Annotated in this window: 206 protein-coding genes, 7 tRNA genes and 3 pseudogenes (2 of these 216 cut by a window edge); 85 read left to right on the forward strand and 131 right to left on the reverse strand. The window is 70.8% G+C overall.

Features of this window, described 5'->3' with window-relative positions:
* On the forward strand, window positions 1–1,562 hold the 3' portion of the coding sequence (locus tag OOK07_RS07395) for an SCO7613 C-terminal domain-containing membrane protein (RefSeq protein ID WP_406311304.1). Its footprint begins 835 nt before the window's first position; the window shows 1,562 of its 2,397 coding nt (coding positions 836–2,397); its start codon lies beyond the left edge, outside the window; the stop codon is at window positions 1,560–1,562.
* Between the two features lie 93 nt (window positions 1,563–1,655).
* Here the strand turns inward: OOK07_RS07395 and OOK07_RS07400 are convergent, their stop codons facing one another.
* The 7 genes from OOK07_RS07400 to OOK07_RS07430 all read right to left on the reverse strand — a co-directional run bounded on the left by OOK07_RS07400 (window position 1,656) and on the right by OOK07_RS07430 (window position 9,387).
* A complete protein-coding gene (locus OOK07_RS07400) occupies window positions 1,656–4,394 on the reverse strand; it encodes an exo-rhamnogalacturonan lyase family protein (RefSeq protein ID WP_266795618.1) in 2,739 nt (912 codons plus the stop codon).
* 145 nt (window positions 4,395–4,539) lie between these two features.
* The gene (locus OOK07_RS07405) at window positions 4,540–5,130 is read right to left on the reverse strand and encodes a hypothetical protein (protein ID WP_266795619.1); all 591 of its coding nucleotides are present in this window, start codon (window positions 5,128–5,130) and stop codon (window positions 4,540–4,542) included.
* 10 nt (window positions 5,131–5,140) lie between these two features.
* A complete protein-coding gene (locus OOK07_RS07410; RefSeq protein WP_266678066.1) occupies window positions 5,141–6,037 on the reverse strand; it encodes a carbohydrate ABC transporter permease in 897 nt (298 codons plus the stop codon).
* Window positions 6,034–6,999: a carbohydrate ABC transporter permease gene (locus OOK07_RS07415; RefSeq protein WP_266678068.1), complete on the reverse strand. Its 966-nt coding sequence runs from the start codon at window positions 6,997–6,999 to the stop codon at window positions 6,034–6,036. Before OOK07_RS07415 ends, OOK07_RS07410 begins: the two co-directional genes overlap by 4 nt.
* A 36-nt stretch (window positions 7,000–7,035) precedes the next feature.
* Window positions 7,036–8,325 (reverse strand): ABC transporter substrate-binding protein, encoded by a 1,290-nt coding sequence (locus OOK07_RS07420; RefSeq protein ID WP_266795620.1) that lies wholly within the window; start codon window positions 8,323–8,325, stop codon window positions 7,036–7,038.
* A 450-nt stretch (window positions 8,326–8,775) separates the two neighbouring features.
* A tRNA-Val gene (locus tag OOK07_RS07425) sits at window positions 8,776–8,847 on the reverse strand.
* An 87-nt stretch (window positions 8,848–8,934) separates the two neighbouring features.
* On the reverse strand, window positions 8,935–9,387 hold the full coding sequence (locus OOK07_RS07430) for a TIGR02611 family protein (protein WP_266678072.1): 453 nt from the start codon (window positions 9,385–9,387) through the stop codon (window positions 8,935–8,937).
* A gap of 201 nt (window positions 9,388–9,588) precedes the next feature.
* Here OOK07_RS07430 and OOK07_RS07435 point away from each other — a divergent pair, with 201 nt between their 5' ends.
* Window positions 9,589–10,002, forward strand: a complete 414-nt coding sequence (locus OOK07_RS07435) for an SsgA family sporulation/cell division regulator (RefSeq protein WP_004002642.1) — start codon at window positions 9,589–9,591, stop codon at window positions 10,000–10,002.
* A 243-nt stretch (window positions 10,003–10,245) separates the two neighbouring features.
* Window positions 10,246–10,806 carry a CGNR zinc finger domain-containing protein gene (locus OOK07_RS07440; protein WP_266678074.1) on the forward strand — a complete coding sequence of 187 codons (561 nt, stop codon included), beginning with the start codon at window positions 10,246–10,248 and terminating at the stop codon, window positions 10,804–10,806.
* A gap of 66 nt (window positions 10,807–10,872) precedes the next feature.
* On the opposite strand, the gene OOK07_RS07445 is transcribed toward OOK07_RS07440, so the two are convergent.
* On the reverse strand, window positions 10,873–11,025 hold the full coding sequence (locus tag OOK07_RS07445) for a hypothetical protein (RefSeq protein WP_266678076.1): 153 nt from the start codon (window positions 11,023–11,025) through the stop codon (window positions 10,873–10,875).
* A gap of 178 nt (window positions 11,026–11,203) precedes the next feature.
* The gene (locus OOK07_RS07450; protein ID WP_266795622.1) at window positions 11,204–11,647 is read right to left on the reverse strand and encodes a hypothetical protein; all 444 of its coding nucleotides are present in this window, start codon (window positions 11,645–11,647) and stop codon (window positions 11,204–11,206) included.
* Between the two features lie 430 nt (window positions 11,648–12,077).
* On the opposite strand from OOK07_RS07450, the gene OOK07_RS07455 reads away from it, so the two are divergent.
* Window positions 12,078–12,602: a DsbA family protein gene (locus tag OOK07_RS07455; protein ID WP_266795624.1), complete on the forward strand. Its 525-nt coding sequence runs from the start codon at window positions 12,078–12,080 to the stop codon at window positions 12,600–12,602.
* A 239-nt stretch (window positions 12,603–12,841) separates the two neighbouring features.
* On the opposite strand, the gene OOK07_RS07460 is transcribed toward OOK07_RS07455, so the two are convergent.
* The 3 genes from OOK07_RS07460 to OOK07_RS07470 all read right to left on the reverse strand — a co-directional run bounded on the left by OOK07_RS07460 (window position 12,842) and on the right by OOK07_RS07470 (window position 15,687).
* Window positions 12,842–13,666 (reverse strand): GNAT family N-acetyltransferase, encoded by an 825-nt coding sequence (locus tag OOK07_RS07460; protein ID WP_266795625.1) that lies wholly within the window; start codon window positions 13,664–13,666, stop codon window positions 12,842–12,844.
* Window positions 13,667–13,738: 72 nt separating this feature from the next.
* The gene (locus OOK07_RS07465; RefSeq protein ID WP_266795626.1) at window positions 13,739–14,560 is read right to left on the reverse strand and encodes an aminotransferase class IV; all 822 of its coding nucleotides are present in this window, start codon (window positions 14,558–14,560) and stop codon (window positions 13,739–13,741) included.
* Window positions 14,557–15,687, reverse strand: coding sequence for a chorismate-binding protein (locus OOK07_RS07470; protein ID WP_266795627.1), 1,131 nt, complete (start codon window positions 15,685–15,687; stop codon window positions 14,557–14,559). The genes OOK07_RS07465 and OOK07_RS07470 overlap by 4 nt, the downstream gene beginning before the upstream one ends.
* Before the next feature lie 178 nt (window positions 15,688–15,865).
* On the opposite strand from OOK07_RS07470, the gene OOK07_RS07475 reads away from it, so the two are divergent.
* The 5 genes from OOK07_RS07475 to OOK07_RS07495 all read left to right on the forward strand — a co-directional run bounded on the left by OOK07_RS07475 (window position 15,866) and on the right by OOK07_RS07495 (window position 16,332).
* A tRNA-Gly gene (locus OOK07_RS07475) sits at window positions 15,866–15,938 on the forward strand.
* Between the two features lie 39 nt (window positions 15,939–15,977).
* Window positions 15,978–16,051: transfer RNA gene (locus OOK07_RS07480), tRNA-Cys, on the forward strand.
* A 1-nt stretch (window position 16,052) separates the two neighbouring features.
* A tRNA-Val gene (locus tag OOK07_RS07485) sits at window positions 16,053–16,124 on the forward strand.
* A gap of 23 nt (window positions 16,125–16,147) precedes the next feature.
* Window positions 16,148–16,219 (forward strand) — tRNA-Val (locus OOK07_RS07490).
* Window positions 16,220–16,260: 41 nt separating this feature from the next.
* Window positions 16,261–16,332 (forward strand) — tRNA-Val (locus OOK07_RS07495).
* Between the two features lie 63 nt (window positions 16,333–16,395).
* Here the strand turns inward: OOK07_RS07495 and OOK07_RS07500 are convergent.
* The 4 genes from OOK07_RS07500 to OOK07_RS07515 all read right to left on the reverse strand — a co-directional run bounded on the left by OOK07_RS07500 (window position 16,396) and on the right by OOK07_RS07515 (window position 18,987).
* Window positions 16,396–16,692: a TFIIB-type zinc ribbon-containing protein gene (locus tag OOK07_RS07500; protein WP_266795629.1), complete on the reverse strand. Its 297-nt coding sequence runs from the start codon at window positions 16,690–16,692 to the stop codon at window positions 16,396–16,398.
* An 80-nt stretch (window positions 16,693–16,772) separates the two neighbouring features.
* Window positions 16,773–17,711, reverse strand: a complete 939-nt coding sequence (locus tag OOK07_RS07505) for a phosphotransferase family protein (RefSeq protein ID WP_266795630.1) — start codon at window positions 17,709–17,711, stop codon at window positions 16,773–16,775.
* A 607-nt stretch (window positions 17,712–18,318) separates the two neighbouring features.
* Window positions 18,319–18,513, reverse strand: coding sequence for a hypothetical protein (locus tag OOK07_RS07510; RefSeq protein ID WP_266678093.1), 195 nt, complete (start codon window positions 18,511–18,513; stop codon window positions 18,319–18,321).
* A gap of 198 nt (window positions 18,514–18,711) precedes the next feature.
* Entirely contained in the window at window positions 18,712–18,987 is a 276-nt protein-coding gene (locus tag OOK07_RS07515) for a DUF8836 family protein (RefSeq protein ID WP_266678095.1), read from the reverse strand.
* Between the two features lie 196 nt (window positions 18,988–19,183).
* On the opposite strand from OOK07_RS07515, the gene OOK07_RS07520 reads away from it, so the two are divergent.
* A complete protein-coding gene (locus tag OOK07_RS07520) occupies window positions 19,184–20,557 on the forward strand; it encodes a serine/threonine-protein kinase (protein WP_266683391.1) in 1,374 nt (457 codons plus the stop codon).
* A gap of 15 nt (window positions 20,558–20,572) precedes the next feature.
* Here the strand turns inward: OOK07_RS07520 and OOK07_RS07525 are convergent, their stop codons facing one another.
* The 9 genes and pseudogenes from OOK07_RS07525 to OOK07_RS07565 form a co-directional block, all read right to left on the reverse strand.
* Window positions 20,573–20,965: an NUDIX domain-containing protein gene (locus OOK07_RS07525; RefSeq protein WP_266795631.1), complete on the reverse strand. Its 393-nt coding sequence runs from the start codon at window positions 20,963–20,965 to the stop codon at window positions 20,573–20,575.
* A 2-nt stretch (window positions 20,966–20,967) separates the two neighbouring features.
* Window positions 20,968–21,786, reverse strand: a complete 819-nt coding sequence (locus tag OOK07_RS07530) for a TrmH family RNA methyltransferase (protein ID WP_266678099.1) — start codon at window positions 21,784–21,786, stop codon at window positions 20,968–20,970.
* A 65-nt stretch (window positions 21,787–21,851) separates the two neighbouring features.
* On the reverse strand, window positions 21,852–23,084 hold the full coding sequence (gene cobA / locus OOK07_RS07535; protein WP_266678101.1) for a uroporphyrinogen-III C-methyltransferase: 1,233 nt from the start codon (window positions 23,082–23,084) through the stop codon (window positions 21,852–21,854).
* A 142-nt stretch (window positions 23,085–23,226) separates the two neighbouring features.
* Entirely contained in the window at window positions 23,227–27,405 is a 4,179-nt protein-coding gene (gene cobT, locus OOK07_RS07540; protein ID WP_266795632.1) for a nicotinate-nucleotide--dimethylbenzimidazole phosphoribosyltransferase, read from the reverse strand.
* Between the two features lie 441 nt (window positions 27,406–27,846).
* Window positions 27,847–29,073, reverse strand: a complete 1,227-nt coding sequence (gene cbiE, locus OOK07_RS07545) for a precorrin-6y C5,15-methyltransferase (decarboxylating) subunit CbiE (RefSeq protein WP_266678105.1) — start codon at window positions 29,071–29,073, stop codon at window positions 27,847–27,849.
* 119 nt (window positions 29,074–29,192) lie between these two features.
* Window positions 29,193–29,831, reverse strand: a complete 639-nt coding sequence (locus OOK07_RS07550) for a GNAT family N-acetyltransferase (RefSeq protein ID WP_266678106.1) — start codon at window positions 29,829–29,831, stop codon at window positions 29,193–29,195.
* 388 nt (window positions 29,832–30,219) lie between these two features.
* A pseudogene (locus tag OOK07_RS07555) lies at window positions 30,220–30,360 on the reverse strand (non-reducing end alpha-L-arabinofuranosidase family hydrolase); the annotation flags it as partial.
* Window positions 30,360–31,394 carry a methionine ABC transporter ATP-binding protein gene (locus OOK07_RS07560; RefSeq protein ID WP_266795633.1) on the reverse strand — a complete coding sequence of 345 codons (1,035 nt, stop codon included), beginning with the start codon at window positions 31,392–31,394 and terminating at the stop codon, window positions 30,360–30,362. The gene OOK07_RS07560 and the pseudogene OOK07_RS07555, both read right to left, overlap by 1 nt.
* A 368-nt stretch (window positions 31,395–31,762) precedes the next feature.
* A complete protein-coding gene (locus OOK07_RS07565; RefSeq protein WP_266678112.1) occupies window positions 31,763–32,413 on the reverse strand; it encodes an HAD family hydrolase in 651 nt (216 codons plus the stop codon).
* A gap of 101 nt (window positions 32,414–32,514) precedes the next feature.
* Here OOK07_RS07565 and OOK07_RS07570 point away from each other — a divergent pair, with 101 nt between their 5' ends.
* Both OOK07_RS07570 and OOK07_RS07575 read left to right on the forward strand, forming a co-directional pair.
* Entirely contained in the window at window positions 32,515–32,874 is a 360-nt protein-coding gene (locus OOK07_RS07570; protein WP_266795634.1) for a hypothetical protein, read from the forward strand.
* A 1-nt stretch (window position 32,875) separates the two neighbouring features.
* On the forward strand, window positions 32,876–33,292 hold the full coding sequence (locus OOK07_RS07575) for a hypothetical protein (protein WP_266678116.1): 417 nt from the start codon (window positions 32,876–32,878) through the stop codon (window positions 33,290–33,292).
* Here OOK07_RS07575 and OOK07_RS07580 read toward each other — a convergent pair.
* From OOK07_RS07580 to OOK07_RS07590, 3 genes are all read right to left on the reverse strand, one after another.
* Window positions 33,282–33,779, reverse strand: a complete 498-nt coding sequence (locus OOK07_RS07580) for a GNAT family N-acetyltransferase (RefSeq protein ID WP_266678118.1) — start codon at window positions 33,777–33,779, stop codon at window positions 33,282–33,284. The genes OOK07_RS07575 and OOK07_RS07580 overlap by 11 nt on opposite strands.
* A 44-nt stretch (window positions 33,780–33,823) precedes the next feature.
* Window positions 33,824–34,330, reverse strand: coding sequence for a sigma-70 family RNA polymerase sigma factor (locus OOK07_RS07585; protein ID WP_266795635.1), 507 nt, complete (start codon window positions 34,328–34,330; stop codon window positions 33,824–33,826).
* Window positions 34,331–34,404: 74 nt separating this feature from the next.
* Entirely contained in the window at window positions 34,405–35,571 is a 1,167-nt protein-coding gene (locus OOK07_RS07590; RefSeq protein ID WP_266678122.1) for a glycerophosphodiester phosphodiesterase, read from the reverse strand.
* Window positions 35,572–35,962: 391 nt separating this feature from the next.
* On the opposite strand from OOK07_RS07590, the gene OOK07_RS07595 reads away from it, so the two are divergent.
* Window positions 35,963–36,634 (forward strand): lysophospholipid acyltransferase family protein, encoded by a 672-nt coding sequence (locus tag OOK07_RS07595; RefSeq protein WP_266678124.1) that lies wholly within the window; start codon window positions 35,963–35,965, stop codon window positions 36,632–36,634.
* 195 nt (window positions 36,635–36,829) lie between these two features.
* Here OOK07_RS07595 and OOK07_RS07600 read toward each other — a convergent pair whose 3' ends face one another.
* From OOK07_RS07600 to OOK07_RS07620, 5 genes are all read right to left on the reverse strand, one after another.
* The gene (locus OOK07_RS07600) at window positions 36,830–38,422 is read right to left on the reverse strand and encodes an MFS transporter (RefSeq protein WP_266795636.1); all 1,593 of its coding nucleotides are present in this window, start codon (window positions 38,420–38,422) and stop codon (window positions 36,830–36,832) included.
* Window positions 38,419–38,985 (reverse strand): TetR/AcrR family transcriptional regulator, encoded by a 567-nt coding sequence (locus tag OOK07_RS07605; protein WP_266678128.1) that lies wholly within the window; start codon window positions 38,983–38,985, stop codon window positions 38,419–38,421. Before OOK07_RS07605 ends, OOK07_RS07600 begins: the two co-directional genes overlap by 4 nt.
* Window positions 38,986–39,121: 136 nt before the next feature.
* A complete protein-coding gene (locus OOK07_RS07610; RefSeq protein ID WP_266795637.1) occupies window positions 39,122–40,093 on the reverse strand; it encodes an aldo/keto reductase in 972 nt (323 codons plus the stop codon).
* 88 nt (window positions 40,094–40,181) lie between these two features.
* On the reverse strand, window positions 40,182–41,612 hold the full coding sequence (argH, locus tag OOK07_RS07615) for an argininosuccinate lyase (protein ID WP_266795638.1): 1,431 nt from the start codon (window positions 41,610–41,612) through the stop codon (window positions 40,182–40,184).
* Window positions 41,613–41,711: 99 nt separating this feature from the next.
* Window positions 41,712–42,905 (reverse strand): argininosuccinate synthase, encoded by a 1,194-nt coding sequence (locus OOK07_RS07620; RefSeq protein WP_266678134.1) that lies wholly within the window; start codon window positions 42,903–42,905, stop codon window positions 41,712–41,714.
* 189 nt (window positions 42,906–43,094) lie between these two features.
* On the opposite strand from OOK07_RS07620, the gene OOK07_RS07625 reads away from it, so the two are divergent.
* The 3 genes from OOK07_RS07625 to OOK07_RS07635 all read left to right on the forward strand — a co-directional run bounded on the left by OOK07_RS07625 (window position 43,095) and on the right by OOK07_RS07635 (window position 45,434).
* Window positions 43,095–43,952, forward strand: a complete 858-nt coding sequence (locus tag OOK07_RS07625; RefSeq protein WP_266795639.1) for a hypothetical protein — start codon at window positions 43,095–43,097, stop codon at window positions 43,950–43,952.
* 180 nt (window positions 43,953–44,132) lie between these two features.
* Window positions 44,133–44,720 carry a pyridoxamine 5'-phosphate oxidase family protein gene (locus tag OOK07_RS07630; protein ID WP_266678138.1) on the forward strand — a complete coding sequence of 196 codons (588 nt, stop codon included), beginning with the start codon at window positions 44,133–44,135 and terminating at the stop codon, window positions 44,718–44,720.
* 3 nt (window positions 44,721–44,723) lie between these two features.
* Window positions 44,724–45,434, forward strand: a complete 711-nt coding sequence (locus OOK07_RS07635) for a L,D-transpeptidase family protein (RefSeq protein WP_266678140.1) — start codon at window positions 44,724–44,726, stop codon at window positions 45,432–45,434.
* Window positions 45,435–45,453: 19 nt separating this feature from the next.
* Here the strand turns inward: OOK07_RS07635 and OOK07_RS07640 are convergent, their stop codons facing one another.
* Together OOK07_RS07640 and OOK07_RS07645 are read right to left on the reverse strand one after the other, a co-directional pair.
* Window positions 45,454–46,923 carry a sensor histidine kinase gene (locus OOK07_RS07640; protein WP_266678142.1) on the reverse strand — a complete coding sequence of 490 codons (1,470 nt, stop codon included), beginning with the start codon at window positions 46,921–46,923 and terminating at the stop codon, window positions 45,454–45,456.
* Window positions 46,920–47,660, reverse strand: coding sequence for a response regulator transcription factor (locus tag OOK07_RS07645; protein ID WP_266678144.1), 741 nt, complete (start codon window positions 47,658–47,660; stop codon window positions 46,920–46,922). The genes OOK07_RS07640 and OOK07_RS07645 overlap by 4 nt, the downstream gene beginning before the upstream one ends.
* Window positions 47,661–47,809: 149 nt before the next feature.
* On the opposite strand from OOK07_RS07645, the gene OOK07_RS07650 reads away from it, so the two are divergent.
* The 5 genes from OOK07_RS07650 to OOK07_RS07670 all read left to right on the forward strand — a co-directional run bounded on the left by OOK07_RS07650 (window position 47,810) and on the right by OOK07_RS07670 (window position 52,705).
* Window positions 47,810–49,162, forward strand: a complete 1,353-nt coding sequence (locus OOK07_RS07650) for a ferredoxin reductase family protein (RefSeq protein WP_266795640.1) — start codon at window positions 47,810–47,812, stop codon at window positions 49,160–49,162.
* A 10-nt stretch (window positions 49,163–49,172) separates the two neighbouring features.
* Entirely contained in the window at window positions 49,173–49,616 is a 444-nt protein-coding gene (locus OOK07_RS07655; RefSeq protein WP_266795641.1) for an FMN-binding protein, read from the forward strand.
* A gap of 76 nt (window positions 49,617–49,692) precedes the next feature.
* Window positions 49,693–51,075, forward strand: coding sequence for a ferredoxin reductase family protein (locus OOK07_RS07660; RefSeq protein ID WP_266795642.1), 1,383 nt, complete (start codon window positions 49,693–49,695; stop codon window positions 51,073–51,075).
* Between the two features lie 30 nt (window positions 51,076–51,105).
* On the forward strand, window positions 51,106–51,909 hold the full coding sequence (locus OOK07_RS07665; RefSeq protein ID WP_266678152.1) for an FMN-binding protein: 804 nt from the start codon (window positions 51,106–51,108) through the stop codon (window positions 51,907–51,909).
* A 55-nt stretch (window positions 51,910–51,964) separates the two neighbouring features.
* The gene (locus tag OOK07_RS07670) at window positions 51,965–52,705 is read left to right on the forward strand and encodes an FAD:protein FMN transferase (RefSeq protein WP_266678154.1); all 741 of its coding nucleotides are present in this window, start codon (window positions 51,965–51,967) and stop codon (window positions 52,703–52,705) included.
* Window positions 52,706–52,835: 130 nt separating this feature from the next.
* Here OOK07_RS07670 and OOK07_RS07675 read toward each other — a convergent pair whose 3' ends face one another.
* The 8 genes from OOK07_RS07675 to OOK07_RS07710 form a co-directional block, all read right to left on the reverse strand.
* Window positions 52,836–53,375 carry an arginine repressor gene (locus tag OOK07_RS07675; RefSeq protein WP_266678156.1) on the reverse strand — a complete coding sequence of 180 codons (540 nt, stop codon included), beginning with the start codon at window positions 53,373–53,375 and terminating at the stop codon, window positions 52,836–52,838.
* A 7-nt stretch (window positions 53,376–53,382) separates the two neighbouring features.
* The gene (locus tag OOK07_RS07680) at window positions 53,383–54,579 is read right to left on the reverse strand and encodes an acetylornithine transaminase (RefSeq protein ID WP_266795643.1); all 1,197 of its coding nucleotides are present in this window, start codon (window positions 54,577–54,579) and stop codon (window positions 53,383–53,385) included.
* Window positions 54,576–55,487 (reverse strand): acetylglutamate kinase, encoded by a 912-nt coding sequence (gene argB / locus OOK07_RS07685; protein ID WP_266678160.1) that lies wholly within the window; start codon window positions 55,485–55,487, stop codon window positions 54,576–54,578. Before argB ends, OOK07_RS07680 begins: the two co-directional genes overlap by 4 nt.
* Window positions 55,484–56,635, reverse strand: a complete 1,152-nt coding sequence (gene argJ, locus OOK07_RS07690; protein WP_266795644.1) for a bifunctional glutamate N-acetyltransferase/amino-acid acetyltransferase ArgJ — start codon at window positions 56,633–56,635, stop codon at window positions 55,484–55,486. The genes argB and argJ overlap by 4 nt, the downstream gene beginning before the upstream one ends.
* Before the next feature lie 88 nt (window positions 56,636–56,723).
* Window positions 56,724–57,752 (reverse strand): N-acetyl-gamma-glutamyl-phosphate reductase, encoded by a 1,029-nt coding sequence (gene argC / locus OOK07_RS07695; protein ID WP_266795646.1) that lies wholly within the window; start codon window positions 57,750–57,752, stop codon window positions 56,724–56,726.
* Between the two features lie 45 nt (window positions 57,753–57,797).
* Window positions 57,798–58,169 (reverse strand): GtrA family protein, encoded by a 372-nt coding sequence (locus tag OOK07_RS07700; RefSeq protein ID WP_266795648.1) that lies wholly within the window; start codon window positions 58,167–58,169, stop codon window positions 57,798–57,800.
* A gap of 11 nt (window positions 58,170–58,180) precedes the next feature.
* The gene (locus tag OOK07_RS07705; RefSeq protein WP_266795649.1) at window positions 58,181–59,158 is read right to left on the reverse strand and encodes a glycosyltransferase family 2 protein; all 978 of its coding nucleotides are present in this window, start codon (window positions 59,156–59,158) and stop codon (window positions 58,181–58,183) included.
* Between the two features lie 22 nt (window positions 59,159–59,180).
* The gene (locus OOK07_RS07710) at window positions 59,181–61,841 is read right to left on the reverse strand and encodes a YfhO family protein (RefSeq protein ID WP_266795651.1); all 2,661 of its coding nucleotides are present in this window, start codon (window positions 61,839–61,841) and stop codon (window positions 59,181–59,183) included.
* 259 nt (window positions 61,842–62,100) lie between these two features.
* Between OOK07_RS07710 and OOK07_RS07715 the strand changes: the two genes are divergently transcribed.
* Genes OOK07_RS07715 through OOK07_RS07730 form a run of 4 tightly spaced genes read left to right on the forward strand, consistent with a single transcriptional unit; the run spans window position 62,101 to window position 63,879 of the window.
* Entirely contained in the window at window positions 62,101–62,526 is a 426-nt protein-coding gene (locus OOK07_RS07715; RefSeq protein ID WP_266795652.1) for a MerR family transcriptional regulator, read from the forward strand.
* 1 nt (window position 62,527) lies between these two features.
* A complete protein-coding gene (locus OOK07_RS07720) occupies window positions 62,528–62,971 on the forward strand; it encodes a carboxymuconolactone decarboxylase family protein (protein ID WP_266678174.1) in 444 nt (147 codons plus the stop codon).
* Between the two features lie 44 nt (window positions 62,972–63,015).
* The gene (locus OOK07_RS43635) at window positions 63,016–63,384 is read left to right on the forward strand and encodes a hypothetical protein (RefSeq protein ID WP_406311324.1); all 369 of its coding nucleotides are present in this window, start codon (window positions 63,016–63,018) and stop codon (window positions 63,382–63,384) included.
* A 48-nt stretch (window positions 63,385–63,432) separates the two neighbouring features.
* Window positions 63,433–63,879 (forward strand): DUF6314 family protein, encoded by a 447-nt coding sequence (locus OOK07_RS07730; protein WP_266795654.1) that lies wholly within the window; start codon window positions 63,433–63,435, stop codon window positions 63,877–63,879.
* Here the strand turns inward: OOK07_RS07730 and OOK07_RS07735 are convergent.
* The 3 genes from OOK07_RS07735 to OOK07_RS07745 form a co-directional block, all read right to left on the reverse strand.
* Entirely contained in the window at window positions 63,861–64,454 is a 594-nt protein-coding gene (locus OOK07_RS07735) for a histidine phosphatase family protein (RefSeq protein WP_266678178.1), read from the reverse strand. The genes OOK07_RS07730 and OOK07_RS07735 overlap by 19 nt on opposite strands.
* Before the next feature lie 128 nt (window positions 64,455–64,582).
* Window positions 64,583–65,020: a GNAT family N-acetyltransferase gene (locus OOK07_RS07740; RefSeq protein ID WP_266678180.1), complete on the reverse strand. Its 438-nt coding sequence runs from the start codon at window positions 65,018–65,020 to the stop codon at window positions 64,583–64,585.
* 116 nt (window positions 65,021–65,136) lie between these two features.
* Complete coding sequence (locus OOK07_RS07745) at window positions 65,137–66,570, reverse strand: aminotransferase-like domain-containing protein (protein ID WP_266795655.1); 1,434 nt, start codon at window positions 66,568–66,570, stop codon at window positions 65,137–65,139.
* On the opposite strand from OOK07_RS07745, the gene OOK07_RS07750 reads away from it, so the two are divergent.
* The gene (locus OOK07_RS07750) at window positions 66,569–67,489 is read left to right on the forward strand and encodes a DMT family transporter (protein ID WP_266795656.1); all 921 of its coding nucleotides are present in this window, start codon (window positions 66,569–66,571) and stop codon (window positions 67,487–67,489) included. The two genes, OOK07_RS07745 and OOK07_RS07750, sit on opposite strands and share 2 nt — an antisense overlap.
* A 93-nt stretch (window positions 67,490–67,582) precedes the next feature.
* On the forward strand, window positions 67,583–67,777 hold the full coding sequence (locus tag OOK07_RS07755) for a DUF1918 domain-containing protein (RefSeq protein WP_266678186.1): 195 nt from the start codon (window positions 67,583–67,585) through the stop codon (window positions 67,775–67,777).
* A gap of 1 nt (window position 67,778) precedes the next feature.
* Here the strand turns inward: OOK07_RS07755 and OOK07_RS07760 are convergent, their stop codons facing one another.
* Window positions 67,779–69,002: a glycoside hydrolase family 10-like protein gene (locus OOK07_RS07760; RefSeq protein ID WP_266678188.1), complete on the reverse strand. Its 1,224-nt coding sequence runs from the start codon at window positions 69,000–69,002 to the stop codon at window positions 67,779–67,781.
* A gap of 175 nt (window positions 69,003–69,177) precedes the next feature.
* Here OOK07_RS07760 and OOK07_RS07765 point away from each other — a divergent pair, with 175 nt between their 5' ends.
* Both OOK07_RS07765 and OOK07_RS07770 read left to right on the forward strand, forming a co-directional pair.
* Window positions 69,178–70,053, forward strand: coding sequence for a 3-hydroxybutyryl-CoA dehydrogenase (locus OOK07_RS07765; RefSeq protein WP_266678190.1), 876 nt, complete (start codon window positions 69,178–69,180; stop codon window positions 70,051–70,053).
* Between the two features lie 255 nt (window positions 70,054–70,308).
* Window positions 70,309–70,566 (forward strand): hypothetical protein, encoded by a 258-nt coding sequence (locus tag OOK07_RS07770; RefSeq protein WP_266678191.1) that lies wholly within the window; start codon window positions 70,309–70,311, stop codon window positions 70,564–70,566.
* A gap of 113 nt (window positions 70,567–70,679) precedes the next feature.
* Here OOK07_RS07770 and OOK07_RS07775 read toward each other — a convergent pair whose 3' ends face one another.
* From OOK07_RS07775 to infC, 10 genes and pseudogenes are all read right to left on the reverse strand, one after another.
* Complete coding sequence (locus OOK07_RS07775; RefSeq protein ID WP_266795658.1) at window positions 70,680–71,219, reverse strand: NUDIX hydrolase; 540 nt, start codon at window positions 71,217–71,219, stop codon at window positions 70,680–70,682.
* 75 nt (window positions 71,220–71,294) lie between these two features.
* Window positions 71,295–72,635, reverse strand: coding sequence for an NsdA family TPR-like regulatory protein (locus tag OOK07_RS07780; protein ID WP_266678193.1), 1,341 nt, complete (start codon window positions 72,633–72,635; stop codon window positions 71,295–71,297).
* Between the two features lie 332 nt (window positions 72,636–72,967).
* Window positions 72,968–74,020 (reverse strand): PP2C family protein-serine/threonine phosphatase, encoded by a 1,053-nt coding sequence (locus OOK07_RS07785; RefSeq protein ID WP_266795660.1) that lies wholly within the window; start codon window positions 74,018–74,020, stop codon window positions 72,968–72,970.
* A gap of 274 nt (window positions 74,021–74,294) precedes the next feature.
* Window positions 74,295–76,817: a phenylalanine--tRNA ligase subunit beta gene (gene pheT, locus OOK07_RS07790; protein WP_266795662.1), complete on the reverse strand. Its 2,523-nt coding sequence runs from the start codon at window positions 76,815–76,817 to the stop codon at window positions 74,295–74,297.
* Complete coding sequence (pheS, locus tag OOK07_RS07795; RefSeq protein WP_266795664.1) at window positions 76,817–77,938, reverse strand: phenylalanine--tRNA ligase subunit alpha; 1,122 nt, start codon at window positions 77,936–77,938, stop codon at window positions 76,817–76,819. The genes pheT and pheS overlap by 1 nt, the downstream gene beginning before the upstream one ends.
* 139 nt (window positions 77,939–78,077) lie before the next feature.
* Window positions 78,078–79,232 carry a sensor histidine kinase gene (locus OOK07_RS07800; RefSeq protein WP_266795666.1) on the reverse strand — a complete coding sequence of 385 codons (1,155 nt, stop codon included), beginning with the start codon at window positions 79,230–79,232 and terminating at the stop codon, window positions 78,078–78,080.
* A 53-nt stretch (window positions 79,233–79,285) separates the two neighbouring features.
* Window positions 79,286–80,134 (reverse strand): TrmH family RNA methyltransferase, encoded by an 849-nt coding sequence (locus OOK07_RS07805; protein ID WP_266801912.1) that lies wholly within the window; start codon window positions 80,132–80,134, stop codon window positions 79,286–79,288.
* Between the two features lie 102 nt (window positions 80,135–80,236).
* Complete coding sequence (gene rplT / locus OOK07_RS07810; RefSeq protein WP_020132316.1) at window positions 80,237–80,620, reverse strand: 50S ribosomal protein L20; 384 nt, start codon at window positions 80,618–80,620, stop codon at window positions 80,237–80,239.
* Between the two features lie 112 nt (window positions 80,621–80,732).
* A complete protein-coding gene (gene rpmI / locus OOK07_RS07815) occupies window positions 80,733–80,927 on the reverse strand; it encodes a 50S ribosomal protein L35 (RefSeq protein ID WP_234762671.1) in 195 nt (64 codons plus the stop codon).
* Between the two features lie 110 nt (window positions 80,928–81,037).
* Window positions 81,038–81,758: pseudogene (infC, locus tag OOK07_RS07820) on the reverse strand (translation initiation factor IF-3).
* Between the two features lie 356 nt (window positions 81,759–82,114).
* Here infC and OOK07_RS07825 point away from each other — a divergent pair.
* Entirely contained in the window at window positions 82,115–82,474 is a 360-nt protein-coding gene (locus OOK07_RS07825; protein WP_266678206.1) for a DUF1844 domain-containing protein, read from the forward strand.
* Window positions 82,475–82,498: 24 nt separating this feature from the next.
* On the opposite strand, the gene OOK07_RS07830 is transcribed toward OOK07_RS07825, so the two are convergent.
* Window positions 82,499–83,275 (reverse strand): SseB family protein, encoded by a 777-nt coding sequence (locus OOK07_RS07830; RefSeq protein WP_266795668.1) that lies wholly within the window; start codon window positions 83,273–83,275, stop codon window positions 82,499–82,501.
* A 160-nt stretch (window positions 83,276–83,435) separates the two neighbouring features.
* Here OOK07_RS07830 and OOK07_RS07835 point away from each other — a divergent pair, with 160 nt between their 5' ends.
* A complete protein-coding gene (locus OOK07_RS07835; protein ID WP_266795669.1) occupies window positions 83,436–84,410 on the forward strand; it encodes a serine hydrolase in 975 nt (324 codons plus the stop codon).
* Window positions 84,411–84,429: 19 nt separating this feature from the next.
* Here OOK07_RS07835 and mycP read toward each other — a convergent pair whose 3' ends face one another.
* Window positions 84,430–85,632: a type VII secretion-associated serine protease mycosin gene (gene mycP, locus OOK07_RS07840; protein ID WP_266795670.1), complete on the reverse strand. Its 1,203-nt coding sequence runs from the start codon at window positions 85,630–85,632 to the stop codon at window positions 84,430–84,432.
* Window positions 85,629–86,477, reverse strand: a complete 849-nt coding sequence (locus OOK07_RS07845) for a hypothetical protein (RefSeq protein ID WP_266795672.1) — start codon at window positions 86,475–86,477, stop codon at window positions 85,629–85,631. The genes mycP and OOK07_RS07845 overlap by 4 nt, the downstream gene beginning before the upstream one ends.
* A 544-nt stretch (window positions 86,478–87,021) precedes the next feature.
* On the opposite strand from OOK07_RS07845, the gene OOK07_RS07850 reads away from it, so the two are divergent.
* Together OOK07_RS07850 and OOK07_RS07855 are read left to right on the forward strand one after the other, a co-directional pair.
* Window positions 87,022–87,582 (forward strand): hypothetical protein, encoded by a 561-nt coding sequence (locus OOK07_RS07850; RefSeq protein WP_266795673.1) that lies wholly within the window; start codon window positions 87,022–87,024, stop codon window positions 87,580–87,582.
* 1,317 nt (window positions 87,583–88,899) lie between these two features.
* The gene (locus OOK07_RS07855) at window positions 88,900–90,102 is read left to right on the forward strand and encodes an amino acid deaminase/aldolase (RefSeq protein WP_266678216.1); all 1,203 of its coding nucleotides are present in this window, start codon (window positions 88,900–88,902) and stop codon (window positions 90,100–90,102) included.
* A gap of 29 nt (window positions 90,103–90,131) precedes the next feature.
* On the opposite strand, the gene OOK07_RS07860 is transcribed toward OOK07_RS07855, so the two are convergent.
* Genes OOK07_RS07860 through OOK07_RS07875 form a run of 4 tightly spaced genes read right to left on the reverse strand, consistent with a single transcriptional unit; the run spans window position 90,132 to window position 94,636 of the window.
* Window positions 90,132–91,037, reverse strand: a complete 906-nt coding sequence (locus OOK07_RS07860; RefSeq protein ID WP_266801913.1) for a DUF2510 domain-containing protein — start codon at window positions 91,035–91,037, stop codon at window positions 90,132–90,134.
* A 58-nt stretch (window positions 91,038–91,095) separates the two neighbouring features.
* Window positions 91,096–91,863, reverse strand: coding sequence for a 3-oxoacyl-ACP reductase (locus OOK07_RS07865; RefSeq protein ID WP_266683396.1), 768 nt, complete (start codon window positions 91,861–91,863; stop codon window positions 91,096–91,098).
* A 20-nt stretch (window positions 91,864–91,883) separates the two neighbouring features.
* Entirely contained in the window at window positions 91,884–93,257 is a 1,374-nt protein-coding gene (locus OOK07_RS07870) for an aldehyde dehydrogenase family protein (RefSeq protein WP_266795675.1), read from the reverse strand.
* An 8-nt stretch (window positions 93,258–93,265) separates the two neighbouring features.
* Entirely contained in the window at window positions 93,266–94,636 is a 1,371-nt protein-coding gene (locus OOK07_RS07875; protein ID WP_266795676.1) for a glutamine synthetase family protein, read from the reverse strand.
* Window positions 94,637–94,721: 85 nt separating this feature from the next.
* On the opposite strand from OOK07_RS07875, the gene OOK07_RS07880 reads away from it, so the two are divergent.
* Both OOK07_RS07880 and OOK07_RS07885 read left to right on the forward strand, forming a co-directional pair.
* On the forward strand, window positions 94,722–95,456 hold the full coding sequence (locus OOK07_RS07880; RefSeq protein WP_266678222.1) for a FadR/GntR family transcriptional regulator: 735 nt from the start codon (window positions 94,722–94,724) through the stop codon (window positions 95,454–95,456).
* Between the two features lie 66 nt (window positions 95,457–95,522).
* Window positions 95,523–96,209: a gamma-glutamyl-gamma-aminobutyrate hydrolase family protein gene (locus OOK07_RS07885; RefSeq protein WP_266795678.1), complete on the forward strand. Its 687-nt coding sequence runs from the start codon at window positions 95,523–95,525 to the stop codon at window positions 96,207–96,209.
* A 96-nt stretch (window positions 96,210–96,305) separates the two neighbouring features.
* Here OOK07_RS07885 and OOK07_RS07890 read toward each other — a convergent pair whose 3' ends face one another.
* A complete protein-coding gene (locus OOK07_RS07890; RefSeq protein WP_266795680.1) occupies window positions 96,306–97,301 on the reverse strand; it encodes a LysR family transcriptional regulator in 996 nt (331 codons plus the stop codon).
* A gap of 70 nt (window positions 97,302–97,371) precedes the next feature.
* Between OOK07_RS07890 and OOK07_RS07895 the strand changes: the two genes are divergently transcribed.
* Window positions 97,372–98,544, forward strand: a complete 1,173-nt coding sequence (locus tag OOK07_RS07895) for a TDT family transporter (protein ID WP_266795681.1) — start codon at window positions 97,372–97,374, stop codon at window positions 98,542–98,544.
* Here the strand turns inward: OOK07_RS07895 and OOK07_RS07900 are convergent.
* From OOK07_RS07900 to OOK07_RS07915, 4 genes are all read right to left on the reverse strand, one after another.
* Window positions 98,456–99,181, reverse strand: a complete 726-nt coding sequence (locus tag OOK07_RS07900; protein WP_266678230.1) for a helical backbone metal receptor — start codon at window positions 99,179–99,181, stop codon at window positions 98,456–98,458. The genes OOK07_RS07895 and OOK07_RS07900 overlap by 89 nt on opposite strands.
* On the reverse strand, window positions 99,181–99,759 hold the full coding sequence (locus OOK07_RS07905) for a helix-turn-helix domain-containing protein (protein ID WP_266511049.1): 579 nt from the start codon (window positions 99,757–99,759) through the stop codon (window positions 99,181–99,183). Before OOK07_RS07905 ends, OOK07_RS07900 begins: the two co-directional genes overlap by 1 nt.
* A gap of 780 nt (window positions 99,760–100,539) precedes the next feature.
* Window positions 100,540–103,149 (reverse strand): ABC transporter permease/substrate binding protein, encoded by a 2,610-nt coding sequence (locus OOK07_RS07910; protein WP_266795684.1) that lies wholly within the window; start codon window positions 103,147–103,149, stop codon window positions 100,540–100,542.
* Window positions 103,142–104,242, reverse strand: coding sequence for a quaternary amine ABC transporter ATP-binding protein (locus OOK07_RS07915; RefSeq protein WP_266678234.1), 1,101 nt, complete (start codon window positions 104,240–104,242; stop codon window positions 103,142–103,144). Before OOK07_RS07915 ends, OOK07_RS07910 begins: the two co-directional genes overlap by 8 nt.
* 194 nt (window positions 104,243–104,436) lie before the next feature.
* Here OOK07_RS07915 and OOK07_RS07920 point away from each other — a divergent pair, with 194 nt between their 5' ends.
* Window positions 104,437–105,366, forward strand: coding sequence for a 5'-3' exonuclease (locus OOK07_RS07920; RefSeq protein ID WP_266801914.1), 930 nt, complete (start codon window positions 104,437–104,439; stop codon window positions 105,364–105,366).
* Window positions 105,367–105,472: 106 nt separating this feature from the next.
* Window positions 105,473–106,321: a siderophore-interacting protein gene (locus OOK07_RS07925; RefSeq protein WP_266795686.1), complete on the forward strand. Its 849-nt coding sequence runs from the start codon at window positions 105,473–105,475 to the stop codon at window positions 106,319–106,321.
* Window positions 106,322–106,382: 61 nt separating this feature from the next.
* Here OOK07_RS07925 and OOK07_RS07930 read toward each other — a convergent pair whose 3' ends face one another.
* The 3 genes from OOK07_RS07930 to OOK07_RS07940 form a co-directional block, all read right to left on the reverse strand.
* Window positions 106,383–107,159 carry an ABC transporter permease gene (locus OOK07_RS07930; RefSeq protein WP_266795687.1) on the reverse strand — a complete coding sequence of 259 codons (777 nt, stop codon included), beginning with the start codon at window positions 107,157–107,159 and terminating at the stop codon, window positions 106,383–106,385.
* Window positions 107,156–108,175: an efflux ABC transporter ATPase subunit, DrrA-related gene (locus OOK07_RS07935; protein WP_266795688.1), complete on the reverse strand. Its 1,020-nt coding sequence runs from the start codon at window positions 108,173–108,175 to the stop codon at window positions 107,156–107,158. Before OOK07_RS07935 ends, OOK07_RS07930 begins: the two co-directional genes overlap by 4 nt.
* 171 nt (window positions 108,176–108,346) lie before the next feature.
* On the reverse strand, window positions 108,347–108,967 hold the full coding sequence (locus OOK07_RS07940) for a PadR family transcriptional regulator (RefSeq protein WP_266795690.1): 621 nt from the start codon (window positions 108,965–108,967) through the stop codon (window positions 108,347–108,349).
* A gap of 241 nt (window positions 108,968–109,208) precedes the next feature.
* Here OOK07_RS07940 and OOK07_RS07945 point away from each other — a divergent pair, with 241 nt between their 5' ends.
* Window positions 109,209–110,768 carry an amino acid permease gene (locus OOK07_RS07945; protein WP_266795692.1) on the forward strand — a complete coding sequence of 520 codons (1,560 nt, stop codon included), beginning with the start codon at window positions 109,209–109,211 and terminating at the stop codon, window positions 110,766–110,768.
* 1 nt (window position 110,769) lies between these two features.
* Here the strand turns inward: OOK07_RS07945 and OOK07_RS07950 are convergent, their stop codons facing one another.
* A complete protein-coding gene (locus OOK07_RS07950) occupies window positions 110,770–111,351 on the reverse strand; it encodes a GNAT family N-acetyltransferase (RefSeq protein WP_266795693.1) in 582 nt (193 codons plus the stop codon).
* A 68-nt stretch (window positions 111,352–111,419) separates the two neighbouring features.
* Between OOK07_RS07950 and OOK07_RS07955 the strand changes: the two genes are divergently transcribed.
* On the forward strand, window positions 111,420–112,370 hold the full coding sequence (locus OOK07_RS07955; protein ID WP_266795695.1) for an RluA family pseudouridine synthase: 951 nt from the start codon (window positions 111,420–111,422) through the stop codon (window positions 112,368–112,370).
* Here OOK07_RS07955 and OOK07_RS07960 read toward each other — a convergent pair.
* The 6 genes from OOK07_RS07960 to OOK07_RS07985 form a co-directional block, all read right to left on the reverse strand.
* Window positions 112,364–113,848, reverse strand: coding sequence for a cytochrome P450 (locus OOK07_RS07960; protein ID WP_266795696.1), 1,485 nt, complete (start codon window positions 113,846–113,848; stop codon window positions 112,364–112,366). The genes OOK07_RS07955 and OOK07_RS07960 overlap by 7 nt on opposite strands.
* Window positions 113,849–113,923: 75 nt before the next feature.
* Entirely contained in the window at window positions 113,924–114,544 is a 621-nt protein-coding gene (locus OOK07_RS07965) for a GTP-binding protein (protein WP_266511086.1), read from the reverse strand.
* On the reverse strand, window positions 114,525–114,920 hold the full coding sequence (locus OOK07_RS07970) for a DUF742 domain-containing protein (RefSeq protein WP_266678251.1): 396 nt from the start codon (window positions 114,918–114,920) through the stop codon (window positions 114,525–114,527). Before OOK07_RS07970 ends, OOK07_RS07965 begins: the two co-directional genes overlap by 20 nt.
* Window positions 114,917–115,324, reverse strand: a complete 408-nt coding sequence (locus tag OOK07_RS07975; protein WP_016434374.1) for a roadblock/LC7 domain-containing protein — start codon at window positions 115,322–115,324, stop codon at window positions 114,917–114,919. Before OOK07_RS07975 ends, OOK07_RS07970 begins: the two co-directional genes overlap by 4 nt.
* A complete protein-coding gene (locus tag OOK07_RS07980) occupies window positions 115,321–116,919 on the reverse strand; it encodes a sensor histidine kinase (protein ID WP_266795698.1) in 1,599 nt (532 codons plus the stop codon). The genes OOK07_RS07975 and OOK07_RS07980 overlap by 4 nt, the downstream gene beginning before the upstream one ends.
* A gap of 348 nt (window positions 116,920–117,267) precedes the next feature.
* Complete coding sequence (locus OOK07_RS07985) at window positions 117,268–117,903, reverse strand: TetR/AcrR family transcriptional regulator (RefSeq protein WP_266795700.1); 636 nt, start codon at window positions 117,901–117,903, stop codon at window positions 117,268–117,270.
* Between the two features lie 232 nt (window positions 117,904–118,135).
* Here OOK07_RS07985 and OOK07_RS07990 point away from each other — a divergent pair, with 232 nt between their 5' ends.
* From OOK07_RS07990 to atzF, 4 genes are read left to right on the forward strand one after another with little or no spacing between them, the layout of a single operon-like run.
* Window positions 118,136–118,960, forward strand: coding sequence for an urea amidolyase associated protein UAAP1 (locus tag OOK07_RS07990; RefSeq protein WP_266678257.1), 825 nt, complete (start codon window positions 118,136–118,138; stop codon window positions 118,958–118,960).
* The gene (locus tag OOK07_RS07995) at window positions 118,957–119,595 is read left to right on the forward strand and encodes an urea amidolyase associated protein UAAP2 (protein ID WP_266795702.1); all 639 of its coding nucleotides are present in this window, start codon (window positions 118,957–118,959) and stop codon (window positions 119,593–119,595) included. The genes OOK07_RS07990 and OOK07_RS07995 overlap by 4 nt, the downstream gene beginning before the upstream one ends.
* A complete protein-coding gene (locus tag OOK07_RS08000) occupies window positions 119,592–123,131 on the forward strand; it encodes a 5-oxoprolinase/urea amidolyase family protein (protein ID WP_266795703.1) in 3,540 nt (1,179 codons plus the stop codon). Before OOK07_RS07995 ends, OOK07_RS08000 begins: the two co-directional genes overlap by 4 nt.
* Window positions 123,128–124,888 carry an allophanate hydrolase gene (gene atzF, locus OOK07_RS08005; RefSeq protein ID WP_266795704.1) on the forward strand — a complete coding sequence of 587 codons (1,761 nt, stop codon included), beginning with the start codon at window positions 123,128–123,130 and terminating at the stop codon, window positions 124,886–124,888. The genes OOK07_RS08000 and atzF overlap by 4 nt, the downstream gene beginning before the upstream one ends.
* Here the strand turns inward: atzF and OOK07_RS08010 are convergent.
* From OOK07_RS08010 to OOK07_RS08060, 11 genes are all read right to left on the reverse strand, one after another.
* Window positions 124,870–127,731: a DEAD/DEAH box helicase gene (locus OOK07_RS08010; RefSeq protein WP_266678265.1), complete on the reverse strand. Its 2,862-nt coding sequence runs from the start codon at window positions 127,729–127,731 to the stop codon at window positions 124,870–124,872. The genes atzF and OOK07_RS08010 overlap by 19 nt on opposite strands.
* An 87-nt stretch (window positions 127,732–127,818) precedes the next feature.
* Window positions 127,819–128,703 carry a twin-arginine translocase subunit TatC gene (tatC, locus tag OOK07_RS08015; RefSeq protein ID WP_266683399.1) on the reverse strand — a complete coding sequence of 295 codons (885 nt, stop codon included), beginning with the start codon at window positions 128,701–128,703 and terminating at the stop codon, window positions 127,819–127,821.
* A 92-nt stretch (window positions 128,704–128,795) separates the two neighbouring features.
* On the reverse strand, window positions 128,796–129,083 hold the full coding sequence (tatA, locus tag OOK07_RS08020) for a Sec-independent protein translocase subunit TatA (RefSeq protein WP_266795705.1): 288 nt from the start codon (window positions 129,081–129,083) through the stop codon (window positions 128,796–128,798).
* A 262-nt stretch (window positions 129,084–129,345) separates the two neighbouring features.
* Entirely contained in the window at window positions 129,346–129,540 is a 195-nt protein-coding gene (locus OOK07_RS08025; RefSeq protein WP_266678268.1) for a hypothetical protein, read from the reverse strand.
* A gap of 85 nt (window positions 129,541–129,625) precedes the next feature.
* Window positions 129,626–129,931: a hypothetical protein gene (locus OOK07_RS08030; RefSeq protein WP_266678270.1), complete on the reverse strand. Its 306-nt coding sequence runs from the start codon at window positions 129,929–129,931 to the stop codon at window positions 129,626–129,628.
* Complete coding sequence (locus tag OOK07_RS08035) at window positions 129,928–130,971, reverse strand: helix-turn-helix transcriptional regulator (RefSeq protein ID WP_266678272.1); 1,044 nt, start codon at window positions 130,969–130,971, stop codon at window positions 129,928–129,930. Before OOK07_RS08035 ends, OOK07_RS08030 begins: the two co-directional genes overlap by 4 nt.
* Before the next feature lie 19 nt (window positions 130,972–130,990).
* Window positions 130,991–131,944: a helix-turn-helix transcriptional regulator gene (locus OOK07_RS08040; protein ID WP_266678274.1), complete on the reverse strand. Its 954-nt coding sequence runs from the start codon at window positions 131,942–131,944 to the stop codon at window positions 130,991–130,993.
* A gap of 129 nt (window positions 131,945–132,073) precedes the next feature.
* Window positions 132,074–132,445, reverse strand: a complete 372-nt coding sequence (locus tag OOK07_RS08045) for an FKBP-type peptidyl-prolyl cis-trans isomerase (protein ID WP_124002700.1) — start codon at window positions 132,443–132,445, stop codon at window positions 132,074–132,076.
* Window positions 132,446–132,505: 60 nt separating this feature from the next.
* A complete protein-coding gene (locus OOK07_RS08050) occupies window positions 132,506–133,513 on the reverse strand; it encodes an FKBP-type peptidyl-prolyl cis-trans isomerase (protein ID WP_266678278.1) in 1,008 nt (335 codons plus the stop codon).
* Between the two features lie 135 nt (window positions 133,514–133,648).
* On the reverse strand, window positions 133,649–135,010 hold the full coding sequence (gene pafA / locus OOK07_RS08055; RefSeq protein WP_093909061.1) for a Pup--protein ligase: 1,362 nt from the start codon (window positions 135,008–135,010) through the stop codon (window positions 133,649–133,651).
* 9 nt (window positions 135,011–135,019) lie between these two features.
* The gene (locus tag OOK07_RS08060) at window positions 135,020–136,279 is read right to left on the reverse strand and encodes an MFS transporter (RefSeq protein WP_266678280.1); all 1,260 of its coding nucleotides are present in this window, start codon (window positions 136,277–136,279) and stop codon (window positions 135,020–135,022) included.
* A gap of 117 nt (window positions 136,280–136,396) precedes the next feature.
* Between OOK07_RS08060 and OOK07_RS08065 the strand changes: the two genes are divergently transcribed.
* On the forward strand, window positions 136,397–137,413 hold the full coding sequence (locus OOK07_RS08065; protein ID WP_266678281.1) for a LacI family DNA-binding transcriptional regulator: 1,017 nt from the start codon (window positions 136,397–136,399) through the stop codon (window positions 137,411–137,413).
* Between the two features lie 62 nt (window positions 137,414–137,475).
* Here OOK07_RS08065 and prcA read toward each other — a convergent pair whose 3' ends face one another.
* The 6 genes from prcA to arc all read right to left on the reverse strand — a co-directional run bounded on the left by prcA (window position 137,476) and on the right by arc (window position 143,635).
* Entirely contained in the window at window positions 137,476–138,225 is a 750-nt protein-coding gene (prcA, locus tag OOK07_RS08070) for a proteasome subunit alpha (protein ID WP_266678283.1), read from the reverse strand.
* Window positions 138,226–138,298: 73 nt separating this feature from the next.
* On the reverse strand, window positions 138,299–139,144 hold the full coding sequence (gene prcB, locus OOK07_RS08075; RefSeq protein WP_266795707.1) for a proteasome subunit beta: 846 nt from the start codon (window positions 139,142–139,144) through the stop codon (window positions 138,299–138,301).
* Complete coding sequence (locus tag OOK07_RS08080; RefSeq protein ID WP_266678287.1) at window positions 139,096–139,707, reverse strand: endonuclease VII domain-containing protein; 612 nt, start codon at window positions 139,705–139,707, stop codon at window positions 139,096–139,098. Before OOK07_RS08080 ends, prcB begins: the two co-directional genes overlap by 49 nt.
* A gap of 44 nt (window positions 139,708–139,751) precedes the next feature.
* The gene (locus OOK07_RS08085) at window positions 139,752–139,967 is read right to left on the reverse strand and encodes a ubiquitin-like protein Pup (protein WP_030606474.1); all 216 of its coding nucleotides are present in this window, start codon (window positions 139,965–139,967) and stop codon (window positions 139,752–139,754) included.
* Between the two features lie 155 nt (window positions 139,968–140,122).
* Window positions 140,123–141,634 carry a depupylase/deamidase Dop gene (dop, locus tag OOK07_RS08090; protein WP_353962164.1) on the reverse strand — a complete coding sequence of 504 codons (1,512 nt, stop codon included), beginning with the start codon at window positions 141,632–141,634 and terminating at the stop codon, window positions 140,123–140,125.
* A 234-nt stretch (window positions 141,635–141,868) separates the two neighbouring features.
* Window positions 141,869–143,635, reverse strand: a complete 1,767-nt coding sequence (arc, locus tag OOK07_RS08095; protein ID WP_266678290.1) for a proteasome ATPase — start codon at window positions 143,633–143,635, stop codon at window positions 141,869–141,871.
* Window positions 143,636–143,880: 245 nt separating this feature from the next.
* Between arc and OOK07_RS08100 the strand changes: the two genes are divergently transcribed.
* The gene (locus OOK07_RS08100; protein ID WP_266678292.1) at window positions 143,881–144,186 is read left to right on the forward strand and encodes a ferredoxin; all 306 of its coding nucleotides are present in this window, start codon (window positions 143,881–143,883) and stop codon (window positions 144,184–144,186) included.
* Between the two features lie 56 nt (window positions 144,187–144,242).
* On the opposite strand, the gene OOK07_RS08105 is transcribed toward OOK07_RS08100, so the two are convergent.
* The 3 genes from OOK07_RS08105 to OOK07_RS08115 form a co-directional block, all read right to left on the reverse strand.
* Entirely contained in the window at window positions 144,243–144,818 is a 576-nt protein-coding gene (locus tag OOK07_RS08105) for a hypothetical protein (protein ID WP_266795709.1), read from the reverse strand.
* 220 nt (window positions 144,819–145,038) lie between these two features.
* A complete protein-coding gene (locus OOK07_RS08110) occupies window positions 145,039–145,938 on the reverse strand; it encodes a tRNA (adenine-N1)-methyltransferase (RefSeq protein WP_266678296.1) in 900 nt (299 codons plus the stop codon).
* 38 nt (window positions 145,939–145,976) lie between these two features.
* Complete coding sequence (locus OOK07_RS08115) at window positions 145,977–147,548, reverse strand: site-2 protease family protein (protein WP_266795711.1); 1,572 nt, start codon at window positions 147,546–147,548, stop codon at window positions 145,977–145,979.
* Between the two features lie 176 nt (window positions 147,549–147,724).
* Between OOK07_RS08115 and OOK07_RS08120 the strand changes: the two genes are divergently transcribed.
* Both OOK07_RS08120 and OOK07_RS08125 read left to right on the forward strand, forming a co-directional pair.
* Entirely contained in the window at window positions 147,725–148,828 is a 1,104-nt protein-coding gene (locus tag OOK07_RS08120; protein ID WP_405672612.1) for a RecB family exonuclease, read from the forward strand.
* Window positions 148,829–148,842: 14 nt separating this feature from the next.
* The gene (locus OOK07_RS08125; protein WP_053673884.1) at window positions 148,843–149,514 is read left to right on the forward strand and encodes a response regulator; all 672 of its coding nucleotides are present in this window, start codon (window positions 148,843–148,845) and stop codon (window positions 149,512–149,514) included.
* Between the two features lie 85 nt (window positions 149,515–149,599).
* Here the strand turns inward: OOK07_RS08125 and OOK07_RS08130 are convergent, their stop codons facing one another.
* The 4 genes from OOK07_RS08130 to metH form a co-directional block, all read right to left on the reverse strand.
* On the reverse strand, window positions 149,600–151,180 hold the full coding sequence (locus OOK07_RS08130) for an ABC transporter substrate-binding protein (protein WP_266678301.1): 1,581 nt from the start codon (window positions 151,178–151,180) through the stop codon (window positions 149,600–149,602).
* A gap of 69 nt (window positions 151,181–151,249) precedes the next feature.
* Window positions 151,250–152,854 carry an ABC transporter substrate-binding protein gene (locus OOK07_RS08135; protein ID WP_266678303.1) on the reverse strand — a complete coding sequence of 535 codons (1,605 nt, stop codon included), beginning with the start codon at window positions 152,852–152,854 and terminating at the stop codon, window positions 151,250–151,252.
* A 439-nt stretch (window positions 152,855–153,293) separates the two neighbouring features.
* Complete coding sequence (locus tag OOK07_RS08140; RefSeq protein WP_266678305.1) at window positions 153,294–153,989, reverse strand: HAD family hydrolase; 696 nt, start codon at window positions 153,987–153,989, stop codon at window positions 153,294–153,296.
* Window positions 153,990–154,188: 199 nt separating this feature from the next.
* Window positions 154,189–157,704, reverse strand: coding sequence for a methionine synthase (gene metH, locus OOK07_RS08145; protein WP_266795714.1), 3,516 nt, complete (start codon window positions 157,702–157,704; stop codon window positions 154,189–154,191).
* A gap of 294 nt (window positions 157,705–157,998) precedes the next feature.
* Between metH and OOK07_RS08150 the strand changes: the two genes are divergently transcribed.
* The 7 genes from OOK07_RS08150 (at window position 157,999) to OOK07_RS08180 (ending at window position 166,044) form a co-directional block, all read left to right on the forward strand.
* Window positions 157,999–158,763 (forward strand): IclR family transcriptional regulator, encoded by a 765-nt coding sequence (locus OOK07_RS08150; protein WP_266678309.1) that lies wholly within the window; start codon window positions 157,999–158,001, stop codon window positions 158,761–158,763.
* 364 nt (window positions 158,764–159,127) lie between these two features.
* Window positions 159,128–159,922: an MIP/aquaporin family protein gene (locus OOK07_RS08155; RefSeq protein WP_266678311.1), complete on the forward strand. Its 795-nt coding sequence runs from the start codon at window positions 159,128–159,130 to the stop codon at window positions 159,920–159,922.
* Window positions 159,923–160,001: 79 nt separating this feature from the next.
* A complete protein-coding gene (gene glpK, locus OOK07_RS08160) occupies window positions 160,002–161,543 on the forward strand; it encodes a glycerol kinase GlpK (RefSeq protein ID WP_266678313.1) in 1,542 nt (513 codons plus the stop codon).
* Between the two features lie 51 nt (window positions 161,544–161,594).
* Entirely contained in the window at window positions 161,595–163,211 is a 1,617-nt protein-coding gene (locus OOK07_RS08165; RefSeq protein ID WP_266795716.1) for a glycerol-3-phosphate dehydrogenase/oxidase, read from the forward strand.
* Between the two features lie 315 nt (window positions 163,212–163,526).
* Window positions 163,527–164,198 carry a FadR/GntR family transcriptional regulator gene (locus OOK07_RS08170; RefSeq protein ID WP_266678317.1) on the forward strand — a complete coding sequence of 224 codons (672 nt, stop codon included), beginning with the start codon at window positions 163,527–163,529 and terminating at the stop codon, window positions 164,196–164,198.
* 162 nt (window positions 164,199–164,360) lie between these two features.
* Window positions 164,361–165,341: a PAC2 family protein gene (locus OOK07_RS08175; RefSeq protein ID WP_266678319.1), complete on the forward strand. Its 981-nt coding sequence runs from the start codon at window positions 164,361–164,363 to the stop codon at window positions 165,339–165,341.
* Between the two features lie 385 nt (window positions 165,342–165,726).
* The gene (locus OOK07_RS08180) at window positions 165,727–166,044 is read left to right on the forward strand and encodes a hypothetical protein (RefSeq protein WP_266795718.1); all 318 of its coding nucleotides are present in this window, start codon (window positions 165,727–165,729) and stop codon (window positions 166,042–166,044) included.
* A gap of 226 nt (window positions 166,045–166,270) precedes the next feature.
* Here OOK07_RS08180 and mshC read toward each other — a convergent pair whose 3' ends face one another.
* The 4 genes from mshC to OOK07_RS08200 form a co-directional block, all read right to left on the reverse strand.
* On the reverse strand, window positions 166,271–167,500 hold the full coding sequence (gene mshC / locus OOK07_RS08185; protein WP_266795719.1) for a cysteine--1-D-myo-inosityl 2-amino-2-deoxy-alpha-D-glucopyranoside ligase: 1,230 nt from the start codon (window positions 167,498–167,500) through the stop codon (window positions 166,271–166,273).
* A 336-nt stretch (window positions 167,501–167,836) separates the two neighbouring features.
* A complete protein-coding gene (locus OOK07_RS08190; RefSeq protein WP_266795721.1) occupies window positions 167,837–168,664 on the reverse strand; it encodes an Rv2133c family protein in 828 nt (275 codons plus the stop codon).
* Window positions 168,628–169,218, reverse strand: coding sequence for an Rv2134c family protein (locus OOK07_RS08195; protein ID WP_266678327.1), 591 nt, complete (start codon window positions 169,216–169,218; stop codon window positions 168,628–168,630). Before OOK07_RS08195 ends, OOK07_RS08190 begins: the two co-directional genes overlap by 37 nt.
* Before the next feature lie 69 nt (window positions 169,219–169,287).
* Window positions 169,288–169,974 carry a histidine phosphatase family protein gene (locus OOK07_RS08200; RefSeq protein WP_266795723.1) on the reverse strand — a complete coding sequence of 229 codons (687 nt, stop codon included), beginning with the start codon at window positions 169,972–169,974 and terminating at the stop codon, window positions 169,288–169,290.
* 62 nt (window positions 169,975–170,036) lie between these two features.
* Here OOK07_RS08200 and corA point away from each other — a divergent pair, with 62 nt between their 5' ends.
* Entirely contained in the window at window positions 170,037–171,035 is a 999-nt protein-coding gene (gene corA / locus OOK07_RS08205; protein WP_266795725.1) for a magnesium/cobalt transporter CorA, read from the forward strand.
* Window position 171,036: 1 nt separating this feature from the next.
* Here corA and OOK07_RS08210 read toward each other — a convergent pair whose 3' ends face one another.
* Entirely contained in the window at window positions 171,037–171,825 is a 789-nt protein-coding gene (locus OOK07_RS08210; RefSeq protein ID WP_266795727.1) for a ferritin-like domain-containing protein, read from the reverse strand.
* A gap of 254 nt (window positions 171,826–172,079) precedes the next feature.
* Window positions 172,080–173,135, reverse strand: coding sequence for an LLM class F420-dependent oxidoreductase (locus OOK07_RS08215; protein WP_266678335.1), 1,056 nt, complete (start codon window positions 173,133–173,135; stop codon window positions 172,080–172,082).
* A gap of 112 nt (window positions 173,136–173,247) precedes the next feature.
* Here OOK07_RS08215 and OOK07_RS08220 point away from each other — a divergent pair, with 112 nt between their 5' ends.
* Window positions 173,248–174,234 (forward strand): aldo/keto reductase, encoded by a 987-nt coding sequence (locus OOK07_RS08220; protein ID WP_266678337.1) that lies wholly within the window; start codon window positions 173,248–173,250, stop codon window positions 174,232–174,234.
* Complete coding sequence (locus OOK07_RS08225) at window positions 174,231–176,435, forward strand: helix-hairpin-helix domain-containing protein (protein WP_266795729.1); 2,205 nt, start codon at window positions 174,231–174,233, stop codon at window positions 176,433–176,435. The genes OOK07_RS08220 and OOK07_RS08225 overlap by 4 nt, the downstream gene beginning before the upstream one ends.
* A gap of 118 nt (window positions 176,436–176,553) precedes the next feature.
* Here OOK07_RS08225 and OOK07_RS08230 read toward each other — a convergent pair whose 3' ends face one another.
* Complete coding sequence (locus OOK07_RS08230) at window positions 176,554–177,249, reverse strand: hypothetical protein (protein ID WP_266795730.1); 696 nt, start codon at window positions 177,247–177,249, stop codon at window positions 176,554–176,556.
* Between the two features lie 47 nt (window positions 177,250–177,296).
* Between OOK07_RS08230 and OOK07_RS08235 the strand changes: the two genes are divergently transcribed.
* The gene (locus OOK07_RS08235; RefSeq protein ID WP_007380901.1) at window positions 177,297–177,485 is read left to right on the forward strand and encodes a DUF5703 family protein; all 189 of its coding nucleotides are present in this window, start codon (window positions 177,297–177,299) and stop codon (window positions 177,483–177,485) included.
* Between the two features lie 115 nt (window positions 177,486–177,600).
* Here the strand turns inward: OOK07_RS08235 and OOK07_RS08240 are convergent, their stop codons facing one another.
* The 3 genes from OOK07_RS08240 to OOK07_RS08250 all read right to left on the reverse strand — a co-directional run bounded on the left by OOK07_RS08240 (window position 177,601) and on the right by OOK07_RS08250 (window position 180,266).
* Entirely contained in the window at window positions 177,601–178,389 is a 789-nt protein-coding gene (locus OOK07_RS08240) for a chaplin (RefSeq protein WP_266795732.1), read from the reverse strand.
* A 143-nt stretch (window positions 178,390–178,532) separates the two neighbouring features.
* Entirely contained in the window at window positions 178,533–178,766 is a 234-nt protein-coding gene (chpH, locus tag OOK07_RS08245; RefSeq protein WP_061921333.1) for a chaplin ChpH, read from the reverse strand.
* A gap of 174 nt (window positions 178,767–178,940) precedes the next feature.
* The gene (locus OOK07_RS08250) at window positions 178,941–180,266 is read right to left on the reverse strand and encodes a M20/M25/M40 family metallo-hydrolase (protein ID WP_266678342.1); all 1,326 of its coding nucleotides are present in this window, start codon (window positions 180,264–180,266) and stop codon (window positions 178,941–178,943) included.
* Between the two features lie 186 nt (window positions 180,267–180,452).
* On the opposite strand from OOK07_RS08250, the gene OOK07_RS08255 reads away from it, so the two are divergent.
* From OOK07_RS08255 to OOK07_RS08270, 4 genes are all read left to right on the forward strand, one after another.
* Window positions 180,453–180,540: transfer RNA gene (locus OOK07_RS08255), tRNA-Leu, on the forward strand.
* A gap of 318 nt (window positions 180,541–180,858) precedes the next feature.
* Window positions 180,859–184,725, forward strand: a complete 3,867-nt coding sequence (locus OOK07_RS08260; RefSeq protein ID WP_266678344.1) for a Pls/PosA family non-ribosomal peptide synthetase — start codon at window positions 180,859–180,861, stop codon at window positions 184,723–184,725.
* Window positions 184,726–184,802: 77 nt separating this feature from the next.
* Window positions 184,803–186,173, forward strand: coding sequence for a M1 family metallopeptidase (locus OOK07_RS08265; RefSeq protein ID WP_266678346.1), 1,371 nt, complete (start codon window positions 184,803–184,805; stop codon window positions 186,171–186,173).
* A gap of 174 nt (window positions 186,174–186,347) precedes the next feature.
* A complete protein-coding gene (locus tag OOK07_RS08270; protein ID WP_266795734.1) occupies window positions 186,348–186,773 on the forward strand; it encodes a YchJ family protein in 426 nt (141 codons plus the stop codon).
* A 7-nt stretch (window positions 186,774–186,780) separates the two neighbouring features.
* Here OOK07_RS08270 and OOK07_RS08275 read toward each other — a convergent pair whose 3' ends face one another.
* Complete coding sequence (locus OOK07_RS08275) at window positions 186,781–187,482, reverse strand: FadR/GntR family transcriptional regulator (protein WP_266795736.1); 702 nt, start codon at window positions 187,480–187,482, stop codon at window positions 186,781–186,783.
* A gap of 141 nt (window positions 187,483–187,623) precedes the next feature.
* On the opposite strand from OOK07_RS08275, the gene OOK07_RS08280 reads away from it, so the two are divergent.
* From OOK07_RS08280 to OOK07_RS08300, 5 genes are all read left to right on the forward strand, one after another.
* Window positions 187,624–188,151, forward strand: a complete 528-nt coding sequence (locus tag OOK07_RS08280; protein ID WP_266795737.1) for a gluconokinase — start codon at window positions 187,624–187,626, stop codon at window positions 188,149–188,151.
* 57 nt (window positions 188,152–188,208) lie between these two features.
* On the forward strand, window positions 188,209–189,606 hold the full coding sequence (locus OOK07_RS08285) for a GntT/GntP/DsdX family permease (RefSeq protein WP_266678354.1): 1,398 nt from the start codon (window positions 188,209–188,211) through the stop codon (window positions 189,604–189,606).
* Between the two features lie 10 nt (window positions 189,607–189,616).
* Window positions 189,617–190,375: an SDR family oxidoreductase gene (locus tag OOK07_RS08290; RefSeq protein ID WP_266795738.1), complete on the forward strand. Its 759-nt coding sequence runs from the start codon at window positions 189,617–189,619 to the stop codon at window positions 190,373–190,375.
* 23 nt (window positions 190,376–190,398) lie between these two features.
* Window positions 190,399–191,436, forward strand: coding sequence for an L-idonate 5-dehydrogenase (locus tag OOK07_RS08295; RefSeq protein ID WP_266683403.1), 1,038 nt, complete (start codon window positions 190,399–190,401; stop codon window positions 191,434–191,436).
* Window positions 191,437–191,522: 86 nt separating this feature from the next.
* Window positions 191,523–192,593, forward strand: a complete 1,071-nt coding sequence (locus OOK07_RS08300) for a hypothetical protein (RefSeq protein WP_266795740.1) — start codon at window positions 191,523–191,525, stop codon at window positions 192,591–192,593.
* Here OOK07_RS08300 and OOK07_RS08305 read toward each other — a convergent pair.
* From OOK07_RS08305 to OOK07_RS08320, 4 genes are all read right to left on the reverse strand, one after another.
* On the reverse strand, window positions 192,531–193,157 hold the full coding sequence (locus OOK07_RS08305; protein ID WP_266678360.1) for a cytochrome b/b6 domain-containing protein: 627 nt from the start codon (window positions 193,155–193,157) through the stop codon (window positions 192,531–192,533). The genes OOK07_RS08300 and OOK07_RS08305 overlap by 63 nt on opposite strands.
* A complete protein-coding gene (locus OOK07_RS08310) occupies window positions 193,141–193,893 on the reverse strand; it encodes a molybdopterin-dependent oxidoreductase (RefSeq protein WP_266678362.1) in 753 nt (250 codons plus the stop codon). The genes OOK07_RS08305 and OOK07_RS08310 overlap by 17 nt, the downstream gene beginning before the upstream one ends.
* A gap of 136 nt (window positions 193,894–194,029) precedes the next feature.
* On the reverse strand, window positions 194,030–195,571 hold the full coding sequence (locus OOK07_RS08315) for an APC family permease (protein ID WP_266795742.1): 1,542 nt from the start codon (window positions 195,569–195,571) through the stop codon (window positions 194,030–194,032).
* 34 nt (window positions 195,572–195,605) lie between these two features.
* Window positions 195,606–196,559 (reverse strand): hypothetical protein, encoded by a 954-nt coding sequence (locus tag OOK07_RS08320; protein ID WP_266678366.1) that lies wholly within the window; start codon window positions 196,557–196,559, stop codon window positions 195,606–195,608.
* Window positions 196,560–196,957: 398 nt separating this feature from the next.
* Here OOK07_RS08320 and OOK07_RS08325 point away from each other — a divergent pair, with 398 nt between their 5' ends.
* Genes OOK07_RS08325 through OOK07_RS08340 form a run of 4 tightly spaced genes read left to right on the forward strand, consistent with a single transcriptional unit; the run spans window position 196,958 to window position 199,157 of the window.
* Window positions 196,958–197,851, forward strand: a complete 894-nt coding sequence (locus tag OOK07_RS08325) for a DMT family transporter (RefSeq protein WP_266795743.1) — start codon at window positions 196,958–196,960, stop codon at window positions 197,849–197,851.
* A gap of 23 nt (window positions 197,852–197,874) precedes the next feature.
* Window positions 197,875–198,408, forward strand: coding sequence for an NUDIX hydrolase (locus OOK07_RS08330; protein ID WP_266795744.1), 534 nt, complete (start codon window positions 197,875–197,877; stop codon window positions 198,406–198,408).
* 36 nt (window positions 198,409–198,444) lie between these two features.
* On the forward strand, window positions 198,445–198,837 hold the full coding sequence (locus OOK07_RS08335; RefSeq protein ID WP_266795745.1) for a YidH family protein: 393 nt from the start codon (window positions 198,445–198,447) through the stop codon (window positions 198,835–198,837).
* Window positions 198,834–199,157: a DUF202 domain-containing protein gene (locus OOK07_RS08340; RefSeq protein ID WP_266678374.1), complete on the forward strand. Its 324-nt coding sequence runs from the start codon at window positions 198,834–198,836 to the stop codon at window positions 199,155–199,157. Before OOK07_RS08335 ends, OOK07_RS08340 begins: the two co-directional genes overlap by 4 nt.
* Window positions 199,158–199,525: 368 nt before the next feature.
* Here OOK07_RS08340 and OOK07_RS08345 read toward each other — a convergent pair whose 3' ends face one another.
* The gene (locus OOK07_RS08345) at window positions 199,526–200,473 is read right to left on the reverse strand and encodes an NADP-dependent oxidoreductase (RefSeq protein WP_266678376.1); all 948 of its coding nucleotides are present in this window, start codon (window positions 200,471–200,473) and stop codon (window positions 199,526–199,528) included.
* Window positions 200,474–200,585: 112 nt separating this feature from the next.
* Between OOK07_RS08345 and OOK07_RS08350 the strand changes: the two genes are divergently transcribed.
* From OOK07_RS08350 to OOK07_RS08360, 3 genes are all read left to right on the forward strand, one after another.
* The gene (locus OOK07_RS08350) at window positions 200,586–200,882 is read left to right on the forward strand and encodes a hypothetical protein (protein ID WP_266678378.1); all 297 of its coding nucleotides are present in this window, start codon (window positions 200,586–200,588) and stop codon (window positions 200,880–200,882) included.
* 156 nt (window positions 200,883–201,038) lie between these two features.
* Complete coding sequence (locus OOK07_RS08355) at window positions 201,039–202,061, forward strand: phosphotransferase family protein (protein ID WP_266795748.1); 1,023 nt, start codon at window positions 201,039–201,041, stop codon at window positions 202,059–202,061.
* A 6-nt stretch (window positions 202,062–202,067) separates the two neighbouring features.
* The gene (locus OOK07_RS08360; RefSeq protein ID WP_266795750.1) at window positions 202,068–203,282 is read left to right on the forward strand and encodes an acyl-CoA dehydrogenase family protein; all 1,215 of its coding nucleotides are present in this window, start codon (window positions 202,068–202,070) and stop codon (window positions 203,280–203,282) included.
* Between the two features lie 84 nt (window positions 203,283–203,366).
* Here the strand turns inward: OOK07_RS08360 and OOK07_RS08365 are convergent, their stop codons facing one another.
* Genes OOK07_RS08365 through OOK07_RS08375 form a run of 3 tightly spaced genes read right to left on the reverse strand, consistent with a single transcriptional unit; the run spans window position 203,367 to window position 206,429 of the window.
* Window positions 203,367–203,960, reverse strand: coding sequence for a TetR/AcrR family transcriptional regulator (locus OOK07_RS08365; protein ID WP_266678384.1), 594 nt, complete (start codon window positions 203,958–203,960; stop codon window positions 203,367–203,369).
* A 37-nt stretch (window positions 203,961–203,997) separates the two neighbouring features.
* Window positions 203,998–205,665 (reverse strand): class I adenylate-forming enzyme family protein, encoded by a 1,668-nt coding sequence (locus OOK07_RS08370; RefSeq protein WP_266795751.1) that lies wholly within the window; start codon window positions 205,663–205,665, stop codon window positions 203,998–204,000.
* Complete coding sequence (locus OOK07_RS08375) at window positions 205,662–206,429, reverse strand: SDR family oxidoreductase (protein WP_266678388.1); 768 nt, start codon at window positions 206,427–206,429, stop codon at window positions 205,662–205,664. Before OOK07_RS08375 ends, OOK07_RS08370 begins: the two co-directional genes overlap by 4 nt.
* A 150-nt stretch (window positions 206,430–206,579) precedes the next feature.
* Here OOK07_RS08375 and OOK07_RS08380 point away from each other — a divergent pair, with 150 nt between their 5' ends.
* Both OOK07_RS08380 and OOK07_RS08385 read left to right on the forward strand, forming a co-directional pair.
* Entirely contained in the window at window positions 206,580–207,818 is a 1,239-nt protein-coding gene (locus tag OOK07_RS08380) for an exo-beta-N-acetylmuramidase NamZ family protein (RefSeq protein WP_266795752.1), read from the forward strand.
* An 81-nt stretch (window positions 207,819–207,899) separates the two neighbouring features.
* On the forward strand, window positions 207,900–209,219 hold the full coding sequence (locus OOK07_RS08385; protein WP_266795754.1) for a serine-threonine protein kinase: 1,320 nt from the start codon (window positions 207,900–207,902) through the stop codon (window positions 209,217–209,219).
* A 53-nt stretch (window positions 209,220–209,272) separates the two neighbouring features.
* Here OOK07_RS08385 and OOK07_RS08390 read toward each other — a convergent pair whose 3' ends face one another.
* Window positions 209,273–212,056, reverse strand: a complete 2,784-nt coding sequence (locus OOK07_RS08390; RefSeq protein WP_266678394.1) for a penicillin acylase family protein — start codon at window positions 212,054–212,056, stop codon at window positions 209,273–209,275.
* Between the two features lie 232 nt (window positions 212,057–212,288).
* On the opposite strand from OOK07_RS08390, the gene OOK07_RS08395 reads away from it, so the two are divergent.
* Complete coding sequence (locus OOK07_RS08395; protein WP_266678396.1) at window positions 212,289–212,891, forward strand: hypothetical protein; 603 nt, start codon at window positions 212,289–212,291, stop codon at window positions 212,889–212,891.
* Between the two features lie 237 nt (window positions 212,892–213,128).
* A pseudogene (locus tag OOK07_RS08400) lies at window positions 213,129–213,591 on the forward strand (3-keto-5-aminohexanoate cleavage protein).
* On the opposite strand, the gene OOK07_RS08405 reads toward OOK07_RS08400, so the two are convergent.
* Entirely contained in the window at window positions 213,537–214,211 is a 675-nt protein-coding gene (locus OOK07_RS08405; protein WP_266795756.1) for a hypothetical protein, read from the reverse strand. The pseudogene OOK07_RS08400 and the gene OOK07_RS08405 sit on opposite strands and share 55 nt — an antisense overlap.
* An 81-nt stretch (window positions 214,212–214,292) precedes the next feature.
* On the opposite strand from OOK07_RS08405, the gene OOK07_RS08410 reads away from it, so the two are divergent.
* Together OOK07_RS08410 and OOK07_RS08415 are read left to right on the forward strand one after the other, a co-directional pair.
* Window positions 214,293–216,053: a transposase gene (locus OOK07_RS08410; protein WP_266795758.1), complete on the forward strand. Its 1,761-nt coding sequence runs from the start codon at window positions 214,293–214,295 to the stop codon at window positions 216,051–216,053.
* A gap of 259 nt (window positions 216,054–216,312) precedes the next feature.
* Entirely contained in the window at window positions 216,313–217,380 is a 1,068-nt protein-coding gene (locus OOK07_RS08415; protein ID WP_266795760.1) for an RNA ligase (ATP), read from the forward strand.
* Between the two features lie 137 nt (window positions 217,381–217,517).
* On the opposite strand, the gene soxR is transcribed toward OOK07_RS08415, so the two are convergent.
* Window positions 217,518–218,003: a redox-sensitive transcriptional activator SoxR gene (gene soxR, locus OOK07_RS08420; RefSeq protein ID WP_266795761.1), complete on the reverse strand. Its 486-nt coding sequence runs from the start codon at window positions 218,001–218,003 to the stop codon at window positions 217,518–217,520.
* Between the two features lie 106 nt (window positions 218,004–218,109).
* On the opposite strand from soxR, the gene OOK07_RS08425 reads away from it, so the two are divergent.
* The gene (locus OOK07_RS08425; RefSeq protein ID WP_266678404.1) at window positions 218,110–218,571 is read left to right on the forward strand and encodes a MaoC family dehydratase; all 462 of its coding nucleotides are present in this window, start codon (window positions 218,110–218,112) and stop codon (window positions 218,569–218,571) included.
* A gap of 12 nt (window positions 218,572–218,583) precedes the next feature.
* Here OOK07_RS08425 and OOK07_RS08430 read toward each other — a convergent pair whose 3' ends face one another.
* From OOK07_RS08430 to OOK07_RS08440, 3 genes are all read right to left on the reverse strand, one after another.
* A complete protein-coding gene (locus tag OOK07_RS08430) occupies window positions 218,584–219,207 on the reverse strand; it encodes a TetR/AcrR family transcriptional regulator (RefSeq protein ID WP_266678406.1) in 624 nt (207 codons plus the stop codon).
* Window positions 219,208–219,325: 118 nt separating this feature from the next.
* A complete protein-coding gene (locus OOK07_RS08435) occupies window positions 219,326–219,613 on the reverse strand; it encodes a YiaA/YiaB family inner membrane protein (RefSeq protein WP_266678408.1) in 288 nt (95 codons plus the stop codon).
* Between the two features lie 75 nt (window positions 219,614–219,688).
* Complete coding sequence (locus OOK07_RS08440; protein ID WP_266678410.1) at window positions 219,689–220,840, reverse strand: acyl-CoA dehydrogenase family protein; 1,152 nt, start codon at window positions 220,838–220,840, stop codon at window positions 219,689–219,691.
* Between the two features lie 89 nt (window positions 220,841–220,929).
* Between OOK07_RS08440 and OOK07_RS08445 the strand changes: the two genes are divergently transcribed.
* From OOK07_RS08445 to OOK07_RS08455, 3 genes are all read left to right on the forward strand, one after another.
* Window positions 220,930–221,580, forward strand: a complete 651-nt coding sequence (locus tag OOK07_RS08445; protein ID WP_266678412.1) for a TetR/AcrR family transcriptional regulator — start codon at window positions 220,930–220,932, stop codon at window positions 221,578–221,580.
* A gap of 46 nt (window positions 221,581–221,626) precedes the next feature.
* Window positions 221,627–222,337 carry an ArsR/SmtB family transcription factor gene (locus tag OOK07_RS08450; protein ID WP_266678414.1) on the forward strand — a complete coding sequence of 237 codons (711 nt, stop codon included), beginning with the start codon at window positions 221,627–221,629 and terminating at the stop codon, window positions 222,335–222,337.
* Window positions 222,338–222,589: 252 nt separating this feature from the next.
* Window positions 222,590–223,537 carry a DMT family transporter gene (locus tag OOK07_RS08455; protein WP_266683405.1) on the forward strand — a complete coding sequence of 316 codons (948 nt, stop codon included), beginning with the start codon at window positions 222,590–222,592 and terminating at the stop codon, window positions 223,535–223,537.
* 4 nt (window positions 223,538–223,541) lie between these two features.
* On the opposite strand, the gene OOK07_RS08460 is transcribed toward OOK07_RS08455, so the two are convergent.
* The 3 genes from OOK07_RS08460 to OOK07_RS08470 form a co-directional block, all read right to left on the reverse strand.
* Complete coding sequence (locus OOK07_RS08460) at window positions 223,542–224,867, reverse strand: MFS transporter (RefSeq protein WP_266678416.1); 1,326 nt, start codon at window positions 224,865–224,867, stop codon at window positions 223,542–223,544.
* Between the two features lie 160 nt (window positions 224,868–225,027).
* On the reverse strand, window positions 225,028–226,110 hold the full coding sequence (locus OOK07_RS08465) for a Zn-dependent alcohol dehydrogenase (protein ID WP_266678418.1): 1,083 nt from the start codon (window positions 226,108–226,110) through the stop codon (window positions 225,028–225,030).
* Window positions 226,111–226,121: 11 nt separating this feature from the next.
* Window positions 226,122–226,354, reverse strand: partial view of an aldehyde dehydrogenase family protein gene (locus OOK07_RS08470; RefSeq protein WP_266795765.1) — the end only. It continues 1,156 nt past the right edge of the window; the window shows 233 of its 1,389 coding nt (coding positions 1,157–1,389); its start codon lies beyond the right edge, outside the window; the stop codon is at window positions 226,122–226,124.

A 226,354-nucleotide genomic window follows, 5' to 3' on the forward strand; every position in this document is an offset into this window, starting at 1 on the left:
CGGCGCTCCTCCTCCTCGCCGCGGCGATCGCACTGGGCGCCGCCCGGCAGCTGCCGAATCCGGCCGCGGCGACGGGCAACGCGATGGCGGGCGGTCTGCTCCTGGTCGCGGCGGGCGGTGGCGTGCTGCGGGCGGCACTGCCCGGAGGGTGGACCGTGCCGGGGTATCTGGCCTGCGGTGTCGCACTGTTGGCGGTGGCGCGGGTGCGGCTTCCGGAGCCCGTACGGCGTGGTGTCGTCCGGGCCTCCGGTGCCGTGCAGGCGGCCGCCGTCGCCTGCGCCGTGCCGCTGGTCCTGGTCGCGCTGCCCGGTCCGCTGGGCTGGGCGGCCGAGCCGTGGTCCGGTGCGCCGTCGGACGCGCGTGCCGCGGTGACCGTCCACATGCCGTGGCCGCCCTACCCGGGCCAGCTGCTCCTCGGCCCGATGGCCGTCGCCGTGCTCGCCCTCCTGGTCCGCGGCGAGGCCCGTCGGCCATGGGCGTCGACCGGCGCGGCCTGCCTCGCCTGGGTCACCGTCATGACCGCGCCGGCCGTGCTCCGACTCCCCTACTCCGCGGCCCTGTTGCTACAGGGGGCGGCGACCGCCGCGGCCCTCGCGGGGGCAGCCTTCCTCGTTCTGCCGAGGACAGCCACCGCTCTCGCCCTGATCAGCTCCGTCTTCCTCACCTTCCTCTCGCTGCCTTCCCAGACGGCGACGCTCACGGTGCTGTCGGTCCTGACGGCCCTGTTCGCGGCCGCCTCGCAGCGGCCGCACCTCACGCCCGTCACCGCACCGGCCGGGCTCGTGTACGCCGCCGCGCTCGCGTGCGCGACAGGTGCGGCGGCGGGCTGGCAGGCCCAGCACACGGCGCTGCTGGTCCTGGCGGTCCCGGTGGCCGCGGCCCTGCTCGCCGCGCGCCTGGGCGAAACCCGCGCGCGCGTGCCGGTCGAAGCGACCGGAGCGACCGCCGCTCTGCTCGCCATCGGCCTCACGACCGCCGCCCCGCAGATGCTCGCCCTGGTGCTGGCACTGTGCGCAGTGATCGCGGCCGGCACGGCCGTACGCTCTGAGCGCAGGCCGGTCGGCTACGCGGCGGCCGTACTGTTCCTGCTGGCCACATGGGTACGCCTGGCCGCCTGGGATGTCGGCACCGTGGAGGCGTACACGCTCCCGGTCACCGTCACGGCGCTGTGCGTCGGCGTGTGGCGCAGGTCCCGCGATCCGCTGGCGTCGTCCTGGACGGCGTACGGCGCCGGTCTCGCCGCCACTCTGCTGCCGAGCCTCGCCGCGGCCTGGAACGACCCGCACGGGACGCGCCCGCTGCTGCTGGGCTCGGCGGCCCTGCTGATCACCCTGCTGGGCGCCCGCCATCGCCTCCAGGCACCCCTCGTACTCGGCGGTTCGGTGCTGGTCCTGGACGCACTGCACGAACTCGCCCCGTATCTGGCCCAGTGGGCGGGCGCACTCCCCCGCTGGGTACCGCCCGCCCTGGCCGGCCTGCTCCTGCTCGCCCTGGGCGCAACATACGAACGCCGCCTGCGAGATGCCCGGCGGGTACGGAACCTCCTGACGAACATGCACTGAAGCGCCCCGAAAGGGCGCGGGGAACCGCGCGACCAGCCACGACCGAGCGGCAGACGAAAGCACGCGCGGTTCCCCGGCTCTCCCGGCGGAGCGTCACGGCATCCTGTCGCCCAACAGCGCCAGGTTCTCGATCGCGGCGAGGCCGTACAACGCGGTGTCGTTCGAGGACACCCACGCGGCCTCACTCCCCGCGACCAGTGTGACCGGCCCGCTCAGCTTCTCCGTCTTCCACGGCGACGACTCCTTGTAGCCGTCGGAGTCGTAGAACTTCGTCCAGGCACGCTTGGCAAGGGTCTCGTCGCCGGTCCGGACGGCGGCGTACGCATCGAGGCGCGAGTGGCCCTGGAAGAGCAGCAGAGTGCCGAAGTTGAGGCCGTAGCGTGCCGCCTGTTCGGCCTTGGTGGCGTTGAAGTAGCGGCAGTAGTCGAAGTAGGCCTCGTTGAACCTCGGCATGTCGACCAGGTCGATCAGCTCGGCGCACAGCTCGTTGAGACCGAAGACGGCCGAGAGGTGGGAGACGCTGACCACGGGTTTGGCGGCGACGGCGAACTTGCCGGTGTCGAGGTCGTACAGCCCGCTGCCCTGGACGAAGCCGTTGGGCTGGGCGGCGATGCCCTCCATCGTCGACAGGACGCGCGCCCTGGCCTTCTCCCACTTGGGGCCCTTGCGTTCCCACTCGGTCAGCCACGCCGACACCAGGCCGCTCCAGTCGGTGCCGAAGCCGACCGACAGGGCGTGCCGGTCGGGCGTGTAGGGGTCGGTGCGCACCTTGCGCTGCGGGTCCAGGACCAGGAAGGTCTCGTCGGAGTCGACGTTGGCGTGCATGAGGTCGCCGACGCGTTCGTCGGCGGTGAGGAAGTAGTAGTAGCGCCGGTAGGTGGTGTTGGCGATGCGCTGCTGCTTGGCGCTGTCGGCGTAGTGCTGCACACCGTGCCGGGTGCCGAGGCCGGCCCAGTCGCCCAGGTGGTACACGTCGACCTCGCCCGTGTGCCGGGTCAGCGCCTCGGCGAAGCGGAAGATGTCCGAACGGCCCGAGCGGATGTACGCGAACCAGAGCCAGAGATCCGGCGACAGCTCGGAGTTGTCCCACGCGTAGCCGCCGATGTCGTATCGCCACTGGTGGCGCACGGTGTCGTACGAGTGCATGAAGTCGCCGTAGTCCCAGAAGCCGTACCAACGGCGCTGCTCCACCTGGTCCTTGTAATAGGTGAAGAGGAAGTCGAGGTGGTCCTCGATCCTCGCCTTGGCGGCCGTGGAGCGGTCGGGCTCGGAGTACAGCCCCGGTCCGAACACCTTGGCCTTGATGAGCTGCCTGGGCGGGGCGGCAAGCTGCGGCAGCACCCGTACGGCTTCGGCCTGTTCGGCGAGCTTCTCGGCGGCCGGTGTCGACTCGTTGGCCCAGAAGAGGAGTTCGGAGGTGCGGGCGATGCCGTAGGGGGTGCCGAACTTCGGCTCGTAGTCCTCGTAGGTGATCTCAAGGCCTTCGAGCTGCTTCGCGTACGTGTCCTGCCCCATGCCGTCGTGATAGAAGCGCAGGTCCATGGGCTGCGCCTCGGGCGACCAGAGCCAGAGGGTGACCTCGGCCTCGTCGGTGTGGGCGTCGCGGATGTCGAGCTGCGCGGGGTGCTTCTCCCAGAAGTCCCGCAGGCCGAAGGAGAATCCGCCGCTGACGCCGCCGACGTAGCCGAAGCCGGAGGCCCGTCTGCCGCCGCCCGCGCCGATCCAGCCGTACCCCTTCCTGGTCCGCTTGCGCAGCGTGAAGCCGTCGGCGGAGAGCTGGGCGAGGGTGTAGTCGCCCCACTCCGGGATGTACTGCAGCCGGGACGTCACCCGCTGGTCCCACGTCGACGGATCGGGCAGCTTCTGCCCCGCGTACTGGGCCGCCTGCACGGCCGCACCCGGGTCGCGGCGCAGCCCGGTGATGCCCTTCACGGCCTCCCGCAGCAGACCGGTGCCCTCGCCGCCGATCCTGACATGCCGGTCGTACGACTCGTCCCGCATCGGCACGGTGAAGCGCACGCCCAGCCCACGGATGAAGTCGCCGCTCGCCCTGCCCGGCTCCTGTGTGCCGTCGTAGGTGATGGTGTGCACCATGCGGAAGGAGTCGGCACCGGCGTAGAGGTACAACCGGATGGAGAACGGCAGCCAACTGCGGCCGCCCCTGCGGTGCTTGCCGTCGATACGGACGACGGCGCGGACGGGCCCTTCCTGCTCGACCGTCACCGCCCCGATCTCCCCGTCGAAGCGCTCGGTCTTCACCGTGCCCTGGTCCTCGTCCTCGATCTCGGGCTGGCGGATGAGGACGAGCCGGCCGTTCTTGGCGATCTCCGTCGACCCACGGGTGACGGACCTGATGATCGTGGACCCGTTCCTGCCGATCTTCACGGTGATGACGCCGGTCGAGATGTCGATGGTGCCGCCGCTCTTGTGGACGGTGACCTTCTGGGCGGGGGCGGCCGCGTCGCCGGCTGCGAGGGTGAGCTTTCCGGAGCCCGAACTCAGGGCGTGGGCCGACCACTTGAGGGATCCGTCCGGCCAGTACGCGATCGGCCAGGACTGCACGGGCACGGCCTTGCCGTCCGCGTCCGTGACCGCGAAGGTCTGGTCGGGCTGATGGGCGCCCTTCGGCCAGGGCACACCGACCGTCGAGCCGGGGGCCGCGCCCAGACCGCCGTCCTCCAGCCAGTCCAGGGTCACCGGATCGGCATCGGCGGCGGCACCGGCTCTGGGCGAGGCCTGCGCGTCCTTGGCTCCTGGCGCCCAGCTGAACTGCGCGGCGGCTCCGGCGAGGGCGGCCGCCCAGAGAAGGGACCTGCGGGGGATGGGAGACATGAGAGTTCAGCCTTTCCTTTCCGTCGGGAGGTCGTTCCGTTCAAGGCGCAACTGGTGCAGCTGGCGTGACTCCTCCGGTTCGTCAGGGGCATGACAGTGAGACGGGTGGCGTCCGGCGCCGGCCCGGTGCGAGAGGCACCGCCCGTCAGCGACGCCGGTACCGCTCCTCGACGGCGACGGCGGCCGCCGCGACGGCCCCCAGGACAGGGACCGCGAGCGGCGCGATGAGCAGGGCGGAACAGACGACGAGGACCACTCCGCCCACGAGCAGGAAGGATCCTGCGGGGTCGAGGACGGTACGCCGGGCGGCGGCCGCGAGCAGCACGCGCCAGCTCTCGCCCGGCTCCCAGACCGCCGTCGCACGCAGCCCGGCCACGGCGGCACCGATCAGCGCGAACAGACCGCCGGCCCCGACGAGCGGCCCGCCCGGCAGCCCGGCGCGCACGGCCTGGACGTCCACCCAGACCAGTCCGGCCGCGACCCACCCGGCGAGCCCGACGGCCCACCCGCGCCGCAGGGCCGTACGGAAGTCACCGACGAACTCCCGTCGGCCGCCGCCCTCATGGGTCGCACAGCGGCGCAGATGCCGCGCCCCTGCGGCGAAGGCGGCGGCATAGGTCACCACCCCCACGGAGGCCACCGCGATCCACACGCCGGTGAGCAGACACTCGGCGAAGACACCGAACCGCTCCGCGAACACCGACTCCTTGCGTGCCTTCACCCGCACTTCGGCCATGGTGACCGCCTCAGCCCTTCAGCCCGGAGGTCGCCATGCCGTCGATCAGGTAGCGCTGGAAGGCGAGGAAGAAGAGGAGCACGGGGAGGAGCGCGACCAGCGACATCGCGATGAGACCGCCGTAGTTGGCTGCGACGCCGTCGGAGTCACGGAACATCATCATGCCCAGCGAGACAGTGTACTTGCCGGGCTCATTGAGGTAGATCAGCGGACCCATGAAGTCGTTCCAGGCGTTGATGAAGGTGAAGATCGCGCTGGTGATGAGCGCGGGCCGGCACAGCGGCAGCACGATCGACCAGTAGATGCGCAGATGCCCGCAGCCGTCGATGCGGGCGGCCTCGTCCAGCTCCCGGGGCAGATTCCGCATGAACTGCACCATCAGGAAGACGAAGAAGGCCTCCGTGGCCAGGTACTTGCCGAGCAGCAGCGGAACGTAGGTGTTGATCAGCTGCAGCTTCTGGAACATGACGTACTGCGGGATGAGCAGCACGTGGTACGGCAGCAGGAGAGTGCCGATCATCAGGGAGAACAGCAGATTGCGGCCCGCGAACCTGATCTTGGCGAAGGCGTACGCCGTGAGCGAGCAGGAGATGAGGATGCCGACGACGGCACCGCCCGCGTAGAGGAGGGAGTTCTGGAAGAAGGTCCAGATCGAGATGTCGGCGATGCCGTCGGCCAGGCCCTTGAAGTTCTCGAGTATGGGATGGGCCGGGAACAGCCGCAGGCTGTTGATGATGTCCTTGCTCGGCTTGAACGACGCCCCGATCACCCAGACGACGGGATAGAGGACGACCGCGAGGACCAGCAGCGAGCCGAGGTGCCAGGCGAGGGAACCGGCGCGCTTGCGGCCGGGACCGGCAGGCTGTTTCGGGGTGGCGGGAGTGGTGGCCGGTGTGGTGGCGCTCATCGGGCGTCCTCTGTGTTGTTCTCGTAGTGCACCCATTTCTTCTGCGACCAGAACAGGACGGCGGTCACCAGCGCCACGGCGAGCAGCAGCATCCAGGCCATCGCGGAGGCGAAGCCCATCTGGGCGTTCCTGAAGCCCTGCTGGTACAGGTAGCAGGTGTAGACGAGCGTGGCGTCGGCCGGGCCGCAGTACGTGTTGGAGACGACGTAGGCCGAGCCGAAGATCTGGAACGAGTGAATGGTCTCCAGCAGGACGTTGAAGAACAGCACCGGTGAGATCATCGGCAGCGTGATGTTCCAGAAGCGGCGCAGCGGACCGGCGCCGTCCATGGCGGCGGCCTCGTACAACTCCTTCGGCACCTGCTTGAGACCGGCGAGGAAGATGACCATGGGCGCACCGAACTGCCAGACGGTGAGCGCGACCAGGCAGTAGAGGATCCAGTCGGGGTTGCCGACCCAGCCGCCGACATGGAAGCCGAGGACCGACATCGTACGGTCGACGACGGCGTTGTCGGAGAACAGCGACCGCCAGACGAAGGCGACGGAGACACTCGCGCCGATGAGCGAGGGGGCGTAGAACGCGGCCCGGTAGAAGGCCTGTCCGCGCCGGCTCTGAGCGAGCAGGAGGGCGACCCCGAGGGCGAGCAGCAGCTTCAGGGGCGTGCCGATGATGACGTACTTCGCCGTCACCTCGACCGACTTCTGCCACCGTGGATCGTCGAACATCTTGGTGAAGTTGTCGAAGCCGATCCACTTGGGGCTGTTGAAGAGGTTGTAGTCCGTGAACGCGAAATAGAGCGAGGCGACCATCGGGCCCGCGGTCAGGAGCACGAAGCCCGCGATCCACGGGGACATGAAGAGATAGCCGGCGAGGTTCTCCCGGCGCCCCCGCCGTCTGACGGCGGCGGGTGCGGCGGGACGGGCCTTCCGGGTGGCGGGCGGTGAGTCCTTGACGAGCGTCACGGTGCTTCCCCATCGGTTCCGGTCGGTCAGGTCCACTCAGGCCTGGAAGGCGGCCTGCGACTCGTCGAAGAACTGCTTCACCGCGGCCGAGGTCCTGACCTTGCCCAGGCCGAGGTCTCCGCCGATGCGCAGGAAAGCGGCCTCGATGGTGTCGGCGCCGGAGGGGTGCGGGGTGATCGTGCCGAGGACGCCGGCCTTGGCGGTGTCCGCCTCGTACTGGGCGATCTCCTTGTTGACCGCGTCGGCCGGCTTGAAGGCGTCGTACTGCTCGGTGGCGGCGAGGATGCCCCGGTCGTAGCCCATGATCTTGCCGACCTCGGGGTCGTGGACCATGAAGTTGATGAACTGGGCGACTTCCTTGGGGTGCGAGGTCCGCGCGGAGGCACTCAGCATCAGGGACGCGAGGTACTGCCCGGTGTCCTTGCCGTTCATGGTGGGGATGGGCGCGAGGCCGTAGTCGCTGTCGCCCTCGGCCGTGTAGCGGACGGTGAAGTTGTCCCAGGTGAATTCCGAGGCTCCGTGCCCGGCGGAGAGCGAGGACTTGGGGCGGTCCTGCGCGACGGTCTTCGGGCTGGTGATGATGCCGGCCTTCGTCCGGTTGTAGCCGTCCTGCCACCACTCCGTCAGATCGGCCCGGTCGAAGCCGAGTCCGTCCTTGGTGTAGAACGCCTTTCCGTTCTGCCGCAGGTACAGGTCGTACAGGTACATGATGCTGAAGTAGCCGGTGTCGCCGGGCACCTTGGTCCTGTCATGGATGGTCTTGAGGGCCTTGAAGTAGTCGTCCCAGGTCCAGCCCGTCTCCGGCTCGACGCCCGCTTTACGGAAGACCTTCTTGTCGATGACCAGTGCCATGGTGTTGGAGCCGACGGGGACGCCGAGCTGCTTGCCGTCGACCTCGCCGACCTTGGTGACGCCCGCACGGAAGTTGTCCAGGCTCAGGTTCCCCGCGTCGATCTGGGACCTGAGGTCGAGCAGGACGCTTCTCTTGTCGTACTTCCGAAGGAATGTGACGGCGTTTTGGAAAACGTCCGGGGGATTTCCACCGGCCGCCTGCGTCTGGAACTTCTCCCAGAAAGAGACGTAGTCCTGGAAGTCCGTCTTCACCTTGATCTTCGGATACTTCTTCTCGAAGAGCCTGATGGTCTGGTTGATCTTCTTGGCCCGCTCGTCGGCCCCCCACCACGAGTAACGGATCGTCACCGTCCCATCGGCGGAGGTGCCGCTGTCGCCGCCGCAGCCCGTCGTCGCGGCCAGCCCCAGCGTGGCCGCCGATGCCCCGGCCGCCTTCAGAACCGTACGCCTCTCAACATTCCTGCTGGTTCCCACAGTCGGGCCCTCCCCGGCGTCGTTGGTGCCTGCATGAATCGTTTCAAGTAAGCGCTTGCTGGCACAAGCTACGGAGGGCCTCGGGGTGCGTCAATGATTCGGACAGGAATTTATCGCGGGCCGGCCTGGCGAGCTGACGGCAACTCAGGGACAGAGCTCGCCGCAGGAGGGGCATCGCCGCAGGTGAGGCGTGCGCGATCGACAGGCCGAACATCAACTGGCCCTGCGCACGCGGACGTTGCCGGCCGGGACCAACCGGAGCGCGGTGGCTCACCAGGAGGGGGTTCACACGACTGCGACAGGCCTGTTTCACACGGCGACGGCCCGCCTGTTCACACGGCCACAGCGCGCCTGTTCACACGGCGACAGCGCGCCTGCTCATACGACGACAGCGCGCCTGCTCATACGACGACGGCCCGCCTGCTCTCGCAGACGGGCCGTCGATCCGGGTGGGCGATACTGGGTTCGAACCAGTGACCTCTTCGGTGTGAACGAAGCGCTCTCCCACTGAGCTAATCGCCCGGACGCAGGGAGAACATTACCCCATGTCAGGGGGTGCCTGTGACAGCGCGAACCCTCGCCGGCGGGCCCTCGCGCCGCTCCCGCGAATCACTGGTCCTTGATCTTCCAGGGCATCACGAGGCCGAACTTCCAGAGGTAGACGCCGGCCAAGGCGGCCACGATCACGAGGCCGATCGCCGTCAGCGTGATGTTGCGGCGCCGAACCTCCGGATCGAGGGCTCGCTGGGCTGCCTCGGTGACCTTTCGTTTCGTCCAGCGGAGGACCAGCTGGGCCCAGACGAACTCGGTCGCCCAGATGGCCATGCCACCGAAGATCACGACCCAGCCGGGACCGGGCAGCGGCAGCATGACGATGCCGGCGGCCACGACCGCGAGTCCGATGACGAAGACGCCGACCTGCCAGCTCAGATGCAGCGCGCGACGCCTCTTGACGAATGCCGGCGCCTTGGAACCGAGCCCCTGCTCGTCCCTCGCTCCGTCCGGCTGCGCCTCGTCCGATGCCACGGCGACCTCGCCCGGCTGGTCACTCCCCGTATCCATACAGCCAAACTTTACCTTGGTTTACGGAGCGGAAACCAGTCACCGGAATGGCCGAACCTCGCGAACGGGCTCTCGGCCGGAAGAGTTACGTAAAGGCACGCAAAACACTCAGAGGGGTTTACAACGGCACCGTAGGTGGCATGTCGATTTCGCCGACGTGCGAATCCCCGAGCGCACACTGAGCGAAAGGCCCTGGCGCTTATGAACACCACGGTCAGCTGCGAGCTGCACCTGCGCCTCGTTGTGTCGAGCGAGTCCTCCCTGCCTGTCCCCGCAGGCCTGCGGTACGACACGGCCGACCCCTACGCCGTGCACGCCACCTTCCACACCGGAGCCGAGGAGACCGTCGAGTGGGTGTTCGCACGCGACCTCCTCGCGGAAGGCCTCCACCGGCCCACCGGCACCGGCGACGTCCGCGTCTGGCCGTCGCGCAGCCACGGTCAGGGCGTCGTGTGCATCGCCCTGAGCTCTCCGGAGGGCGAGGCATTGCTGGAAGCCCCGGCGCGGGCTCTGGAGTCCTTCCTGAAGCGAACCGACGCCGCCGTGCCTCCCGGCACGGAGCACCGGCATTTCGATCTCGATCAGGAGCTCTCGCACATCCTGGCGGAAAGCTAGGGCGAGGCACCACGAAGCCGCCCGGCGCCGTCGACTCGGGGAGACGGCTCGGGCCAGGACAACTGCATACGGTAGCCACCAGCGCCGTCACCACGATCTCCGTCGTGGGGCGGCGCCGGTGTCCGTACCGGGGACCGTGGGAGCCGTACCGGCGGCACAGCCGCCCGCAGCCGGGCGCAAGCCACTACCATCGGCCAGCATGGGACGGGCGTCCGCCCGACCTCCAGGGCCAGGGAGCGAAACGTGCTGATCACCCACGACACCCGGTGCGCGCTCGACACCGTGGTGGATCTGGTGAACACCGCACCGGAGGACGGCGCGACGCCGGACGGGCTGCCCGGCCTCGCGGCTCTCGAGGAGTTCGTGCAAAACCACGAAATCAGCGATGTCGGGGCGCTCTCGGAGTTCGACCTGTCCGCCGTGCGGAAGATCCGCGGGCGGTTCGCCTCGGTCTTCGCGGCGCCGGACGCCCGGACCGCCGCCGTGGTGATCAACGAGCTGGTCGCCGCCGCGGGCACCACTCCCCGCCTCACGGATCACGACGGCTACGACTGGCATGTGCACTACTTCGCGCCCGGCGCCTCCGTCGCCGACCACCTGGCGGCCGACTGCGGGATGGCACTGGCGTTCTTCGTCGTGGCGGGCGAGCAGGAGCGGTTGCGCCGCTGTGAGGCCCCCGACTGCCGGCGCGCGTTCGTCGACCTCTCCCGCAACCGCTCGCGGCGGTACTGCGACAGCCGGACCTGTGGGAACCGTCTGCATGTGGCGGCGTACCGGGCACGGCGCAAGGAGGCGGCGGGCTGACGCCCGGACCGGAGAGTGGTGTCGACGTGGTCCCCGGCGGGTGACGCCGGGGACCACGGGTACGGCTCACAGCATCAGCAGGTCGTGCAACGAGGCCATGAGCAGCAGACACCCGATCACCGCAAGGAAGATCATCAGCGGTGGCTGGGAAAGGGCGAAGAGGCATCCGCGCGCCTCGTCCTTCGGCGGCGCGGTATCGCCGTGTTTCGTGTCCAGCATCTCGCGGCGATGATGACGCAGACAGCACGTCCGGCGCGATCAACACGCCCGGATTGAGCGCCTGTTCGCCGAATTACGTGAAGTCCGCTTCCGGTCGTGATCGCTTCGCGGCACAGCCTTGATCCACTGTGTCGTTTCAGTCGTCACGCCAGCCGTCATGCCGGTGGTCATGCGCAGGTCATATGCCGTGCTTCTTCAGGATGGCCTCGATGTCGCTGAAGTCGTCCGCGGCCCCGGTGCGCGGCGTGGTCGCGGGCCGGGACGCCGCACGGGCCCCCGGGCCGATGGAGGGCGCCGAAGCCGTCGGGGCGACCGCCTCGCTCCGCTCCGCCGTCCGGGCCTCCCTGCGCTGTTTGCGGGTGCCACCACGGCGGCGCTCCACCGCGCGGGTGGTGGAGAACAGCAGCCAGGCGGCGCCGAGCACGCCGAACCCCGCCCAGGCCGTCGGGCTGAAGGCGGTGTCCGCCAGCCACTGCACGGTGCCCGTCATCACCAGACCGATGGGCACGAGCGAGTAGGCGGCGATACGCGCGGCCGAGAGGAAACGCTTGCGGTACGCGGTGACCGCCGCGATGCCCAGGCCGGCCGCGGACAGGGCGGAACAGACTGTCTCGGCAATCATCCGGTCCTCCAGGCAGGGCTCAGTCGGTCACGGGACACTTCGTCCCTTCCATCGTGCACCGCCCGGCCCCCGCGCGGCCATGGTCCGGGCGGACATCAGGGACATCTCCGGGTCGGATCCTCCGCAGGTGCCGGTCCCGGACACTCCCCCGGGTGTGGATCAGGAGCGTGGATCAGGGGAAGACCAGTGGCGGATCGGCATCGTGGGTGAAGCGGATCGCCACATTGGTGAAGCGGATCGAGGTCGCGGGTGAAGGTGGGCGTGGCCGGGCGTGGCCGGGCGGCCAGGGGGCGGGTGGATGAGGCGGCCCGGCCTGGATCGGGCGGCCGGGCCCGCATGAGCCGGCCCGGCCCGGATGAGGCAGCCGGGAGCGGTTCGGGCGGCCTGGCCTGGATTGGGACGACCGTGACCGAGCTGGGAGACTGGCGTCATGAGCGACTCCTCCCCCGTGCCTCCCGCCGCGCCCGTCCTCGACGTGTGGTGCGAACTCCAGTGCTCCGACTGCCGTAGCGCCCTCGACGACCTGCGCGCCCTGCGCGCCCGCTACGGCGACCGGCTGGAGCTGCGGCTGCGGCACTTCCCGCTGGAGAAGCACCGGCACGCGTTCGCCGGCGCGCAGGCCGCCGAGGAGGCCGTCGAACAGGGGAAGGGCTGGGACTACGTCGAAGCCGTGCTGGGGCGGGTCGAGGAGCTGGACCGTGACGGGGAACCCTTCCTGGTCAAAGTGGCCGGTGAACTCGGCCTGGACGCCGAGGAGTTCGACACCGCTCTGATCGACGGCCGGCACATCCTGATCGTCGACGCCGACCAGGCCGAGGGCAAGGCGATCGGCGTGACCGGGACACCGACGTATGTCATCGGCGGTGAGCGTCTGGACGGCGGCAAGAGCCAGGAGGGGCTGCGGGAGCGGATCGAGGAGATCGCAGACCGGCTGCTGGCCGAGCAGGGAGCCTGACGGCCCGGTTCCTGTCCAGTGCCCCGACAGGCAGCATCCGCCCCGCCGCGACGCCCGGCGCACTCCCCCGCTGCCTCAAGGGCGCGGGAGGTGCTCCCACTCGCCGCACCGGGCACAGGCCCAACTACGTCCAGTACGGGAGCCCACACCCGGCACTCCCCCAGCCTCCGGCCGCAGAACGACCCCCGAGCACGCACCGGACGCCGCTGCTTTTCGGGCCAACCTTGCCTGCCGGGGCACTAGAGCAGCGACTTGTACAGGGAGTACTGCGTCGTCTCGTAACCGAGTGACTCGTAGAGCCGCTCGGCCGGGGTGTTGCCGGCGAACACGTTGAGACCGAGCACGCGTCGGCCGGCGGCGATCGCCCGGCCCTCCGCCAGGAGCATCAGCGTACGGCCGTGCCCGCGGCCGCGGTGGGCGGCGTCGGCCGCGACGTCGTAGACGTAGGCCTTGTCCTCCAGCAGGGCCACCCAGAGGGTGCCGACGGGCGTCCCCTCGTGTTCGAGGAGGCTGAAGTGCATGTCCCGCGTGGCGCGCCCCTGCGGCAGGAGCCGCTCGTGGTCGCGCCGCGACCTCTCGTACGCCTCCGCCTCGGGTACGCCCCGTTCCATCCACACGCGCGCGTAGTGCTCGGACTCGTGGGCGAACCACGCCTCGTACTCGGCCTCGGTCATGGACCGGCCCCGGCTGCCTTCGGGCAGGGCGGGCGGGGTGTCGCCGAGCAGTTTCTCCATGCCGCGGTTGCGCAGGACGTAGCCGAGTGCCTCGACGAGCCGCAGGGCGGCCTCGGCGCCGGCCGGCACGCCCACCTCGATCTCCCGGCATCCCCAGCCGCGCGCCACCTCCTCCGCGGCCAGCGCGGCCACCGTGCCCCGGCCCCGGCGACGGTCCGGTTCCTCGATCCGCAGACCGACGATGCGGGCCACCCTGTCGCCGAAGCCCGGTGAGGTGCCGAGATGGAGGGTGCCGACGGGTCGGCTGTTCACGCACACCTGGAAGCGGCGTGAACGCGTGCCATCGTCGTTGCGCTGAAGCGGCTCGGTCGGCCGCAGAGTTGTGGTCATCAGGGGTGTTGTACCCGCCGACGACGTCCAAGTCTGCTCATTTTTTTCGGGCCTTCATGTTCTTGCGGGCTCTTACGGATCTTGGTCGTGGCCCGACCGCTCGTCGAAGACCCGCATGGCCTTGGCGGTCACCGGGCCCGCCGCGCCCGGCAGTTCGCGGTCGTCGACGCGGTGCACGGCCTGGATGTCCCGCAGCGAGGAGGTGAGGAAGACCTCGTCCGCGCGCTGCAGGACGTCGAGCGGCAGGTCGGTCTCCCTGGCGCCGGTCCACTCGACCGCCAATGCGCGCGTGATGCCCGCGAGGCAGCCGGAGGTGACCGGCGGGGTGTGGAGCTCGCCGTCGAGGACGACGAAGACGTTCGAGCCGGTGCCCTCGCAGAGTTGCCCGACGGTGTTCGCGAACAGGGCTTCCGACGCGCCTTGTTCGTGGGCGCGGGCGAGGGCGACGACGTTCTCGGCGTACGAGGTCGTCTTCAGGCCGGTGAGCGCGCCGCGTTCGTTGCGGGTCCACGGGACCGTGATCACAGCCGTGGAGAAGGGGCGGCGGGTGGTCTCGCCGAGGGCGACGACGAGGGTGGGGCCGTGCTCGCCGCGGTCGGAACCGAGGGGGCCGTGGCCGCCTGTGTAGGTGATGCGCAGCCGGCCGAGGGGCATCGGGTTGGCTTCGAGGACGGCGGCGCAGGCGCGGCGGACCTCGTCGTGGTCGGGATCGGGCAGGCCGAGGCCGCGCGCGGAGCGGGTCAGCCGGTCGAGGTGCCGGGTGAGCGCGAACGGCCTTCCGTCCACCGCCTTCACCGTCTCGAAGATGCCGTCGCCCACGGTCAGTCCGTGGTCGAAGACGGAGACGCGGGCGGACTCGATGTCCTGCAGCCCGCCGTCGAGCCAAAGCTTCACTGGTCGCTACCTCGCAAGTCCGTACCGGGTGCCTCGCACCGGCCTGGGGTCCGGGGGCTGTGGTCCTCCGGGCCGTCACAGCGCGTCTGCTGTCCCTCTCCACTCGTCTCGTACGTCCCCGACGCTACCGCGAGGAGCCGGGCCGCCTTCAGCTCGGTCTCCCGCCACTCCGCCTCGGGATCGGAGCCCCAGGTGATGCCGGCACCCGTCCCGAAGCGCAGGACACCTTCCGCGCGGTCGATCCAGAAGGTGCGGATGCCGACGGCCAGCTCGCCGGTTCCGCGGTCCGCGTCGACCCAGCCGATGCCGCCGCAGTACGGGCCGCGGGGCACCGTCTCGAGGTGGTCGATGATCCGCAGGGCGCTGGACTTGGGAGCACCCGTGACCGAACCGGGCGGAAAGGCCGCGTCGAGCAGCTCGGGCCAGCCGACGTCCGCGCGCAGCTCGCCGCGGACCGTCGACACGAGGTGGACGAGCCCCGGATGCTTCTCGACCGCGCACAGGTCGGGGACGCTCACGCTGCCGGTGGCGCAGACCCGTCCGATGTCGTTGCGGACCAGGTCCACGATCATCACGTTCTCGGCGTAGTCCTTCTCCAGGAGGTCCGCCTCGGTGCGCCCGGTGCCCTTGATCGGCCCGGACTCGATGACGCGGCCGTCGCGCCGGAGGAAGAGCTCGGGCGAGGCCGTCGCCGTCTCGACCCCGTGCTCCGGCAGCCGGATCGTTCCTGCATACGGTGCCGGGTTGCCGCGGGCCAGCAGGGCGGTCAGGGCGTCCACGTCGGCGTCGGGCGCGACGGGCGCGGCCAGCACCCGGCAGAGGTTCGCCTGGTAGACCTCGCCGGCCGCGATGTGCTCGCGGATCTTGAGCACACCGGCCGTGTACGCGGCGTGGTCGAGTGAGGACGTCCAGTCACCGACCACGGGCCCCCGCCATCGTCCCGGTACCGGCGCGGGCACGGGCTCCTCACGTACGTCCCTGAAGCGGGCGCAGGTCAGCCGGCCCTCGAAGTCCGCCACGACGGCCCAGAAGCCGGTGGATTCGAGGGCCGCGGGATCGCCTGTGACATCCATGAGTCCGGTGGCGACGCGATCACCGAAGCGGGCGAGAGGAGGCAGGTGGAGCACACAGTCGAGTCTAGGGCGGGTGTCGTGAAGGTGGCCCGGCCATGCCACTCCGGGGACCCCGGCCACGTCCGTGAGCAGGTGCAGCGCAGCACGCTGCGCAAACGCGTTTTTGTGCTGGCCCCGGAATCCGCTAGAGTTCAACTCGTCGCCGGGACGCGAGAGCGGTCCGAAACGACAAGCGGACGTAGCTCAGTTGGTAGAGCGCAACCTTGCCAAGGTTGAGGTCGCGAGTTCGAACCTCGTCGTCCGCTCGCAGGAAAAAGGGGATCTTCCCGACCCCTAGCACTCCTGGTGGAGTGGCCGAGAGGCGAGGCAACGGCCTGCAAAGCCGTCTACACGGGTTCAAATCCCGTCTCCACCTCCAAGGACGATTAGCTCAGCGGGAGAGCGCTTCCCTGACACGGAAGAGGTCACTGGTTCAATCCCAGTATCGTCCACTGGAGCCGCAAGGCTTCGACCCGCGCGATTAGCTCAGCGGGAGAGCGCTTCCCTGACACGGAAGAGGTCACTGGTTCAATCCCAGTATCGCGCACGCTGTAGATCATGTGGATCACGCAGTACATGCAGTCCCGAGGACGATTAGCTCAGCGGGAGAGCGCTTCCCTGACACGGAAGAGGTCACTGGTTCAATCCCAGTATCGTCCACACACCCAAAGCCCCCGGCCCTGCTGCCGGGGGCTTCTGCGTGGCTCGGACCGGTGGTTGCGGTCAGCTGGAGAACAGCATGTGGCCGAAGCTCTTGTGGCGGTGGTGACCGCCGTGGTGTCCGCCGTAGTGGCCGCCGTGACCGCCGTGCTGGGCGCCCCAGGCGGGCGCGGGCGGGGCCGGGTACGCCTGTGGGGCGCCCGGCGGCGGTGCCGGCTGGGACCACTGCGACTCCACGCGGGTCAGCGCCTCCAGCTCGCCGTAGTCGAGAAAGATCCCGCGGCAGCCGCTGCACTGCTCGATCTGGATACCGTTGCGGTTGTACGTGTGCATCGGCGCATGGCACTTCGGACACTGCATGGTCGGCTCAACTCCTCGCCGGTCGGACCTGCTTCGCGTTACGCCAGGACAGACACTGTCCGGCTGCGGTCGGTTGCACCTTACTTCGCGAATCCCGGGGTCAACTCCGGCGGGAGAGAAGTCATTCGGGCACATGCGTCGATCACGGACACTTCGACCTCGTCCAGTGAGCGGTCCTCCACGACCGTTTTCGCGATCGCTCGGGCTGCCGTCTGCACCGTGAGGGCGCGGGCCGGGACGTCCAGGGCGAGCCAGGGGTCGCCGTCGGCGGGGACGGCCGGGCCGCCGGCCGCGCGGTAGGCGGTCAGGAAGCGGGTCCACTCGTCGGGCGGGAGAAGCCCGCAGGCGTACCAGGCGGCCGGGCGGGCCAGGTCCCAGGCGGGGACGCCGGTGCCGAGGTCGTCCACGTCGATCAGCAGCCAGGGGCCGTCGGGGGTGGGGTGGCGGACGAGCTGGCCCAGGTGGAGGTCGCCGTGGCACAGCGTGGTGGTATCCGGCATGGAGGTCTCGGCCCTGGCCCAGGCGGGGAGGGTGGCCCAGGCCCGCAGGACGGGTGCCGTGGCGGGGTGGATGGGGGCTGTTGTTCCGAGCCGGGCGACGGCTCGGGCGGCCTTTGCCGGGCCTCGCATGGGGGGCAGTGGGGTGGGGGGCGGAGTGCGATGGAGGCGGGCGAGGAGGGTGGCGGCGGATTCCCAGGGGGCGGCGTCGGGGGTGTCCGGGTCGACGGGGGTGCCGTAGGGCCAGAACGTGACGAGGCGGCCGTGCAGGTCGACGGGCGTCGGGGTGAGTGGGGGCAGGAGGATGCCGGGGAGGTGGGTGGCGGTGGTGAGGCGGGGGGTGAGGTCGCTGAGGGCGGTGTCCGGGGCGTGGGCCTTGGCGACGGTGTCGGCATGGCGGACGACGGTGGCGTCGGGGCGGTCGGCGAGTGTGGTCGCGCCGCAGGGGCAGGGGGCGGTGCGTGTGTGGGCCTTGGCCTTGGCTCGGGCGGTGAGGGCGGCGAGCAAGGGGGTGGCGGTCACGGGGCTCCCTGGGGCGGTGCGGGTCTGTCGTGAGGGTACGGGGGGGGAGGGCGGCGGGGTCTTGGGCGCCCGGCGCTGCAGCGGGACAGGGCGGGTTTCGCCCCTGCCGGCCCCAACCGTCCCATCGCCAGGGGTGCTGCCCCTTCGACCCGGCGGAGACCGATTCTCCTGCACCCCTCCCGGGGCTCCGCCCCGGACCCCGATCGGCCTGAACGGCCTCGTCCTCAAACGCCGGACGGGCTGAAAGACACCGGCCCACGCCCAGAAAGTGGGAACTCGGGACGGAACATCCTCGCCCGCAAACGCCGGACAGACTGAAAGACACCGACCCACACCCAGAAGCGCCCGCCCCCGCAGGCAAGTGGGAACTCGGGATGAAGCGTCCTCGTCGGTTGGAATGTTCTGGTCCACAGACGCCGGACCGGCCGGCGTGTGCGGACAGGGTTCGGGAAGGTGATCGCGTTTTCGACTGTGTGCGGGCAAAGCAATGCCGGCGCAGCTCCCCAGCTGCGCCGGCATTTTTGCCGTCCGCCGCACCCCCGTCCCCACGGGGTTTCATGGGTGGATGTCCCCGCCCGGACCGCTCTTCCGGGCCTGGGGTCGCCGCTCAGCGCCCCAGCATCACACCCACGGACGACGCCTGTGTAGCCACTGTCTCCCAGCCGTCGAAGACGAAGAAGAGCAGGGCCGCCAGGGGAAGGGCCATGAGTGTCGCCACCAGCGGGTGGCGACGGCCTGTTCGGCGGCGGAGTGTGTTTCTCTCCTGGGTGCGGATCAGTGTCCGCGGTGCCGTTAGGGCCATGGTCCCTCTCCTGACCGTTCTCAGTTGTCCTTGGCAGCGGCGGGTGTCTGACCTCGGGGGACGAGTGCTGCACCCGCCGCTTGACCTCAAATCTAGGCGTCCGGCGCTTGTCGCACGTCATGCCCTCGTACCGATTGCCGGGCCTCCCGGAGGATGAGCCATGACCAGGGGAGTACTCCCCTGGGTGGAGACGTGGACCTAGGTCTCAGGGTCTTCCCGGAGGGGACGCGCGGAGTGTCCGGGCCTTTCTGAGCTGTCCTCCCGGGGTATCGGCTGCTCGACCAGGGCCAGCACTCGGTTCGCCATGAAGCGGGCCGTGCGGACCACGGAGCCATTGCGGGTGACTTCGCTCACTTCCACGACACCTCGGCGTACCGCTGTCTCCACCCGGCGGCCCGCTCTGCTCGCCACCACCTCGTATGTGCGGGTCGTGTCCCCCGCATCCACGACTATTTCCACGCGATCACCCTTCACGTGTTCAATCCCCCTTCTGCGATGGGTGGTTGGGGTCATGGACCGACCGAAATCCGCCTGCTCACCGGCTCCCTGACCACTCTTCAAGTCTCCCACCCGGCACTGACAATCCATCGGGCCGAGAGGGCGCGGCCTCTGCGCGTGGGCGGCCGTGGAAACGTAAGCTGTGCCACGTCACACGGACCGGGCAGCGGGGATGAACATGGCGATGATGCGCCTGAGGCGCGAGGACCCGCGCGTCGTCGGCTCGTTCAGGCTTCACCGACGGCTCGGCGCGGGCGGGATGGGCGTCGTGTACCTGGGCTCCGACAAGAAGGGGCAGCGGGTCGCGCTGAAGGTCATCCGGCCGGATCTGGCGGAGGACCAGGAGTTCCGGTCTCGGTTCGCGCGCGAGGTCTCGGCTGCGCGACGGATCAGGGGCGGCTGTACGGCCCGGCTGGTCGCGGCCGATCTCGATGCGGACCGGCCCTGGTTCGCCACCCAGTACGTGCCCGGGCCCTCGCTGCACGACAAGGTGGCCGACGGGGGAGCCCTGAGCGCGGCCGACGTCGCGGCCGTCGGTGCCGCCCTGTCGGAGGGGCTCGTCGCCGTGCACGAGGCGGGCGTCGTGCACCGGGATCTCAAACCGTCCAACATCCTGCTGTCCCCGAAGGGGCCGCGGATCATCGACTTCGGTATCGCCTGGGCCACCGGGGCGTCCACGCTGACACACGTCGGTACGGCCGTCGGCTCCCCCGGCTTCCTCGCACCGGAGCAGGTGCGCGGTGCCGCCGTCACCCCGGCCACGGATGTGTTCTCGCTGGGGGCGACCCTGGCGTACGCGGCGATGGCCGATTCACCCTTCGGACATGGCAGTTCCGAGGTGATGCTCTACCGCGTCGTCCACGAAGAGGCGCAGCTGCACGGTGTGCCGGACGCGCTGGCCCCGCTCGTGCGGGCGTGTCTGGCGAAGGATCCCGAGGAGCGGCCCAGCACGCTGCAACTGTCACTGCGGCTCAAGGAGATCGCCGCCCGGGAGACACAGGGACTCCCCGACCCGCGTCCGCCCGCGCCCCGCTCGGCTGAGGCCGACCGGCCCACGGGGCGGCTCGCCGACACCTACCCGGAGCAGCAGCGCGAACAGCGCCGGCCCCCGGGCCCGCACGGGACTCCGCCGCCGCGGGGTGCCTCCGCCGGGCCACGCGGGTCCTCGCCGGTCCGGGGCGGGGCTGCTCCCTCGCGGGGCGGAAGCGCCTCCCGCAGTGGTCCGGCAGCGTCCCAGCGCTCTGGGTCACGGCCGACGCCTGCCTCGCGGCACACGACACGCTCGGGCAGCGGGAGCCGGCCCGCGCCGCGCAGCGGTACCGGTCGTCCGGGGCCCAGGACCACGGGGACGGGGCGCAGGCCGGCCAATCCTCGGCTGCTGCGGCAACGGCTGTTCGTCTTCGTCGTCGTCACACTGCTCGTGGCTCTCGGCATCGCCGCCGCCCAGGGCTGTCAGGGGCCGGCGCGGGGGCTGGGCGGTGACGCCGATGTCGTACGGCAGCAGCACCATGAGCAGCTCGGGGAGCCGGGCCGCGTCACGGGCTGACGGTGGGGTGGGGCGTCACAGGTCCGGCAGGATTCGTACGAAGAACTCCCGGTCGCCGTCGAAGACCGGGGTGAGGGCCAGAAACTCCTCCGGGGTGACCCAGCGAGCCTCGGCGACCTCCACGCGGTCGGGGACGATCTCTCCGCTGTCCGCGTCCGCCGTCCACCAGTGGAGGCGGAAGTGACCGTCGTCGGTCTCCGACTCCCAGACCTTCGCGCCCGGGGAGACGGTGAGGCCCACCTCCTCCATGACCTCGCGGACCAGGGCCTGTTCCTGGGTCTCCCCCGGTTCGACCTTGCCGCTGAGAGGCTGCCAGTACCCGGGACGGGAGACGGTGGGGCCGCGTCGGACGGCGAGCACCCGGCCGGCCCGGCGCAGCACGGCGACGATCGCCTCCCGCTGAGCCATGGTCATCCCTGCGGGCGGCCGGTGGCCACCGCGTAGAAGGCGACCGCGGCTGCCGCGCCCACGTTGAGGGAGTCGACGCCGTGGGACATCGGGATGCGGACCCATTCGTCGGCGGCGACCAGGGCCTGGGTGGACAGGCCGTCGCCCTCGGCGCCGAGCATCAGGGCGACGCGGTCCATCCTGTGCGGCGCGGCCTCGTCGAGGGACCTGGCCTTCTCGTCGGGGGTGAGGGCGAGGAGCGTGAAACCTGCCTCGCGGACCGAGTCCAGGCCCTTGGGCCAGGTGTCGAGTCGGGCGTAGGGGACGGAGAAGACCGCGCCCATGGAGACCTTGACGCTGCGGCGGTAGAGGGGGTCCGCGCAGTCCGGGGAGAGGAGCACCGCGTCCATGCCGAGGGCCGCGGCGGAGCGGAAGATGGCGCCGATGTTGGTGTGGTCGTTGACCGACTCCATGACCACCACCCGGTGGGTCGTCTGGAGGAGGTCGGCGGCCGTCGGCAGGGGTTTGCGCTGCATGGAGGCGAGCGCGCCGCGGTGCACGTGGTAGCCGGTGACCTGCTCCGCCAGGTCGGGGCTGACCGCGTACACGGGGGCCGGGAGTTCGTCGATGACGTCGCGCATGACGTCCACCCACTTCGCGGACAGCAGCATCGAGCGCATCTCGTACCCGGCGTCCTTCGCCCGGCGGATGACCTTCTCGCCCTCGGCGATGAACAGGCCCTCCGCCGGTTCGCGCTTGCGGCGCAACTCGACGTCGGTCAGGCCCGTGTAGTCGCGCAGGCGGGGGTCGTCGGGATCCTCAACGGTGATGAGATCGGCCACAGGGGTGATACTGCCTTGTCCTGGGTGCGGTGCCAACGGCTGGGAACGGGTTGTGTTACCCGGGGTTACGCGGATGCCCGCGGGCCTACGGTGACGACCTCGCCGATGACGATGACCGACGGGGCCTTCACCTCGTGCGTACGGACCGCCTCGGCGACGGTGGCGAGGGTGGCGTCGACGCGGCGCTGGGCTGCCGTGGTGCCCTCCTGGATCACGGCGACCGGGGTGTCGGCGGACTTGCCGTGGGCGACGAGGGTCTCGGCGACCTTCCCGATCGTGCCGACGCCCATGAGGATCACGAGCGTGCCGGTCAGCCGGGCGAGGGCGGGCCAGTCGACCAGGGAGCGCTCGTCGTCGGGGGCGATGTGCCCGCTGACCACCGTGAACTCGTGGGCGACTCCCCGGTGGGTGACCGGGATGCCGGCGGCGCCCGGCACCGAGATCGAGCTGGAGATGCCGGGAACGACGGTGCACGGGACACCGGCCTCGGCGAGCGCCTGGACCTCTTCCATACCGCGGCCGTAGACGAACGGGTCGCCGCCCTTCAGCCGTACGACCGACTTGCCCTGCTTGGCGTGTTCGATCAGCGCGTTGTTGATGGCCTCCTGGGCCATGAAGCGGCCGTACGGCAGCTTCGCCGCGTCGATCACCTCGACGCTCGCGGGCAGTTCTGCCAGCAGGTCGCGGGGGCCCAGGTGGTCGGTGATGACCACATCGGCCTCGGCGAGGAGACGGCGGCCGCGGACCGTGATCAGGTCCGGGTCGCCGGGGCCGCCGCCGACGAGGGCGACGCCGGGGGTGCGGGTGCGGTGGTGGGGGGCGACGAGGGTGCCGTCACGCAGGCCCTCGACGACCGCGTCGCGGATGGCGGCGGTGTGGCGGGGGTCGCGGCCGCCGGCCCGGCTGGTGAGGACGGCGACCGTGACACCTTCGCTGGTGCCCGTGGCCGGGGTCCAGGCGGTGGCGGCGTCGGCGTCGTCGGACCGGACGCACCAGACCCGGTGCCGCTCGGCCTCTGCGGAGGCCGCGGCGTTGGCCTCCGCGTCGCTGGTGGCGATCAGGGCGTACCAGGCGGCCGACAGGTCGCCGTCGGCGTACGCCCGCCGCTGCCAGGTGATCTCGCCCGCGTCCGCCATGGCCTCGACGGAGGGTGTCACCTCCGGGGAGACGAGGAGGACGTCCGCGCCCGCTGCGATCAGTGCCGGGAGGCGGCGCTGGGCGACCTGGCCGCCGCCGAGCACGACCACGGTGCGGCCGGTGAGGCGGAGGCCTACGGGGTAGGCGGGGTTTTCGGCCATGAGGTGCGGCTCCTCGTGCTGGCAATGCGATGGGCGCTACGGCTCTGGAGCAGCCCTGACGTGCGGGATTCTAGAGGCGGGTTCAGATTACGGGCCGGGGTGGGGTGCACTCGGGAGCGCGTGCACCCACCCCGGTTCGGGGTCACTTCTCGGTGACGCCCGCCGAGTCGAACGTCGCGACCTCGTGCATGGCCCTGGCCGTACTCTGCACGAGCGGGAGGGCCAGGAGGGCGCCGGTGCCCTCGCCGAGACGGAGGTCGAGGTCGACCAGGGGGCGCAGGCCGAGCTTGTTCAGCGCCGCCACATGGCCCGGTTCGGCGCTGCGGTGGCCCGCGATGCAGGCCGCGAGGACCTCGGGGGCGATCGCGCGGGCCACCAGGGCGGCGGCGCCGGCGCTGACGCCGTCCAGGATCACCGGCGTACGCAGGGAGGCGCCGCCGAGGAGCAGGCCGACCAACGCGGCGTGTTCGAAGCCGCCGATCGCGGCGAGCACGCCGATCGGGTCGGCCGGGTCGGGCTGGTGGACCTCGATCGCGCGGCGGACGACCTCGGTCTTGCGGGCCAGGGTCTCGTCGTTGATGCCGGTGCCGCGGCCGGTCACGTCGGCCGGGTCGGTGTCCGTGAAGACCGAGATCAGGGCGGCGGACGCCGTGGTGTTCGCGATGCCCATCTCACCGGTCAGCAGCGCCTTGTTGCCGGCCGCCACCAGGTCGCGGGCGGTCTCGATGCCGACCTCGATGGCCTGCTTGGCCTCCTCACGGGTCATCGCGGGACCGGTCGTCATGTCGGAGGTGCCCGCGCGGACCTTGCGGGGCAGCAGACCGGGGGTTGCGGGGAGGTCGGCGGCCACGCCCACGTCCACGACGCAGACCTCGGCGCCCACCTGGCCCGCGAAGGCGTTGCAGACCGCTCCGCCGCCGAGGAAGTTGGCCACCATCTGGGCGGTGACCTCCTGCGGCCAGGGGGTCACGCCCTGGGCGTGCACACCGTGGTCGCCCGCGAAGATCGCGACGGCCGCGGGCTCCGGGATCGGCGGCGGGCACTGCCGGGACAGGCCGGACAGCTGGGCGGAGATGATCTCCAGCATGCCGAGCGAGCCGGGCGGCTTCGTCATCCGCTTCTGCCGCTCCCATGCCTCGCCGAGCGCCTTGGCGTCCAGCGGGCGGATCTGGGCGACGGTCTCGGCGAGCAGGTCATGCGGCTCCTCGCCGGGCAGGGCACGGCGGCCGTACGTCTCCTCGTGCACGACCCACGACAGCGGGCGGCGCTTGGACCAGCCGGCCTGCATCAGCTCGGGCTCGTCCGGGAACTCGTCGACGTACCCGACGCACAGGTAGGCGATGACCTCCAGGTGCTCGGGCAGCCCCAGCGCGCGGACCATCTCCCGCTCGTCGAAGAAGCTGACCCAGCCGACGCCGAGGCCCTCGGCGCGGGCGGCGAGCCAGAGGTTCTCGACCGCGAGCGCGGCGGAGTAGGGCGCCATCTGGGGCTGCGTGTGACGGCCCAGCGTGTGGCGCCCGCCGCGGGTCGGGTCGGCGGTGACGACGATGTTCACCGGAGTGTCGAGGATGGCCTCGATCTTCAGTTCCTTGAACTGCTTGGCCCGGCCCTTGGGGAGGGACTTGGCGTACGCGTCGCGCTGCCGCATGGCCAGTTCGTGCATGCCGCGCCGGGTGTCGGCGGAGCGGATGACGACGAAGTCCCAGGGCTGCGAGTGCCCCACGGACGGGGCGGTGTGCGCGGCCTCCAGGACACGGAGCAGCACCTCGTGCGGGATGGGGTCGCTGCGGAAGCCGTTGCGGATGTCGCGTCGTTCCCGCATGACCTTGAGGACGGCCTCGCGCTCGGCGTCGTCGTAGGCGGGCGCGGCCGGGCCGGTGGACTGTCGTACGTCTTCCACTGCGGCCCTGCTCTCCTCTTCCTGGTCGGCGGCCCTGGTGTCCAGGTCCTCCGCGTGCTGTACGAGTTCGGAGTCGCCGTCGCGCGGAGCGGGCACCGTGACGACCGGCTCCGGCGCCTGCTCGTCCGCCGCGGGGAGGACGAGGGCGTGCGGTGGGGTCGGGGCGAGGTGCGGGGTGGTCGGCACGGAGCCCTCGACGGGGACGAACTGGCCGACCTGCTCGGCGGGTTGGTGCTCCGCGGGGCCCGCGGCGGGCGGCTGGGGGTCCGCGGCGAATGGCGGCAGGGTGTCCGCGCCGGGGCCGGACCCGGCAGCCGGGTCGGCTGCCACGGCGTCGATGGGGAGCGCGGGCGAGGCCTCGGCGGAGGCCGCGGCCGTCTCGGGCACGAGCGCGTCTTCGGGGTTCGCCCGGTCCGCCGGGGATCCCGCGTCGGCCGGTTGGGCTGCGGCCGGGGCGAGGAGTGCGGGAGACGATTCGGGGGTGGCCTGGTCGGCGGCGGCCGGCTGTGCGGCGGCGTCCGTGGCGGGCAACGGTACGTCGTGCGTGGGCTGTGCCGGGTGCGGGCTCTGGTCCTGGGGCGCGGGCGCGTCCACGGGCTGGAGCGACGGCTCGGGCGCGACGGTGGCGGCGGCGGTGTCTACGGCCGGTGCCGCGGAGGCGTCCGTGGGCTGCGCGGGTACAGCCGTATCGGCCGTCTGGGCAGTCTCTACGTCGGCAGCCTGAAGGGGCTCCTCGGCTGTGCCGGCCTGGGCAGGGTCGGGGACAACGGGCTGACCTGCGTCGAGGGCGGTGGCCTCGGCAGGCTGACCGGCATCCGGCACCGGCACCGGCGCCATCGCCTGAGGGCCTTGGGGGGTCTCGGTCGCAGCGGGCTCGGGGAGCGGAGCGGCCTCAAGGAGCGGAACGGTTGTGGGGAGCTGACCGGCCTCAGGCGCGAACTCCTCGGGCGCGACCTGCTCGGGGAGCGGGCCGTTGCCGGGCGCGGTCACGTTCGGCAGCTGACCGTCCCCGGGTGCGGCCGCGTCGACGAACTGCGCGCCCTCGGGGGCTACGGTCCCGGCAACCTGTCCGTCCTCGGGCTCGGGCGCCTCGGTGACGGGCCGCACGTCCTCAGGCGCGACGGCGTCAGCGGCCGGCGCACCGTCGGAGGCGGCACTCTCCGCGAGTGGCGTGGTCTCAGCCACGGGCACCTCTTCCGCAGCGGCCGGAGCGGGCGGAGTCGCGACGGCGTGTGTCGCTTCCGGGAACTGACCGGCCTCCGGCGCAGGCACCGCTCCAGGAGCCGGCTCGGCCTCCGGCGCAGCCCCGGCTTCCGCTGCCGGCGCAGCCTCCGAACCGGGCACGGCCGCCTCGGCGTACCCGTCCTCCGCGGCGGCTCCGGCGCCGGGCGCCAGACCGGTCTCCGCGACAGCACCGACCACGTCGGCCGGACCGGGGTCCGAAACAGCCGAGGGAACAGGAGCTTGGTCCGCGTCCGAAGCGGCCGCCATCGGGGCAAGGGTTCCAACCTCCCCGCCGCCCTCGGGCAGACCGTCGGTCCCGCTCTCGGCAGCAGGCCCGGACGGAGCGCCGAACCCGCCCTCCACGACGAAACCTCCCGGAGCGACGTCAGCGGCCCCGGGGTCGGCACCGGCGAGTTCGGCGCCCTCGACGGGCGACACCCCCGCCGGAATCTGCCCGGCCTCCGGGTCGTACGTCGCGCCAAGGGCCTCCGCCGCGTACGTGGCCTCGCCGTTCTGCGCGGTCTGCGCGGCGTGAACGGGCTCGCCGTCGTGCTGCTGCGGGGCGGTGTCCATCGCGGCCGGGGCCATGACGGCGTGGGCCGCGACGACCGGTTCCGGGGTCGGCTCCGGCACGGGAACAACCGTTTCGGCAGCGGGTGCCTCGATGCCGACCGGGGTCTGCACGGCGGCCAATGCCTGGGCGCCCCACGGGACCGCGCCCTGCGGGGGCATCTCGTGGAGTTGGGGGGCGTCGAAGTACTCGGGGCCGGTGGTGGGCGGGCCCGGCTGCCGGACCGGTGCGCCCGCGGGGCCGCGGTCGGCGAGGGAGCGCACCGGGCTCGCCGAGGCGTCCGGGATGGGCGGACCGAGGTGCAGCGGACGGCGCGGCGGGACCGACGTCGGAGGCAGCGTGGGATTGGGCAGGCGGACGCCGGAGAGGTCGACCGAACCGCTGTCGCGGCCGGCTGTCTCGTGCGGGCCCGGCTCGTGGACGGTCTCGACGACCGGTTCCGGCGCGGGCGGGGCGACCTCGTTGCCCCAGGGGCTCTGGGCGCCCGGCAGGAGCAACAGGTCTTCGTCCTCGGCGGTGGTCTCGGAGAGGTAGGTGTACGCACCGTGCGCGGGGACGCCCGGCTGCTCCACCATGCCTGCGCTCTCCGGCAGTCCCTCGCCCGGGACCTGGCCGGTGTCGGTCATGCGTACCCCTCGCCCATCGGTTAGTGCTTCTACGTCCAGCTCACCGGGAACGGCGCACCGACCGCCCCCGCAGTGAAGAACGAGCGTGCATGCCCAGCGGCACGAACGACCCGCCCGTAAAAGGCGACAAAGCCATTCAGTGGCATTGTCCCGGCCGTTCCACCGTCACGACAGCTTGATCCGCGACGGCTCGCTGTGGACTGCGCCACGTTGCGCGTCCCCCGGTTCTGCCGTACCACACCCACCCCAAAAGGGGCGTGCTTTCCGGACATTGACGAACGAAGTGCCGGGCCACAGGTGCAGTGCAACGATCGGCCAGCCTACCGCGAGCGGTACGACCAGCGGATCACCGGTACGGCAGAAAACAGGATCACTGGGACGGCGTGGGGGTCACAACACGCGCTCCGGGAGCACTCCCGCCCGCCACCCGGCCGCCTGCCCTCAGCGAGGGCCTTCGCGCCGCACCAGTTCCCCTGTGAGCAGGAACACCACACTGCGCTCCGTCTCCGTCCAGGCCCTGGTGTCGAGTTCGACGGACTGGAGCAGCGCGCACTCGACCCGGTAGCCGTGCTCCGTCAGGTCCCGGCCGACGAGTTCGGCCGCGTCGCGGGTGGCGGCATGCGTGACGATGCGCTGCGGGCGGCGGTCGGCGACCGCGGAGACCACGGCCGCTCCCCCGCCGCCGACGCGTACGACGTCCGGTTCGGGGAGGTTCTCCAGTACGTGCGGGGCGAGGCCGCGGATGATCTGCAGCTGGACGCCGAACCGGCGGGCGGCGGCATCCGCGCGGGTGCAGGCCGTGAGGTCCCGGTCGACGGCGATCACGGCGGCGCCGGCCCGTGCGGCCTCGGTGGCGAAGGCGCCGCTGCCGCAGCCGATGTCCCACACGAGGTCGCCGACGCGCGGTCCGAGGCGGGCGAGTTGGGCCGCGCGGAGCAGGTCCGTCTCGCCCTCGCCGAGCGGTCCGTCGTAGGCCTGGGCGGGTTGTGTCCAGCCGCGGGGTCCGGCTCCCGGGTCCCGTCCGGCGAGCCAGCCGCCGGCCTCGCCCGAGACGTTCGGACCCGCGGGTCCGCCGATGACGATGACGACGTTCGGGTCGCGCCAGATGTGGTCGGGGGCCTTGTCGGAGGTGACGACGGTGACCTGTTCGCGTTCGGTGCCGAGCTCCTCGCAGATGACGAAGGTGCGGTGGACGCCCTCCAGGAGCAGGCCGAGTTCGGCGGGCCCGGCGCCCGGGGAGGTGAGAACGGCGACTTTGGTGTGGGCGCGGCACACGTTCACCGCGCGTCGCAGGGTGCGGCGGTGTGCGACAACCACCTGGGCGTCGTCCCAGGGCATCCCGGCGCGTGCGAAGGCCGCGGCCACGGACGAGACGGCCGGGACGACCTCGACCTCAAGGCCGAACTCGGGTGCGCGCACGGTCCGTACGACGCCGAAGAACCCGGGGTCGCCGTCGGCGAGCACAACTGCGGTGCCACGGTGGCCGGCGATGCGACGGGCGGCGAGGGCGACGCTGCCGAGGCGGACGCGCTCGGCGGTCGGCGGCACCTCGGGAAGCGTCAGGTGGTGGGGAGCACCGGCCACCAGGGTGGCGGCGCTCAGCGCGGAGCGGGCCGCGGCGGTCAGCGGCGAGCCGTCCCAGCCGATCACCGTGACGCGGTCGGCCATCGTCGTCAGTCTCCAGAGGTTTTGCGCAGTTCTCGGGGCAACCCGGGCGGGCTCCGTGAGGGTACCTGGTGGACGGTGCCGCCACTGCGGCGGCGCAGTTCCCCTCATGCCCCCAGTGTTCAGTTCCAGTCGGTGAAGGAGGTGAAACCGCCGGTGTCGGCCAGTTGTTCACTGCCCCCGGCCAGGTCCTCGGGCAGCAGGCTCCAGAGGATGACGTCGGTACGCACGTCGGTCCACTCCCCGTCCCCGGACCTGGCGCGCGCTATCCACGCGTTGCGCAGGACACCCTCGCTGATACAGCCCATCTTCTGGGCCACCTGCTGGGAGGCGGTGTTGTCGGCGGCGGTGCGCAGTTCCATCCGTTCGAACTTCTGGTCGTGGAACAGCCATTGCGCGGTGGCGAGGGCCGCTTCGGTGGCGTAGCCCTCACCGCGGGCCCAGGGGGCGATGACGTAGGCGATCTCGCTGGCGCGCACGCGCCAGTCGGTGTTCTGCAGGTGCATCATTCCGACCAGCCGCTGGGTGAGGAACTCGGTGACGGCGAAGACGACGCCACGGCCCTCGGCGCGTTCGGCCGGGGCGAGTTCGGTGATCCAGTTGCGGGCGTCGGCCTCGGTGTAGGGCTGCGGGACACTCGTCCAGGCGCCGACCTGCTCGTCGTTCATCATCTCGGCCAGTGCGGGCACGTCGTCCTCGTCGAGGGGACGCAGCACCAACCGCTCCGTGCTGATGGAGATGTTGGGGAAGGTGCCAGCCATGCGCCGCTCCGTAACCTCTGGAAAATGTTCAGGCCTGCTGAACTGCCCAGCATGCAGCATGAAACCACCGAACCGCACCACGGGGTCCACACCTGGTGAGCGAGTGGACCCCGTGCGTGGCGATACGCCGTATACGCCCCGTCGGCACAGAGTGACCCGGCCCTGCGGCCGGTCCGGCAACCGGTTCAGAAGGACGGCACGACCGAGCCCTGCTACGTGTCCTCGATGAACTTCTTCACCTCGGGCGAGGTGAGGAGCCCCAGCCGGCGCGCGGCTGGGGTTTCTCAAGGCGGTGCGTATCGCTCAGCGGGTGGAGTCGCCTGCGTCGTGGACGCCCCGCCTGCGCGTTGGCGGCCCGCCGCGTCGCGGTCACCGTGGATCGGGCGAGTCAGTGCTGCAGGGTGAGCAGGCCCGGACGGTGGGGCAGCTTCTCGCAGGGGGTGGTGTCCCCAGGTGCGCTGGGGGTCCTGCCCTGGTAGAGGAGCTGCAGGTTGCGGGGGTCGACGGTCATGGTCTGGCTGGCCCAGGTCACTTCGCGCCTTCCTTCAGCAGTACGGGCTCCTGGCCCAGCACGTCGATCTGCAGGCCCTGTTCACGCAGGAATCCGATCGGCACGACGTTGTCCTCGTAGGGGCCGGGCAGTTCGATGCGCATCCGGCCGACCTGGAGGCCGCCGACGGTGTCGATGGCCGCACCGAGGATCGAGATGTCGATGTTGTAGGTGCGCGAGAGCTGGGAGATCACGGGCTGGGTGGCGGTCTCGCCCTGGAAGGTGACATCGACGACGGTGCGGTCCTCGCCCGAGGCGTCGCCGCTCACCGGGAAGAGGGCGGAGGCCAGCTCGGAACCGGGTGTCGCGAGCAGTTCGCTCACCGTCCCCGACTCGACGATGCGGCCGTTCTCCATCAGGGCGGCCGAGTCGCAGATCGACTTCACGACGTCCATCTCGTGGGTGATGAGCAGAACTGTCAGGCCCAGCTGCCGGTTCAGGTCGCGCAGCAGCTGGAGGACGGAGCGGGTGGTCTCCGTGTCGAGGGCGCCGGTGGCCTCGTCGGACAGGAGGACCTTGGGGTCGCCGGCCAGGGCGCGGGCGATGCCGACGCGCTGCTTCTGACCGCCGGAGAGCTGGGCGGGGTAGGTCCCGGCCTTGTCGGCGAGCCCGACGAGGTCCAGCAGCTCCAGCGCCTTGCGGGAGCGCTCCTTGCCGGACATGCCGAGGATTTCGAGCGGCAGCTCGACGGTGTCCTGGACCGTCCGCGAGGACAGCAGGTTGAAGTTCTGGACGACCATGCCGATACGGCTGCGCGCCTGCCGCAGCTCCTTGCCGGCGCGCGGGCCGCGGCCGGCCAGGGCGGTGAGGTCCTGCCCGGCGACGGTCACCGTGCCGGCGGTGGGGCGCTCCAGCAGGTTGACGCAGCGGATGAGCGAGGACTTGCCGGCACCGGACCGGCCGATGACGCCGTACACCTCGCCTTCGCGGACGTGCAGATCCACGCCGTCGAGGGCGGTGACCTCACGGGCGCGCGAGCGGTAGACCTTGGTCAGGCCCGTTGTGGTGATCACTGGGGTTTCCGTCACTGTCGAGTGCGCGGGCGCGGGTGTGCCCGGGCACGGGTGCATTCGGTCGGAACGCGGCGCGGTTCTCGTGCGGTGGCAGAGCGGCCGGGGGGCCATACGCGCGGGCGGCGGCGATCACGTACGGGATGTCATTCCGTACGGGCAGCCGCGGCGGCTCGCTTCGGGGCGCGAGGCTCAGGTCGTGCTGGGGCCCTCTAGAAGGCGCACATTCGACACGCACAACGGGCACCGGGCGTCATGGTCGCCTCGGTCGCAAGGATGCGGCTGCTCGTCGTGGTCATGCGATCAGTAAAACAGAAGTACGGTCCCGGCAATCCGCCGCTGTCCGCATGCTGGACAGCGGCGGACACGATTCAGGCGCGGACGGAGATCTCCACACCCTGGTCGCCGACCCGCACGGACAGCGCGGAGAGGTCCTTCACCACGAGATCGGCGTCGAGTTCATGGGCCTTGTGCGTTGTGGCCAGGGCCACGGTGGTCATGCCGGCGGCGCGGCCCGCCTGGAGTCCGGCCGGGGCGTCCTCGAAGACGACACAGTGCGCGGGGTCGACGCCGAGTACGCGGGCGGCGAGGAGGTAGGGCTCGGGGTCGGGCTTGCCGCGGGTGATGTCGTCGGCGGCGACGAGGGTCTTGGGCCGGATGCCGACGGCGTCGAGGCGGGCCTCGGCGAGGCGGCGGGTGGCGGAGGTGACGACGGCCCAGCGCTCGGCGGGCAGCGCGTCCAGGAGGCCCCTGGTGCCGGGCAGCAGGTGGACGCCCCCGGCCGGCACGTCCTCCACCTCCAGCAGCTCGATCCGCGCGACGGCCTCCGGCACGACGTCTGCGGGCAGCAGGTCGGCGGCTATCTCCGCGGCCGGCCGCCCGTGCAGTTCGACGCGTCCGAACTCCTCGGCGGTGACGCCGTACTCCGCCGCCCACCGCGTCCAGCAGCGGTCCACGGAGTCGAGGGAGGAGACGAGGGTCCCGTCGTTGTCGAACAGAAGGGCTTGTGCATGGATCGTCATGGTCCAGACCCTACGGGGGCCGCCGGGGACGGCCGGGCCGGGCTCGGGCGTCAGCCAGGGGCGGGCGCAACAGGTCGTTTGGACCGTATTAAGGTCGCTGCATGCTCAATGCCCTGACGCTGGTGACCGGTGTCGCCGCGCTGCTGCTGGCCGCCTGGTGCGGCTGGGCCGCCTACCGCGACCAGCCGACGAAGGACTGGCACTTCATCGGCATGGCCATGGTGTCGCTGCTGGCCACGGTGCAGCTGGTGATCGGCATCGTGCAGCTGGCGCGGGGCGAGAAGGCGGATCAGGGCACGACGATCTTCGTGGCGTATCTGATCGGCGCCTTCGCCTGTGTCCCGGCGGCGGGGTTCATGTCGCTGGCGGAGCGCACGCGCTGGGGATCGGTGACGGTCGCCGCCGGCGGTGTGGTGCTGGCCGTGCTCGAGGTGCGGCTCTATGACATCTGGGGAGGGTGAGATGACCACCGCGGAACAGAAGCCGAAGCGGCTCATCAGCGGGCCCGGCATGCTGCTCGTCTGGTTCTACGGCGTGATGGTCGTCGGCGCGGTGTCGCGTTCCGTCTACCAGATCGCCACCGAGTTCGACCGGGCGCCGCTGGCCTACTCCCTGTCGGCGGTGGCGGGTGTCGTGTACGGATTCATCACGTACTCCCTGGTCCGCGGCGGCGAGCGGGCCCGCAGGGCGGCGCAGGTGTGCTGCGCCGCCGAACTCGCGGGTGTACTGATCGTCGGCACGTGGACCCTGGTCGATCCGTCGGCCTTCCCGGACGCGACGGTCTGGTCTGACTACGGCATGGGGTACGTCTTCATCCCCGTACTGCTGCCGCTGTCCGCGCTGTACTGGCTCCGCAGGAACCGCTCCGTCACGCAGTAGCCACGTACGCCCGCGCCGGCTTCTCCAGGACGACCATCGGTACCCCGTCCTGACCCTGGGACGTACCCACGGCCTGGTAGCCGACGCGGCGGTACAGCCGCAGGTTGCCCTCACTGCGGTGGCCGGCCTCTAGGCGGAACCGGGTGGCGCCGCCCTGCTCGGCGAGGGCGGACTCGGCCGCGCGCAGCAGCCGGGCGCCGATGCCGTGGCCCTGGAGGCGGGGGTGGACGCAGAGCTTGCCGATGGCGGCGGAGCCGTCCTCGGTGACCCGGCCGCGCACCGAGCCGACGACTTCTTCGCCGAGCCGCGCCACGAAGACGCAGTCCGCGACCACCTCCTCACGGACCGAGTCGAGGCTCTGGACGAGCGGGTCGATGCGGTAGTTCCCGTACAGCGCCGCCTCGCTCTGGAAGCACAGATACTGGAGCTTGAAGATCTGCTCTGCATCCTGCTCGGTCGCCACCGAGATGGTCACGCTCATGCCCATGTGCGCACGCCTCCCGCTCACCTGATCGCCGGTCGTAAACACTCCTATCCCCGTGCTCGATGCGTCGCAACCTCCGGCGGGAGCAAACGCCGCAGACATCCCAGGCATCTGGAACGTTCCGGGCCGAGACTGCCCTGTGAGATACCCAACTCCCCCGCGATTTCCCGGTATGTCAGGTCTTTCGGGGAGAGCAGGGCCTCCAGCAGACGGGGGCAGCGGCCGGGCAGTCGGCGGACCGCGTCGCGCAGGGCCCGGCGGCGGGCCGCGGCGAGGGCCAGGTGCTCGGGGCCGCTGTCGACGTCGCCGACGGGCTCGATGTCGTACGGCCGCTCGATGCGGCTCGTACGGCGGGTGCGGCGCGCCTCGGAACGTACGGCGCTGCGCAGCCAGCGATGCGGGTCGAGCGGCGGGCCGGCCACCTCCAGATGTTCCAGGAGGCGCAGCCAGACCGCCTGTTCCAGGTCGCCCGGCTCGGCGCCGGAGGCATGTGCCTCCGCGGAGGCCTCGGCGGTGAGCAGGGGGCGCAGGGCGGCAACCAGGTCGTGCGTCATATGCAGCACGACGCGGCCGCCCGGCGCCGGGTTGCCCCGGACGGCCGGCTGTCACCCCAACCGGGGCCGGACGCTCAGCTGTTGACGAATGAAGCGCGGGCGAGCACCGCGGTGTCCGCGTTGTCGGAGAAGACGCCGTCGATGCCGGTCGCGAAGTACGTCCTGAAGGCGCCGAAGGCGTCGCCGTAGGCGTCCGCGTCGGTGCCCTTGCGGTACTCGGCCGGCAGGAAGGGGTTCTCATTGCGCATCGTGTACGGGTGCAGGATCAGGCCGACCTTGTGCGCGTCGGAGACGAGGGTGGTCCTCTTGTCGAGGCTGCCGTCCGCCTTCTTCGTGATGACCAGGTCGAGGGTCGGGCCGAGGCCCTGCGCGTAGCCGGCGATCTCCCTGAGGCCCTTCGGGGTGATCAGGTCGGCGACGGTGCGCGGGTCGCCCGCCTCGACGAAGTCCCACGGCCGGGAGTCGGCGGTGGACAGCAGCACGACGAGGGGGTTGTCGACCAGCGTGTTCAGGCGCTGGATGCTGCTCGGCTCGAACGACTGCAGGATGACCGGCGAGTTCCGCTTGTCCTTGCCGTGCTTGTGCAGCAGCTTGGCGACCCGCTCCTCCAGGCCCAGGCCGAGCTTGCGGAAGTACGTGGGGTGCTTGGTCTCGGGGTAGATCCAGACCTGCTTGCCGCGCTTGCGGGTCTGCTCGTCCTGCCACTTCAGGACTTCCTCGAAGGTGGGGATCTCCCAGCGGCCGTTGTAGAGGGTGTTGTGCGGGCGGTTGGCCGGGATGCGCTCGATCGCGCGCAGCGTCTTCAGCTCGGCGAGCGTGAAGTCCTCGGTGAACCAGCCGGTGGTGGAGACACCGTCGAGCACCTTGGTGGTCCTGCGGCCGGCGAACTCGGGGTGGTCGGCGACGTTCGTCGTCCCGCCGATCTCCGGCTCGTGCCGGCAGACCAGATGGCCGTCCTTGGTGGGCACAAGGTCGCCGGCCTCGACGATGTCGGCGCCGAGGTCGAGGGCCAGGTTGTAGGAGCCGAAGGTGTGCTCGGGCCGGTAACCGCTGGCGCCGCGGTGACCGATGATCGTCGGCTTGGGCAGGCTCTTCAGCCCGCCGCCCCCGTGCCGGCCGGCCTCGGCGGCTCTCGCGGTACCGGACAGGCCGAGTACGGCTCCGCTCGCGCCCAGGACCGCCGCGCCGAGAAGCGCTCGTCGTCCGGTGATGCCTGTCTGCTCGTTCTCCTGCGTTCCCATGAGCGCCTCCCCTGACGTCGTCTCGATCTCTTCTTTCCGCGCGCCGATCGTAGGGTCGTGAACATGGCGCAAGGGAGACCCCGGCTGGAACACGCGGGTGACTCGTGATGTCACATGGGAACGAATGTCTGACGGCCCGTCGGCATCGGCGCCTCGGGGCGGGGTAACCGGTCGGTGTCGGCCGTTTCGGGGAGTTCCCCACCGGACGGAAGCGACGTCCGTCACATCATTGCGGGCCTGTTACCGCCCTGCACCGGGGTGTCACCGCAGGTGAACCTACGTCAACAGTGCGTAAGACATGGGTGAACCCGATGTGCATGACCCCGGGAACCGCGAGTATCGTCCTCACCTGCACATACTCGTATCGAATCCCTTGACACCGGAGGGCCCGTTGTCCCGCTTCGTGCTCATCAAGGCAGTGCTCGGACCGATCATGCGCCTGATGTTCCGCCCACGGGTGGAGGGTGCGGAGCACATCCCTGGCGACGGTCCGGTCATCCTGGCCGGCAACCATCTGACCTTCATCGACTCGATGATCCTGCCTCTGGTCTGCGACCGTCAGGTCGTCTTCATCGGCAAGGACGAGTACGTCACCGGCAAGAGCTTCAAGGGCCGCCTGATGGCCTGGTTCTTCACGGGCGTCGGCATGATCCCGGTGGACCGCGACGGCGGCCGCGGCGGTGTCGCCGCGCTGATGACCGGCCGCCGGGTGCTGGAGGAGGGCCAGGTCTTCGGGATCTACCCGGAGGGCACGCGCTCCCCCGACGGCCGCCTCTACCGCGGCCGCACCGGCATCGCCCGGCTCACCCTGATGACGGGGGCACCGGTCGTTCCCTTCGCGATGATCGGAACGGACAAGCTGCAGCCGGGCGGGGCGGGGATGCCCCGGCCCGGGCGGGTCACCGTCCGCTTCGGTGAGGCGATGGAGTTCTCGCGCTACGACGGCATGGGCCGGGACCGGTACGTGCTGCGTGCCGTGACCGACTCCGTGATGACTGAGGTCATGCGGTTGTCCGGGCAGGAGTACGTGGACATGTACGCGACCAAGGCCAAGGCTGCCTGAGCCGACGGGTTTCCCGGAGCCGTACGCGCCTGCGAGGGTGCGTACGGCTCTTTTGTGGCGCGAAGACGTGAAGGCGCGGCGACAGGGACGGTGGGCTCGTCGTTCCCGCGCCACCGACCGTTTGGCTCTCCACGCGGGTGATCGGGTCACCGGGTGAAGCCGTGGTTCCTCTCGGAGGGCTGGTGCCCCGGCGCACTAGGAGTACTGCGAGCACTCGGAATGCCGAGCGTCGGTGGCGGACCCGGCCACGATCGTCGACGGCTGCGAGGAGTTCCCGTCCAGTCGCTGGCCGCGCAGCAGGAACCATGCCGCCGCCGCTGTCGCCAGCAGGACCGCCGCGCCGACGCCCGTCGCGAGGGCCAGGCCGTGGACGAAGGCCTCCCGGGCCGATGTAAGGAGTTGCTGCGCCGTGTCCGACGGGAGGTGTTTCGCCGCCTCCACCGCGCCCCCCAGTGACTCGTGTGCTCCTGACGGGGTCCCGGCCGGGGCGGCGAAGCCCCGGTAGACGCCCGTCACGATCGAGCCGAGAACCGCGATTCCGAGGGCCGCGCCCAGTTCGTACGCCGTTTCCGAGACCGCTGAGGCGGCGCCCGCCTGCTCCTTCGGTACGGAGGAGAGGATGACGTCGGCCGTCACCGTGAAGGAGAAGCCGGCGCCGATGCCGACGAAGAGCAGGGCGGTGCCGAGCAGGGGGTAGCCCGTCGAAGGGTCGAGCACGGTGAGGGCGGCCAGGGCGAGACCGATCGCCGCGAGGCCGCCCGTGACGACCGCGCGGACCGAGAAGCGGCGCGCGGCGCGGCCCGCGAGCAGGCCCGCCGCCACCGCGCCGACCGCTGCGGGCAGTTCGGCGAGACCCGCCTCGAACGGGCGTCGACCCTGGACGAGTTGCAGGTACTGGGAGAGGAAGAAGACCAGGCCGGACAGGCCGAGGATGGTCAGCAGGTCGGCCAGGACCGCCGCACTGAAGCCGCGGTTGCCAAACAGGCGCATGTCCAGCAGCGGGGTGGGGAGCGTGAGTTGGCGGCGCACGAACCCGTACAGGGCGGCCGCGCCGGCCAGGCCCGCACCGAGGGCACTCCCCGAGAAGCCGTGCGTCGCCGCTTCCTTGACCGCGTACACGATGGCGATCACGCCGACCAGGGACAGGACGACACTGATCAGGTCCCAGGGGCCGGGGTCCGGGTTCTTCGACTCCGGCAGGAGCTTGGCGCCGACCAGCACCAGGACCGCCATCACCGGCAGGTTGATCAGGAAGACCGAGCCCCACCAGAAGTGTTCGAGGAGGAAACCGCCGGCTATGGGACCGATCGCCGTACCCGCGGAGGCCGTCGCGCCCCAGATGCCCACGGCCAGACTGCGCTCGCGCGGGTCGTGGAAGAGGTTGCGGATCAGCGCGAGGGTGGCGGGCATGAGGGTCGCGCCCGCGACGCCGAGCAGGGCGCGGGCCAGGATCATCAACTCGGGTGTCGTCGCATAGGCGTTGAGCACGGATATCGCGCCGAAGGCCGTGGCGCCGCCGAGCAGGATCCGCTTGCGGCCGATGCGGTCGCCGAGGCTGCCCATCGACACCAGCAGGCCCGCGATGACGAAGGAGTAGACGTCGCCGATCCACAGGAGCTGGGTGCCGGAGGGCTTCAGGTCCTCGCTGATGTAGGGGGTCGCGAGACCGAGGACGGTCGCGTCGACGGCCACCAGCAGCACGGCGAGCACGAGGACGGACAGCGCGAGCCAGCGGCCCGGGCGCTTCACCGCCTCGGTCGTGGTCGCCGGCCGCAGGGTGCTGGTCATGATTCCTCTCTCCGTGAGGTGTCCTGGCGCAGTGCGCCGCCGAGCAGCAGCTCGACGATCATGTGGGTGAAGTCCTTGGGGGCGACGCGGCCTTCCGACACGGCCCAGGCGCCGGAGGCCAGCAGGCCGTACAGCGCCTCGGTGAGCCAGGCCGGGGTGAGGTCGATTCGGAACTCGCCTGCCGTCTGACCGCGCCGGAACAGGGCCGCGATGCGGTCGTCGATCCTGGTCCAGCCCGCGTTCTGAATCCCGCTCTCGAACAGCTGGTTCTCGGTGTAGAGGAAGGCGAGGAGCGCGGCGGACGCTTCGACCGCCCGCACCAGACGCCGTACGCCTTCGCTCGCCGGCCCGTCCTCCAGGCGCGCCGCATCCAGCGCCGCCTCGCACTCCGCGATGCCGAGCGACTCCAGCGCCCGTACGAGCGCGTCGCGTCCGGCGAAGTGACGGTGCAGCGTGGCCCGGCTGATTCCGGCCGCCCTGGCGACCTCGTCCATCGTCGCGGTGGACTTCCTGGTCAGCAGGGCCGCGGCGGTGCGGAGTACATGGTCACGGTCGACAGCCATGAGACAAGAATAGCCCATCCGAGACACTGCTGTCTCATAATGGGCATGCATGACTCAGCACCGCAGGTCGTGCGGCGCCTGCCGGGTCTATCGGGTCTGCCGGTTTACGGGTCTACAGGTCTACGGGGTCTACCGGTCAGTGCCAGGGCAGGCGGCCGCGCTGCTCCCAGTAGGCGGCCGGCTCCTGCACGAGCGTCGCGAGTCGGGCGAGCTGGTCCTCGTCCAGGTCCACGACCGCCGCGTGCAGGTTGGAGGCGAGCTGGGTGACGGTCGCCGCGCCGGAGAGGACGACTCCGGCCCAGGGCTCGCGCAGGATCAGGCCGAGGGCGATCGCGTCGCAGCCCAGAGACGTTTGTGCGGCCACGGCCTTCAGGGCGTCCGGCGCCTGCGGGTCCGCGAGGCGGCCGTTGGCCATGCCCTCCTTGACGATCACGGTCAGGCCGGCGTCGTGTGCCTCGGCGAGAGCGGGAGCGGCCGAGGTCTCCAGGGCGTTGTACGTCGACTGGACGGTACGGAAGAGGGGTTCGCCGTCGACCGTCACGGCGAGGGCGGCGCGGATGGCCTCGGCCTGGGCGGGGCCGCTGGTGGAGAAGCCGATGGTGGTGCCGCGGGCGGCTGCCTCCGCCAGCTTGGCGTGGAGTTCCTTGTCGGTGAGGGCCGGGCTGTCCGGGGTCACCGAGTGGATCTGGTAGAGGTCGAGGCGGTCGCCGAGCAGTACGTCGGTCTCGGCGCGCTGGCGCTCGTACGTCGGGGCACTGTGGTCCTTGACCTCGTGCGTCTCGGCGTCCGCCGACCAGCCGGCCGTGTAGGTGTAGCCCCACTTGCTGCCCACGACGATGTCGTCGATGCCGGGGCGGGCGCTCAGCCAGTCGGCGAGGAACTCCTCGGAGCGGCCATAGGAGCGGGCCACGTCGAAGTAGCGGACGCCTTGGGCGTAGGCGGCGTCGAGGAGTTCGTGGGTGCGGCGGCGCAGCGTCTCGACGCTGCGGTTGTCCCCGAGGTCCTGGTCCCGGCCGAGGTTGATGTAGCCGGGGCGGCCGACGGCAGCGAGGCCGAGTCCGATGTGGCAGGTGGGGGTTGTTGCTGAGGCCAGGCGGGCGAAGGGCATCGCGGCTCCGTTCGGTCGGCTCCGTTACGGCTTGCGACCAACGTACCCGTGATGACCTTCGACTCCCGCCTCGGAGCCCGGCGCTCCCTCAGTTGTTCTTGGCCGTCGCCCACTCGTACTGTGCCGCCACGTCCGCCTTCAGCTCTGCCAGCTGGACGGCGACCGCGCTCGGAGCCGTGCCGCCGCGGCCGTTGCGGGAGGCCAGGGCTCCAGGGACGTTGAGCACGGTCCGTACGTCCGGGGTCAGGTGGGCGGAGATCTTCGCGAACTGGTCGTCCGTCAGGTCGGCCAGTTCCTTGCCCTCGGCCTCGGCGGCCTTCACGCACTCGCCGGCGACCTCGTGCGCGACGCGGAACGGCACGCCCTGCTTCACCAGCCACTCGGCGATGTCGGTGGCGAGGGAGAAACCGGCCGGGGCCAGTTCCTCCATGCGCTCGCGGTGGACGGTGAGGGTGGCCATCATGCCGGTGAAGGCCGGGAGCAGGACCTCCAGTTGGTCACAGGAGTCGAAGACCGGCTCCTTGTCCTCCTGGAGGTCGCGGTTGTACGCGAGCGGGAGTGCTTTGAGGGTCGCCATGAGGCCTGTCAGGTTGCCGATCAGACGGCCCGACTTGCCGCGCGCCAGCTCCGCGATGTCCGGGTTCTTCTTCTGCGGCATGATCGACGAGCCCGTGGAGAAGGCGTCGTGCAGGGTCACGAAGGAGAACTCCTTCGTGTTCCAGATGATGATTTCCTCGGCGATCCGGGAGAGGTTCACGCCGATCATCGCGGTGATGAAGGTGAACTCGGCGACGAAGTCACGGGAAGCCGTCCCGTCGATCGAGTTGCCCACGCTGCCGTGCTCGAAGCCCAGGTCCCTCGCCACCGCCTCCGGGTCCAGGCCGAGGCTGCTGCCCGCGAGGGCACCCGAGCCGTACGGCGACACGGCCGTGCGCTCGTCCCACTGGCGCAGGCGCTCGGCGTCCCGGGACAGGGGCTGCACATGGGCGAGGACATGGTGGGCGAAGAGCACCGGCTGGGCGTGCTGGAGGTGGGTGCGGCCGGGCATCGCCACGCCCGGGTGGGCCTCCGCCAGGCCGATCAGCGCGTCCTGGAGGTCGGCGATCAGACCGCCGATGATCCGGGCGTGGTCCCGCAGGTACATGCGGAAGAGAGTCGCGACCTGGTCGTTCCTGGACCGGCCCGCGCGGAGCTTGCCGCCGAGGTCGGGGCCGAGGCGCTCCAGGAGGCCGCGCTCCAGGGCGGTGTGGACGTCCTCGTCGGCGACCGTGCCGACGAAGGAGCCGTCCGCGACGTCCGCCGCCAGCTGGTCGAGACCGGCCAGCATGGTCGTCAGCTCGTCGTGCGTGAGCAGCCCCGCCTTGTGCAGCACACGCGCGTGGGCACGCGAACCGGCGATGTCGTAGGGCGCGAGCCGCCAGTCGAAGTGGACGGACGCGGACAGTTTCGCCAGGGCCTCGGCGGGACCATCGGCGAAACGGGCGCCCCAGAGCCGTACGTCACCGCTGTTGCTGCTCACTTGCGTTGCTCCTAGAGAGGTGTCGATGTGCCACCGCCTCCCCACGCCATGTAGGGGGAGGCGGCGATTACGCTACTGCTTGCGCGAGGTCACGACCGCTCAGGCGAGGTCCCGCTGCGCCGCGATCTTCGACGACAGGCCGTAGATGTCGATGAAGCCCTTGGCCGCGGCCTGGTCGAAGGTGTCGCCCGTGTCGTACGTCGCCAGGTTGAAGTCGTACAGCGACGTGGCGGAGCGCCGGCCGGTGACGACCGCGCGGCCGCCGTGCAGGGTCATCCGGATGTCGCCGTTGACGTGCTGGTTGGCCTCCTGGATGAAGCCGTCCAGGGCGCGCTTGAGCGGGGAGAACCACTGGCCGTCGTAGACCAGTTCGCCCCAGCGCTGCTCGACCTGCCGCTTGTAGCGGGCGAGTTCACGCTCGACCGTGACGTTCTCCAGCTCCTGGTGGGCCGTGATGAGCGCGATCGCGCCGGGGGCCTCGTACACCTCGCGGGACTTGATGCCCACGAGCCGGTCCTCGACCATGTCGATCCGGCCGATGCCCTGGGCTCCGGCACGCTCGTTGAGCTGCTGGATCGCCTGCAGGACGGTGACGGGCCTGCCGTCGACGGCGACCGGGACGCCCTGCTCGAAGGTGATGATCACCTCGTCGGCCTCGCGGGCGAGGGCCGGGTTCTGCGTGTACTCGTAGACGTCCTCGGTCGGCGCGTTCCAGATGTCCTCCAGGAAGCCCGTCTCGACGGCGCGTCCGAAGACGTTCTGGTCGATGGAGTACGGGGACTTCCTGGTGGTCGCGATCGGGAGGTTCTTCGCCTCGCAGAACGCGATGGCCTTGTCGCGGGTCATCGCGTAGTCACGGACCGGTGCGATGCACGTGAGGCCGGGGGCGAGGGCGACGATGCCGGCCTCGAAGCGGACCTGGTCGTTGCCCTTGCCGGTGCAGCCGTGGGCGACGGTCGTGGCGCCGTGCTTGTGGGCGGCGGCGACGAGGTGCTTGACGATCGTCGGCCGGGAGAGCGCGGAGACCAGTGGATAGCGGTCCATGTAGAGGGCGTTGGCCTTGATCGCCGGGAGGCAGTACTCCTCGGCGAACTCGTCCTTTGCGTCGGCCACTTCGGCTTCCACGGCGCCGCACGCGAGGGCGCGCTTGCGGATGACGTCCAGGTCCTCGCCGCCCTGGCCGACGTCCACCGCGACAGCGACGACCTCGGCGCCCGTCTCCTCGGCGATCCAGCCGATGGCGACGGAGGTGTCCAGACCGCCTGAGTAGGCGAGTACGACGCGCTCGGTCACGGGGTTCTCCTCACACCGCATTCACTGACATGCATGAGTATGCAATGCTCTGCATGATTCGTCAATCCGGGACGGGTCGCGGAGAAGTTCTGAAGGGAGCTTGAACAAACGAAACCGCTTACCCGTACTTCCCCCCGAACGCCGGCGCCGCGTTTGTCAACCCACTCCTGACCCAAGTGAGGCATCCGCATGTCCAGGGCTCTTCCGAAGTACAACAAGCGCCGCGTCGCGATCATCGGCGGTGCCGCCGCGGTGGCGCTGTCCGGAGCGGTGATCGCCGGTTCCGCCCTCGCGGGTACGCCGTCCAAGAGCAGCGGCGACAACGCCCGGACCCTGGCCGCGTCCCCCGGCACCATCACGTGCCAGGACGTCGCCTCGAAACTCCCGGCGATCCCCGCCTCCGCACAGGCCGAGGTCACCCGGAACCTCACCCTGCTGCAGACACAGATCCAGGAAGCCGACAACCGGCTGCAGAGCACGGTCGGCCAGGGCGGCCCGAACTTCGTGAACAACGCCATCCTGGGGCCCCTCAAGGACAAGCGGGTGTCCACGATCAACCGCATCGCCACCGCCATCGGGCGTACGGCGGCCAAGCCGACCGGCCTGGACGCGCTGGCGCCGTGCACCCTGAACGCCGGCGGCGCGAACACCGGCAACGGCAACGCGGGCAAGGCCGGCTCCGGCGCCGCCGCGAACACCGCGGCCCCGAGCGCCGACACCGCGGCCGGCGGGCAGGCGGCGGGCGCCTCCGCCGCCGGCACCATCACCTGCCCCGACGTCGCCTCCAAGCTCCCGGCGATCCCCGCCTCCGCACAGGCCGAGGTCACCCGGAACCTCACCCTGCTGCAGACACAGATCCAGGAAGCCGACAACCGGCTGCAGAGCACGGTCGGCCAGGGCGGCCCGAACTTCGTGAACAACGCCATCCTGGGGCCCCTCAAGGACAAGCGGGTGTCCACGATCAACCGCATCGCCACCGCCATCGGGCGTACGGCGGCCAAGCCGGCCGGGCTGGACTCCCTGGCCGCCTGCACGCTTACCAAGTAAGTCGCGTGACAGGCGCTGTGGCCGCCCCGGTTGAGCGCCGGCCGGGGCGGTCACGGCCGGTTGGCAGGCGATCGAAGGACGGCAAAGGAGTTGGACAGGCGGGGCCGGCAAATGGAGCCCGGCAAATGGAGTTCGCAATTCCTTAGACAGGCGAAAGGTTTGCGTCCATAATCGTCAGGCGTGGGCAAAACTTATGAACGCATAGACGGCAGGCTGCGCACCTTCATCGAGGCGCAGCCCCTGTTCTTCACCGCGACCGCGCCCCTGTCGGGCGACGGCACGGTCAACCTCTCCCCCAAGGGGCTCAAGGGCTCCTTCGCGGTGCTCGACGAACTCACCGTGGCCTACCTGGACTTCGCCGGATCCAACGCGGAGACCATCGCACATCTGCGCGAGAACGGCCGTATCACGCTGATGTGGTGCGCCTTCCAGGGGCCGCCGAACATCGTGCGGGTACACGGGCGCGGCGAGCCGGTCTTCCGTGACGACCCGCGCTTCGGGGAGCTGCTCAGCCGTTTCCCGGACATCGACCCGACGGCCCACGGACTGCGGGCGATCATCGTGGTCACGGCCGAACTCGTCCGCGACACCTGCGGTTACGCGGTTCCCTTCATGACCTACGACGCGGACCGTGACCTGCACGGCAAGCGCTTCGCGCGCGAGGACGACGCCTCGCTCGGCGAGTACTTCGCCAAGAAGGACCATGTGGCCACGAGCCTGGATGGCCTACCCGGGCTGCCGTTGCCGCTGCCGCCCTCTACCGTCTGAGCCATGCGATCAGCTCTCGCCGCCGGCGCTCTGGTGTCCGCCGCTCTGCTCGTGCTCGGTGCCGCGCCGGCCACGCCGGCCGCCACCGCACCTCTTCCCGCCCGGATGGCCGACACGGGTGGCGGTACGCAGCTGATCACCGCCGTTGCCCCGGTGCCGAGTTCGACCACCGGCACGGTCACCTGGTGGGACCTGCGCCACGGCCACTGGGTGCAGGCAGGTTCGGCCGCCGCCCGGTTCGGGGCGAAGGGGCTCGTCGAGGGAGCCTCGCGGAAGCAGAACACGAACACCACGCCCACCGGGCTCCACGACCTGCCGTACGCCTTCGGCATCAAGGCCGCGCCGCCCGGGACGCGCTACAAGTACCGTCCGGTGCAGCGGAGTTCGTGGTGGTGCGAGGACAACGCCTCCCGCTCCTACAACCGCTGGACCCAGCCGCGGCCGGCCGACTGCCGGGCGTCGGAGTCCGAGCACCTCGTCTCCTACCCGACGCAGTACGCGTACGCCCTCGTCATCGGCTTCAACTACCACGAGCGGGTGCACGGGCGCGGCGCCGGTATCTTCCTGCACGTCAACGGCCGTGGGGCGACGGCCGGTTGTGTGTCCGTCCCGGTGGACGCGATGCGGCGGATCCTTGCGTGGGTGCGGCCCTGGAGCAAGCCGCACATCGCCATCGGCACGGCCGGCGGAGGTACGGCGATCACCCGGTACTGAGCGAGTGCGGGTCCTCGATTCAGCCCCGCGCCCCTCGGGCGGGCAGTCTGACCGTGAACTGCGTCGAACCCGGTGTGCTGTTCAGGGCCACACTGCCGCCGTGCGCCTCCACCACCGCTGCCACGATCGACAGGCCCAGGCCCGCCCCACCACCGGGGGCGTCCGTGCGGCGGCGGTGCTCGGCCCGGGTGAACCGCTCGAAGACGCCGGACTCGATGTCCTCGGGGACGCCCGGTCCGTCGTCGTGGACCGTGAGGACCGCGAAGGAGTCGTCGCTCTCCAGGGTCACCGTCACCTTGGTGCCGGCCGGCGTGTGCACGCGCGCATTGGCCAGGAGGTTGGCCAGCACCTGGTGGAGACGGTGTTCGTCACCGGTGACGGTGAGGGGCTCCTCGGGGAGGTCCAGGGTCCAGCGGTGGCCGGGGCCCGCCGCCCGGGCGTCGGTGACGGCGTCCAGGACCAGGCGGGTCAGGTCGACGGGGCGGCGTTCGAGGGGGCGGCCCGCGTCCAGGCGGGCCAGGAGCAGCAGGTCGTCGACCATCGCGCCCATACGGCCGGACTCGGCGGCGATGCGTTCGAGGGCACGGGTGACCTCGGGCGGCACCGGGCCCGGGTGCAGCAGGGCGAGTTCGGCGTGGCCGCGCACCGAGGCGACCGGCGTGCGCAGCTCATGGCTGGCGTCGGCGGCGAAGCTGCGCAGCCGCTCCTCGCTGGCGTGCCGTTTGGTGAGCGCGTCCTCCACGTGGCCCAGCATGCGGTTGAAGGCGCCGGCGACGCGGCCCACCTCGCTGCGCGGGTCGGTTTCGGGGGCGCGCGGCGGCAGGGTGACCTCGCCGCTGGCGAGCGGCAGTTCACTGACCCGGGTGGCGGTCGCGGCGACTCGGCTCAGTGGCCTGAGCGACCAGCGCACCCACAGGGCGCCCGCGACGCCGGTGAGGGTGAGGGCGGCGCCGAAGACGATCCCGGCGACCAGTTCGAGGCGGTGGACGGTGGCCTCCACCGGTTCCAGCGGCAGCCCGGTGATCAGCACGTCGCCGTCCTTGCCCCGGCCGGCCACGACCCGGTAGGCGTCCAGCCTGGAGAGATCGACGCTGTGCCCCTTGCCGTCGGCCCGGACCGCGAGCAGCTGCTCCCTGTCCCGCGCGCTCAGGGGTACGCCCGTGACACTGCCGGGGCCGACGACGTCCGAGTTGGTGACCGTGGTGCCGACCAGCCTGGCCCCGAACGTGCCCGTCGTCTGCCGGCGGGTGTCGCCGTGCTCGTCGCCGTCGTGGTCGTCGGGCGGCTGCCCCTTGTGCTCCAGGCTCTGGGGGAAACGGTCGCCCGCCTGGGTGAGCTGCTGGTCGAGGCGGCTGATGAGGAAGCCGTTCAGCTCGATCACCGCGGCGACGCCGACCGCGGCGCAGCTGACCGCGAGCAGCACGACCAGGCCGAAGGTCAGCCGGGCCCGCAGCGTGCGCGGCCGCGGCAGGTGGCGTACGAGCTTCATGGGGCCACCGGCTTGAGCACGTACCCGGCTCCCCGCACCGTGTGGATCATCGGCTCGCGGCCCGCGTCGACCTTCTTGCGCAGGTACGAGATGTACAGCTCGACGACGTGGGCGCGGCCGCCGAAGTCGTAGGACCACACCCGGTCGAGGATCTGTGCCTTGCTGAGCACGCGGCGCGGGTTGCGCATCAGGAAGCGCAGCAGCTCGAACTCGGTCGGGGACAGCTCCACGAGTTCGCCGGCCCGGGTCACCTCGCGTGCCTCCTCGTCCATGACCAGGTCGCCCACGGTCAGCCGCGGGCCCTCGTCCAGCTGCCGGGCCATGCCCGCGCGGCGCAGCAGGCCACGGACCCGGGCGACGACCTCCTCCAGGCTGAAGGGCTTGGTGACGTAGTCGTCGCCGCCCGCCGTGATGCCCGCGATACGGTCCTCCACCGCGTCCCGCGCGGTGAGGAAGAGCACGCACACATCGGGCTTCACGGTGTGCAGGGAGCGCAGCACCGCGAAGCCGTCGGTGTCCGGGAGCATCACGTCCAGGACGACGGCGTCCGGCATGAGTTCCCGGGCCTCGGTGAGCGCGGTGGCGCCGTCCCCGGCCGCGCGGACCTGCCAGCCCTCGTAGCGCAGCGCACCGGAGAGCACCTCGGCGAGGTCGGGGTCGTCGTCGACGACGAGGACGCGCAGGGGGGTGCCGTCGGGGCGGGTGAGGGCGGGGCGGCCGGACCGGGTGGTGTTCATCTCCCTACCAGGATCACCCCTGGCGGCGGTGGCCGGCGGGCCCTGTCGCTCTGAGTTTCCTGTGAGTGGGCTCAGAGGATGCCCGTTGAGAGCGCCCTGAGAGGTTACGGCGGCACAGTTGCGTCCAGTACAGGCGAAAGGACGCACCCATGACCACCGTGTACGAGCGGCGGGCGGCACCGCCCGTGGCGCCGGCCGCGCGGCGCTCCCCCGCGGGCGGCGTTCTCGCACTGCTGTGGGCGGGAGCGGCGGCCGTGGTCGCCCTGTGGTGGGCGGACACCGCCTCCGTGGTCGGAGCGGCGGGCTGGCTGACCGGGGCCGGGCGGATCGCCGGGCTGCTGTGCGGGTACGCCTGCGCGGTGCTCGTCGGGCTGATGGCGCGGGTGCCGCTGCTGGAGCGGCGGGTCGGCTCGGACCGGGTGGCCCGCTGGCACGCCATGGCCGGCCGCTACACGGTCTGTCTGCTGCTCGCGCACATCGTGCTGATCCTGTTCGGGTACGCCGCCCAGGACCGCGCCTTGCTGTGGCACGAGACGGTCACGGTGGTCCTGGACTATCCGGACATGCTGAAGGCCACCTTCGGCGCGCTGCTCCTGTTCGCGGCCGGCATCACCTCGGTCCGTGCCGCGCGACGACGGCTGAGCCACGAGTTCTGGTACTACGTCCACCTGCTCACCTACGTCGCCGTCTTCCTCGCCTTCTTCCACCAGCTGTCCCTGGGCAACGACTTCAACGGCAACTCCGCGGCCACGGCCGCCTGGTACGCGCTGTATGTGGGCGTCGCCCTCCTGGTCCTGTCGTTCCGGGTCCTGGCGCCGGTGCGGCTGAACCTGCGGCACCGGCTGCGGGTGGAGTCGGTGCACAACGAGGCGCCGGGCGTGTACTCGGTCGTCGTGCGGGGCCGGCGACTGGACGAACTGGGCGCGCGGGCGGGGCAGTTCTTCCGCTGGCGGTTCCTCGGCGAGGGCATGGGCTGGACGTCGACGCCGTACTCGCTGTCGGCGCCGCCGCGCCAGGACCTGATGCGGATCACCGTCAAGGCACTCGGTGACCACAGTGCGGCGGTCTCCTTGCTGCGGCCGGGGACACGGGTGTGGGCGGAGGGTCCCTACGGGTCGCTGACCCAGGACCGGCAGACCGCACAGAAGTCGCTGCTGATCGCGGGCGGCGTCGGCATCACACCGCTCCGGGCCCTGTTCGAGACCCTGCCCGGCGAGGTCACCCTCCTCTACCGGGCTCGTACGGCGGAAGACCTCGCCCTGGGCGGGGAGTTGGAGGCGATCGCGCGGTGGCGCGGCGCACGGGTGCTGTACGCGCTCAACGGGGCGGACGGACGGCGTCCGAGCCTCACCGCCCGGTCGCTGTGCGCGACGGTCCCCGACCTCGCCGCGCACGACGTATACCTGTGCGGCCCGCCCGGCTTCGCCCGCGATCTGTACGAGGCGCTGCGCACGGCCGGTGTGCCGGACCGCCGTATCCACCACGAGTCGTTCGAGCTGTGAGGCCTTTGACGTGCATGCCCTGAAGAAGAACCGTCCGCTGCGCCGCATCGTGCTGGCAAGCGCCGCCACGGTCTGCGGGACGGTGCTGCTGCTGTCGCTGAAGCCGCACTCCACGCCCGCCGTCGCGGTGGCGGTGCCCGCGCCGTCCGGCAGTGCGGGCGCCGTTGCTCCCACCGGCACGAAGACCGTCACCGGCAACACGGTCCAGACCCGCTGGGGCCCCGTCCAGGTCCGGATCACCCTCAAGAACGGCAAGCTCACCGAGGTCGCCGCCGTCACCTACCCGACGGACAACCCGCGGGACCAGGAGATCAACAGCTTCGCCCTCCCCCGGCTGCGCAGCGAAGCTCTGCAGGCCCAGAGCGCGTCCATCGACACCGTCTCGGGAGCCACGTACACAAGTGACGGTTACCGCCAGTCACTCCAGTCCGCGCTGGACTCGGCGAGCGGCTGAACGCACGGGCGGCGCGGCACGTATTCCTGGGCCAAGGGACCACGCCCACCCCCCTTGCCCCCGCCCCGGAGGAACAGTGACGACCACGCTCGCAGGCGGCCGCGCCGCCCGCCGCCAGACGATGCGCCGCATCCGCCCGCGCCGCTCCCCGGCGACCGTCCTGCTCCTCGCCGTGTGGGCGGGCGCGGTCGGCGTGCTGTGGCTGTGGTGGCACAACACGCCGTCCATCGCCGACCAGAACGGCAAGATCCTCAACGCGGGCCGCATCACCGGGCTGCTGGCGGGCTATCTGATGGCACTGGTCGTGCTGCAGATGGCCCGGATGCCCGCGCTGGAGCGGCGCGTCGGCTCCGACCGGGTGGCGCGCTGGCACGCGATGAGCGGCCGCTACACCCTCTGCCTGGTCCTCGCGCACGTCTTCCTCATCATGTGGGGCTACGCGCTGCAGGCCGGCAAGTCGCTCGGTGACATCGTCCAGCAGACGATCGACTCGGTGAACCAGCTGCCGGACATGGGCAAGGCTGCCATCGGCACCGGTCTGTTCGTGCTCATCGGCCTGACGTCGATCGGTCCGGTGCGCCGCAGGATCCCGTACGACACCTGGTACCACGTCCATCTGCTGACCTACGCGGCCGTGTTCCTGACGTTCTGGCACCAGATCACCACCGGCAACGACTTCGCCGTCGAGCCGACCGCGAAGACCTTCTGGTACGCGCTGTACGGGTCGGTCACCGCGCTGGTGGTCTGGTACCGCGTCCTCGTCCCGATCCGGCTCAACATGCGGCACCGTATGCGCGTCGAGGCGGTCATCGAGGAGACGCCTGGCATCGTGTCGGTGCTCATCGGCGGGCGGAAGCTGCACCGGATGGGCGCGGAGGCGGGGCAGTTCTTCCGCTGGCGGTTCCTGGCGCCGGGCATGCGGTTCAGCTCCCACCCGTACTCGCTGTCGGCGGCGCCCCGCCCCGACATGCTGCGGATCACCGTGAAGGCGATCGGCGACCACAGCGCCCGGCTGCGCGACCTCACACCGGGCACCAGGGTGTGGGCCGAGGGCCCGTACGGCGCGATGACCGCGCAGCGACGCAGCCGCGGCAAGGTGCTGCTGGTCGCGGGCGGCGTCGGCATCACGCCGATGCGGGCGCTGTTCGAGACGCTGCCCGGCGCGGCGGGCGACATCACGCTCCTCTACCGGGCCAACACCACCCAGGACCTGGCCCTGTGGGACGAGCTCGCGGCGATCGCGGACGACCGCGGCGCCCGGCTGATGTACGCCGTCAACAGTCCGGACGGGGAGCGCCCCGACATCTCGGCGGAGCGGCTGCAGCAGAAGCTGCCGGACATCGAGAAGCACGACGTGTTCATGTGCGGGCCGGCCGGCTTCGCGCAGACCGTGTACGAAGCACTGCGCGGTGCGGGAGTGCCCGCCCGCCGCATCCATCACGAGTCGTTCGAGATGTGAGCGACGGGACTTCAGGAGCCTAGGAAAGCGATGAGGAAGAGTCACCCCATCCGGCGTGTCGTGCTGGCCGGCGCCGCCACCGTGTCGGGCGTCGTACTGCTGCTGTCGCTGAAACCGGCGTCCGACCCGAACGCCGGGGCCGCCGCGGGCGCCGCCCCCCAGCAGACCGCGGCCGCACAGGAGTCGCCCCAGGGCGGCGCCGCGGCGACCGGAAACGGCACGGTCGACGGCAACGTCGTCCAGACCCAGTACGGCAACGTCCAGGTACGACTGACCGTCAGCAACGGCAAGATCACCAAGGCCGACGCGGTGCAGGCGCCCAAGGGCGGCACCAGCGACCAGAAGACCGCCCTGTCCGTCCCCAGGCTGACCCAGGAGACGGTCGCCGCTCAGAGCGCGCAGATCGACTCGGTGTCCGGGGCGACGTACACGAGCACCGGCTACAAGCAGTCGCTCCAGTCGGCGATCGACCGGATGAAGGCGAGCGCGGGCTCTTCCCAGGGCTCCGGAACGTCGCAGGGCAGCGGCTCCTCGCAGGGCTCCGGTGGTGGTGCCGCCCAGGCCAGGACCGTGACCGGCAAGGTCGTCCAGACCCAGTACGGGGCCGTCCAGGTCCGGATCACCGTCAGCAACGGCAAGATCACCAAGGCCGACGCGGTGCAGGCGCCCAGGGGCGGCACCAGCGACCAGAAGACCGCCCTGTCCGTCCCCAGGCTCAACCAGGAGGCGGTGGCGGCCGGCAGCGCGAACATCGACTCGGTGTCCGGGGCGACGTACACGAGCACCGGCTACAAGCAGTCGCTCCAGTCGGCACTGGACCAGGCCGGTGGTTGAGTCGGTGGCCGAACGGGCAGAAGCTCCCGCTGCGGTGCGTCATGCGGAGGAGGTCATGGGGACCGTCTTCTCCTTCGATGTCCGCGGCGGGGACCCCGGTGCGGTGCGGGCGGCGCTGGAGAAGGCGATCGCCGGGCTGCACCGGGTGAACGAGGTGTTCAGCACCTACCGCGACGACAGCCAGGTCTCCCGGCTGGCGCGGGGCGAACTGACCGTCGAGGAGTGCGATCCCGAGGTCGCCGAGGTGCTCGGACTGGGCGCCGAGGCGGAGCGGGTGAGCGACGGCTGGTTCAGCGTGCACTACGAAGGGCGGCTGGACCCGACCGGGATCGTCAAGGGCTGGGCCGCCGAGCGGGCGGCGCGGCAGCTCGCGGCGACCCCCGGGGTGAGCGGTGTGAGCATGAACGGCGGCGGGGACGTCCAGCTGCTCGGGACGCCCGAGCCGCACCGGCCCTGGCGGGTCGGAGTGGCCGACCCGCTGCGCCCGGGGGGTCTCGCGGCGGTCGTCTCCGCGGCGGGTGCGCACGAGCTGGCGGTGGCCACGTCCGGCACCGCCGAGCGGGGCACCCATATCGTCGACCCGCGCACGGGCCGGTCCGCGGTGACCGACCTGGTGGCGGTGACGGTGGTGGCACCCGAGCTGACCTGGGCGGACTGCTGGGCCACGGCGGCCTTCGCGATGGGGTCGGGGCAGGGGCTGCGCTGGCTGGAGTCCCTGCCGGACGTGGAGGCGCTGCTGATCACGGCGGGCGACGAGGTGAGGTGTACGGGGGGCCTGGCCGCTCGACTCGGATGACCGGGTCCCCCAACGGGGCGCGGGGGCCCTGTCGAATGTGCGGCTACCGCCGCGTGGGCGCGACAGGCCCCCGACCTGCACCAGGCGGGCGGCATGACCACACGCCTCAGCAGCCGTCTCGGCGGCCGTCTCAGTGGCCGTTCTGCGCCAGCCGCAGCATGTGCTCCGCGAGCGCCTGTCCGCCCGTCGGGTCCCGGCTGATCAGCATCAGGGTGTCGTCGCCCGCGATCGTGCCGAGGATGTCGTGCAGCTCGGCCTGGTCGATGGCCGACGCCAGGAACTGCGCGGCCCCGGGAGGCGTCCGCAGGACCACCAGGTTCGCCGAGGCCTCCGCGGAGATCAGCAGCTCCTGGGACAGCCGCCGCATCCGCTCCTCCTTGGCCGACTCGCCCAGCGGCGCGCGCGGGGTGCGGAAGCCGCCCTCGCTCGGTACCGCGTAGATGAGGTCGCCGTCGTTGTTGCGGATCTTCACCGCGTTCAGCTCGTCCAGGTCCCGGGAGAGCGTCGCCTGCGTGACGCTCAGCCCGTCGTCGGCGAGGAGCTTCGCCAACTGGCTCTGGGAGCGCACCGGTTGCCGGTTGAGGATGTCAACGATCCGGCGGTGGCGTGCGGTGCGGGTCTGCGGCACGGCAGGCCCGGCGTGCTGTGCGTCGTCCTGCGCGTGACTCATCGTCGTCTCATTCTCCGGATCCGTCCCCGTGTGCAAGGTCCAGGACGCCGGGGAGTGCCCGGAGGAACGCGTCCACCTCGTCGTCGCCGAGATTCAGCGGCGGCATCAGCCGTACGACGTCGGGCGCGGGCGCGTTCACCAGGAATCCGGCCTCCTGAGCCGTCTGGCGCGCCTTGGGCGCGAGCGGCTCGGTGAGCACGATACCCAGGAGGAGGCCCGCGCCCCGGACATGAGCGATCGACGGATGGCCGAGTGACTCGATTCCGTCCCGCAACCTCTCGCTCTGCCGCTTGACGTTGTCCAGCAACCCCTCGTTCTCGATGGTGTCGAGGACGGCGAGGCCGGCGGCGCAGGCGACCGGGTTGCCGCCGAACGTGGTGCCGTGGTGTCCGGGCTGCAGCAGTTCGGCGGCCCGGCCGAAGGTGACCGTGGCGCCGAGCGGCAGCCCGCCGCCGAGGCCCTTGGCGAGGGTGACGACGTCGGGCAGCACGCCCTCGTGGGCCTGGTACTCGAACCAGTGCCCTGTACGGCCGATTCCGGTCTGCACCTCGTCCAGGACCAGCAGCGCCCCGGTGGCGGCGGTGATCGCGCGGGCGGCCTTGAGGTAGCCGGGCGGCGGGGTGACGACGCCGAGCTCGCCCTGGATCGGCTCCAGGATGACGAGCGCGGTCTCGTCGGTGACCGCGGCGGCGAGGGCCTGCGCGTCGCCGAACGGCACGTGCGTGACCTCGCCGGGCAGCGGCAGGAACGGCTCACGCTTGCCCTGCTGGCCGGTCATGGCGAGGGCGCCCATGGTGCGCCCGTGGAAGGCGCCCTCGGTGGCGACGACATGGGACCGCCCGGTCAGCCGGCCGATCTTGAAGGCGGCCTCATTGGCCTCGGCGCCCGAGTTGCAGAAGAAGACCCTGCCGTCCCGGCCGAAGAGCTGGAGCAGCCGCTCTGCGAGCGTCACGGTCGGCTCGGCCATGAAGAAGTTGGAGATGTGGCCCAGGGTGCCGATCTGCGTGCTGACGGCCTCGACGATCGCCGGGTGGGCGTGGCCGAGCGCGTTGACCGCGATACCGCCGACGAAGTCGAGGTACTCCTTGCCGTCGGCGTCCCACACCTTGGTGCCCGCGCCGCGCACGAGGGGAAGCAGCGGGGTGCCGTAGTTGTTCATCAGCGCGCCCTGCCATCGCTGCGCGTACTCCTGATGGGCGGTCATACGGCATCCCCCTGTTGCTCGTCGGGCACGACCATCGTGCCGATGCCCTCGTCGGTGAAGATCTCCAGCAGGATCGAGTGCTGGACCCGGCCGTCGATGACGCGGGCGGTGGTGACGCCCCCGCGGACCGCGTGCAGGCAGCCCTCCATCTTCGGCACCATGCCGGCGCTCAAGTCCGGCAGCAGCTTCTCCAGTTGGGAAGCCGTGAGGCGGCTGATCACCTCGTCGCTGTGCGGCCAGTCCTCGTAGAGGCCCTCGACGTCCGTGAGGACCATGAGGGTTTCGGCGCCCAGCGCAGCAGCAAGTGCCGCAGCCGCCGTATCAGCATTGACGTTGTAGACATGTCCGTCGTCCTGGCTTCGGGCGATCGACGAGACGACCGGGATACGGCCGTCGGCGAGCAGTGCCTCGATCGCGCCCGTGTCGATTTCGGTGATCTCGCCCACCCGCCCGATGTCGACCAACTCGCCGTCGATCTCGGGCTGGTGCTTGGTGGCGGTGATGGTGTGCGCGTCCTCGCCCGTCAACCCGACGGCGAGCGGGCCGTGCTGGTTGAGCAGTCCGACCAGCTCGCGCTGGACCCGGCCCGCCAGCACCATCCGTACGACGTCCATGGCGTCCTCGGTGGTGACGCGCAGGCCGGCCTTGAACTCGCTGACGATGCCGTGCTGGTCGAGGGCCGCGCTGATCTGAGGGCCGCCGCCGTGCACGACGACCGGCTTGAGGCCGGCGTGGTGCAGGAACACGACGTCCTGGGCGAAGGCGGCCTTCAGGTCCTCGTCGATCATGGCGTTGCCGCCGAACTTGATGACGACCGTCTTGCCGTTGTGCCTGACCAGCCAGGGCAGCGCCTCGATGAGGATCTGGGCCTTGGGCAGCGCGGTGTGTTTGCGGGTCACGTTGCTCATGAGGAGTACGCGCTGTTCTCGTGGACGTAGTCGGCGGTGAGGTCGTTGGTCCAGATGGTGGCGGTCTCGGACCCGGCGGCGAGGTCGGCGACGATGTGCACCTCGCGGTAGCGCATGTCGACCTTGTCGCGGTCCTCGCCGACGCCTCCGTTCTTGCAGACCCACACGCCGTTGATGGCGACGTTCAACCGGTCGGGCTCGAAGGCGGCCTGCGTCGTGCCGATCGCCGAGAGGACACGCCCCCAGTTGGGGTCCTCGCCGTGAAGGGCGCACTTGAGGAGGTTGTTGCGTGCGATGGAGCGGCCCACCTCGACGGCGTCGTCCTCGGTCGCGGCGCCCACCACCTCGACCTTGATGTCCTTGCTGGCGCCCTCGGCGTCGCGGATCAGCTGCTGTCCGAGGTCGTCGCAGACCTGACGTACGGCCTCGGCGAACTCCTCGTATTCCGGGGTGACTTCGGAGGCTCCGGAGGCGAGCAGCAGCACGGTGTCGTTGGTGGACATGCAGCCGTCGGAGTCGACGCGGTCGAAGGTGGTGCGCGTCGCCGCCCGGAGCGCCCTGTCCAGTACACCGTCGTCGAGGGCGGCGTCGGTGGTGAGGACGACGAGCATGGTGGCGAGACCGGGCGCGAGCATGCCGGCGCCCTTCGCCATACCTCCGACCGTCCAGCCGTCCCTGCTCACGACGGACGTCTTGTGGACGCTGTCGGTGGTCTTGATGGCGATGGCGGCCTTCTCACCGCCGTGCTCGGACAGCTGCCCGGCAACCGTCTCGACTCCCGGGAGCAGCTTGTCCATCGGGAGCAGGACGCCGATGAGGCCGGTCGAGCAGACGGCGACCTCGATGGCGCCGCGGCCGAGGACCTCGGCGGCCTTCTCCGCCGTCGCGTGCGTGTCCTGGAAGCCCTTCGGACCCGTACAGGCGTTGGCGCCACCGGAGTTGAGGACGACGGCGGACACCTGCCCGCCCTTGAGTACCTGCTCGGACCACAGCACGGGTGCGGCCTTCACACGGTTGGAGGTGAAGACGCCCGCGGCGGCGCGGCGCGGACCGTCGTTGACCACGAGGGCCAGGTCCGGGTTGCCGTTCTCCTTGATTCCGGCGGCGATGCCCGCAGCCCGGAATCCCTTGGCTGCCGTGACGCTCACGGTGTCTCCTTGTTCGCTTCTCCGCCCGTGCAGCGCAGCGGTGCGGCCATCGTCGTCGTCTGCAGCCCGGTGGCTGCACGTGCGTCGCTCACGGTGCGACTCCGATCGTGGAAAGCCCCGTGGACTCGTCGAGTCCGAGGGCGAGGTTCATGCTCTGGACGGCACCGCCCGCGGTGCCCTTGGTCAGGTTGTCGATGGCGCTGATCGCGATGATGCGGCCCGCGGCCTCGTCGTATGCGACCTGCATGTGAACGGCGTTGGAACCGTGGACGGACGCCGTGGCGGGCCACTGGCCCTCGGGCAGCAGGTGTACGAAGGGCTCGTCCGCGAGGGCCTTCTCGTAGGCGGCGCGGACGGACTCGGCGGTGACACCGGGCCTGGCCTTCGCACTGCACGTGGCGAGGATGCCGCGGGGCATCGGCGCGAGGGTCGGCGTGAAGGAGACGCTCACGGTCTCACCGGCCGCCGCGCTGAGGTTCTGGATCATCTCGGGCGTGTGCCGGTGGCCGCCGCCCACACCGTACGGCGTCATGGAACCCATCACCTCGCTGCCGAGCAGGTGCGGCTTGAGCGCCTTGCCGGCGCCGGACGTGCCGGAGGCGGCGACGATCACGGCCTCGTTCTCGGCGAGTCCCGCCGCATAGGCCGGGAAGAGGGCCAGCGAGACGGCCGTCGGGTAGCAACCGGGTACCGCGATGCGCTTGGACCCCGTGAGCCGGGCGCGGGCACCGGGCAGTTCGGGGAGGCCGTAGGGCCAGGTCCCGGCGTGCGCGGAGCCGTAGAACCGCTCCCAGTCGGCCGGGTCGTTCAGCCGGAAGTCGGCGCCCATGTCGACGACGAGGACGTCCGGGCCGAGCCGTTCGGCGACGGCTGCGGACTGGCCGTGCGGCAGAGCGAGGAAGACGACGTCGTGGCCCGCGAGGACGTCGGGGGTGGTTTCCTGCAGCACACGGTCGGCCAGTGGCAGCAGGTGCGGCTGGAGCGCGCCGAGCCGCTGGCCCGCGTTGGAGTTGCCGGTCAGGGCCCCGATCTCGATCTCGGGGTGCACCAGGAGCAGACGCAGCAGCTCTCCGCCCGCGTACCCACTCGCTCCGGCCACTGCCGCACGTACCGCCATGTCATCCTCCTCCTGGACGGCATGACTATACGTATCGCTGCACGTTTATGCAATCTCTGCGGTCTCCGCCTTGGGAAGCATGATCCAGCGGGACACCACGAACGTCACCGGGATCGCTCCCAGGGACGCGAGCAGGGGGGCGAGCCGGCTGCCGAGGTACAGGAGGTCGACCAGCACATAGACGCCCGCGGTCGTGATCACGAAATTCGCCGCGTTCGTCAGGGGAAACAACAGGAATTTACGCAGGGTCGGGCGCGTGCGATACGTGAATCGGGCGTTGAGGAAAAACGACCCGGTCATGCTGATCGCGGTCGCGAGAATATGGGCGACAAGGTACGGGAAACGAGTGAGGAGCAGCAGGTAAGCAACGTAATACGTGCCGGTGTTGACGACGCCGATGACGGCGAAGGCCAGCATCTGCCTCGATATCAGGGGATGAGATCCTTCGTCGTGTCGCACGCCGCACGGCCCTCCGTCCGCTTCACGTTGGTCGCCTTCACCAGGAAGTGCGGGCGCCGCTTCACCTCGTAGTAGATACGGCCGGTGTACTCGCCGATGACCCCGAGCATGATCATCTGCACTCCGGCGACACCGGTGACGGCGGTGATGATCGTGACATAGCCGGGTGTCTGTACGCCGTTGACCACCGCGGCGCCCACGATCCACGCCGTGTACAGCCCGGCGCACAGCAGCAGGCCCATGCCGAGGTGGAGGGCGGCGCGCAGCGGCCTGTTGTTGAAGGAGAGCAGCCCGTCGAGACCGTAGTTGAGCAGGCTGCGGAAGGTCCAGGAGCTGCGGCCGGCCTCGCGCACGGCGTTCTCGTACTCGAAGGTGGTGCTCGGGAAGCCCACCCACGCGAACAGGCCCTTGGAGAAGCGGTTGTACTCGGAGAGGTCCAGGATCGCGTCCACCACGCGGCGCGACATCAGCCTGAAGTCCCCTACGCCGTCGACGAGTTCCACGTCCACGAGGCGGTTTATGAGCCGGTAGTAGAGGCGGGCGGTGACGGTGCGGGTCACGCTGTCACCGGTCCTGGTCCGCTTGGCGATGACCTGGTCGTAGCCGTCCGCGCGCAGGTCCACCATGTGCTTGATCAGCTCCGGCGGGTGCTGCAGGTCCGCGTCCATGACGATCACGGAGTCTCCCGTGGCATGGCGCAGGCCGGCGAGCAGTGCCGCCTCCTTGCCGAAGTTGCGGCTGAAGGAGACGTACCGCACGCGCGCGTCGCGGTCGGCCAGCCGCTCCAGGGCGGCGAGCGTACGGTCGCGGCTGCCGTCGTCGACGTAGACGAACTCCATGTCGTGGCCGAGCGGCAGCAGTTCCTCCGCGACCTTCTGGACCTGGTCGTGGAAGCGTTCTATGACGTCTTCCTCGTCGTAGCAGGGTGCGACGATCGATATGAGCATGGTTTTCCCCCTGGGAACGCGGTCAGAGAGCGCCGGTCACGGGCTCGCGCGGGCGGGTGGTCGCGGTCGGTGGAGCCGGCGGCGGTGCGGCACGCCGTCGGCGTACGGCGGTGAAGGCGCCGAGCAGGATCAGGGTCAGCAGTGCTGCGGCCCCGACGGTGGTGCCCAGGCGCAGGCCGGGCGGGTGGAACGTGCAGGAGACGCTGTTCGTGGAGGGGGCGACGGGCACGGCGATCAGGCCGTGGAACTGACCCGCCGGTACCGGGTTGGCGTCGCCCGCGGCGCAGCGCCAGCCCGCGATGCGCGGCGCCGCCACAACCGCGGTTCCCCTGCTGCCCGCCGGGAGTTCGGCCCGGATCGTGCTGCCGGAGACGGTGACGCGGGTGGCGCCGGTGGACCTGAGCCGCTCGACGGCGTCGTGCAGCCGGGTGGTGTCCAGGCAGCCGACCGCGCCGTCGGGGAGTCGGCCGTCGAGGCTGGGGGCGAGTTCGATCGTGAGGCGCCCGGAGGCCGGGACCCTGCCCAGCCGCTGCATGGCGGCGATCTTGGTGACGCGCGCGTCGGACCTGAACCGGCCGGTCGGCCCGTCGCCCGTCGTGGCCGTGCCGGAGTAGTGCGGCGCCCACAGGTAGACCTCGTCGCCGGCCGGGCACCGCGCGGTGATCGTCGGTTTCCGCTCGGTCACGGACGCGTGGGCGGCGATCGGCGTCCCCGGGTGCGCGCTGTCCCCTGCCTGCGGGGCCCTGCCGGCGCTGGTGCGCACCGTGATGCGGGGCACGGTGTAGACGCGGCTGCCCAGCAGGAGTTCCTGGTTGCGGTACGGCGACGGGCCGAAGCCGGCCGAGGACGCGCCGCCCGGTCGCAGCGTGACCAGCGGCGGGACGTCCTCGCGGGACACGCTCGGCCCGGTGCCGTCCTGCGGGAACCAGCCCTGGTGCGGGTCCGGCGGAGAGTGCACGCGTGCGCCGACGGAGAAGATCGCGTCCGTGACGTCGTTGTCCAGGCTCTGCACGCTGCGGGCCCGCGAGGTCCAGCCGCCGCCGAGTGCGGTGAGCGTACGGCTGAGGACGTCGGAGGTGAGGCTGCTGTAGTACTGGGCCCCCTGTCCGCCGACCAGCATCGGGTCGTTGCCGACGGTCTGCTCACGGCCCGGGTCGGTGCGGTACCGGGGCCAGCCGTCGGCCTGTGCGATCGCCTCCGCCTGCGCCTGCTGCCGGGCTCCCCACGGCGCGTAGTCGTCCATGTGGCCGAGGCGGAGCCGGGTGGCGACGGCGGAGGTGGCAGCCGTCTCGCCGAACTGCCCGCCGAACAGCAGGACCACGGCGAGCCCGGCCAGGACCCCGCGGCGCCGGGCGGTCGCCGGCGGACCTGCCGAGCCGTCGGCCTGGGTACGTCCCAGCAGCATCAGCCCGCCGAGCGCACCGACGACGGCGAGCAGCAGCACCCCCCAGCCGACGGGGCGCACCAGGTGGCCCCGGCTCGCGACGGCGGCGATCAGGGCGAGCAGCACGGCCGCCGCGCCCAGGGCACGCAGGTCGGGAGGCCCGTACGAGAGCGAGTGCCAGGCGGCGATCACCAGCAGTGCGCACAGGACGAAGGCCTGCCGGTAGGCGCTGCCCTGCGGTGTGGCGAAGGCGTGCCAGACCAGGTGGGTCGGCCCCCACTGCAGGGACAGGGCCACCGCGGCGACCAGCAGCGTCCACCCGGCACGCACCCGGCGCGGCACCGCCCGGTGGAAGGGCAGGGCGAGGGCGAGCAGCAGCGCCGCGGTGCCCACATAGACGGCCGGGGTGCCGAAGCTGTACGTCGTGGGCAGCAGACGGGCCAGCATGTCCTCCGCCGGCACCGGCGCGAACTGGACGACCCTGCCGGGGTACGCGTGCCTGGTGCCGAAGTACACGACGACCACCAGCGGGGCGGCCAGGCCCACTCCCAGCGCGACGGTGACGACGGCACGGCCCACCGTCTCCAGCCGCCGCCGGCCCGGAACACCGGAGAGCCACAGCCGGAGCAGCAGCACCAGGGCGGCACAGAGGGTGGCCATGTACGCGGTGTAGAAGTTGGCGATCCAGGCGAGCGCCACGATCAGCACGCCGAGCAGCGGGTGCCGGCGCTGCATCGCCCACTCGCCGACAAGGCACAGCAGCGGCAGGGCGACGAGGCCGTCGAGCCACATCGGGTTGTACGAGGCGACCGCTACGCTCCAGCCGCACATCGCGTACGACGCTCCCAGCAGTCCGGCCCCCCACCAGCGGCCGGGGCGCAGGCTCAGCAGCAGCCAGGCCATGGCCGCGCCCGCGGACGCCGTCTTCAGCACGGTGATCACATACACCGCGAGGTCGATCTCGTCCCGCGGGAACACCGCGACGAGCAGGGCGAACGGGCTGCTCAGGTAGGTGCCGAGGTCGGGCAGGAAACTGGAGCCGTAGCCGGACTGCCAGTTGACGAAGAGGCCGCCGTCGGCCCTGCCGTGCAGCAGGTCCCACAGGTGGGCGTGGAAGGGCACGTACTGGTTGCCGAGGTCGTTGACGCTGCGGGTGCGGGGGCCGAAGGGGTAGCTGCGGGCGATGACGTCCGCGGCGCAGAACACGGCGACAGTGAGGGCCGCGGCGAGCAGGGCCGCCGCCTTCTTCGGCGAAAAATGGCCGCCCGAAACGGCTTTTGACAGAGTCGAGCGATCCATTCCTTGTTACTCCCCGCAGGTAATTGATTCGCCGACTAAGACGGCCCGAGTTTCCGATCGGTTGTGCCGTCCGGGGAAAGTGACACAACTTGTTCCGAATAAATCCGCAGACCTATGAGAATGGAATGGTGAACAATCAGGAAACAGAAATTTCCGGACAGGTAATTTAATGGTGAACTCATCGTGACGTACACACGGCGGCTGCCTCGCCCAGGGCCCGCTTGACCTGGAGCGCGCTCCAGGTTCTACGGTTTACGTCATGACCAGCGGACACCCCCTCCCGCAGGACCGGGAGCCGACTCTGACCATCGCCGAGGTGGTCGAGCGCACCGGCCTCTCGCACGACACGCTGCGCTACTACGAGAAGGCGGGCCTGATCGAGCGGGTCGGCCGGACCACCGGTAACCAGCGCCGCTACGACGCGGCCGACCTGGCCTGGCTGGAGTTCGTGCTGCGGCTGCGCGAGACGGGCATGTCGATCGCCGACATGCAGCGGTATGCGCAGCTGCGGGCGAAGGGGGACGTCTCGGTCGCCGACCGGCTGGCGATGCTCCACGAGCACCGCGCCGAACTGGGGGACCGCATCAGGGCGTTGCGCCGCAACGCCCGTGCGCTGGACGACAAGATCGACCACTACGAACGGCTGCTCGGCACGATGCACGAGCAGGCGGGAACGGAAGACTGACATGAGCGGGAGCACCACCCGTGACGAGCGTTTCGCCCACGGCCTGGAGGTCCTGAAGAGGGTCGACGGCGAAGCCGGACAGCGGGTCGTCGACTCGCTCGCCGACATCAACCCCGAGCTCGGCCACCAGGTCGTCGCCTGGGCCTTCGGCGAGATCTACGACCGCCCCGGACTCGCCCCGCGCGACCGGCAGCTGGTGACGCTGGGCATGCTCACCGCGCTCGGCGGCTGCGAGGCCCAGCTCGACGTGCACGTCAACGCCGCCCTGAACGTGGGCCTCACGCCCGAGCAGATCATCGAGGCGCTGACGCACTCCGCGGTGTACTGCGGCATTCCCAAGGCCCTGAACGCGACCTTCGCCGCGAAGAAGGTGTTCGCCGAGCGCGGACTGCTCCCGCTCGGACAGCAGCTCGCGGACCCGGCGCCGGCGACCACCTCCGCCTGATCCGCGGGAAGGTGATCGGGTTCGCCTCGAAGGTGCAGGTGAACGTGTCGGCGACCCCCGAGAAGGTGGACGCCGTCGGCCCGACGGCCGTGCTCGTCTCACCGTTCACCGCGTCGGGCACGGCGGCCGGCGTGGTCACCCTGGCCCTGGACGCGGCCTTCGCGCCCCCGAGGTCGATCGTCGTACGGGCCGCCGAGGACCGGGAGTTGACGACCTTCGACCTACCCCGCCTTGGCGACGAGCGTCGGCTTGTCGGCCGGTCACGGGTCGGGCGTGGCATGGATACTCCGCGGCTCCTGGGCGTCGTTCTCGACGGCTCCATCGTTCGAAATATCAGGCAGCGGCCAGCACTTCGGACGGCAAGGCATGGGAGGAATGCGAGCACGTCCATGGGGCCCATGAGGGCGACGTAGGGTCGAAGGCATGGACGCGCCGCTGCCGGACCCCAGGGAGAAGGGCCGATGACGGGCGAGCTGTGGCCCGTGCCCGACGTGCTGGCCCATCTGGCCGGGCGCTGGCGCGTGCGGCGCACGGTGCGGGACCTGGCGAGCGGGGACGAGGGGCACTTCGAGGGCACCACGGTCTTCAGCCCGCTGCCGGAGGGCGGCCTGCTGCACGAGGAGGCCGGCATGTTCACCTGGCAGGGCGTCACGCGGCCCGCCGAGCGGACCCTGCGCTTCCTGCGGGGGAGTTCACCGGGCAGGGCGGACGTACGCTTCGCCGACGGCCGCCCCTTCCACGGCCTGGACCTGACCACCGGGCACCATGTCGCCGGCCACCCCTGCGCGGCGGACCTCTACCGCGGCGAGTTCACCGTCCGCGACGCGGACCACTGGCGGTCGGTGTGGCGGGTGGGCGGACCCGCCAAGGACCTCGTGCTCACGACCGACTACGCGCGTGAGGGCTGAGCCGGGACCCCGTCGAAGCGGAGGTTCCAGCGGCCGGCGTGGCCCGTGACGGTGGTCGTCGACAGGGGGCGCACATCGATGTTCCAGTACGTCGACGGCGGCGCCTTCAGTGCGTAGACGAGGGCCGCGCGAATGACGGACGGCTCGGCGACGGCGACAATGCGGCCGCCGTCCTCGGCCGGCCTCGTGTCGAGCCAGCCCCCGACCCGGGAGACGAAGGCGAGGAGCGACTCACCGCCGTGCGGGGTGGCCCGCGGATCGCCCAGCCAGGTGTCCACGGCGGCCGGCTCGCGGGCCATCGCCTCGCCGAGCGTCAGCCCGCGCCAGCGGCCCATGTCGCAGTCCCGCAGGGCGAGCTGGACGAGGGGGGCGTAGCCGAGGGCGTCACCGGTGGCGCGACTGCGGGGCGTGGGCGAGCAGTAGCGCAGCTCGGCCGCCGCGAGCGGGATCAGGTCGTGGGCGACACGCTGCACCTCGTCCCAGCCGGCCTGGTCGAGCGGACGGTCGTCCTCGAAGCGTTCGGCGAGCAGCGGGGAGCTGCGCGCTGCGGCGACGAAAGTGACCCGTAGTTGCATGCGGCGATCGTCAGTCCGGAAAGTGCGCAGGTCAAGGGGTGTTACCAAGGAGTCACCCAGGGTGCCCGAAACCTTACTTCAGGGTCAGGACCTGGCGGGCAACTCACCCGAAACACCTCACCCACGCGTCACTCGGAGACGAGCGCCATCCACTGGTCGGGCCTCGCCAGCTCCCGGAAACCGAGCTTCTCGTACACCCCGTGGGCGTCGTGGGTGGCGAGCAGGATGCGGCGCAGCCCGTAGGGGCGCAGGTGGTCGCGGACGGCAGCGACCATCGCCGTACCGACCCCCGTGCCGCGCACGGACGGGTCGACGTACACGTCGCAGAGCCAGGCGAAGGTGGCCCGGTCGGTGATGATCCGCGCATACGCCACCTGATCCCCGGAAACCACGTCGTACACCCCGAAGTTCAGCGAGCCGGCCATCGCCGATTCATGCTTGTCCCGCGTCCGCCCGATCGCCCAGTACGCGTCGGTGGACAGCCACCGGTGCACGCGCTCGGTGTCGATGCGATCGGGGTCGGCGGAGATCTCGTAGCCGTCGGGGAGGCCGGGGGTGTCGGTCATGGCGGGAGACTCGCAGGTCGCGGAGCGGGGAGTCGACTGGTTTTCCTGGCTTCCTGGCTTCCCGGTTTCCGGTTTCCCGGTTTTCCCCGAGCCGGCCCGGCTCCGCCGCCCCGCGGCTAGAGCACTTCGTCGCAGGCGGTGCGCAGCCGCCGTACCCCCTCAGTGATCTCCTGTGTCCCCGCGACCGCCGCAAAGCTCAACCTCACGTGAGGTGCCGGGGATTCAGCGCTGAAGTACGGGCGGCCGGGCGTGAGGGCGACCCCCGCGCGCAGGGCCGCCGCCGTCAGGGCGGTTTCGTCCGTACCGTCGGGCAGACGCAGCCACAGGTGGTAGCCGCCGGACGGGATGTGCGGGAGGGAGAGTTCGGGGAGGCCGAGGCGCAGGGCCGCCGTCATCGTGTCGCGGCGGGTCTTCAACTCCGTGGAGATGGCCCGGAGATGGCGCGGCCAGGCGGGTGAGCCGACGAGTTCGAGGGCCGCCTCCTGGAGCGGCCGGGGGACGAAGAAGGTGTCGACGACCTGGATGGCGCGCAGCCGTTCCAGGACCGGGCCGTGGGCGGCCAGCGCGCTCACCCTGAAGCTGGGCGAGGTCGCCTTGGTGAGCGAGCAGACGTGGACGACGACTCCGTCGGGGTCGTCCGCCGCGAGGGGGCTCGGCAGCGGTCCCGCGTCCTCGTGCACGAGCCGGCGTACGAAGTCGTCCTCGACGACGAACGCGCCTGCCTCGCGGGCGATGCGGAGCACCTCGCCGCGGCGTTCGGGGGCGAGCACGGCGCCGGTCGGGTTCTGGAACAGGGGCTGGCAGACGAAGACGCGCGCGCCGGTCGCCCGGAACGCGTCGGCGAGCAGGGCCGGTTTGACGCCGTCCGCGTCCACCGGGACCGGGACGGGCCGCAGACCCGCCGCCCGTGCGATCGCCAGCATGCCCGGATACGTGGGCGATTCGACGAGCACCGGCGCTCCGGGCGGGGCGAGCGCGCGCAGGGCGGTGGTGAGAGCGGACTGGCCACCCGCGCTGATGAGCACCCCGGCGGCGGTGACCCCTCCCCCGATGCTGCGCGCGAACCACTCCCGCAGCTCCGGCAGCCCTTCCATCGGCGGCCGCCCCCAGGCGCCGGGACGCCGTCCCGCCCGGGACAGGGCCGCCGCCATGGCCCGCTCGGGCTGCAACGACGGGTGCAGATAGCCACCGTTGAACTCGACGACTCCGGGCGCGGGCGCGGCGAGCGACACGGTGACTCCGGACGCGTCGACGGAGCGCGGTACGAGGTCGGCGGCGCCGTCCGCGCTGAGGGCGACCTCCTGCCACGAGGTGTCCCCGACGGCAGCGGCCCTGCCCCGCGGCTGCGCGCGGAAGGCGCCGGCTCCCGGCCTGGTCACCACCAGGCCCTCGGCGGACAGCTGGGCCAGGGCACGCGAGACGGTCACCGGGCTGACCCGGAACCGCTCGACGAGAGACCGGCTCGACGGGAGCTTTCCACCCGGAGAGTAGCGGTCAAGTTCTCGTCGCAGCTGATTCGCCAGTTCGCCCACGCTGCTACGCTCTTGCATGACAGCACAGAATAGCGCTACTGCGCCCCAGCGGATAGCGGTCGCCACTCCGCCCGGGACGACAGGCGGCACCGGCACGCTCCAGGCCGCCCTCGGCGTCACCGCCTTCTCCCTCACCTTCCCCGCCACCGCCTGGGGTCTGGAGGGCTTCGGGCCCTGGTCCCTGGTGGCCGCGCGCAGTGTTCTGGCAGCCCTGATCGCGGGCACGTGCCTGCTGGCCCTGCGCGTTCCGCTGCCGGACCGGCGGCACGTGGCGGGACTCGCGGTCGTCGCCGCGGGTGTCGTCGTCGGCTTCCCGCTGCTCACCACACTCGCCCTGCAGACCTCGACCACCGCGCACGCGGCCGTCGTGGTGGGCCTGCTCCCGCTCACGACCGCACTGTTCTCCGCCCTGCGCATGGGCACCCGCCCCTCCCGCACCTTCTGGACGGCGGCCCTCGCGGGTGCGGCGGCGGTCGTCGCCTTCACGGTCCAGCAGAGCGGCGGCGCGCTGACGACCGCCGACCTGTATCTGTTCGCCGCGCTGCTGGTGTGCGCGGCCGGCTACACCGAGGGCGGCCGGCTCGCCCGGGTCATGCCGGGCTGGCAGGTCATCGGCTGGGCGCTGGTGCTGTGCCTGCCGCTGAGCGTGCCGGCCGCCGCGCTGGCGCTGTCGTACGAACCGGCGCAGTTGACCGCGCACAGCGTGGCCGGGCTGCTGTGGGTCGCGGTGGGCTCGCAGTTCCTCGGCCTGGTCGTCTGGTACCGGGGGATGGCGGCGATCGGCATCCCGAAGGCCAGCCAGTTGCAGTTGGCCCAGCCCCTGCTCACACTGGTGTGGTCGGTGCTGCTGCTGGGCGAGCACCTGACGGTGGCCGCGCCGCTGACGGCCGCGGCGGTACTCGTGTGCATCGCCGTCACCCAGCGGGCGCGAGGCTGAGCGGCGTGCACGCGCCGGTCCCAACCAAGGCCTCGCGCCGTAGACTCAAGGCCACGGACCGCTGCTCCCGCACTTGGTGAGGAGGCCCTACACATGCACGCAACCGTGGGCGACCAGCTCGTCCAGCACGGCAGGGTGGTCGGACAACAGGACAAGGTCGGCGAGATCGTCGAAGTACTGGGCCAGGGGGGCAACCCTCCGTTCCGCGTCCGCTTCGATGACGGGCATGTGGGCGTCTGCTCACCCGGCCCCGACACCGAGATCCGGCACAGGGAAAGGCAACAGTAGATCAGCGCGGGGGCCTCGCCGGCTGCCGGTAGTGGTCGGCGACGACCCGTGCCATCGCCCCGATGGGGTCCGCCGCCACGTCCTTGGCGGCGAAGAAGACGTGGCCCTTCACCTCCGGATACTGCGCGGCCAGCGTGAGATGCCGGGAGAGTTCGGCCGGGTCCTGCCAGGCCGCGGGCTGTGCCGGGTCGCCCGCCTTGTAGAGCGCCTCCCCCACGTACAACCGCGTCCCGGTGTTCCGCGCGACCTCCGCCCACCAGGGCAGCAGCTTGGCGTAGTCGGCGGCGGCGAAGCCCAGGTTCCAGTAGACCTGCGGCGCGAGGTAGTCGATCCAGTTCCTGCGCACCCACTTGCGTGTGTCCGCGTACAGGTCGTCGTACGTCTGCACGCCCGCCCGGGTGTCGGAGCCGAGCGGGTCGGTGGCGGCGTTGCGCCACACTCCGAACGGGCTGATGCCGAAGCGCGTGCCCGGCCGGGTGCGCCGGATGCAGGCGGCCGTTCCGCGCACCAGCTTGTCGATGTTGTCGCGGCGCCAGGCGGCCCGGTCCGGGAAGCCCGCGCCGTAGCGGGCGTAGGCCTCGTCGTCGTCGAAGGTCTGGCCGGCCACGGGATACGGATAGAAGTAGTCGTCGAAGTGCACGGCGTCCACGGGGTACTTCTTCACCGCGTCGAGGATCGCCCGCTGGACGAAGGCGCGGACCTCGGGCAGCCCCGGGTTGTAGTAGAGCTTTCCGCCGTACGCCACCGCCCAGTCCGGATGCCTGCGCGCGGGGTGCGAGGCGACCAGCTTCGTCAGGTCCGTGTGGACGGCGACGCGGTACGGGTTGAACCACGCGTGCAGCTCCAGGCCACGGGCGTGGGCCTCCTCGACCGCCGTCTCCAGGGGGTTCCAGCCGGGGTCCTTGCCCTGGGTCCCGGTGAGGTACTCCGACCAGGGCTCGTACGGCGAGGGCCACAGGGCGTCGGCCGTCGGACGCACCTGGAAGATCACGGTGTTGAGGCGGTTTCTGACCGCCACGTCGAGGTGGCCGATCAGCTCCCTGCGCTGCTCGGCCGCGGTCATGCCCGGCCGGGAGGGCCAGTCCCGGTTGGCCACGGTGGCCAGCCACACGCCCCGCATCCCGGTGATCGCGCGCCGGGTGCCCGGCACCGCGCTCGCGTCCGGCGCGGTCGCCAGAGTCGCCAGCGCGGCCAGCGCGAACGCCCTGCGTGACAGTCGCCCCATGGTGACAACACCCCCATACTGTGCGGATCCGCGCGGTCACGGATCGTCTCCGCCGCCCAGGATGCCCGTACCCGCACGATCGATCATCGATACTTGGGGGTAACGTGCACGATCGGAGCAGGCGCCGAACCAGCGGAGTCCTGCCGCACACCCGTAGACCAGCGAAGGGGACGATGTGACAGACATCGCGGCGGGAGACATCGCGCGCGTCGGAGTCGTGGGCTGCGGCCAGATGGGAGCCGGCATCGCCGAGGTGTGCGCCCGTTCCGGGCTGGACGTGAAGGTCGCCGAGACCACCGGTGAGGCCCTGGAGATCGGCCGCACCCGGCTGTTCAACTCCCTGTCCAAGGCGGCCGAGCGCGGCAAGATCAGCGCCGAGGAGCTCGACGCGACGCAGGCGCGGCTCAGCTTCACCACGGACCTCGGCGAGTTCGCCGACCGCGACCTGGTGATCGAGGCCGTCGTGGAGAACGAGCAGGTCAAGACCGAGATCTTCCAGGTGCTCGACCAGGTCGTGACCCGGCCCGACGCGATCCTCGCCTCCAACACCTCCTCCATTCCGCTGGTGAAGCTCGCGGTCGCCACCTCGCGGCCCGACCATGTCGTCGGCATCCACTTCTTCAACCCGGCCCCGGTGCAGCAGCTCGTCGAGCTGATCCCGGCGCTCACCACCTCCGAGGGCACGCTCGCCCGCGCCCAGCAGTTCGCGGAGAAGACGGTGGGCAAGCACGCCATCCGTGCCCAGGACCGCTCCGGCTTCGTGGTCAACGCGCTGCTGATCCCGTATCTCCTCTCCGCCATCCGGATGTTCGAGTCCGGCATCGCCAGCCGCGAGGACATCGACAACGGCATGGAGCTGGGCTGCGCCCACCCGATGGGCCCGCTGAAACTGTCCGACCTGATCGGCCTGGACACGGTCGCCTCGGTGGCCTACTCGATGTACGAGGAGTACAAGGAGCCGCTGTACGCCGCTCCCCCGCTGCTGCAGCGGATGGTCGACGCGGGCCGGCTCGGCCGGAAGACCGGCTCGGGCTTCTACAGCTACAGCTGACACCGACGCCACGACTGACTGAGCCCCGGCTGACACCGACGGCCGGTTGCACAGTGCCCGTTCCAGGGTGCTGACTACACAGTGCTACGAACGCGGGCCCGGCACCTTTGATGGTGCCGGGCCCGCGTCATTCACACACCGTGTGCGCGCCGGGCACGCATATGCCCCTCGCACACTCTCCCCACGTGTCCACCAGGCGAGTTGACTCACCATGCGCATGCAAGGGATGTGACGACTACGGAAAGGAGCGGACTTGTGACCGCCGACCCGGAGCATCCCGTGGTCCATGGGGAACTCGCAGAGTTACGCCGCCGCCTCGATGTCGCGTACGCGCGCGTCGAGGGAGGGCTGGCTCTGCTCAACCATCGCACTGAGGAGACGGACAAGGGACTCGACGACCTGAGCGCACGGATCGTCGCACTGGAGCACGCCCGGTGGCCGCTGCCCGCGGTCGCGGCACTGGCAGCCGTGGGCGCGCTCGTCGTGACGATATGGCAGACCCTGGGCCGCTGAGGGACGGGGGCGTGTGGGACTCTGCCCGTACGCGGCTCCGCCGCGTGGGCGCGACCGGCCACGACGGGGCCGCACAGGATCGACGGCCCGTCGTGGCCCGCCCGGCACAGCGCCTACGCGTCCTGCCCCAGCCTGAGGTGGTGCAGCAGAAGTAACGCGGCCGCCATGTTGGCGGCCGGCACCTCGCCGCGGGCGACCATGTCGGGGACGAGCTTGAGGGGGACCCACTCCCGGCGGTCCGACTCGAAGTCGTCCACGGGATGCCCGATGTACTCGCCCTCGTTGGTCCAGTAGATGTGGTGCCGTGCGTCGGTGAGGCCGTTGGACGGCTCCACGCTCATGAGGTGCTGCAGAGGTCCCGGCCGCCAGCCGGTCTCTTCCTCGAGTTCCCTGGCGGCCGCGACGGCGATGTCCTCACCGTCCTCGACCACACCCGCGGCGAGTTCCCACCCCCAGCTGTCGGTGATGAAGCGGTGGCGCCACAACAAGAGGACTTCGTTGGCCTCGTTGACCACCGTTGCCACGGCCACCGGCCGCAGCCGTATCAGAAAGTGGTCGAGATGCCGGCCGTCCGGCAGCTCGACATCCGCCAGGTTGACGCTGAACCAGCGGTTTGAGTACACAGTTTGTTCGCTCTGTTTCGTCCACTGCACGGTTCTGCCACCTTCCATCGAGTAAGTGGCAATATCGCAGCAGGGACTGCGGAGCGGCGGTGCTCAGGAACCCGTCTACAGCGGCACGCGCAGTGCTCCGTCGATCAGTTCGGCGGCCTCGGAGGTGCCCGCGCAGCCGCTGCGCACCAGATGGTCGCGTACCGCCCGGAGTCTGTCGCGCAGCCGCTGGGACTCCATTCCCCGGGCCTGTTCGGCCATCTGCACGGCCGTGGCCACGGCTTTGTCGGCATTGCCCTGGCGCAGTTCGATCGTGCTGAGCATGGCGAGCCGGTGCACCCGGCCGCGGTCGTGCGCCGGATTGTCGACGGCGGCGGCGGCGTGCTCCCCCGCCGCCACGAGTTCGCCGAGGCTGAGCAGGGCCTCCGCCACCTGGACGTTGACCAACCCCGGCTGGACATAGCCGGTTTCGTCGGGTTCGTATCCACGCCGGATGCGTTCGGCGGCCTGCTCCGCCCGCCGGATGCAGGACAGCGCGGTCGTACCGTCGCCCAGGTGCGCGTACGCCTTCGCCTGCATCGCGTACAGGTCGCAGGCGAGCGCCGGCGTGATGTGCCTGCCGGCGGCCCGCAGCGCGGCCTCCGCGAAGGCGACGGCCTGCCGGTACTCCCGCATGAACAGGGCCTGGTTGACCAGCAGGGCGATCACATACGCGCCCAGACCCCGGTCCCCGCTGGCCTTCGCCAGCCTGAGGGCCTGGTGGAAGTAGCGCTGGGCGAGCCCGTGCGCGTCGGAGTCGTAGGCGCAGATGCCGGCGATCGCCACCAACCCGCCCGTCGCCCGGTGCAGTTGACGGCCGGTGGCGTCGGTGTAGCTGCCGCGCAGTAGCGGGGCGGCCTCGGCGTTGAGAAAACCGACGATCCTGGCGCGGGTCGCTATACCGCCGGCCTTGCGGTACATCTGCTCGTAGTGGGTGCGGGCGGCGCGCAGCATCTCGAGGTCGCTCGCGGTGACCCGGTGCCGGCCGCCGCGCGAGACGTCCACGTCCTCGGGCGGATTCTCCCATTCCCACACGGGCATGACGGCGGGCGTGCCGGTGACCGCGGGCGCGCCCAGGATGTGCGGGCGCTGCTGCTCGTCGGAGCGCCACAGGGCGGTGGCACGCTCGACGAAGCCGGAGAGGGTGGTGCCGTGCGGGGTGGACGGCTCGCCCGGCACGCCGAGGCCGATGTCGTCCAGCGTGACCGGCCGGTGCAGACGGCCCGCGAGCACCTCACAGATCAGGTCGGGCACCTGACCGCGCGGCCGCTGCCCCTTCAACCATCGTGCCACGGCGGTGTGTTCGTACCGGAGCGCGAGGCCGCGCGCCCGCCCCGCCTGATTGACGTGTGCTGCCAGCCCCGCATGCGAGATCCCCGCCTCGTCCAGGATCGCGTCGAGCAGAGTGTTGGGCTGCATGGGTGCCCCCCGGGTGGCTCGGTGCCGTCAGAGTAGTGCGAACGCCTTCACACGGGGTGCGAACGGAGTGCTCGAATCCGCAGCGTGCGCGCGCTGTCGCGGAGAGTTTCCAGCCGGTTGACTGAAATGCCTCGCAAGAGGCCGGCCGGGCCGCCGGCTCCCCCTCGTACAGTGCGGCGGCCCGCTTCCGCGCCGTCCGCCCGGCTGCCTGCCCGACACTCCGTGGCGGGGCGGACGGCGCGCCGCGCAGGCACCATCCATGAGGCCCCGCCCAGACCACGCGGGAGCGCCGGGCGCACCGCGGGGGAGCGTGGCGATTCGCGGCCTCGACGTCACGTGAGGCGGTGCGCCCGGTGTCCGACCGACTCACCCGGTGCGCGTACGGCATGACGCCGGTCGTTGCGCAGCACGAGCAGCGCCACATCGTCGGCGGGCCGCCCCCCTGCGTGCCGCAGCAGCCCGGCGAGGACGGCGCGCAGCAACGACTGCGGTGAGACCGGCCCGGCGGCGACGGCCTCGGTGAGCGCGGCGGCCAGCGGAAAGAACCGGCCACGACCGTCACGGGCGTCCTCGACACCGTCGGTGTGCAGGAAGAGCCCCTCGCCGGGCAGGAGTTGACCGCAGCGGACGGCGGGCAGCTCTGCGGGCAACGGGAACGGCCCGAGCGGGGGCAGCGGTTCGGCCCGGGTCAGCGGTTCGGCCCGGTCCGGCCCCAGCAGATACGGCCAGGGATGCCCGCAGTTGAGGACGTGTACCCCACCGTCCGTTCCGATCTCCAGCAGCAGTACGGTGACGAACTCCTCGGAGACCGGGCACTCCGGCTCGGGCCCGGCCGAGGGATGCCCGGCGCGGGCCCGCTCCCGCAGATGCCGGGCCAGTGCCCGCTCCAACCGCCGCAGCACACAGCCCAGTTCGGCCTCGTCGTGCGCGGCTTCGCGGAAGCTGCCGAGTACGGCGGCGACCGTACTGATGGCGGCGAGCCCGTGCCCACGTACATCGCCCATCACGATCCTCACGCCGTGCTCGGTGGCGATGACCTCGTACAGATCGCCGCCGATGGCCGCACCGCGGTCCGCGGACAGCTGGGCGGCGGCGACGTTCAGCCCGTCGATCCACGGCGGCAGCGGCCGCAGCAGCACACTCTGTGCGGCACCCGCGACCTGCCGGACCTCCCTGAGCTCGCGCACCAGCGCATGCCGGACGTTCAGGACCAGCCCGGTCCCCACAGCGAAGAAGACGGCACTGGTGACGATGCGCGCGCCCAGCCCGTTCTGCTGGGCGGGCGGACAGGCCAGTTTGTACGAGATCGCCGTGGCGCCCCACGCGATGGGCAGCCCCAGCGCCGGCAAGCGCCTGCGGAAGACCCCAGCCCTGCTGCGAATCATGCCGATGGCCCCCCATACAGGCCCCGAAAGCACAGAATCGGACCGGCCTCGAAAGGCCGGTCCGATTCTGTCGACCCGCATGGCCGTAATGGGCCAGATCACCCGGACTTGTCACCCAAATGAGTGACCATCCACAGGCCACCCGCATTTATGCAGGTAGAGCACCTGTGCTCTCAAGGGCGCGGGGTGCGCCCCCGAAGGGGCGCGGGCTGTGGTGCAGCCACGACAGACCCGCGGCCGCCAACCCACCGCGGTCCCTCACCTCTTGGGCGCACTAACCCCGAAGCACCGCACCCGTCCGCTCGCCCGCGAGGGCAACCGCCGCATCCCGGGCGGCAGATGCCTCATCCACGGTCAGCGTCCGATCCGACGCACGGAACCGCAGCGCATACGCCAGGGACTTCCGCCCCTCACCGAGCTGCTCGTCGTTCTCGTACACGTCGAACAGCCGGATGCCCTCAAGGAGCGCACCCGCGCCCTCACGCAGCGCCGCCTCGACATCCGAGTGCGGCACGAACGTGTCGACGACCAGCGCGACATCCTGCGTGGCCACCGGGAAGGTGGAGATGCTCGGTGCCTGCGGAGTGTCGTTACCGACCTGCTCCAGCACGTCCAGGTCGATCTCCATCGCGCTGGTGCGCTCGGGCAGCGCGAGGGCCTTGACCACACGCGGGTGCAGCTCACCCGCGTGGCCGACCACCCTCTCCGTGCCATCCACGACGACCGCGAACTCGGCGCAGCGGCCGGGGTGCCAGGGCCCGTACTGCCCCTTGCGGACGATCAGCTCGGCGCCGGCTTCCCGCGCGACGATCCGCCCGGCCTCGACCGCGTCGGCCCAGTCCGCCGGCCGGCCCCTGCCCCACCAGCCGGCCTGTTCGCGGGCGCCCGCGAGGACGACGGCGACATGGCGCGGCTGCTCGGGCAGCACTGCGTCCAGTTCGGCGATCTCCTCGTCGGTGGGACGCCGGTCGACGGGCAGGGCGGCGGCGGTCCTCTGCCCGTCGCGCGGCAGGAAGACCAGCCCGGTCTCGAAGAGCGCCAGGTCGTGCGAGCCCCGGCCGTTGTTGCGGCGCAGCGCACCGAACAGGCCCGGCAGCAGCGAGGTGCGGAGCGCGGGCTCCTCGTCGTTCAGCGGGTTGGTCAGCTTCACCACGCGGCGCGCCGGGTCGTCGGCCCCGATCAGCAGCTGGTCGAAGACCTGCTCGCCGATGAAGGGGTAGTTCGGCGCCTCGACGTAACCGCCACCGGACAGCGCCCGGCCGACGCGGCGGTGCAGCCGCTGACGGTGGGTCAGTCCGCGGCCCGAGGGGAGCTTGGGCAGCGTGGAGGGAAGGTTCTCGTAGCCCTCCAGGCGGATGACTTCTTCGGCCAGGTCGTTGACCTCCAGGAGGTCGGGCCGCCAGGACGGGACGGTGACGATCAGCTCGTCCTGCCCGTACACGTCGCAGCCGATCTCCTGCAGCCGCCGTACGACGATCTCGCGGCCGTAGTCGACGCCCGCCACCTTGTCCGGGTGGTCGGCCGGAATGGTGATGGTGTGCGGTGCGGACGGCGCGATGACCTCGGTCACGCCGGCCTCGGCGCTGCCGCCCGCGAGGAGCACCAGCAGGTCGACCGTGCGCTGGGCAGCGGCGGACGCGGCCTGCGGGTCGACGCCGCGCTCGAACCGGCGGGAGGCCTCGGAGGAGAGCCGGTGCCGACGGGCGGTGCGGGCGATGGAGATCGCGTTGAAGTGCGCGGCCTCGATCACCACGTCGCTTGTCGCGTTCGCCCCGTTCTCGGTGGCATCGTGGTCGGCGATCTCGGTGTTGGCGCCGCCCATGACGCCCGCGAGCCCGATCGGGCCGCGGTCGTCGGTGATCACCAGGTCCTCGGTGTCGAGCTTGCGCTCGACGCCGTCCAGGGTGACGAGCTTCTCGCCCGCCTCCGCCCGGCGCACGCCGATCGTGCCCTGGACCAGGGATCGGTCGTAGGCGTGCAGCGGCTGGCCGAGCTCCATCATCACGTAGTTGGTGACGTCGACGGCGAGCGAGATCGGGCGCATGCCGACCTTCTGCAGCCGGCGCCGGAGCCAGATCGGGGAGCGCGCCTCGGGGCTGAGGCCGGTCACCGTGCGGGCGGTGAAGCGGTCGCAGCCGGCGGGCTCGGAGACCTGGACCGGGTAGCCGTAGGCGTTCGGGCCGGGTACGTCGAGCAGCGCCGGGTCGCGCAGCGGCAGGCCGTAGGCGATGGCGGTCTCGCGGGCGACGCCGCGGATGGACAGGCAGTCGCCGCGGTTGGCGGTGACGGCGATGTCCAGGACCTCGTCGACCAGTTCGAGGAGCTCGATGGCGTCCTTGCCGACCTCGATCTCGGGCGGCAGCACGATGATGCCGTGGCTGCCGTCGTCGCCCATGCCCAGCTCGTCGCCGGAGCAGATCATGCCGTGGGACGTCTTGCCGTACGTCTTGCGAGCGGAGATCGAGAAGCCGCCCGGCAGCGTGGCGCCGGGCAGGACCACGACGACCTTGTCGCCGACGGCGAAGTTGCGGGCGCCGCAGACGATCTCCTGGGGCTCACCCGTGCCGTTGGCCCGGCCGACGTCGACGGTGCAGAAGCGGATCGGCTTCTTGAAGCCCTCCAGCTCCTCGATCGTCAGTACCCGGCCGACGACGAGGGGGCCTTTGAGGTCGGCGCCGAGGTGCTCGACGGTCTCGACCTCGAGCCCGGCCGAGACGAGCTTCTCCTGGACGTCGCGGCCGGTTTCCGTCGCCGGCAGGTCGACGTACTCCCGCAGCCAAGAAAGCGGGACCCGCATCAGATCTCCATCCCGAACGGCCGGGTGAACCGGACGTCACCCTCGACCATGTCTCGCATGTCCTCGACGTTGTGGCGGAACATCAGCATCCGCTCGATGCCGAACCCGAAGGCGAAGCCGCTGTACTTCTCCGGGTCGACGCCGCAGGCGGTCAGCACCCGCGGGTTGACCATGCCGCAGCCGCCGAGCTCGATCCAGCCCTCGCTGGAGCAGGTGCGGCAGGGCCGGTCGGGGTTGCCGACGGACTCGCCGCGGCAGACGTAACACACCATGTCCATCTCGGCGGACGGCTCGGTGAAGGGGAAGAAGTTCGGCCGCAGCCGGGTCTTCATGCCCTCGCCGAACAGCGACTGGACCATGTGGTCCAGGGTGCCCTTGAGGTCGGCCATGGTCAGGCCCTCGTCCACGGCGAGCAGTTCGACCTGGTGGAAGACGGGCGTGTGCGTGGCGTCCAGCTCGTCGGTGCGGTACACACGGCCGGGGCAGATCACGTAGACCGGCAGCTCACGGCTGAGCAGTGAGCGGATCTGGACCGGTGAGGTGTGGGTGCGCAGCACGACACCGGACTCGGTGCCGCCCTGCGGGCCCTCGACGAAGAAGGTGTCGTGCTCGCCGCGGGCCGGGTGGTCCGGGCCGATGTTCAGGGCGTCGAAGTTGAACCACTCGGCCTCCAGCTCGGGGCCCTCGGCGACCTCGTAGCCCATGGCGACGAAGACGTCCTCGATGCGCTCCGAGAGCGTGGTCAGCGGGTGGCGGGCGCCGGGCGGCACGCGGTCGTAGGGCAGCGTGACGTCCACCGCCTCCTCGACCAGCACGCGCGTGTCGCGCTCGGCCTCCAGCTCCGTCTGGCGGGCGGCGAGGGCCTTGTTGACGGCGCCACGTGCCTGGCCGACCAGCTTGCCGGCGGCGGCCTTGGCGTGCGGGGGCAGGGCGCCGATCTCGCGGTTGGCGAGGGCCAGCGGTGAGGTGCCCCCGGTGTGGGCGACCTTGGCCTCCTGGAGCGCGTCGAGGGAGTCCGCGGCGACGAAGGCGGCGAGCGCCTCGTCCCGCATGCGCTCGATCTCTTCCGGTTTCAACGCCTCGACCTCGACAGGGTCGTACGACTTATTCGGTGCCGACATCTCTTCCCGTGCTTCCGATTGGCTGGCTGAAGGTCCCCGTCACCGACTCACGCAGAGGTCAGAGGGCCGTCCATGGGACACAAAGGTGCCAAAGGCCGAGTCTAACGGGGTGGAGGTGTACGAATGCGCCCGTGGGCCGCTAGGCGAGATACGCCGGGGCTGCCACGGGCAACGTAAATCGGAACTCGGCGCCGCCCTGGGGGGCGCGGCCGACCGCGATGGTGCCGCCGTGGGCTTCGACGATGCCCTTGACGATGTACAGCCCGAGGCCCGTGCCGCCGCGCTTGCTGCCCCGCCAGAAGCGGGTGAAGACGCGGTTCATGGACTCCTCCGGGATGCCGGGCCCCTCGTCGCTCACCGTGACCGACGTGGCTGGGCTTTCATGGCCTTCCCCCTCGCGGGGGGACGCCGTGGCCGTGACATCGATGGTGACGGTTCCCTCGCCGTGGCGCACGGCATTTTCCAGCAGGTTGCTGAGCACCTGGTCGACCTTGTCGGGGTCGGCCCACAGGTCGGGCAGGGGTTGCTCGATGCGCAGCAGGAACCGGTCGGCGGGCTGCCCGGCGGCGACGTACGCCTGGATGTGCCGTCCGACGGCCGCGCCCATGTCGACGGGCTGACGCCTGACCTCCAGCCGCCCGCTGTCGATCCGCGAGATGTCGAGCAGCTCGGCGATGAGCCGGGTGACGCGGTCGGCGTCGGCGTCGACGGTCTCCAGCATGAGCCGCTTCTGGTCGTCGGTGAAGCGCTCCCACTTGGCGAGGAGGGTGGCGGTGAAGCCCTTCACGGAGGTGAGGGGCGAGCGCAGTTCGTGGGCGACCGTGGCTATCAGCTCGGCGTGGCTGCGCTCGGTGCGGCGGCGGGCCTCGGTGTCGCGCAGGGAGACGACGAGGCGGCGGACGGGCCCGGTGGGTTCACCACGGACGTACCGGGCCGATACGAGGACCTCCCGACCGCCCGGGAGCAGAAGGTTCCGCTCGGGCTGGCGGACCCGGGTGGCGAGACCGCCGTAGGGGTCGGTCAGCTGCCACCAGCGGCGCCCCTCCAGGTCCTCTAACGGCAGCGCCTTCTCCAGCCGCTGTCCGAGTGCCTCCTCGGCGGGGACGGCGGTGATGCGCTCGGCGGCGGCGTTGAAGCAGATGACGTGGCCGTGTTCGTCGGCGACGACGAGGCCGTCGGGCAGTTCGTCGGGGTCGATGCCGAGTTCGGCGAGGTCGCCGTGCCGGGGCGCGGGCGTACGTCGCGCGTCCCCTGCCCGCAGTGCCTTTCCCGCACCGCTCGTGCCGACACCCATCCCCGTACCCCACCTCTCAGACGGCGCAGGTGGCCCCCGAGCTGGTCACCCTACTAGCTCTCGGTGACGGAGCGGCACCCTCCGGAGGCGCGCTGTGCACGGGCCGACGCATAGAGACATACGGCGGCCGCGGTGGCAAGGTTCAGGCTTTCGGCTTTCCCGTGGATCGGGACGCGCACCACGGCGTCCGCGAGTGCGCGGGTCTCCTCCGGGAGCCCCCACGCCTCGTTCCCGAACACCCAGGCGGTCGGCCCGCCCATGCTGCCCTTGTCCAGCTCGTCGTCGAGGTCGTCGGTCCCGGCGCCGTCCGCGGCGAGGATCCTGACGCCGGCGCCCCTGAGCCCCGCGACCGCCTCCGCCACGGGGATGCCCACGGCGACGGGGAGGTGGAACAGGGAGCCCACGGAGGCCCGTACGGCCTTGGGGTTGTACAGGTCCACGGAGGCGTCGGTCAGGACCACGGCCTCGGCCCCGGCGGCATCGGCGCACCGCAGGACGGTGCCGGCGTTCCCGGGGTCCCGGACGTTCGCGAGCACGGCGACGAGCCGGGGCCGGGCGGCGAGGATCTCCGCGAAGGGCGTGTCCAGGAACCGGCAGATCCCCACCAGCCCCTGCGGGGTGACGGTGGTGGAGATGCCGGCGATCACGTCGTCTTCGGCGAGGTGAATACGGACCCCGGCGTCCCGGGCCTCCCCCACGATGTCGGCGTACCGCTCCGCGGCCTCGACGGTGGCGAACAGTTCGACCAGCGCGTCCCCGTACGCGGCGGCTTCCCGCACGGCCTGCGGTCCCTCGACGAGGAACAGCCGCTCCTTCCCCCGGAAGTTCCGCCTGGCGAGCCGCCGGGCGGCCGAGACGCGAGGGGAACGGGGGGAGATCAGCTCGGGGGTGGCGGGAGGCATGGTGCTCACTTTCGGGAACTTCTCACGGACACAGCAGAACCCGCAGGCTTGCTTCCGCAGCCTGCGGGTCCTCCGTCACGTCGGCCTAGAACCGGCGCAGCGTCACGCGGCCTTCGGCGCGTTGACGTCGGCCGGCAGCGCCTTCTGGGCGACCTCGACCAGCGCGGCGAACGCGGTGGCGTCGTTCACGGCCAGCTCGGCCAGGATCTTGCGGTCGACCTCGATGTTCGCGGCGTTCAGACCCTGGATGAAGCGGTTGTACGTGATGCCGTTGGCGCGGGCAGCGGCGTTGATGCGCTGGATCCACAGCCGACGGAAGTCACCCTTGCGCTTCTTGCGGTCGTTGTAGTTGTAGACCAGCGAGTGGGTGACCTGCTCCTTGGCCTTGCGGTACAGACGCGAACGCTGACCGCGGTAGCCGGAGGCCGCCTCGAGGATCGCCCGGCGCTTCTTGTGGGCGTTGACTGCCCGCTTGACGCGTGCCACTTGTTTGACTCCTTGTAGCGGGGCCGTGGTTGGACTCACACGGCCCGGAAACGATTGGGTCCCGGTCCAGACGTACGGCGCTCGGCGATCGAATGATCAGGCGCCGCTCATGTCACTTGCCGAGAAGCTTCTTGATCTTCTTGGCGTCGCCCGGGGCCATCTCGGCGTTGCCGGTGAGGCGGCGCGTCAGGGTCGACGGCTTGTGCTCGAGGTAGTGGCGCTTGCCGGCGCGCTCACGGAGCACCTTGCCGGAGCCGGTGATCTTGAAGCGCTTGCTGGCACCGCTGTGCGACTTGTTCTTCGGCATAGCGCCGTTCTCTCCTCGTCAGTGGCGCTCCGGTGCCCGGTCGTCAAACCGGGCACGGTGGAGCGTCGCTCTTGTTTCGGTTACGTCCTGAGGACTGCTGTCCCCCGGGATCACGCCTCGGCGGAAGCCTCGGCAGGAGCCTCGGTCTCCACGGCGTCCTCGGCGGAGGCCTCGTCGTGCTCGGACTCCTCGGCGTGCTCGGACTCCGCGGCGTTCTGCGACTTGCCGGGGTTGGCCTTCGCGTCCGCCTTGCGGGCTTCCTGCGCCTGACGGGCCTCGGCCATCGCCTCGGTCTTCTTCTTGTGCGGACCGAGAACCATGATCATGTTTCGGCCGTCCTGCTTCGGGTTCGACTCGATGAACCCGAGGTCCTGAACGTCCTCCGCGAGACGCTGCAGCAGTCGGTAGCCGAGCTCCGGCCGGGACTGCTCGCGACCACGGAACATGATCGTGATCTTGACCTTGTCGCCCTGCTTGAGGAACCGGACGACGTGACCCTTTTTGGTGTCATAGTCGTGCGGGTCGATCTTCGGCCGGAGCTTCATCTCCTTGATGACCGTGTGCGCCTGGTTCTTGCGCGCCTCACGGGCCTTCATGGCCGACTCGTACTTGAACTTCCCGTAGTCCATGAGCTTGCACACAGGCGGACGGGCGGTTGCCGCCACCTCGACCAGGTCCAGGTCGTACTCCTGCGCAAGCTCCAGTGCCTTGGCCAGGGGGACGATGCCCACCTGCTCGCCACTGGGACCGACAAGTCGCACCTCTGGAACGCGAATCCGGTCGTTGATGCGGGGCTCGGCGCTGATGGATCCTCCTCGGTTAGCACCACACGGCGGTCTGGCGGACAGCCGCGTTTTGTCTCTTTTCGACAGACCTAACCGCGCCGAGGCACAAAAAATGCCCCGGACGACGATCACAGGCGGGGCTCCAAAGCACTACCGGAGCACCGCCGCGATGAGTCGCGGGGCGCGCTTTCGGGCGACTCCATCGTCCGTACGGAACGATGGTGGCCGCCTGACCGGGGTGACCCGCCGTCCCGGAGGACGGTCAGGTGGGAGATCGGAGCCTCCACTTGCGGGCCGGTCACGCGATCTTGCTCAGGACGTGTCCGGCCGGTCGTCACACAAGGTTAGCAGCTGCCCGGGGGTGGTGCGAACCGTCGTGCACCGGGGCCTACGCTGTGGGGCATGAGTGACACCCCTCCTGAGTCCCCCACCGACTTCGACGCCATGACCCGCGACATCGCCGAGGTCCCCGCCGTCGAGGTGATCGTGACCGTCGCGGTGAACCTGATGAGCGCCGCCGCGGTCAAGCTCGGTCTGACCGAGGAGGGCGACAAGTACAAGGACCTGGACGAGGCGCGCAAGCTGGTGACCGCCCTGGCCGGGCTGCTCGACGCGAGCGCGACCGAGATCAGCTCGTTCCACGCGGCGCCGCTGCGCGACGGCCTGAAGTCGTTGCAGCTGGCCTTCCGCGAGGTGTCCCTCGTCCCGGACGAGCCGGGCCAGGGCCCGGGCGAGAAGTACACCGGCCCGGTCTACGGCTAGTCCGCCGGCGTCACGACGGATCCGTCAGCGTACGTACAAGGGCTCGCCCGGTGGCGTCGCCCCGGCCGGCAGCAGTGCCAGGTCGAGGCCGCGCACCAGGCGGGCCCTCAGTGTTTCGTCGGCGGCGAGGCGTTCGGCGACGGCGCGGGCGGCCTCGGCGGGTGCCGTCGTCCGGTCGAGTACGAGGGCGAGGGTGCCGTCGGCCTGGCCGGGCCCGAGGTGGGCGCGCACCACGGCGGGTTCGGCGGCGACCGCGGCCCGCACGGCTTCCTGCACGGCGGGATCGGCGAGGGGGTCGGTCGTCGTACGGCCCTCGGCGAGGGCCAGCAGCGCGGGCCCGGTCAGCTCGAACGGCACCGGCCCCGACAGGTCCAGCACCACCGTGTCCGCCTTCTCGTGCGCGGCGGCCTGCAGCGCCTGGTGCAGGGGTACGGCGACGGGCCGGGCCGCCGGGTCCCAGCGGGCCAGCGAGTCCGTGGAGGTGAAGGCCGGCAGGGCGGTGCGGGATCCGGCCTTGAGGGTCGGTACGGCCATGTCGCTGGTCTTCTCGCGGCGCAGCCCGCCCTCCCGTCTCCCACCACCACCCTTCCGAGGAGCTTCGCGCCCCTCCTCACCGTCCTCCTCGACCTCGCCGAGGACGGCCACGACCGGGACGAGCAGCCGGGCGCCCTTGAGGGCCTCCAGGACGGGGCCCACGGCCGTGCGGTCCTCGGCCCAGGCGGTGAGCGCGGCGCTCAGCCGGGGGTCGGCGGTGCCGTCGTCGTCGGAGTAGCCGGAGTCGGGAATGTTCTTGTTCGCCACGGTCACCGACCCTATCGGGCGGATATCGGCAGGATGCTGCTGGGCTTGTGCGGCCCCGGAAACCGGTGGTTCACAGCCTTCACTGCTTTCTCAGCATCTCCTGACACACATCTAACTTCCGCCTAACGGCGCGCACAGTCCACGCCCCGAGCATCGCGGCATGGAGTCCTTCAGAGCCCGCCGAAGCCACCGCGCTCGTCCGTCCAGGACGCGCCCCCTGTTGTGCACGGCCCTTGCGGTCGTGACCGTCGTGGGCGGTACGGCCGCAGGGAGCGTGTATGCGAAGGCTCGGGCGCACTCCGGTGCGGGCCCCGTATCGTCGTCGGCCACGGCGGACGGGGAGGAATCGGTGGAACCTGTGGCTCAGCCGGCGGTGGACCACGCAGCGGTGCTGGCCAGGGCGATGCGGTCGGTGTCCGTCGAGAGCGACGCGGAGGTGTCGGTGGCGGTGCTGGACCTGGACTCGGGGGAGAGCGCCTCGTACGGGAACGGTGCCTTCGACACGGCGAGCATCGTCAAGGTCGACATCCTGGCGACGCTGCTGCTGCAGGCGCAGGACGTGGCCCGGCACCTGACGGCGAGCGAGAAGTCGTACGCCACCACGATGATCGAGGACAGCGACAACGACTCCGCGTCGGCCCTGTGGCGGATCATCGGCAAGGCGGACGGGCTCGACGCCGCGAACGAGCGTCTCGGTCTCACGGACACGGAGGGCGGCGACGGCATGCTGTGGGGGCTGACGCAGACCACGGCCGCCGATCAACTCACCCTGCTGCAGCAGGTGTTCGGGGACGACTCCCTGCTGGGTGAGGCGTCGCGGACGTATCTGCAGGGGCTGATGGGGCAGATTGCGGCCGACCAGCACTGGGGCGTGTCGGCCGCGGCCGACGGGTCCGAGTGGGCGCTGAAGAACGGCTGGCTGGCCCGCAGCACGACCGGGCTGTGGGACATCAACAGCATCGGGCGGGTGAGGGTGGACGGCCGCCGCTGTCTCGTGACGGTGCTGTCGAAGGGCAACTCGACCAAGGCGAAGGGGATTTCACTGGTCGAGACAGCGGCGAAGGCGGCGGTCGGCTCGCTCGCCGGGGCCCACTCGACCCCGACCGCCTCCGCCTCCCCCTCCGCCGCCCGATAGGGCCGGAGCGGTCGGGCGGCTAGAAGTCGTCGAAGCGTCGGCGCCGGCCGCGCCACAGGACGACCGCCGCGACGAGCAGGACCCCGCCGAGGCTGCCCGCGAGTGGGGCGGCCCAGCCGCTGGTGTCGTCATCGGACTCGGCGGCGTCGGGGCCGGAGCCGAAGTACCTGTCGCCGTACGACGCCGCCTGCAGGCCCTCCGGCTTGAGGCGGCCGGCCGCCTTGATGGCGGCGGCCGGGTCGATGAGGCCGAAGCCGCGCGAGTCGTCGCGGCCGCCGGCGGGGGCGTTGCGCGCGGTGTCCTCGAGGAGCTGCTTGATCTGGGCGGGGGTCAGCCCCGGGTGGGCGGCCTTGATGAGGGCCACCGCGCCCGAGACGAACGCCGAGGCGGCGCTGGTCCCCCACCCCTCGTAGTACTTGTGGTCGGGGTCGGCGATGACGATGTCGACGCCGGGAGCGCTGACGGTGGCGTACCAGCGGCGGGTGGAGAACGAGGCGCGGGTGCCGAAGCGGTCGACGGCGGTCGCGGCGATGACGCCCGGGTAGGCGGCCGGAAAGGAGACGTGGTCGCCTCTGCCGCCGCCGTTGCCCGCCGAGGCGACGATGGCCACGCCCTTCTTGAGGGCGTACTGGACGGCCTCGTCCTCGGCGGGCTCGGGGTGCGCGGAGGCGGAGTCGTCGCCGAGCGAGAGGTTGATGACGTCGGCCCCGTGGTCGGCGGCCCAGCGGATGCCTTCGGCGAGGGCGTTGCCACGGGAGGAGCGGGCCTTGCTGCGGGCCGAGTCGCCGTCCTCCAGGATCACGCGGACGGGGAGGACCTTGGCCTCGGGGGCGATGCCCATGATCCCCTCGTCGTCGCCGGGGCCGTGTCCGTGCCCGGCGATGATCCCGGCCATGGCGGTCCCGTGCCGGGCCCACGCCCGGTCCCCCTGCCTTGCCCCGAAGCCGATCATGTCCTTGGTGGGCAGGACGTTCCCGACGAGGTCGGGATGGTCGGCCTCGACGCCGGTGTCGAGGACGGCGACGGTGATGCCCTTGCCCTTGGTGGTCTGCCAGGCCTGCTGGGTGTGCATGGCGTCGAGGGCCCACTGCTGGGCACGTATGCCGTCGGCGTGCGCGACGCTGGCCGGGACGAGGGCGAGAGAGGCGGCGAGGAGGACGCTCACCGCTCCGGCACGGTGCCTGGCTCCGTTGCTGCTCTTCGCTCGGATACGGCGCTTCACGAGGGCTTCTCCGTGGGCGAGGTGACGTCTTTGCGCAGGGCCCGTTCGATGCGGTCGGCGAGGCCCTGGGCCTCGTTGCCGAGGCCGGCCTGGGCGGGGGCCGAAGTGGCACCGGACTGGGTGGCCTGCTCGGCGGAGAGCGGGGTGTCGACGCTGCGGCCGTCGGCCCAGCCGGAGACGGCGTAGACGACGACCGGGGCATCGGTGAGCACGGAGATGGTCCACGAGGCGCGCTGCCTGGTGCCGAAGCGGGCGGCGGCGGTGTCCTTCGCCGCGTAGGCGCGGGGCATGAGGTCGGTGCGGCTGGCGAGGCCCTCCTGCTGGAAGCGCTTGGCGAGGGCGTCCATGGATGCGGCGTCGGCGTCGGTGAACAGGAGGCCGACGGTGGTGACGAAGCTCTGCGTGGCGTCGGTGTAGGTGGCGCGGAGGAGACGTTGGCAGCCGACCGGTGCGAGGGCCTTCTTGAGCAGCGGGTCGAAGGCGTCCTTGCATCCGCTGTCGGGTGCGACGGCGACGCGCGTCCAGGTCCGGTCGGCGCCGCCGGGGCCGGCGCCGGTGCCCTCCACGGTCGGGGGGAACAAACGGTCCACGGGCACGCTGTGCCACAGACTTCCAGCCGCTGCGAACGTGTCCCGCGCGCCGCCGTCGCCCGAGTCCCCGACCAGCCAGCTCCCGGTCACGGCACCGCCGATGAGCCCGACGCCGAGCACGAGGCAGGCGGCGACCGCGGCGGTACGCGGCCGTACCCGCCGAGCGAGCGGCCGCGGCCGGGCGTGCTCGTCGTACCCCTCGGGCTCCGCGAACGACACAACGGGCCGCCCGGCCCCCAGCGTCCCACCGGGCACCGTCGGAGCACTCCAGGAGAGAGCGGGATCGGGCCCCACGCCCACACCGGGGCCCGGACGCTGTGACGCGTTGGTCGGGGTGGAGCTCGGGCGGGCGGCCGGCATGGGCGGTGCGGCCGAGTCGGGCCGCGGGCTCGTTGCCGACGGCGGGGTGGCGCCGGGGCGCCGAAGAGGAGCAGTGGCCGCCGAGCCGGACGTGGAGATGGGCGGCGTGGCCGAACCTGGCCGACGGCCGGGATCGGCGGGCGCGGAGGAGGGGCGGGCGCCCGGCATCGGCGGCACGGCGGAGTCAGTGTGCCGAACGGGATCGGCGGGGGCGGGAGTTGGCGTCCCCGGCGCTGTGGCCGAAGGGGCGGCGGCATCCGGTCTCGCCGAGGCGGCCGAACCGGCCGAACCGGGGCGGAAACCCGGACGGGACTCCGGCAGGAGTGGGGCGGTCGCACCCGGGCGACGGAGGGGGTGGGCCACCGTGGGAGTGCGGCCTGCGTCCGTCACGGCGGGCGGGACGGCCGGACGGGCAGGTGCCTCGGGCAGGGTCTCAGGGGTGATGGGCCGCAGGCGCCTGGTGGTCTCCTGGGCCGCTTCCGCGGGGGCGCTCGTGGGGCGGGGCGGCGGCGTGGGGCGGTGGCTCGGGCGTGGCGGTACGACGCCGCCCGGCGTGCTCGTACCGGCGGCGCCCCGCGCGCTCGTACCGGCCGTGGCCTGCGGACTCGTACCGGAGACGCCGTGCACGGTGGTGTCGGCGGCGGCCTGTGTGGGCGTGGCCTCGGCGGTCCGCCCGGTCGTAGCGGCGCCGTCGCTGCCTGTCTCGCCGCCGGTCGTCGGAGGGGCGTCAGGGAAACGGGCCGAGGCCCGCGGTGGGGGCGCGGGCAGCGGACCGGCGTCTCGTGCGGAGGGCACGCGGAGGTTCGGGAAGTGGGGACGCTTGTCCGGGGAGCCGGCCGGGATACCGTCCGGGTCGGCCGCGGGGCTTGGGCGGCGCGACGAGTCCGCGGTGCTGTCGGAACGCAGCCCGGATGCCGAGCCCGGTTCCGTCCGGGGCCGGCGCGTCGTGGGCTGGCTCTCCGTGGCCCGGCTCTCCGTGGCCCGGCTCCGCTCGGCCTGACCGCCTCGCGCAGACGCCGGCAGTCCGTCTCCCTCAGCTGCACCGACACCCCGAGGTACCGAACCCTCGACAGCGGCACTGTCCTGCCGGGACGACGAAACCCCGTCGGCGGCACTGCCCTGCCGGGACGACGAAACCCCGTCGGCGGCACTGTCCCGTCGGGACGACGACGCCCGGTCGGTCTCGCTGCCTCGCCAGGACGACGAACCCTTGTCGTCGGCCGCACTGTCCTGCCGGGACGACGAAACCCCGTCGGCGGCACTGTCCCGTCGGGACGACGACGCCCGGTCGGTCTCGCTGCCTCGCCAGGACGACGAACCCTTGTCGTCGGCCGCACTGCCGTCTCGAAGCGGGGAGCCTTCGTCTCCGTCACCGACGCCCCACGACGACCAACTCTCGCCGGCCCGACGGCCCTGTCGGAGCGTGGCACCCCCGTCGGAGCCACTATCGCCCTGCGACGACGAACCCACCTCCGCCTCACCACCGAACCGGGACGGCCGGCCGCCCTCGGCCCCGCCACCCGGCCGGAGCGCCGTACCTCCGCTGGAGCGATCACTGCCCCGCGACGACGAACCCACCTCCGCCTCACCACCGAACCGGGACGACCAGCCGTCGTCACCGTCACCGTCGACGGCCGGCCCGGCGGTGTCGGCCTCGGTGACCGGTCGGGACGACGAGACGCCGTCGGAGCCACTGCCCGTCCGGGGCGTCGGGGCTCCATCGGCTTCGCCGCCGCCCCATGGCCACGGCTCCCCGTCGCCTCCACGGTCGCTCCACGGCGACCAGCCCTCGTTCGGGGCCTCGCGCTCGTTGCGAGAGGGGGCGGGGGTGGGGCGGCGGGGGGCGAACGCGTTGAAGGGTTCCGAGCCGTGCCAGGGGGACCACGCGCCGCCGGACTCGGCCGTCGAGTCCGGCGTGGGGTCGGTGTCGGGCGGGGGCGCGGTGGTCTCCTGCGGCTGCCGGTCCGCCGGACCCCGGCCGACCGTCGGGGGCTGGGGCGGGCGCGGTGGGATGGAGGCGTGCTGCGCGTCCGTGCTCATGCACCCCCCGTTTCCTCGCGCCCGGGCCGACTACCTGTACGCGGGCCGTCGTCCTTGCGCTCAACCGCTCGGCGCCGGATCTGTCCGTCCCGGACACGCATACCCGTACGGATGGACCGGCATCCAGGTGCGGGATGTGCAGCCGTGGTCGTTCCGCCGTACGTGCGCGTCACTCTACGGGTTGCCCCTGCCGGAACGGGAACCAGTCCACGAGCCCGGGGCATCTGCCCGGAACGTCCCCCTACCCTGCGGTAATCCTGTCTGGCAGGCTTCGTTCATGACTGCGCGCGCCGCTGACCGAGTCCGTTACGACCGGGCCACCGCCCACCTCGACGCTCCTCTCGCCATCGTGGACCTGGACGCCTTCGACACCAACGCGGACGATCTCGTGCGCCGCGCCGGTGGCAAGCCGATCCGCGTCGCCAGCAAGTCCGTCCGCTGCCGGGCCCTGCTGGAGCGGGTGCTCGCCAAGGAGGGCTTCGCGGGCATCATGTCGTTCACCCTCGCCGAGTCCCTGTGGCTGGCGCGGAGCGGGTTCGACGACGTCCTTCTCGCCTATCCGTCCGCGGACCGCGGCGGGTTCGCGGAGCTGGCCGGTGACCCCAAGCTAGCCGCCGCCGTGACCGTCATGATCGACGATCCCGCGCAGCTCGGGTTCATCGACGCGGCACGCGCCGGCGGACGTGAAGTCATCCGCGTCTGCCTGGAGTTGGACACCTCGCTGAAGCTGTTGGGCGGGCGCGTACGCGTCGGGGCGCGACGCTCCCCGCTGCACTCCCCCGCCCAGGTCGCCGGCCTGGCCCGCGCCGTGGCACGGCGGCCCGGCTTCAAGGTCGTGGGGATCATGGCGTACGAGGGGCACATCGCGGGCGTCGGTGATTCCGTCGCCGGGCGGCCGCTGCGGTCGCGTGCCGTACGGCTCATGCAGGCCACGGCCCGCCGGGAACTCGCGGAGCGGCGCGGCGAGGTGGTGCGCGCGGTGCGGGCCGTCGTACCGGATCTGGAGTTCGTCAACGGCGGCGGCACCGGCAGTGTGCAGCACACCGCCGCGGAGGACGCCGTCACGGAGATCGGCGCGGGGTCGGGCCTGTACGTGCCGCGGCTGTTCGACAACTACACCTCGTTCAGCGGGCGTCCGGCCGCGCTGTTCGCCCAGCCCGTCGTACGGCGGCCGGGAGTCGGGGTCGTGACGGTGCTGGGCGGCGGTTACCCGGCCTCCGGCGCGCCCGGGCCCGACCGGCTCCCCGTCCCCTGCCTGCCCGAGGGGCTGCGCTACGACCCCCAGGAGGGGCCCGGCGAGGTGCAGACGCCGCTGCTCGGCTCGCCCGCCGACGACCTGCTGATCGGCGACAAGGTGTGGTTCCGGCACGCCAAGGCCGGCGAGTTGTGCGAGCGGTTCGACGTGCTGCACCTGATCGAGGGCGATGCCGTGACGGCGACCGCGCCGACGTACCGCGGGGAAGGCCACACCTTCCTGTAACCGGCCGGTCCAACGATCAGGTCGCCGGGTCAGTTCGCCGGGCCGATGCTGCTGCCGACTCCGCCGCTCGTCGATGCGTCGCCGAGCGGCCGGATGCCCTTGGCGATGCGGTCCATGTCGGCGAGCGGCGGGCCGTCCGCGCCCGCGTCGAAGACGAACCGGACGATCACCGGTGCCTCGGTGCCGACGCTGGAGGGGAAGAAGAGCGACTCGACGTAGCCGCCGGGCCCCTTGGCCGTCTTCACGCGCCAGCGCACGAAGTACCCGGCGCGGCCCGCCACCGCGATCTGACCGGACGTGATCTGCCGGTGGGACTCGATGCCGCCGAAGGGCCGCTCGCCGACGAGGTCGCGGTCGTAGGCGGCGTCGGCCGCATCCGGGATGTCCTGCTCGGCGAGTGCCTTGGGGGAGTTCTCGTCGGTGTCGGTCGCCGTACGGGAGATGACGAGGCCGTGCCGGCACACGCCGGAGTCGCCCGGGCAGCCGTAGGTACCGTCCGTGGTCATGACGACGTCGTCCTCGGCGACGTACTGCGGTCTGACCCAGCCGTCGGGCAACGGCAGCGTGATGCCGTTGAGTTGGTCGACGACGACGGCCGGGTCGTCGGCGGAGGGCGCCGAGTCGGATGCCGAGGGCGAGGGGCCGCCGGTGGCCGGCGGGGCGGAGGACCCGACGGGGTTCGGCACGGTCTGCACGTCCGCACCGCCCGCGTCGTCGTCGCGGAGGTAGACCGCTCCCGTGACGATCGCCGCGACGAGCACGACCCCGGCCGTGGTGAGCGCGACGGCCTTCGCCCGGCCGGAACCGCCGCCCCCCGACGGCAGCCGCACGGGCACGGTGGGCGTGCTCCGGTGCTCCGTCCAGGCCGTGCCGTCCCACCAGCGCTGCAGGTGGGGGGCCGACGGGTCGGGATACCAGCCGGGCGGGGGCGACATGCTCATTCCGGCACTCTAGGACGGGCGCCGACGATCAGTACACCCTTGTCCCGGCTGCCTAGAGGGGCGTGACGTACGCGCCCGCGATGCCGCCGTCCACCAGGAAGTCGGTGGCGTTGACGAAGGACGAGTCGTCGCTGGCGAGGAAGGCGACGGCGGCCGCGATCTCCTCGGCCTCGGCGAACCGGCCGACCGGGATGTGGACCAGACGGCGGGCGGCCCGCTCCGGGTCCTTGGCGAACAGCTCCTGCAGCAGCGGGGTGTTGACCGGGCCCGGGCACAGCGCGTTCACGCGGATGCCCTCGCGGGCGAACTGCACGCCCAGTTCGCGGGACATGGCGAGGACGCCGCCCTTGGAGGCCGTGTAGGAGATCTGGGAGGTCGCCGCGCCCATCCTCGCGACGAAGGAGGCCGTGTTGATGATGGAACCCCTGCCCTGCCGGCGCATGTAGGGAATCGCGGCCTTGCAGCACAGGTAGACGGAGGTCAGGTTGACCTCCTGGACCCGCTTCCAGGCCTCCAGGCCGGTCTCCAGGATGGAGTCGTCGTCGGGCGGCGAGATACCCGCGTTGTTGAAGGCGATGTCGACGCTGCCGTAGGTGTCGTACGCCGTCTTGAAGAGGGCCTCGACCTGCTCGGCGTCGGTGACGTCGACCTTCACGAACGTTCCGCCGACCTCGTCGGCGGCGGCCTTGCCGCGGACCTCGTCGACGTCGCCGCAGACGACGTGCGCGCCCTCGGAGGCGAGCCGGCGTGCGGTGGCGAGGCCGATGCCGCTGCCGGCTCCGGTGATGACGGCGGTGCGGCCGACGAGCCGCCGGCACATGTTCTCTGTGGACGATGCGGTCACTGTGCGGGGCCCTCCGTGCTGATGAAGACGTTCTTGGTTTCGGTGAAGGCGGCCAGGGCGTCCGGGCCGAGCTCACGGCCGAGCCCGGACTGCTTGAAGCCGCCGAAGGGGGTCCAGTAGCGGACGCTGGAGTGGGAGTTGACGGAGAGGTTGCCGGCCCGGACACCCTGCGAGACGCGCAGGGCACGGCCGACGTCGCGGGTCCAGATGGAGCCGGAGAGGCCGTACGGCGTCTCGTTGGCGAGGCGGATCGCGTCCTGCTCGTCGGTGAAGGGGAGCAGGACGGCGACGGGGCCGAAGATCTCCTCGCGGGCCGCGGCGGATTCGGGCCGCTCGCCCGTGAGGACGGTCGGCGGGAACCAGAAGCCGGGGCCGTCGGGGGCGGTGCCCCGCAGGGCCTGGGCGCCGTCGGGAACGAACGACCGTACGCGGTCCAGCTGCCGGCGGCTGATCAGCGGGCCCATCTGGGTCTTCTCGTCGGCCGGGTCGCCCACCACCACGGCGGACAGCGTGTCGGCGAGCAGTTCGCGGACCTCGTCGTAGACCGGCTCCTGGACCAGGATCCGGGTGCGGGCGCAGCAGTCCTGGCCGGAGTTGTCCAGGAACGAGAAGGGGTCTACGGCGGTCTTGAGGTCGGCGTCGGCGAAGACGATGTTGGGGCTCTTGCCGCCGAGTTCGAGGGTGACGCGCTTGAGGAGCGCCGACCCCTTCGCCAGTACCTGCTTGCCCACGGCCGTCGATCCGGTGAAGACGATCTTCGCCACGCCCGGGTGTTCGACCAGGGCGTTGCCCGTGACGGGCCCGTGCCCGGGCAGCACCTGGAACAGGCCCTCGGGAAGGCCTGCCTCCAGGGCGAGTTCGGCGAGGCGCAGAGCGGTCAGCGGGGTCGTCTCGGCGGGCTTGAGGAGGACGGCGTTGCCGGCCGCGAGCGCGGGAGCGGTGCCCCAGGCGGCGATCGGCATGGGGAAGTTCCACGGCGCGATGACGCCTACGACGCCCAGCGGCTCCAGGACCGTCACGTTCAGGCCGCCCGCGACCGGGATCTGATGGCCCGTCAGGCGCTCCACTCCCCCGGCCGCGTAGTCGAGCAGGTCGCGGACGTTGCCCGCCTCCCAGCGGGCGTTGCCGATGATGTGGCCCGCCTCCCGGACCTCCAGCCCGGCGAGTTCTTCGAGGTGTTCGTCGACGGCGACCGCGAACCGGCGCAGCAGCCGGGCCCGGTCGGCGGGCGGGAGTGCGGCCCACCGTGCCTGCGCGCCGGTGGCTCGTACGACCGCCGCGTCCACGTCGGCCGCGGTGGCGCCCGGGACGGTGGCGACGACCTCCTCGGTCGCGGGGTTCAGTACTTCGAGTGCGTACTCGGCAGACAAGAAGGGCCTCACATGCGTTCGAAGGAGCGGCGCAGCTCCCAGTCGGTGACCGCGGCGTCGAAGGCGTCGAGCTCGACGCGCGCCATGTTGCTGTAGTGCGCGACGACCTCGTCGCCGAAGGCGGCCTTGGCGATCGGGCTGTTCTCCCAGAGCTCGGCGGCCTCACGCAGGGTCGTCGGGACGTGCTCGTACTCGGCCGTGTACGCGTTCCCCGCACAGGCCTCGGGCAGCTCCAGCTTCTGCTCGATGCCGTACAGGCCCGCCGCCACCAGCCCGGCCACCGCCAGGTGCGGGTTGACGTCGCCGCCGGGCAGCCGGTTCTCGAAGCGCATGGAGCGGCCGTGGCCGACGACCCGCAGGGCGCAGGTGCGGTTGTCGTGGCCCCAGGCGACGGCGGTCGGGGCGAAGGAGCCCGGCTGGAACCGCTTGTAGGAGTTGATGTTGGGGGCGTAGAGCAGTGAGAAGTCCCGCAGGGCGGCGAGCTGTCCGGCGAGGAAGTACCGCATGACGTCCGACATGCCGCCGGGGTCGTCGGAGGATCCCGCCATGGCGTTGTTGCCGGCCGCGTCCGCGAGGGAGAGGTGGATGTGGCAGGAGTTGCCCTCGCGCTCGTTGTACTTGGCCATGAAGGTGATGGACACGCCCTCCTGGGCGGCGATCTCCTTGGTGCCGGTCTTGTAGATCGCGTGCTGGTCGCAGGTGACCAGGGCGTCGTCGTAGCGGAAGACGATCTCGTGCTGGCCGGGGTTGCACTCGCCCTTGGCCGACTCGACGGTCAGACCCGCGCGCGCCATGTCGTTGCGGATACGGCGGAGCAGGGGCTCGATCCGCCCGGTGCCGAGCACCGAGTAGTCGATGTTGTACTGGTTCGCCGGCGTGAGCCCGCGGTAATCGGCGTCCCAGGCCTGCTCGTAGGTGTCCTTGAAGACGATGAACTCCAGCTCGGTGCCGACCTGGGCGGTGAAGCCGTGCTCGGCGAGGCGGTCCAGCTGGCGGCGCAGGATCTGCCGCGGGGCGGCGACCACGGGTGATCCGTCGTTCCAGGCGAGGTCAGCGATGAGCATGGCCGTACCCGCGTTCCAGGGCACGCGGCGCAGGGTGCTGAGGTCGGGGTGCATGGCGAAGTCGCCGTAGCCCCGGTCCCAGGAGGACATGGCGTATCCGTCGACCGTGTTCATCTCGGTGTCGACGGCGAGGAGGTAGTTGCAGCCCTCGGTGCCGTGGTGCAGGACCTCGTCGAGGAAGAAGCGTGCGGCGAACCGCTTGCCCTGGAGGCGCCCTTGCATGTCGGGGAATGCCAGGACGACAGTGTCGATCTCACCGCTCGCGACGAGGGCATGCAGCTCCTCGACGCCGAGCGGGGGTGTGCGGTCTGCCACGGGAAAGCCTCCTTCGGCTTCTTTGGTCAGCCGGAAGCCATAAGGTATTGCCGAGAACCATTGCTTGGGAAGGGGGTGCGGCGGGATGTCGCTGGATCCTGACGGCAGTTTGGAGGACCGGCTGACACCTGTGCTGCGGCCGGTACGGGCGGGCAACGGCTTCGAGGAGGCGCTGGAGCAGATCCTGCAGGTCGTCCGGCTGGGCCTGGTGCCGGGGGGCGAACGGCTGCCGGCCGAGCGGGAGCTGGCCGAGCGGCTCGGGATCAGCCGGGTGACGCTGCGCGAGGTGCTCAAGGTGCTGCAGGACCAGGGTCTGGTGGAGTCGCGGCGCGGGCGGTACGGAGGGACGTTCGTGCTGCCGAGGCCGGACGCGGGGGGCGAGGACGAGCTGCGGCGCCGGGTCGCCGAGGGCGACATCGAGGACGTGCTGCGCTTCCGTGAGGTGCTGGAGGTGGGCGCGGCGGGCCTGTGCGCGGCGCACGGCCTCACGGACGAGCAGGCGGACCGGCTGCGCGAGGCGCTGGACCGCACGGGCGACGCTCCGCTCGCCGAGTACCGCCGACTGGACACGCTGCTCCACCTCACCCTCGCGGAACTGTGCGGATCGCCGACGCTGACCGCGCAGTACGCGGCGGTGCGGGCGACGGTGAACGACCTGCTCGACTGCATCCCCCTCCTGGTGCGCAACCTGGAGCACTCGCAGCGGCAGCACGTCGCCCTGGTGGAGGCGGTCCTGGACGGGGACGCGGACGGAGCGCGGGAGATGATGCGGGAGCACTGCGCCGGGACCGCCGCACTGCTCAGGGGGTTTTTGGCGTGACCTTGCCCTGGGGGGTCACGTCGGCAAAGGTATGGGCGGGATCCATTGCCTCGGGCAGGAGGACGTATGACGGACAGGCCGCTGATCGGTGTCAGTACGTACCTGGAGTCCGGCGCGCGCTGGGGCGTGTGGGAGCTGGAGGCGGCGCTGCTGCCGGCCGGCTATCCGCGGCTCGTGCAGCGGGCGGGCGGACTGGCCGCGATGCTGCCGCCGGACGACCCGGAGCGGGCGGCGGCGACCGTCGCCCGGCTCGACGGGCTGGTGATCGCGGGCGGTCCGGACGTGGAGCCGGGCCGCTACGGCGCCGAGCCGCACCCCAGGACCGGCCCTGCGGCCCGTGCCCGGGACGCCTGGGAGCTGGCACTGATCGAGGCGGCGCTGGACGCGCGCGTCCCCCTGCTGGGCATCTGCCGGGGCATGCAGCTCCTGAACGTCGCCCTCGGCGGCACCCTCGTCCAGCACCTCGACGGCCACGCCGAGGTCGTCGGCGTCTTCGGCCGGCACCCCGTAAAGCCGGTGCCGGGGACGCTGTACGCCGAGGCCGTCCCCGAGGAGACGGCGGTGCCCGCTTACCATCACCAGGCCGTCGACCGCCTCGGCACGGGCCTGGTCGCGACGGCATACGCGCAGGACGGGACGGTGGAGGCGCTGGAACTGCCGTCCGCGGAGAGCTGGGTGCTCGGGGTGCAGTGGCATCCGGAGATGGGCGAGGACCTGCGCGTCATGCAGGCACTGGTGCGAGCCGCTTCCTAGCGGGGCGCACAGGTACGAGCCGCTTCCCAGCGGGGCGCACTGGTGCAAGCCGCTTCCCAGCCGGGCAGGCAACCGCCGGACGAGCTGAAAGACGTCCTACCCCCGCGTCAACGACAACAGCTCCCGTGCCGGCCCCACCGGCCGATGCCCCGTCGGCCACACGGCTCGCAGGTCCCGGGCCAGGGCCACCCCCTCCACCGGCACCCGCACCAGTCGCCGCATCGCCAGCTCCTCCCCCACCGCCAGTTCGCTCAGGACCGCCGGACCCGCCCCACTGACCACCGCCGCCTTCACCGCCGTCGTCGACGACAGCTCGATCAGGGGGCGCGCCAGGCCGCCCAGCGCCGCGTCCAGGACCTGCCGGGTTCCCGAACCCTTCTCGCGAAGGATCAGCGGTGTCGCCGCGAGTTCCGAGGCCTCCAGTGGACGTCGGCGGCGGGCCCACGGATGCCCCGGGGCCGTCACCACGATCAGGCGGTCGTGGGCGATGACCGCGGAGTCCAGACCGGGCGCGACGCTCACGCCCTCCACGAAGCCCAGGTCCGCCTCGCCGGACAGCAGCCGCTCCGCCACCACCGCCGAGTTGCCCGCGAGCAGGGACACCGCCGTGTCGGGGCGCTGGGCGCGCAGCGCGAGCAGCCAGCCGGGGAGCAGGTACTCGGCGATCGTCATGCTCGCCGCCACCCGCAGCCGGGAGTCGCGCCGGTCCCGCAGTGCCTGCGCCCCGGCGTCGAAGGCCTCGGCCGCCTCCACGATCCGCCGCGCCCAGTCCGTGACCAGCGCCCCGGCGTCCGTGAGACGGGAGCCACGCGGTGAACGGTCGACGAGCGCCACCCCCAACTGGCGCTCCATCGACCGGATCCGGCTGCTGGCCGCCGGCTGGGTGATGCCCACCTCCCGCGCCGCCCCGCCCAGACTGCCGAGCCGCGCCACCGCAAGGAGCAGCTCCAGCGCCCCGAGATCCGGCACCCGATGCGCCAGCGGACCCCCACCGCCGTGACCGGTACCGGCACCAGGACCGGCACCGGGCCCGGGCCGGGGGGTGCCCTGGCCGATTGCCTCCGTCTCCGCCTTCGACTCTGCCTCGCTCATAACTCCAGCTTATGCCCTCATAGAGACGTACTCCCTGGTCGCGGAGGTCCGGCGGCGAGACCGTGAAGGCATGGTCACCGCAGCCCAGCCCCTTGCGCGTGTCACCGCACGCGTTCCGCGCGCCGCCGCCGTCCGTCACCTCGGACCCAACTGGTACGCGTCCGTCATGGGCACCGCCATCGTCGGCACCGCAGGCGCGGCACTCCCCCTGCACGTCCCCGGCCTGCGCACCGTCTGCACGGCCGCCTGGGCGCTCTCCCTCGGCCTGCTCGTCGTGCTGCTCGCCGCCCGCGCCGTGCACTGGACGCACCATCGCGACCAGGCCCGCGCCCACCTCCTCGACCCGGCCACGGCTCCGTTCTACGGGTGTCTGTCCATGGCCCTGCTCGCCGTCGGCGGCGGCGCCGTCGGCGTCGGCCGGGACTGGATCGGGCCGCACAGCGCGCTCGTTCTCGACGCCGTGCTGTTCACCGCCGGGACGCTGGTGGGGCTCGCGGCCGCCGTCGCGGTGCCGTACCTCATGGCCGTACGGCACAGGGTCGCACCGGAGCAGGCCACGCCCGTGTGGCTGCTGCCCGTCGTGGCGCCCATGGTCTCCGCGGCGCTCGGGCCGCTCCTCGTGCCGCACCTGCCGCCGGGGCAGCCCCGAGCGACCCTTCTGCTGGCCTGCTTCGCGATGTTCGGGCTCAGCCTCCTCGCGACTCTGCTGATGCTGCCCGTGGTCTTCGCCCGGCTGATCACGGGCGGGCCGCTGCCCCTCGCCCTGACCCCGACGCTGTTCCTGGTGCTCGGCCCGCTCGGCCAGTCCACCACCGCGGTCGGCAAGTTCGCGGACTTCGCCCCCGGTGTCGTACCGGCGCCGTACAGCGAGGGATTCGTCGTCCTCGCCGTGCTGTACGGCGTGCCCGTCATGGGCTTCGCGCTGCTGTGGCTGGTGTTCGCCACCGCCCACGTGCTGCGGGCGCGCCGGCACGGCATGGGCTTCGCGATGACGTGGTGGGCGTTCACCTTCCCCGTCGGGACGTGTGTCACGGGTGCCGAGGCGCTCGCCCGGCACACCGGGCTCGTCGTGTACGACTGGCTCACGGTCGGGCTGTACGTCCTGCTCGTCGCCGCCTGGGGCGCCGCCGCCCTGCACACGGCCCGCGGTCTGCTCAGCGGAGCGCTGCTCGCAGCGCCTCGCCCAGCTCTTGCGGCGCCTCGGCCAGCGACGGCCCGTACCAGGTCAGGTGACGTCCGCTGACGAGAGCGCAGGGCAGGCCCGAGAAGGCCTCCGGGCCGTCGTCGGCCGTGAAGCGGTAGGGCTCGTCGGGCAGGACGACCACGTCCGGGGCAGCCGCCCGCAGTGCGTCGACCGGGACCCGGGGGTAGCGGTCGGGGTGGGTCGCGTGGAGGTGGTCCACGCCCAGGCGGGACAGCACGTCGCCGGCGAAGGTGTCGCGGCCGAGCACCATCCAGGGCCGCCGCCAGATCGGCACCACGGCCGTCGTACGGCGCTCGGGGGGCGGCAGGTCCGACCAGGCCGTCTCCGCCTCGTCCAGCCAGCGCGGCCGGGACGCCGCCCCGCACGCCCCGAGCACCCGGGCCAGTTCCCCGAACGCCTGCGGCACGTTCCGTACCTCGGTGACGAGGACCTCGACGCCCGCCTCACGCAGGGCCGTCAGGTCGGGTTCGCGGTTCTCCTCCTCGTTGGCGACCACCAGATCGGGAGCGAGGGCGAGGATCTCGTCGAGCTTGGGGTTCTTGGTGCCGCCGATGCGGGGGACGTCGAGGTCCGCGGGGTGGCTGCACCAGTCCGTCACCCCGACCAGGACGCCCGGCACCGAGACGGCCACCGCTTCCGTGAGCGACGGGACGAGGGAGACGACGCGCGTGCGCACTACCGCGTCCGGTTCTGGACCGCCTCGACGTGTTCGGCCACCGCGACGACGACCACGCGCGTGTCCGACACCGTCGCCCGCCACCGGTGGCGCACACCGCCCGTCAGGTACAGGGTGTCCCCGCGGCCGAGCCGGTAGGCGCGCCCTTCCGCCTCGATCTCCACCGCTCCGTCGGCGACGTACATCAACTGGTCGTTGCGGTACTGGAATTCGCGGCCCGCGTCATGGTCGCCGGTGAACTCCGAGGCGTGCATCTGGTGATGACCCCGCACCAGGGAACGCACCCGCGGCTCGGGGGCCGGTTCGGCCGCCTCCGCCCGCACCACGTCCACACTGCACGCCGGGTCGGCCGCCGCGAGGAGTTCCACGGCTGTCGTACGCAGGGCGTCGGCGACCTTTTCGAGGGACGTTCTGCTGGGCCGCGCCCGGTCGTTCTCGATCTGGCTCAGGAACGGGACCGACAGGCCGCTGCGCTCGGCCACGACGGCGAGGGTGAGCTGCAGCGCCCGGCGCCGGCGGCGCACCGCCGCGCCCACTCGCAGGGGCTGATCCTTGTGGTCGTCTTTGTGGTCGCCCATCGCTCCGGCTCCCTCCCTCGCTCGTGGTCGCGGTCCGTCGGACGAGTTCTCTCTGATGAGTTCTCTGCACCTTACGCAGGTTCGGCAAACTGTTTCATGCGCCCGTCACATCCCCGTAAACACCGCGTGCGGTCAATTCGCCAACTGTCGCGAGTGGTTGGCCTCTTCCGACTCGCGGGGCGCGGATTCCTCCTTCGGGACGAAGACGCTGACCAGGAGGACCAAAAGGCCGTCCGCAGCCACGACGGGGCCTGCGGGGGCGCGGCCCCCCGGGCACGCGTACCGGTGGCCGGCCGCCCCGCCCGGTGCGGGAATCGCAGGCGTGCGGGCACCCGCTGCCACGGGCCCCGCGGCATCGCCGTTCCTCGCTCCGCGCGACTTCCCGCTCTTACTTTCAATGCGCCTGCGGTCCCCTGTGTTCCCCTGCGTTCCCGCCCGCTCCCCGTGCCCGCCCGCCGCGATCAGGCCTGTGATCAGGCGTTGCCCGCCGGGTCATGAACTCCGCTCGTACGGCGCCCGGTTGGCGGCCAAAGTCGCGGTCGGCCCGGTGGCGCCGGCCGGGCCGGGTCGTCGCCCCACGTCGGCGTGATCTTCGGGGCGGCGAGTCGGAGTGCGCCGCGGGCCGCATGTGCGGTCGGCAAGTCCGCTCGCGAGGGCGGTGAGGCTTGGGCGGGGGCGTAGCTCTATGTGATTGGCCGGATCCTTTTCGTACGCCCTTCACGCGCGTGTGGGCGGCCCGTCGCGAAACGGACCGCCCACGCGCGTGCTTCTCGGAGGCTTCTACTGAGGTGTCATCCGGGCCGCCATGTCCGGGTGCTCCTTCAGCCAGGCGCCGACGGCCTCCTCCTCGTGGCCCTGACCCCGCTTGTTGATCTCGGCCTCCAGACTGCCGAGCTCGCCCTCACTCATATGGAAGCCCTTGATCCACTTGGTGAGCTGCGGGTACTGCTCCGGGAACTTCTCGTTGGTGATGGTGCGGATCGTGTTTCCTTCGCCGAAGAGCTTCTTGTCGTCCTTCAGCTTGGTGAGGCCGTACTGGCTGTATGCCCAGTGCGGCGACCACAGGACGACGGCGACGGGCTCCTTCTTGGCGTACGCCCGCTTGAGCTCGGCCAGCATCGCCGGCGTGGAGCCGTCGACGACCTTGTACTCCTTGTCCAGGCCGTAGCCGGGCAGGACCTTCGTCTTGAGGAGGTTCATCTCACCGGTGCCCGGCTCGATGCCGATGATCTTCCCGTCGAAGGTGCTCGCCTTGCCCTTCAGGTCCTCCAGGGACTTGACGCCCTTCACGTAGGAGGGCACGGCGACCTCCAGCGAGGTGGGCTGATACCAGGTGCCCAGGTCCTTGAGTCTGTCCTTGCTCTTGTCCCAGTAGTTCTTCTGCGCGTACGGCAGCCACGCGTCGAAGTTGACGTCGAGGTCACCGGAGGCGAGGCCGGTGTAGACCGGGCCGACGTCCATCTGCTTGAGGTTGAGCTTGTAGCCGCGCCGCTCCAGGACGTTCTTCCAGAGGTAGCTGACGGCGATGTCCTCGTCCCAGGGGAACCAGGCCACGTTCACGGGGCGCTTGGCCTCGGCCGGGGCAGTGGTGGTGTGGACCGGGGCCAGCTTGTTGACGAGCCCCGGGTTGTCCTTCAGCCAGAGGCGCACGGCGTCCTGCTGCTTGCCCTTGCCCACCTTGTTGATCTCGGCCTCGAGGCTGGTGAGCTGCTTCTCGGTCAGCTTGAAGTTCTTCAGCCACTTGGCGACGATGGGGTTCTCCGCTGCGAAGCCCTTGCGGGCGAGCGTATGCACGCCGTCGCCCGTGCCCCAGGCGCCCCTGGGGTCCTTCAGCTTCTTCAGGTCGTAGTCGCTATAGGCCCAGTGTGGCGACCAGAGCGTCACGACGATCGGCTGCTTCTTGGAGTACGCGCGCTTCAGCTGGGCCAGCATGGCGGGCGTGGAGCTGTCGACGACCTTGTACTGCCCGTCGATGCCGTACTCCTTGAGAACCTTGCTCTTCAGCAGGCTCATCATGCCGGCGCTGGGCTCGATGCCGGTGATCTTGCCGCCGAACTCGGAAGCCTTGCCCTTGAGGTCCGCGAGGGAGTTGACGTCCTTCATGTACGACGGCACGGTCAGCTCCAGGGACGTCCGGCCGTACCAGGAACCGAGGTCGTCGAGCTTGCTGCCGTACTTCTTCCAGTACTCGGCGTGTGTGGTCGGCAGCCATGCGTCCGTCTGGAAGTCGAGCTGGCCCGAGGCGAGCGAGGTGTAGAGCGGGCCCGCTTCGAGTTGCTTGGTCTCGACGTCGAAGCCGCGCTGCTCGAGGATCTCCCTCCACAGGAAGGTGGAGGCGACGCCCTCGTCCCAGGGGATGTAGCCGATGGTGATCTTACTGCCCCGGCCGACGTTCCTCGCATCCGAGACGGTGGTCTCGCTGTTCGAGCCGCCGAAGATACCCATTCCGCCTGCGACCAGTGCGAGAACGACGACTCCGATGACCGCGACCGCCGGACGCGGGCGGAAGTTCCAGAGTGTCACACCGTGGGCGGCACGCAGCTTGGCGAGAGCACGGCGGCCCGTCGGGGACGCTTGGGTGCCCAGGGCGCTGGTCATGCGGTCCAGGTAGATCGCCAGGATCACGATGGAGACGCCGGCCTCGGAGCCGAGGCCGACATTGAGCTGGCCGAGAGCCTCGTTCACGTCGGCGCCCAGTCCGTCGGCACCGACCATGCCCGCGATGGCCGCCATGGACAGGCCCAGCATGATGACCTGGTTGACGCCGGCCATGATCGTGGGGAGCGCGAGCGGAAGCTGGATGCGCAGCAGGGTGTCGCGCGGCGTGGTGCCGAACGCGTCGGCGGCCTCGACCAGTTCCGTGTCGACCTGGCGGATGCCCAACTCCGTCATGCGGACCCCGGGAGCCAGGGCGAAGATTAGGGTCGCGACGATGCCGGCGGGAGCTCCCGAGCCGAAGAAGAGAATGGCCGGGATGAGGTAGATCATCGCGGGGAGCGTCTGCATGAAGTCCAGGACCGGCCGTACCAGAGCGCTGACCCGGTCCGAACGGGCCGCCCAGACACCGACCGGCACCGAGATGACCAGGGCGATGATCGTCGCAACGAGGACCAGTGACAACGTCATCATCGCGTGGTCCCACAGCTCCAGGGAGTCGACGAACGCGAATCCGACCAAGGTCAGCACACCGGCGACCAGGCCGCGCAGCCAGAACGCGATCATGGCGAAGATGCCCGCGAGCAGCAGGGGGTGCGGGGCCTCGAGGATGGCGTCGATACCGTCGTAGCAGCCCTCGAAGACGGTCTTGAGCAGGTCGAACAGCCAGGCCATGTGGTCGAGCAGCCAGTCGACCGTGCTGTTGACCCAGTCGCCGAACGGAATCCTAGGCATCGGCGATCACCTTCTCGTCGCCCTGGTCGCGGGGAGAGTCACCCGGCGCGGGTGCGCGCCGCTCGTCGCCGAGGAAGCCGACCAGGCGCTGCTGCTGGACCACTCCGACGAGTGTGCGTTCGCCGTCCAGTACGGCCACCGGGTGCGTCGACCTGGCACTCATCGCGCAGAGTTCGGTGAACGGCGTGTCGGGCGTCGCCGTCTCGCAGTCGCTCTCGCAGCCGCAGTCGGCCTCGTCACCCCGTACGTCCGTGTCCATGACGGCGGACGCGGTCAGGACCCGGGAGCGGTCGACGTCCTGGATGAAGGAGGCCACGTAGTCGTTGGCCGGGCGCATCAGGATGTCCTCGGCGCTGCCGATCTGGACGATACGGCCGTCGCGCATGACGGCGATGCGGTCGCCCAGGCGCATGGCCTCGTTGAGGTCGTGGGTGATGAAGACGATCGTCTTCTTCAGCGTCTGCTGCAGCTGGAGCAGCTGGTCCTGCATGTCGCGGCGGATCAGCGGGTCCAGCGCACTGAACGACTCGTCCATCAGAAGCAGGTCGGCGTCGGTGGCGAGGGCGCGGGCGAGGCCGACGCGCTGCTGCATACCGCCGGAGAGCTCGTCCGGCCAGGACTTCTCCCACCCGGCCAGACCGCACAGGGCCAGCGCCTCGCCGGCGCGCTGCTCGCGCTCGGCGCGGGGCACGCCCTGCACGGCCAGGCCGTAGGCGGCGTTCTCCAGAACGCTGCGGTGTGGAAACAGCGCGAAGTGCTGGAAGACCATGCTGATCTTCTTCGCGCGGACCGCTCGCAGCTCGCGGTCGCCGAGCGCGGTCAGGTCGTCGCCGTCGAAGCGGACGTGCCCGGCGGTCGGCTCCAGCAGTCCGTTGAGCATGCGCAGCAGTGTGGACTTGCCGGAACCGGACAGGCCCATGACGACGAAGATCTCGCCGGGTTCCACCGTGAAGGAGGCGTCGATCACTGCGGCGGTGCTGCCGTCTGCGCGCAGCTCCTCCCGGTCGGCTCCCTGGTGGAGCCGCTCGACTGCGTCGTCTGGTCGTCTGCCGAACACCTTGTAGAGATGTTCGGCCTCAAGCCTGGATGACACGCGTACCTTCTCGTCTCGGCGGCGGGGAAGGGAGACGACAGGCAGTAACCAGTTGAAGATGCAATCGCCGTCGCTCCGGGGCGGCGCCTGCCCCGAGCGGTTCAGACCAAACGCGCCAGTGGTCCAGTTCACAAGCCGCTTACAAGTGCCATGCGGCGGCGGTCGCACGGTGACTGTCAGTGCCGTACGGCATGATGCGAGGCGTGACCGGACGACTGATGCTCCTCGACACCGCCTCGCTCTACTTCCGCGCCTACTTCGGCGTGCCGGACTCCGTGAAGGCCCCGGACGGCACTCCGGTGAACGCCGTGCGCGGGCTCCTCGAATTCATCGACCGCCTCGTCAAGGACCACCGCCCCGACCACCTGGTGGCGTGCATGGACGCCGACTGGCGTCCCCAGTGGCGGGTCGACCTCATCCCCTCCTACAAGGCGCACCGTGTCGCCGAGGAGCGCGAGGCGGGGCCGGACGAGGAGGAGATGCCGGACACGCTCTCCCCGCAGGTGCCCGTCATCGAGGCGGTCCTCGACGCGCTCGGCATCGCGCGCGTGGGCGTCGCGGAGTACGAGGCGGACGACGTGATCGGCACGTTCACCGCCCGGGCGAAGGGCCCGGTCGACATCGTCACCGGCGACCGCGACCTGTACCAGCTGGTGGACGACCAGCGGGGGGTGCGCGTGCTGTACCCGCTCAAGGGCGTCGGCACCCTGCAGCTCACCGACGAGGCGTGGCTGCGCGAGAAGTACGGGGTCGACGGCAGGGGGTACGCGGATCTGGCGCTGCTGCGCGGCGACCCGAGCGACGGACTGCCGGGCGTGCCCGGCATCGGCGAGAAGACGGCCTCGAAGCTGCTGGCCGAGTTCGGGGACGTGGCCGGGATCATGGCCGCGGTCGAGGACCCGAAGGCCAAGCTCACGCCGTCGCAGCGGAGGCGGCTCGACGAGTCGCGGCCGTATGTCGCGGTGGCGCCGAAGGTGATCAAGGTCGCCGACGACGTTCCGCTGCCGGACGTCGACACGAACCTGCCGCACACCCCGCGCGACCCGGCGGCAGTGGAGGAGCTGGCGGTTCGCTGGGGGCTGGGCGGGTCGCTGCAGCGGCTGCTCACCACCCTCGGCACGTGAACCGGCGCGTGGACAATGTTTCGCGGAAACGGCTGTCTGTAGGGCGTTCCCTCAGAGCGAGGTGCTAACTTAGGTAAGCCTAAGCATGGAAGTATGGGAGGCCGTCATGGCAGAACGTCCGGCTCGGAGACCGCGGAAGCCCTATTCCGCGCAGGTCGTCCGCACAGAGCGGCTGACCCCGCACATGCAGCGCGTGGTCCTCGGCGGCGAGGGACTGGCGGGCTTCACGGCCGACACCTGCACCGACCACTACGTGAAGCTGCTGTTCCCCCCGGCCGACGGCGTGACCTATCCGGAGCCCTTCGACGTGGAGCGAATCCGCGAGGAACTCCCGCGCGAGCAGTGGCCGGTGACGCGGACGTACACCGTGCGGGCCTTCGACCCCCAGTCCCGTGAGCTGACGCTGGACTTCGTGATCCACGGCGACGAGGGGCTGGCCGGGCCGTGGGCGAAGCGTGTCCAGCCGGGCGAGACCGTGCGCTTCACTGGCCCCGGCGGGGCCTACGCCCCCGACGTGAGCGCCGACTGGCATCTGCTCGTCGGCGACGAGAGCGCCCTGCCCGCGATCGCCCGCTCCCTGGAGGCGCTGCCCGAGGGCGTCACGGCGCACGCCTTCGTAGAGGTCCACGGGCCCGAGGAGGAGCAGAAGGTCGACTCCGACGTGGAGGTCGTCTGGCTGCACCGCGGGGACCGGCCCGTGGGCGAGATGCTGTGCGAGGCCGTACGGACGCTGCAGTTCCCCCAGGGCCGCCCGCACGCGTTCGTGCACGGCGAGGCGCACTGCGTGAAGGAGCTGCGCCAACTGCTGCGCGTCGAGAGGCAGATCCGGCGCGAGGACCTGTCGATCTCCGGCTACTGGCGGCTCGGCCACGACGAGGACGGCTGGCAGGCCTCCAAGCGCGACTGGAACGCACGGATCGAGACGGAGCAGGAGGGCGCCGCCCCCGCCGCCTGAGACACCCGCCGACACCCGAAGCGGCGGCACCTCATGGAGGCGCCGCCGCTTCATGCTTGGCTCACACCGACCGCTGGTACGACCTGAACGTCCGGATCGACAGCCACACCGCCGCCACCGCCAGCACGACCAGCGCCCCGCCGCGGCTGAGCACGTCACCCCAGTGGGGGTGCTCGGACAGTGCCGAACGGCCCGCGACCATCGCCCAGTTGAGCGGGTTGAAGTCCGCGATGTGCCGCATCCAGGAAGGCATCTGGGACGGCGCCATGAAGGCGGAGGACAGGAAGGTCAACGGCAGCAGCAGGAAGGTGTTGATGCCGATGATCGACTCCCGCTCCTGCACCAGCATGCCCAGCGCGTTGGACAGCGCCCCGAAGACCGTGCCGAGCAGCACGGCGGCGAGGACCAGGATCGCGATGCCGCCGACGCCGCCCGGATAGTCGGCGCCGCCCGCCAGCGCGAGCAGCACGATGACGACCGACTGGAAGGCGGTGATCAGGCCGTTGTTGACGACGTTGCCGTTCATCAGTGCGGCCCGGCTGACCGGGGTGGTCAGGAAGCGGTTGAGCGTGCCCCGCTGGATCTCCTCCAACGTGCCCATGCCGGCCCACATGTTGGAGCTGAGCGCACTCATCACGACGACGCCGGGGACCAGGTAGTCGAGGTACGTGGTCGTCCCGAAGCCGCCCAGTTCCACGACCTTCTTGAAGAGGTTGCCGAACAGGAACAGCCAGATCACCGGCTGGATCAGGGTGATGATCGCGTAGGCGGGCTGCCGCGTGAACACCATGAGTTGACGCTGCGTCATGTACCAGGTCTGGGAGACGGCCGTGCTCATCGCGCACCTCCGGCGAGGACGAGGTCATCGGCGGTGGCTTCGGTGTCGGCCTCGGAGTAACGGCGGCCCGCATAGCGGAGGTAGACGTCGTCGAGGGAGGGCCGGGCCACGGTCGCGGCGGCCACCGCGACCCCGGCCCGCTCCAGCGCCCCGAGCAGCGCGGGTACCGCGGCTGCTCCGTCGTCGGCGCGGACGCTGACGCGGCGCCCGTCGACCAGCACCTCATGCACGCCGGGCAGGGCGCCGAGGGCGCCCATGAGCAGGGTACGGCCGGCCTCGCCGACCGCCTCCCGCAGCTCCAGGTGGACGGCGTCGCCGCGGAGTTCACCCTTGAGCGCGTCCGGTGTGCCCTGTACGACCACCCGGCCGCGGTCGACGATGGCGATGCCCTCGGCGAGCCGGTCGGCCTCTTCGAGGTAGTGGGTGGTGAGCAGGATCGTCAGCCCCTCCTCCCCGGCCAGCCGGTCGATCTCGTCCCACATCGCGGTGCGCGCCTCGGGGTCCAGTCCGGTGGTGGGTTCGTCGAGGAAGAGCACCTCGGGCCGGTGCACCAGACCGAGGGCGACGTCGAGGCGGCGCCGCATCCCGCCGGAGTAACCCTTCACCTGCCGGCCCGCGGCCTCTGCCAGGCTGAAGCGGTCGAGCAGCTCGGTCACCCGGCTGTTGAGCGCGGCGCCCTTCAACCCGTAGAGCCTGCCCTGCAGTTGGAGGTTCTCGCGGCCCGTGGCGACCGGGTCGGCGCCGGAGCTCTGGGCGACCACGCCGATCGCGCGGCGCACCCGGGCGGGGTGGCGCAGCACGTCGTGTCCGGCGACGGTCGCCGAGCCCGAGTCGGGGCGGGCCAGGGTGGTGAGGATCTTGACGGTGGTGGACTTGCCGGCGCCGTTGGGCCCGAGGAGCCCGAAGACGGTGCCGGGTTCGACGGTGACGTCCATGCCGCACAGGGCGGTGACATCACCGGAGTAGGTCTTGATCAGCTGGCGCGCCTCCACTGCGGGCGCACGGGTGGCACTCATGATGGCTGCTCTCCTGATGAGCGGATGACAGCTGATCCGTCCGTGCAAGGAGTGCCGGGCTATCCTGGGTGTGCCGCACCTCGATCGCCTGGACTGCCTCACGGCGGATTCAGCTCGGGGTTCGAGACCCTGGCAGGGCTGCTGCAACAGCCCGGCCGGGGTCTTTTTCGTCTATCTGAACTCGGGTGGCAGCTCCCCGGTCTCGTGGAACCTCCGCCACCCCTCGACGCCGGGCAGTGAGCCCTTCCTGATCTCCTCCAGGAGGCCACGGACCCATTCCGCCTGCGCCTCGATCATGTGCAACTGGTACTCGGTCTCGATCAGGAAGAGCCTCGGCAGCGTTTCGCAGAGCTTCTCCAGCGCTCCACGTCCGCTCGCCGCCTGCACCTCCAGGGAGTTCAGCCGCTCCTCCAGCAGCCGCACCACCTCGTCGGGGGGCAGTGCGCCCACCAGGGAGAGGGCGGTCTCGAAGATCGGGTACTCCTTGGCCGGGGCGGCGACGAGGTCTGACAACCACTCGGTCATCTCCTCGCGGCCGGCCCCGGTGAGCCCGTACACCGTGCGCTCAGGCCGGTTGCCCTGCCGCTCCACGTCGGTGACCTCGACGAATCCATGCTTTTCGAGGCTCTGGACGACCGTGTAGAGCGAGCCGTAGTTGATCTTCGTGCTGGTGTCCTTGCCCCGACGGCGCAGCGTCTGGGCGATCTCGTACGGATGCATCGGCTTTTCCCAGAGGGTCACCAGCACGGCGAGCGCCAGGGGGTTGCCGAGCTTGCGGCGCTTCATCGCCATGGCCGGCACCTCACTCTCGCACCTCGCTACCGAATATCCGTGCACGAACATATCGCGACTGCCTTCAGGGCGTCAATACACGCGATGTATCGCGATTAAGCGGAGGAGGCAAGGGCGTGAGGACTTGGGCCCGTCGCGGATACGCCGACGTGACGCGCACGAAACAGCCCGCCCCTAATTTCTGTCGCCCGACAGGAACTCCGCCCCATACTCCGCTCCCGCGCCGAAGGCAGGTGCCGCCGTGACGACAACAGCCCCCTCCGACATACGCCCCGATCCGCCCCACTCCCCCGACGACCACTCCCTCGCCGAGTTCGGCTACCGCCAGGAACTGCACCGCAGCCTGGGCCGGTACGCCTCCTTCGCGGCCGGGTTCTCCTTCATCTCGGTCCTGACGACCGTCTTCCAGTTCTTCGCCTTCGGGTACGCGTTCGGCGGCCCCGTCTTCTTCTGGGCCTGGCCGGCGGTGCTGGTCGGGCAACTGCTGGTGGCCGCGTGCTTCGCGGAACTGGCCGCCCGCTATCCGATCTCGGGCGCGATCTACCAGTGGTCCTCGCGCCTTTCGAACCTCACCTTCGGCTGGTTCGCCGGCTGGATCATGGTGATCGGACAGATCGTGGTGGTCGCGGCGGCGGCGCTGGCACTGCAGATGGTGCTGCCCGCCATCTGGTCCGGCTTCCAGCTGGTGGGCACCGACTCCGCGCCGACCTCGGCGGACGGCGCGGCGAACGCAGCGGTCCTGGGCGTGATCCTGCTGGTGCTCACCACGCTGGTGAACATCATGGACAACCGGGTGCTGTCGGTGATCAACCGCGTCGGCGTCACCGCGGAGATCATCGGCGCGGTCCTGATCGTCGTCCTTCTGCTCACCCACTCCAAGCGCTCTCCCGGCATCACCTTCCACACCGAAGGGGCGGCGGGTTCCGGCCTGCTGGGGGCGCTGCTCGTCGGCTCGTTCACGGCGGCGTACGTGATGATCGGCTTCGACAGCGCGGGCGAGATGAGCGAGGAGACGCGCGATCCGCGCCGGACGGCGCCCCGCACGATCCTCACCGCGCTCGGCGCCGCCGGCCTGCTCGGCGGCCTGGTCATCCTCGGCGGAGTGCTCGCCGCGCCCAGCCTGACCGACGGCCACCTCGGCGTCGACGGCCTCAGCTACGTCCTGACCAGCAGCCTGGGTGACGGGGTCGGCAGGGCGCTTCTGGCCGACGTGGTGGTGGCGATCGCGGTGGCGACCCTCGCGATCCAGACCGCGGCCTCCCGGATGCTGTTCTCCATGGCCCGCGACGGCGGGCTCCCGTTCTCAGGGCGCCTGGCGCACGTCAACCAGCGCACCGGCATGCCCAGCGCTCCCGCTCTGGTCGTCGGCGTCCTCGCGGCGGCCCTCCTGCTGCTCAACTTCGCCTCGCCGGACGCCTTCCTGGCCATCGGCACCACGTGCATCGTGATGCTGTACCTGGCCTACGCGATGGTGACCGGCCCCCTCCTGATCCGGCGCCTGCGCGGCGAGTTCGCCGCCGGCGGCACCGACGAGAAGGGCGCGAAGCTCTTCTCCCTCGGCCGCTGGGGCATCCCCGTCAACGCCCTCGCCCTCCTCTACGGCCTCCTCATGACCGTCAACCTGGCCTGGCCACGTGCGGCGGTGTACGACCCGACGGGCGGGCACTGGTACTTCCAGTGGTTCACGGTGCTGTTCCTCGCCGTCACGCTGCTGGCCGGCGGCGCCTACCGGGCGTACCGAAAGCGGACCGCCGCCCGAAGTGCCGTACCGGAGACGCCTGTCACCCAGGCCGCGGCGTAGGTCAGTCGCCCTGTACGCGCGCGTGCAGGTGCATGTCGTGCCAGCCGTCCGGGTGGAGGAGGGCGCTGCGCTTGGTGCCCTCCAGGGCGAAGCCCGTCTTGGCGGCGACCCGGCAGGAGGCGTGGTTGGCGGTGGCGTGCATCAGTTCCAGGCGGTGGAAGCCGATCTCGTCGAGGGCCCAGCGGGACAGGGCGGTCGTCGCGCGGGCGGCAGCGCCCTGGCCGCGGGCCGCCGCCGTGGTCCAGTACGCGACCTCGGCCACGCCGTCCCCGAGCGCGATCTCGCGCAGCGCCACCCGCCCCAGCAACCGGTCGCTGTCCGCGTCGGTGACGGCCCACTGCGCGGTCCGCTCGCCCTCCCACGCCTTCTGCCACTCCTCGATCCAGCCGGCGGCCTCCGCCTCGGAGTCGCTGCGCCGGATGTGCCACTGGTGCATGAGCGGGTCCTGGAAAGCCTCGTGGACGGCGGGCGCGTCCTCGGCCCGCCAGGGACGCAGAAGCAGCCCGTCGCCGGTGGGGAGCCGGGGCTGCGGGGTGCGGGAGAGGGTTTGAGCGGGCAGGACGGGGCTGGTGACGTAGGGCATGACCGGCATCCTGCCGGTGGGCGGCGGCCGGTCCAACGGCTTTTCCGGGCGCCGTAGGCTTCATCGTGATGAGTCGCAAGCCACGGATCCCGCCCGCGCCGCTGCCACAACGGCAGGGGGTGGACCCCGTGCGCGTGCGGCTGCCCGTCGAGGGACCGTGGGCCACCGTTCGCGAGCACCTCGTCGAGCGGCTCAGCGGGGCGGGCGCGGGTGTCGTCGACGGGATGCTCGACGCGGGGGAGATCGTCGGCGCCGACGGGCGGGCCGTCGCGCCGGACGCCGCCTACCAACCCGGCATGTTCGTGTGGTTCCACCGCGAGCTGCCCGCCGAGATGCCGGTGCCGTTCCCACTGGAGGTGGTGTATCGCGACGAGCACATCGTCGTCGTCGACAAGCCGCACTTCCTGGCCACCACCCCGCGCGGCAGCCATGTCACCGAGACCGCGCTCGCGCGTCTGCGACGGGAGCTGGGCCTGCCCGCACTGGGCGCCGCACACCGGCTGGACCGGCTCACCGCCGGGCTCGTGCTGTTCACGGTGCGGCCCGAGGAGCGCGGCGCGTACCAGTCGCTCTTCCGCGACCGGCGGGTGAGCAAGGAGTACGAGGCGATCGCCCCGTACGATCCCGGGCTCGCCCTGCCCCGGACCGTGCGCAGCCGCATCGTGAAGGAGCGTGGCGTGCTCGCCGCCTACGAGGTGGCGGGCGAGCCGAACGCCGTCAGCCGCATCGAGCTGGTCGAACACCGCGGCGACGCCCTGGGGCGCTATCGGCTGGTGCCCAGTACCGGGCAGACCCACCAGCTCCGGGTCCACATGAACGCGCTCGGCACACCGATTCTCGGCGATCCGCTCTACCCCGTGGTGGCCGAACCCGTGCCGGCCGGCGACTTCCGGCGTCCGCTCCAACTGCTGGCGCGGGCACTGGAGTTCACCGATCCGATCACGGGGGTGGAGCACCGTTTCCTGAGCACTCGAGCGCTGCTGGCCTGGTCCTCCTACGACGACTGGGCCGGTCAGTAACCGCGCCACCAGACCAGGAAGCGGCGCCAGGCGCCCTTGGGGCGGGCCGGTTCCTCGGGCGCCGGGACCGGGTGCTGGGGCGGTGCGGCCGGCTGGGGCGCCGGGGCGGCGGCAGCGGCCGGCTCGGGCTGCAGGGAGCCGACCTGCCAGTTGCCGCGCTGCGGCGGGACGGGGGCGTGGCCCGGCTTGGACTTCACGTCCTGCTCCGGCTTCGGCTCGAAGCGGACCGGAAGCTCCACCAGATGCCGTGAGGAGATCGACTGCCGCCACTCCAACTCGTCCTCATGGCAGTCGAGTTGGACGTCGGGCAGCCGCATGAGCAGAGCGTCGACACCGGTGTCGGCGATGGCACGGCCGATCTCCTGACCGGGGCACTCGTGCGGACCGCCGCCGAAGGCGAGGTGCGAGCGGTTGCCCTGCATGTTGGCGGCGAGGTCGGGACGGACCCGCGGGTCGACGTTGCCCGGCGCGATCCCGAGCAGCAGCCCGTCGCCCCTGCGGACGTGCTGGCCGCCCAACTCCGTGTCCTGCTTGGCGAAGTAGGCGAAGACCGAGCTGAACGGCGGTTCGTCCCACAGGGACTGCTCGACCGCTTCCGGCACCGTCATCTGTCCGCCGTTGAGCTGGGCCCTGAAGCGCGGGTCGGTGAGGATCATGCGCAGCACGTTGGACAGGAGGTTGACCGTGGCCTCGTAGGCGGCGAAGAGCACGAGGCGCAGGTGCTCGCGGACCTCGTCGTCGGTCAGTCCCGCGGGGTGGGTGATGAGGTGGCTGGTGAAGTCCTCCTCGGGCCGGGCGCGCCGCTTGGCGGTGAGCCGGCTCAGCGCGTCCATCACGTAGGTGTGGCTGGCGATCGCGGTCTCGGTGCCCTTGAGCGCGTCACGGGCCGCCTGCACGAGCCGGTCGTTGTACTCGTCGGGCATGCCGAGGATCTCGCACATCACACCCATCGGCAGGTGCTCGGCGAACTGTCCGACCAGGTCGGCCGACCCCTCCTTGCAGAAGCGGTTGACGAGGCGCTGGGTGTGGCGGTTGATGTGACGGCGGACGCCGCGGTGGTCGATGGTCGACATGGCGCCGGTGACCGCGGCCCGCAGGCGCAGGTGTTCGTCGCCCTCGGCGTGGGAGCAGATCGGCTGCCAGGCGATGTGCGGCATCAGCGGGTGGTCGGGCTTGACCAGGCCCTCGCCCAGCGGGTTCCAGATACGGCTGTCCCGGCAGAACTGCGAGGGCGAGCGCACCATGTGCAGGTTCTCGGTGTGGCCGAGCACGACCCACATGGGCACGTCGTCGTGGAGCAGCACGGGTGCCACCGGGCCGTGCTCCTCGCGGAGTTGCTCGTACAGGGAGGCCAGGTCCTCCGCCTCCGGACCGTAGAGCCGGTGCAGCCCGCCGGGGCCACGGCCGTGGGCGGGGCAGCCGGGCGGCGGGCCGAGCGTGGGGTCCATGCCGGTCAGAGATTGGTGTTCAGGCGTCACGGTGGTTGCTCCGAAGTGGATCCGGTGTCTGGGGAGTTGGACGGATGCGGGTGTCGGGTGCGGCTGCTGCGGGCCTCAGGTGAGTGCGCCGGTCAGGGCGAGCGAGTGCAGGAAGCGCATCAGGGTCATCAGGACGTCCCGGCTGGAGGCCCGGCGGCGCGCGTCGCACTCGATGATCGGGATCTCGTCCGCCAGGTCGAGCGCGCTGCGGAGGTCGTCGATGGGATAACGGGGCCCGTCCGGGAAGGAGTTGACGGCGACCACGAAGGGCACGCCGCGCTCCTCCAGCCGCCCTATGACGTCGAAGCTGACTTCGAGCCGACGGGTGTCGATCAGTACGACGGCCCCGAGCGCGCCCTCGAACAGCCCGTTCCACAGGAACCAGAAGCGTTCCTGGCCGGGGGTGCCGAAGAGGTAGAGCACCAGCTGTTCGGTGATGCTGATGCGGCCGAAGTCCATGGCGACGGTGGTGGCCGTCTTGGTGTCGGAGCCGTAGTTGTCGTCGACGCCGACGCCTGCCTGCGTCATGGTCTCCTCGGTGGTCAGCGGCCTGATCTCGCTGACCGAACCGACCATCGTCGTCTTGCCGACTCCGAAGCCGCCCACGATCACGATCTTCACCGCGGCCTGCGCCGAGTGCGGCAGATGATCTTCCGAACGTGGTCCGGGGATGGTGTCAGAGCCTTTGAAGTCCATGCATCACCGCTTCGAGGAGGGAACGGTCGGGGAGCGCCTGACGGACGATCGGGGCGCGCGCCTGTACCAGTTCTGCCGTCAGCATGTCGGTGAGCAGCACGGTCACCACGCTGAACGGCAGGCTCAGATAGGCCGAGAGTTCGGCCACCGACAGGGGTGCCGTGCAGAGCCGGAGCATCGCCGTCTGCTCCGGGGTGGCCGAGGGCGGAGGGTCGGCACGCGCCACGATTAACGTGACGAGGTCGATGTCGGCGCGCTCCCCGTCGGGCCCGGCGACGACATAGAGCCGCTCCGGGGCCTTGCCCTCTTTGGCGGGTTGCGGGAGCGGTGGCGCTTCTTCCTTGGGATGTCGCCGCCGGCGTTGCGGAGGAGTCATACGGTCTGCCCGTTGCGCCGGGGCGGGCTGGTGAGATGGGCCCCGATGCGTACGACGAGATCGCGCATGCGGTTGCTCATCAGTCCGGGTTCGGCGACCACGTCGGAGAGCACCGCGAGGTAGGCGTTGGCTCCTGCGGCCATCAGATAGAAGTAGCCGCCGTTGATCTCGATGATGACCAGCTTCATCCGGCCGTCGCTGCCCGGGATCTCGTGGGCGACGGCGCCCGCGAGGCTCTGCAGCCCCGCGCAGGCCGCGGCGACACGGTCGGCGGCGTCCGGATCGCCCCCGTAGCGAGCGATGCGCAGGCCGTCGGCGGAGAGCACCACGATCATCTCGATGCCCGGTACTCCGTCGGCGAGATCCTTGAGCATCCAGTCGAAGTTGGCTCGCTGCTGGATCACTTGTGGTCCCTCTCGTCGTCGGCCTCGATACGGGCCGGCTCGGTGGTCGACTGGCTGAATGCGGTCGGGTCCGCGTCGCCCTTGAGTCCCTCCCAGAACGCCTCGACCCAGAGCCCCGGTTCGGGCTCCTTCGTCTCCGGCTCGGGCTCCGGGTCGGGCACCGGCGTCGCCCAGGCGGGCCGGGTCGCACGGGCCTCCCGCTCGGCCCGTTCGGCGGCGGCCTGTTCGGCGAGCCGCTGGCTGAGCGGGATCTTGACGCGGCTGCGCCGCTGCGGCAGCCCGCCGGCGGTCCACTCGGTGACCTCGGGGACCTCGTCCTCCATGGACACGCCGGCCGGGATGCGCGGGCTGGTGGGGCGACGCCGCTTCGGGGCACGCTTGGGACCTTCGATGTCGCCGAGGTCGAGCTTGGGCGCCGCGGTGGCGCCGACGCCGTGGGCGAGGCCGGGCGCCGGGTCGTTCGTCATCATCACGCGCGGCACGACCAGGACGGCGCGGACACCGCCGTACGCCGAGGAACGCAGCGAGATCTGCATGTCGTACGTCTTGCACAGGCGGCCGACGACGGCGAGGCCGAGGCGCGGGGACTCGCCGAGGTCCTGGAGGTCGACGCCGGCCTTGGCGCGCTCCAGCATGTTCTCGGTCTTGGCGCGGGCCTCCTCGCTGAGGCTGACGCCGGCGTCCTCGATCTCGATGGCGATGCCGGTCTGCACCTCGGTCGCGGTGACATGGACCTTGGTCTGCGGGGGCGAGTAGCGCGTGGCGTTGTCGAGGAGTTCGGCGCAGGCGTGGATGACCGGCTCGACGGAGGTGCCACCGATGTTGACCTTGGCGATCGAGTCCAGCGAGATGCGCCGGTATTCGAGGATGCGGGACATGGCGCCGCGCAGCACGCTGTACAGCGGGACGGGCGCCGGCCACTGACGTCCCGGGCGGCCGCCGCCGAGCACGGAGATCGAGTCGGCGAGGCGGCCGATCAGCGCGGTGCCGTGGTCGATGCGCAGCAGGTCGTCGAAGACCTCGGGGTTGCGGCCGTGGTCCTCCTCCATCTCGCGGAGTTCGTTGGCCTGTTGGTGCACGATCGCCTGGACGCGGCGGGCGATGCTGACGAAGGAGCGCTGCGAGGAGTCCCGCATGGCGTCCTCGGTGTCGACGATGTCGAGCATCCGCTTGAGCAACGCCACCTGGGCTTCGGACAGTTCGCTGTAGGAGGGGTCGATGTTGCCGAGTTGGCGAATCACCTCTGTGGGGGAGTTGCCGCCGCGCAGGTAGTAGATGGCGGTCGGCGTGATCTCGTGTCCCAGGCGGTGCAACTCCTGCTCATGTCCGGCCAGGCGCTGTTCCAGATACGCACTGTGACGGGCGCTCGTCTCACGCAGGGTCCGCAGGGCGCGGCCTCGCCGTACCGCTTCGGCCGCCGTGGCGATCACCAGGAGCGTGGCGACGGCGCCGCACCAGACGACGGCCGCCCGGGCCGGCACGGCCACCATGGCGACCGCTGCTCCGGTCGCCGCGGCCATCAGTATGGCGGGCAGCAACAGCACGCGCGCGTAAGGAAGTTCACGGGGCTGAGGAGGGGATTGAACACTCACCATGTAGGCCCTCTGAAAGAGATCGGCTGGGTGTCTGGGGAGCTTGCAAGTGGGGTACGCATAGGACTGCACTGAATCTTCGGTATTTTTTGGGAACAAGCGCACGAATACACCTCAACTCGGTGCGCTGCGGGCGAGCTTAGTCCGACCGGATCATCGCCGTGTCATATTCAGCAAGCACCTGAAACGGGGCGGGTCCAGGGAGTACCCTCGGCTCCATTTACACGCCTCGGATCCGTTCGAACACGGGCTGTTACGGCATACGGGCATACGAAAACCACTCACCGTGACGGGTGAAGGGGCGGGCGACGGGCGAAGGGGCGAGCGGGGACCGGCTTCAGCCCCGGTCGGTCAGATGCCCGCGATCCGCAGGGCCGCGTCCGCCGTGGCCTCCGCGAAGGCCGACACCGGGCGCTCGGGGTCGGAGCGGTGCACCAGGATCACGCCCTCGATCAAGCCGAACAACAGGTCCGTACGGAGATCGAGCCCGGTCTTGACGAGCGCGCGCCCGGCGACCGTGGCGGCGAGCAACTGCCGGTAGGCGTCCTTGAGTTCGGCGCGCACGGCATGGAAGCCGGCGAACCGCTCGGCGCGCACCTCGGGCAGCAGATAGAGCCCGCCGAGGTTGTACGGGCCGCCGCACAGCAGCTCCACGTCGGTCCGGCACAGCTGCCACAGCCGGTCCTCGGGCCGGGCCGCGTCGTCGGCGAGGAGCTTCCTGGCGTACGTCAGCGAAGGCGTGACCGTGGACTCCAGGAGCTCGGCGAGCAGCTCCTCCTTGCCGGAGACGTAGTGGTACATCGAGGCCTGCCGCATGCCGGCGCGCTCGGCGACCGCACGGGTGGTGGTGGCCGCGTAACCATGGGTGGTGAACAACTCGGCGGCCGCCGCGAGCAGTTCCTCGCGCGGCTGCAGACCGCTGTCCGGCCGCTGCGCGGCCCGCGGCCTGCCGACCCGGCGGCCGACTCCTCCACCCGGCGTTCCCATGCGTTCGATCCTCGCACACGGCCGGCCGGAACGATCACCGGTCGACCGCCGGGCAACCTCGACGCGACCCCCGCGAGGGCTCCGGGCGACCTCCGTGAGGGCTCGGTAACCGAGCGGCAACACACGGGCAACGCCCGCGACCCGTCCGCCTCCTAATTTCTGTCGGGCGACAGAAATAGCGCAGTCCACCATCAACGCCGGAAGAGACAACCCCGGAGCCGGAGGCCCCGCCATGGCGACAGCGACCACATACGGAGCCCGCGACCACGCTCGCGCCCAGGACGGCGCACGGGCCGAGGCCATGCCCGTCGTCCCGTCCGCCGACTGGCCCGACCCGCCCTGCGAGGCGGGCCACCTGGTCTGGGCCGAGACGGTGGCGGGCGGCAACTACACGCACAAGGTGCTGGCCCGCGGCACGGAGCTGCGCCTGACCGACGTGCGCGGCGACGCCTGCGCCCATCTCGTGCTGTTCGTGGCCGACCGGCCCTGGGAGCGGCTGAACGTCGCCGACACGGTGAAGGTCCAGTGGAACGCCTACCTCGGTGAGGGCCGGCTGCTGCTGTCCGACCAGGGCCGGGTCCTGGCGTCGGTCGTCACCGACACCTCCGGGCGGCACGACGCGCTGTGCGGCACCTCCAGCCTCGTACGCAACACCGAGCGGTACGGCGACGGCACCCCCCAGTCGGCCTCCCCGGCGGGGCGCGAGCTGCTGAAGCTGGCAGCCGCGAAGAACGGCCTTCAGCCGCGCGACCTGCCGCCGTCGCTGTCGTTCTTCCAGGGCGTGGAGGTGCGCGAGGACGGCGCCCTGGACTTCACCGGCTCGGCCGGCCCCGGCGGCAGCGTCACGCTCCGGGCCGAGCAGGCCCTCACCGTCCTGATCGCCAACGTGCCGCACCCGGCCGACCCGCGCCCCGACTACGTCAGCACCCCGCTGGAGGTCCTCGCCTGGCGCGCCGCGCCGACCGCGCCGGGCGACGCGCTGTGGGAGGCCACGCCCGAAGGCCGCCGCGCCTTCCTGAACACCGCCGAATTCCTTGCCGCGAGGGGGCTCTCATGAGCACGCCGACGACCGTGTCCTCGACCGTCATTCCGGCACGCGCCGCCTGGTCGTGCGTCGTCCGCACGGGCGAGACGCTGACCATCACCGACCTGCACGGCAACCAGGCCGTCGACTTCCTCGTGTACGACGCCCACGACACGTCGGTCCGCTACAGCGCCCCCGACACCATCCACGCGCAGGGCACCATCTTCCTGACCACGGGCAGCGTGCTGTTGTCCAACGAGCACACCCCGCTGATGACCGTGGCCGCCGACGAGGTGGGCCGCCACGACACGGTCGGCGGCGCCTGCTCCAAGGAGTCGAACACCCTCCGGTACGGGCACCACACCTGGTCCCAGCACGCGTGCGTGGACAACTTCCTCGCCGAGGGCGCGCGGCACGGTCTCGGCAAACGCGACCTCGTCTCCAACATCAACTGGTACATGAACGTGCCCGTCGAGAAGGACGGCACCCTCGGCATCGTCGACGGCCTCTCGGCACCGGGCCGGAAGGTCGGCCTGCGCGCCGAACGCGACGTCCTCGTGCTGGTCTCCAACTGCCCCCAGATCAACAACCCCTGCAACGGCTTCGAACCGACGGCCGTGGAGATGACGGTCACCGCGGCGGGCACCGTCGAAGGGGAAGGCGCATGACCTTCGACACGCTGCTGGTCGCCAACCGGGGCGAGATCGCGGTCCGGATCATCCGCACGGCCCGCGAACTGGGCCTGCGCACGGTCGCCGTGTACGCCGACCCGGACCGCTCCGCGCCCCATGTCCGGCTCGCCGACGAGGCGGTGCGGCTCGGCCCGGCGCCCGCGAAGGAGTCGTATCTCGACGCCGACCTGGTGCTGAAGGCCGCCAAGGACACCGGCGCGGGCGCGATCCATCCCGGTTACGGCTTCCTTTCGGAGGACGCGGCCTTCGCACGGCGCTGCGAGGACGCCGGAATCGTGTTCGTCGGCCCGACGCCGGAGCAGCTGGAGCTGTTCGGGGCCAAGCACACGGCGCGGGCGGCGGCCGAGGCAGCGGGGGTGCCGCTGGCACCGGGGACGGGGTTGCTCGCCTCCGTGGACGAGGCGCTCGCGCAGGCCGCCGTGATCGGATACCCGGTCATGCTCAAGGCGACCGGTGGTGGCGGCGGGATCGGCATGTCGGCATGTCGCTCCGCCGGTGAACTGACCGACGCCTGGGAACGGGTGCAGCGCGTGGCCGCCGCCTCCTTCTCCTCCGCCGGCGTCTTCCTGGAGCGGCTCGTCGAGGACGCCCGCCATGTGGAGGTGCAGGTCTTCGGCGACGGGGAGGGCAGGGTCGTCACCTTCGGCGACCGCGACTGCTCCCTGCAGCGCCGCAACCAGAAGGTCGTGGAGGAGGCCCCGGCACCTGGGCTGCCGGCCCACCTACGGGAACAACTCGCCATATCCGCACGCGACTTGTGTGCGTCCGTCGGCTACCGCTCCGCCGGCACCGTCGAGTTCGTCTACGACGCCGCCCGCGAGGAGGCGTACTTCCTGGAGGTCAACACCCGTCTCCAGGTGGAGCATCCGGTCACCGAGGAGATCTACGGTGTCGACCTCGTCGCCTGGATGCTGCGCCTGGCCCGCGGCGAGTCCGGCGTCGTACACGAACCCGGCGAACCCCGGGGCCACGCCGTCGAGGCCCGCCTCTACGCCGAGGACCCCTCGCGCGAACACCGGCCCAGCGCGGGCCTGTTGACGCGGGTCGAGTTCCCGCCGGGCGTCCGGGTCGACGGCTGGGTGGAGACCGGCACCGAGGTGACGACGTCGTACGATCCCCTGATCGCCAAGGTCATCGCGTACGGCTCCGACCGCGCCCACGCGCTCCGCAGGCTCGACGACGCGCTGGCCCGCACCCGCGTCGACGGCATCGAGACCAACCTCGGCCTGGTGCGCGCGGCGCTCGCCGGCCAGGACTTCGCCACCGCCTCGCACTCCACGGCGACGCTGGCCTCCGTGAGCGATCCGACGCCGCGTATCGAGGTCGTCGCCGGCGGCACCCTCACCACCGTGCAGGACTGGCCGGGCCGGACCGGCCACTGGCAGGTCGGAGTGCCCCCGTGCGGCCCGATGGACGACCTGTCCTTCCGGCTCGGCAACCGGGCGCTCGGCAATGACGAGGGCGCGCCCGGCCTCGAATGCACCCTCCAGGGACCGGCGTTGAGGTTCACGCACCCCACGACCGTCTGCGTGACGGGCGCTCCGGCTGAGGTCACCCTCGACGGCACGCCGCTCGCGCAGTGGGAGCCGGTGACGGTGCCCGCGGGCGCCGTACTCGAGATCGGCGCACCGACCCGGCACGGCCTGCGCACCTACGTGCTCTTCGCCGGCGGTCTCGACGTGCCGGCCTTCCTGGGCAGCGCGAGCACCTTCACGCTGGGCCGGTTCGGCGGACACGGCGGCCGGGCGCTGCGCACGGGCGACGTACTGCACGGCGGTACGGCCACCGACGGCGTCCCCGTGCCTGAGGAGAACCGCCCCGCCTTCACCGCCGAATGGCATGTGGGCGCCGCCGAAGGCCCGCACGCCGCACCGGAGTTCTTCACCGAGGACGACATCCGCGACTTCTACGCGGCCGACTGGAAGGTCCACTTCAACTCGGCCCGCACCGGCGTACGGCTGGTCGGACCCAAGCCGCGCTGGGCACGCACCGACGGCGGCGAGGCGGGCCTGCACCCGTCCAACATCCACGACACCCCGTACTCCGTCGGCGCCGTCGACTACACCGGCGACATGCCGGTGCTGCTCGGCCCGGACGGCCCCTCGCTCGGTGGATTCGTCTGCCCGGCGACGGTGCTGAGCGGCGAGCGGTGGAAACTGGGCCAGCTGCGGCCGGGCGACACGGTGCGCTTCGCACCGGTGACCGTCGACGGTTCGCCTCGCGCGGACATCGTGGACGGCGGCGTGCTGGCCCGGGACGGCGACATCACCTACCGCCGCAGCGGCGACGACAACCTGCTCGTCGAGTTCGGGCCCATGCAGCTCGACCTGGCCCTGCGCATGCGCGTCCACGCGCTGATGGAAGCGCTGGCCCAGGAAGGCCCCGCCGGCATCACGGACCTCACACCCGGCATCCGCTCCCTGCAGATCCAGACGGACCCCGGCCGCCTGGCGCAACACGAACTCCTCACCGCGGTACGGGAGATCACGGCGGCGCTCCCGCCCACCCACGAACTCGTGGTCCCCTCCCGCACCGTCCACCTCCCCCTGTCCTGGGACGACCCGGCGACCCGCGAGGCGATCGCCCGCTATATGGCGGGCGTCCGCGACGACGCGCCCTGGTGTCCGTGGAACATCGAGTTCATCCGCCGGGTCAACGGCCTGGAGTCGGTGAACGACGTGTACGACACGGTCTTCGACGCCGAATACCTCGTGCTGGGCCTGGGCGACGTGTACCTGGGCGCCCCGGTGGCCACCCCGCTCGATCCCCGCCACCGCCTGGTGACCACGAAGTACAACCCGGCACGCACCTGGACGGCCGAGAACTCGGTCGGCATAGGCGGGGCGTACCTGTGCATCTACGGCATGGAGGGCCCGGGCGGCTACCAGTTCGTGGGCCGTACGACGCAGGTGTGGTCGGGGTGGCAGCAGCGCGGCGCGTTCGAGCCGGGCTCGCCCTGGCTGCTCCGGTTCTTCGACCGCATCAAGTGGTATCCGGTCGACGCCGACGAACTCCTGGAGCTGCGGGCCGACATCACCTCCGGCCGCTTCGTGCCGCGGATCGAGGAGGGCACGTTCTCGCTGGCCGAGTACCAGGGCTTCCTCGCCGAAAACGCCGTGTCCATCGAGGAGTTCAGGGCCCGGCAGCAGGCGGCGTTCTCGGCGGAGCGGGACGCCTGGGAGGCCGCGGGCGAGTTCGCGCGGGCCGAGGCGGTGACCGCGCCGCCGGCTCCCCCGGCCGAGGTGACGATCCCGCCGGGCGGCCGTCTGGTCGAGGCCGAATTCGCCGCGTCCGTATGGCAGTTGAACGTCGAACCCGGCGACCTGGTCTCGGCCGGGCAGCCCCTCCTAGCCCTGGAGGCGATGAAGATGGAGTCCAGGGTGCACGCGCCGATGGACGGCGTGGTGGCGGAGATCCTGACCAGGGCGGGCGACCAGGTGGAGGCCGGGACGGCTCTGATCGTCCTGGCCCCGGCGGCGCACCACCCCATCACTCCGGGGGCTGTGGCATGAGCGGCTGGGCCGCGAGCATCGCGAGGCGAACGGGAGTGAACCACACCGAGGAGCAAGAGATGTCCGCTGTGAACCGTGTCCGTGCCGCCTATGCCCGCATCGAGGCCGTGGACCGCCCCGAGATCTGGATCGATGTGCGCCCGCGGTCGGAGGCCGAGGCGGAGGCCCGGGCGATCGACGCACGCGTGGCGGCGGGTGAGCGACTTCCGCTCGCCGGGCGTCTGTTCGCGGCGAAGGGCAACATCGACGTGGCCGGCCTGCCCACCACCGCGGGCTGCCCGGCGTACGCCTACCGGCCCCAGGCCGACGCACCGGTGGTCGCCCGGCTGCGCGCCGCCGGTGCGATCGTGCTGGGCACCACGAACCTCGACCAGTTCGCGACGGGCCTGGTGGGCACGCGCTCGCCGCACGGCGCGGTGCGCAACGCCCACGACCCCGCGCGCATCAGCGGTGGCTCCAGCTCCGGCTCGGCGGTCGCCGTGGCTCTCGGCATCGTCGACCTCGCCCTGGGCACGGACACCGCGGGCTCGGGCCGGGTCCCGGCCGCCTTCAACGGCATCGTCGGCCTCAAGCCGACCCGCGGCCTGGTCCCGACGGCGGGCGTGGTCCCGGCCTGCGCCTCCCTCGACTGCGTGACGGTATTCGCCCGCACGCTCCCGGAGGCCGAACAGGCACTGTCCTTCATGACCTCCCCGCCGGACCGCGCCCTCCCACCCCTCCCCCAGCGCCCCCCGGGCCCCTGGCGCGTCGCCGTCCCGGCGCCCGGTCAGCTCGGCGAACTGGACGCGCACTGGTCCGAGGCGTACGAGGCCGCGGTACGGCAGCTCGAAGCGGCCGGCGCCGACATCCGCCCTCTGGACCTCGCCCCCTTCACCGAGGCAGCCGCGATGCTCTACGAGGGCGCGTTCGTCGCCGAGCGCTACACGGCAGTGGGGAGTTTTGTCGACAAGGCGATCGCCGACGGCGTCGAGGGCCTGGACCCCACGGTCACCGGCATCATCACCCGCGCCCGCGACATCCCGGCCCACCGGCTCTACGCCGACACCGACCGCCTGGCCGCCCTCCGCAGCCGCGCCCTGAGCGAGCTGTCCGACGCGGACGCGCTGCTGCTCCCCACCACCCCCGGCCATCCGACTCTCGCCGAAGTGGCCGCCGACCCCCTGGGCGCCAACGCCCGCCTGGGCCGCTTCACCAACTCCACCAACCTCTTCGACCTGGCGGCGGTCGCCGTCCCGGCCGGCGAGGTGAACGGCCTCCCGTTCGGCGTGATGCTGATCGGCCCGGCGTTCACGGACGACCGGCTGGCCCGGATCGCGGGCCTGCTCCAGCCGGAGACCCGGGTGGCGGTGGTGGGCGCCCATCTGACCGGCCAGCCTCTCAACGCCCAGCTCCTGGCCCTGGGCGCCCGCCTGGACCGGACGACCACGACGGCGCCGGTATACCGCCTGCACGCCTTGCGCACAGCCCCTCCCAAGCCGGGGCTGGTCCACATCGGCGAGGGAGGCGCGGAGATCGAGACGGAGGTGTGGCGCCTTCCGGCGGAGGGCCTGGGCCGTCTCCTGGCCACCCTCCCCCGTCCGATGACGCTGGGGAGCGTCGAACTGGCGGACGGCAGCCACGTCCCCGGCTTCCTGTGCGAGCCATCCGCCCTCGCGGACGCCGAGGACATCACGTCGTACGGCGGCTGGCGTTCGTACCTCGATCGCCGGGATGAGCAGCTCCCCGGCGATCCGCGCCGTCACCCCACCGACGTGTAGGCCACAACCCCCCGCAGCAACAGCTCAACGGCCTTGCGCGCATTCTTCGCGACCGTGGACGCCGCGCCACCGGAGACAGGAGCCGCCGCCGAAATCTGCCCCAGCACGTCGATCACCTGCTTGCACCACCGCACGAAGTCCCCCGCGGGCATCTCGGCCTCCCGCAGAACCTCGTCGAGCCCCTTCCCACTGGCCCACATGTACGCGGCCCAGGCGAACCCGAGATCCGGCTCACGCTGCCCCACACCCTCGGTCTGGGTGATCCGGAAGTCCTCCTCCAGAGCATCCAGCCGCCCCCAGATCCGGACCATCTCACCGAGCGCGGCCTTCGCACTGCCGGACGGCAGCTTCGGCGCCATCGCATCGTCGCCGACCCGCGACTCGTACACCAACGCCGAGACACAGGCGGCCAGTTCGGCGGGAGAAAGCCCCTCCCAGACCCCCGCCCGCAGACACTCGCTCGCCAGCAGATCGAGTTCGCCGTACAGCCGGGCCAGCCGCTTGCCGTGTTCGGTGACCTCGTCGGCCCGCAGGTAGTCCAGCTCCGTCAGCAGCGCCACGATCCGGTCGAAGGTCCGCGCGATCGTGTTCGTCCGGCCCTCGATGCGCCGCTCGAGCTGCGAGGTGTCCCGGATCAGGCGGTGATACCGCTCGGCCCAACGCGCATGGTCCTCCCGGTCGTTGCACCCATGGCAGGGATGCGCCCGGATGGCGGTCCGCAACCGTGCGATCTCGCGGTCGTCGGCCGCCTGGGACCGCTTCTTGCGGGCCCGCTCCGGCGGGATGTGGCCGGCCTTGGTGCGCAGCGCGGAGGCGAGGTCCCGACGGGACTGCGGTGAGCGCGGGTTGAAGGACTTCGGGATGCGCATCCGCTCCATCGCCTCGACCGGCACCGGGAAGTCCATCGACGCCAGCCGCTTGACCTGACGCTCGGCGGTGAGCACCAGCGGACGCGGCCCGTCGTGGTGTTCGAAGCCGCGGTGGCCGTTGGACCGCCCGGCGGGCAGGCCCGGGTCCAGCACCAGCGCCAGACCGGCGTACTTGCCCGCGGGTACGTGAATGACGTCGCCCGGCTTGAGCTTCTCCAGCGCGACGGCCGCCTCGGCACGCCGCTCGACCGCGCCCTGCCGCGCCAGCTCGGTCTCCCGGTCCTTGAGTTCGCGGCGCAGTCGCGCGTAGTCCTCGAAGTCGCCCAAGTGGCAGGTCATGGAGGCCTTGTAGCCCTCCAGTCCCTCCTCGTTGCGCTGCACCTGCCGGGAGATGCCGACGACCGACTTGTCGGCCTGGAACTGCGCGAAGGACGTCTCCAGCAGCTCGCGCGAGCGGTGCCGGCCGAACTGCTCGACGAGGTTGACCGCCATGTTGTACGACGGCTTGAAGCTGGAGCGCAGCGGATACGTACGTGTGCCCGCAAGTCCCGCCAGATGCTCTGGACTTATACCGCGCTGCCACAGCACCACGGCATGGCCCTCGATGTCGATGCCCCTGCGCCCCGCACGCCCCGTCAGCTGCGTGTACTCGCCGGGTGTGATGTCGGCATGCTGCTCGCCGTTCCACTTGACGAGCTTCTCCAGCACCACCGAGCGGGCGGGCATGTTGATGCCGAGCGCCAGCGTCTCGGTCGCGAACACCGCCTTCACCAGGCCGCGGACGAAGAGTTCCTCGACGACCTCCTTGAACGTCGGCAGCATGCCCGCGTGGTGGGCCGCTATACCGCGCTCCAGGCCCTCCAGCCACTCGTAGTACCCGAGGACATGCAGGTCCTCGGTCGGAATCGACGCCGTGCGCTCCTCGACGAGGCCGCGCACCTTCTCCCGCGCCTCGTCGTCGTTGAGCCGCAGTCCCGCGTACAGGCACTGCTGTACGGCCGCCTCGCAGGCGGCGCGGCTGAAGATGAACGTGATGGCGGGCAGCAGGCCCTCGGCGTCCAGCCGCTCGATGACCTCCGGGCGCCCCGGAGTCCAGACCCGCGACCGCTGCCGGCGCTCCCGCTCGCGGTCGGCCTCGCGCATGGCGCGACCGCGTCTGCGGTCCTGGTACGACGGGCGCTGCGCCTCCATCCGGGCCAGCCGCGTGAGGTCGGGGTTGACGGCCTTCCTGTTGCCCTCACCCTCCTCGAACAGGTCGTACATCCGCCGCCCGGCGAGTACGTGCTGGAAGAGCGGCACGGGCCGGTGCTCGGAGACGATCACCTCGGTGTGGCCGCGGACGGTGTCGAGCCAGTCGCCGAACTCCTCGGCGTTGGAGACGGTCGCCGAGAGCGAGACGAGCGTGACCGACTCGGGCAGGTGGATGATCACCTCTTCCCATACGGCACCACGGAAGCGGTCGGAGAGGTAGTGCACCTCGTCCATGACGACGTGGCCGAGGCCCAGGAGGGTCTGCGAGCCCGCGTAGAGCATGTTCCGCAGTACCTCGGTGGTCATCACGACGACCGGTGCATCGGAGTTGACGCTGTTGTCGCCGGTGAGCAGGCCGACCTTGTCGGCGCCGTAACGGCGGCACAGGTCGGCGTACTTCTGGTTCGACAGTGCCTTGATGGGAGTCGTGTAGAAGCACTTCTTGCCCTGCTGGAGGGCGAGGTGGACGGCGAACTCGCCCACGATCGTCTTGCCGGAGCCGGTGGGCGCGGCGACCAGCACGCCCTTGCCCGCCTCCAGTGCCTGGCAGGCCTCGATCTGGAAGGGGTCGAGGCCGAAGTCGTACATGTCGCGGAACGAGGCGAGCGCGGTGGCCTGGTCGGCAGCGCGCCTGCGGGCAGCCGCGTACCGCTCAGCCGGGGAGAGGTCCTCTGTCATCGTGCTTTCGAGCGTACCGGGCCCCACTGACAACAGGACGATCATTATCCGGAACATGGGCAGCCAAACACCGAGAGGTGCCCTCGTCACCGGGGACGCGGGCACCTCTCGGTGTGCGGTGCGATCGGAGGCTCAGGTCACGTCGTCATAGCCGTTGACCCGGTCCGAACCCGCCTGCTCGGGCAGCGCCCGGCTGGCGGAGACGGTCTCGACCTCGCCGACGTCCTCGGGGGTGAGGTCCAGGTCCGAGGCCTCGTCGTCGTCGAGTTCGGCGTCGGGGTTGTTACGGCGGCGACGCTGGTCGTTCAGCATGGAGATGCCGACCGCGATGAAGTACAGGACCACGATGGGGCCGGCGAGCGCGATCATGCCGAAGGGGTCGGTGGTGGGCGTCGCCACGGCTCCGAAGACGAAGATGCCCATCACCACACCACGCCACCAGCCTGCCATCCTGCGGCCGGTGACGATGCCCGCGAAGTTGAGCATGACCAGCATCAGGGGCAGTTCGAAGGCGCCGCCGAAGATCAGGATCATTCGGACGATGAAGTCCAGGATCTTGTCCATCGGCAGGATGTTCGCCGACCCGTCGGGTGTGATGCCCAGGAGCACACGCATGCTGATGGGCAGGACCGTGTAGGCCAGCCAGGCACCGCTCAGGAAGAGGGGAACGGCCGCCGACACGAACCAGTACGTGTACTTGCGCTCGTGCCTGTGCAGGCCCGGTGCCACGAACGCCCACAACTGGTACAGCCAGACCGGGCTGGAGATGATCACGCCAGCCATGCAGCACACCTTCACCGTCGTGGTGAAGGGTGAGAGCAGGTCGGTGTAGGCGATGACGGCGCAGCTGCCGCCCGTGGACTCACCCAGTCCCTTGGTACAGCGCGGAACCGGATGCATCAGGAAAGACATCAGTTCCTGGCTGTAGAAGGCGACCACGATCGAGACGACAACGATCGCCAGCATGCCCTTCGTGAGCCGGTTTCGCAGCTCACGCAAGTGCTCCACGAGGGGCATTCGCCCCTCGGGATCCTTCTCTTTCTTGAGGGCAGACTTCAGCACCCCACGTCCTCATCTCATGCGGCAGGCCGGGGGTAGCCGGCCTTGCGTCAGCGCTGCGTGGTGTCCGTCGGCTCCGTGACCGGGCGCGAGCTCGTCACGTCGCCGGGGGAGGCCTGGATGGTGCGCTGCGCCGGGGGCTGCTCGTCGGTGTTGGGCGGACCGGCCGGGGTGGCCGTGCTGTTGCCCTCGTCCTTCATCGCCTTGGCCTCGCTCTTGAGGATACGAGCGGACTTGCCGAGCGAGCGCGCCATGTCGGGAAGCTTCTTCGCGCCGAACAGCAGAACGACGACGACGAGGATGAGAATGATCTCGGGGGCGCCGAGCCTTCCGAACATAAGTCTTTACCTTCTCACCGAGGCGGCTGGGGGTGGGGTGCTGTCCGACCGGTCGGACATACGTCCGACTGACCGTGTTGACAGCGATCGTAACGCTCAGGGGTAAACGTGAGGCAATCCCCGTGCGTACTCCCGGTTCGCGGTCCGGGCCTCGTTCTCCGGGCCGCGACCAGCAGCGTACCTGCCAGGGGTGCCCCGGTGACAGGTCGAAGTGACCCAAACCGCCTCCGGCCCAGGACTCACACGCTTGGCACAGCGAGTCTCAGAGGGAGTCCACAGCGCGGGCGGTACTGGCGGCGGCCCGCTCCAGGTCCTCGGCTGCCCGGTTGATACGGCGCGCGGAGTCCGTGACCTGCCTGCCGAGGCGCTGCGCCTCCAGGAACACACGGACGGCGAATACCCCGAGGACGGCGAGACCCAGAAAACCCACAGCTACCGCGAACATCGCCCAGAACATGAGCCGAGCCTAGACGGTTCGGAGAGGCTTCGTCCTCTCGCGGCGGGGCCGAGGGCCCGAGGAAACACAGGCACGGGTGACTCGCTCAATTCGCGCGCTGAACCGTGCCGTGCAGTCGCAGTGTCCTGACCCCGCCGCCGGTCAGCAGCTCCACGATCCGCTCCCCCGCCGGCTTCCGTACCGAGGCGCCGCAGTCGGGGCAGGTGAAGGAGTAGAAGGTGGTGCGGCTCGTGGCGCCGATCACGAGGCGCAGGGCAGCGGCGGCGAGCTCGAAGCTGCCGCGGCACTCCGGGCAGCCCGCCCGGAACGTCACCGGCGACACGCTTCTCATCCCGCCGAAGGCTGCTGCCACCGACATGCCCTGCACATCAGACATCGACGACTCGCTCAAAGGCCCTGCTCCTGCCTGTCGTGCTGTCCGTCCTGAACCGGCTGCCCGCCCTGCGCCTCGACCCCGTCGTACGCCGACAGTGCCTCACGGGCCGCCTGCCGCGCGCTGTCGGCAAGGTCGCGCGGCGCGACGATCCGGCCGTCGCGCCCGAGCCGCAGCGCCAGTCGCCTCAGAGAGGTCGGGTCGGGCGTGCGCAAGGTGATGCGCAGCCCGCCGTCCGCAAGCTCGTCCGCACTGTCATGCGGGTAGTACTCCGCGACCCAGCGACCACCCGGACCGACCTCGACGACGACCTCCGGGTCCTCGGCGGCGGGCTGCACCAACGCCTCCGACAGATCCCTCAGTTCGATCTCGGGCGGCGCCGACGGCTCGTCCAGGATCTTGATCTCGGCGACCCGGTCGAGCCGGAAGGTACGGCGCGCCTCGGACCGGCGGCACCAGGCCTCCACGTACGTGTGCCCGACGCTGACGAGCCGGATGGGGTCGATCTCTCGCTCGGTGAGCTCGTCGCGCGCGGGCGAGTAGTAGCGGATCCACAGACGGCGGCGCTCCGAGATCGCGCGGTCGACGTCGGCGAAGACGCCGCCCTCCGACTCGAAGGTCACGGACAGCCGGGAACTGGCACCCGCCGCCTCGCCGGCCGCGGCCTCCAGCTTGGCGGTGGCCCGCAGCAGCGCCTGCCGGTCGCTCTCCCGCAGGCCGGGCAGGGTGGACACCGCGCGGGCGGCCACCAGCAGCGCCGTCGCCTCGTCGGCGGCCAGCCGCAGCGGCTCCGCTGTTTCCTCACCGAGAGCGGCAGGGTTGTGCCACCAGATGCGCTCGCCGTCGGTGTCGATGTCGAGCAGGTCGCCACCGCGGAAGCTGGTGCCGCACATGGGCAGCACGTCGAGATCGGAGACCAGCTCGTCCTCGGTGATACCGAAGGCACGGGCGACGTCCTCGACCCGGGCTCCGGGGCGCTCCTTCAGATACGTCACCAGCGAGAGCATCCGCCGGGTCTGGTCGATGGCGTTCACGGGCCTGACCGGTTTGCCTGCCACTGTCTTGCTCCGCTCCCCCTCAGCCCTTGGCCACGGCACGCAGCCGGTCCACCACGTCCGCACGCAGCTCGGCCGGCTCCAGCACCACCACGTCCGGCCCGAACTCCACCAGCCAGGCGTCCAGCCCGTGCCCGTACGGAATCTCCAACTCGTCCCAGCCGTCCGCGAGTTCCCGCACCGCGCCGGCCTTCGCCCGAAGGGGGTACCCCGCCCCCGAACGCAGCCGGATCAGCGCGGAGCGGTCGGCGGTCTCCCCCGCCCAGCTCGCGACGGTCTCACGGACCGTCACCACATCGGGGATCTCGGCGGTGAACCGCCCGCTGCGACTGCGCACCTTGCCGGTGATCCGGGACAGCCTGAAGACCCGCTCGGCTCCGCGGTCGCGGTCCCAGCCGGCCAGGTACCAGTGGCCGCGCCAGCACTCCAGCGCCCACGGCTCCACATGCCGGGGCTCGGGGCGAACGGCGGTGGCCTTGCGGTAGTCGAAGACGACCGGACGGCGGTCGCGGCACGCCAGCATCAGCGGCTCGAACGCGGCCTCGTGCACAGGGATCCGGGGCTCCAGCGCGCCGTGCGCCTCGTACGGGTCGACGTCCTCGGGGAGGCCTGCCGCACGCAGCTTCTGCAGGGCGCCACTGGCCGCGCCCGCGAGCCGGGCCTGCTGCCACACCTTGGCCGCGAGACCGAGGGCCGCGGCCTCCTCGGCGTCGAGGGTGATGGGCGGCAGCCGGTTGCTGTCTCGGCGGGCGAGGTAGCCCACCTCGCCGTCGAGGTTCTCGACCGTCTCGATGACCAGGCCGAGTTCGCGCAGATCGTCCTTGTCCCGCTCGAACATGCGGCTGAAGGAGTCGTCGGATCCCGCTTCGAGGTAGGCCTCGATGGACTCACGCAGCTCGCGCTTGCTGAGCGGCCGCCGCGTCCCGAGCAGACACAGCGCCAGGTTCATCAGCCGCTCGGCCTTGGCAATGGCCATCGACGCCCTTCGCCTCCCTATGGTGCTTTACGACGATGACCGTACCGCCCCGAAGTGGCCGGGCAAAAGCCGAGGGCCCATGCCAGACAGGCATGGGCCCCAGGTGATCGGGTCCGGTCGCTGCGGCGATCAGACCCCGACGAGGTCGACCACGAAGATCAGGGTCTCGCCCGGCTTGATCGCCGGCGTCGGGCTCTGGTTGCCGTAGGCGAGGTGCGCGGGGATGGTCAGCTGGCGACGGCCGCCGACCTTCATGCCCTGCACACCCTGGTCCCAGCCCTTGATGACCCGGCCGCCGCCGAGCGGGAAGCGGAAGGGCGTGCCGCGGTTCCAGCTGGCGTCGAACTCCTCGCCGGTGCTGAAGGCAACGCCGACGTAGTGGACGGTGACGGTCTGGCCCGCCTGCGCCACCGCGCCGTCGCCCTCCCAGATGTCCTTGATCTCGAGGTCCGCCGGGGGCTCGCCGCCCGGGAAGTCGATCTCGGGCTTCTCGATGCTCACGTCTCTAGCTCCTGCTTGTCTGCGGAAAGGCAACACGCACAGTCTTACACCCCGAGGACGTCAGATCTTCGCCAGGATGTCGACCGAGAAGACCAGGACGGAGTCCTTCTTGATGCCGCTGCCGGCCGGCGGCTTGTCGCCGTAACCCAGCTTCGGCGGGATGACGATGAGGACCCGGCTGCCGACCTTCTTGCCGGTCAGGCCCTGTGCCCAGCCCTTGACGACCTGCTGGAGCCCGAACGACGTCAGCGCCTTGCGGCTGTACGTCGAGTCGAACTCCTTGCCGCCGTCCCAGAACACTCCCTTGTACTGGACGAGCACGCTGTCCTTCGCCTCGACCACGGCGCCGTCGCCCTCGATGACGTAGTCGGCCACCAGCTTGGTGGGCGCGTCGGTCTTGGGGATGTCGATGGTGGGGGCCTTGCCGTCGGTGTTGGTACCGACCTTCGGCAGGTTCGCGTCGTTCTGCGCGACGTCGCTTCCCTTGGCGGAACTGCTTGCGTTGAACGTGGCCTGGATGTCGGCGACGAACACCAGCGTGTCGGTGCCCTTGATGCCCGCCTGCGCGTTGCCCTGCTTGCCGTAGCCCCAGGTGGGGGGCACGGAGAACACGACCCGGCTGCCGGCCTTCTTACCCGCCAGGGCGTAGCGCCAGCCGTCGATGATGCTGCCTTGGGAGAGCTGGATGAGCAGCGGGGTCTTGCGGTCGTAGGAGTTGTCGAAGACCTTCGCCGTGTCCCAGACCTGGCCGAGGTAGTGGGCCTGGATGTAGTCGTTCTCCGCGACGGTCTTGCCGGCTCCCGCGATGACCGTCTTCACCGCGAGGTCCTTCGACGGGTCGCCGGTGCCCTTGGCGACGGTCGGCTTCTCACCGAACTTCGTACCCGCGGTGATGGCCGGCAGCGGGCCGTCGACGATCTTCGGCGGCGGTGCGGCGGACGTGGCCGACGCTGAGGGCGACGGGCTCTGGCTCTCCTTGGCCTTGCTCGAGTCGGACTTGTCGTCGCCGCATCCGGCGATCGTGACAAGTCCTGCGGGTACGGCGATGAGTAGGGAGCGTCGGCGCACGGTGGGGGCCTCGTATCGGTCGATCTTGTTGATGGCGTGCGCGCAACTCTACGGCGTGAGAAGGGCGCCGCACTGGAAACGTACGGCGCCCGTGTTGCGTTGCGGTCTTTCACCGGAACGCGTTCCTCCCATTGCTCACATTCCTGCGATGAGCTTCTCCACCCGGTCGTCCACGGAACGGAACGGGTCCTTGCACAACACCGTGCGCTGCGCCTGGTCGTTGAGCTTGAGGTGGACCCAGTCGACGGTGAAGTCCCGGCGCTGTTCCTGGGCCCTGCGGATGAAGTCGCCACGCAGCCGGGCCCTAGTGGTCTGCGGGGGAACGGACTTGCCCTCGAAGATCTTCAAGTCATTGCAGATCCGGGCTGCTTGACCCCTCTTCTCGAGCAGGTAGTACAGGCCACGACGACGGTGAATGTCGTGGTAGGCGAGGTCTATCTGCGCGACCCTCGGATGCGACATGGTCATGTTGTGCTTGGCCCGGTACCGCTCGATGAGCTTGTACTTCATGACCCAGTCGATCTCTGTGCCGATCCGGTCGAGGTCCTCGGCCTCGATCGAGTCCAGCGTGCGGCCCCACAGCTCCAGGACCTGCTCCACGGTGCCGGTGCGGATGCCGCGGCGCTCGCAGAAGTCCACGGCCTTCTCGTAGTACTCGCGCTGCACCTCCAGGGCGGAGGCCTCACGTCCGCTGGCCAGGCGCACCTTGCGCCGGCCGGTGATGTCATGGCTGACCTCGCGGATCGCCCGGATCGGGTTCTCCAGGGTCAGGTCCCGCATCACCGTGCCCGCCTCGATCATGCGCAGCACCAGGTCGGTCGCGCCGACCTTGAGCAGCATGGTCGTCTCGGACATGTTCGAGTCGCCCACGATGACGTGCAGGCGGCGGTAGCGCTCGGCGTCCGCGTGCGGTTCGTCGCGGGTGTTGATGATCGGCCTGGAGCGGGTCGTCGCCGAGGAGACGCCCTCCCAGATGTGCTCGGCCCGCTGACTGACGCAGTACACCGCGCCCCGCGGGGTCTGCAGCACCTTGCCGGCGCCACACAGAAGCTGCCTCGTGACGAGGAACGGAATGAGGATGTCCGCGAGCCGGGAGAACTCCCCGTGACGCGCCACCAGATAGTTCTCGTGGCAGCCGTAGGAGTTGCCGGCCGAGTCGGTGTTGTTCTTGAAGAGGTAGACGTCGCCCGCGATTCCTTCCTCGTGCAGGCGTCGTTCGGCGTCCACCAGGAGTCCTTCGAGAATGCGCTCGCCTGCTTTGTCGTGGGTGACCAGTTCGGTCACGTTGTCACATTCGGGTGTCGCGTATTCCGGATGTGAGCCCACGTCGAGATAGAGGCGTGCGCCGTTTCGCAGAAAGACGTTACTGCTGCGGCCCCATGACACGACACGGCGGAAGAGGTACCGCGCCACCTCGTCGGGAGACAGGCGCCGCTGTCCCCTGAACGTACACGTGACGCCGTACTCGTTCTCCAGCCCGAAAATGCGGCGGTCCATGAGTGAACATTACGCCCGATCCCCTGAGCTGAAACGGGGTTCGACGGCACGGTTTGGATCATTTTCCGATGAAGCCGCAACCACCGCACCCCCTGCGGGAGCTGCGAGGACCCGCCCGGTGGCCAGCAGAACCAGCAGGGACACGGCCCCCGCGGCACTCGGCACGGCGAAGCCCCACACCACGCCGCCCCACTCGACGACCGGGCCCGCCAGGCCCGTTCCCACCGACGAGCCCACCGTGAACGTCGTCACGATCCAGGAGAACGCCTCGGTGACCGTCCCGCGCGGCGCATGCCGGTCGACGAGGACGAACGCGCAGGCGAGACAGGGCGCGAGGAAGAGACCGGCGACGGCCGCCAGCGCCGTCATGACCACCGGACCCGGCGTCAGGACGAGCGGCAGGTAACACACCGCCAGAAGCCCCACGAGCACCCGCAGTCGACGCTCAGGCGTACCACCCCACTGCCGCGCGCCGTACGCCGTGCCCCCCACGAGCGCCCCCAGACCGATGGCGGACATCAGCCACCCGTACACCGCGTCCCCGCCGTGGTCGTCCGCGTACGCCACCGCGGCGACCGCGATGGAGCCGAGCGCGATCCCCACGGCCAGGAACGCGCCGAGCAGGACGAGCAGCCCCGGCGAGCGCAGCGCGCCCAGCCAGTGGGCCTCACGCGCCGCCGAACGCCACCCGCGCGAGGGCGGCGACACGGCCACCGACAGGGCGCCCAGCACGCCGACGACGTTGATGAGCACCAGCGCTGCCTGCGCCGACCACAGCGACACGCACAGGGTCACCAGCAACGGGCCGACGGTGAACAGTACTTCCTGGGCCACGGCATCCATCGCGTACGCCGTCTGCACCTGCCCCTCGCCGCGCAGCACCGAGGACCACAGTGCCCGCAGCCCGCCCTCCAGGGGTGGCGTGAACAGTCCGGAGAGCGCCACGCACGCGTACGCCAGCGCCATCGGACCGGTGCCCACGAAGGCGAAGGCGGACATGGCGAGCGCCGAGAGCAGCGCGGCAGGCAACTGGACTCGCGGCTGCCCGTGGAGGTCCACGAGCCGGCCCAGCAGCGGCTGACCCACCGCGTTGGCGACCCCGAACACGGCGGCGAGCCCGCCGGCGAGGCTGTACGTGCCGCCCTCCGCCCGGACGAACAGCACGATGGCGATCGCGGCCACGGCGCACGGCAGCCGGCCCACGAGCGTGCCCGCGAGCAGCCGCGCGGCATGCCTGGTCCTGAGGATCTCCACGTATCCCGCAGCCATGTCCGCTTCCTCTCGCCCGCAGCGCCCGCATCATCCGCGGAAGTTTTACGTATAACGTCGCCTCTCATACGTACCATGTGCGCTGTTCGCCAGTCCAGACGAAGGAGCACTCCGCCGGTGGCACCAGGCAACACCCGCCCCACCAGCCGTGACGTCGCCCAGGCCGCCGGCGTCTCCCAGGCCACGGTCTCCCTGGTCCTCGGCGACAAATGGCGCGGCCGCGTCTCGGAAGCCACCGCGCAGCGCGTCCGCGAAGCCGCACGCGGCCTCGGCTACCGGCCGAACCTCGCCGCCCGCAACCTGCGCCTCGGCCGCACCCGCACCGTCCTCCTCGTCGTCCCCGCCCTCACCACGGAGTTCTTCGCCGGCGTCTACACCGGCGCCGCCCGAGTCGCCGCCGACCACGGCTTCGGCGTGGTCCTCTACCCCTCCCCCGAGGGCATCGGCCCGGCCCGCGACCCCTTCGCCTCCGCCCAGGCCGCCCTGGACGGCGTCATCGCCTCCTCCATGGCCGCCGACGCCCTCACCGCGATCCGCGGCGACCAACTGCCCCTGGTGATGCTCGACAGCGACCCCGGGGGCAGCCTGGGCGCCGCAACGGTGAACCTGGACATCACGGACGGCGTCCGACAGGTCGCCGAACACCTCCTGGGCCTGGGACACCGGCGTTTCCTGCACCTCGCCGCGGACGTGGCGTCCTGGACCTTCGAGGTACGCGCGCGCGAACTGGCCGCCCGGATCGCCACCGTCCCGGGCACGTCCGTACGCACGACCCGCGCCCCCATCTCCATCGAGGGCGCCCTCACCGCCGCCGAAGCAGCCCTGTCGGCACCCGGACCGCGACCCACGGCGCTCATCTGCGACGACGACAAGCTGGCGGCCGGCGCCTACAAAGCCGCCCGCCGCCTCGGCCTGCGCATCCCCGACGACCTCTCCGTCACCGGCCTCGACGACCTGGCCCTCGCCACCGCCCTCGACCCCGAACTGACGACCGTACGCCTCGACGCCGAACTCTTCGGCGAACAGGGCATGCGGGCACTCCTGGCCGTCCTGGAGAGCCGTACGCCCGACGCGGGTGACATCCCCGTCGAACTGGTCGTACGAGGCTCCACGGCACCGCCGAACGCGTCCTGAACGCCTGTGCCCCGGCCGTAGCGACGGCCGGGGCACCCAGGTGAGGACAAGTCAGGGACGGACTACTCCTCGTCCGAACCCTCGGAGCCGTTCTCCGCCTCGGCGGCCGATCCGTCGCCCTCCAGCAGCCGGGAGAGCTGACGGCCGACGATCCGCCTGAACTTGCGCGCCTGCGGACGCGTACGGTCCAGCACCGCGACCTCCAGGCGCTCGGCCGGGATCTCCCGCTCACTGCCGTTCGTGTCGCGAGACAGAGCCTGGACGGCCAGCCTGAGGGCCTCCGCCAGGGTCATACCGTCCTGGTGACGCTGGTCCAGATAGCTGCTGATCTGCTCGGCATTACCACCCACCGCGACCGAACCGTGCTCGTCCACGATGGAACCGTCGTGCGGCAGCCGATAGATCTGATCACCCTCGGGCGTCTCACCGACCTCGGCGACGACCAGCTCCACCTCGTACGGCTTCTCGGCCGCACTGGAGAAGATCGTGCCCAGCGTCTGCGCATAGACGTTGGCGAGACCACGGGCGGTCACATCGTCACGGTCATAGGTGTAACCACGAAGATCGGCATACCGCACACCCCCGATCCGCAGGTTCTCGTACTCGTTGTACTTGCCGGCGGCCGCGAAACCGATCCGGTCGTAGATCTCACTGAACTTGTGCAGCGCACGGGACGGGTTCTCGCCGACGAAGACAATGCCGTCGGCGTACTGCAGCACGACCAGGCTGCGACCACGAGCGATGCCCTTGCGGGCGTACTCCGCCCGGTCGGCCATCGCCTGCTGGGGGGAAACATAGAACGGCGTCGACACCGGTTATCCGTCCCTTTCTTCCGGGAGTTCCGTCGAATTCACGCGATCACCTTGTTAACAGCCGGACGCCGGCCTAAAGCAGCGCGGCCCGCGGGCCGTCGGGCTGCTCCAGCCGCCGCTCCAGCACGGAACGGGCGATCCCGGAGGACTCGTCATCAGTGAGCCGACGGAAGCCGTCCTCGGTGATCACGGTGACGATCGGATAGATCCGGCGGGCGACATCGGGACCACCGGTCGCCGAGTCGTCGTCAGCCGCGTCATAGAGGGCCTGCACCACGAGGGTCGTGGCCTGCTCCTCGGTCAGGTCGCCACGGAAGAGCTTCTTCATCGCACCGCGCGCGAAGACCGAGCCCGAGCCCGTGGCCGAGAAGTTGTGCTCCTCGGAGCGACCACCCGTCACGTCGTAGGAGAAGATGCGGCCCCGCTCGCGGTCCACGTCATACCCCGCGAACAGCGGAACCACCGCCAGACCCTGCATGGCCATGCCCAGGTTGGAACGGATCATGGTCGACAGCCGGTTCGCCTTGCCCTCCAACGAGAGCTGCGCCCCCTCGACCTTCTCGAAGTGCTCCAGCTCCAGCTGGAACAGCTTGACCATCTCGACAGCCAGACCGGCCGTACCCGCGATACCGACAGCCGAGTACTCGTCCGCCGGAAAGACCTTCTCGATGTCCCGCTGCGCGATGACATTGCCCATGGTGGCCCGACGGTCACCGGCGAGCACCACACCGCCCGGGAAGGTCACGGCCACGATCGTGGTGCCGTGCGGCGCCTCGATCACTCCCTGGGTGGGCGGCAGTTGACGCTTCCCCGGAAGCATCTCCGGCTGGTGCTCGGACAGGAAGTCCATGAAGGACGACGACCCAGGCGTCAGGAAGGCAGCTGGTAGACGCCCGGTGCTACGAGTGTTGGCTTCCACGCGATTCCTTCCACGTAAGCAGCAGCCCGCCTTATGGCATCGGGCCGATCCTTGAACTGCCCCAGTGCGGCATTGCAGCTGAAGCAGAGTACGCCTCGGACCCTACCCGTCTTGTGGCAGTGATCCACATGGGCGGCCGGAGCAGACAAACATATGCAGCAGACGCCTCCTTGAGAGGCGGTCAACTCGTCACGTCCGGCTTCCGCGATGCCGTACTGGCGCTTCAGGTGGTCTTGCCGCCCGCGCTCGGCGCGGCAGGTCTTGCAGCGCGTCGGCAGACCGTCCGAAGCGGTCGCGTTGCGATGCCATTCGCTGTGAGGCTTGACCTCGCCGCACGTCCTGCAGAGCTTGTGTCCGGCCGGAACAACCAACTTCTCCCGGACCGGCTTACCCATGACCTCCTGACGGCGCCGGTAGTGCGCGGCGCTGTACTCCGCCACGCACTCCCGGCAATGCACCTGAAGGCCGTCACGCCGATTCCTGTCCCGCGCGAACGCAACAAGCGGCAGGTCCTGCTTGCATTTCCTGCATTGCTTCGCGTTCGGGTCGCCAGCCACCCTCATCCCGCGCAGCCTTCAATTCGAAGGTAAAAGTGGTCCGGTGGCCTTTACTGTCCACCTTTCTGCACGAATGACCGCACGAAATCCTCGGCGTTTTCCTCGAGTACATCGTCAATCTCGTCCAGCACGGAGTCCACGTCGTCGCTCAGCTTCTCCTGGCGCTCCTTGAGGTCTTCGGATGCCTGCGCCTCGGGCGCCTCCTCGACCTCTTCCGTGGAGCGCGTCGCCTTCTGCTGGCCGCCGCCGGTGTCCTTGGTCGCCATAACCCTCACCCCGCTCGGTTCGACGTTCTTGATCAGACCCTACAAGCAGGGTCCGACATCGGCCCCGCAGTTCCTACAACGTACGGCGGCCACCTCGATGATTCCCTGCCACCGGACTTTCCACCCTGTCCGGCGGCCCGGGCACGTGTGCCCGCTCAGCCGCCGGACAGCACCCTGACCAGGTCTTCCGCCGTGCGGCAGCGGTCCAGGAGCTCCTTGACGTGATTTCGCGTTCCGCGAAGCGGTTCCAGGGTTGGGACGCGCTGGAGCGAGTCCCGGCCCGGGAGGTCGAAGATCACGGAGTCCCAGGAGGCCGCCGCGACGTCGTCCGCGTACTGCTCCAGGCAGCGCCCGCGGAAGTATGCGCGTGTGTCCTCCGGCGGCTTCGTACGGGCCCGCTCGACCTCGTTCTCGTCCAGCAGGCGCTTCATCCGGCCCCGGGCCGCCAGACGGTTGTAGAGGCCCTTTTCGGGGCGCACGTCGGCGTACTGGAGGTCCACGAGGTGCAGCCGGGCGGCGTCCCAGTCGAGGTCGTCGCGGCGGCGGTAGCCCTCCATGAGCTCGCGCTTGGCGACCCAGTCCAGCTCGCCGGCCAGGCTCATGGGGTCGTTCTCCAGGCGGTTGAGGGTGTCCTCCCAGCGGGCCAGGACGTCCTTGGTCTGCTCGTCCGCGTCGGAGCCGAAGCGCTCCTCCACGTACTTGCGTGACAGCTCGAAGTACTCCATCTGGAGCTGGACCGCGGTGAGTGTGCGGCCGCTGCGGAGCGTGACCAGGCGCTGCAGCGTCGGATCGTGGGAGACCTGGTGGAGGGTGCGGACGGGCTGGTCCACGGCCAGGTCGACGGCGATGAAGCCGTCCTCGATCATGGACAGGACGAGCGCGGTCGTGCCCAGCTTGAGGTAGGTCGAGATCTCGGAGAGGTTCGCGTCGCCGATGATCACGTGCAGGCGGCGGTATTTCTCGGCGTCGGCGTGCGGCTCGTCCCGGGTGTTGATGATCGGGCGCTTCAGGGTGGTCTCGAGGCCCACCTCGACCTCGAAGTAGTCGGCGCGCTGGCTGAGCTGGAAGCCGTGCTCGTGTCCGTCCTGGCCGATGCCGACACGGCCGGCTCCGGTGACGACCTGCCGAGAGACGAAGAAGGGCGTGAGGTGGCGCACGATGTCCGAGAAGGGGGTCTCCCGCTTCATCAGGTAGTTCTCGTGCGTGCCGTAGGAGGCGCCCTTGTTGTCGGTGTTGTTCTTGTAGAGGTGGATCGGCTGGGCGCCGGGGAGTGCGGCGGCGCGCTCGGCGGCCTCGGCCATGATGCGTTCGCCGGCCTTGTCCCAGAGGACGGCGTCGCGGGGGTTGGTGACTTCGGGGGCGCTGTATTCGGGGTGCGCGTGGTCGACGTAGAGTCGCGCGCCGTTGGTGAGGATCACGTTGGCGAGGCCGATGTCCTCGTCGGTGAGCTGGCTGGAGTCGGCGGCCTCGCGGGCGAGGTCGAAGCCCCGTGCGTCCCGCAGCGGATTCTCCTCCTCGAAGTCCCAGCGGGCCCGGCGGGCCCGGTGCATCGCCGCCGCGTAGGCGTTCACGATCTGGGACGAGGTGAGCATGGCATTGGCGTTGGGGTGGCCGGGGACGGAGATGCCGTACTCCGTCTCGATGCCCATTACTCGCCGTACGGTCATGCGGCCCTCCTTGCCCGGCGCTGCCCTCGGTCGGGGGCGGCGCTCAAGTACCGCTGGCGCTCCGGTGCGTGTGCGGTGCCCGTCCCCGCACTGCGCGACTCGGCGGTACCGAAGAGCCTAGAACGGGTTTGCGCTGGTGGGGAGATCATTTGCGTCATTGCCTTGCTCCAGCCGTGGCCTGAAAAACAGTCGGCTGCGGGTACCCGGTGAGGGCACCCGCAGCCGCCCTGTCTTTTACAGGTACTGCCCGGTGTTCGCCACCGTGTCGATGGAGCGTCCGGTGTCGGCGCCCTGCTTTCCGGTGATGAGGGTACGGATGTAGACGATCCGTTCGCCCTTCTTTCCGGAGATTCGGGCCCAGTCGTCCGGGTTGGTGGTGTTGGGCAGGTCCTCGTTCTCCTTGAACTCGTCCACGCAGGCCTGGAGGAGGTGGGAGACGCGGAGACCCTTGGCGTTGTGGTCGAGGAAGTCCTTGATTGCCATCTTCTTGGCGCGGCCGACGATGTTCTCGATCATGGCGCCGGAGTTGAAGTCCTTGAAGTAGAGGACTTCCTTGTCACCGTTGGCGTAGGTGACCTCCAGGAAGCGGTTCTCCTCGGATTCCGCGTACATGTGCTCGACGGCCGTCTGGATCATGCTCTCGACGGTGGTCGTCTTGCTGCCGCCGTGCTCACCGACGTCGTCGGCGTGGAGCGGGAGGCGCTCGGTGAGGTACTTGGCGAAGATGTCCTTGGCGGCCTCGGCGTCGGGGCGCTCGATCTTGATCTTCACGTCCAGGCGGCCGGGGCGCAGGATGGCGGGGTCGATCATGTCCTCGCGGTTGGAGGCGCCGATCACGACCACGTTCTGCAGGCCTTCGACACCGTCGATCTCGGCGAGCAGCTGCGGGACGATGGTGTTCTCCACGTCCGAGCTGACGCCGGAGCCGCGGGTGCGGAAGAGGGACTCCATCTCGTCGAAGAAGACGATGACGGGCGTGCCCTCGCTGGCCTTTTCCCGGGCCCGCTGGAAGACGAGGCGGATCTGGCGCTCGGTCTCACCGACGTACTTGTTCAGGAGCTCGGGGCCCTTGATGTTGAGGAAGAAGCTCTTGCCGGAGGCCTGGCCGGTGACTTCGGCGACCTTCTTGGCCAGCGAGTTGGCGACGGCCTTGGCGATGAGCGTCTTTCCGCATCCGGGGGGTCCGTAGAGCAGGACGCCCTTTGGCGGGCGCAGTTCGTGCTCCTTGAACAGGTCCGGGTAGAGGTACGGCAGCTCGACCGCGTCGCGGATGGCCTCGATCTGGCCGCCCAGGCCGCCGATCTGCTCGTAGCCGATGTCGGGGACTTCTTCGAGGACGAGCTCTTCGACCTCGCTCTTGGGAACGATCTCGTAGACGTAGCCGGAACGGGGTTCGAGCAGCAGGGCGTCGCCTGGACGGATGTTGACGTCCAGGAGTGGCTCTGCGAGCCGTACCACCCGCTCCTCGTCGGTGTGCCCGAGGACCAGGGCGCGCTCGCCGTCCTCAAGGATCTCCTTGAGGGTGACGATGTCTCCGACGCGCTCGTACTCCATGGCCTCGACCACGTTGAGCGCTTCGTTGAGCATCACTTCCTGGCCGCGTCGGAGCTCTTCGAGCTCGACGCTCGGGCTGACGTTCACCCGGAGCTTGCGGCCGCCGGTGAAGATGTCGGCCGTGCCGTCCTCGTTCGCCGTGAGGAAGACTCCGAAGCCGGCCGGTGGCTGTGCGAGCCGGTCGACCTCCTCCTTGAGGGCCACGATCTGGTCGCGGGCCTCACGGAGCGTGTTGGCGAGTCGCTCGTTCTGTGCGGACACGCCGGCCAGGTTGGTCTGCAGCTCGACGATCCGCTCTTCGAGAATCCTCGTGTGTCGCGGAGAGTCGGCGAGCTTACGTCGCAGGACGGCGATCTCCTGCTCAAGGTAGGCAATCTGCCCGGCCGGGTCGTCGGACCCGCGTCCCGGGCGGATGCCGCGGTTCATGTCGTCGTCGTGGGCTGCCACGGTCCTCACCTCCTCCAAGGGGAGCTGGACGCTTCCAGACCCTACCTGGGTGGGTGTCGATTGAAACCCCTAGATCACAAAGACTGTCGAGGTGTGTCCGATCTTCACCCTTGCGCTCTCCCTCACGCCAGGGGAATACCCACCGAACATGATTGGGAAGCCGCCGGAGGTAGGGTCGAAGTGTTCAACACCCGTCAGAGCTGGCCGGATTCCCGGTTTGGCTCGACATCTGAACGGCAGGAGACATGAGCGTGCAGCAGGAGGCCGGGGCCGGCGATGAGGCGCTGGAGGTCTGGATCGACCAGTCCCTGTGTACCGGTGACGGCATCTGTGCCCAGTACGCGCCCGAGGTGTTCGAGCTGGACATCGACGGGCTGGCGTACGTGAAGGGCTCGGACGACGAGCTGTTGCAGGCGGAAGGGGCCACAACGGCCGTGCCGCTGCCGCTTCTCACGGACGTGGTGGACTCGGCCAAGGAGTGTCCGGGCGACTGCATCCATGTGCGGCGGGTTTCGGACCGGGTCGAGGTCTACGGTCCGGACGCCGAGTGATCCTTCGGGTGCGTTCTGTTACTGCTGTCTGATATCTCACACGCGGCTTGCGTGGCTCAGACGCTGTGTGCGCCGGCGGGTGTCGAGCGCACGAACGCGCCGTTCGCCCACTGCCACTTCGCACTGTCCGTGACGTCGGGGCAGCAGCGGGGCACGTCGTTCGACGAGTAGCCGAGGAGCGTGGCGAGGACGTTGCCGTCGCGGATGGTGAAGTCGCTGACCGTGTCGCCGATCTTGGGGTCGACCAGGGTGGCCACTACGCGGGCCTTGTCGTCGGCACCCGCGCGCGTGATGACGTAGACGCCGTCGGGCGGGGTGCCCATCGGGGCGTCGCAGTGCACCACGGCCACGGTCTCGGGGTTGCCGTCGCCGTCGAGGTCGCCGGTGGCCTTCTTCTGCACCACGGCTTTCACCGGGCCGCAGGTGATCGGGAAGTCGACGCCCGTGGTGCCGGGTGCGGTGGCTGCGTGGGCGGTCCCGGTGCGGGTGTCGGCCGGCTGGGCGGCCGTCGCCGGGTTGGGCTGCAGCAGCGAGGAGAGGGCCATCACGCCCGTGACGGCCGTGGCGGTGGCGACCCAGTGGATCGGGCGGGTGTCCGTGTGTGCCAGTTCCGGAACGGCGGATTGCTGCACTAGGAGCGTCTCCTGTGAGGGCTGTGCCGGTGGGGGTGGCCTGCATCGTGCCACACGTCACAGCGCGTCGGAACGGTGGGGTCCGAGGTGCCGAACACGGGTCGCCCGGATTGGGTGGTTTGTGGCGGAGTGTCAACAGAAAGGCGCTGCAGTCGAGTTCCGGTGGGTTTCCGGGAACTCGACCGCAGCGCCGATACGTTGGCTGCGGTACGCGGTCGCGTCAGCGGCCGCCCCCGTCGGCGTTCGGGCCGTCGTAGTCCTCGCCGTAGGCGCCCTTGGAGGGGCGGCGGCGGCGCATGGGGGGCTCGACGCCGTCCGCGAGGCGGCGGGCGGTGAGCAGGAAGCCGGTGTGGCCGATCATCCGGTGGTCGGGGCGGACGGCCAGGCCCTCGATGTGCCAGTTGCGGATCATCGTCTCCCAGGCGGTCGGCTCGTTGAAGCAGCCGATCTCGCGGATGGACTCGACGGTCCGGGCGAGCTGGGTGGTGGTGGCGACATAGCAACACACGATGCCGCCGGGGACGAGTGCCTTGGAGACGGCCTCAAGGCATTCCCAGGGGGCGAGCATGTCGAGGATGACGCGGTCGACCTCGGTGTCGGAGAGGTTGTCCTGGAGGTCGCCGACGGTGAGCTGCCAGGCGGGGTGCGGGCCGCCGAAGTAGCGCTCGACGTTCTGCTGGGCGATCTCGGCGAAGTCCTCGCGGCGCTCGTAACTGTGGAGCATGCCCTGGTCGCCGATGGCGCGCAGCAGGAAGCTGCTGAGCGAGCCGGAGCCGACGCCGGCCTCGACGACGCGGGCGCCGGGGAAGATGTCGGCGAAAGCGAGGATCTGCCCGGCGTCCTTGGGGTAGACGACGGCTGCGCCGCGGGGCATGGACAGGACGTAGTCGGGGAGCAGGGGGCGCAGCGCGAGGTAGGCGACGTTCCCGGTGGTGCGGACAACGCTGCCCTCGGGAGCACCGATCAGTTCGTCGTGCGGGAAGGAACCCTTGTGGGTGTGGAAGTTCTTCCCGTCCTCGAGCGTGAACGTGTAGTGGCGGCCCTTGGGGTCGGTCAGCTGAACCTGGTCCCCGACCTTGAAGGGCCCGCGCCTGCGGGCGGCACCGGTCGGTTCGGACATGTGAACAGCCTACCGGGATTTGGCGGGGCCGCCGACCACTAGGACGGCCTGGCCATGGCCTTCACGAAGGCGCGCTCGACGTCGGCGGCGGACAGCACGCCGTAGATCTCGCCGGTCTCCTCGACCACCAGGTACTCGGTGGCCGGGGTCGCTCGCAGGACGTCGAGGAGGTCCTCCCCCGCGAGTTCCGCGGAGACGCGCATGCCGTCGGTGAGGTCCTGGGCGAGGCCGCTGACGGCGACCCAGGGGCGACGGTGTTCAGGGACGCCGACGATGGCAGCCTCGCGGACGAGGGAGAGGGGGTTGCCCTCGGGGTCGACGACGACCAGGGCTCGGGCCCCGGCCGCGTTGGCGCGGCGCAGCGCCTCGGACAGCGGGGTGTTCGTCTCCACGGGGACGGCGCGGCGGGTGAGCTTACGGGCGCGCAGATCCGGCAGGTGTTCCCGGAGCCGGGCCATCCGGAGGCTGTTGCCGGCGCCCGTCCAGATGATGGCGGCGAGGATCGCGGCGAGCAGGGCGTCGGTGACGGTGTCCATGCCGACGCTGTCCTCGGCGGTGGAGCCGAGGGCGCCGGACTGGGTGAGCAGCGGGAGGCCGATGAGGACGGAGACGGCAAGAGCGCGGCCGACCCAGGCGGCGGCGATGGTGCCGCTCATCGGGCGTCCGGTGATCTTCCAGACGACCGCGCGGAGCATGCGGCCGCCGTCGAGGGGCAGGCCGGGCAGGAGGTTGAAGACGGCCACGATGAGGTTGGAGATCATCAGGCCGGCCAACAGGACGCCGGGGACGGTGCCGGGCTCGACGGGCTGCAGGGCGACGTAGAAGAGGCCTGCGAGGACCAGGGAGAGCAGGGGGCCGACGAAGGCCAGGACGAACTCGCGGCCGGGGGTCTCGGCCTCCTTCTCGATCTCGGAGACGCCGCCGAAGAACTGGAGTTGGATGCGGCGGACCGGGAGTTTGAAGCGCAGGGCGGCGACCGTGTGGGCCAGTTCGTGGATGAGGACGGAGGCGTAGAAGGCGACCGCGAAGAAGAGGGAGACGAGGTAGCGGGCGGCGCCCAGTTCGGGCAGCACGCGGTCGAGCTGGCCGCCGAACACCCAGGTGATCAGGGCGGCGACGAGAAACCAGCTGGGCGCCACGTACACGGGCACGCCGAAGGGCCGGCCCATGAGCAGGCCGCCTCGGGGGGATTCGGGGCGGTGGGGCGGGGGGTTCTTGGAGGTGCCGGAGTGGGCGAGGGCGCGGTCGCCGTGCTCGGGCGGGTGGGTGCCCGGGTGGTCGTCGGTGCCCATGGTGTCGACGGTGGGTTCGTCCGTGGAGCTGTTCCCCGCCGTGTCGTGGCTCGCCGAGACGTGGTCCACGGGGGTCTTGTCCGTGGGGTTGTCGGCGGGGCTGTCGGTGGGGTTCGCTTCCGGGGCTGCGCCGTGGGGCCCGGCCGGGCCGGCGGCGTCGCCTTCGGTGGTGCCGTCGTCGTCGCCCTCGGTGGCTTTCGTGGGCTGGTCGTCGGCCGGGGTGGGTGTGGGGGCGGCCGGGGTCGCGGACCCCGCGTGGTGCTCGGCCGGCTCGTCCCTGCCGGACCGCGGCTGCCCGCTCCCGCCGCTCTCGTCCACGATGTCCCCTCGTTCGAAGCGTCTTCCGCGCCTGCCGGGCGGAAGGGGTCTCGGGTCGATGGTATGCGGCCGTCGCGACGCGTTCCGCCCCGGCACCCCCTGTGTTTCCACAGGCGTCGCACCGGTCGCGGCCGCGGCTGGGTTCACTGTCAGTGGCGGGCCGTATGGTCTGGGACATGGAGACGAGCGCGGAGGGCGCGGCGGAGGCCCAGGGCAGCGGTACGGCGCAGGCGGCTGCGCCGGTGACGGCGGAACCGGCGGCATTGGCGGTCGAGGTGGACCCGACGGCCGTGGTCGCCGAGGCCGACTCGACGGCGGTCGTGGTCGAGGTGGACCCGACAGCAGTGGTCGTCGAGGCGGACCCGATGACAGCGGTGATCGAGGCGGACCCGGCGGCGGGCGACGCGGCCGGCGCGAACCCGCGTTCGGCCATAGCGCCCGCCAGTCTGTCGCCCTCGCGGGCCAGTGACTTCATGCAGTGCCCCCTGCTCTACCGGTTCCGCGTGATCGACCGGCTGCCCGAGAAGCCGAGCGAGGCGGCGACGCGGGGCACGCTGGTGCACGCGGTTCTGGAGCGGCTGTTCGACGCGCCGGCCGTGGAGCGGACAGCGCCGCGTGCCAAGTCCCTGATCCCCGCCCAGTGGGACCGGCTGCGCGAGACGAGGCCGGAGGTGGTGAAGCTGTTCGAGGACGATCCGCAGGGCGAGCGGCTGGCTCGCTGGCTGGGCGAGGCGGAGCAGCTCGTCGAGCGCTGGTTCACCCTGGAGGATCCGACCCGGCTCGAGCCCGCCGAGCGGGAGTTGTGGGTCGAGGCCGAGCTGGAGTCCGGGCTGACGCTGCGCGGGATCATCGACCGGGTCGACGTGGCGCCCACCGGCGAGGTGCGGATCGTCGACTACAAGACGGGCAAGGCGCCCCGGCCCGAGTACGCCGAGGGCGCGCTGTTCCAGATGAAGTTCTACGCCCTGGTGGTCTGGCGCCTGAAGAACGTCGTCCCGAGGCGTCTGCAGCTGGTGTATCTCGGCAGTGGGGACGTCCTGACCTACGATCCGGTCCTCGCCGACCTGGAGCGCGTCGAGCGCAAGCTGCTCGCACTGTGGGAGGCGATCCGGCAGGCGACGGAGTCGGGGGACTGGCGGCCGCGGCCCACCAAGCTCTGCGGCTGGTGCGACCACCAGGCGCACTGCCCGGAATTCGGCGGCACTCCTCCGCCCTATCCGCTGCCGGTGAGGGCGGCCGAGTCGGCAGACGTCACGCAGGGCAGAATGGGGCCGGACTAGCGAAGGAGACTTACGTGGCCATCCGCGTCCTACTGGTCGATGACCAGCCGCTGCTGCGTACCGGCTTCCGGATGATTCTGGAGGCCGAGCAGGACATTGCGGTCGTCGGCGAGGCCGGAGACGGCCTCCAGGCTCTCGACCAGGTGCGGGCCCTGCAGCCCGACGTGGTTCTGATGGACATCCGTATGCCCCGCATGGACGGGGTGGAGGCGACCCGGCAGATCACCGGTCCCGAGCGGGACGGCCCGGCGAAGGTGCTGGTGCTGACCACCTTCGACCTCGACGAGTACGTGGTGGAGGCGCTGCGGGCGGGTGCCAGCGGCTTCCTGCTGAAGGACGCGCCGGCCAATGAGCTGGTGCAGGCGATCCGGGTGGTGGCCGGTGGCGAGGCCATGCTCGCGCCGAGCATCACCCGGCGGCTGCTCGACAAGTACGCCACGCATCTGCCCTCCGGCGACGAGCCCGTGCCGGACACACTGCACACGCTCACCGACCGTGAGGTGGAGGTGCTGAAGCTGGTGGCCCGCGGGCTGTCCAACGCCGAGATCGCGGCCGATCTCTTCGTCAGCGAGACCACCGTCAAGACGCACGTCGGCCATGTACTGACCAAGCTGGGGCTGCGCGACCGTGTGCAGGCCGCGGTGTACGCGTACGAGAGCGGGCTGGTGCGCCCCGGCGCGCAGTAGGCGTCGTGGCGAACAAGGGCGCCCCCCTCGGGGGAGGGGGGCGCCCTTTCGCGTGCACCGGTCTCTGCGTGGTGGTCTCGGTCGTTCAGTCCTTGCTGAGTTCCCAGAAGCGGAAGACCGTCGAGGCGTCGAGGCAGTACTCGAGGCCGTAGACGTTCTCGCGGGTGACCGCGTACTGCTTGGCCTGCCAGACCGGGAGGACGGGCAGCTGGTCGGCGACGATGTCCTGCAGCCTGCCGTAGTCGTTGTCGGTCGCGGCGCGGTCGCTCTCGGCGGCGGTGCGCGGGATGAGCGTGCCGGTGATGGTGTTGTTGCTGTAGTTGTTGCTCAGCACGTTGCCGTGGCCGAAGAAGGGGGCCGTGAAGTTGTCGGCGTCCGGGTAGTCCGGCACCCAGCCCTTCACGTACACGCCGTACCTGCCCTTGGCGATGTCCTTCTCGTACTGGTCGAAGGCGACGGACTTCACGTCGGCGTCGAAGAGACCGCTGTCGTTGAGCTGCTTCGCTATCGCCTTCAGTTCCTGGTCGGTGGCCGGACCGTAGCGCGAGGGGGTGGACCACAGGGTCAGTTTCACCTTGCCGGTGATGCCCGCGCCCTTCAGGGCGGAGGCGGCCTTGGCCGGGGAGGGACTGGCGCCGTAGGTGTCGAAGAAGGCCGTGTTGTGGCCCGCGATACCGGCCGGGATGATCGAGTACAGCGGGGTGGCGGTGCCTTCGTAGACGTCCTTGATGAGGGCGTCGCGGTCGATCAGGTAGGCGATGGCCTTGCGTACGCCGAGCTTTCCGGCGACCGGGTCGTGCATGTTGAAGACGAGGTGCTGGACCTCAGCGCTGCTGCCCTCGACGACCTCGGCCTTCGAGCTGTTGTCGGCGTTCTGGATGTCGGCGATGTCGCCTGCGCTGAGGCCTCGGTAGGCGATGTCGATCTTGTTGGCCAGCAGGTTCTTCTTCAGGGCTGACTGGTCTCCGTGGAAGAACTTCAGCGTGACGCCGGAGTTCTTCACCTTCGCGGTGCCCTTGTAGCTGTCGTTGACGGAGAGGACGGCCTTGTCGTCGCCGAACGAGTCCAGCTTGTACGGGCCCGAGCCGACGGCCTCGCCGTCCTTGCGCAGCCCGTCGGCGTCGTACTGCTTGTGGTCGACGATGGAGCCTGCGCCGGAGGCGATCTTGCTGGGGAAGGTGGCGTCGGGGACCTTCAGGCGGAAGACGACCGTCTTCTCGTCGGGCGCCTCCACCTTGTCCAGCATGGGGAACATGATCGCCGGGCCGGCGGCGTCGTTGATCTTGAGCGTGCGATCGAAGGAGAACCTGACGTCCTCGGAGGTGAGCGCGTCACCGTTGCTGAACTGGAGGCCGTCCCTCAGTGTGCACCTGTAGACCGTGGTCGACGTGTCCGTGAATCCGCACGACCTGGCCGCCTCCGGCTGGGGCTCCGTACCTCCGTTGGGAAAGCTGAGCAGCGACTGGAAGACGTTGTTGAACAACAGCCAGGAGCCGGGGTCGTAGCCGGAGGCGGGGTCGGTGGCCAGGACGTCGTCGGACATTCCCATGACCAGGGAGGAACCGGTTCCCCCGGCATCGCCGCTGCCCGTTCCACAGCCGGTCAAAAGGCCGGAGGCCAGCCCTGCCACTACGGGCAGGACCGGCCACTGGTTGCGCATATTCACTGCAATGCCTTCTCATCGGGATCGGGACCCCCCGGGGCCGCCGTCCCTGGGCCCCGAACGCGAGACAGATCAGCCGCTCACTCCACGGCCGAGCTCCCACAACTGAAGGGTCGAGGAGGAGTTGAGAGCATAGGCGGTTCCCGTCACGTCGTCGCGGGCGGCCACGTACTGCTTGCCCTGCCACAGCGGGAGGATCGGGACGTCGTCGGCGACGATGTCCTGGATCTCGGTGAGGTTGGAGGAGGCCGCGATGCGGTCGGCCTCACGGCGGGACGCCGGGATCAGACTGTTGATGATCTTGCTGTTCCGGTACGGCGACTTGAGGAAGTTGTCCTTGTCGAGGAACGGCGCCAGGTAGTTGTCCGGGTCCGGGAAGTCCGGGAACCAGCCCATGCCCCAGACGTCGTACTGACCCTTGCGCTCGGCCGGGACGAACGTCGACCAGGGCGCGCCCTGGATGCTGACGTCGAACAGGCCGCTGCCGTTGAGCTGCTTCTGAAGGATCTCGAATTCCTTCTTGGTGGCCGAGCCGTAGTGGTCGGTCGTGTAGTGCAGCGTCAGCTTGACCGGGCTGGTGATGTTGGCATCCGTCAGCAGGGCCTTGGCCTTGGCGGTGCTCGGGTCGCCGTACTTGTTGAAGAACGAGTTGGAGTGGCCGGTGATGCTCGCCGGGACGAGCGAGTACAGCGGCTCGGCCTGGGTGCCGTACACCTTGGAGACCAGCTCGCCGCGGTTGATCAGCTGGGCCATCGCCTGGCGGACGGCCTTGGTCTTCACGCTCGGGGCGTTGGTGTTGAAGGCGAGGTAGCGGATCTCGAGGCCGGCCAGCTCGACCAGGTCGACGTTCGGGTCCGAGTCGTCGGACAGCTTCTGGATCTGCTCGGGCGTCATGGTGCGGGTCATGACGTCGATGTCACCCTTGTCGAGCGCGGTGCCCATCTTGTCGGCGTCCGCGTACGAGAGCATGTCGACCTTGGAGTTGTTCACCTTCAGCGTCCCCTGGTAGTTGGGGTTCTTGGTGAAGGTGGCCTTGACGATCGCGTCGTTCTTGACCTCGGCCGAAAGGGTGTACGGGCCGGAGCCGTCGACGTCGAAGCCGTCGCGCAGCTTGTTCTTCTCGTAGTCGTCGGGGTTGACGATGCCCGCGACCGGAGTCGACAGCTTGTACGGGAACGTGGCGTCCGCGGTCTTGAGGTGGAAGATGACCTCGTTGTCACCCTGCGTCTCGACGGTGTCGATGGTGGACAGCAGGGCGAACACGCCGGAGTCGGCCTTGATGGCGCGGGCGCGGTCGATGGAGTACTTCACGTCGGCCGCGGTGACCTTGTCGCCATTGGAGAACTTCAGGCCGTCACGCAGCTTGCAGGCGTAGCGCTCGTTGCCCGAGTCGGTGAAACCGCAGCTCTGCGCGGCCTCGGGCACGGGGTCTCCCTCACCCTTCGGCTGGATCATCAGGGTCTGCACGGTCTGGCGCAGGATGTTCCAGGTGCCGACGTCGTACGCGTACGCCGGATCGAGCGGCGCCGGTGCGTCCTTGGTGGCGGTGAAGGCGTCGGTGGTACCGACGGTGATCGCGTCCCCACCGCTGCTGCCACTGTCGGAACCCCCACACGCGGCGAGCACGGGTGCGAGCAGGCCGACCACGGCCGGCAGCACCAAAGTCTTGCGGTTCATGCTCGTGTTTCTCCAGAGCTGTTCAGGTCCGTGTACCCGGCATGCAGGGGTGTCGCAGCGGATCACGGGGGTAGAGGCGATGGTTCCCCGACGAGATTAGTCCGCACCTGCACGGCGGTTCGAAGTCACCGGACTTGGGGCCCCATCACGCAGTGGAACCGACTGTGGACAGACCGAAAAACCGACAGGGGAAGGATTAGTGCAGCGTTCCATGAATCGGGACACAAGGGCACGCCGACGCACCCCGTAAGGGGGCGAACAGCACATCGTGCGCGACCTGTCGAGGCTCCAGTGAGTGGGGAACCTCACATTCCTGACGGCGGGGATCGGTACCGGAATTCGGTCATCCGCCGTGATTCGAATTCCCTCGCACACCGGCTCTGGAATTCGTGTCCTATCGGCGCTGCACGCTGGGTGAACGCTCAGCGCATTTCCGTCATCAGGCGGTGATCAGTCCGCGCAGGAATGCCAGGTCGACGTCTTCGAGAGAGGTGACGACGGTGCGCCGGACGGCGGGGGCGATGGGGGCCACCGAGGGGACCGCGACGACGTGGCAGCCCGCGGCCTCGGCCGCGGCGACGCCGGTCGCGGTGTCCTCGATGACCGCGCATCTGGCCGGATCCACGCCGAGTCCTGCGGCGGCGGCCAGGTAGGGGTCGGGGTGCGGCTTGGTGCGCGGCACCTCGTCGCCGGCGACCGACAGGGCGAAGTGGTGGGCTCCGAGCGAGCCGATCACCCGGTCGATGATGCGCCGGTGGGAGGCGGAGACCAGGGCAGTGGGGATCTCGTACTCGAACAGCTCGGCGAGCAGCCTGGCGGCGCCCGGCATCAGTGGCAGGGCCCGGTCGATGCGGTCCTCGAAACCCTGGTTGAGCAGGACCGTGAGCTCGGCCATGGCGATGTCGGCGCCGGTGGCCTCGATGAGGAACCCCGCGCTGCGGGTCATGGGGCCGCCGACCACGACATGGCGCCAGGAGTCGTCGAGGACGTGGCCGAGGCCCGCGAAGATCTCGACCTCGACGTCCCACCAGAAGCCCTCGGTGTCCACCAGGGTTCCGTCCATGTCGAGGAGCACGGCCTGCAGGGCTGAGCCTTCGGCCGTACGGGTTCCGAGCGCGGGGACCGTACTGGTCATCCTGGCGCACCTCCTTGGGGACGACCAGGCCGGTTCCCGCTGGGGAACCGGCCTGCAGTGGACCGACCAGTGTACGTCGCCCGCGACGGAAGTGCCTCGTTTGACCGAAGCAGGTCCCGGGCACTCCGTGAATACCGCCGGGGGGGGGCGCCCTGACGTGCGCCGACGTGTCCCCGAATGTGTCCGGGGCCGGCCTTTGTCAGCGGGCGTTGAAGTACTTCGCCTCCGGGTGGTGGATCACGATCGCGTCCGTGGACTGCTCGGGGTGCAGCTGGAACTCCTCGGAGAGGTGGACGCCGATGCGCTCCGGCTGGAGCAGGTCGGCGATCTTGGCGCGGTCCTCCAGGTTGGGGCAGGCTCCGTAGCCGAGGGAGAAGCGGGCGCCCCGGTACTTCAGAGCGAACATGTCCTCCATCTGGCTCGGGTCCTCACCGGCGAAGCCGAGCTCCGACCGCACGCGTGCGTGCCAGTACTCGGCGAGCGCCTCGGCCAACTGCACCGACAGGCCGTGCAGTTCGAGGTAGTCGCGGTAGGCGTTCGCCTCGAACATCCGCGCCGTCTCCTCGCCGATCCGCGAACCGACGGTGACGACCTGGAGGCCGACGACATCGGTCTCCCCCGCCTCCTGAGGGCGGAAGAAGTCGGCGAGGCACAGCCTGCGGCCGCGGCGCTGGCGCGGGAAGGTGAAGCGGGTGCGTTCGTTGCCGTGCTCGTCCAGGATGATCAGGTCGTCGTCCTTGGAGACGCACGGGAAGTAGCCGTAGACGACGGCCGCTTCCAGCAGGTTGTCGGTCTGCAGCCGGTCCAGCAGACCGCGCAGCCGCGGCCGGCCCTCGGTCTCGACCAGCTCCTCGTACGTCGGCCCCTCGCCGGTGCGGGCCTGCTTGAGACCCCACTGGCCCTTGAACAGCGCGCCCTCGTCCAGCCAGCTCGCGTACTCCTTGAGCTGGATGCCCTTGATCACGCGGGTGTCCCAGAAGGGCGGGGCGGGGATGCGGTTGTCGGTGGCGACGTCGGAGCGGACGTGGCCCTCCTCCGGGCGCTCCTCGACCTCGACGGCCGAAGCCGCCCGCACCCGGCGCTGCTTGAGCTCGGGCAGCTTCGCCCCGGGCACCCCGCGCTTGACGCCGATCAGCGCGTCCATCAGACGCAGACCCTCGAACGCGTCGCGGGCGTAGCGGACTTCGCCCTCGTAGATCTCGTGCAGGTCCTGCTCGACGTACGCGCGCGTGAGGGCCGCGCCGCCGAGGATGACCGGGAAGTCCGCCGCCAGGCCGCGCTGGTTGAGCTCCTCCAGGTTCTCCTTCATGATCACCGTGGACTTGACCAGCAGCCCCGACATGCCGATCACGTCGGCCCGGTGCTCCTCGGCAGCGTCGAGGATCGCTGAGACCGGCTGCTTGATGCCGAGGTTGACGACGTTGTAGCCGTTGTTGGACAGGATGATGTCGACGAGGTTCTTGCCGATGTCGTGCACGTCGCCGCGCACGGTCGCGAGGACGATGGTGCCCTTGCCCTCGTCGTCGGACTTCTCCATGTGCGGTTCGAGGTGGGCCACCGCGGTCTTCATGACCTCGGCGGACTGGAGCACGAACGGCAGCTGCATCTGGCCGGAGCCGAACAGCTCGCCGACGACCTTCATGCCGTCCAGGAGCGTCTCGTTGACGATGTCCAGGGCCTTACGGGTGCTCAGGGCCTCGTCGAGGTCGGCCTCCAGGCCGTTCTTCTCGCCGTCGATGATGCGGCGCTTGAGGCGCTCGTCCAGCGGGAGGGCGGCCAGTTCCTCGGCCCGGCCCGCCTTCAGGGACTTGGTGGTGGCCCCCTCGAACAGGGCCATCAGCTTCTGCAGCGGGTCGTACCCCTCGGCGCGACGGTCGTGGATCAGGTCGAGGGCCGTCTGCACCTCCTCCTCGCTGAACCGGGCGATCGGCAGGATCTTCGACGCATGGACGATCGCCGAGTCCAGGCCCGCCTTGACGCATTCGTCGAGAAAGACGGAGTTGAGCAGGATGCGGGCGGCCGGGTTGAGGCCGAAGGAGATGTTCGACAGACCCAGCGTGGTCTGTACGTCGGGGTGCCGGCGCTTGAGTTCGCGGATCGCCTCGATGGTGGCGACGCCGTCCTTGCGGGACTCCTCCTGGCCGGTGCAGATGGTGAAGGTCAGGGTGTCGATGAGGATGTCCGACTCGTGGATGCCCCAGTTGCCGGTCAGGTCTTCGATCAGCCGTTCGGCGATCTCGACCTTCTTCTCGGGAGTGCGGGCCTGACCCACCTCGTCGATGGTCAGCGCGATCAGTGCGGCGCCGTGCTCCTGCGCGAGGCTGGTGACCTTCGCGAAGCGGGACTCCGGACCGTCGCCGTCCTCGTAGTTGACGGAGTTGATGACCGCGCGGCCGCCGAGCTTCTCCAGCCCGGCGCGGATGACGGGGACCTCGGTGGAGTCAAGGACGATCGGCAGGGTGGAGGCGGTGGCGAAGCGGCCGGCCAGCTCCTCCATGTCGGCGACGCCGTCGCGGCCGACGTAGTCCACGCAGAGGTCCAGCATGTGGGCGCCCTCGCGGATCTGGTCGCGGGCCATCTCCACGCAGTCGTCCCAGCGGCCGGACAGCATGGCGTCGCGGAACTTCTTCGAGCCGTTGGCGTTGGTGCGCTCGCCGATGGCCAGGTACGAGGTGTCCTGGCGGAACGGCACCGTCTGGTAGAGGGAGGCGGCGCCCGGTTCGGGCTGCGGGTGCCGCTCGGTCGGGGCGGTACCTCGGACCCGCTCGACGACCTGGCGCAGATGCTCGGGGGTGGTGCCGCAGCAGCCGCCGATGAGGGAGAGGCCGTACTCGCGTACGAAGGTCTCCTGGGCGTCGGCGAGCTCCGGCGCCGTGAGCGGGTAGTGGGCGCCGTCGCGGCCGAGGACCGGCAGGCCCGCGTTGGGCATGCAGGACAGCTGAACGCGCGAGTGGCGGGCCAGGTAGCGCAGGTGCTCGCTCATCTCGGCCGGTCCGGTGGCGCAGTTCAGCCCGATCATGTCGATGCCGAGCGGTTCCAGCGCGGTGAGCGCGGCGCCGATCTCCGAGCCGAGCAGCATGGTGCCGGTCGTCTCGACCGTCACCGACACGATGAGCGGGACCTCGTACCCGGCCGTCTCCATGGCCCGGCGGGCGGCCAGGACGGAGGCCTTGGTCTGCAGCAGGTCCTGGGTGGTCTCCACCAGCAGCGCGTCGGCGCCGCCGGCGAGCAGGCCCTCGGCGTTCTGCTGGTACGCGTCACGGATGACATCGAAGGTGGTGTGGCCGAGGGTGGGCAGCTTGGTGCCGGGGCCCATCGAGCCCAGCACCCAGCGCTGGCGGCCGTCGCGCGCGGCGAACTCGTCCGCCGTCTCGCGGGCGATGCGGGCACCGGCCTCGGACAGTTCGGCGACGCGCTCGGGAATGTCGTATTCACCCAGGGCGGTGAGGTTCGCGCCGAAGGTGTTGGTCTCCACGCAGTCGACGCCCGCGTCGAAGTACTCGGAGTGCACCGAGCGGACGATGTCCGGACGGGTCACGTTGAGGACCTCGTTGCAGCCCTCCAACTGCTGGAAGTCGTCCAGTGTGGGGTCCTGCGCCTGGAGCATGGTGCCCATCGCTCCGTCGGCGACCACCACTCGGGTGGCGAGCGCCTCACGGAGCGCGGACACACGGGTCCGGCTGTCGGCGGAAGGGGTCAGTGGCGACGAGGCCATTTAAGGGGCTCCCTTGGGTGCGACGGCTGTCGGCTTTGCACCCCTGGGCGGATCTCCCGCGGCGGGCGCACCTCGCCAGGGTAACCGGGTCCGCACCGGGATGGTCAGGGCGTCCACGGGGCGGACCCGGGTGACGGGCAGGTCACTCAGGGGATACGAGTGACACAACAGATCGCGACGGATGACGACCAACCATTAGCGGGAGGTCGACATCGACCGGTAGTGTTCGACATTGCCGAACAGCGGCAGCGGCGTCGCACGTCGACGGTCGAAGGGGACGGAGGCAGCACGGCGATGGCACGGAACATCCAGTCGCTCGAACGGGCGGCCGCGATGCTGCGGCTGCTCGCGGGCGGCGAGCGACGGCTCGGCCTCTCGGACATCGCCTCGTCACTGGGCCTCGCCAAGGGCACCGCCCACGGGATTCTGCGCACCCTCCAGCAGGAGGGCTTCGTCGAGCAGGACGACGCCTCCGGGCGCTATCAGCTGGGCGCCGAACTGCTGCGCCTGGGCACCACCTACCTCGATGTGCACGAGCTGCGGGCGCGGGCCCTGGTGTGGACGGACGACCTGGCCAGGTCCAGCGGGGAGAGCGTGTATCTCGGCGTCCTGCACCAGCAGGGCGTGCTGATCGTGCACCACGTCTTCCGGCCCGACGACAGCCGTCAGGTGCTGGAGATCGGGGCCATGCAGCCCCTGCACTCCACGGCCCTGGGCAAGGTCCTGTCGGCCTACGACCCGGTCGCGCACAGCGAGGCCGTCGAGGCCGACCGCAAGCCCTTCACCGACCGGACCGTGTGCGGGCTGGAGGACTTCGAGCACATCCTCGACATGTCGCGCGCGCGTGGTTACGCGGCCGACGTCGAGGAGACCTGGGAGGGCGTGGCGTCCGTCGCCGCGCCCATCCACGACCGGCGGCGGATGCCGGTGGGCGCGGTGGGCATCACCGGCGCCGTGGAGCGACTGTGCCGGGACGGAGAGCTGCGCCCCGAGCTGATCGCGGCGGTGCGGGACTGCGCCCGTGCGGTGTCGCGGGACCTGGGCGGCGGGCGGTTCTGAGTGGCATGGACGGAGGCCGGAACGCCGTTCGGTGTTCCGGCCTCCGTCGTGCCTGGACACAGCGCGGCGAACCGTCCAGCCGGTACGCACCGTGCTTGTTACCCCGCCGTACGCATCTGACCTGCAAGATCGAGAGCTCACGGCTTTCAGTAACGATCGCGCTTTCGACCACAGAGCTCTTGACTCGCAGGCGACGCCGGAGCAAGACTCCCGTCCATCGGTCGGCATTGTCGAACACCTACCGGCAATACGCGCTAGAGTGTGACAACGCCAAGGGCCGGCATCGCTCTCACCCCGAGAGCAGCTCGAACTCCCGGAGGGACCCGGGGTTCGGTCCCCTGGACGAAGGACAAAGGAGTCGCGGGTGTCCAGCTCCGACATCTTCATCGGCGAGACCATCGGTACCGCCATACTCATCCTGCTCGGCGGCGGCGTCTGCGCCGCCGTGACGCTGAAGGCCTCCAAGGCCCGTAACGCCGGCTGGCTGGCCATCACCTTCGGGTGGGGCTTCGCGGTACTCACGGCGGTCTACACGTCGGCGCCGCTCTCCGGCGCCCACCTGAACCCGGCTGTGACGCTCGCACTCGCGATCAAGGACGGCGACTGGGGCAACGTCCCGGTGTACTGGGCCGGACAGCTGCTCGGCGCCGCGATCGGCGCGAGCCTGGTCTGGGTCGCCTACTACGGGCAGTTCCACGCGCACCTCACCGACAAGGAGATCGTCGGCGGTCCGGGTGCGCAGGCCACGAAGGTCAAGGCCGTCGAGGCCCAGGAGGCGGGCGCCGGCCCGGTGCTGGGCATCTTCTCCACCGGCCCGGAGATCCGCGTCGTGTGGCAGAACCTCGCCACGGAGATCATCGGCACGATCGTGCTGGTGCTGGCCGTCCTCACGCAGGGCCTGAACGACAGCGGCAAGGGCCTCGGCACGCTGGGCGCCCTGATCACCGCACTCGTGGTCGTCTCGATCGGTCTGTCCCTCGGCGGCCCGACCGGCTACGCGATCAACCCGGCCCGTGACCTCGGCCCGCGCATCGTGCACGCCCTGCTCCCCCTGCCCAACAAGGGCAGGTCCGACTGGAGCTACGCCTGGATCCCGGTGGTCGGTCCGCTGATCGGCGGCGCCATCGCTGCAGGCATCTACAACGTCGCTTTTGCTTAAGAGCACCGGGCTTCACCGCACTTAACCAGCACCGCGCCGTACAGACAGCCCCACATCCACGGAACTCCAGGAGCACACAGTGACCGACGCGCACACCGCCGGCCCCTTCATCGCCGCGATCGACCAGGGCACCACCTCCAGCCGCTGCATCGTGTTCGACCGGGACGGCCGTATCGTCTCCGTCGACCAGAAGGAGCACGAGCAGATCTTCCCGAAGCCGGGCTGGGTCGAGCACAACGCCAACGAGATCTGGACGAACGTCCAGGAGGTCGTCGCCGGAGCCGTCCAGAAGGCCGGCATCACCCGTGACGACATCAAGGCCATCGGCATCACCAACCAGCGTGAGACCACGCTGCTCTGGGACAAGAACACCGGTGAGCCCGTCCACAACGCCATCGTCTGGCAGGACACCCGCACCGACGCCCTGTGCAAGGAGCTGGGCCGCAACGTCGGCCAGGACCGCTTCCGCCGCGAGACCGGCCTCCCGCTGGCCTCGTACTTCGCGGGCCCCAAGGCCCGCTGGCTGCTCGACAACGTCGAGGGCCTGCGCGAGCGCGCCGAGGCGGGCGACATCCTCTTCGGCACCATGGACAGCTGGGTCATCTGGAACCTGACCGGTGGTGTCAACGGCGGCCGGCACGTCACCGACGTCACCAACGCCTCCCGCACCATGCTGATGAACCTGCACACCATGGAGTGGGACGACAAGATCGCCGAGTCCATCGGCGTCCCGCTGGCGATGCTGCCGGAGATCCGCTCCTCCGCCGAGGTGTACGGCGAGATCAGCGGCGGCAAGCTGGGCGACCTGCTCGGCGGCATCCCGGTCGCCTCCGCGCTCGGCGACCAGCAGGCGGCCCTGTTCGGCCAGACCTGTTTCGCGGAGGGCGAGGCCAAGTCGACGTACGGCACCGGCACCTTCCTGCTGATGAACACCGGTCACAAGCCGGTCAACTCGTACAACGGCCTGCTGACCACGGTCGGCTACCGCATCGGTGAAGAGAAGGCCGTCTACGCCCTGGAGGGCTCGATCGCCGTCACCGGTTCGCTGGTGCAGTGGATGCGGGACCAGATGGGCCTGATCTCCACCGCCGCCGAGATCGAGACCCTCGCGCTCACGGTCGAGGACAACGGCGGCGCCTACTTCGTGCCGGCCTTCTCCGGTCTGTTCGCCCCGTACTGGCGCTCCGACGCCCGCGGTGTGATCGCCGGCCTCACCCGGTACGTCACCAAGGCGCACCTCGCGCGCGCCGTCCTGGAGGCCACGGCCTGGCAGACCCGTGAGATCACCGACGCCATGACGAAGGACTCCGGCGTCGAGCTCGCGGCGATCAAGGTCGACGGCGGTATGACCTCCAACAACCTGCTGATGCAGACGCTCTCGGACTTCGTGGACGCCCCCGTGGTGCGCCCGATGGTCGCCGAGACCACCTGCCTCGGTGCCGCTTACGCCGCCGGTCTCGCCGTCGGCTTCTGGACCAGCACCGACGACCTGCGTGCCAACTGGCGCCGGGCCGCCGAATGGACCCCCAACATGGCCGCGGAGAAGCGCGACCGTGAGTACAAGAGCTGGCTCAAGGCCGTGGAGCGGACCATGGGCTGGCTCGAGGACGACGAGAGCTGACGAGAGCTCCCGACGGCTCTCGCACGCTCTGATGAGGAGTAAGAACCCGAAATGACCAGTCAGTCCACCCTGCAGTCCGTGCCTGCCCTGGGTACGCGCCCGGCCTCCGCCTCGAACCCGAGCCGAGCCGAGACCCGGGAGCAGCTCTCCAAGGCGTCGTACGACCTTCTCGTGATCGGCGGCGGCATCCTGGGCATCTCCACCGCCTGGCACGCCGCGCAGTCCGGCCTCAGGGTGGCTCTGGTCGACGCCGGCGACTTCGCCGGCGCCACCTCGTCCGCCTCCTCCAAGCTGCTCCACGGCGGTCTGCGATACCTGCAGACCGGCGCGGTGAAGCTGGTGGCGGAGAACCACTTCGAGCGCCGTGCGGTGTCTCGCCAGGTGGCCCCCCACCTGGCGAACCCGCTCACGTTCTACCTCCCCGTGTACAAGGGCGGGCCGCACGGCGCTGCGAAGCTCGGGGCGGGCGTCTTCGCCTACTCCGCGCTCTCCGCGTTCGGTGACGGCGTGGGCCACCTCCTCTCCCCCGCCAAGGCGGCGCAGGACGTGCCCGAGCTGCGCACCGACAACCTCAAGGCCGTCGCGGTCTACGGCGACGACCAGATGAACGACGCGCGCATGGCGCTGATGACGGTCCGTGCGGCCGTCGAGGCGGGCGCGGTCGTCCTCAACCACGCCGAGGTGACCGGCCTGAGGTTCACCAAGGGCCGGGTGACCGGTGCCGACCTGCGCGACCGCACCTCCGGCGACGAATTCGGCGTCAACGCCCGTCTGGTGCTCAACGCGACCGGCCCGTGGGTCGACCACCTGCGCCGCATGGAGGACCCGAACGCCGCCCCTTCGATCCGGCTGTCGAAGGGCGCGCATCTGGTCCTGAAGCGGACGTCCCCGTGGAAGGCCGCGCTCGCGACCCCGATCGACAAGTACCGCATCACCTTCGCCCTCCCCTGGGAGGACATGCTCCTGCTCGGCACGACCGACGAGGAGTTCGAGGGCGACCCGGCGGACGTCGCGGTCAACGAGAAGGACATATCCCAGATCCTGGACGAGGCCGCGTTCTCGGTCCGCGACCAGCAGCTGTCCCGTGACCTCATCACGTACTCCTTCGCGGGTCTGCGCGTGCTGCCGGGCGGCCCCGGCGACACGGCGAAGGCCAAGCGCGAGACCGTGGTGACGGAAGGCCGTGCCGGGATGCTGTCCGTCGCGGGCGGCAAGTGGACGACCTTCCGGCACATCGGCCGTACGGTCATGCAGAAGCTGGAGGCGCTGCCGGGCGCTCCGCTGGGTGACGACTTCGAGCCGATCTCGTCCCTGCCGAAGAAGCTGCCGCTTCCCGGCGTCGCCAACCCGCGCGCGGTCGCGCACCGCCTGCTGGTCGACAACCCCGGGCCGGGTCCGCGTATGGCGGCCGACACCGCCAAGCACCTTGCCACGCACTACGGTTCGCTGGCCTTCGACATCGCCCGTCTGGCCAACGACAACCCGGAGCTGGCCGGGCGCGTCCACCCCGACGCCCCGGAGATCTGGGCGCAGGTCGTCTACGCCCGGGACAACGAGTGGGCCGAGTCGCCGGACGACGTGCTGCGCCGTCGTACGACGCTGACGATCCGGGGGCTGGCGACGGACGACGTCCGCGCGAAGGTCCAGGACCTGCTCGACAAGAAGTAGACCTCGCGCCGGCCCCTTCCCTGACCAGGGCCGGCCGCGTCGGGGAACGGCCCCTCTCCCCGGGGGGCCGCCTCCCGTGATGGGGGCGGCCCCGCGCCGACGGAGCCGCCCCTTTTGCGTGCCCGTCCGTCAATGCCGGTGGTTTCATGGGCATATGAGCCCTCCACTGGGCCGCACTCCTCGCCGCCCTGGAGATTCTCGCTCTGAGCTGAGCGTTCGGTGCCCCGTTCAGTCCACCGAACGCAGACGGACCCCCATAATGGTCTGAGACATCGGATGTCTGAACGACAGGTCTGAACGACAGGGAGGCCGGCCATGGCAGTCACCGACGAGGCGATCGAGAAAATCAAGGGAATGATCGTCTCCGGCAAGCTGCGCCCCGGCGACCGGCTGCCCAAGGAGAGCGAACTGGCCGCCGAGCTCGGCCTCTCCCGCAACTCCCTGCGGGAGGCCGTGCGCGCCCTGTCGCTGATCCGGATCCTGGACGTACGGCAGGGCGACGGCACGTATGTGACCAGCCTCGACCCGCAGCTGCTGCTGGAGGCGATGAGCTTCGTCGTGGACTTCCACCGCGACGACACAGTCCTTGAGTTCCTGGCGGTGCGGCGCATCCTGGAGCCGGCCGCCACGGCGATGGCGGCCTCCCGGATCAGTGAGCAGCAACTGGGCGCGCTCTCGGCCCAGTTGGACAAGCTCGGGGACGCGCCGTCGGTGGAGGAACTCGTCGCCTGCGACCTCGACTTCCACCGGGGCATCGTGCAGGCCTCCGGCAACTCGGTGCTGTGCTCGCTCATGGACGGCCTGTCGGGGCCGACCACCCGGGCCCGCATCTGGCGCGGCCTGACCCAGGAGGACGCGGTCAGCCGCACCCTGCACGAGCACCGGGCGATCCTGGCCGCCCTGCGCGACCGGGACGCGGAGGCCGCGCGGTCCTGGGCGACGGTGCACATCGCGAGCGTGGAGCAGTGGCTTCGCTCCACGCTGTGAGGGCCCGGGCGCCCCGGGTAAGGCTCGGCCGGCCAGGGGTGTTCATGGGTGGCGAACGGGGCAGTGATGCGTTCACTCCCCCGTGCAAGGGGGCTGCGGGCGCCCCCGCCGCACGCCGTAAGGTTGGGTGGTCAAGCGAGGGCACGTCGGAAGGAGGCCTGGGTGATCGAGCTCGAGGGGGTTCCCGAGCTGATCGACCCGGTCATGGTGGCCGCGTTCGAGGGCTGGAACGATGCCGGCGACGCCGCCTCCACCGCGGTCGCGCACCTGGACAGGGAGTGGAAGGGCGAGGTGTTCGCGGCGCTGGACGCCGAGGACTACTACGACTTCCAGGTGAACCGTCCCACGGTGTGGATGGACGGCGGCGTGCGCAAGATCACGTGGCCGACGACAAGGTTGTCGGTGGTCCGGGTCGGCGGTGAGAAGCCGCGCGATCTCGTCCTCGTCCGGGGTATCGAGCCGTCGATGCGGTGGCGCTCGTTCTGCAACGAGCTGCTGGGTTTCGCGCACGAGCTGGGCGTGGAGCTGGTCGTGGTGCTGGGCGCCTTGCTGGGCGACACCCCGCACACGCGTCCGGTCCCGATCAGCGGCACCACGTCCGACGCGGACCTGGCGCAGCGCATGGACCTGGAGGAGACCAAGTACGAGGGCCCGACGGGCATCGTCGGTGTCCTGCAGGAGGCCTGCACGCACGCGGGCGTCCCGGCCGTCTCCCTGTGGGCAGCGGTGCCGCACTACGTGTCGCAGCCGCCGAACCCGAAGGCGACGCTGGCCCTGCTCAACCGCCTGGAGGACCTGATCGACGTGCGCATCCCGCTGGGCGAGCTGCCCGAGGACGCGCGCGCCTGGCAGGTCGGCGTGGACCAGCTGGCCGCCGAGGACAGCGAGGTCGCCGAGTACGTCCAGACGCTGGAGGAGGCCCGGGACACCGCGGAGCTGCCGGAGGCCACGGGCGAGGCGATCGCCCGCGAGTTCGAGCGGTATCTGCGGCGCCGGGACGGGTCGGGTCCGTCGAGCGGCGGGCACGCGACCGCGGACGGCAGCGACGGCCCGTCGTACCGGCGGGACAACCCCGGCGGCCGTACGAAGCCCCCGAAACCACCCAAACCGGATCCGGAGGACGACGAGTCCCCGGAGGAGTGAGCGAGTGAAGGGCGGTGCGCCGGGCGCACCGCCCTTCTTGTCGCCCGGACGGCCGCGCACGTGTTGCCCGGACGCCCGCGCCGACGCGCGCGAAGATCGTCACCTTTGGCCCGATTGAGGCGTGACACCTATTTTCAGCCGGAATGCACACGTTGCCCAATTCAACTTGCATCAAACCGAGTTGGGGTGAAAACACTCTGGACGCCTCGGCGCGCGCGTGCTTGGTTGTGCAGCGACGGCGCACCCGCACGGACCGAACCGAAGGGAGCGGTACCGACGAGCGACCAGGTACAGCCGGCGCAGGGTCCCGGGGCCGGTGGTCCCGGCCCCGACGGAGCGGGATTCACCTATCGAGGAGCCGAGCAGGAACTGATCGTCGTCGCCAGTGCCGAGACCCGGCTGCGCCCGGACCGAAGGCGTCCGTTCGGCGGCCGGTGCCGATGTCTCAGCGCTCAACATGTTCCTCGGCGACGAACAGCTCGTACTGCAGCCGCTGTTCGGCAGCGAGGAGCGACTCCAGCAGTCCACCCCCACGCCGGGCGACCAGAACGTGCCCGACCTCGCGCTGTTCTACCGGGTGCGGGGCGGGGAGAGCCGCGCCCAGGAGCCGCGGTCGCGGATCGCCGCCCTGCCGGGGATCGACACGGCGTACGTGAACCGGGCGCCGTTCCCGCGACGGTGGCCGACGACGACCGCCGTCTGAAGGAAGGTGCCCCGGTCACCCCCGACTTCAGCAGCCGCCAGGGCTGTCTGGGCCCGGCGCCCGAGGGGCTCGACCCCACTGGGCATGGCAGCGGCCCACTCGCCGAACGTCCTGCGCAGCGTCCGCGTCCAGCGGGTCTGAGCGCTGCCTGAATGACGGCGCGCACACGAAGGGGCGCTTCCTCCGCAAAAAAAGCGCCCCTTTTTCGTGCCTGCGGCGGGAGTGGCTACAGGGCCACGCCCAACAGCGCGTCCACAGCCCGCGATACGACACCGGGCGCGCCGATGTCGGTACCGCCCTCGGCGTCCTGCCGCGCGGCCCAGCGGTCGACCGCGGCGAGCGCGGCCGGGGCGTCCAGGTCGTCGGCGAGGGCCTCGCGGATCTCCTCGACGAGTGCCTCGGCGGGCGGCCCGTCGGGACGGGACACGGCGGCGCCCCAGCGGCCGAGGCGGGCCACGGCGTCCTGGAGGACCTGGTCCGTCCACTCCCAGTCGGACCGGTAGTGGTGGGCGAGCAGTGCCAGCCGGATCGCGGCCGGGTCCACGCCGTCGCGGCGCAGCTTCGACACGAAGACCAGGTTGCCCTTGGACTTGGACATCTTCTCGCCGTCGAGGGCGACCATGCCGGCGTGGACGTACGCCTTGGCCATGGGGAACTGGCCGGTCAGCACCTGGGCGTGCGAGGCGCCCATCTCGTGGTGCGGGAAGACGAGGTCGGAGCCGCCGCCCTGCACGTCGAAGCCCATGCCGAGGTGGTCCAGGGCGATGGCGACGCACTCGATGTGCCAGCCGGGCCGGCCACGGCCGAGCGAGCCGCCGTCCCAGCTGGGCTCGCCCTCACGGGCGGCCATCCACAGCATCGGGTCGAGCGGGTTCTTCTTGCCCGGACGGTCCGGGTCGCCGCCGCGCTCGGCGGACAGCAGCCGCATGGCGGACGCGTCGAGGCCCGAGACCTTGCCGAAGTCGGGGTCGGACTCGACGGAGAAGTAGGTGTCGCCCTCGAGTTCGTAGGCGGCACCGGCGTACCGCAGCCGTTCGACGAGCGGCACGATGCCGGGTATCGCCTCGACCGCGCCGATGTACTGCTGCGGGGGCAGCATCCGCAGGGCGGTCATGTCCTCGCGGAACAGGGTCGTCTGCTGCTCGGCGAGGGCGACCCAGTCGACGCCGTCACGGTGCGCCCGCTCCAGCAGCGGATCGTCGACGTCGGTCACGTTCTGGACGTAGTGAACCTGCCGCTTGGTGTCGAGCCACACGCGCTGAACGAGGTCGAACGCGTTGTAGGTCGCCGCGTGACCGATGTGGGTCGCGTCGTACGGCGTAATGCCGCAGACATAGATACGGGCGACGGGACCGGGGTCCAGGGGGACCGAACCGCCGGTCGCGGTGTCGTGGATCCTCAGGTCGCGGCCCTGACCAGGCAGGGCGGGGACCTCGGAAGCGGGCCAGGCATGCATGTCATGAGCGTAACCGGACGGATGTTCCGCATACGAACCGGACCGGGCCGGATGGCCGGTAAGGAGCTCTTGCGCCTTACCGGCCGGTGTGCAGGTGCGGTGTCGGACAGTGTGCTGCCAGTGCCCCGACAGGCAACGTTCGCCCCGTCGCGGCGCCCGGCACGCTCCCCACTGCCTCAAGGGCGTGGGAGGTGCCCCCCGCTCGCCGCACCGGCCGAAAGCCCAAGTACGTCCAGTACGAGGGCCCGCACCCGGCACTCCCCCAGCCTCCGGCCGGACGGACCCCCAGAGCACGCACCGGACGCCGCTCCTTACGCAAACGTTGTCCGCCGGGCACTAGACGGGCGGCCACGGAATGGCCGGCCACTCCCCGCTCGGCTCCGGGTGCTTGCCGGTCTGCAGCAGTACGGCGACACGCGCGCGCGTGGCGTCGAGTTCGGCGCCGGTGATCAGCGCGGACAGACGGGCGGCCAGCGCTCCCTGCTCACCCAGGGCTTTCTGAAGGCCCGTGAGGACGTCGACCGCGTCGGGCGTCAGCGGCTCCCCCGCCCACCCCCACAGCAGCGTCCTCAGCTTGTTCTCGGTGTTGAAGGTCACCCCGTGGTCGATCGCGTAGAGCCGGCCGTCGGCCGTCGGCAGCAGGTGGCCGCCCTTGCGGTCCGCGTTGTTGATCACGGCGTCGAGCACGGCGAGCCGGCGCAGCCGCTCGTCGTCGGCGTGCACCAACAGCGCCGTCTGCCCCTCACCGACCTCCGCGAGGCCGATCGCCTTCCAGCCCGGCTCGGGCTCCTCAGCGTCCGCCAGGGCGAGCAGCTCTGGCGCGTCCCCTTCGGCGGAGACCTCGATCCACAGCTGGACCATCCCCTCGCCGTACGGGCCCTCCCGCAGCACGGTGGGCGGCACGAGCCCCCAGCCGGTCATCTCGGAGACCTCGTGCGCGGCCACCTCGCGCCGGGCGAGGTTGCCGTCGGGGAAGTCCCACAGGGGCCGCTCACCGGCGACGGGCTTGTAGATGCAGGCCGTCTCCCGGCCCTCATGGGAGATCGTGCAGTACAACGCGGCGTTGGACGCCTCGCGGATACGGCCGCGCACGGTGAGCTCGCCGCTGGTGAGCAGTTCGACGGGCGTCACGCTCCGCGGCGGTATCCGTTCTGGCGCGGACATACGTGTCCTTCCGGGTCGAGGGGGAGGCTGCACAGCGGGCACGGCGGACGCCCGGCGTTGACGACGTCCAGGGCGCGCTTGGCGAAGGCTCTCGCCTGCACGCCGGTCAGCCGGACCCGCAGCATCGGGGGCCCGTTCTCCTCGTCCTGGAGGAGGCGTTCCTCGGCCTCGGCGAGGTCCTCCTCGGAGTCGGCGTCCAGCTCCACGAGGGCCTGCGCCTCGACGATCATGCGCTGCTCCTCGCCGTCCCAGGCGAGGGCCATGGTGCCGACCCGGAACTCCTCCTCGACGGGGGTGTCCAGCGGCTCCGTGTCGGAGATCTCGGCGGAGGCCACGGCCGGGACGGCGGCGCTGCCGCCACTGCGCCGTACGACCTCGTCGAGCAGTTCGTCCATGCGCTCGGCAAGGGCGGCGACCTGTGTCTTCTCCAGGGCCACGCTGGTCACACGGGGGCCTGCGACGGCCTGGAGGAAGAACGTACGGCGTCCGGGCATACCGACCGTACCGGCCACGAAACGGTCCGGGGGGTCGAAGAGGAACACCTGACGGGACACGTCCTGTCTCCTGGATTCGTGGATGGGTGCGGCGCTACTGCGACCGCTTCACCCTACTGCGCCCGACGATCACGGTGCGCCCGCACCGCCCCCGACCGTGGCGTCCTCGGCCGGGGGCTCCTCGCGCGGCGCCAGGGACGTGAAATCGCCGGTGTCACCGAGGCGCACGAGGAACGGCCTCAGGCGTGTGTAACGGATGGCGGTGATGGAACACGGTTCAACGGAAATCCTCTGGAAGAGGTCGAGATGAAGTCCGAGTGCGTCCGCGACAAGAGACTTGATGACGTCGCCGTGCGAGCACATGAGGTACACGGTGTCGGCGCCGTGGTCGCGCTCCACGCGCGCGTTCCACTCACGTACGGCTTCGGCGGCGCGGGTCTGCATCGCGCGCATCGACTCGCCGCCGGGGAACGCGGCGGCGGAGGGGTGCGCCTGCACCACCTGCATCAGCGGGTCGTCCGCGAGCTCGGCGAGCTTGCGGCCGGACCAGTCGCCGTAGTGGGCCTCCCCGATCCGTTCGTCGGTGTGGGGGGTCAGTTCAGGACGGGCGTCCAGAAGCGGTCGCACCGTCTCCTGGCAGCGTTGCAGCGGGCTGCTGACGACCTCGCGTATCGGCAGCTCGGCGAGCCGCCCGGGCAGCGCGGCGGCCTGTGCGGCGCCGCGCTCGTCGAGTGCGACACCGGGCGTCCAGCCGGCGAGCACGCCCTCGGTGTTGGCGGTGGAACGTCCGTGCCGGACCAGGATCAGCGTGGGCATGGGGCCAAGGGTAGGCGCACGCCCGGGTGCGTCCATGGGCGGACGGCGGGAGAATACGCTCCGTGATCGTCGACTGCGCCATCTACCGGGACGGGCACCGCACGGAGGGGCCCGAGGACGTCTCCGACGCCCTGGCTCAGTGCCGTCGCGGACCGGACGACTTCGTGTGGATCGGTCTGTACGAGCCGACGGAGAAGGAGTTCGAGCGGGTCACCGAGGAGTTCGGGCTGCACCCGCTGGCCGTCGAGGACGCCCTCACCGCGCATCAGCGCCCCAAGCTGGAGGTGTACGACGACTCGCTGTTCCTGGTCCTCAAGCCGGTCGGGTACGAGAAGGAGAGCGACATCGTCACCTCCGGCGAGGTCATGGTCTTCGTCGGCGACTCGTTCGTGGTGACCGTGCGGCACGGCGAGGAGGCGCCGCTCGCGGCCGTGCGGCAACGGCTGGAGGAGGAGCCCGAGATGCTCCGGCACGGGCCGACGGCGGTGCTGTACTCGATCGCCGACGCCGTGGTCGACCACTACCTGGAGGTGGCGGCCGAGCTGAGCACCGACCTGGAGGAACTGGAGGCGGAGGTGTTCTCGCCGACCGGCGGGGGCTCGCGGCACACGGCGTCCCGCATCTACTCCTTCAAGCGGCAGATCCTGGAGTTCCGCAGGGCCACGGGCCCGCTGGCGCAGCCGCTGGACCGCCTCAGGGGCGGCGGTCTCCTCGGCGGGCGGGTGCCCTTCGTGCACGAGAAGGCACGGCCCTTCTTCCGGGATGTCAGTGACCACCTCACGCGCGTGAACGAGTCCGTGGAGGGCCTGGACCGGCTGGTCTCGGACGTGCTGTCGGCGCATCTCGCGCAGATGAGCGTCCGGCAGAACGACGACATGCGGAAGATCTCCGCGTGGGCGGCCATGGCCGCGGTCCCCACGATGATCGCGGGAATCTACGGCATGAACTTCGACCACATGCCGGAGCTGCACTGGACCGTGTCGTACCCGGCGGTGATCCTGGCGATGGCCGTTCTCGAAGTGCTGCTCTTCCGGCTGCTCAAGCGCCGGGGATGGCTGTAGGTCAGGCGAACTCGGGCGCCGTCGTGGTGGATCCGCCGAGTGCGTCGCGGCGCTCGGGCATCCGCAGGCTCACCATCCGCCGCCAGCCCGCGGCCCGCTCGTACGCGTAGACGGCGTGGATACCGGCGGCGAGCACCGCCGACTTGGCCCTCGGCCAGCCGAGGATGCGTCCCATGTGGTCCATGACGGCGAGGCTGACGTCCCGGTAGACGCGGATCTCGGCTAGCGCGCACTCGCGCAGCGTCCGCTGGATCGCCCGGCCGTGTCCTGCGTACGCGAAGCGCAGCAACTCCTCGTTGCAGTAGGCCAGGTGGTTGTCCTCGTCGTTCGAGATCATCTTCACTGCACGCCCGATGTCGGGGTGGTCGGCGAAGTGCCTGCGCAGGAGTTCCATCTGCTCGCAGGCGCGCTGTTCGGTGACCCGGCTGTGTGCGAGGTAGGTGACGATGTCCTGCACGGTGAGCGCCTCTTCGCTCCTGAGCTTCTCGTGGGCGAGGCCGATGCCGTGCTTCTCCAGGAGCATCGTGTAGTCGGTCTCGGGCGGTACGGGAACCGGGTCGAGGCCACGCTTCCTCATCAGGGCGTTGAAGATCCGCCCGTGTTTGTCCTCGTCCGCGCCGTGCCGGGTGATCTTGGGGGCGAGCGCACGTTCGCCCTCCGGTACGAGCGTGGCGATGCGGGCGTTCTCCCAGCCGCCCTGTGACTCCCCGCTGGCCGCGATGGAGCAGAACAGCGCGAAGGAGTCGTCGCCGTCGAGGATCTCCTGGAACAGGCTCTTTGCCGAAATCATCGTGGGCACCTCTCTGCAGGACTCGCAGAATTCGCCGGATTCCACCGGATCCGCAAAGAACGAGTCAAATGCGGCTTTGGGGGTGTTGCAACAGATGTGTCCGACAACTCCGCCAAAAGGAGGACCCACGGGGTCACACCGGGAGCGTAACCGCGCGGGCCCGGGCGCGTTGTTCCCCGTGACGGCCGTGGCGGGGAAGACCCCCGAGCCCCCACCACGGCCGCAGACAATCCAGCCCCGATGTCCGGCCCGTGTCAGGCCAGTCCGGCGCGCTCCAGGGCCTCGGTGCCGGCGCGGAGCGAGGCGATCCGCTCGTCGAGCGTGAATCCGGCGGGGTTGAGGCTCAGGGTGGTGACTCCGGCCTCCGCGTACTCCTTCATCCGGTCCGCGATGCGGTCCACGGAGCCGAGCAGCGTCGTCTTGTCGATCAGGTCGTGCGGAACGGCGGCCGCGGCGCCCTGCTTGTCGCCGGACAGGTACTTCTCCTGGACCTCGGCGGCCGCGGCCTCGAACCCCATGCGCTGGGCGAGCTGGTTGTAGAAGTTCTGCTTGGCGCTGCCCATGCCGCCGACGTACAGCGCGGTGTAGGGGCGGAAGGCGTCGGCGAGCGTGGACACGTCCTTGTCCTCGCCCAGGGCCAGCGGGAGCGTCGGGCAGACGTCGAAGCCGTCGAGGGTCTTGCCCGCCTTCTCGCGCCCGGCTCGCAGGTACTTGATCGTGGTGTCCTCCAGGTGCTCGGCGGAGGGGAAGATCAGCAGGGCGCCGTCGGCGATCTCACCGGTCTGTTCGAGGTTCTTCGGGCCGATCGCGGCGATGTACAGCGGGATGTGCTCGCGCTGCGGGTGCACGGTCAGCTTGATCGGCTTACCGGGGCCGCCGGGCAGCGGCAGCGTCCAGTGCTCGCCGTCGTACGACAGCCGCTCGCGCGTCATCGCCCTGCGCACGATCTCGACGTACTCACGCGTGCGGGCCAGCGGCTTGTCGAACTTGACGCCGTACCAGCCCTCGGAGACCTGGGGCCCGGAGACGCCGAGGCCGAGGCGGAAGCGGCCGCCGGAGAGCGAGTCGAGGGTGGCGGCGGTCATCGCCGTCATCGCCGGCTGGCGGGCCGGGATCTGGAAGATGGCGGAGCCGACGTCGATGCGTTCGGTCTGGGCTGCGACCCAGCTGAGCACGGTGGCCGCGTCCGACCCGTAGGCCTCGGCGGCCCAGCACACGGCGTACCCGAGCCGGTCGGCCTCCTTGGCGACCGCGAGGTTGTCCCCGTCCATTCCGGCACCCCAGTAGCCGAGGTTGATCCCGAGCTGCATGCCGATTCCCCTTACCGATCAGTAACGTCCCTGTTCGGGAGACCCTAGCGTGTGGAAACCGGTTGTCCACAGGCCCCCACGCCACTGGTGCAGGCCAGTAGTGTCGGCGTTCATGGAGCAGAGGTATCTCGGCCGCACCGGCCTTCGTGTGTCCCGTATCGGACTCGGCACCCTCACCTGGGGCAGGGACACCGACGAGCACGACGCCGCGGACCTCCTGAAGACGTTCTGGGAGGCCGGGGGCAGCCTGGTCGACAGTGCGGACGTGTACGGCGACGGCGAGGCCGAGTATCTGCTGGGACGCCTCATAGAAGGCCTGGTCCCGCGCCGGGACCTGGTGATCTCGACCAAGGCCGGCAGCGTGCCGGACCCGGACCGCCGCGTCGACGGCTCGCGCGGGCACCTGCTCTCCGCGCTGGACGCCTCGCTCACCCGGCTGGGCACGGACTACGTCGACATCTGGCACATCCACGGCTTCGACCCGTACACCCCGCTGGAGGAGACCCTCCAGGCCCTCGACATGGCGGTCAGCAGCGGTCGCGCCCGCTATGCCGGCGTCTCGAACTTCTGTGGCTGGCAGCTCGCCAAGGCGGCGACCTGGCAGCTCGCGGCACCCGGCATCCGGACCCGGCTGGCGGGCACGCAGATGGAGTACTCGCTGCTGCAGCGCGGCGTGGAGCGTGAGGTGCTGCCGGCCGCACTGGACCTCGGCATCGGCCTGCTGCCGTCCTCGCCGCTGGGCCGAGGCGTTCTGACGGGCAAGTACCGTGACGACGCCATGCCTCCCGACTCGCGCGGCGCCTCGGACCATCTGGCGCCTTTTGTCGAGCCGTACCTCGACGAGACGGCCGGCCACATCGTGGAGGCGGTGCAGACCGCGGCGGACGGGCTCGCGGTGACGCCGCTTCAGGTCGCCCTCGCCTGGATCCGCGACCGGCCGGGGGTGGCCGCCCCGATCGTCGGTGCGCGCAACTCGCAGCAGCTCACGGCGGCATTGTCAGTGGAGGCACTTAGTCTTCCTGACGAGATCTGCCGGGCTCTCGACGACGTGTCGGCGCCCGTGCACCGCTATCCCGATCACGACTGGAGCACGCTGTGAGCACGGACCCCGAGACCACGGAGAGCGGCGAACCGGACGACACCGCCCACCCGGCCGCAGCGGAGCCCGGCACCGTGGACACGGGAGACGGCGGCGGGAACCCGGGAGACGGCGGCGACGGTGAGGCCGCGGCGGTCGTCGCGGACGGTGACGGCGCGTCCGGCGGTCAGTTGTCCGAAGCCGAGGCGGAGTTGGCCGCCCAGCGGTTGGAGCGGGAGCGGATCGAGCGGCGGAAGTCCGAGAAGGCGGGGCCCATCGCCGCCGGGACGAAGCTCAGCGGGAAGGCCGCAGATCTGCTCGCCGCCGTGCGTGCCGTGGAGAGCGGCGAGACGCCAGCGGCCACCGTCTTCAGCGATCCCGAGCCCACTCCTCGGCGCGCCGCGCCCGAGCCGGCGCGGCGGCCGCAGACACCACAGACGCCGCTGACGGCCGCGGCAGCCGGGGCACCCGCGCCGGAGGCCGTCGAGGCGGTACGGCGGGCGCTGGCCGACGGCGGCGCACCGGACGCACTGGCCCCGCAGGTCGCCGCCGCCCTCGGCGAAGGTGCGGACGACGTGCTGCGGGCGGATCCCTGGTCGTTGCTGCGGGTCGGCGGCGTACGGCCCGAGCAGGCCGACGGCTTCGCGCGGGCGCTGCTCGGCGCGGAGTGCGGGCCGGACGACGAGCGGCGGGGGCGGGCGCTGACGGGGTGGCTGCTGGAGCAGGCGGCCCTCGCCGGACACACGGCTCTGGAGATGCCCGCTCTCACCGCGGCGCTGGTCCAGCGCGGTGTGCCCGATGCCGACGAGGCCGTGCAGAGTGCCGTCGCGGAGGGTGAGGCGCTGGTCTTCCAGGACGCCCTCGACCCCACCGCGCCGGCACCGGAAGCGAGCGAGGAGGGCGAGGAGGCGGAGGAACTCCCGGTGCGGGTCCTGGTCGGCCTGGAGCGGTACGCACTCGCCGAGGAGAGCCTGGCGGACGGCCTGGCCCGCCTGGTGAACTCGGTGCCGAAGGACGACGGTTCGGCCGAGGACTGGGAGCGCGCCGCCGCCTCCGCACAGGGCTCCACCGCCGAACTCGTCCGCGCGGTCGCGGGCCACGGCCTGGTGCTGCACACCGGAGGCGAGGCGTCCCGGGCCGAACCGGCGGCACTGCTACGTGCGGCGGCGGCCCTCGGCCTGCGCACCTGGGCCGCCACGCACACGCCCACCGGCCGGGACCGGTTCGCGGTTTCGGGGGCCGGACCGGACACCGAGGCGAGCGCCCTCTCGGTCGTCACCGTCGCAGGTCTGCTCTCGGGCGCCGAGGGCCCTGGGCGGGATGCCGATGGTGCGCTGGATCTCGACCTGCTCGTCGTGCTCGACGCGCCGCAGCTGGACGTCGAGACCGGCGCACTGCTCATCGAGTCGCTCCCCGACGGGGCCCGGCTGGTGCTGGCCGGTGACCCGGCGGTGCTGTGGTCGGCCGGGCCGGGCAGGGTGTTCGCCGACCTGCTGGGGGCGCAGGTCTGCCCCCGGGTCGCCTCCCGGCGGCCGGACCCCGGTCCGCTCGGTGAGCTGGTGTCCGGTATCGGGATCGGAGAGCTCACGCAGGTCGAGGCTCCAGGCAAGGAAGTCGTCATCGTCCCCGTGCGGGACGCGGGCGAGGCCGTGCACCGGACGGTGCAGCTCGTCGCGGACTCGGTGCCACGGGCGATCGGCGTCCCGCCCGAGCAGACCGTGGTGATCACCCCGGGCCACGGCGGCGCTGCCGGCACCCGCACGCTCAACGCGGCGCTCAAGGAACGCCTCAACCCCGGCCCCGGCCGCTTCGGCGGCTTCGACCCCGGCGACCGGATCGCCTACTCCCCCGCTCCGGGCCGCACGGTGCCGGGCAGCGTGGTGAAGGCCGACGCCGACGGACTGCACCTGTCGTGCTCGGGCGCTCCCGTCGTCGTACCGAAGGAGCGGGTGGAGCAGGCCGTGCGGCACGGGTGGGCGCTGACCGCGCACCAGGCGGTGGGCGGCCGGTGGCCCGCGGTGGTCGTGGTGCTGCCCGGGGACGCGGCGCAGTCCCTGAGCCGGCCGTGGATCTACACCGCGTTCGGCCGGGCGGAGCGCCATCTGTCCGTGGTCCACGGCGTGGAACAGGCACTTCCCCGGGCCGTGGCCGAGGTCCCGGCGAAGCCGCGCACCACCCGCCTGCCGCTCCTGCTGGCGACCCAGGTGCCTGCCGCCGGCTGACTCGACGACCGAACGGCGGCGGCCCCGGGCTTCTGACCCCGGGGCCGCCGCCGTCTCGGCGGTATGTCGTGGCCTGTCCCGGCCGCCGTACGTCGGCGGCCGGCGTCAGCGATCGGCGTCAGCGATCGGCGTCCAGCGGCTCCAGGTCCTCCTCGCCGTCCAGGTCCGGGTCCAGGTCGTCGTCCAAGCCGGAAAGACGGACGTCGTCGATCTCGTCGTCGAAGACCGCGCTGACGTCGAAGCGGCAGACCACCCGCTGCGGATCGATCTGGTCGAACGGCGTCTCCAGCCACTCGCCGGGCTCGGCCGGTTCGTCCGTGGCCGTCACCCAGAGCGTGGAGTCGCCCTCCTCCAGCCCGAACTCCTTGTGCCGCGAGGCGATCTCGTCCGGTTCGAACTCGCCGAACAGGATGCCCAGCGCCCCGTGCACCGTCGCGGAGGCCTCCGCCCCGCGCCCGTCGTCGTCCGCCGCCTCCACCCGCTGGGCCTGTGCCAGCAGCCGGTGCGGCTCCGCCACGTGGTAGTCGCGGCGGATGAGCACGCTCAGCGCGTTCGGCTCCTCGGGGCCCGTGTATGGCGGGAGCGCGTCTTCCGCACCAGGGATCTCGAAGGGCGTGACCTCGTCGTAGCGGTCGTAGAGCAGCTCGTCGTAGGTCTCGGCGGCCGCGGCCAGCTCGTTGAACGCTTCGTAGACGGCCGGGTCGTCCTCCCCGGACCTGCGTTCGACCGCGGCCAGGTGGCGGTCGAGCGCGGTCTTGACCGCCTCGGCGGCGGCTCGTACCTCGGCAGCGGTGGGCTGCGCAGCATCAGACATAGTGCAGACGCTATCCGTACCGGGCCCCAGACCGCACAATAGATGCGATGCCGGAATACGAATTTGTCGACGTGTACGTACCGCGCGGTGTCTCCCGCAAGGACGCCACACGCCTGCTGACGGACCATGCCGAGTACGGACACTGGGAGTTGGACCGTCTGAGCCTGATGCGCGACGGCAGCCGCAGGGTGCGGCTGCGACGGCGGATCATCCGCCAGGTACGCGCCACGTGGTGAGCCTGGGCGACGACGGAAACGACCGAAACGGAGCGGGCCCCACGAGGGCGGGGCCCGCTCCGTTCTGCGCACCGGCGCAGAAGGTGCGCGGTGCCTTGCTTGGGAATGCGCCGGTTCAGGCCGAAGCGCGCGCCTTGCGGTACATGACCGCTCCCGCCAGCAGCGCACCCGCGCCCACCGGGAGCACGACGCCCAGCGGCATGTCACTGCCGGTGTGCGCGAGCTGTGCGGTGCCCTGGGGCTGAGTGACCGCCGACTGGGCGCCCGGGTGGTTGGCGTGCGAGGAGCCGCCCGGCGTCTTGCCACCCGTGCTGGGCGGCGTGCTCGGGGTGCCGGGGTGACCGGGCTCGGCGGGGTGGCCCGGGTTACCCGGTTGCCCGGGGTTGCCGGGCGGTGTCGTCTCGTGACCGCCGCCCGGAGGCGTGGTGTGCCCGCCGCCCGAATCACCGCCGTTGGCGCAGTCGTTGTCCTTGGCCGCGTTGCCGACACCCACGACGTCGACGCTGTTGCCGCAGACGTTCACCGGTACGTCGACCGGCACCTGGACGTGGTTGCCCGCGCCGACACCGGGTGAGTCGCCGGCGTGCCCGCCGGCCTGGGACCCGCCGGAACCGCCGTGGCCCGAGCCGTGGCCCGAGCCGTGTCCGCCGGACGAGCCTCCGCCCTTGTTGGTGCAGTCGTTGCCGATCGCCGGGTTGAGGATCCCGATGACGTTGACCGTGTTGCCGCAGACGTTCACCGGCACGTCCACCGGCGCCTGCACGGTGTTGCCGGACAGCACGCCGGGCGAGCCCGAACTAAAGCCGCTCGCGCCCGAGTCGGCGTGGGCATAGCCGCCCGCCGCGGCGAGCACGCCGGTCGCGGCCGCCACGGTCATCAGGCCCTTGCGGGTGACCTGTCGCATTGCTGAATTCTCCCTGCCTTCAATCCTGACCTGGAATCCCGCGAATTTCGCGAAGAAATCCGCGGCAAAGGCCGGTCGGCTCCGGAGCGCATGGGACGCGCTCCGGAGCCGACGGGCGTGAAACGACCCTCAGCGGGTCGACGTCACTTGTTGATGCAGGTGTTGCCGAAGGCGGGGTTCAGCAGCCCGATCACGGAGACCGTGTTGCCGCAGACGTTCACCGGGACGTGAACCGGCACCTGAACGACGTTGCCGGACACGATGCCCGGGGAGTGCACTGCGGCACCCTGAGCACCGGAGTCGGCGACAGCCAGGCCCGCACCCGCGAGAACCAGACCACCAGTGGCAGCCGCAGCGGCGACGACCTTCTTGATCATTATTCCTCCTTGTTGGCAAATGCGATCCCAAGTAGCGGATCACATGAGCTGTAACGAGGAGGGAGTAATCGAGCTACGAGCTTATGGTCGCATTCACTCTTTTCAGTCAATACCGCACGGGCGCCCGATTATTGAAGTCTCGTTTCACTGGCGAAAACCGGACGCCAAAAGCGGTCAGGAGGCGTCGATGAAGCGGTCGAGCACACGCACGCCGAACTTCAGGCCGTCGACCGGCACCCGCTCGTCGACGCCGTGGAACATCCCGGCGAAGTCCAGCTCCGGGGGCAGCTTGAGCGGGGCGAAGCCGAAGCCGCGGATGCCCAGGTCGTCGAAGGACTTCGCGTCCGTGCCGCCGGAGAGCATGTACGGAATCGCCTTGGCGGCCGGGTCCTCGGCCAGGAGAGCGGACTGCATCGCGTCCACCAGCGCCCCGTCGAAGGTCGTCTCCACGGCCTTGTCGGAGTGCACGTCCTCGCGCCTGACCCTGGGCCCGAGGATCTTGTCCAGGTCGGCGAGGAACTCCTCCTCGAACCCGGGCAGGAAACGCCCGTCGACGTGCGCCGTGGCTTGGCCGGGGATGACGTTGACCTTGTAGCCGGCGCCCAGCTGGGTCGGGTTGGCGGTGTTGCTCAGGGTCGCGCCGATGAGCTTGGCGATGCCGCCGAGCCTGGCCAGCGTCCCCTCCATGTCCTCCGGGTCCAGCTCGGTGCCGAGGGCGTCGCCGAGTTCGTCGAGGAAGGCCCGGGTGGTCTTGGTCACCCGTACCGGGAACCTGTGCCGTCCGAGCCGCGCGACGGCCTCCGACAGCTCGGTGATCGCGTTGTCCCGGTGGATCATCGACCCGTGCCCGGCCGTGCCCGCCACGGTCAGCTTCATCCAGTGGATGCCCTTCTCGGCCGTCTGGATCAGATACAGCCGCCGCTGTTCGTTGACCGTGAACGAGAAGCCGCCGACCTCGCTGATCGCCTCGGTGACGCCCTCGAAGAGACCGGGGTGCTTGTCGACCAGGTGCCGGGCGCCGTACTTGCCGCCGGCCTCCTCGTCGGCGAGGAAGGCGAGGACGATGTCGCGCGGTGGCCTGCGCCCGCTGCGCAGCCGGTCGCGTACGACCGCGAGGGTCATCGCGTCCATGTCCTTCATGTCGACGGCCCCGCGCCCCCACACGCACCCGTCGGCGACCTCGCCGGAGAAGGGGTGGTGGGTCCAGTCGCCGGCGTTGGCCGGTACGACGTCGAGGTGGCCGTGGATGAGGAGCGCGGGCCGCGACGGGTCCTCGCCCTCGATCCGGGCCACCGTGGAGGCCCGGCCCGGGTGCGACTCGAAGATCTGCGGTTCGAGACCCACCTCGGCGAGCTTCCCGGCGACGTACTCGGCCGCCACCCGCTCACCCGGACCCGAGTGGTCGCCGTAGTTGCTGGTGTCGATCTGGATCAGCTCGCGGCAGAGGTCCACGACCTCGTCCTCGCCGGTGACGCCCCTGGCCGTGTCCGTCTCGCTCACGCTGCTTCCTCCCGCTGTCACTGCTGGTGGTTGCCCTCATCCTCCCTCCGACTCCGGCCGCACCCCAAGACCGGACCCGGTCCGTCACAGGCCGTTCACGCCGGACAGGGGGTGACCAGGGCGCCCTCGAAAGCCTGGTAATGTTTCCCTCGTCGCCGCGGGGCAACCTCGCACGACAGACGCCTTGTCCGGGTGGCGGAATGGCAGACGCGCTAGCTTGAGGTGCTAGTGCCCTTTATCGGGCGTGGGGGTTCAAGTCCCCCCTCGGACACCAGCCGAAGTCCCCGGCCGCTCAGCGGCCGGGGACTTCGTCGTTTCCGCCGCACCAGCCCTTTTCCGCACCGGCAAGGTGCTCCTCACTCACCGTGTGGGCCATCTCTCCCTCCAGTGAAAACACCAGCTCACAGCTGGTTGGCCGGCACTTGATCCACTCCGGGCAGCCCTCCTGGGTGGCCGATCAGCGGTGGGGAACCTAGCTTCGTACTAAAATTTCCGGCTTGTTACGGAACGGAGCTGGAGGAGGACAACCCCAGGCAGACCTGCGGGCCCACCAGCGCCCCGGAGTCTTCCGGGATCGAGACGCGAGGACCGGATGGCAGCGATAGACGAGAGCAGTGCTCTCGGCCTGCTCGACGAAGAGCTCAGCGCAGAGATCCACCAGCAGTTCGGCGACACGGCGCGCTTTTCCGGAGGCCACGCGGCCTCCCGGCGCACGCTCGTCGACATCTTCGACGCATCCGTCAGGTCGTACCCGGACGAGCTCGCTCTCGATGACGGTACGACGCGGCTCACCTATCGTGCCCTGGCCGGCGAGGTCGAGCGGCTGCGGCGCGAGCTGGCCGCCGCAGGGGTCGGCCTGGGCGACCGGGTGGGGGTCCGCGTTCCCTCCGGCACCAACGACCTCTACGTCGCCATCCTCGCCGTGCTCGCCGCCGGTGCCGCCTATGTTCCCGTGGACGCCGAGGACCCGGACGAGCGGGCCGAGCTGGTCTTCGGCGAGGCGGACGTCCGCGCTGTCGTCGGCGCGGGGCACGCGCTCACCGTCAACGGGCGCAGCGACGTTCCCGCCGCCCGGCCCGGCGTCGAGCAGGACGCGTGGATCATCTTCACGTCCGGCTCCACCGGGAAGCCCAAGGGCGTCGCCGTCAGCCACCGCAGCGCCGCCGCGTTCGTGGATGCCGAGGCCGCGCTGTTCCTGACCGAGGACCCCATCGGTCCCGCTGACAGGGTCATGGCGGGTCTGTCGGTCGCCTTCGACGCGTCCTGCGAGGAGATGTGGCTGGCGTGGCGCTACGGGGCGTGTCTGGTGCCCGTGCCCCGGTCGCAGGTCCGCAGCGGGGCCGACCTCGGTCCCTGGCTGGTCGAGCAGGAGATCACCGTCGTCTCGACGGTGCCCACGCTGGCGGCCCTGTGGGAGCCGGAGACCCTCAACGACGTACGCCTGCTGATCTTCGGCGGCGAGGCCTGCCCGCCCGAGCTGGTGCAGCGGCTGGTGACGGAGGGGCGCGAGGTCTGGAACACGTACGGGCCGACGGAGGCGACCGTCGTGGCCTGTGCCTCGCTCATGTCCGGCGAGGAGCCCATTCGGATCGGTCTGCCGCTCGACGGCTACGAGCTGGCCGTCGTCGACGAGGCCGGGGAGCCCGTGCCGATGGGCGACAGCGGCCAGCTGGTGATCGGCGGGGTCGGGCTCGCCCGGTACCTCGACGCCGAGAAGGACGCGGAGAAGTACGCACCGCTCGAGTCCCTGGGCTGGGAGCGGGCGTACCGCAGCGGTGACCTCGTGAAGGCCGAGCCGGAGGGGCTGGTGTTCCTCGGGCGGGCCGACGAGCAGATCAAGCTCGGCGGGCGCCGGATCGAACTCGGTGAGGTGGACGCGGCCCTGCAGGCGCTGCCCGGCGTCCAGGGCGCCGCTGCCGCCGTGCGCACCGCGCGCAGCGGCAACCAGCTCCTCGTGGGCTACGTCGTCACCCAGGAGGGCTGGGACCACGCGGCCGCGGTCGAGAAGCTGCGCGCCGAGCTGCCCGCCGCGCTCGTCCCGCTGCTCGCGCCGGTCGGGGACCTCCCCACCCGCACGTCCGGCAAGGTCGACCGCAACGCTCTGCCCTGGCCCCTGGAGGGCCTGGAGACCGGCGGCCGTGCCGAGCAGCTCTACGGCACCGAGGCCTGGCTGGCCGAGCAGTGGACGGAAGTCCTCGGCATCCCGGTCTCCAGCGCCCGTGACGACTTCTTCGCGATCGGCGGCAGCAGCCTGGCCGCCGCCCAGCTGACGACGAAGCTGCGCACCCGCTACCCGAGCGCGGCCGTCCTCGACATCTACCAGCAGCCCACCCTGCGCAAGCTGGCGCGCCGGCTGGAGGCCTCGGTCCAGGACGACGGCGCCCGGCGCACGATCGCCCCGGTGCCGACCCGCGCCAAGGTGATCCAGCTGCTGCTTCTCGTCCCGCTTTTCACGCTGCTCGGGCTGCGCTGGACGGTCGCGCTCGCCGCGCTCGGGAACCTGCTGCCCGCCTACTCCTGGCTGCCGTCCGCCCCCTGGTGGCTGGTCGCGGCCGGCGCCGTCGTACTGTTCAGCCCGCCCGGACGGCTCGCGATCGCCGCCGGCGGTGCGCGGCTGCTGCTGCGGGGCGTCGAGCCCGGCCGGTACGCGCGCGGTGGCAGCGTCCATCTGCGGTTGTGGACCGCCGAGCGGCTGGCCGAGTTCAGCGGGGCGACCTCGCTGACCGGCTCGTGGCTGGAGCGCTACGCGCGGGCGCTGGGCGCCAGGATCGGCCAGGACGTCGACCTGCACTCGCTGCCGCCGGTCACCGGTCTGCTGAAGCTCGGCCGGGGCGCTGCCGTGGAGTCCGAGGTCGACCTGTCCGGCTGGTGGCTGGACGGCGACCGGCTGGAGATCGGCGCGGTCAGGGTCGGTGCGCACGCCACCGTCGGCACCCGCAGCATGCTCTTCCCGGGCGCCCGCGTGGGCAAGCGGGCCGAGGTGGCGCCGGGTTCGGCGGTCACCGGTCAGATCCCGACCGGTCAGCGCTGGGCCGGTGCGCCCGCGGTCAAGCTCGGCAAGGCCAAGCGCAACTGGCCCAAGGAGCGTCCGCAGCGCGGCACGTACTGGCGTGTGATGTACGGCCTGACGGGCCTCGCGCTGACCGCGCTGCCGCTGCTCGCGGGCGGCGTCGCGTTCCTCGTGGCGCACGCCTTCATCGACGCGGACGCACCCCTGCGGGGTGCCGCGCTCGCCCTCGTCCCGGCCACACTGGCGTTCGGGGCGGTGTACGCGCTGCTGATCCTCGTTGCCGTACGGCTGCTGAGTCTCGGCCTGCGTGAGGGCACGCATCCCACGCACAGCCGGATCGGCTGGCAGGCCTGGACGGTCACGCAGCTGATGGACCGCTCACGCGAGACCCTGTTCCCGCTGTACGCCGGGCTGGTCACGCCGGTGTGGCTGCGGCTGCTCGGCATGCGGATCGGGCGGGGCGCCGAGGTGTCCACGGTGCTCGCGCTGCCGAGCCTGACCACGGTCGGCGAGGGCGCGTTCCTGGCCGACGACACACTGACCGCGCCGTACGAGCTCGGTGGCGGCTGGATGCGGATCGGGCGCGCGGAGATCGGGCGACGGGCGTTCCTCGGGAACTCGGGGATGACCGCGCCGGGGCGCAGCGTGCCGGACGGCGGACTCGTCGGCGTGCTGTCGGCGACGCCGAAGAAGGCGAAGAAGGGCAGCTCGTACCTGGGCCTTCCGCCGGTGAAGCTGCCGCGCAGCGCGGAGACGGGCGACCAGAGCCTGACGTACGACCCGCCCGCGCGACTGCTGTGGGCGCGCGGCCTTGTGGAGCTGTTCCGGATCGTGCCGGTGTTCTGCTCGGCCGGCCTCGCGGTGCTGACGGTGGCGGCGCTGTGTCTGCTCGGCCCCTGGGCTCCCCTGCTGTCCGGTCTGGTGCTGCTGGGCACCGGCGCGGCAGCCGCTGTGGTCTCGTTCGTCGCCAAGTGGCTGCTCGTCGGGCGGCACCGCACCGGTGAGCACCCGCTGTGGAGCAGCTTCGTGTGGCGCAATGAACTCGCGGACACCTTCGTCGAGGTCGTGGCCGTACCGTGGCTGGCGGGTTCGGTGCCCGGGACGCCGGTGATGACCGCGTGGCTGCGCGGTCTGGGCGCCACGATCGGCAAGGGCGTCTGGGTGGAGAGCTACTGGCTGCCCGAGACGGACCTGGTGACCCTGGAGGACGCGGCCACCGTGAACCGTGGCTGTGTGCTGCAGACCCACCTCTTCCACGACCGGATCTTGCGGACGGATACTGTTGTTCTCCGTGAGGGCGCCACACTGGGCCCTGGCGGGATCGTGCTGCCCGGCAGCACGATCGGGGCCCGCACCACGCTGGGTCCCGCGTCGCTCGTCATGGCTGCGGAGTCCGTTCCGGACGACACCCGTTGGCTCGGCAACCCGATCGAGGCATGGCGTCCCTGAACGCGGGCCACTCGGAGCCGGTGGGCGTCGCATCGGCGACGAAGAGTGGCAGCGCAGCGCAGGGAGCAGAAGCGGCAGTGGCAGTTCAGCAGTCGGCGGGTTCGGACCCGTACTTCCCGGATCACGGTGACACCGGTTACCGGGTGCACCGGTACGAGCTCGCGCTCGATTACCGGCCGGGCCCCAACCGGCTGGCCGGGACGGCCCGGATCAACGCGATCGCGGGCCGTTCGCCGCTCGGCGAATTCACCCTGAACCTCTCCGACTTCAAGATCGGACGGGTCCGGGTCGACGGCCGGCAGCCGCACTACACGCATCGCGGCGGCCGGCTGCGCATCCGCCCCGCCAAGCCCGTCCGGCCCGGTGCCGCCTTCACCGTGGAGGTGCACTGGGCGGGCAACCCCAAGCCGGTCACCAGTCCCTGGGGCGGGCTCGGCTGGGAGGAGCTGGAGGACGGGGCGCTGGTGGCGAGCCAGCCGATCGGGGCGCCGTCCTGGTACCCGTGCAACGACCGGCCCGCCGACAAGGCGTCGTACCAGATCTCGATCACCACGCCGTCCGCGTACGCGGTGGTGGCGGGCGGCAGGCTGCTGACCCGTACGACACGCGCGTCGACGACCACCTGGGTGTACGAGCAGTCGGCGCCCACGTCGAGCTACCTGGTGGGCCTGGCCATCGGCAAGTACGAGACGGTGCTGCTGGGTGACCCTGGGCCGGGCGGGGTGCCGCAGCACGGGCACATACCGGCGCAGCTGCTGCCTGAGTTCTCACGGGACTTCGCCCGGCAGCCGCAGATGATGGACGTGTTCCAGGAGCTTTTCGGCCCCTATCCGTTCGGCGAGTACGCGGTAGTGGTGACCGAGGAGGACCTGGATGTCCCCGTGGAGGCCCAGGGGTTGTCGCTGTTCGGCGCCAACCACGTGGACGGGGCGCGGGGTTCGGAGCGGCTGGTGGCGCACGAGCTGGCGCACCAGTGGTTCGGCAACAGCGTCTCCATCGCGGACTGGCGGCACATCTGGCTGAACGAGGGCTTCGCCAAGTACGCCGAGTGGCTGTGGTCGGAGCGCTCGGGCGGCCGTAGCGCGCAACAACTCGCGGCGGCCGCACACCGGTTGCTGTCCTCCCAGCCGCAGGATCTGCGGCTGGCCGATCCGGGACGCAAGTCGATGTTCGACGACCGTCTCTACGAGCGCGGCGGGCTGACCGTGCACGCGGTGCGCTGCGCGATGGGCGACGACGCCTTCTTCCGCATGCTGCGTGCCTGGGCGGGGCTGCACCGCGGCGGCGCGGTGACGACCGCGACGTTCACGGCGCATGCGGCCCGGTTCGCGGACGAGCCGCTGGACGGCCTGTTCCAGGCCTGGGTGTACGGCGCGGCGCTGCCTTCGATGCCCACGCAGGTCCCGGCACGTCCCGCGCACCCGCCCACCAACGCCGAGTCGGCGTAGGCGGGCGGGCCGCCCGGCGTCAGCTCGCGGGGCGGTGACGACCGCCGCCTTCTGCACGGTGTGGAAGAAGCCGGTGACGCGCACCGGCGGCGCATGACCCGCACACGATGCGCGCGGGTCGGATCAGGTGCTTCACGGATCTCGCACGGCGAGTGGTGCAGCAGAATGGGGCGCATGTCCCGACGTACCTCGCATCCTGGGCGGAAGCACGGCTCCGCCCCAGTTGACCACCCCTCCTGCCCTTGCGGTCTCGCGGAGACGTACGAAAAGTGCTGTGGCCGGTTGCACCGGGGTGAGGCCGCGGCACCGACCGCCGAGACGCTGATGCGATCGCGCTACAGCGCATTCGTGAAGCGCAACGAGCAGTACCTGCTGAGGACTTGGCATCCGCGTACCCGGCCGGGACAGGTCGAGTTCGATCCGGGGATGCGGTGGAGCGGCCTGGAGATCCTCGGCGTCGGCGACGGCTCGGCCTTCCACAGCACCGGCACGGTGACCTTCCGCGCCTCGTACCGGGGCGGGGCGCTGCACGAGCGCAGCCGGTTCGAGCGGGTCGACGGCGCCTGGGTGTACGTCGACGGGGAGTTCCTCGACCAGTAGCCCGGCACTAGGGAGCGAGGATGTCGAGTTCCTGAAGGGCCCCGACCGTGATCTCCCGGGTCAGCTGCTCGGCGCGTGCCGCGTCGCCCTCCCGGATCGCCTCGGCGACCTGGACGTGCAGGGTGACGGCGGACGGATCGGGATCCTCGAACATGACCTCGTGGTGGGTACGGCCCGCGAGGACCTCGGCGACGACGTCACCGAGCCGCGCGAACATCTCGTTCCCGGACGCGACGAGGACGACCCGGTGGAAGGCCATGTCGTGGACGAGGTACTGCTCCAGCCTGTGGCCGCGGGAGTTGGCGACCATGCCGAGCGTGCACGCGGTGAGTTCGGCGCACTGCTCGGCGGACGCGTGCCGGGCGGCCAGGCCTGCGGCGACCGGTTCGACGGCCGAGCGCAGGACGGTCAGTGAGCGCAGCTGGTGGGGGCGGTCCGCGCCGGCCAGGCGCCAGCGGATGACCTGCGGGTCGTAGACGTTCCACTCGGACTTCGGGCGCACGGTCACGCCCACCCGTCGGCGTGACTCGACCAGGTGCATGGATTCGAGGACGCGCACCGCCTCGCGCATCACCGAGCGTGAGACGTCGAAGCGCTGGGCCAGCTCGTCGGTGCGCAGAACACTGCCCGGCGGGTACTCGCCCGCCGTGATGGCGGGTCCGAGGGAGTCCAGTACGCGGCCGTGCAGCCCCCGGCCCAGAGTGCTCATGCACTCAGCGTACGGGGAGGTTTACAGAAACAAAAAGTCAGACTTATTCGTCACAGACCCTTGAATTGGTCGTACCTAATCGGTTTCAGTGTCGTCGACGCCGGATGGCGTCCAGATGTCGAAGAAGACAGTGAGAGCACGATGCAGCAGCTGCGCACCCCCCATGTCGTCGTGGTCATGGGCGTCGCGGGCACCGGCAAGACCACCATCGGTCCCCTGCTCGCGGCCCGTCTCGGTGTTCCGTACGCCGAGGGCGACGACTTCCACCCCCAGGCCAATATCGCCAAGATGTCGGCCGGGACCCCGCTCCAGGACGAGGACCGGTGGCCCTGGCTCGACGCCATCGGCACCTGGGCGCACGGGAGGGCCGGACTCGGCGGGGTGGTCAGCAGCTCGGCGCTGAAGCGGTCCTACCGGGACCGGCTCAGGGCCGTCGCCCCCGGTGTCGTCTTCGTGCACCTGACGGGCGACCGTGCCCTCATCGAGGAGCGGATGTCGCACCGGCAGGGCCACTTCATGCCCACGGCGCTGCTCGACTCCCAGTTCGCCACGCTCCAGCCGCTTCAGCCGGACGAGGCAGGCATCGCGGTGGACGTCACCGGCAGCCCCGAGGAGATCGCCGCACGGGCCGTGAAGGCGCTGGACGCGCTCCCCCACCCGGCGGGGTAGCACCTCCCGGTCCCCTCCCTCGAACTCCCCGTCCCTCATACCTGCAAGGACACCCCTGTGACCAGACTCAGCGTCGAGATCCTGGCAGCGGACGCACCGGCACCGATCACCTCGGCCGGTCACGCTCAGCTGGGCATCGCCGTTCTGGTGGGCATCGCCGTCATCGTCGTGCTCATCACCAGGTTCAAGCTCCACGCCTTTCTGTCCCTGACCATCGGTTCACTGGTGCTCGGCGCCGTCGCGGGGGCCCCGCTCGACAAGGTGATCCTCAGCTTCAGCACCGGGCTCGGCGCCACGGTCGCCGGCGTGGGCGTGCTGATCGCCCTCGGCGCGATCCTCGGCAAGATGCTCGCCGACTCCGGCGGTGCCGACGAGATCGTCGACACGATCCTCGCGAAGGCGGGCGGCCGGGCGATGCCCTGGGCGATGGTGCTGATCGCCTCGGTGATCGGTCTGCCCCTGTTCTTCGAGGTCGGCATCGTGCTGCTGATCCCGGTCGTGCTGATGGTCGCCAAGCGCGGCAACTACTCCCTGATGCGCATCGGCATCCCGGCCCTGGCGGGCCTGTCCGTGATGCACGGCCTGATCCCGCCGCACCCCGGCCCGCTGGTCGCGATCGACGCGGTGGGGGCCAACCTCGGTGTCACGCTGGCGCTCGGCATCCTCGTCGCCATCCCGACGGTGATCATCGCCGGTCCGCTGTTCTCGAAGGTCGCGGCCCGCTGGGTGGACGCCCCGGTCCCCGACCGGATGCTGCCGCCGCGCGCCTCCGAGGAGCTGAAGAACCGCCCCGGCTTCGGCGCCACCCTGGGCACCATGCTGCTGCCGGTCGTGCTGATGCTGGCCAAGGCACTGGTCGACATCGTCATCGACGACCCCGAGAACCGCACCCAGCGCGTCTTCGACGTCATCGGCAATCCGCTGATCGCTCTCCTCGCGGCCGTGCTCCTCGGCATCTTCACGCTGCTGCGGCCCGCCGGCTTCGGCAGGGAGCGGCTCACCCCGCTCGTCGAGAAGGGCCTCGCGCCCATCGCCGGCATTCTGCTGATCGTCGGCGCGGGCGGCGGCTTCAAGCAGACGCTGATCGACTCCGGCGTGGGCCAGATGATCCTGGACATCTCCAAGGACTGGTCGATCCCGGCGCTGCTGCTGGCCTGGCTGATCGCGGTGGCCATCCGCCTGGCGACCGGCTCGGCGACGGTGGCGACGGTCTCGGCGGCCGGCCTGGTCGCCCCGCTCGCGGCCGACATGTCGACCGCCCACACCGCGCTCCTCGTCCTGGCCATCGGCGCCGGCTCGCTCTTCTTCAGCCATGTCAACGACGCGGGATTCTGGCTGGTCAAGGAGTACTTCGGCCTCAGCGTCGGCGAGACCCTGAAGACCTGGTCCGTCATGGAGACGATCATCTCGGTGGTCGCCGGCGGTCTGGTCCTGCTCCTCTCGCTGGTCATCTAGGAGTACGAGGATGAGTCATCCCCTGTTCGACGTCAGCGGCCGCACGGCCCTGGTCACCGGCTCCAGCCGCGGCATCGGTCTCGCCCTCGCCCGGGGCCTCGCGGAGGCCGGCTGCACGGTGGTCCTCAACGGCCGCGACGCCGGCCGTCTCACCACGGCGGCCACGGAGCTGCCCGGCGACGTCCACACGGCCGTGTTCGACGTGACCGACGGCCCGTCCGTCGCCGCGGGGATCGCGGACGTCGAGGAGCGGGTCGGCCCGCTCGACATCCTCGTCAACAACGCGGGCGTGCAACTGCGCGCCCCGCTCCTGGAGTTCACGGACGCGGACTGGCACCGCATCCTGGACACCAACCTCACCAGCGCGTTCCTGGTCGGCCGTGAGGCGGCCCGCCGGATGACGGAACGCGGCCACGGCAAGATCGTGAACATCTGCTCGCTGCAGAGCGAGGTGGTCCGCCCCGGCATCGCACCCTACGCGGCCACCAAGGGCGCCCTGAAGATGCTCACCAAGGGCATGTGCGCGGACTGGGGCCCGTACGGCGTGCAGGTCAACGGGTTGGGACCGGGGTACATCGAGACGGACCTGACCAGGCCCCTCGTCGAGGACGAGGAGTTCAGCGCCTGGGTGCGCCGCCGCACACCGGCCGGCCGCTGGGGCCGCACCGAGGACCTGGTGGGCGGGGTGCTGTTCCTCGCCTCGCCCGCCGCGGACTTCGTCAGCGGACAGGTGCTGTATGTCGACGGCGGAATGACGAGCGTGCTGTGAGAGAGCCTGCTGACATGACGGAGATGCCCGGCTGCGTGATCCACGGTCGGGGAGACCTGCGGGTCGACCGGCTGCCGGTCCCGGAGCCCGGCCCCGGGCAGGCCCTGATCGCCGTCCGCTACGGCGGCGTCTGCGGCTCCGACCTGCACTACTGGCGGCACGGAGGGGTCGGCGACTTCCGCCTGAGGGAGCCGATGCTGCTCGGGCACGAGGTGGTCGGGACGGTCCTGGCGTACGGCTCCCCGGACGCGTCGGGTCCGGACGTCGGTACGGCGGTGGCCGTGCACCCCGCGACTCCTTGCGGTTCGTGCCCGGAATGCGCGGCCGGACGCCACAACGTCTGCCGGGACACCCGCTACCTGGGCAGCGCGGCGCGCTTCCCGCACGTACAGGGTGGTTTCGCGGCCCAAGTGGCTGTACCGGTCGGGCAGTTGAGGCCGCTCCCGGAGGGCCTCGAACTGCGGCGGGCGGCGCTCGCCGAGCCGCTGTCCGTCGCCCTGCACGCGGTGCGGCGGGCCGGGGAGGTGAGCGGACGGCATGTGCTGGTCACCGGTGCCGGCCCCATCGGGTGCCTCGTGGTCGCCGCGGCGAAGGCGGTGGGTGCGGCACGGGTGACGGTCACCGACCTTCTCCCGGCGGCTCTGGAGTACGCGCGTGCCGCCGGCGCGGACACCGTCGTACGGGCCGACGATCCGGCCGACGCCGGGTGGCCGTCCGAGGCGGACGAGGTGGACGCGGCCGTCGAGGCGTCCGGGGTGGCCGCGGGCCTCGACACCTGTCTGCGTCTGGTGCGGCGCGGCGGGGTCGTCGTACAGCTGGGGATGCTGCCGCCCGGGCCGAGTCCTTTCGCCGGGAACCTCGTCGTGAGCCGGGAGATCGAGCTGCGGGGAGCGTTCCGCTTCGACACCGAGTTCGACGAGGCGCTGCGGCTGCTCGCCGCCGAGCCCGCCTTCGACGGGCTGGTCAGCGCGGTGGTGCCGGTGACGGACGCCGAGGCGGCGTTCGTGCTCGCCGCGGACCGGAGCCGGTCCTGCAAGGTCCTGTTGGACTTCGGTGCCTGAACCGGCTTCCCCGGCGGCCCGCTCGGCCTCATCATGAGGAGACCCCCGGCCACGGCCTCCGGGGGGCGACCGTGTCGGGGGGCGTCATGGCGGTTTCCCTCGGGATGCGCGTCTCGGGGCTGCTCGTGGTCGGAGCGGTGGCGGTGGCTGTCGCGGCCTTCACCGGTGGCGGAAGCGGCACACCGGACGGAGGAGGCGGGCACGGGGCGATCGTGACCGTCGGGCCGTCGGACAGTGCCCGTTCCCCTGCGTCGCCCCTGCCTCCCGCTCCCCGGCAGTCACCCGCCGGGCAGGCGGGCCCCACGGCGCTGCCGAGCACCCCGGGCCACACCCAGCGCACCACGGCATCCCCGGCCGGCACCTCCCCCACCCCTTCGCCCACCCACGGCAACAGCCTTCTCCTGAGCCCCGCTTGGCTCCCGCCGGGACCGGTCTCGCCCGATGCCGACCACACCCCGGATCCGTCCGGCGTCTACGACGGGCTCCGGAACCCGGGACAGTGCCGGGCCGCCCACGATCTCGTCCCGGCGGCCTCGGCCGACCCGGAGTGGCGGGTGATCCGGGCGCTCGCGACGGCCTGTCTGGCGGTTCAGGGCCGAGGCGGCAGCTGGGACAGCGCGGCCGAGGAGTACGCCGGTCTGTCCGGGAAGGCGGACACCTGCAAGGGCCGGGCCGGTTACGCCGTACTCGGCGGGCTGCTGGACTTCCACCGGCGGCACCCGGGCGCCACCGTGCGCCTGCGGGCCTCGGGCGGCACGCCCGCATGCGCCTACCGGGTCGCCGGCGTCGACACGGGCGGCGACGGCGAGGCTCAGCCCGGCGAGACGGTCGCGGTCGAACTGCGGGACCTCTGCTTCGACCCGTCCGAACTGCTGCGGTCGGGGAGCGTGTTCATCGACGGGCGGCAGCTCGCCGGGCCGCCCGTGCTGCGGTCGCAGGCGGGCGACCGGCTGGTGCTGTCCGCGGTGGTGCCGTCCCTGGCCGGCTACCCGCGACCGGTCGACGTGGTCGTCCGGTACGGGACCACCGAGGCGCGCCTGAAGCACGCGTTCACGGTCGTGGCACCCGCCGCTCTCCCGTCCCCCGGAGTCCCGTCAGGGCCGCCACAGAGGGTGCTCCCGCTCGGCCCACTCCCGGCTCACCTCCCCGGTCCTTAGACCGCCGCGTGCCTCGGGATCCGCGATCGCCATGCCGATGTGCCCGGCGAGGACGATGCCGATGGTCAGGGCCAGCCAGTCGTGGACGAAGGTCGCGCTGGTGCGCCACATGATCGGGGTGAGATGGGTGAACCACATGATCAGGCCCGTGCCGAGCATCACCAGCGTCGCCCCGGCGATCCAGGCCGCGTAGATCTTCTGCCCGGCGTTGAACTTGGCCGCCGGGCGCGAGGAGCGGCGTTTGTCGCGGCGCAGGGCCGCGCGCAGCCAGACCCTGTCGTGCGGCCCGAAGCGGTTCAGGTGGCCCAGGTCGGCGCGGAAGAAACGGGAGGCCAGGCCCAGCAGGACGGGTACCGGCAGGGCGAGCCCGGCGCACTCGTGGACCCGGACCACCAGCTCGCGGCGGCCGACGAGTTCGGCGAACTGCGGGATGTAGAGGAACGCGGCCGTCACCACGCACACGCCCATGACTGCGGCGGTCGTGCGGTGCACCCAGCGCTGGACGGGGCCGAACCGGCGGACTCCGGTGGCCGGCGCGGTGTGTGCCTCAGCTCGTAGGGTCATCGTCCCGCCCGTTCGACTTGCCGACCCAGGCGTCGACGTCGTAGCCGAGGTGCTCCCAGTAGCCGGGTTTCACGTCCTCGGTGACGGTGATGCCGGAGAGCCACTTGGCGGACTTGTAGAAGTACATCGGCGCCACGTAGAGGCGGACCGGGCCGCCGTGGGCGTGGCCGATGTCCTTGTTCTGCATGCGCAGCGCGACCAGGACGTCGGAGCGGCGGGCCTGGGCGAGGGTGAGGCTCTCGGTGTAGGTGCCGTCGAAGCAGGTGAAGCGCACGGCGCCGGCCTTGGCGCGGACGCCCGCCGCGTCCAGCAGCCGGGACAGCCGTACGCCTTCGAAGGGGGTGTCGGGGACCCGCCAGCCGGTGACGCACTGGACGTCCTTGACCAGCTTGGTCTGCGGCAGGGCGCGCAGGTCGTCGAGCGTGTAGGTCTTCGGGTGGTCGACGAGTCCGTCCACGGTGAGGCGGTAGTCCGTGGCGTTTTTGTGCGGCACGGAGGAGGCGACCGAGTAGTAGCGGAACCCGCCGCCGTTGGGGAGCAGGCCGGTCAGACCGGTGGGGTCCTTGTCGGCCGCCGCGCCGAGGAAGCCCTCCAGGGCGTTCTGCAGCGTGGGCGCGGCGATCACGCCGAGGGCGCCCAGGCCGAGGGTGCCGAGCAGGACACGGCGCCCGATCGGTTTGCCGCGCTCCTCGGGGGCCTTCGGGCTGCCGGGCTCCTCGGGTTGTTCGGAGTTCACGTATCCATTCGAACACCCGCGACCCCGGCGGGGCCAGGAATCCCGGGTGCTCGTCAGGGTTCCGTAAGCACTTCTTACGGCGTTCTCAGATACCGGCGCCCGAAAGCCGGTCCGCATGCCTGCCCGCTCCGGGTGCCTACGACGTCTCCTGCGCCGCCCTGTCCAGTTGGAAGGCCTCGTTGCCGAGTCCGATACGGGCGTGTGCCTCGGGGGCCCGCGAGCGCAGGACCAGGCCCTGGACCAGACCGGCGACCAGGGCGAGGCCGGTGATGCCCGGCAGCGCCCAGCTCAGGGCCGAGCCGGGGCCGGCGCCGACCAGTACGTCGAAGTCCTTGACGGTGTAGCCGGCGATCACGAGCAGGGCGAGTGCGGCGAGCGCGGAGGTCACCAGGCGCCACCACTGGGCGCCCGCCGCGCCGCGCCGGGCGAAGAAGACGATGACCGACACGGAGGCCGCCGCCATCAGCAGGATCACGCCGAGGGCGCCGACGTTGCCGAACCAGGTGAACAAGTGCAGCACCGGCCCGGTGGGGTCGCCGGTGGGCTTGTCGTCGGCGACCGCGAAGGCGATCACGACGACCGCCGCCACGGCCGTCTGCAGCAGGGAACCGCTGCCGGGAGCGCCGCTCGAACCGGTCGTACGGCCGAAGGTGCGCGGCAGCAGGCCCTCGCGCCCCATGGCGAAGGTGTAGCGGGCGACGACGTTGTGGAAGCTGAGCATGGCCGCGAACATGCCCGTGACGAACAGGACGTGCAGGACGTCGGTGAAGGTGGAGCCGAGCCGGGACTCGGTCAGCGAGAAGAGCATTCCGGCGCTCTCCTTGCGGGCCGCACCGACCACCTGCGTGGGGCCTGCGGCGACGGTCAGGGCCCAGCTGCTGACGGCGAAGAACACGGCGACGCCCGCGACGGCGAGGAACATCACGCGCGGCACGAGGATGTGCGGCTTGCTGGTCTCCTCCGCGTACACGGGCGCCTGCTCGAAGCCGAGGAAGGCCGCGATGCAGAAGCAGAGCGCGGTACCCACCCCGGCGCCGCTGAGTGTGTCCGGGTTGAAGGCGTGCAGCGACAGGCCCTCCTTGGCCGGGTCGCCGATCGCCGCGACGTCGAAGACCACCACCAGGATCACCTCGACGACCAGCAGCACGCCCAGCACGCGTGCGTTGACGTCGATTTTCAGCCAGCCCAGCAGCCCGACGACCGCGAGGGCCGCCAGCGCCGGTATCCACCAGGCGATCTCCAGGTGGGCGTAGGTGGAGAAGAGCCCGGAGACCTCGAAGCCGAAGATGCCGTAGATGCCGACCTGCAGGGCGTTGTAGGCGACCAGCGCCACGAGCGCGGCGCCCGCGCCGGCGGTGCCGCCCAGGCCCCGGGAGATGTACGCGTAGAAGGCGCCCGCGTTGTGGACGTGCCGGCTCATCTCGGCGTAGCCGACGCTGAAGAGGACCAGCACCACGCCGAGGGCGACGAACAGGAGCGGCTGGCCGACGATCCCCATCACCGCGAATGTGGTGGGCATGACGCCTGCGACCACCATGAGGGGGGCGGTCGCGGCGAGCACGGAGAGCAGCAGCCCTCCCGTGCCGAGGCGGTCGGCGCGCAGGGCGCGCTCCTGCCCCAGATACGTACTGATGCCGTCGGTGGCGGGTCTGCTCGCGTTGGAACTGCCCGTGGTCATCGCAGGACCGTCCTTCTGGTTGGCGTCGGGAGTGTCATGCCGTGCCGAGCGCGGCGGCGCGCGCGGCACGGAAGGCGGAGTGCGGTTCGCGGTCCGGGTAGGACCAGGGTGCCGGGGTGGCGTGCTCGCCGATGCGGTGGAACAGGGCGGCGGCCTCGGCTCCCCGGCCCTCGCAGACCTTGGCGTGGGCGAGGAAGTTGAGGTCGACCAGGCGGCGAGGGTGGCCCTCGTGCTCCCATTCCAGCCACCAGTCGAAGGCGGTCTTCATGACCTGGCGGGCCCGGCGGCCGGTCCAGTGCCCGGAGGCTGCCGGGTTGGCCGGCTCCTGTCCGGAGGCTGCCAGCACGCGGTAGCGCTCGGCATGGGCGACGACCGGCAGGATCGCCAGCGGGGAGTCGGCGGGGGCCTGTCCGGCGGCCCAGTTGGCGAAGTCGTAGACCTCGTGCAGCGGGTCGGGGCCGGCGTTCGCGTGCCGCTCGGCGAGGTGGGCGACCATCAGGTGGTGGGCGTGGTGGTGGTCGGCGTACCGGCCGCGGACCTGGTCGAAGAGCCGTGCGGTCTCCTCGTCCGCGCCCACGTCGCGCGCCAGCATGAGCAGGCCGAGCCATGGGGTGGGGTCGGCGGGCACGAGGGCGGCGGCGGCGCGGCAGGCCTCCCGGGCACGGTCGGGTTTCTCCTTGCCTCGCAGGGCGCGCCGGACCAGTGCGAGCGCGAGCAGCACGGCGGCGTCGGCGGAGTCGGGCTCGGCGAGCAGCCAGTCCCCTGCCCAGGCGGCGCTGTAGGGCTCCAGCGCCAGTACGGTGATCCGGTGCCCGCGGCGGTCCCAGTCGTCGCCTGTGCGCACGAGCAGGGACCGCGCCGCCTGCCACCGCCCCTGCGCCAACGCGGCGCGGGCGCCGGAGAGTTCGGCGTCGTCCAGAGCCGCGTCGAGCGCCTGGGCGGCCACACGCTTGCGGCCCCGGCCGAGGGGTGGCGGGGGTGGAGACACCGCGGGAACTTCCTCACGCGACGCGGCTCGTCGTCTGGTTTCGGCTTGCCGTCGACTGGTCACGCACAGCAAATCCCCCACCAATGCTTTGCGTCAAGGGATGCACGCCCGTTACACGCGTCAACTTCCGTTACTGCAGAGACACTTGTGACCCAGGGGCGTGACGCGTCCCGATATGTACGGTCACGGATGTGGCGTACGCCATGGCGCCCCCTGTTCCGGCACCCCACCATGACGGGACGGCCACGTCACCGTCCTTGACCGTCCTTCGGCCGTCGGGGCAACGTGACGGAGTCGACTCCCCGGATCCGCGCACTCCCAGCAGCACGCCGGGCGCCGGGAGGCTACAGTCACCCAAACGCACCCCGAGGCCCGGCCCGACGATCGAGGTACGCAGCGTGTCCGTTCTGGTTCTGATTCTCGCCGTGAGCGCCGCCTGCTGCCTGGGCTTCGGCTTCGTGCTCCAGCAGAACGCGGCCCAGCGGGCACCCCTGAGCGACTTCCTCTCGCTGCGTCTGCTCTTCGACCTGATACAGGTGCCGCGCTGGCTGGGCGGCATCGGCCTGATGGTGGCCGGCATGGTCCTGGGCGCGATCGCGCTGGGCCAGGGCGAGATCTCCCTCGTCGAACCCCTGCTGGCCACGAACCTCCTCTTCGCCCTCGCCCTCTCCCGCAAGCAGACCAGGCAGCCGCTGGGCCGCCAGGGCTGGGGCGGACTCGCGCTGCTCGCGGGCGGCGTCACCGCCTTCATCGTCGCGGGCCGGCCGCACGGCGGCACCGCGGTCAGCGATCCCTTCCGGCACTGGCTGATCATCGGCGCAATGATCGGCCTGGCGCTGCTCCTGACCACCTACGCGAAGCGCTCCCGCCTCAGCTCCGGCCCGGTCCTCCTCTCCCTCGCCGCGGGCCTCCTCTACGGCGTCCAGGACGCCCTGACCCGGGTCAGCGGCCAGCGCTTCTCCGAGGGCGGCCTCACCGAGCTGGTCACGGGCTGGCAGCCGTACGGTGTCGCGGCCCTCGGCGTCACCGGCCTGATCCTGGTCCAGAGCGCCTTCGAGACCGCGCCCCTGCGCATGTCGCTGCCCGCCCTCACCGCGGCCCAGCCGCTCGCCGGCATCATCTGCGGAGTGGGCTTCCTGGGCGACCGCCTGCGCACCGACACGGGAGCGCTCGCCTGGGAGGCGGCCGGTCTCGCGGCGATCGTCGGCGGCATCGTGCTGCTCGGCCTGCACCCGTGCATGCCGAGCGGCGCGGCGAAGCCCGAGCGGGTCCGGGACCTGCAGCCGAAGTGACGCCGTCCTGCTTGGATGGCCGTATGACGAGCCCCGCAGACGAGATCCTCGACATCGTCGACGAGAACGACCGGGTCATCGGCCGGTCCCCGCGCGGCGAGGCCTACGCCGAGGGGCTGCGCCACCGCTGCGTCTTCATCCAGGCCAGGGACGCGCAGGGCCGCCTCTTCGTCCACCGCCGCACCCCGACCAAGCTGGTCTTCCCCTCCCTCTACGACATGTTCGTCGGCGGAGTGGTCGGCGCGGGCGAGTCCTACGACGACGCGGCGCTGCGCGAGGCCGAGGAGGAGCTGGGTGTCTCTGGCCTCCCGGGCCCGCACTTCCTCTTCAAGTTCCTGTACGACGACGGCGCCGGCCGGACCTGGTGGTCGGCGGTGTACGAGGTCCGCTGCGATCTGCCGGTCGACCCGCAGGCCGAGGAGGTGGCCTGGCACGCGTTCCTGCCGGAGGCGGAGGTGGAGCGGCGTCTGGCGGAGTGGGAGTGGGTGCCGGACGGGCTGGCGGCGTACGAGCGCCTGAAGGCCTACCGAGGCGCATCCGGCCCGTCCGGCGTCTGAGGCCGAGGCCCATTCCGGGCCGATAAAGTTCTGAACGTGATCGACCTTGCACGAAACATCCGGCTCTGGTTCGCCCCCGAACAGGTCCGGCAGGACGGCCGCACTCCCGATTACCGCTTCTCGCTGGCGAACGAGCGCACCTTCCTGGCCTGGCTGCGCACCGCGCTCGCCCTGATCGGCGGCGGCTTCGCGGTGGACCAGTTCCTGCCGGACCTGCGCTGGGCCTGGCGCGTCGGACTCGCGCTCGCGCTGCTCGGAGCGGGCGCGCTGTGCTCCCTGCGTGCCGTCAATCACTGGATGCGCTGCGAGCGTGCCATGCGCCGCGGCGAGGATCTGCCGGTCTCACGGTTCCCGGCGGTGCTGAGTGTGGTCGTCGCCGTGGTGGCCGTGGCGATGGTCTTCGTCGTGCTCGTCGGGTGGGAGGGATGACCGCCGACGCGGAGCCCGGGCGCGACCCCGGGCTGCAGCCGGAGCGGACCCGGCTGGCCTGGCGGCGTACGACACTGGCGAGCACCGTGGCGGCCGTTCTCGCCATGAGGACCGCCCTGCACGGCGATGCCTCCCCGCTCTCCGTCGTGGCCTGCGCCCTGTGCTGCGTCCTGTGGCTGGGCTTCCTCCTGATCGCCCACCGCCGCATCCGCACCCTGTCCTCGTCCGACAGCCCCCACGCCCTCACCCCCCGCCACGCCACCACAGCGGTCCTGTGCACGATCGCCGTCGCAGCATGCGGAGCGACCCTCATCCTCTGACCGGCAAGACCGCACCGCACGGCACCGCACCGCGATTCCCACGGTCGGCACCGCGACCCGCACCCCGTGTGCGCACCACGATTCCCACGGCCGGCACCGCGGCCCGCACCCCGTGCTGCATCCCTCGCTGGGCTCCCCGCCACGCCACCACAGCCGCCCTGCGCACGATCGCCGCCGCAGCGCGCGGAGCAACCCTCATCCTCTGACCGGCAAGACCACACCCCACCGCACCGCACCGCACCGGCGATCCCCACGGCCGACGCCGCGACCCGCACCCCGTGCTGCACCCCTCGCTGGGCTCCCCGCCACGCCACCACAGCCGCCCTGCGCACGATCGCCGCCGCAGCGCGCGGAGCGGGCCTCGTCGTCTATCCGGCCGGCTCCACCTCCCAGTCCACCGTCACGACGATCTTCCCCCGCGTCCGCCCCTCCTGGCTGCGGCGGTGTGCGTCCGCAGCCCGCTCCAGCGGGAACGTCTCCGAGACGTGCACAGACACGACGCCCTGTTCCACCAGTTCGGTCAGCCGCAGCAGGTCCTCGGCGTCCGGGCGCACCCAGCAGTACCGGCCGCCGTAGCCGATGACGTCGCCGTCGGCGATGGACGCCAGACGGCCCTGGGGGACCAGCAGGTCGGCCGAGGTCTTCAGGGCCTCGCCGCCGACGGTGTCGAACACGGCGTCCACTCCCTCGGGCGCCAGCGCGCGCATCCGCTCGGCCAGCCTCTCGCCGTACTCCACGGGCTCGCAGCCCAGCCCCCGGAGGAAGTCGTGGTTGCCCTCGCTCGCCGTGCCGATCACCCGGGCGCCCAGGTGCCGGGCCAGCTGGACGGCGACGGAGCCGACCCCGCCCGCGGCCGCGTGCACCAGGACCGTGTCACCGGGCCCCACCTGGAGCACCTTCACCAGCACCTGGTAGGCGGTGAGCCCCGCCAGCGGCAGCCCGGCCGCCTCCTCCCAGGTGAGGTTGCGCGGCTTGCGGGCGAGGGTGCGCACGGGGGCGGCGACGTACTCGGCGAAGGTGCCGCGGGAGAGAAAGTCCTCGCGCACGTAGCCGATGACCTCGTCCCCGGCGGTGAACTCCGTGACGGAGACGCCCGGTTGCACCACCACGCCGGAGACGTCCCAGCCGGGCACCACGGGGAAGACAGGGTCGATCATTCCGTCGAGGTAGCCCTCGCGGCACTTCCAGTCGACGGGATTGACGGCGGCCGCGCGGACCTTGACCAGCACGGCGTCGGGGCCGATCTTCGGATCGCGCACCTCGCCGTACTCGAGCACGTCCGGTCCGCCGTACCGGCTGTAGCTGATGCCTTTCATGACACCGACCCTCCCGGGCGCCCGGGCGCCACGCAACCCGAATGCCCCGATATGTACCGATCGCATGGCAGCCTGTCCGTCGTCACCACCCGTACCCCCGAAGGTGAGCCCCATGACCACCCTCCACATGGAACACGCCTCCCACACCCACGCGCACGGCCCGGACTGCGGCCACGCGCGCGTGCCGCACGGAGACCACGTCGACTACGCGCACGACGGGCATCTGCACCGCGAGCACGGCGACCACTGGGACGAGTGCGAGCCCGCCGGACACGCCCCGCACGACGCCCACGACCACCGGCACGGCGAGGGCTGCGGGCACGAGAGCGTCCCGCACGGAGACCACGTGGACTATCTGCACGACGGCCACCGGCACGCCCCGCACGACGGCCACTGGGACGACCACTGAATCCGGGCCGGGCCGACTCCGACAGCTCCCCGCGGTACTGCGCGGGGAGCTGTCGGCCTATCGTGGCTCAGATCACGTTCGCCTCGCACACTGGACGACATACCGACCGGTCGGCATCATAGTCGGGAACCGTTTACGCGCCCGTTAGGAGCACCGATGAGCCCCGACCACCCGCCAGGTCTCGATCTCGACCGGCTGCGCGGCCTGCTCGACCAGGAGCGGCCCGGCCTGGTGCACGGCCCCCTGACCGGCCGGCTGATCGAGGGCGGACGGTCGAACCTCACGTACGCGGTCTCCGACGGCACCTCGAAGTGGGTCGTACGACGGCCGCCGCTCGGCCATGTGCTGGCCACCGCGCACGACATGAAGCGCGAGCACCGCGTGATCAGCGCCCTGCACCCGACGGACGTCCCGGTGCCGCGCCCGGTGCTGCTGTGCGAGGACGAGGAGGTCTTCGGGGCTCCTCTCTACGTCATGGAGTTCGTGGAGGGCACGCCGTACCGCACGGCCGACCAGCTCGCCCCGCTCGGCCCCGAGCGCACCCGGGGCGCCGTTCTGTCCCTGGTGGACACCCTGGTCGAGCTGCACGCGGTGGACCCCGCCGCGGTGGGCCTCGCCGACTTCGGCCGACCCGAGGGCTTTTTGGACCGGCAACTGCGGCGCTGGGGCAAGCAGTTGGACGCCTCCCGCAACCGTGAGCTGGCCGGCATCGACGAGCTGCACGCGGCGCTCGGCCGGCAGCTCCCCCCGTCGCCCGCGCCGACCGTGATCCACGGCGACTACCGGCTCGACAACGTCCTCATCGGCGAGGACGACAGCATCAAGGCGGTCCTCGACTGGGAGATGTCGACGCTCGGCGACCCACTCACCGACCTCGGGCTGCTGGTGATGTACAGCATGCCGCTGGGCATGCCGGACTCCCCCGTCTCCACCACGGCCGAGGCGCCCGGGCACCCGGAGCCGGCCGAGCTGATCGAGCGGTACGCCGCGCGCTCGGGGCGCGACGTCTCCTCGGTCTCCTGGTACACGGCGTTCGCCTGGTTCAAGCTCGCCGTGATCCTGGAGGGCATCCACTACCGCTACACGCTGGGCCAGACGGTCGGCCAGGGCTTCGACCGCATCGGCGACCTGGTGCCTGTCTTCATCGGGCACGGCCTGACCACTCTTCAGGAAGGCTGATCGGTCATGGACTTCGCGTTCGACGCACGCACCGAGGAACTCCGCGCCACACTCCTCGCCTTCATGGACGAGTACGTCTACCCGGCCGAGGCGGTCGCGGAGGAGCAGCGGGCGGCGCTGGCCTCCCCGTGGGACACCCCGGCCGTGGTGGGGGAGCTGAAGGCCGAGGCGCGCAGGCAGGGCCTGTGGAACCTCTTCCTCCCGGACGCCGAGCACGGCGCCGGACTGACCAACCTCCAGTACGCGCCGCTCGCCGAGATCACCGGCCGCAGCCCGCAGCTGGCGCCCACCGCCACGAACTGCGCGGCGCCCGACACCGGAAACATGGAGGTGCTCGCGCAGTTCGGCGACGAGCAGCAGAAGAAGCAGTGGCTGGAGCCGCTGCTCGCCGGTGAGATCCGCTCGGCGTTCGCGATGACCGAGCCCGAGGTGGCCTCCTCGGACGCCACCAACATCACCACGCACATCGAGCGGCACGGCGACGAGTACGTCATCACCGGCCGCAAGTGGTACATCTCCGGGGCGATGAACCCGGACTGCAAGATCTTCATCGTGATGGGCAAGACGGACCCGGACGGGGCGGACATCCGCCGCCAGCAGTCCATGATCCTGGTCTCGCGGGACACCCCGGGAGTCATCGTGAAGCGCGCGATGCAGGTGTTCGGCTACGAGGACCATTCCCACGGCGGCCACGCCGAGGTGATCTTCGACCACGCGCGCGTACCGGTGACCAATCTGATCGGCGAGGAGGGCGGCGGCTTCGCGATCGCCCAGGCCCGGCTCGGTCCGGGCCGTATCCACCACTGCATGCGGCTGATCGGCATGGCGGAGCGGGCGATCGAGCTGATGTGCCGCCGGGCCGTCTCCCGTACGGCCTTCGGCAAGCCGCTGGCCCAGCAGGGCGTCGTCCAGAACTGGATCGCGGACGCGCGCGTGGCCGTCGAGCAGCTGCGCCTGCTGGTGCTGAAGACGGCCTGGATGATGGACACCGTGGGCAACAAGGGCGCCCACGCCGAGATCCAGGCCATCAAGATCGCCACGCCCCGCACGGTCGTCGACATCCTCGACCGCGCGATCCAGCTCCACGGCGCGGGCGGCGTCAGCCAGGACTTCCCGCTGGCCGAGCTGTACGCGAGCGCCCGCACCCTGATGCTCGCCGACGGCCCGGACGAGGTCCACCAGCGGTCGCTGGCGCGGCGGGAGCTGAAGCAGTACATGTGAGCCCCATGGCCCATGTGTAAGGGGCGGCTGCCCTTGGCAGCCGCCCCTTACCTGTGCCCGTATGGACCTGTGCCCGTACCGCGGTTACGGCCGCAGCGCCCGCAGCAGCAGGTCCGCCAGGTGGTCGGCGACCTCCTGCGGGCTGAGCGGGCCGTCGGGCCGGTACCAGGTGGACAGGTGGTGGACCGAACCGAAGTGGTAGTCGACCACCAGGTCGGCCGGAGTCGCCTTGGAGAAGACGCCCGCCTGCTGGCCCTCCTCCACCAGCGCGCGGAAGCGCTCGTGGTAGCGACGGCGCTCGGCCCGCACCTGCTTGTTCTTCTCCGGGCTCAGATGGTGCATGGAGCGGAAGAAGATGTTCGCGTCGTCGAGGTTGTCGATCGTCGTGACCACGACGTCGGCCGCCGCGCCCCGCAGCCGCTTCTCGATCGGCTCGTCGGCGTCCGCGAAGGCGTCGAGGCGTTCCTGCTGGACGCGCAGCACGCGCGCGTACACCTCGTGCAGGAGGTCGTCCTTGGAGCCGAAGTAGTGGTACAGCGCCCCCTTGGTGACGCCGGCCGCCTCGACGATCTCCTGCACCGAGGTGCGGTCGTAGCCCTGCTCGGCGAAGAGCCGGGTGGCGGCGGCCAGCAGCCGCTGAGGGACGGGAGTACCGTCACCGTCCGTCGTCCTGGGCACTGTGCCGCCACCTGCCTTCCAAGGTCTCGGTCTGCTTCTAGTCACTGTCCCGCGGTCGGGAACGAAGCTCCCGACGGAGGATCTTCCCACTCGCCGTCTTCGGCAAGTCGGGCAGGATCTCGACCTGCCGCGGGTACTTGTAGGCGGCCAGTCTCTCCTTGCAGTACGTCGCGAGTTCAGCCGGGTCCGTGTCGGCGCCCGGACGGAGGCTGATGTACGCCTTGACGGTCTCCCCGCGGTACCCGTCGGGCACCCCGACGACGGCCGCCTCGCGGACCGCGGGATGCGTGTACAGCACGTCCTCGACCTCGCGCGGCCACACCTTGAAGCCGGACGCGTTGATCATGTCCTTCTTGCGGTCGACGACGTACAGCCACCCCTGAGGGTCCATGAAGCCGATGTCGCCGGTGCGCAGTTCGCCGTCCGGGAAGGTCTCGGCCGTCGCGTCGGGCCGCCGCCAGTAGCCGGGCACGACCTGCGGTCCGCGGACGAGGATCTCGCCCTGCTCGCCCAGGGGGACCTCGCGGCCCTGGTCGTCGACGATCCGCACGATCGTGTCCGGGCCCGGCAGGCCCACGGCCAGGGTGCCGGAGGCCGGGTCGACGGGTGCCTCCAGGCCGGGCGGCACGGAGGCGCAGGGGGCGGTGCACTCGGTCAGTCCGTAGCCGTTGCGGATGTAGGGCCCGAAGCCGGCCCGGAACTTCTCCACCAGGGCCGGCGGCACGGGGGCGCCGCCCGAGGAGATGTTGACGAAGGAGGAGAAGTGGTCCGGGGTGGCGTCCGGGTGTGCGCCCAGCGCCATGAAGGCGGTCGACGGCCCGACCGTGTAGTGCGGCCGGTGCTCGGCGAACGCGTCGAGCACGACACCCGCCTCGAAGCGGTACGTCAGCACGAGCGTGCCCGCGCTGTTGAGACACGCGCCGAGCTGGCAGACCATCCCGGTGATGTGGAACAGGGGCGCCATCGCGTAGTAGACCGGCGCGTCCGGCAGGGCGAGGCCCGTGCGCTGCCGTTCGGCGTTGAACATGATGTTGCCGTGCGTGTTGGTGGCGCCCTTGGGGGTGCCGCTGGTGCCCGAGGTGTAGCTGATCAGCGCGATGTCGGACGGCCCGGGGTCCCGGCCTTCCGGCGCCTTGTGCCCGGCCCGGGCCACGGCCACCAGGTCGTCGGCGTCGTCGGCCTGCGGCAGCCGCTCGAAGGCCAGCACGCGCGCGTCGTCGCGCGTCTGGAAGTCCAGCTCGCACGCGGTCAGCACGATCCGCACGGAGGAGTCGGCGGCGGCGTCGCGCAGATACGACTCCCAGGCACGGTCGGAACAGACGAGCGCCGTCACCTCACCGTCCCGCAGGACGTGGCCCACCTCCCCCGCCTTGTACATGGGGTTGACCGGCACGACGATCGCGCCCGCCTTCCACGCGCCGAGCAGGGCGAGCACGAAGTGCGGGGAGTTCTGCAGCAGGATCGCCACCCGGTCGCCGCGCTCCAGGCCGCGGGCGGCCAGATGCCCGGCGACCGCGTCGCTCAGCTCGTCGGCCTCGCGGTAGCTCAGCCGCCCGTCGAAGTAGGTGAGGAGGGCTCGGTCCGGGGCCTCGGCGACGGACCGGCGCAGGGCGTGCACCAGAGAGCCGGCGGGGTCGATCGGGGCCCGCTGTGCGTCGTTCAGCAGGGCCACCCAGGGCTGGGCGGCGTACGGGGAGCCGGTCACCGCACCTCCTCCCACTTCTGCTGGATGTGGTTCATGTTCGCGAGCCAGCGTTCGGGGCCGGCGGCCCTGGCCTGGTAGTACCCGGCGACCTCGGGATGCGGGAGGATCAGGAACCGGTCCTCCTCCATCCCCTTGAACAGAGCGTCCGCGACATCCGCCGGCTCGACCGCCGTGGGCTGGAGCACCAGCTCGCCCGCGCTGCCGGTGGCGGCCAGCATGTCGGTGCGGACGCCCTGGGGACAGATGGCGTGGACCTTGAGGCCCCGGTGCCGGTACGTCAGCGACAGCCACTCGGCGAAGGCGTACGCACCGTGCTTGGTGACGCTGTAGGAGGGCGCGCCGATCATGGTGAGCAGTCCGGCGGCGGAGACGGTGGACACGAACCGGCCGCTGCCGCTCTCCAGCCAGTCGGGGAGCAGCTCGTGGGCGGCACGGACGTGCGCCATCACATTGACGTCCCAGGACGTCGCCCAGGACTTCTCGTCGAGCCCGCCGTTCCCGTCCTCGAAGGCGACACCGGCATTGGCGCAGTAGACGTCCACCGTCCCGTCCAGCGCGTCCCGGGCGTCGGCCACGATCGAGGAGGCGTCTCCGGGCAGCGCGATGCCGCCGATCTCGTCGGCGACCGCCGCGGCCCGCCCGGCATCCAGGTCGTTGACCACGACCCGGGCCCCCTCGGCGGCGAACCGCCGGGCAAGCGCGGCCCCGATCCCACCCCCGGCTCCGGTGACGACCACTCCGGCATCCTGCACGGCTTCCACCATCGGTCTCCTTCGGACTGCGGCTCTGCTGCCAGCCCAGACTAACCGGTCGGTATGTGCCAGGAAAGGGGTGACTGCTCCCCCTCGGGGCCCGGGGAACCGCAGACAGCGGGAAGCTTCCGTACAACCCGCGGGCGGAATACGTTGCCCCTCATGCGCCTATCAAGACGAGCCCTGCTCGCAGCGACAACGGCAGCTACGTCTCTGTCCGGCATGACCACCGCCGACGCGGCACAACACCGATCCCCTCTCCGCACCGGGTTCGAGCAACTCGCTGCAGACGGCTACGCCCAGCTCGGCGGCCGGCGATGCGGCATCGTCACCAATCCCACCGGCATCACCCGAGACGTCCGTCACATCGTCGACGTGATGCACGCGGACCCCCGCATCAGGCTGACAGCCGTCTTCGGCCCCGAACACGGCTTCCGCGGCACCGCACAGGCCGGCGGCTCCGAAGGCCGCTACGACGACCCGGCCACCGGGCTCCCCGTCTACGACACGTACCTCAAGAGCGGCCGGGCCCTCGCCGACGTCTTCACCGCGTCCGGTGTCGACACCGTCGTCTTCGACATCCAGGACGTCGGCGCGCGCTTCTACACGTACATCTGGACGCTGTACGACTGCATGGAGGCCGCCCGGCTCGCCGGCAAGCGCTTCGTCGTCCTCGACCGGCCGAATCCGGTGACCGGCCGCGCGGCCCAGGGCCCGGTGCTGCACAAGGAGTTCGCGACCTTCGTGGGCCGGCAGCCGGTCTCCCAGGCGCACGGAATGACCGTGGCCGAGCTGGCGCGGCTGTTCAACGGGGAGTTCCTCGAAACGCCGGTGCCGCTGGAGACCGTCCTGATGAGGGGGTGGAAGCGGTCGGAGTTCTACGACGCCTGGTCGCTTCCGTGGGTGCCGCCGAGCCCGAACATGCCGACGCCCGACTCCGCCCTGGTGTACTCGGGGACCTGCATGTTCGAGGGCACGAACCTGTCGGAGGGGCGCGGTACGACCCGCCCGTTCGAACTGCTCGGCGCGGAGGGGATCGACGGGCGGTGGGCGGCGGCGGTCAGTGAACTGGGCCTGCCCGGCGTGCACTTCAGGGAGGCGTACTTCGCGCCGACCTTCTCCAAGTTCCAGGGCAGAACGGTCGGCGGCCTGCAGATCCATGTGCACGACCGGGCCGCGTACGACCCCGTGCGCACCGGTGTCGCCCTGCTGGTGACCGCCAAGAAGGTGTGGAGCGGCTTCGGTTGGCGGCCGGACAACTGGATCGACAAACTCACGGGCTCCACGCGCGTGCGTACGGCGATCGACGCGGGCGCGGGCACCGACGAGGTGGTGGCGGGCTGGCGGGAGGAGCTGGCGGTGTTCCGGCGGGTTCGAAAGGAATACCTCCTCTACGGATGACTCACGACGTATGGCCTTCCTTGTCCGGTAGCAGGACGATGCGCCCACATCGCGGAGCTGCGGGGGACGAGGGGGCCTGTCATGGCACAGCCGGCAATGAGCGTGTCTCCCTTCTGGGAGCTGACCTTCGACGGGGACGGGGACGTCGACGGGCCGGAGCGGGACCGGTTGCTCGCCGAGGTCACCCGGCGCGGTGTCCGTGACCTGATCGTCTTCGCGCACGGCTGGAACAACGACCGTTCGGGCGCGATCCGCCTCTACAGCAGCTTCTTCGCACCGATGCCCGCTCTCGCGCCTACGGCCGGGCTCGGGTACGTGGGCGTCCTGTGGCCGTCGATGCGGTTCTCGGACGAGCCCATCCCGGACTTCCCGCGCTCCGTCGCGGCCGACGCGCCCGAGCGTCCCGCGCTCGACAAGGACACACGGCACGCGCTGCTGGAGACCTTCCCCGGCCGGGCCACCGTGATCGACCAGCTCGCCCGGCTGCTGGACCAGCACACGGGCGAGGAGGCGGAGCTGGCGGAGTTCGGGCGGCTGGTGCGGCTGCTGGTGGAGGTGGTACCGCCGGGGCCGCAACCGCTGTTCGCCGCGGACACCCTGGCGAACGGGGCGCCGGAGAGCGAACCGGACATGTTCTCGCGGCCCGCGGCGGAGGTCTGCGAGGAGTTCGCGCGGGCGCTCGCGCAGCTCGAATCCCCGGGCGGACAGGCCTCGTTCACCTGGCCCGACCCCTGGGAGGGTGCGCACGAACTGCTGCGGCAGGCGACGTACTACGCGATGAAGCGGCGCGCGGGGACGGTCGGCGAGCGCGGGCTCGGCCGGGTGATCGGGCAGCTCGCCTCGTCGGCGCCGGACGTGCGTGTGCACCTGGTCGGGCACAGCTTCGGCGGCCGGCTGGTGTCGTTCGCGCTGCGCGGTCTGCCCGAGGGCGTGCACACGGTGAAGTCGGTGACGCTGCTCCAAGGAGCCTTCTCGCACTACGCGTTCGCGGCCCGGCTGCCGCACGACGCACACGCGGGGGGCGTGCTGCAGGGGCAGCAGAACCGTATCGACGGCCCCCTGGTGTGCTGCTACTCCCACTTCGACTCGGCACTCGGCACGATCTATGCGCTGGCCTCGCGCATGGCGAACGACGCGCAGGGCGTGGCCGAGGGCTTCGACATCACGGGGATGCTGGGCGCCAGGTGGGGTGCGATGGGGCACGACGGTGTGCAGGCGGTGCCCGGCACGCGTGCGTGCAAGCTCGCGGACGTCCTCGTCTCCGGTCTGCCCGCCTCGGGCTGCGTCAACGTCGACGCGGCGGCCGTGGTCAGGAAGGGCGGGCCGCCCTCCGGCGCGCACAGCGACATCGTGCACCCGGAACTGGCCGAGGTGGTGCTGGCGGCGGGCCGCGTCCGCTGACCCGCCGCCAGTGGTGTGTCACCTTCCATCGAGGGGTGGTGGCAGGTCACCTGTCACCGATGGGACGTGTACTCCACCACCTGCTGGAAGGTGGGCCGGTTCTGCCAGCTGATGTTGCGGTGCTTGATGCCGCCGAGGGTGCGCTGGACGATCGAGTCGGCGCACCACTGGTCGCCCGCCGAGCAGAGGGAGTCGCCGGGGTAGACGGTCGACGCGGACGTGCCCGCCGCCGACTTCAGGGTGCTGATCAGGATGTCCCGGCAGGAGGACAGGCTGCCTCCACCGCAGTACTTCTCCGCCGGCGGCCCCTGCACCGGCTCACCGAGCACCGCCCGGATGTCCTTGTCGACGTAGCTCCACCAGCCGTACTGGAAGGAGCTTCCCGCGTGCGAGCCGGTGGGCCCATGGGCGGCCGACGGGGACTCGTCGATCGGCAGGTTGTTGCCGAAGGCGGTGTACAGGTCGCTGCCGAGGCCCGGTTCGAACTCGGCCTTGACCAGCAGCGGCCACCACGCGTCCAGTATCCGGATCGCGTCGGCGTCGGCGTACTTCTTCGAACCGGCCGAGGTCTCCGTGCGCTTGGCGCCCGCCGTCACCCACGCCTGCAGCTTGCTCACCGCGTCCGCTGCCGTGGAGTCGGTGACCGTACTGCTGTTGACGACCTTGAGCAGCTTCGGCAGCACGTCCTCGGCCCGCAGGTCGGCGAGTGACGCGTCCGACATCGCCTTCACCAGCGAGGACCGTGTCACCCCGCCCGCGGCCACCAGCTTCTTCACCCGGTCCTCGAGCAGGTTGCCGCGGTGCACGGACCCGTCGCCCCAGGACGCGGTCGTGTAGTCCTTGGCCTGCTTGTTGTTCCAGGAGACGTAGTAGTCCTGGTCGATGGAGTTGGGGTGCGCGGAGGCCGCCGTGTAGTCGGCGGTGTTGGTGGCGGGGTCCCAGTTCTTCCACTCGTACGCCGCCTGCCCCCAGACCGGGAACTCGGCGTCGACACCGCTCGCCCGCACCGGGTTGTTGCCGCTGTTGTAGTACGCGGTGTGCGAGGAGTCGGCGTAGAACCAGTTGAACGTGTAGTTGATGTGCTGCGCCGCGCTCTGGAAGGTCTGCGGGCTCTTCACGTAGTCCGGGTCGTTGAGCATCTGGAAGCCGATGATCGAGTCGGCCTCGTGCATGTAGGACGAGCGCAGGGTGGTGTAGGCGACCTTCTTGCCGCCGACGGTCGCCCGGTACTCCACCGGCCCGTACTTGGTGCGCCAGACCCGCATCGTGTACGAGCCCGCCGCGGTGCCGTCGGCCGTGGTGGGCTTCCAGGAGTTCGCCTGCTCGACCTTGTCCATGGCCGTGCAGGTGCCGTGGTACAGGTAGTGGTAGTCGTCCTGGCACAGCTCCACGGCGTAGGTGTCGATGATGTCCTGGCCGGAGGTCGTCGCGCTCCAGGAGTAGTCCTGGCCGCGGCCCAGCTCGACGTACATGCTCAGGCCCGCGAAGGAGGCGCCGCGGGCGCTGATGCCCGGGCCCTGGATCTCCTGGAGCATGAGCAGCTGCGGCGCGAAGTAGCCGGTCTGCGGCCCGAACACGGCGACGGGGTGGCCGCTGGCGGTGTACTTGCCGCTCACCACGAGGGCGTTGGACATGCCGCGCCTGGCCGAGCTCAGGGTGGTCGCCGCCGCCGTGGCGGAGGCGCCGGTGGAGCCGGCGGTGGCCGCGCTGCCCGTGCGGTCGTGGACGAGTGGCTCCTGGGTCACCGAACCGGCGTCGGGCAGGGCCTCGCCCTGGGGGTCGGCGGGCTTGGAGGCGTACGGGAAGCTCTCGCCGTTGTGGACGGTGAGGACGGCCTCGGGGTCGTTGCGTTCGCGGAAGGACTCCCAGACCTTGGTGCCCTCCTCCACGCCGTACTTGGACTGGGCGGCGATCAGTGAGAGCGCGTTGTTGACCTCGCCGCCGCCGCCGGAGCCGAACAGCGAGCCGACGACCGAGGCCAGCGCGACCAGGTCGGTGATCTTGAAGTGGTCGATGGTGCCGGCGTTGGTGATCGAGTCCTTGTGCCCGGTGAGGACGTACTCGCCCGGGAAGTAACGGCCGCTGTCGGAGGCGTCGATGTAGGCATTGATGCCGGCCAGGTAGGCGTTGGCGTCGTCCAGGGCCTGCTTCCCGCGGGCGCCGTTGCCGGCGACGGCGTTGTCGATCTGGGCCTGCAGATCGGCCTCGGTGTACGGGGCGTCGCGGTAGAACTCCTGCTCCAGCCCCTGGTTGGAGGGGGCACCGCCCGCGAACGTCGTCAGCTGGCCGCGTCCGACGTGCCGGAAGACGTCCATGAGCCACAGCCGGTCCTCGGCCGAGGCATATCCGGCGCCGAACTCCGTCCCGTATCTGGTGGTACCGGTGATGTGGGGAACGCCCGCCTTCTTGTCGCGGACGATCGTCACGTCGGTCCGGCCGGCCGGCTTCTCGGAGGAGGCGACCTGATCGGAAGAGACTCCGAAAGACGCGTCGTTGAAGAAAGTGTTGATCTTCGAGTCGGTGAGCGTGGCGGAACCCGTGGCGAGGTCGGCGTAGGGGCCGAGCTGGTCCTCGGCGTGGTCGGGCTGGGTGCCGAAGGCCTGGTTGAGGAGGATCTGGGCCAGGGTGGCGTTGCCGTTCTCACCCGGTGGCGTGATGTCGGAGCACTGGCCGCCGCAGTAGTCGTTCGAGGCCGTGGCGGCGACTGCGGTCGCCTGGGTGAGCGGGGACAGAAGACCGGCAACCAGGACGCATATGGATGCGGCCTTCAGGAACCCGGCGAGTCTGCCGGGAGTTCTCAGTCTGCGTGGGGCGATACGTGAGGGACGCCGAGGCATGGCAGCTCCTACCGACGGGGGGTGAGCCGGGACGTTACCGCCGGTAGCCCCGAGAGTGAAGATGAACATGAGTCAAGTTTTGGAGTGGTCAGGGCGGCTTATGGAGGTCATCGGAAAACGGATGGAGCCGAATCGCTTGTCGATACGTCTATTCGTCAACGTCGCGCGAAGTCCGCGCGACGACGCCGAAGTGACCGAAGTACAGGTGCAGGTGTGACGGAGGTGCAGGGCGATGGCCGGTTTCCGGAGTCTGGCGAGACAGGTCCGCGATCCGCGGTGCGATCTGGCACTACGGCGCTATTCACTGCGCAAGTGCCTTGAGCGGTTCGCTCCTTACGGGCACAGGGCGACCTGGGACCACTTGTGTTCCCGGGCAGGGTTCGGTCCGGAGGACCGCTCCCCCGACCCGGTGCGGCTCGTGGCCGCACTGGACGAGTTGGAAGATGCGCGTTCGGTCTGGCTGGCCTACGAGGTCGAGTTCGCCGAGCGGCGCAAGAAGGAGAAGTACGACGGGCTGCGCCGGCCGGGCACGGTGGACGACTGGCACCGTCTGACCTGGGGCGGTTTCGGTGTCGCCTGGTGCGACGACCCACGGGTGCACCCCCGTGAGCCTCTCGCCGAGGTGCTGCGCCGGCTGATCACCGGCCTGGAGCGCGAGCCGGGTTCGGGTTGCCCGGTGTGCGGCGCGCAGCGCCTGATCTGGAAGTACGACCTGGACCACGAACCCTCCACGGGTCCGGTCTGCACTCACTGTGGAATTCTCGTGCCACGGCCCGTGCTCAAAGCTGAGGCCCTGGCGGACGCAAGGCGCGGAAGGCTGCTCGTGTCGGCCTAGGGTCCGGCCGACGGATCGAGCCGGCTGCAGGACACGACAAGCTCCTGGCTGACCCGAGCGGGGTCATGGAGATCCCCCCGCGCGCGCGACGCCTGGAGCGGGGGAACGTACAACTGCAAGGCGGAGGCGGGAGTCGACGCGGAGGGTCGGCGACCGACGACAGCAAGGCCGGGGGGTGCGCCGGGGATGCCGCACCCCCTGTTTCTCCGCCATTGTCACGACCGGCACCATCGGGACATGGTGCAGGTGTGTCTCAACGGATCTCGGGGCGCCTCGGACAGCGCGCGTGTACCGCTGTCGCCGGAGGCGATGGCCGAGTCGGCGGCGTATGCGGTCGCGGCCGGGGCGACGGACATCCATGTCCATCCCAAAGGGCCCTGCGGCCAGGACTCCCTCTCGCCCCGAGTCCTCGCGCCGACGCTCGATGCGATCAGGGCGCGGGTGTCGGCGCCGGTCGGCGTGACCACGGGCGCCTGGGCCGAACCGGGTCCGGCCGCGCGGCTGGAGCGCGTCCGTGCTGCTGCACGGCGAGGACGGCAGCGTGTGGCCGGTGCTGCGGCTGGCCGGTCGGCTGGGGCTCGCCACCCGGATCGGCCTGGAGGACACGCTGCTGCTGCCGGACGGGGAACGAGCCTTGTCCAACGCTCAGTTGGTGGCCGAGGGGCTGTCCCAGTACGGGTGGTCCCAGCGCTCCTCGTAGGGCAGGGCGAGGAGCTCGGCGCGGATCGCCAGGTCGGGCTCGCCGTGCGCGCGCAGCCGGGAGGCGCCCGGGCCGGCCAGCCAGGTGCGCAGGTCTGCGAGTCCCTCGTCCACGGTGTCGTCGTACCACCAGGAGAACGGGGAGGCGTCGGACAGCAGGTCGCTGAGCCAGGAGCCGGCGCAGTGGGCGAGGTGCGCGCCGGCGACCGGACCACGGCCCCAGCCGTCCAGGAACGGCGTCACGGTCCGGGCGATCGAGGTGCAGGTCTCGAAGGTGTCCTCGATGCCGTAGGGCGGCTCGGGCACCGTAAGCGTGTGCCGCCACCAGGCGTTCAGGAACGCCTCGATCGCGGCGCCTTGGCCGGCCGGCCAGGAGCGCCAGTCCGCCCGGGACAGGCCGTGGGCCCCGTAGTTGATCGGCCCCAGGCTGCCGTCGGCCATCGCCCGTGCGGCCTGCGGCAGCAGTCGCCGCATCACGGCCGCGTGGTCGTCGAAGTGGTCGGACACCTCGAAGAGGTAGTACCGCACGACGTCCACGGGTATCCGCACGTGCGGCGTGCGCAGATAAGCGGTCTCCTCGGGTGCGTGACAGTAACCGCAACCGGTGACTCTGCTGCGCAATTCGCTGCGGGGGTAAGGCCGGGTCGGCGATGATCGTTGGCGGGGTCGCCTTCCTGTCGTGCGGTCCTGGAGGCGGTACGGATGTCGATGCGGCCGGTGGGGTTGCCGGAGATCCCGGAACAGACGGTGGTGGTGGCCCGGGCGGCGTTTCCGAAGGGGAGCCTGGCGATACGGGCGCGGGATCGCCTCGCGGAGGTCTTCGTCGATGAGCCGTTCACGGAGGCGTTCGGGGTGCGCGGGGCGCCGGGACTGTCGCCGGGGGTGTTGTCGCTGGTGATGGTGTTGCAGTTCGCGGAGGGCCTGACGGATCGGCAGGCCGCGGCGATGGCGGTGCGGGCGATCGACTGGAAGTACGCGCTCGGTGCGGAGCTGACGGACACCGGATTCGATGCGAGTGTGCTGTGCCGGTTCCGGGCCCGGCTCGCGGACAACGGTATGGAGCGGGTGGTCTTCGACCGGCTCCTTGAGCACTGCAAGGACGCCGGCCTGGTGGCGGCCGGAGGCAAGCAGCGCACCGATTCCACCCATGTGATCAGTGCGGTGCGGGACTTGAACCGTCTGGAGCTGGCCGGGGAGAGTGTGCGGGCGGCCCTGGAGGCCCTCGCGGTCGCGGCACCGGCCTGGCTGGCCGGACACATCAACGTCACTGAGTTCGCCGAGCGGTACGGGCCGCGGGTCGACGGCTGGCGCATGCCGCCCTCGCAGACGAAACGTGACCGTCTCGCCCAGGTCTTCGGGCAGGATGCCATCGCCTTGTGCCGGGCGGCCTGGGCCGATGACGCTCCGGCCTGGATTCGCGAGATCGAGGCCGTGGGCTTGTTGCGGCAGGTCCTCGTGCAGACCTACATCGTCCGGACCGATGCCCGGGGACGGCAGGTGATCAAGAAGCGGGACGCCGACGACGGCGTCCCGCCCGGCCAACTCCGCCTGGCCTCCCCCTACGACTCCGACGCACGCTGGGCGGCCAAGGGCGACGACCTGTTCTGGATGGGCTACAAGATCCATCTCACGGAGACCTGCACCACCCTCCCCGACGCCGACGCCGACGCCGACGCCGACGCCGACGCCGACGCCGACGCCGACGCCGACGTGGGCACAGGGGTGGGCACAGGGGTGATGCCGAATCTGATCACCGACGTGCACACCACCGACGCGACCGTGCCGGATGTGAAGGCGACCGCCCCGATCCAGCGCAAGCTCGCCGAGCACGGAGTGCAGCCCGGCGAGCACTACCTCGACTCCGGCTACCCGTCGGCCGACCTGATCACCAAGGCCCTGAAACACGGCATCCGCATGGTCACCCCGGTCCTCCAGGACCACTCTGACCAGGCCAAGGCCGCCGAAGGCTTCGACAAGAACGCCTTCACCATCAACTGGAAGACCCGCCAGGTCCGCTGCCCCGCCGGCAGGACCAGCTCCCACTGGAACCCGGTCAAACAGCACGGCAAAGACGCGATCGTCATCACCTTCAGCGTCCTGACCTGCCGGGACTGCCCTCTCCAGAAGCAGTGCACCACCTCGAAGACCGGGCGCCGCATGCTCACCCTGCGTCCCGAGGAACTCCACGAGAACCTCGCCCGGGCCCGCGCCGAGCAGAAGACCGACACCTGGAAGAACAAGTACGCCCTGCGTGCCGGAGTCGAGGGCACCATCAACCAGGCCCTCGACATCACCGGCATCCGCCGGGCCCGCTACCGCGGCCTGCCGAAAGTCCGCCTCCAACACGCCTTCTCCGCCACCGCACTCAACGTGATCAGGCTCGACGCCCACTGGACCACAGGCCCCCTCAACCGCCCCCGCACCAGCAGACTCGAACGACTCAGCTACAGACTCTCCGCCTGAACGAATTGCGCAGCAGAGTCACCGGTCTCGTCAAAGCTCGCGAAACCGTCGAAGACCGTGTCGATGTCCGCGAGGGCGGCGTCAAGTGCGGCTGAAGACATGGGAGTCGGTCCCGTCAGGACTCCGTGCGCGGCGTACGGGCCGGCCGAAGATCCCGACGCTAGCAGTCGCTAATCCGCTCGCTCCACCCTTTTCCCGTCCGGACAGTGGGGAGGCGATGAAACACACCTGAGAACGGCCTGCGGAACGAGGAGTCCCGATGTCGACGCTGCGCGTCACCGCCGAAGTGCTGACCGTCCACGAGCATCCGAACGCCGATGCGCTCGAACTGGCCCAGGTGGGCCTGTACCGGGCCGTCGTCGCCAAGGGCGCGTACCGCACCGGGGACGCCGCCCTCTACATCCCCGAGCAGTCCGTGCTGCCGGCCGGTCTGATCGAGGAGCTGGGGCTGACCGGACGGCTGGCGGGCGGCGGCTCGGACCGGGTGAAGGCGGTGCGGCTGCGCGGTGAGCTGTCGCAGGGCATCGTGTGCCGCCCGAAGGCGCTGGCGGACGTCGACCTGGCGCGGGCCGCCCTGGACGGCACGGACTTCGCCGAGCGGCTCGGCATCACCAAGTGGGTGCCGCCGGTCCCGCCCACGATGGACGGCGACGTCGAGTCCGCACCCGATCTGCTGCCCTGGGTCGACATCGAGAACATCCAGCGGTTTCCGGACATCTTCTCATCGGGCGAGGCTGTGGTCCTGACCGAGAAACTGCACGGCTCGGCCTGTCTGCTGACCTATCTCGCCCCTGAGGGCCGCGTGCACGTCTCCTCCAAGGGCTTCGGCGCCAAGTCCCTCGCCCTGAAGGAGGATCCGCGCAATCTGTACTGGCGGGCGGTGCACGGCCACGGCGTCGCCGAGGCCGCCGCCCGGCTCGCCGAGCGGGTGGGCGCCCGCCGGGTCGCCATCTTCGGCGAGGTGTACGGCGCGGGGGTCCAGGACCTGACGTACGGCGCCGACGGCCGCCGGACCACCCTCGGATATGCGGTGTTCGACGTCAGTGCGGAGATCGACGGCACGGTGCGGTGGCTGGACGCGGCCGAACTGCTCGGCGGAGAGCTGCCGTTGGTGCCACGGCTGTACGAAGGGCCGTACGACATCGACCGGGTGCTGGAGATCGCCAGCGGGCGGGAGACCGTGTCCGGGCGGGAGCTGCATCTGCGCGAAGGGGTCGTGATCCGCCCGGCGGCCGAGCGGTACAGCCCCGTGACCGGGGGCAGGGCGATCGCCAAGGCGGTGAGTGCTGCCTATCTGACGCGGAAGGGCGGCACGGAGTTCGAGTGAACGGGGTTGCCCGAAGGGCAGGCACTCCCGCCGGTGCCCCGGCAGGCAAGGTTTGCACGTGAAGGAGAGGCGTCGGGTGCGTGCTCTGGGGGGTCCCCCGGCCGGAGGCTGGGGAGTGCCGGGTCCGGTCCCTCGTACTAGCTCCGCTCCTCCCTCGCCCGGCTCGCCCCTCGCTCGACCAGCAGACGCGACCCCGCCTGCTGTTCGCCGAACACGTCGTCCGGGTTGGACAGGACACAGCCGTCGAGGGAGAGGCAGCCGCAGCCGATGCAGTCGGTGAGGTGGTCGCGCAGGCGGTTGAGCTGCTTGATGCGCTCGTCGAGTTCGGAGCGCCAGGCCTCGGAGAGACGGGCCCAGTCCTCCCGGGTGGGGGTGCGCTCCTCGGGGAGCTCGGCGAGTGCCTCGCGGATCGTGGCCAGGGGGATGCCGACGCGCTGCGCGGCCCGTACGAAGGCGACCCGGCGCAGCGCGTCACGGTGGTAGCGGCGCTGGTTGCCCGCGGTGCGGCTGCTGCTGATCAGGCCCTTGGACTCGTAGAAGTGCAGGGCGGAGACGGCGGCGCCGCTCCGCGCGGCGAGCTGGCCGACCGTGAGCTCGTGGATCTCTTCTGGAATCTGGGGCACTTCTCGAACCCTACCCACTCCGTCGGGGCCGTCGTCCGTTGACATTGGATTCCCGCCCTACCATGCTAAGCAGTTGCTTAGACTTTTGACAGATGGAGGCCGGGACATGGCAGAGCCGAGGATCTTCACGTCCGCCGACGACCTGAAGGCGGCGGTGGGCGAGCAGCTGGGGTACACCGACTGGCTGGAGGTCGACCAGAAGCGGATCGATCTCTTCGCCGAGGCGACCGGGGACCACCAGTGGATCCACGTGGACCCGGAGAAGGCGGCGGCCGGCCCGTTCGGCACGACCATCGCGCACGGGTACCTGACCCTGTCGCTGCTGCCGCTGTTCGGGCCGCAGCTGATCACGGTCGAAGGCGTGCGGATGGGCGTCAACTACGGAACCAACAAGGTCCGCTTCCCCGCGCCGGTCCCGGTCGGCTCACGCCTGCGCGCGACCGGGAAGATCAGCAGCGTCGAGGACGTACCGGGCGGCGTCCAGCTGGCCGTCGCCTACACCGTGGAACGCGAGGGCGGCGACAAGCCCGTCTGCGTGGCCGAGTCGGTGGCCCGCTTCTACCTCTGAGCCGCCCCGGGGCTACTTGACCCCCACCATGCGCAGCACGAGGTCGGCGTCGAGCGCGCCGACCTCGTCGGGCGTCCAGGGCCCGTCGATGTTGAACCAGCGGGCGACGTCGATGCAGAGCGACATGACGGCGAGGGTCGTGCCCTTGACGTCCAGCACGTCGAACTCGCCGGACGCGATGCCGTCCTCGATGATCCCGCGCACCTCCGCGTCGCACTGCCTGCGCAGCGCGAGGATCTCGGCGCGGGCGCCCGGACCGAGCGAGTCCAGCTCGTACTGCACGACCCGGGCGGTGGTGCGGCCGCCCGCGTGCCAGCGGACGAAGGAACTCACCGCGTCGGCCAGCCGCTCGGTCGCGGTGCCCTCGCGCCCCGCCGCCGTCTGAAGGATCTCAAGGGCCTTCGTGTGACCGATCCGGCTGATCCGGTGGAGCAGCTCCTCCTTGGTCTTGTAGTGGATGTAGAGCGCGGCGGGGCTCATGCCCGCTCGGCCCGCGATGTCACGAGTCGTCGTGGCGTGGTACCCGCGCTCGGCGAAGGCCTCCACCGCGGCGATCAGCAGCCGCCGGGCCGCGTCGGGCGTCACCTCACCCCACGCCGACGCCTCGTCGCCGGCCGTCTCCTCCACCGTACTCATCGCTCGCTGCCCCTCTCACCGACAAGGACAACACCATACCGCCGAAGCTGAGCGAGCGCTTAGAGCGCCCGCTCAGGGCTCACGGCTTCGCGGCCTCAGGGCCTCGTGGCCAAGGGCCTCAGAGCTTCTCGAAGGGGTCGTGCTCGGCGAGCAGCTTCTCCAGCCGGGCCTGGTCGACGCGGCTGACGATCTGTCCCGCCTCCTGCCGGTCCCGGATCACCTTGGCGAGGGTGAAGGCGGACGTGACCAGGTAAAGGACGGCGATGGCGAGGAAACCGCGCACCCAGGCGTCGGCGCTGAGCCGGAAGATGCCGACGGCGGTCGCGGCCATGGCGACGCCGAAGGAGGCGACGGCCTGGCCGTAGAAGGCGGCCGTGTTGTGCTGCTTGACCGGTGTGTCACTCATGGGACAAGCGTCGGCGGACGTGGCCGCCGCCGCATCCGCCGAAGTACTTATGACCTACTCAGAACTGAGAGACGGTCAGAATGCCGAGACGCCCGTCAGCGCCCGCCCGATGAGCAGCTTCTGGATCTGGCTGGTGCCCTCGTAGAGGGTCATCACGCGGGCGTCGCGCAGCAGCTTGCCCGCCGGATACTCGTCGATGTAGCCGTAGCCGCCGAAGACCTGGAGGGCGTTGTTGGCCGCGCGGACGGCGGCCTCCGAGGCGAAGAGCTTGGCCTTGGAGGACTCGACGGCGAAGGGCTGCCCGCGGTCGATCAGGTCGGCGACCCGCCAGGTCAGCAGGCGGGCCGCGTCCACGTCCACGGCGATGTCGCTGATCAGCTCCTGCACCAGCTGGTGCTGTGCGATGGGCTTGCCGAACTGCTCGCGCTCGCCCGCGTACGTCACCGCCACCTCCAGCGCGGCCTGGGCTATGCCCACGCACCCCGCCGCGACCGACATCCGCCCCTTGGCCAGCGCCGACATGGCGACCGAGAACCCCTTGCCCTCCTCGCCCAGCATCGCGGAGGCGGGGACGCGCACGTCCTGAAGGACCAGCTCGGCGGTGGCCTGGCCGCGCAGGCCGAGCTTGCCGTGGATGGCGCGGCGGGTCAGGCCGGGGGTGTCGGCCGGTACGAGGAAGGCGGAGACGCCCTTGTGGCCGGGGGCGTCGGTGGAGCGGGCGAAGAGGAGGACGACGTCGGCCCAGGTGCCGTTGGTGATGAACATCTTGGTGCCGTTGATCACGTAGTCCCCGCCGTCGCGCACCGCGCGGGTGGTGAGGTTGCCGGCGTCGGAGCCGGTGCCGGGCTCGGTGAGGCCGAAGCAGCCGACGAACTCGCCGGAGGTGAGCTGCGGCAGCCACTGCCGCTTCTGCTCCTCGCTCCCCCGGGCCGCGATCGTCTTGGCGACCAGCCCGAGCGAGACGGACACGATGCCGCGCACGGAGGAGTCACCGCGCCCGAGTTCCTCCGTCACCAGGCAGTACGCGAGATGGTCGCCGCCGCTGCCGCCGTACTCCTCGTCGACGGTCAGACCGAGGAAACCGACCTCGCCGAGCTTCTTCACCAGGGAGCGGTCCACGTCCTCCGCGCGGTCCCAGGCGATGACGTTCGGGGCGATCTCGCGGTCCACGAAGTCCCGGGCGAGCCGCTGGACGGCGGTCTGCTCCTCGCTGAGCTCCAGGTTCATGCCGAGTCACCCCATCACTGACGGACCTTGAAAGCCGTACATTTAAATTAGCACTGCTAGTTTCTTGTTGCAGCCCTACTATGTGCGCCATGGCCCGACCGCGCAAGCCCTTGCTCAGCACCGACCGGATCGTCGAGACGGCACGTGTGCTCGTGGACTCGGAGGGCCTCCCGGCCGTCTCCACGCGTCGGCTCGCGGCGGAGCTGGGGGTGAGCGGGCCCTCGCTCTACAACCACTTCCGCACCAAGGACGAGATCCTGGAGGCGGTCGCCGACTCGGTGAGCGCACAGGTCGACCTGTCGATGTTCGAGGACGGCCGGGAATGGCGGACCGCGCTGCACGACTGGGCGGTGTCCTACCGGGCCGCACTGCGCGACCACCCGAACATCGTGCCCGTCCTCGCCACCGGGCCCGGCCGCAGGCCGGCCGGTCTGCGCCTGGCGGACGCGGTCTACGGCGCGATGGTCGACGCGGGCTGGCCGCCCGCACAGGCCACCTCCATCGGCGCGCTGATGCGGTACTTCATCATGGGCTCCGCGCTCGGCTCCTTCGCCGGGGGCTTCGTGGACGACGAGAGCGCGTACGACCCCACCGACTACCCCCACCTCGGACAGGCCCACCTGCTCGCCGAGCAGCAGGAGAAGATCGACGAGCGCGCCTTCGAGACGGGGCTCACGGCGCTTCTCGACGGGCTGGTGCAGCAGTACGAGCAGGTGAAGCGGACCGTCCAGGGACGGTAGGACAGTTCGGCGGTCGCCGAAGTGTCCGTGCCGCATGCTGGACCCCATGACGACCAGGGATCCCCAGGCACCGCAGCTGGCCCGGCTCGCCGGGCTGATCGCCGACGAGACGCGCGCCGCGTGTCTGCTGGCGCTGCTCGACTCACGGGCGTGGACGGCGGGCGAGCTGGCCCGGCATGCGGGGGTCGCCGCGTCGACGCTGAGCGAGCATCTGGGCAAGCTCGTCGCGGGCGGCCTGCTGGCCGAGGAACGGCAGGGCCGGCACCGGTACGTACGCCTCGCCGACGCCCGGGTCGCCCAGCTGGTGGAGGACCTGGCCGCGCAGGTGAAGCCGGGTGAGGCCGCTCGGCCGCGCAGTCTGCGGGAGTCGAGCGCCGGGTCGGCGATGGCGCGGGGGCGTACCTGCTACGACCATCTGGCGGGGCGGCTCGGGATCGCGGTGACCGATGCGTTGACGGTGCGCGGGCTGTTGCGGCAGGACACCGGGTTCGCCCTGACCGATGCGGGGGTGCGGTGGTTCGGCGCCACGGGCATCGCGCTCGAACGCAAGGGGCGGCGTCCGCTGGCCCGGGCGTGTCTGGACTGGACCGAGCGGCGCCCGCATCTGGCGGGGGTGGCGGGTGCGGCGCTGTGCCGGCATGCGCTGGATGCGGGGTGGTGTGTGCGGATCGGGTCCGAGCGGGCGGTGAAGGTGACTGCCCCGGGTGAGCGGGCGCTGCACGAACTGCTGGGCGTCCTGCCCGATTCACTGCGCTAGTGCCGTGCCCCGACAGGCAACGTTCGCCCCGTCGCGACGCCCGGCACGCTCCCCCACTGCCTCAAGGGCGTCAGATGTGCCCCCACTCCCCACTCCGCCAGTCTCCGGCCGGGTGCTTCGGCTGGCCGCGCCCGTACGGCGGAGTCGCAGATCGGTACGGTCCCGCGCCCCGCGCCCCTGCCGGGCGTCGCAGTGAGCCGTCCGAAATCCGCGAGCCCTTGCCTTCTCCCACCTCCTAGCCTCAGGAGCATGATGAACCTCCGTCGTACGGACCTGTTCGCCCCCGCTGCCGCCGCCGTCACCGTCGTGCTGTGGGCCTCGGCCTTCGTTGCGATCCGTAGTGCGGGGGACGCGTACTCCCCGGGGGCGCTGGCGCTCGGGCGGCTGCTCTCCGGGGCGCTGGTGCTCGGGGTGATGCTGGTCGTCCGCAAGGAAGGGGTGCCGCCGCGGGCGGCCTGGCGGGGGATCGCGCTGTCCGGGGTGCTGTGGTTCGGGTTCTACATGGTGGTCCTGAACTGGGGCGAGCAGCAGGTGGACGCCGGGACTGCCGCCCTGGTGGTGAACATCGGGCCCATCCTCATCGCCCTGCTCGGCTCGCGGCTGCTCGGGGATCCGATGCCGCCGCGGCTGCTGGCGGGGATGGCGGTGTCGTTCGCGGGAGCGGTCGCGGTCGGGCTGTCGATGTCGGGCGGCGGCGGATCCTCGGTGCTCGGAGTGGTGCTGTGTCTGCTGGCCGCGGTCGGCTATGCGGGCGGCGTCGTCGCACAGAAGCCGGCTCTGGGCAGGGCGAGTGTGCTGCAGGTGACGACGTTCGGGTGTCTCGTCGGTGCGGTGGCATGTCTGCCGTTCGCCGGGCAGTTGGTGGGCGAGGCGGCCGACGCGCCCGTGTCGGCGACGATCAACATGGTCTATCTGGGCGTGTTTCCCACCGCTCTCGCGTTCACGACCTGGGCGTACGCCCTCGCCCGTACGACCGCCTCCCGCATGGGGGCGACCACGTACGCGGTGCCCGCGCTGGTCGTGCTGATGTCGTGGCTGGTGCTCGGCGAGGTGCCGGGGCTGCTCACGCTGGCCGGTGGTGCGCTGTGTCTGGCGGGCGTGGCGCTGTCGCGGTCGCGGCCCCGGAAGGCTCTCGCGCGGGCCGCGGCGCCGCAGAGCACTCCGGAGCCGCGGCCCGGTCAGGCCTCGGAATCAGCCTGACCGATCAGCCTGAACGCACCCTGCCCGCAAGGACCTTGATGGACAGCAGGGCGATCACGGCGAGGGCGATGATGTAGCCGGACACGGCCATGGAGGTGCCCGTCGCCTCCAGCAGCAGCACCATCACGAAGGGCGCGAGGCCGCCGCCGAGCACGGCGGCGATCTGGTAGCCGAGGGAGGCTCCCGTGTAGCGCATCCCGGGCGTGAACAGCTCGGCGAACAGGGCGGCCTGGGGGCCGTACATGATGCTGAGGAAGCAGCCTGCGACGAACGTGCCGACCGCCAGCCACAGCAGTGAACCGGTGTCGATCAGCAAGAACATCGGTACGGCCCACAGGGCGATGCCGACCGCGCCGAACGCATAGATCCTGATGCGGCCGACGCGGTCGGAGAGGGCGGCGGCGGCCGGGATCAGCACGAGCTGGGTGAGGCTGACGCAGAGGGAGACGGTGAGCACCGCGTCCCGCTTCATGCCCAGGTCACGGGTCGTGTAGTCGAGGACGCCGGTGATCAGGATGTAGAAGGTCGCGGTGTTCACGGCGAAGGAGCCGCCGGCCAGGAACACGGTGCCAAGGTGTTCGCGCAGGATCGCGCGCAGCGGCGAGTTCTGCTCGGACTTCTCCTTCTCCGCCAGCTGCCGTTCGGCCTCCCGGAATTCGGGGGTCTCCTCGACGTGCCGGTGGATGTACCAGGCGAGGGCGAGGACCAGCAGGCCGGCCAGGAACGGCAGTCGCCAGCCCCAGGCCGCGAACGCGGAGTCGGTGGTGAACGCCCCGGCGATCAGGAAGACCGAGTTGGCGGTCACCACGCCGATGGGGACGCCGAGTTGGACGACGCTGCCGTAGACACCGCGCTTGCCCTCGGGGGCGTACTCGGTGGCCAGCAGCATCGCGCCGCCCCACTGCGCGCCGACCGCGACGCCCTGCACGACGCGCAGCAGGACGAGCAGGATCGGTGCGGCGACGCCGATCGTGTCGTACGTCGGCAGCAGGCCGATGCCGGTGGTGGCGACGCCCATGAGCGTGAGCGCGAGGACCAGCATCGGCTTGCGGCCCCGCTTGTCGCCGAGCTGGCCGGCGATGATGCCGCCGATCGGGCGGGCCAGGAAGCCGACGGCGAAGGTGGCGAAGGCGGCGAGTACTCCGGCGGTGGGGTTGCCGGCCGGGAAGTACAGGTCACCGAGGACGAGGGCGGCGGCTATGCCGAAGACGAAGTAGTCGTACCACTCGACTGCCGAGGCGAGCGCCGCGGCGGTGGCGACACGGCGGCGGTTGACCGTGGGGAGGGCGGTCGGGGTGGGAGTGGGGTGAGCGGAGGGGAACGTGTCCATGTGTGCACACTCCAGTGGGTGCGGGGGGACGTTCCCGGGAACATACTGACCGGACGGTATGGGGTCAACGGGTGTGCATGGTGGGTGTACCGGGCATCTGGGGGCCACGCCCCCAGATGCCCCTCGGCCTGGACGGCCTCGCCCTCAGTCGCCGGACGGGCTAGAAGACGACAAGCGCCCGTCCGCCCTTGCCCGCCAGCATGTTCTCGAACGCCGCCGGGATTCCGTCCAGGCCGATCCGCTCGGTCACCAGTGCGCCGAGGTCCAGACGGCCCGCCCGTACGTGCTCGGCCAGCAGCGGCAGGTCCCTCGCCGGGTCCGAGTTGCCGTACACGCACCCCGCCAGGGTCCGGCCCCAGTGGAAGATCTCCAGGGCGTTGAAGGTGACCTGCTGGTCCTTGCCTCCGATGCCGACCACCGTCGTACGGCCGCCGCGGCGGGTGGAGTCCCAGGCCGTGCGGATCGTCTGCGCGCGGCCCACGCACTCGATGGCCACGTCGACGCCCTGCTTGTCCGTCAGGCCCCGGATCTCGCGGGCCGTCGTCTCGGAGGCGAGGACGTAGTCCGTGGCGCCCGCCGCGCGCGCCAGCTCCTCCTTCTCCGGGGAGACGTCGACGGCGACGATGCGTGCGGCGCCCGCGATCCGGGCCGCCTGGAGGGCCGCCAGGCCCACTCCCCCGACGCCGTACACCGCGACCGTCTCGCCCGGCCGGACCTGCGCCGAGTGGTGGACGGCGCCGTAACCGGTGAGGACCGCGCAGCCCAGGAGGGCCGCGTCGGTGAGGGGAACCCCCTCGGGCAGGGGCAGGACGCAGCCCTGGGACACGACCGTCTCCTCGGCGAACGCGGCGACGTTCAGGCCGGGGTGGAGGTCGGAGCCGTCCGAGGCACGGTGGGCGTACACGTCCGCGGCGCCGTTCAGGGCGTTGGCGCACAGCCACACCTCGCCGAGCGAGCAGGCGTGGCAACTACCGCAGGACGGAGCCCAGTTGAGGACGACCTCGGCGCCGGGTGAGACATGCGTGACGCCTTCGCCGACGGCGACGACCGTGCCGGCGCCCTCGTGGCCGAGGACGGCCGGGACCGGCACCCGCATGGTCCCGTCGGACAGGGACAGGTCGGAGTGGCACACCCCGGCCGCGGCGAGCCGGACGCGGACCTGGCCGGGGCCGGGGGCCGGGAGGTCGATGTCGGTGATCTCCAGCGGAGCGCCTACGCCGGGAAGTACTGCTGCGCGAACCACGGATAGGCTCCTCAGAACTGCAGGGACTTGGTCTGGAGGTACTCGGCGAGGCCGTGCGTGCCGAGTTCGCGGCCGACGCCCGACTGCTTGTAACCGCCGAAGGGGGCAAGGGGGTTGAAGCGGCCGCCGTTGATGTCGACCTGGCCGGTCTCCATGCGGCGCGCGAAGGCCACCGCCTCCGCCTCGTCGCCGGCCCAGACGGCTCCCGCGAGGCCGTAGACCGTGCCGTTGGCGATGCGCAGGG

The organism is Streptomyces sp. NBC_00078 (assembly GCF_026343335.1).
In the GTDB taxonomy this organism is placed as follows: Bacteria; Actinomycetota; Actinomycetes; order Streptomycetales; family Streptomycetaceae; genus Streptomyces.

Coding starts and splice junctions, on each gene's coding strand:
- OOK07_RS07400 (WP_266795618.1), bottom strand. CDS start 4,394: ATGTCTCCCATCCCCCGCAGGTCCCTTCTCTGGGCGGCCGCCCTCGCC.
- OOK07_RS07405 (WP_266795619.1), bottom strand. CDS start 5,130: ATGGCCGAAGTGCGGGTGAAGGCACGCAAGGAGTCGGTGTTCGCGGAG.
- OOK07_RS07410 (WP_266678066.1), bottom strand. CDS start 6,037: ATGAGCGCCACCACACCGGCCACCACTCCCGCCACCCCGAAACAGCCT.
- OOK07_RS07430 (WP_266678072.1), bottom strand. CDS start 9,387: ATGGATACGGGGAGTGACCAGCCGGGCGAGGTCGCCGTGGCATCGGAC.
- OOK07_RS07435 (WP_004002642.1), top strand. CDS start 9,589: ATGAACACCACGGTCAGCTGCGAGCTGCACCTGCGCCTCGTTGTGTCG.
- OOK07_RS07445 (WP_266678076.1), bottom strand. CDS start 11,025: ATGCTGGACACGAAACACGGCGATACCGCGCCGCCGAAGGACGAGGCG.
- OOK07_RS07450 (WP_266795622.1), bottom strand. CDS start 11,647: ATGATTGCCGAGACAGTCTGTTCCGCCCTGTCCGCGGCCGGCCTGGGC.
- OOK07_RS07455 (WP_266795624.1), top strand. CDS start 12,078: ATGAGCGACTCCTCCCCCGTGCCTCCCGCCGCGCCCGTCCTCGACGTG.
- OOK07_RS07460 (WP_266795625.1), bottom strand. CDS start 13,666: ATGACCACAACTCTGCGGCCGACCGAGCCGCTTCAGCGCAACGACGAT.
- OOK07_RS07500 (WP_266795629.1), bottom strand. CDS start 16,692: ATGCAGTGTCCGAAGTGCCATGCGCCGATGCACACGTACAACCGCAAC.
- OOK07_RS07510 (WP_266678093.1), bottom strand. CDS start 18,513: ATGGCCCTAACGGCACCGCGGACACTGATCCGCACCCAGGAGAGAAAC.
- OOK07_RS07520 (WP_266683391.1), top strand. CDS start 19,184: ATGAACATGGCGATGATGCGCCTGAGGCGCGAGGACCCGCGCGTCGTC.
- OOK07_RS07525 (WP_266795631.1), bottom strand. CDS start 20,965: ATGGCTCAGCGGGAGGCGATCGTCGCCGTGCTGCGCCGGGCCGGCCGG.
- cobA (WP_266678101.1), bottom strand. CDS start 23,084: ATGGCCGAAAACCCCGCCTACCCCGTAGGCCTCCGCCTCACCGGCCGC.
- cobT (WP_266795632.1), bottom strand. CDS start 27,405: ATGACCGACACCGGCCAGGTCCCGGGCGAGGGACTGCCGGAGAGCGCA.
- cbiE (WP_266678105.1), bottom strand. CDS start 29,073: ATGGCCGACCGCGTCACGGTGATCGGCTGGGACGGCTCGCCGCTGACC.
- OOK07_RS07550 (WP_266678106.1), bottom strand. CDS start 29,831: ATGGCTGGCACCTTCCCCAACATCTCCATCAGCACGGAGCGGTTGGTG.
- OOK07_RS07565 (WP_266678112.1), bottom strand. CDS start 32,413: ATGACGATCCATGCACAAGCCCTTCTGTTCGACAACGACGGGACCCTC.
- OOK07_RS07570 (WP_266795634.1), top strand. CDS start 32,515: ATGCTCAATGCCCTGACGCTGGTGACCGGTGTCGCCGCGCTGCTGCTG.
- OOK07_RS07575 (WP_266678116.1), top strand. CDS start 32,876: ATGACCACCGCGGAACAGAAGCCGAAGCGGCTCATCAGCGGGCCCGGC.
- OOK07_RS07580 (WP_266678118.1), bottom strand. CDS start 33,779: ATGGGCATGAGCGTGACCATCTCGGTGGCGACCGAGCAGGATGCAGAG.
- OOK07_RS07585 (WP_266795635.1), bottom strand. CDS start 34,330: ATGACGCACGACCTGGTTGCCGCCCTGCGCCCCCTGCTCACCGCCGAG.
- OOK07_RS07590 (WP_266678122.1), bottom strand. CDS start 35,571: ATGGGAACGCAGGAGAACGAGCAGACAGGCATCACCGGACGACGAGCG.
- OOK07_RS07600 (WP_266795636.1), bottom strand. CDS start 38,422: ATGACCAGCACCCTGCGGCCGGCGACCACGACCGAGGCGGTGAAGCGC.
- OOK07_RS07605 (WP_266678128.1), bottom strand. CDS start 38,985: ATGGCTGTCGACCGTGACCATGTACTCCGCACCGCCGCGGCCCTGCTG.
- OOK07_RS07610 (WP_266795637.1), bottom strand. CDS start 40,093: ATGCCCTTCGCCCGCCTGGCCTCAGCAACAACCCCCACCTGCCACATC.
- OOK07_RS07625 (WP_266795639.1), top strand. CDS start 43,095: ATGTCCAGGGCTCTTCCGAAGTACAACAAGCGCCGCGTCGCGATCATC.
- OOK07_RS07635 (WP_266678140.1), top strand. CDS start 44,724: ATGCGATCAGCTCTCGCCGCCGGCGCTCTGGTGTCCGCCGCTCTGCTC.
- OOK07_RS07640 (WP_266678142.1), bottom strand. CDS start 46,923: ATGAAGCTCGTACGCCACCTGCCGCGGCCGCGCACGCTGCGGGCCCGG.
- OOK07_RS07645 (WP_266678144.1), bottom strand. CDS start 47,660: ATGAACACCACCCGGTCCGGCCGCCCCGCCCTCACCCGCCCCGACGGC.
- OOK07_RS07650 (WP_266795640.1), top strand. CDS start 47,810: ATGACCACCGTGTACGAGCGGCGGGCGGCACCGCCCGTGGCGCCGGCC.
- OOK07_RS07665 (WP_266678152.1), top strand. CDS start 51,106: ATGAGGAAGAGTCACCCCATCCGGCGTGTCGTGCTGGCCGGCGCCGCC.
- OOK07_RS07670 (WP_266678154.1), top strand. CDS start 51,965: ATGGGGACCGTCTTCTCCTTCGATGTCCGCGGCGGGGACCCCGGTGCG.
- OOK07_RS07675 (WP_266678156.1), bottom strand. CDS start 53,375: ATGAGTCACGCGCAGGACGACGCACAGCACGCCGGGCCTGCCGTGCCG.
- OOK07_RS07680 (WP_266795643.1), bottom strand. CDS start 54,579: ATGACCGCCCATCAGGAGTACGCGCAGCGATGGCAGGGCGCGCTGATG.
- argB (WP_266678160.1), bottom strand. CDS start 55,487: ATGAGCAACGTGACCCGCAAACACACCGCGCTGCCCAAGGCCCAGATC.
- argC (WP_266795646.1), bottom strand. CDS start 57,752: ATGGCGGTACGTGCGGCAGTGGCCGGAGCGAGTGGGTACGCGGGCGGA.
- OOK07_RS07700 (WP_266795648.1), bottom strand. CDS start 58,169: ATGCTGGCCTTCGCCGTCATCGGCGTCGTCAACACCGGCACGTATTAC.
- OOK07_RS07705 (WP_266795649.1), bottom strand. CDS start 59,158: ATGCTCATATCGATCGTCGCACCCTGCTACGACGAGGAAGACGTCATA.
- OOK07_RS07710 (WP_266795651.1), bottom strand. CDS start 61,841: ATGGATCGCTCGACTCTGTCAAAAGCCGTTTCGGGCGGCCATTTTTCG.
- OOK07_RS07715 (WP_266795652.1), top strand. CDS start 62,101: ATGACCAGCGGACACCCCCTCCCGCAGGACCGGGAGCCGACTCTGACC.
- OOK07_RS07720 (WP_266678174.1), top strand. CDS start 62,528: ATGAGCGGGAGCACCACCCGTGACGAGCGTTTCGCCCACGGCCTGGAG.
- OOK07_RS07730 (WP_266795654.1), top strand. CDS start 63,433: ATGACGGGCGAGCTGTGGCCCGTGCCCGACGTGCTGGCCCATCTGGCC.
- OOK07_RS07735 (WP_266678178.1), bottom strand. CDS start 64,454: ATGCAACTACGGGTCACTTTCGTCGCCGCAGCGCGCAGCTCCCCGCTG.
- OOK07_RS07740 (WP_266678180.1), bottom strand. CDS start 65,020: ATGACCGACACCCCCGGCCTCCCCGACGGCTACGAGATCTCCGCCGAC.
- OOK07_RS07750 (WP_266795656.1), top strand. CDS start 66,569: ATGACAGCACAGAATAGCGCTACTGCGCCCCAGCGGATAGCGGTCGCC.
- OOK07_RS07745 (WP_266795655.1), bottom strand. CDS start 66,570: ATGCAAGAGCGTAGCAGCGTGGGCGAACTGGCGAATCAGCTGCGACGA.
- OOK07_RS07755 (WP_266678186.1), top strand. CDS start 67,583: ATGCACGCAACCGTGGGCGACCAGCTCGTCCAGCACGGCAGGGTGGTC.
- OOK07_RS07760 (WP_266678188.1), bottom strand. CDS start 69,002: ATGGGGCGACTGTCACGCAGGGCGTTCGCGCTGGCCGCGCTGGCGACT.
- OOK07_RS07780 (WP_266678193.1), bottom strand. CDS start 72,635: ATGCAGCCCAACACTCTGCTCGACGCGATCCTGGACGAGGCGGGGATC.
- OOK07_RS07785 (WP_266795660.1), bottom strand. CDS start 74,020: ATGATTCGCAGCAGGGCTGGGGTCTTCCGCAGGCGCTTGCCGGCGCTG.
- pheT (WP_266795662.1), bottom strand. CDS start 76,817: ATGCGGGTCCCGCTTTCTTGGCTGCGGGAGTACGTCGACCTGCCGGCG.
- pheS (WP_266795664.1), bottom strand. CDS start 77,938: ATGTCGGCACCGAATAAGTCGTACGACCCTGTCGAGGTCGAGGCGTTG.
- OOK07_RS07800 (WP_266795666.1), bottom strand. CDS start 79,232: ATGGGTGTCGGCACGAGCGGTGCGGGAAAGGCACTGCGGGCAGGGGAC.
- OOK07_RS07805 (WP_266801912.1), bottom strand. CDS start 80,134: ATGCCTCCCGCCACCCCCGAGCTGATCTCCCCCCGTTCCCCTCGCGTC.
- rpmI (WP_234762671.1), bottom strand. CDS start 80,927: ATGCCGAAGAACAAGTCGCACAGCGGTGCCAGCAAGCGCTTCAAGATC.
- OOK07_RS07825 (WP_266678206.1), top strand. CDS start 82,115: ATGAGTGACACCCCTCCTGAGTCCCCCACCGACTTCGACGCCATGACC.
- OOK07_RS07835 (WP_266795669.1), top strand. CDS start 83,436: ATGGAGTCCTTCAGAGCCCGCCGAAGCCACCGCGCTCGTCCGTCCAGG.
- OOK07_RS07855 (WP_266678216.1), top strand. CDS start 88,900: ATGACTGCGCGCGCCGCTGACCGAGTCCGTTACGACCGGGCCACCGCC.
- OOK07_RS07860 (WP_266801913.1), bottom strand. CDS start 91,037: ATGTCGCCCCCGCCCGGCTGGTATCCCGACCCGTCGGCCCCCCACCTG.
- OOK07_RS07865 (WP_266683396.1), bottom strand. CDS start 91,863: ATGTGCCGGCGGCTCGTCGGCCGCACCGCCGTCATCACCGGAGCCGGC.
- OOK07_RS07880 (WP_266678222.1), top strand. CDS start 94,722: ATGTCGCTGGATCCTGACGGCAGTTTGGAGGACCGGCTGACACCTGTG.
- OOK07_RS07885 (WP_266795678.1), top strand. CDS start 95,523: ATGACGGACAGGCCGCTGATCGGTGTCAGTACGTACCTGGAGTCCGGC.
- OOK07_RS07890 (WP_266795680.1), bottom strand. CDS start 97,301: ATGAGCGAGGCAGAGTCGAAGGCGGAGACGGAGGCAATCGGCCAGGGC.
- OOK07_RS07895 (WP_266795681.1), top strand. CDS start 97,372: ATGGTCACCGCAGCCCAGCCCCTTGCGCGTGTCACCGCACGCGTTCCG.
- OOK07_RS07905 (WP_266511049.1), bottom strand. CDS start 99,759: ATGGGCGACCACAAAGACGACCACAAGGATCAGCCCCTGCGAGTGGGC.
- OOK07_RS07910 (WP_266795684.1), bottom strand. CDS start 103,149: ATGCCTAGGATTCCGTTCGGCGACTGGGTCAACAGCACGGTCGACTGG.
- OOK07_RS07920 (WP_266801914.1), top strand. CDS start 104,437: ATGCGAGGCGTGACCGGACGACTGATGCTCCTCGACACCGCCTCGCTC.
- OOK07_RS07925 (WP_266795686.1), top strand. CDS start 105,473: ATGGCAGAACGTCCGGCTCGGAGACCGCGGAAGCCCTATTCCGCGCAG.
- OOK07_RS07930 (WP_266795687.1), bottom strand. CDS start 107,159: ATGAGCACGGCCGTCTCCCAGACCTGGTACATGACGCAGCGTCAACTC.
- OOK07_RS07935 (WP_266795688.1), bottom strand. CDS start 108,175: ATGAGTGCCACCCGTGCGCCCGCAGTGGAGGCGCGCCAGCTGATCAAG.
- OOK07_RS07940 (WP_266795690.1), bottom strand. CDS start 108,967: ATGGCGATGAAGCGCCGCAAGCTCGGCAACCCCCTGGCGCTCGCCGTG.
- OOK07_RS07950 (WP_266795693.1), bottom strand. CDS start 111,351: ATGCCCTACGTCACCAGCCCCGTCCTGCCCGCTCAAACCCTCTCCCGC.
- OOK07_RS07955 (WP_266795695.1), top strand. CDS start 111,420: ATGAGTCGCAAGCCACGGATCCCGCCCGCGCCGCTGCCACAACGGCAG.
- OOK07_RS07965 (WP_266511086.1), bottom strand. CDS start 114,544: ATGGACTTCAAAGGCTCTGACACCATCCCCGGACCACGTTCGGAAGAT.
- OOK07_RS07970 (WP_266678251.1), bottom strand. CDS start 114,920: ATGACTCCTCCGCAACGCCGGCGGCGACATCCCAAGGAAGAAGCGCCA.
- OOK07_RS07980 (WP_266795698.1), bottom strand. CDS start 116,919: ATGGTGAGTGTTCAATCCCCTCCTCAGCCCCGTGAACTTCCTTACGCG.
- OOK07_RS07985 (WP_266795700.1), bottom strand. CDS start 117,903: ATGGGAACGCCGGGTGGAGGAGTCGGCCGCCGGGTCGGCAGGCCGCGG.
- OOK07_RS07990 (WP_266678257.1), top strand. CDS start 118,136: ATGGCGACAGCGACCACATACGGAGCCCGCGACCACGCTCGCGCCCAG.
- OOK07_RS07995 (WP_266795702.1), top strand. CDS start 118,957: ATGAGCACGCCGACGACCGTGTCCTCGACCGTCATTCCGGCACGCGCC.
- OOK07_RS08000 (WP_266795703.1), top strand. CDS start 119,592: ATGACCTTCGACACGCTGCTGGTCGCCAACCGGGGCGAGATCGCGGTC.
- atzF (WP_266795704.1), top strand. CDS start 123,128: ATGAGCGGCTGGGCCGCGAGCATCGCGAGGCGAACGGGAGTGAACCAC.
- OOK07_RS08010 (WP_266678265.1), bottom strand. CDS start 127,731: ATGATCGTCCTGTTGTCAGTGGGGCCCGGTACGCTCGAAAGCACGATG.
- tatC (WP_266683399.1), bottom strand. CDS start 128,703: ATGCCCCTCGTGGAGCACTTGCGTGAGCTGCGAAACCGGCTCACGAAG.
- tatA (WP_266795705.1), bottom strand. CDS start 129,083: ATGTTCGGAAGGCTCGGCGCCCCCGAGATCATTCTCATCCTCGTCGTC.
- OOK07_RS08025 (WP_266678268.1), bottom strand. CDS start 129,540: ATGTTCTGGGCGATGTTCGCGGTAGCTGTGGGTTTTCTGGGTCTCGCC.
- OOK07_RS08040 (WP_266678274.1), bottom strand. CDS start 131,944: ATGGCCATTGCCAAGGCCGAGCGGCTGATGAACCTGGCGCTGTGTCTG.
- pafA (WP_093909061.1), bottom strand. CDS start 135,010: ATGGACCGCCGCATTTTCGGGCTGGAGAACGAGTACGGCGTCACGTGT.
- OOK07_RS08060 (WP_266678280.1), bottom strand. CDS start 136,279: ATGGCTGCGGGATACGTGGAGATCCTCAGGACCAGGCATGCCGCGCGG.
- OOK07_RS08080 (WP_266678287.1), bottom strand. CDS start 139,707: ATGAGGGTGGCTGGCGACCCGAACGCGAAGCAATGCAGGAAATGCAAG.
- OOK07_RS08085 (WP_030606474.1), bottom strand. CDS start 139,967: ATGGCGACCAAGGACACCGGCGGCGGCCAGCAGAAGGCGACGCGCTCC.
- dop (WP_353962164.1), bottom strand. CDS start 141,634: ATGACCGTACGGCGAGTAATGGGCATCGAGACGGAGTACGGCATCTCC.
- OOK07_RS08100 (WP_266678292.1), top strand. CDS start 143,881: ATGAGCGTGCAGCAGGAGGCCGGGGCCGGCGATGAGGCGCTGGAGGTC.
- OOK07_RS08110 (WP_266678296.1), bottom strand. CDS start 145,938: ATGTCCGAACCGACCGGTGCCGCCCGCAGGCGCGGGCCCTTCAAGGTC.
- OOK07_RS08120 (WP_405672612.1), top strand. CDS start 147,725: ATGGAGACGAGCGCGGAGGGCGCGGCGGAGGCCCAGGGCAGCGGTACG.
- OOK07_RS08135 (WP_266678303.1), bottom strand. CDS start 152,854: ATGAACCGCAAGACTTTGGTGCTGCCGGCCGTGGTCGGCCTGCTCGCA.
- OOK07_RS08140 (WP_266678305.1), bottom strand. CDS start 153,989: ATGACCAGTACGGTCCCCGCGCTCGGAACCCGTACGGCCGAAGGCTCA.
- metH (WP_266795714.1), bottom strand. CDS start 157,704: ATGGCCTCGTCGCCACTGACCCCTTCCGCCGACAGCCGGACCCGTGTG.
- OOK07_RS08150 (WP_266678309.1), top strand. CDS start 157,999: ATGGCACGGAACATCCAGTCGCTCGAACGGGCGGCCGCGATGCTGCGG.
- OOK07_RS08165 (WP_266795716.1), top strand. CDS start 161,595: ATGACCAGTCAGTCCACCCTGCAGTCCGTGCCTGCCCTGGGTACGCGC.
- OOK07_RS08170 (WP_266678317.1), top strand. CDS start 163,527: ATGGCAGTCACCGACGAGGCGATCGAGAAAATCAAGGGAATGATCGTC.
- mshC (WP_266795719.1), bottom strand. CDS start 167,500: ATGCATGCCTGGCCCGCTTCCGAGGTCCCCGCCCTGCCTGGTCAGGGC.
- OOK07_RS08190 (WP_266795721.1), bottom strand. CDS start 168,664: ATGTCCGCGCCAGAACGGATACCGCCGCGGAGCGTGACGCCCGTCGAA.
- OOK07_RS08200 (WP_266795723.1), bottom strand. CDS start 169,974: ATGCCCACGCTGATCCTGGTCCGGCACGGACGTTCCACCGCCAACACC.
- OOK07_RS08210 (WP_266795727.1), bottom strand. CDS start 171,825: ATGATTTCGGCAAAGAGCCTGTTCCAGGAGATCCTCGACGGCGACGAC.
- OOK07_RS08215 (WP_266678335.1), bottom strand. CDS start 173,135: ATGCAGCTCGGGATCAACCTCGGCTACTGGGGTGCCGGAATGGACGGG.
- OOK07_RS08220 (WP_266678337.1), top strand. CDS start 173,248: ATGGAGCAGAGGTATCTCGGCCGCACCGGCCTTCGTGTGTCCCGTATC.
- OOK07_RS08230 (WP_266795730.1), bottom strand. CDS start 177,249: ATGTCTGATGCTGCGCAGCCCACCGCTGCCGAGGTACGAGCCGCCGCC.
- OOK07_RS08235 (WP_007380901.1), top strand. CDS start 177,297: ATGCCGGAATACGAATTTGTCGACGTGTACGTACCGCGCGGTGTCTCC.
- OOK07_RS08240 (WP_266795732.1), bottom strand. CDS start 178,389: ATGCGACAGGTCACCCGCAAGGGCCTGATGACCGTGGCGGCCGCGACC.
- chpH (WP_061921333.1), bottom strand. CDS start 178,766: ATGATCAAGAAGGTCGTCGCCGCTGCGGCTGCCACTGGTGGTCTGGTT.
- OOK07_RS08260 (WP_266678344.1), top strand. CDS start 180,859: ATGGCAGCGATAGACGAGAGCAGTGCTCTCGGCCTGCTCGACGAAGAG.
- OOK07_RS08270 (WP_266795734.1), top strand. CDS start 186,348: ATGTCCCGACGTACCTCGCATCCTGGGCGGAAGCACGGCTCCGCCCCA.
- OOK07_RS08275 (WP_266795736.1), bottom strand. CDS start 187,482: ATGAGCACTCTGGGCCGGGGGCTGCACGGCCGCGTACTGGACTCCCTC.
- OOK07_RS08280 (WP_266795737.1), top strand. CDS start 187,624: ATGCAGCAGCTGCGCACCCCCCATGTCGTCGTGGTCATGGGCGTCGCG.
- OOK07_RS08290 (WP_266795738.1), top strand. CDS start 189,617: ATGAGTCATCCCCTGTTCGACGTCAGCGGCCGCACGGCCCTGGTCACC.
- OOK07_RS08295 (WP_266683403.1), top strand. CDS start 190,399: ATGCCCGGCTGCGTGATCCACGGTCGGGGAGACCTGCGGGTCGACCGG.
- OOK07_RS08300 (WP_266795740.1), top strand. CDS start 191,523: ATGGCGGTTTCCCTCGGGATGCGCGTCTCGGGGCTGCTCGTGGTCGGA.
- OOK07_RS08305 (WP_266678360.1), bottom strand. CDS start 193,157: ATGACCCTACGAGCTGAGGCACACACCGCGCCGGCCACCGGAGTCCGC.
- OOK07_RS08315 (WP_266795742.1), bottom strand. CDS start 195,571: ATGACCACGGGCAGTTCCAACGCGAGCAGACCCGCCACCGACGGCATC.
- OOK07_RS08330 (WP_266795744.1), top strand. CDS start 197,875: ATGACGAGCCCCGCAGACGAGATCCTCGACATCGTCGACGAGAACGAC.
- OOK07_RS08340 (WP_266678374.1), top strand. CDS start 198,834: ATGACCGCCGACGCGGAGCCCGGGCGCGACCCCGGGCTGCAGCCGGAG.
- OOK07_RS08345 (WP_266678376.1), bottom strand. CDS start 200,473: ATGAAAGGCATCAGCTACAGCCGGTACGGCGGACCGGACGTGCTCGAG.
- OOK07_RS08350 (WP_266678378.1), top strand. CDS start 200,586: ATGACCACCCTCCACATGGAACACGCCTCCCACACCCACGCGCACGGC.
- OOK07_RS08355 (WP_266795748.1), top strand. CDS start 201,039: ATGAGCCCCGACCACCCGCCAGGTCTCGATCTCGACCGGCTGCGCGGC.
- OOK07_RS08360 (WP_266795750.1), top strand. CDS start 202,068: ATGGACTTCGCGTTCGACGCACGCACCGAGGAACTCCGCGCCACACTC.
- OOK07_RS08375 (WP_266678388.1), bottom strand. CDS start 206,429: ATGGTGGAAGCCGTGCAGGATGCCGGAGTGGTCGTCACCGGAGCCGGG.
- OOK07_RS08380 (WP_266795752.1), top strand. CDS start 206,580: ATGCGCCTATCAAGACGAGCCCTGCTCGCAGCGACAACGGCAGCTACG.
- OOK07_RS08385 (WP_266795754.1), top strand. CDS start 207,900: ATGGCACAGCCGGCAATGAGCGTGTCTCCCTTCTGGGAGCTGACCTTC.
- OOK07_RS08390 (WP_266678394.1), bottom strand. CDS start 212,056: ATGCCTCGGCGTCCCTCACGTATCGCCCCACGCAGACTGAGAACTCCC.
- OOK07_RS08395 (WP_266678396.1), top strand. CDS start 212,289: ATGGCCGGTTTCCGGAGTCTGGCGAGACAGGTCCGCGATCCGCGGTGC.
- OOK07_RS08410 (WP_266795758.1), top strand. CDS start 214,293: ATGTCGATGCGGCCGGTGGGGTTGCCGGAGATCCCGGAACAGACGGTG.
- OOK07_RS08415 (WP_266795760.1), top strand. CDS start 216,313: ATGTCGACGCTGCGCGTCACCGCCGAAGTGCTGACCGTCCACGAGCAT.
- OOK07_RS08425 (WP_266678404.1), top strand. CDS start 218,110: ATGGCAGAGCCGAGGATCTTCACGTCCGCCGACGACCTGAAGGCGGCG.
- OOK07_RS08430 (WP_266678406.1), bottom strand. CDS start 219,207: ATGAGTACGGTGGAGGAGACGGCCGGCGACGAGGCGTCGGCGTGGGGT.
- OOK07_RS08435 (WP_266678408.1), bottom strand. CDS start 219,613: ATGAGTGACACACCGGTCAAGCAGCACAACACGGCCGCCTTCTACGGC.
- OOK07_RS08440 (WP_266678410.1), bottom strand. CDS start 220,840: ATGAACCTGGAGCTCAGCGAGGAGCAGACCGCCGTCCAGCGGCTCGCC.
- OOK07_RS08445 (WP_266678412.1), top strand. CDS start 220,930: ATGGCCCGACCGCGCAAGCCCTTGCTCAGCACCGACCGGATCGTCGAG.
- OOK07_RS08450 (WP_266678414.1), top strand. CDS start 221,627: ATGACGACCAGGGATCCCCAGGCACCGCAGCTGGCCCGGCTCGCCGGG.
- OOK07_RS08455 (WP_266683405.1), top strand. CDS start 222,590: ATGAACCTCCGTCGTACGGACCTGTTCGCCCCCGCTGCCGCCGCCGTC.
- OOK07_RS08460 (WP_266678416.1), bottom strand. CDS start 224,867: ATGGACACGTTCCCCTCCGCTCACCCCACTCCCACCCCGACCGCCCTC.